This window comes from Lysinibacillus sp. S1, from assembly GCF_044986265.1.
Classification (GTDB): domain Bacteria; phylum Bacillota; class Bacilli; order Bacillales_A; family Planococcaceae; genus Lysinibacillus; species Lysinibacillus capsici.
This window is the reverse complement of sequence record NZ_CP173154.1, coordinates 2,817,389-3,048,074: the sequence shown is the minus strand read 5'-3', so window position 1 is coordinate 3,048,074 and position 230,686 is coordinate 2,817,389. Positions and strand designations below refer to the sequence as shown.

The 230,686-nt window shown below is 37.2% G+C and carries 222 protein-coding genes, 6 tRNA genes, 3 rRNA genes, 5 pseudogenes and 2 other annotated features (2 of these 238 cut by a window edge); of the genes and pseudogenes, 47 read left to right on the top strand and 189 right to left on the bottom strand.

The genetic code is table 11. The annotated features are described in order from the left end of the window. The 3 genes from ACHZEU_RS15125 to ACHZEU_RS15115 all read right to left on the bottom strand — a co-directional run. Positions 1 to 1,079: the 5' portion of a DUF4272 domain-containing protein gene (locus ACHZEU_RS15125; RefSeq protein ID WP_259419980.1), read on the bottom strand. The gene continues 97 nt to the left of window position 1, outside the view; the window shows 1,079 of its 1,176 coding nt (coding positions 1-1,079); its start codon is at positions 1,077 to 1,079; the stop codon falls past the left edge of the window. A gap of 1 nt (position 1,080) precedes the next feature. Continuing rightward, the gene (locus tag ACHZEU_RS15120; protein WP_279493371.1) at positions 1,081 to 2,382 is read right to left on the bottom strand and encodes an SMI1/KNR4 family protein; all 1,302 of its coding nucleotides are present in this window, start codon (positions 2,380 to 2,382) and stop codon (positions 1,081 to 1,083) included. 184 nt (positions 2,383 to 2,566) lie between these two features. Next, positions 2,567 to 3,397 carry a MerR family transcriptional regulator gene (locus ACHZEU_RS15115; protein ID WP_009370580.1) on the bottom strand — a complete coding sequence of 277 codons (831 nt, stop codon included), beginning with the start codon at positions 3,395 to 3,397 and terminating at the stop codon, positions 2,567 to 2,569. A gap of 86 nt (positions 3,398 to 3,483) precedes the next feature. Between ACHZEU_RS15115 and ACHZEU_RS15110 the strand changes: the two genes are divergently transcribed. Then, the gene (locus ACHZEU_RS15110) at positions 3,484 to 3,951 is read left to right on the top strand and encodes a GNAT family N-acetyltransferase (protein WP_112116834.1); all 468 of its coding nucleotides are present in this window, start codon (positions 3,484 to 3,486) and stop codon (positions 3,949 to 3,951) included. Continuing rightward, on the top strand, positions 3,938 to 5,281 hold the full coding sequence (locus ACHZEU_RS15105; protein WP_404803523.1) for an MATE family efflux transporter: 1,344 nt from the start codon (positions 3,938 to 3,940) through the stop codon (positions 5,279 to 5,281). The genes ACHZEU_RS15110 and ACHZEU_RS15105 overlap by 14 nt, the downstream gene beginning before the upstream one ends. A 42-nt stretch (positions 5,282 to 5,323) precedes the next feature. On the opposite strand, the gene ACHZEU_RS15100 is transcribed toward ACHZEU_RS15105, so the two are convergent. The 3 genes and pseudogenes from ACHZEU_RS15100 to ACHZEU_RS15090 all read right to left on the bottom strand — a co-directional run bounded on the left by ACHZEU_RS15100 (position 5,324) and on the right by ACHZEU_RS15090 (position 8,232). Further along, complete coding sequence (locus tag ACHZEU_RS15100) at positions 5,324 to 6,355, bottom strand: S66 peptidase family protein (RefSeq protein WP_066037941.1); 1,032 nt, start codon at positions 6,353 to 6,355, stop codon at positions 5,324 to 5,326. A 225-nt stretch (positions 6,356 to 6,580) separates the two neighbouring features. Continuing rightward, positions 6,581 to 7,114: a GNAT family N-acetyltransferase gene (locus ACHZEU_RS15095; protein ID WP_404803522.1), complete on the bottom strand. Its 534-nt coding sequence runs from the start codon at positions 7,112 to 7,114 to the stop codon at positions 6,581 to 6,583. Between the two features lie 65 nt (positions 7,115 to 7,179). Further along, positions 7,180 to 8,232 (bottom strand): annotated as a pseudogene (locus tag ACHZEU_RS15090) (AI-2E family transporter). Positions 8,233 to 8,654: 422 nt separating this feature from the next. Here ACHZEU_RS15090 and ACHZEU_RS15085 point away from each other — a divergent pair. Further along, on the top strand, positions 8,655 to 9,044 hold the full coding sequence (locus tag ACHZEU_RS15085) for a RidA family protein (RefSeq protein WP_054549691.1): 390 nt from the start codon (positions 8,655 to 8,657) through the stop codon (positions 9,042 to 9,044). Between the two features lie 89 nt (positions 9,045 to 9,133). Here ACHZEU_RS15085 and ACHZEU_RS15080 read toward each other — a convergent pair whose 3' ends face one another. Next, positions 9,134 to 9,715, bottom strand: a complete 582-nt coding sequence (locus ACHZEU_RS15080) for a TetR/AcrR family transcriptional regulator (protein WP_048394004.1) — start codon at positions 9,713 to 9,715, stop codon at positions 9,134 to 9,136. 248 nt (positions 9,716 to 9,963) lie between these two features. On the opposite strand from ACHZEU_RS15080, the gene ACHZEU_RS15075 reads away from it, so the two are divergent. From ACHZEU_RS15075 to ACHZEU_RS15065, 3 genes are read left to right on the top strand one after another with little or no spacing between them, the layout of a single operon-like run. Further along, positions 9,964 to 11,169 (top strand): MFS transporter, encoded by a 1,206-nt coding sequence (locus ACHZEU_RS15075; protein WP_404803521.1) that lies wholly within the window; start codon positions 9,964 to 9,966, stop codon positions 11,167 to 11,169. Positions 11,170 to 11,192: 23 nt separating this feature from the next. Continuing rightward, positions 11,193 to 12,266: an LLM class flavin-dependent oxidoreductase gene (locus ACHZEU_RS15070; protein ID WP_404803520.1), complete on the top strand. Its 1,074-nt coding sequence runs from the start codon at positions 11,193 to 11,195 to the stop codon at positions 12,264 to 12,266. 28 nt (positions 12,267 to 12,294) lie between these two features. After that, positions 12,295 to 13,236 (top strand): alpha/beta hydrolase, encoded by a 942-nt coding sequence (locus ACHZEU_RS15065; RefSeq protein ID WP_333880620.1) that lies wholly within the window; start codon positions 12,295 to 12,297, stop codon positions 13,234 to 13,236. Between the two features lie 103 nt (positions 13,237 to 13,339). On the opposite strand, the gene ACHZEU_RS15060 is transcribed toward ACHZEU_RS15065, so the two are convergent. The 4 genes from ACHZEU_RS15060 to ACHZEU_RS15045 all read right to left on the bottom strand — a co-directional run bounded on the left by ACHZEU_RS15060 (position 13,340) and on the right by ACHZEU_RS15045 (position 16,064). Then, the gene (locus tag ACHZEU_RS15060; protein WP_404803519.1) at positions 13,340 to 14,278 is read right to left on the bottom strand and encodes a ring-cleaving dioxygenase; all 939 of its coding nucleotides are present in this window, start codon (positions 14,276 to 14,278) and stop codon (positions 13,340 to 13,342) included. Positions 14,279 to 14,353: 75 nt separating this feature from the next. After that, entirely contained in the window at positions 14,354 to 14,947 is a 594-nt protein-coding gene (locus ACHZEU_RS15055; protein WP_112116841.1) for an NADPH-dependent FMN reductase, read from the bottom strand. A gap of 137 nt (positions 14,948 to 15,084) precedes the next feature. Next, a complete protein-coding gene (locus ACHZEU_RS15050) occupies positions 15,085 to 15,429 on the bottom strand; it encodes a hypothetical protein (RefSeq protein ID WP_048393998.1) in 345 nt (114 codons plus the stop codon). Positions 15,430 to 15,644: 215 nt separating this feature from the next. Continuing rightward, positions 15,645 to 16,064, bottom strand: a complete 420-nt coding sequence (locus tag ACHZEU_RS15045) for an Lrp/AsnC family transcriptional regulator (protein WP_054549696.1) — start codon at positions 16,062 to 16,064, stop codon at positions 15,645 to 15,647. A gap of 110 nt (positions 16,065 to 16,174) precedes the next feature. Here ACHZEU_RS15045 and ACHZEU_RS15040 point away from each other — a divergent pair, with 110 nt between their 5' ends. Continuing rightward, positions 16,175 to 16,579: a carboxymuconolactone decarboxylase family protein gene (locus ACHZEU_RS15040; RefSeq protein WP_048393996.1), complete on the top strand. Its 405-nt coding sequence runs from the start codon at positions 16,175 to 16,177 to the stop codon at positions 16,577 to 16,579. A 41-nt stretch (positions 16,580 to 16,620) separates the two neighbouring features. On the opposite strand, the gene ACHZEU_RS15035 is transcribed toward ACHZEU_RS15040, so the two are convergent. After that, positions 16,621 to 17,040 carry an Rrf2 family transcriptional regulator gene (locus ACHZEU_RS15035; protein ID WP_103118966.1) on the bottom strand — a complete coding sequence of 140 codons (420 nt, stop codon included), beginning with the start codon at positions 17,038 to 17,040 and terminating at the stop codon, positions 16,621 to 16,623. 103 nt (positions 17,041 to 17,143) lie between these two features. Continuing rightward, on the bottom strand, positions 17,144 to 17,671 hold the full coding sequence (locus ACHZEU_RS15030) for a cupin domain-containing protein (RefSeq protein ID WP_112116843.1): 528 nt from the start codon (positions 17,669 to 17,671) through the stop codon (positions 17,144 to 17,146). Positions 17,672 to 17,869: 198 nt separating this feature from the next. Here ACHZEU_RS15030 and ACHZEU_RS15025 point away from each other — a divergent pair, with 198 nt between their 5' ends. Then, the gene (locus ACHZEU_RS15025) at positions 17,870 to 18,250 is read left to right on the top strand and encodes an SMI1/KNR4 family protein (protein ID WP_404804595.1); all 381 of its coding nucleotides are present in this window, start codon (positions 17,870 to 17,872) and stop codon (positions 18,248 to 18,250) included. 26 nt (positions 18,251 to 18,276) lie between these two features. Here ACHZEU_RS15025 and ACHZEU_RS15020 read toward each other — a convergent pair whose 3' ends face one another. The 5 genes from ACHZEU_RS15020 to ACHZEU_RS15000 all read right to left on the bottom strand — a co-directional run bounded on the left by ACHZEU_RS15020 (position 18,277) and on the right by ACHZEU_RS15000 (position 21,962). After that, positions 18,277 to 19,398: a serine hydrolase gene (locus ACHZEU_RS15020; RefSeq protein ID WP_404803518.1), complete on the bottom strand. Its 1,122-nt coding sequence runs from the start codon at positions 19,396 to 19,398 to the stop codon at positions 18,277 to 18,279. Positions 19,399 to 19,411: 13 nt separating this feature from the next. Further along, on the bottom strand, positions 19,412 to 19,546 hold the full coding sequence (locus ACHZEU_RS15015; RefSeq protein ID WP_217492442.1) for a DUF4303 domain-containing protein: 135 nt from the start codon (positions 19,544 to 19,546) through the stop codon (positions 19,412 to 19,414). Between the two features lie 78 nt (positions 19,547 to 19,624). Beyond that, entirely contained in the window at positions 19,625 to 20,068 is a 444-nt protein-coding gene (locus tag ACHZEU_RS15010; protein WP_048393990.1) for an SRPBCC family protein, read from the bottom strand. A gap of 123 nt (positions 20,069 to 20,191) precedes the next feature. After that, positions 20,192 to 21,640: an Msr family ABC-F type ribosomal protection protein gene (locus ACHZEU_RS15005; protein WP_054549701.1), complete on the bottom strand. Its 1,449-nt coding sequence runs from the start codon at positions 21,638 to 21,640 to the stop codon at positions 20,192 to 20,194. A gap of 277 nt (positions 21,641 to 21,917) precedes the next feature. Then, complete coding sequence (locus tag ACHZEU_RS15000; RefSeq protein WP_369525618.1) at positions 21,918 to 21,962, bottom strand: erythromycin resistance leader peptide; 45 nt, start codon at positions 21,960 to 21,962, stop codon at positions 21,918 to 21,920. 202 nt (positions 21,963 to 22,164) lie between these two features. Between ACHZEU_RS15000 and ACHZEU_RS14995 the strand changes: the two genes are divergently transcribed. Further along, the gene (locus ACHZEU_RS14995) at positions 22,165 to 23,004 is read left to right on the top strand and encodes a YitT family protein (protein WP_036079667.1); all 840 of its coding nucleotides are present in this window, start codon (positions 22,165 to 22,167) and stop codon (positions 23,002 to 23,004) included. A gap of 263 nt (positions 23,005 to 23,267) precedes the next feature. On the opposite strand, the gene ACHZEU_RS14990 is transcribed toward ACHZEU_RS14995, so the two are convergent. From ACHZEU_RS14990 to ACHZEU_RS14975, 4 genes are all read right to left on the bottom strand, one after another. Next, positions 23,268 to 24,176 carry a D-alanine--D-alanine ligase gene (locus ACHZEU_RS14990; protein WP_404803517.1) on the bottom strand — a complete coding sequence of 303 codons (909 nt, stop codon included), beginning with the start codon at positions 24,174 to 24,176 and terminating at the stop codon, positions 23,268 to 23,270. 12 nt (positions 24,177 to 24,188) lie between these two features. Next, a complete protein-coding gene (locus ACHZEU_RS14985; RefSeq protein WP_279493379.1) occupies positions 24,189 to 25,628 on the bottom strand; it encodes a PLP-dependent aminotransferase family protein in 1,440 nt (479 codons plus the stop codon). 224 nt (positions 25,629 to 25,852) lie between these two features. Then, complete coding sequence (locus ACHZEU_RS14980; protein ID WP_404803516.1) at positions 25,853 to 27,259, bottom strand: sodium/proline symporter; 1,407 nt, start codon at positions 27,257 to 27,259, stop codon at positions 25,853 to 25,855. 86 nt (positions 27,260 to 27,345) lie between these two features. Continuing rightward, positions 27,346 to 28,227, bottom strand: a complete 882-nt coding sequence (locus ACHZEU_RS14975) for a LysR family transcriptional regulator (RefSeq protein ID WP_048393981.1) — start codon at positions 28,225 to 28,227, stop codon at positions 27,346 to 27,348. Positions 28,228 to 28,364: 137 nt separating this feature from the next. On the opposite strand from ACHZEU_RS14975, the gene ACHZEU_RS14970 reads away from it, so the two are divergent. After that, positions 28,365 to 29,060 (top strand): L-2-amino-thiazoline-4-carboxylic acid hydrolase, encoded by a 696-nt coding sequence (locus tag ACHZEU_RS14970; RefSeq protein ID WP_048393979.1) that lies wholly within the window; start codon positions 28,365 to 28,367, stop codon positions 29,058 to 29,060. Between the two features lie 4 nt (positions 29,061 to 29,064). Continuing rightward, positions 29,065 to 30,276 carry a Zn-dependent hydrolase gene (locus ACHZEU_RS14965; RefSeq protein WP_404803515.1) on the top strand — a complete coding sequence of 404 codons (1,212 nt, stop codon included), beginning with the start codon at positions 29,065 to 29,067 and terminating at the stop codon, positions 30,274 to 30,276. Between the two features lie 49 nt (positions 30,277 to 30,325). Here ACHZEU_RS14965 and ACHZEU_RS14960 read toward each other — a convergent pair whose 3' ends face one another. Next, the gene (locus tag ACHZEU_RS14960; RefSeq protein WP_156181906.1) at positions 30,326 to 30,475 is read right to left on the bottom strand and encodes a hypothetical protein; all 150 of its coding nucleotides are present in this window, start codon (positions 30,473 to 30,475) and stop codon (positions 30,326 to 30,328) included. A 220-nt stretch (positions 30,476 to 30,695) separates the two neighbouring features. Here ACHZEU_RS14960 and ACHZEU_RS14955 point away from each other — a divergent pair, with 220 nt between their 5' ends. After that, positions 30,696 to 31,478: an ABC transporter ATP-binding protein gene (locus tag ACHZEU_RS14955; protein WP_054549707.1), complete on the top strand. Its 783-nt coding sequence runs from the start codon at positions 30,696 to 30,698 to the stop codon at positions 31,476 to 31,478. Further along, complete coding sequence (locus ACHZEU_RS14950; protein ID WP_279493383.1) at positions 31,475 to 33,097, top strand: hypothetical protein; 1,623 nt, start codon at positions 31,475 to 31,477, stop codon at positions 33,095 to 33,097. Before ACHZEU_RS14955 ends, ACHZEU_RS14950 begins: the two co-directional genes overlap by 4 nt. A gap of 62 nt (positions 33,098 to 33,159) precedes the next feature. Here the strand turns inward: ACHZEU_RS14950 and ACHZEU_RS14945 are convergent, their stop codons facing one another. The 27 genes from ACHZEU_RS14945 to ACHZEU_RS14815 all read right to left on the bottom strand — a co-directional run bounded on the left by ACHZEU_RS14945 (position 33,160) and on the right by ACHZEU_RS14815 (position 62,891). Then, a complete protein-coding gene (locus ACHZEU_RS14945; RefSeq protein WP_279493384.1) occupies positions 33,160 to 34,443 on the bottom strand; it encodes a histidine--tRNA ligase in 1,284 nt (427 codons plus the stop codon). 251 nt (positions 34,444 to 34,694) lie between these two features. Continuing rightward, the gene (locus ACHZEU_RS14940) at positions 34,695 to 35,126 is read right to left on the bottom strand and encodes a MarR family winged helix-turn-helix transcriptional regulator (protein WP_048393972.1); all 432 of its coding nucleotides are present in this window, start codon (positions 35,124 to 35,126) and stop codon (positions 34,695 to 34,697) included. After that, a complete protein-coding gene (locus ACHZEU_RS14935) occupies positions 35,116 to 35,397 on the bottom strand; it encodes a transporter suffix domain-containing protein (RefSeq protein WP_103118974.1) in 282 nt (93 codons plus the stop codon). Before ACHZEU_RS14935 ends, ACHZEU_RS14940 begins: the two co-directional genes overlap by 11 nt. 146 nt (positions 35,398 to 35,543) lie before the next feature. After that, positions 35,544 to 37,187 (bottom strand): DUF4179 domain-containing protein, encoded by a 1,644-nt coding sequence (locus tag ACHZEU_RS14930; RefSeq protein WP_279493386.1) that lies wholly within the window; start codon positions 37,185 to 37,187, stop codon positions 35,544 to 35,546. Next, positions 37,174 to 37,707, bottom strand: coding sequence for an RNA polymerase sigma factor (locus ACHZEU_RS14925; RefSeq protein WP_066037930.1), 534 nt, complete (start codon positions 37,705 to 37,707; stop codon positions 37,174 to 37,176). The genes ACHZEU_RS14930 and ACHZEU_RS14925 overlap by 14 nt, the downstream gene beginning before the upstream one ends. Before the next feature lie 251 nt (positions 37,708 to 37,958). Continuing rightward, the gene (locus ACHZEU_RS14920) at positions 37,959 to 38,195 is read right to left on the bottom strand and encodes a small acid-soluble spore protein Tlp (protein WP_066037929.1); all 237 of its coding nucleotides are present in this window, start codon (positions 38,193 to 38,195) and stop codon (positions 37,959 to 37,961) included. A gap of 153 nt (positions 38,196 to 38,348) precedes the next feature. Then, complete coding sequence (locus tag ACHZEU_RS14915) at positions 38,349 to 39,560, bottom strand: MFS transporter (RefSeq protein WP_279493387.1); 1,212 nt, start codon at positions 39,558 to 39,560, stop codon at positions 38,349 to 38,351. 141 nt (positions 39,561 to 39,701) lie between these two features. After that, positions 39,702 to 40,700 carry a LacI family DNA-binding transcriptional regulator gene (locus ACHZEU_RS14910; protein ID WP_048393963.1) on the bottom strand — a complete coding sequence of 333 codons (999 nt, stop codon included), beginning with the start codon at positions 40,698 to 40,700 and terminating at the stop codon, positions 39,702 to 39,704. Positions 40,701 to 40,774: 74 nt separating this feature from the next. After that, positions 40,775 to 41,773 carry an ureidoglycolate dehydrogenase gene (allD, locus tag ACHZEU_RS14905; protein WP_404803514.1) on the bottom strand — a complete coding sequence of 333 codons (999 nt, stop codon included), beginning with the start codon at positions 41,771 to 41,773 and terminating at the stop codon, positions 40,775 to 40,777. 15 nt (positions 41,774 to 41,788) lie between these two features. Further along, the gene (locus ACHZEU_RS14900) at positions 41,789 to 42,796 is read right to left on the bottom strand and encodes a zinc-binding alcohol dehydrogenase family protein (RefSeq protein ID WP_048393961.1); all 1,008 of its coding nucleotides are present in this window, start codon (positions 42,794 to 42,796) and stop codon (positions 41,789 to 41,791) included. After that, on the bottom strand, positions 42,784 to 44,049 hold the full coding sequence (locus ACHZEU_RS14895; RefSeq protein ID WP_048393960.1) for a hypothetical protein: 1,266 nt from the start codon (positions 44,047 to 44,049) through the stop codon (positions 42,784 to 42,786). Before ACHZEU_RS14895 ends, ACHZEU_RS14900 begins: the two co-directional genes overlap by 13 nt. A gap of 12 nt (positions 44,050 to 44,061) precedes the next feature. Further along, entirely contained in the window at positions 44,062 to 45,561 is a 1,500-nt protein-coding gene (locus ACHZEU_RS14890) for a UxaA family hydrolase (RefSeq protein WP_404803513.1), read from the bottom strand. A 21-nt stretch (positions 45,562 to 45,582) separates the two neighbouring features. Further along, positions 45,583 to 46,848 (bottom strand): MFS transporter, encoded by a 1,266-nt coding sequence (locus ACHZEU_RS14885; RefSeq protein WP_404803512.1) that lies wholly within the window; start codon positions 46,846 to 46,848, stop codon positions 45,583 to 45,585. A gap of 36 nt (positions 46,849 to 46,884) precedes the next feature. Next, on the bottom strand, positions 46,885 to 47,718 hold the full coding sequence (locus ACHZEU_RS14880; RefSeq protein ID WP_048393957.1) for an SDR family oxidoreductase: 834 nt from the start codon (positions 47,716 to 47,718) through the stop codon (positions 46,885 to 46,887). After that, the gene (locus tag ACHZEU_RS14875; protein WP_048393955.1) at positions 47,711 to 48,733 is read right to left on the bottom strand and encodes a zinc-binding alcohol dehydrogenase family protein; all 1,023 of its coding nucleotides are present in this window, start codon (positions 48,731 to 48,733) and stop codon (positions 47,711 to 47,713) included. Before ACHZEU_RS14875 ends, ACHZEU_RS14880 begins: the two co-directional genes overlap by 8 nt. Positions 48,734 to 48,742: 9 nt before the next feature. Beyond that, positions 48,743 to 49,807, bottom strand: coding sequence for a mannonate dehydratase (gene uxuA, locus ACHZEU_RS14870; RefSeq protein ID WP_279493397.1), 1,065 nt, complete (start codon positions 49,805 to 49,807; stop codon positions 48,743 to 48,745). Positions 49,808 to 49,820: 13 nt separating this feature from the next. Continuing rightward, positions 49,821 to 50,441 (bottom strand): bifunctional 2-keto-4-hydroxyglutarate aldolase/2-keto-3-deoxy-6-phosphogluconate aldolase, encoded by a 621-nt coding sequence (locus ACHZEU_RS14865; RefSeq protein ID WP_279493400.1) that lies wholly within the window; start codon positions 50,439 to 50,441, stop codon positions 49,821 to 49,823. Between the two features lie 12 nt (positions 50,442 to 50,453). Beyond that, positions 50,454 to 51,407: a sugar kinase gene (locus ACHZEU_RS14860; protein ID WP_054549722.1), complete on the bottom strand. Its 954-nt coding sequence runs from the start codon at positions 51,405 to 51,407 to the stop codon at positions 50,454 to 50,456. Between the two features lie 183 nt (positions 51,408 to 51,590). Next, on the bottom strand, positions 51,591 to 52,940 hold the full coding sequence (locus ACHZEU_RS14855) for a TraB/GumN family protein (RefSeq protein ID WP_254660048.1): 1,350 nt from the start codon (positions 52,938 to 52,940) through the stop codon (positions 51,591 to 51,593). A 222-nt stretch (positions 52,941 to 53,162) separates the two neighbouring features. Continuing rightward, a complete protein-coding gene (locus tag ACHZEU_RS14850; RefSeq protein WP_048393950.1) occupies positions 53,163 to 53,855 on the bottom strand; it encodes a stalk domain-containing protein in 693 nt (230 codons plus the stop codon). A gap of 165 nt (positions 53,856 to 54,020) precedes the next feature. Beyond that, complete coding sequence (locus ACHZEU_RS14845; RefSeq protein WP_279493403.1) at positions 54,021 to 55,691, bottom strand: helix-turn-helix domain-containing protein; 1,671 nt, start codon at positions 55,689 to 55,691, stop codon at positions 54,021 to 54,023. 131 nt (positions 55,692 to 55,822) lie between these two features. After that, positions 55,823 to 56,815: an ABC transporter substrate-binding protein gene (locus tag ACHZEU_RS14840; RefSeq protein ID WP_279493404.1), complete on the bottom strand. Its 993-nt coding sequence runs from the start codon at positions 56,813 to 56,815 to the stop codon at positions 55,823 to 55,825. Between the two features lie 316 nt (positions 56,816 to 57,131). Then, entirely contained in the window at positions 57,132 to 57,620 is a 489-nt protein-coding gene (locus tag ACHZEU_RS14835) for a VOC family protein (RefSeq protein ID WP_048393946.1), read from the bottom strand. A gap of 272 nt (positions 57,621 to 57,892) precedes the next feature. After that, the gene (locus ACHZEU_RS14830; RefSeq protein ID WP_054549726.1) at positions 57,893 to 59,185 is read right to left on the bottom strand and encodes a CitMHS family transporter; all 1,293 of its coding nucleotides are present in this window, start codon (positions 59,183 to 59,185) and stop codon (positions 57,893 to 57,895) included. Positions 59,186 to 59,513: 328 nt separating this feature from the next. Next, the gene (locus tag ACHZEU_RS14825; protein ID WP_048393944.1) at positions 59,514 to 60,473 is read right to left on the bottom strand and encodes a tripartite tricarboxylate transporter substrate binding protein; all 960 of its coding nucleotides are present in this window, start codon (positions 60,471 to 60,473) and stop codon (positions 59,514 to 59,516) included. A gap of 39 nt (positions 60,474 to 60,512) precedes the next feature. Continuing rightward, complete coding sequence (locus ACHZEU_RS14820) at positions 60,513 to 61,190, bottom strand: response regulator (protein WP_112116865.1); 678 nt, start codon at positions 61,188 to 61,190, stop codon at positions 60,513 to 60,515. Positions 61,191 to 61,301: 111 nt separating this feature from the next. After that, entirely contained in the window at positions 61,302 to 62,891 is a 1,590-nt protein-coding gene (locus ACHZEU_RS14815; RefSeq protein WP_279496402.1) for a sensor histidine kinase, read from the bottom strand. A 607-nt stretch (positions 62,892 to 63,498) separates the two neighbouring features. Here ACHZEU_RS14815 and ACHZEU_RS14810 point away from each other — a divergent pair. After that, positions 63,499 to 63,753, top strand: coding sequence for a GlsB/YeaQ/YmgE family stress response membrane protein (locus ACHZEU_RS14810; RefSeq protein WP_279493405.1), 255 nt, complete (start codon positions 63,499 to 63,501; stop codon positions 63,751 to 63,753). A 248-nt stretch (positions 63,754 to 64,001) separates the two neighbouring features. Here the strand turns inward: ACHZEU_RS14810 and ACHZEU_RS14805 are convergent, their stop codons facing one another. The 7 genes from ACHZEU_RS14805 to ACHZEU_RS14775 form a co-directional block, all read right to left on the bottom strand. Next, positions 64,002 to 64,766 (bottom strand): SDR family oxidoreductase, encoded by a 765-nt coding sequence (locus tag ACHZEU_RS14805; protein ID WP_279493406.1) that lies wholly within the window; start codon positions 64,764 to 64,766, stop codon positions 64,002 to 64,004. A 438-nt stretch (positions 64,767 to 65,204) separates the two neighbouring features. Beyond that, positions 65,205 to 67,241 (bottom strand): TniQ family protein, encoded by a 2,037-nt coding sequence (locus tag ACHZEU_RS14800; RefSeq protein ID WP_345803550.1) that lies wholly within the window; start codon positions 67,239 to 67,241, stop codon positions 65,205 to 65,207. Positions 67,242 to 67,260: 19 nt separating this feature from the next. Further along, a complete protein-coding gene (locus ACHZEU_RS14795) occupies positions 67,261 to 69,060 on the bottom strand; it encodes a TniQ family protein (protein ID WP_305193647.1) in 1,800 nt (599 codons plus the stop codon). Positions 69,061 to 69,122: 62 nt separating this feature from the next. Beyond that, positions 69,123 to 70,025, bottom strand: a complete 903-nt coding sequence (locus ACHZEU_RS14790) for a TniB family NTP-binding protein (RefSeq protein WP_279493410.1) — start codon at positions 70,023 to 70,025, stop codon at positions 69,123 to 69,125. A gap of 12 nt (positions 70,026 to 70,037) precedes the next feature. Continuing rightward, positions 70,038 to 72,116, bottom strand: a complete 2,079-nt coding sequence (locus ACHZEU_RS14785; protein WP_279493411.1) for a Mu transposase C-terminal domain-containing protein — start codon at positions 72,114 to 72,116, stop codon at positions 70,038 to 70,040. Next, a complete protein-coding gene (locus ACHZEU_RS14780) occupies positions 72,106 to 72,867 on the bottom strand; it encodes a hypothetical protein (protein WP_279493412.1) in 762 nt (253 codons plus the stop codon). The genes ACHZEU_RS14785 and ACHZEU_RS14780 overlap by 11 nt, the downstream gene beginning before the upstream one ends. 403 nt (positions 72,868 to 73,270) lie before the next feature. Beyond that, positions 73,271 to 73,606, bottom strand: coding sequence for an XRE family transcriptional regulator (locus ACHZEU_RS14775; RefSeq protein WP_279493413.1), 336 nt, complete (start codon positions 73,604 to 73,606; stop codon positions 73,271 to 73,273). 487 nt (positions 73,607 to 74,093) lie between these two features. On the opposite strand from ACHZEU_RS14775, the gene ACHZEU_RS14770 reads away from it, so the two are divergent. Beyond that, positions 74,094 to 74,576: a DUF2798 domain-containing protein gene (locus ACHZEU_RS14770; RefSeq protein ID WP_279493414.1), complete on the top strand. Its 483-nt coding sequence runs from the start codon at positions 74,094 to 74,096 to the stop codon at positions 74,574 to 74,576. Between the two features lie 554 nt (positions 74,577 to 75,130). Next, positions 75,131 to 76,294 (top strand): Ger(x)C family spore germination protein, encoded by a 1,164-nt coding sequence (locus ACHZEU_RS14765; RefSeq protein WP_279493415.1) that lies wholly within the window; start codon positions 75,131 to 75,133, stop codon positions 76,292 to 76,294. A 231-nt stretch (positions 76,295 to 76,525) separates the two neighbouring features. Here ACHZEU_RS14765 and ACHZEU_RS14760 read toward each other — a convergent pair whose 3' ends face one another. The 3 genes from ACHZEU_RS14760 to ACHZEU_RS14750 all read right to left on the bottom strand — a co-directional run bounded on the left by ACHZEU_RS14760 (position 76,526) and on the right by ACHZEU_RS14750 (position 80,686). After that, complete coding sequence (locus ACHZEU_RS14760) at positions 76,526 to 78,706, bottom strand: MMPL family transporter (protein ID WP_279496404.1); 2,181 nt, start codon at positions 78,704 to 78,706, stop codon at positions 76,526 to 76,528. Between the two features lie 127 nt (positions 78,707 to 78,833). Continuing rightward, complete coding sequence (locus tag ACHZEU_RS14755) at positions 78,834 to 79,478, bottom strand: response regulator transcription factor (protein WP_279493416.1); 645 nt, start codon at positions 79,476 to 79,478, stop codon at positions 78,834 to 78,836. 20 nt (positions 79,479 to 79,498) lie between these two features. Then, positions 79,499 to 80,686 (bottom strand): sensor histidine kinase, encoded by a 1,188-nt coding sequence (locus ACHZEU_RS14750; protein ID WP_279493418.1) that lies wholly within the window; start codon positions 80,684 to 80,686, stop codon positions 79,499 to 79,501. A gap of 197 nt (positions 80,687 to 80,883) precedes the next feature. Here ACHZEU_RS14750 and ACHZEU_RS14745 point away from each other — a divergent pair. Then, positions 80,884 to 81,668 (top strand): annotated as a pseudogene (locus tag ACHZEU_RS14745) (IS3 family transposase); the annotation flags it as partial. Positions 81,669 to 82,199: 531 nt separating this feature from the next. Beyond that, positions 82,200 to 82,544: a transposase gene (locus ACHZEU_RS14740; protein ID WP_404803510.1), complete on the top strand. Its 345-nt coding sequence runs from the start codon at positions 82,200 to 82,202 to the stop codon at positions 82,542 to 82,544. Positions 82,545 to 83,597: 1,053 nt separating this feature from the next. Here the strand turns inward: ACHZEU_RS14740 and glmS are convergent. The 14 genes from glmS to ACHZEU_RS14670 all read right to left on the bottom strand — a co-directional run bounded on the left by glmS (position 83,598) and on the right by ACHZEU_RS14670 (position 93,361). Next, positions 83,598 to 85,400 carry a glutamine--fructose-6-phosphate transaminase (isomerizing) gene (gene glmS, locus ACHZEU_RS14735; protein ID WP_054549731.1) on the bottom strand — a complete coding sequence of 601 codons (1,803 nt, stop codon included), beginning with the start codon at positions 85,398 to 85,400 and terminating at the stop codon, positions 83,598 to 83,600. Positions 85,401 to 85,995: 595 nt separating this feature from the next. Continuing rightward, entirely contained in the window at positions 85,996 to 86,511 is a 516-nt protein-coding gene (locus ACHZEU_RS14730; RefSeq protein ID WP_054549732.1) for a type 1 glutamine amidotransferase domain-containing protein, read from the bottom strand. A gap of 127 nt (positions 86,512 to 86,638) precedes the next feature. Next, on the bottom strand, positions 86,639 to 87,991 hold the full coding sequence (glmM, locus tag ACHZEU_RS14725) for a phosphoglucosamine mutase (RefSeq protein WP_279493419.1): 1,353 nt from the start codon (positions 87,989 to 87,991) through the stop codon (positions 86,639 to 86,641). Positions 87,992 to 88,204: 213 nt separating this feature from the next. Then, positions 88,205 to 89,281: a YbbR-like domain-containing protein gene (locus ACHZEU_RS14720; protein ID WP_404803509.1), complete on the bottom strand. Its 1,077-nt coding sequence runs from the start codon at positions 89,279 to 89,281 to the stop codon at positions 88,205 to 88,207. Further along, on the bottom strand, positions 89,274 to 90,110 hold the full coding sequence (gene cdaA, locus ACHZEU_RS14715) for a diadenylate cyclase CdaA (protein WP_009370548.1): 837 nt from the start codon (positions 90,108 to 90,110) through the stop codon (positions 89,274 to 89,276). The genes ACHZEU_RS14720 and cdaA overlap by 8 nt, the downstream gene beginning before the upstream one ends. A 149-nt stretch (positions 90,111 to 90,259) precedes the next feature. Then, complete coding sequence (locus ACHZEU_RS14710; RefSeq protein ID WP_009370547.1) at positions 90,260 to 90,886, bottom strand: anti-sigma factor; 627 nt, start codon at positions 90,884 to 90,886, stop codon at positions 90,260 to 90,262. 13 nt (positions 90,887 to 90,899) lie between these two features. Next, complete coding sequence (sigW, locus tag ACHZEU_RS14705; RefSeq protein ID WP_004225410.1) at positions 90,900 to 91,463, bottom strand: RNA polymerase sigma factor SigW; 564 nt, start codon at positions 91,461 to 91,463, stop codon at positions 90,900 to 90,902. A gap of 133 nt (positions 91,464 to 91,596) precedes the next feature. Further along, positions 91,597 to 92,502 (bottom strand): arginase, encoded by a 906-nt coding sequence (gene rocF / locus ACHZEU_RS14700; RefSeq protein ID WP_004225412.1) that lies wholly within the window; start codon positions 92,500 to 92,502, stop codon positions 91,597 to 91,599. A gap of 185 nt (positions 92,503 to 92,687) precedes the next feature. Continuing rightward, a tRNA-Lys gene (locus ACHZEU_RS14695) sits at positions 92,688 to 92,760 on the bottom strand. Between the two features lie 13 nt (positions 92,761 to 92,773). Next, a tRNA-Gln gene (locus ACHZEU_RS14690) sits at positions 92,774 to 92,848 on the bottom strand. 14 nt (positions 92,849 to 92,862) lie between these two features. Next, positions 92,863 to 92,946: transfer RNA gene (locus ACHZEU_RS14685), tRNA-Tyr, on the bottom strand. Positions 92,947 to 92,964: 18 nt separating this feature from the next. Continuing rightward, positions 92,965 to 93,040: transfer RNA gene (locus ACHZEU_RS14680), tRNA-Val, on the bottom strand. 55 nt (positions 93,041 to 93,095) lie between these two features. Then, positions 93,096 to 93,170, bottom strand: a tRNA-Glu gene (locus ACHZEU_RS14675). Between the two features lie 114 nt (positions 93,171 to 93,284). Further along, positions 93,285 to 93,361 (bottom strand) — tRNA-Asn (locus ACHZEU_RS14670). A 269-nt stretch (positions 93,362 to 93,630) separates the two neighbouring features. Between ACHZEU_RS14670 and mbcS the strand changes: the two genes are divergently transcribed. After that, positions 93,631 to 95,217: an acyl-CoA synthetase MbcS gene (gene mbcS / locus ACHZEU_RS14665; RefSeq protein ID WP_048393927.1), complete on the top strand. Its 1,587-nt coding sequence runs from the start codon at positions 93,631 to 93,633 to the stop codon at positions 95,215 to 95,217. 114 nt (positions 95,218 to 95,331) lie between these two features. Here mbcS and rrf read toward each other — a convergent pair. The 3 genes from rrf to ACHZEU_RS14650 form a co-directional block, all read right to left on the bottom strand. Continuing rightward, positions 95,332 to 95,447, bottom strand: a 5S ribosomal RNA gene (gene rrf, locus ACHZEU_RS14660). A 111-nt stretch (positions 95,448 to 95,558) separates the two neighbouring features. After that, positions 95,559 to 98,486 (bottom strand): 23S ribosomal RNA (locus ACHZEU_RS14655). 182 nt (positions 98,487 to 98,668) lie between these two features. Next, positions 98,669 to 100,220 (bottom strand): 16S ribosomal RNA (locus ACHZEU_RS14650). The 16S, 23S and 5S rRNA genes sit together here, the layout of an rRNA operon. Positions 100,221 to 100,489: 269 nt before the next feature. On the opposite strand from ACHZEU_RS14650, the gene ACHZEU_RS14645 reads away from it, so the two are divergent. Continuing rightward, entirely contained in the window at positions 100,490 to 101,146 is a 657-nt protein-coding gene (locus ACHZEU_RS14645; protein WP_048395584.1) for a hypothetical protein, read from the top strand. Between the two features lie 36 nt (positions 101,147 to 101,182). On the opposite strand, the gene ACHZEU_RS14640 is transcribed toward ACHZEU_RS14645, so the two are convergent. Beyond that, positions 101,183 to 101,857: a KinB-signaling pathway activation protein gene (locus ACHZEU_RS14640; protein WP_112116879.1), complete on the bottom strand. Its 675-nt coding sequence runs from the start codon at positions 101,855 to 101,857 to the stop codon at positions 101,183 to 101,185. Between the two features lie 151 nt (positions 101,858 to 102,008). Between ACHZEU_RS14640 and gerD the strand changes: the two genes are divergently transcribed. Continuing rightward, entirely contained in the window at positions 102,009 to 102,617 is a 609-nt protein-coding gene (gene gerD / locus ACHZEU_RS14635; RefSeq protein ID WP_004233763.1) for a spore germination lipoprotein GerD, read from the top strand. 55 nt (positions 102,618 to 102,672) lie between these two features. Here the strand turns inward: gerD and ACHZEU_RS14630 are convergent, their stop codons facing one another. The 3 genes and pseudogenes from ACHZEU_RS14630 to ACHZEU_RS14620 form a co-directional block, all read right to left on the bottom strand. After that, a complete protein-coding gene (locus tag ACHZEU_RS14630) occupies positions 102,673 to 103,728 on the bottom strand; it encodes a P-loop NTPase (RefSeq protein WP_004233758.1) in 1,056 nt (351 codons plus the stop codon). Positions 103,729 to 103,800: 72 nt separating this feature from the next. After that, entirely contained in the window at positions 103,801 to 104,514 is a 714-nt protein-coding gene (locus tag ACHZEU_RS14625; RefSeq protein WP_004233756.1) for an N-acetylmuramoyl-L-alanine amidase, read from the bottom strand. 127 nt (positions 104,515 to 104,641) lie between these two features. Continuing rightward, positions 104,642 to 105,469: pseudogene (locus ACHZEU_RS14620) on the bottom strand (DUF4822 domain-containing protein); the annotation flags it as partial. Between the two features lie 585 nt (positions 105,470 to 106,054). Between ACHZEU_RS14620 and ACHZEU_RS14615 the strand changes: the two are divergent. Further along, positions 106,055 to 106,660, top strand: coding sequence for an ankyrin repeat domain-containing protein (locus ACHZEU_RS14615; RefSeq protein WP_048395581.1), 606 nt, complete (start codon positions 106,055 to 106,057; stop codon positions 106,658 to 106,660). A gap of 257 nt (positions 106,661 to 106,917) precedes the next feature. Here the strand turns inward: ACHZEU_RS14615 and ACHZEU_RS14610 are convergent, their stop codons facing one another. The 73 genes and pseudogenes from ACHZEU_RS14610 to ACHZEU_RS14250 all read right to left on the bottom strand — a co-directional run bounded on the left by ACHZEU_RS14610 (position 106,918) and on the right by ACHZEU_RS14250 (position 169,227). Next, entirely contained in the window at positions 106,918 to 109,974 is a 3,057-nt protein-coding gene (locus ACHZEU_RS14610; protein ID WP_404803508.1) for an ATP-binding protein, read from the bottom strand. Positions 109,975 to 110,211: 237 nt separating this feature from the next. Next, entirely contained in the window at positions 110,212 to 110,604 is a 393-nt protein-coding gene (gene rpsI / locus ACHZEU_RS14605; protein ID WP_004233744.1) for a 30S ribosomal protein S9, read from the bottom strand. Positions 110,605 to 110,629: 25 nt separating this feature from the next. Further along, on the bottom strand, positions 110,630 to 111,067 hold the full coding sequence (rplM, locus tag ACHZEU_RS14600) for a 50S ribosomal protein L13 (protein WP_004233742.1): 438 nt from the start codon (positions 111,065 to 111,067) through the stop codon (positions 110,630 to 110,632). Between the two features lie 178 nt (positions 111,068 to 111,245). Then, the gene (gene truA, locus ACHZEU_RS14595) at positions 111,246 to 111,986 is read right to left on the bottom strand and encodes a tRNA pseudouridine(38-40) synthase TruA (protein ID WP_048395576.1); all 741 of its coding nucleotides are present in this window, start codon (positions 111,984 to 111,986) and stop codon (positions 111,246 to 111,248) included. Positions 111,987 to 111,999: 13 nt separating this feature from the next. Beyond that, positions 112,000 to 112,797, bottom strand: a complete 798-nt coding sequence (locus tag ACHZEU_RS14590) for an energy-coupling factor transporter transmembrane protein EcfT (protein ID WP_048395574.1) — start codon at positions 112,795 to 112,797, stop codon at positions 112,000 to 112,002. Next, complete coding sequence (locus ACHZEU_RS14585; RefSeq protein ID WP_048395573.1) at positions 112,794 to 113,666, bottom strand: energy-coupling factor ABC transporter ATP-binding protein; 873 nt, start codon at positions 113,664 to 113,666, stop codon at positions 112,794 to 112,796. Before ACHZEU_RS14585 ends, ACHZEU_RS14590 begins: the two co-directional genes overlap by 4 nt. Next, positions 113,642 to 114,487: an energy-coupling factor ABC transporter ATP-binding protein gene (locus tag ACHZEU_RS14580; protein ID WP_048395572.1), complete on the bottom strand. Its 846-nt coding sequence runs from the start codon at positions 114,485 to 114,487 to the stop codon at positions 113,642 to 113,644. Before ACHZEU_RS14580 ends, ACHZEU_RS14585 begins: the two co-directional genes overlap by 25 nt. A 426-nt stretch (positions 114,488 to 114,913) precedes the next feature. Continuing rightward, positions 114,914 to 115,294 carry a 50S ribosomal protein L17 gene (gene rplQ / locus ACHZEU_RS14575; protein WP_008181938.1) on the bottom strand — a complete coding sequence of 127 codons (381 nt, stop codon included), beginning with the start codon at positions 115,292 to 115,294 and terminating at the stop codon, positions 114,914 to 114,916. A 57-nt stretch (positions 115,295 to 115,351) separates the two neighbouring features. Beyond that, entirely contained in the window at positions 115,352 to 116,296 is a 945-nt protein-coding gene (locus tag ACHZEU_RS14570; RefSeq protein ID WP_004233733.1) for a DNA-directed RNA polymerase subunit alpha, read from the bottom strand. 139 nt (positions 116,297 to 116,435) lie between these two features. Continuing rightward, positions 116,436 to 116,825: a 30S ribosomal protein S11 gene (gene rpsK, locus ACHZEU_RS14565; RefSeq protein WP_004233731.1), complete on the bottom strand. Its 390-nt coding sequence runs from the start codon at positions 116,823 to 116,825 to the stop codon at positions 116,436 to 116,438. 25 nt (positions 116,826 to 116,850) lie between these two features. Next, positions 116,851 to 117,216 (bottom strand): 30S ribosomal protein S13, encoded by a 366-nt coding sequence (gene rpsM / locus ACHZEU_RS14560; protein WP_004233729.1) that lies wholly within the window; start codon positions 117,214 to 117,216, stop codon positions 116,851 to 116,853. Positions 117,217 to 117,240: 24 nt separating this feature from the next. After that, positions 117,241 to 117,354 (bottom strand): 50S ribosomal protein L36, encoded by a 114-nt coding sequence (gene rpmJ / locus ACHZEU_RS14555; protein WP_000868344.1) that lies wholly within the window; start codon positions 117,352 to 117,354, stop codon positions 117,241 to 117,243. Positions 117,355 to 117,391: 37 nt separating this feature from the next. Continuing rightward, a complete protein-coding gene (gene infA / locus ACHZEU_RS14550; RefSeq protein WP_004233690.1) occupies positions 117,392 to 117,610 on the bottom strand; it encodes a translation initiation factor IF-1 in 219 nt (72 codons plus the stop codon). A gap of 86 nt (positions 117,611 to 117,696) precedes the next feature. Then, positions 117,697 to 117,774: pseudogene (locus tag ACHZEU_RS14545) on the bottom strand (type I methionyl aminopeptidase); the annotation flags it as partial. A 249-nt stretch (positions 117,775 to 118,023) separates the two neighbouring features. After that, positions 118,024 to 118,677: an adenylate kinase gene (locus ACHZEU_RS14540; protein WP_004233689.1), complete on the bottom strand. Its 654-nt coding sequence runs from the start codon at positions 118,675 to 118,677 to the stop codon at positions 118,024 to 118,026. A 70-nt stretch (positions 118,678 to 118,747) separates the two neighbouring features. Next, entirely contained in the window at positions 118,748 to 120,043 is a 1,296-nt protein-coding gene (secY, locus tag ACHZEU_RS14535) for a preprotein translocase subunit SecY (RefSeq protein WP_004233672.1), read from the bottom strand. Next, entirely contained in the window at positions 120,043 to 120,483 is a 441-nt protein-coding gene (gene rplO, locus ACHZEU_RS14530; protein ID WP_004233670.1) for a 50S ribosomal protein L15, read from the bottom strand. Before rplO ends, secY begins: the two co-directional genes overlap by 1 nt. A gap of 34 nt (positions 120,484 to 120,517) precedes the next feature. Further along, positions 120,518 to 120,700, bottom strand: coding sequence for a 50S ribosomal protein L30 (rpmD, locus tag ACHZEU_RS14525; protein ID WP_004233668.1), 183 nt, complete (start codon positions 120,698 to 120,700; stop codon positions 120,518 to 120,520). Between the two features lie 13 nt (positions 120,701 to 120,713). Further along, a complete protein-coding gene (rpsE, locus tag ACHZEU_RS14520) occupies positions 120,714 to 121,217 on the bottom strand; it encodes a 30S ribosomal protein S5 (protein ID WP_004233664.1) in 504 nt (167 codons plus the stop codon). Between the two features lie 21 nt (positions 121,218 to 121,238). Continuing rightward, on the bottom strand, positions 121,239 to 121,598 hold the full coding sequence (rplR, locus tag ACHZEU_RS14515; protein WP_404803507.1) for a 50S ribosomal protein L18: 360 nt from the start codon (positions 121,596 to 121,598) through the stop codon (positions 121,239 to 121,241). Between the two features lie 32 nt (positions 121,599 to 121,630). Further along, on the bottom strand, positions 121,631 to 122,170 hold the full coding sequence (gene rplF, locus ACHZEU_RS14510; RefSeq protein WP_048395570.1) for a 50S ribosomal protein L6: 540 nt from the start codon (positions 122,168 to 122,170) through the stop codon (positions 121,631 to 121,633). Positions 122,171 to 122,200: 30 nt separating this feature from the next. After that, entirely contained in the window at positions 122,201 to 122,599 is a 399-nt protein-coding gene (rpsH, locus tag ACHZEU_RS14505; RefSeq protein WP_008181717.1) for a 30S ribosomal protein S8, read from the bottom strand. A 29-nt stretch (positions 122,600 to 122,628) separates the two neighbouring features. Next, complete coding sequence (locus ACHZEU_RS14500) at positions 122,629 to 122,814, bottom strand: type Z 30S ribosomal protein S14 (protein WP_004233656.1); 186 nt, start codon at positions 122,812 to 122,814, stop codon at positions 122,629 to 122,631. Positions 122,815 to 122,835: 21 nt separating this feature from the next. Further along, positions 122,836 to 123,375, bottom strand: a complete 540-nt coding sequence (gene rplE / locus ACHZEU_RS14495) for a 50S ribosomal protein L5 (RefSeq protein ID WP_004233654.1) — start codon at positions 123,373 to 123,375, stop codon at positions 122,836 to 122,838. A gap of 28 nt (positions 123,376 to 123,403) precedes the next feature. Next, positions 123,404 to 123,712: a 50S ribosomal protein L24 gene (gene rplX, locus ACHZEU_RS14490; RefSeq protein ID WP_004233652.1), complete on the bottom strand. Its 309-nt coding sequence runs from the start codon at positions 123,710 to 123,712 to the stop codon at positions 123,404 to 123,406. 35 nt (positions 123,713 to 123,747) lie between these two features. Next, positions 123,748 to 124,116, bottom strand: coding sequence for a 50S ribosomal protein L14 (gene rplN, locus ACHZEU_RS14485; protein ID WP_004233650.1), 369 nt, complete (start codon positions 124,114 to 124,116; stop codon positions 123,748 to 123,750). 43 nt (positions 124,117 to 124,159) lie between these two features. Then, positions 124,160 to 124,423, bottom strand: coding sequence for a 30S ribosomal protein S17 (gene rpsQ, locus ACHZEU_RS14480; RefSeq protein WP_004233648.1), 264 nt, complete (start codon positions 124,421 to 124,423; stop codon positions 124,160 to 124,162). An 18-nt stretch (positions 124,424 to 124,441) separates the two neighbouring features. Then, the gene (rpmC, locus tag ACHZEU_RS14475; protein ID WP_004233646.1) at positions 124,442 to 124,642 is read right to left on the bottom strand and encodes a 50S ribosomal protein L29; all 201 of its coding nucleotides are present in this window, start codon (positions 124,640 to 124,642) and stop codon (positions 124,442 to 124,444) included. Next, positions 124,632 to 125,066, bottom strand: a complete 435-nt coding sequence (gene rplP, locus ACHZEU_RS14470) for a 50S ribosomal protein L16 (protein ID WP_004233644.1) — start codon at positions 125,064 to 125,066, stop codon at positions 124,632 to 124,634. Before rplP ends, rpmC begins: the two co-directional genes overlap by 11 nt. Position 125,067: 1 nt before the next feature. Then, entirely contained in the window at positions 125,068 to 125,721 is a 654-nt protein-coding gene (gene rpsC / locus ACHZEU_RS14465; RefSeq protein ID WP_004233642.1) for a 30S ribosomal protein S3, read from the bottom strand. Positions 125,722 to 125,724: 3 nt separating this feature from the next. Continuing rightward, a complete protein-coding gene (gene rplV / locus ACHZEU_RS14460) occupies positions 125,725 to 126,069 on the bottom strand; it encodes a 50S ribosomal protein L22 (RefSeq protein WP_404803506.1) in 345 nt (114 codons plus the stop codon). Positions 126,070 to 126,091: 22 nt separating this feature from the next. Beyond that, positions 126,092 to 126,370, bottom strand: a complete 279-nt coding sequence (rpsS, locus tag ACHZEU_RS14455; RefSeq protein WP_004233637.1) for a 30S ribosomal protein S19 — start codon at positions 126,368 to 126,370, stop codon at positions 126,092 to 126,094. A 60-nt stretch (positions 126,371 to 126,430) separates the two neighbouring features. After that, positions 126,431 to 127,261: a 50S ribosomal protein L2 gene (gene rplB, locus ACHZEU_RS14450; protein ID WP_009373990.1), complete on the bottom strand. Its 831-nt coding sequence runs from the start codon at positions 127,259 to 127,261 to the stop codon at positions 126,431 to 126,433. 47 nt (positions 127,262 to 127,308) lie between these two features. Further along, positions 127,309 to 127,593, bottom strand: coding sequence for a 50S ribosomal protein L23 (gene rplW / locus ACHZEU_RS14445; protein WP_004233628.1), 285 nt, complete (start codon positions 127,591 to 127,593; stop codon positions 127,309 to 127,311). Continuing rightward, positions 127,593 to 128,216 carry a 50S ribosomal protein L4 gene (rplD, locus tag ACHZEU_RS14440; protein ID WP_004233626.1) on the bottom strand — a complete coding sequence of 208 codons (624 nt, stop codon included), beginning with the start codon at positions 128,214 to 128,216 and terminating at the stop codon, positions 127,593 to 127,595. The genes rplW and rplD overlap by 1 nt, the downstream gene beginning before the upstream one ends. 26 nt (positions 128,217 to 128,242) lie before the next feature. Next, the gene (rplC, locus tag ACHZEU_RS14435; RefSeq protein WP_279493444.1) at positions 128,243 to 128,872 is read right to left on the bottom strand and encodes a 50S ribosomal protein L3; all 630 of its coding nucleotides are present in this window, start codon (positions 128,870 to 128,872) and stop codon (positions 128,243 to 128,245) included. 45 nt (positions 128,873 to 128,917) lie between these two features. Then, a complete protein-coding gene (rpsJ, locus tag ACHZEU_RS14430) occupies positions 128,918 to 129,226 on the bottom strand; it encodes a 30S ribosomal protein S10 (RefSeq protein WP_004233624.1) in 309 nt (102 codons plus the stop codon). Positions 129,227 to 129,583: 357 nt separating this feature from the next. Then, positions 129,584 to 130,894 (bottom strand): Na+/H+ antiporter family protein, encoded by a 1,311-nt coding sequence (locus tag ACHZEU_RS14425; RefSeq protein ID WP_115673255.1) that lies wholly within the window; start codon positions 130,892 to 130,894, stop codon positions 129,584 to 129,586. 159 nt (positions 130,895 to 131,053) lie between these two features. After that, positions 131,054 to 133,033 (bottom strand): FtsX-like permease family protein, encoded by a 1,980-nt coding sequence (locus ACHZEU_RS14420; RefSeq protein ID WP_066038309.1) that lies wholly within the window; start codon positions 133,031 to 133,033, stop codon positions 131,054 to 131,056. Continuing rightward, positions 133,023 to 133,784 (bottom strand): ABC transporter ATP-binding protein, encoded by a 762-nt coding sequence (locus ACHZEU_RS14415; RefSeq protein ID WP_048395566.1) that lies wholly within the window; start codon positions 133,782 to 133,784, stop codon positions 133,023 to 133,025. Before ACHZEU_RS14415 ends, ACHZEU_RS14420 begins: the two co-directional genes overlap by 11 nt. Before the next feature lie 96 nt (positions 133,785 to 133,880). Next, positions 133,881 to 134,897, bottom strand: coding sequence for a sensor histidine kinase (locus ACHZEU_RS14410; protein ID WP_103118999.1), 1,017 nt, complete (start codon positions 134,895 to 134,897; stop codon positions 133,881 to 133,883). 15 nt (positions 134,898 to 134,912) lie between these two features. Continuing rightward, positions 134,913 to 135,587 (bottom strand): response regulator transcription factor, encoded by a 675-nt coding sequence (locus ACHZEU_RS14405; protein WP_048395586.1) that lies wholly within the window; start codon positions 135,585 to 135,587, stop codon positions 134,913 to 134,915. 164 nt (positions 135,588 to 135,751) lie between these two features. Then, positions 135,752 to 136,939 carry an elongation factor Tu gene (tuf, locus tag ACHZEU_RS14400; RefSeq protein ID WP_004233614.1) on the bottom strand — a complete coding sequence of 396 codons (1,188 nt, stop codon included), beginning with the start codon at positions 136,937 to 136,939 and terminating at the stop codon, positions 135,752 to 135,754. A 136-nt stretch (positions 136,940 to 137,075) separates the two neighbouring features. Further along, the gene (gene fusA / locus ACHZEU_RS14395; RefSeq protein WP_066038311.1) at positions 137,076 to 139,154 is read right to left on the bottom strand and encodes an elongation factor G; all 2,079 of its coding nucleotides are present in this window, start codon (positions 139,152 to 139,154) and stop codon (positions 137,076 to 137,078) included. Positions 139,155 to 139,196: 42 nt separating this feature from the next. Then, a complete protein-coding gene (gene rpsG / locus ACHZEU_RS14390; RefSeq protein WP_004233610.1) occupies positions 139,197 to 139,667 on the bottom strand; it encodes a 30S ribosomal protein S7 in 471 nt (156 codons plus the stop codon). Between the two features lie 44 nt (positions 139,668 to 139,711). Further along, positions 139,712 to 140,131 (bottom strand): 30S ribosomal protein S12, encoded by a 420-nt coding sequence (gene rpsL, locus ACHZEU_RS14385; RefSeq protein ID WP_004233609.1) that lies wholly within the window; start codon positions 140,129 to 140,131, stop codon positions 139,712 to 139,714. Between the two features lie 99 nt (positions 140,132 to 140,230). Then, positions 140,231 to 140,479: a ribosomal L7Ae/L30e/S12e/Gadd45 family protein gene (locus ACHZEU_RS14380; RefSeq protein ID WP_279493447.1), complete on the bottom strand. Its 249-nt coding sequence runs from the start codon at positions 140,477 to 140,479 to the stop codon at positions 140,231 to 140,233. Positions 140,480 to 140,617: 138 nt separating this feature from the next. After that, positions 140,618 to 144,301, bottom strand: a complete 3,684-nt coding sequence (gene rpoC / locus ACHZEU_RS14375) for a DNA-directed RNA polymerase subunit beta' (RefSeq protein ID WP_048395560.1) — start codon at positions 144,299 to 144,301, stop codon at positions 140,618 to 140,620. Positions 144,302 to 144,503: 202 nt separating this feature from the next. After that, positions 144,504 to 148,079 (bottom strand): DNA-directed RNA polymerase subunit beta, encoded by a 3,576-nt coding sequence (gene rpoB, locus ACHZEU_RS14370; RefSeq protein WP_175400790.1) that lies wholly within the window; start codon positions 148,077 to 148,079, stop codon positions 144,504 to 144,506. A gap of 242 nt (positions 148,080 to 148,321) precedes the next feature. Next, positions 148,322 to 148,924 carry a class I SAM-dependent methyltransferase gene (locus ACHZEU_RS14365; protein WP_036077767.1) on the bottom strand — a complete coding sequence of 201 codons (603 nt, stop codon included), beginning with the start codon at positions 148,922 to 148,924 and terminating at the stop codon, positions 148,322 to 148,324. 76 nt (positions 148,925 to 149,000) lie between these two features. Next, positions 149,001 to 149,360 carry a 50S ribosomal protein L7/L12 gene (gene rplL / locus ACHZEU_RS14360; protein WP_004233598.1) on the bottom strand — a complete coding sequence of 120 codons (360 nt, stop codon included), beginning with the start codon at positions 149,358 to 149,360 and terminating at the stop codon, positions 149,001 to 149,003. 73 nt (positions 149,361 to 149,433) lie between these two features. Next, positions 149,434 to 149,934: a 50S ribosomal protein L10 gene (rplJ, locus tag ACHZEU_RS14355; RefSeq protein ID WP_004233596.1), complete on the bottom strand. Its 501-nt coding sequence runs from the start codon at positions 149,932 to 149,934 to the stop codon at positions 149,434 to 149,436. A 32-nt stretch (positions 149,935 to 149,966) separates the two neighbouring features. Beyond that, positions 149,967 to 150,112: a sequence feature (ribosomal protein L10 leader region), on the bottom strand. Positions 150,113 to 150,165: 53 nt separating this feature from the next. Then, positions 150,166 to 150,864, bottom strand: a complete 699-nt coding sequence (gene rplA, locus ACHZEU_RS14350) for a 50S ribosomal protein L1 (RefSeq protein ID WP_004233594.1) — start codon at positions 150,862 to 150,864, stop codon at positions 150,166 to 150,168. Positions 150,865 to 150,980: 116 nt separating this feature from the next. Further along, positions 150,981 to 151,406, bottom strand: a complete 426-nt coding sequence (gene rplK, locus ACHZEU_RS14345; protein WP_004233593.1) for a 50S ribosomal protein L11 — start codon at positions 151,404 to 151,406, stop codon at positions 150,981 to 150,983. A 229-nt stretch (positions 151,407 to 151,635) separates the two neighbouring features. After that, the gene (gene nusG, locus ACHZEU_RS14340; protein ID WP_004233590.1) at positions 151,636 to 152,169 is read right to left on the bottom strand and encodes a transcription termination/antitermination protein NusG; all 534 of its coding nucleotides are present in this window, start codon (positions 152,167 to 152,169) and stop codon (positions 151,636 to 151,638) included. A gap of 354 nt (positions 152,170 to 152,523) precedes the next feature. After that, the gene (secE, locus tag ACHZEU_RS14335; protein WP_004233589.1) at positions 152,524 to 152,709 is read right to left on the bottom strand and encodes a preprotein translocase subunit SecE; all 186 of its coding nucleotides are present in this window, start codon (positions 152,707 to 152,709) and stop codon (positions 152,524 to 152,526) included. Positions 152,710 to 152,757: 48 nt separating this feature from the next. Then, positions 152,758 to 152,904 (bottom strand): 50S ribosomal protein L33, encoded by a 147-nt coding sequence (gene rpmG, locus ACHZEU_RS14330; RefSeq protein WP_279493453.1) that lies wholly within the window; start codon positions 152,902 to 152,904, stop codon positions 152,758 to 152,760. Between the two features lie 77 nt (positions 152,905 to 152,981). Continuing rightward, the gene (gene sigH, locus ACHZEU_RS14325; protein ID WP_004233587.1) at positions 152,982 to 153,629 is read right to left on the bottom strand and encodes an RNA polymerase sporulation sigma factor SigH; all 648 of its coding nucleotides are present in this window, start codon (positions 153,627 to 153,629) and stop codon (positions 152,982 to 152,984) included. 68 nt (positions 153,630 to 153,697) lie between these two features. Next, the gene (locus tag ACHZEU_RS14320; protein ID WP_054548958.1) at positions 153,698 to 154,210 is read right to left on the bottom strand and encodes an NYN domain-containing protein; all 513 of its coding nucleotides are present in this window, start codon (positions 154,208 to 154,210) and stop codon (positions 153,698 to 153,700) included. A 2-nt stretch (positions 154,211 to 154,212) separates the two neighbouring features. Further along, positions 154,213 to 154,965 (bottom strand): 23S rRNA (guanosine(2251)-2'-O)-methyltransferase RlmB, encoded by a 753-nt coding sequence (rlmB, locus tag ACHZEU_RS14315; protein ID WP_054548957.1) that lies wholly within the window; start codon positions 154,963 to 154,965, stop codon positions 154,213 to 154,215. After that, entirely contained in the window at positions 154,965 to 155,405 is a 441-nt protein-coding gene (locus ACHZEU_RS14310) for a Mini-ribonuclease 3 (protein WP_175400791.1), read from the bottom strand. The genes rlmB and ACHZEU_RS14310 overlap by 1 nt, the downstream gene beginning before the upstream one ends. Next, on the bottom strand, positions 155,390 to 156,790 hold the full coding sequence (gene cysS, locus ACHZEU_RS14305; RefSeq protein WP_279493455.1) for a cysteine--tRNA ligase: 1,401 nt from the start codon (positions 156,788 to 156,790) through the stop codon (positions 155,390 to 155,392). The genes ACHZEU_RS14310 and cysS overlap by 16 nt, the downstream gene beginning before the upstream one ends. A gap of 61 nt (positions 156,791 to 156,851) precedes the next feature. Then, positions 156,852 to 157,070 (bottom strand) — a binding site (T-box leader). 50 nt (positions 157,071 to 157,120) lie between these two features. Then, positions 157,121 to 158,581 carry a glutamate--tRNA ligase gene (gene gltX / locus ACHZEU_RS14300; RefSeq protein WP_279493456.1) on the bottom strand — a complete coding sequence of 487 codons (1,461 nt, stop codon included), beginning with the start codon at positions 158,579 to 158,581 and terminating at the stop codon, positions 157,121 to 157,123. Between the two features lie 89 nt (positions 158,582 to 158,670). After that, positions 158,671 to 159,147, bottom strand: a complete 477-nt coding sequence (gene ispF / locus ACHZEU_RS14295; RefSeq protein WP_004233581.1) for a 2-C-methyl-D-erythritol 2,4-cyclodiphosphate synthase — start codon at positions 159,145 to 159,147, stop codon at positions 158,671 to 158,673. A 141-nt stretch (positions 159,148 to 159,288) separates the two neighbouring features. Further along, complete coding sequence (gene epsC / locus ACHZEU_RS14290; RefSeq protein ID WP_004233580.1) at positions 159,289 to 160,230, bottom strand: serine O-acetyltransferase EpsC; 942 nt, start codon at positions 160,228 to 160,230, stop codon at positions 159,289 to 159,291. A 314-nt stretch (positions 160,231 to 160,544) separates the two neighbouring features. Further along, positions 160,545 to 161,240: a 2-C-methyl-D-erythritol 4-phosphate cytidylyltransferase gene (ispD, locus tag ACHZEU_RS14285; protein WP_048395541.1), complete on the bottom strand. Its 696-nt coding sequence runs from the start codon at positions 161,238 to 161,240 to the stop codon at positions 160,545 to 160,547. Between the two features lie 11 nt (positions 161,241 to 161,251). Next, positions 161,252 to 162,337 carry a PIN/TRAM domain-containing protein gene (locus tag ACHZEU_RS14280; protein WP_004233578.1) on the bottom strand — a complete coding sequence of 362 codons (1,086 nt, stop codon included), beginning with the start codon at positions 162,335 to 162,337 and terminating at the stop codon, positions 161,252 to 161,254. 282 nt (positions 162,338 to 162,619) lie between these two features. Continuing rightward, positions 162,620 to 163,996 carry a DNA repair protein RadA gene (radA, locus tag ACHZEU_RS14275; RefSeq protein ID WP_004233577.1) on the bottom strand — a complete coding sequence of 459 codons (1,377 nt, stop codon included), beginning with the start codon at positions 163,994 to 163,996 and terminating at the stop codon, positions 162,620 to 162,622. Positions 163,997 to 164,087: 91 nt separating this feature from the next. Then, positions 164,088 to 166,532, bottom strand: a complete 2,445-nt coding sequence (locus tag ACHZEU_RS14270) for an ATP-dependent Clp protease ATP-binding subunit (RefSeq protein WP_048395540.1) — start codon at positions 166,530 to 166,532, stop codon at positions 164,088 to 164,090. Then, the gene (locus ACHZEU_RS14265) at positions 166,522 to 167,631 is read right to left on the bottom strand and encodes a protein arginine kinase (protein ID WP_048395539.1); all 1,110 of its coding nucleotides are present in this window, start codon (positions 167,629 to 167,631) and stop codon (positions 166,522 to 166,524) included. The genes ACHZEU_RS14270 and ACHZEU_RS14265 overlap by 11 nt, the downstream gene beginning before the upstream one ends. Next, the gene (locus ACHZEU_RS14260) at positions 167,628 to 168,170 is read right to left on the bottom strand and encodes a UvrB/UvrC motif-containing protein (RefSeq protein ID WP_004233574.1); all 543 of its coding nucleotides are present in this window, start codon (positions 168,168 to 168,170) and stop codon (positions 167,628 to 167,630) included. The genes ACHZEU_RS14265 and ACHZEU_RS14260 overlap by 4 nt, the downstream gene beginning before the upstream one ends. 13 nt (positions 168,171 to 168,183) lie before the next feature. Next, positions 168,184 to 168,654 (bottom strand): CtsR family transcriptional regulator, encoded by a 471-nt coding sequence (locus tag ACHZEU_RS14255; RefSeq protein WP_004233573.1) that lies wholly within the window; start codon positions 168,652 to 168,654, stop codon positions 168,184 to 168,186. 267 nt (positions 168,655 to 168,921) lie between these two features. After that, entirely contained in the window at positions 168,922 to 169,227 is a 306-nt protein-coding gene (locus ACHZEU_RS14250) for a DUF4870 domain-containing protein (protein WP_048395538.1), read from the bottom strand. A gap of 125 nt (positions 169,228 to 169,352) precedes the next feature. Between ACHZEU_RS14250 and ACHZEU_RS14245 the strand changes: the two genes are divergently transcribed. Further along, on the top strand, positions 169,353 to 170,036 hold the full coding sequence (locus ACHZEU_RS14245; RefSeq protein ID WP_054548954.1) for a class I SAM-dependent methyltransferase: 684 nt from the start codon (positions 169,353 to 169,355) through the stop codon (positions 170,034 to 170,036). Positions 170,037 to 170,069: 33 nt separating this feature from the next. Beyond that, positions 170,070 to 171,032, top strand: coding sequence for a magnesium/cobalt transporter CorA (gene corA, locus ACHZEU_RS14240; RefSeq protein ID WP_048395530.1), 963 nt, complete (start codon positions 170,070 to 170,072; stop codon positions 171,030 to 171,032). Positions 171,033 to 171,076: 44 nt separating this feature from the next. Here corA and ACHZEU_RS14235 read toward each other — a convergent pair whose 3' ends face one another. Next, on the bottom strand, positions 171,077 to 171,286 hold the full coding sequence (locus ACHZEU_RS14235; RefSeq protein ID WP_048395528.1) for a hypothetical protein: 210 nt from the start codon (positions 171,284 to 171,286) through the stop codon (positions 171,077 to 171,079). A 270-nt stretch (positions 171,287 to 171,556) separates the two neighbouring features. Between ACHZEU_RS14235 and ACHZEU_RS14230 the strand changes: the two are divergent. Continuing rightward, positions 171,557 to 172,069 (top strand): annotated as a pseudogene (locus ACHZEU_RS14230) (protoglobin family protein); the annotation flags it as partial. 30 nt (positions 172,070 to 172,099) lie between these two features. Continuing rightward, on the top strand, positions 172,100 to 172,882 hold the full coding sequence (locus ACHZEU_RS14225) for a methyl-accepting chemotaxis protein (protein ID WP_231595752.1): 783 nt from the start codon (positions 172,100 to 172,102) through the stop codon (positions 172,880 to 172,882). 37 nt (positions 172,883 to 172,919) lie between these two features. Here ACHZEU_RS14225 and ACHZEU_RS14220 read toward each other — a convergent pair whose 3' ends face one another. The 5 genes from ACHZEU_RS14220 to adh all read right to left on the bottom strand — a co-directional run bounded on the left by ACHZEU_RS14220 (position 172,920) and on the right by adh (position 178,247). Continuing rightward, positions 172,920 to 173,399, bottom strand: coding sequence for an acyl-CoA thioesterase (locus tag ACHZEU_RS14220; RefSeq protein WP_004233566.1), 480 nt, complete (start codon positions 173,397 to 173,399; stop codon positions 172,920 to 172,922). A gap of 69 nt (positions 173,400 to 173,468) precedes the next feature. Continuing rightward, positions 173,469 to 174,896 (bottom strand): aldehyde dehydrogenase family protein, encoded by a 1,428-nt coding sequence (locus tag ACHZEU_RS14215; protein ID WP_066038318.1) that lies wholly within the window; start codon positions 174,894 to 174,896, stop codon positions 173,469 to 173,471. 43 nt (positions 174,897 to 174,939) lie between these two features. Further along, complete coding sequence (locus ACHZEU_RS14210; RefSeq protein WP_279493464.1) at positions 174,940 to 175,908, bottom strand: DUF4003 family protein; 969 nt, start codon at positions 175,906 to 175,908, stop codon at positions 174,940 to 174,942. Positions 175,909 to 176,345: 437 nt separating this feature from the next. Beyond that, entirely contained in the window at positions 176,346 to 176,705 is a 360-nt protein-coding gene (locus tag ACHZEU_RS14205) for a DUF779 domain-containing protein (protein WP_048395522.1), read from the bottom strand. A 21-nt stretch (positions 176,706 to 176,726) separates the two neighbouring features. Further along, positions 176,727 to 178,247, bottom strand: a complete 1,521-nt coding sequence (gene adh / locus ACHZEU_RS14200; RefSeq protein ID WP_004233561.1) for an aldehyde dehydrogenase — start codon at positions 178,245 to 178,247, stop codon at positions 176,727 to 176,729. A 241-nt stretch (positions 178,248 to 178,488) separates the two neighbouring features. Here adh and rluF point away from each other — a divergent pair, with 241 nt between their 5' ends. Then, entirely contained in the window at positions 178,489 to 179,190 is a 702-nt protein-coding gene (gene rluF, locus ACHZEU_RS14195; protein WP_048395521.1) for a 23S rRNA pseudouridine(2604) synthase RluF, read from the top strand. A gap of 27 nt (positions 179,191 to 179,217) precedes the next feature. Further along, positions 179,218 to 179,937 (top strand): DUF6904 family protein, encoded by a 720-nt coding sequence (locus ACHZEU_RS14190; protein WP_054548949.1) that lies wholly within the window; start codon positions 179,218 to 179,220, stop codon positions 179,935 to 179,937. A gap of 41 nt (positions 179,938 to 179,978) precedes the next feature. Here the strand turns inward: ACHZEU_RS14190 and ACHZEU_RS14185 are convergent, their stop codons facing one another. The 12 genes from ACHZEU_RS14185 to ACHZEU_RS14130 all read right to left on the bottom strand — a co-directional run bounded on the left by ACHZEU_RS14185 (position 179,979) and on the right by ACHZEU_RS14130 (position 191,888). Then, positions 179,979 to 180,476, bottom strand: coding sequence for a cupin domain-containing protein (locus ACHZEU_RS14185; RefSeq protein ID WP_054548948.1), 498 nt, complete (start codon positions 180,474 to 180,476; stop codon positions 179,979 to 179,981). A gap of 115 nt (positions 180,477 to 180,591) precedes the next feature. Beyond that, the gene (locus ACHZEU_RS14180; protein ID WP_048395515.1) at positions 180,592 to 181,299 is read right to left on the bottom strand and encodes an ABC transporter ATP-binding protein; all 708 of its coding nucleotides are present in this window, start codon (positions 181,297 to 181,299) and stop codon (positions 180,592 to 180,594) included. Then, the gene (locus tag ACHZEU_RS14175; protein ID WP_048395513.1) at positions 181,299 to 182,078 is read right to left on the bottom strand and encodes an ABC transporter ATP-binding protein; all 780 of its coding nucleotides are present in this window, start codon (positions 182,076 to 182,078) and stop codon (positions 181,299 to 181,301) included. Before ACHZEU_RS14175 ends, ACHZEU_RS14180 begins: the two co-directional genes overlap by 1 nt. Next, positions 182,078 to 183,013, bottom strand: coding sequence for a branched-chain amino acid ABC transporter permease (locus ACHZEU_RS14170; RefSeq protein ID WP_048395511.1), 936 nt, complete (start codon positions 183,011 to 183,013; stop codon positions 182,078 to 182,080). Before ACHZEU_RS14170 ends, ACHZEU_RS14175 begins: the two co-directional genes overlap by 1 nt. Positions 183,014 to 183,025: 12 nt before the next feature. Further along, on the bottom strand, positions 183,026 to 183,901 hold the full coding sequence (locus ACHZEU_RS14165; RefSeq protein ID WP_016992164.1) for a branched-chain amino acid ABC transporter permease: 876 nt from the start codon (positions 183,899 to 183,901) through the stop codon (positions 183,026 to 183,028). A gap of 146 nt (positions 183,902 to 184,047) precedes the next feature. Further along, on the bottom strand, positions 184,048 to 185,268 hold the full coding sequence (locus ACHZEU_RS14160) for an ABC transporter substrate-binding protein (protein WP_016992165.1): 1,221 nt from the start codon (positions 185,266 to 185,268) through the stop codon (positions 184,048 to 184,050). A gap of 403 nt (positions 185,269 to 185,671) precedes the next feature. Then, positions 185,672 to 186,274: a hypothetical protein gene (locus ACHZEU_RS14155; RefSeq protein ID WP_054548946.1), complete on the bottom strand. Its 603-nt coding sequence runs from the start codon at positions 186,272 to 186,274 to the stop codon at positions 185,672 to 185,674. 87 nt (positions 186,275 to 186,361) lie between these two features. Next, on the bottom strand, positions 186,362 to 188,146 hold the full coding sequence (locus ACHZEU_RS14150; protein WP_103119007.1) for a CotH kinase family protein: 1,785 nt from the start codon (positions 188,144 to 188,146) through the stop codon (positions 186,362 to 186,364). 42 nt (positions 188,147 to 188,188) lie between these two features. Continuing rightward, positions 188,189 to 188,872: a DUF4956 domain-containing protein gene (locus ACHZEU_RS14145; protein WP_103119008.1), complete on the bottom strand. Its 684-nt coding sequence runs from the start codon at positions 188,870 to 188,872 to the stop codon at positions 188,189 to 188,191. 19 nt (positions 188,873 to 188,891) lie between these two features. Continuing rightward, positions 188,892 to 189,593, bottom strand: coding sequence for a polyphosphate polymerase domain-containing protein (locus ACHZEU_RS14140; protein WP_279493472.1), 702 nt, complete (start codon positions 189,591 to 189,593; stop codon positions 188,892 to 188,894). Between the two features lie 209 nt (positions 189,594 to 189,802). Further along, on the bottom strand, positions 189,803 to 191,218 hold the full coding sequence (locus ACHZEU_RS14135; RefSeq protein ID WP_279493474.1) for a HAMP domain-containing sensor histidine kinase: 1,416 nt from the start codon (positions 191,216 to 191,218) through the stop codon (positions 189,803 to 189,805). Then, positions 191,202 to 191,888 carry a response regulator transcription factor gene (locus ACHZEU_RS14130; RefSeq protein WP_279493475.1) on the bottom strand — a complete coding sequence of 229 codons (687 nt, stop codon included), beginning with the start codon at positions 191,886 to 191,888 and terminating at the stop codon, positions 191,202 to 191,204. The genes ACHZEU_RS14135 and ACHZEU_RS14130 overlap by 17 nt, the downstream gene beginning before the upstream one ends. 219 nt (positions 191,889 to 192,107) lie before the next feature. Between ACHZEU_RS14130 and ACHZEU_RS14125 the strand changes: the two genes are divergently transcribed. Beyond that, complete coding sequence (locus ACHZEU_RS14125) at positions 192,108 to 192,440, top strand: heme oxygenase (RefSeq protein WP_048395499.1); 333 nt, start codon at positions 192,108 to 192,110, stop codon at positions 192,438 to 192,440. Between the two features lie 111 nt (positions 192,441 to 192,551). Here ACHZEU_RS14125 and ACHZEU_RS14120 read toward each other — a convergent pair whose 3' ends face one another. Continuing rightward, positions 192,552 to 193,571 carry a YeiH family protein gene (locus ACHZEU_RS14120; RefSeq protein WP_279493477.1) on the bottom strand — a complete coding sequence of 340 codons (1,020 nt, stop codon included), beginning with the start codon at positions 193,569 to 193,571 and terminating at the stop codon, positions 192,552 to 192,554. 113 nt (positions 193,572 to 193,684) lie between these two features. Here ACHZEU_RS14120 and ACHZEU_RS14115 point away from each other — a divergent pair, with 113 nt between their 5' ends. Beyond that, complete coding sequence (locus ACHZEU_RS14115; protein WP_054548523.1) at positions 193,685 to 194,566, top strand: LysR family transcriptional regulator; 882 nt, start codon at positions 193,685 to 193,687, stop codon at positions 194,564 to 194,566. 17 nt (positions 194,567 to 194,583) lie between these two features. Here ACHZEU_RS14115 and ACHZEU_RS14110 read toward each other — a convergent pair whose 3' ends face one another. Beyond that, positions 194,584 to 195,501: a LysR family transcriptional regulator gene (locus tag ACHZEU_RS14110; RefSeq protein WP_066038322.1), complete on the bottom strand. Its 918-nt coding sequence runs from the start codon at positions 195,499 to 195,501 to the stop codon at positions 194,584 to 194,586. Between the two features lie 121 nt (positions 195,502 to 195,622). Between ACHZEU_RS14110 and ACHZEU_RS14105 the strand changes: the two genes are divergently transcribed. Beyond that, positions 195,623 to 196,813, top strand: coding sequence for a coenzyme F420-0:L-glutamate ligase (locus ACHZEU_RS14105; protein ID WP_054548521.1), 1,191 nt, complete (start codon positions 195,623 to 195,625; stop codon positions 196,811 to 196,813). A 185-nt stretch (positions 196,814 to 196,998) separates the two neighbouring features. On the opposite strand, the gene ACHZEU_RS14100 is transcribed toward ACHZEU_RS14105, so the two are convergent. Both ACHZEU_RS14100 and ACHZEU_RS14095 read right to left on the bottom strand, forming a co-directional pair. After that, positions 196,999 to 197,637 carry an RNA ligase family protein gene (locus ACHZEU_RS14100; protein WP_048395489.1) on the bottom strand — a complete coding sequence of 213 codons (639 nt, stop codon included), beginning with the start codon at positions 197,635 to 197,637 and terminating at the stop codon, positions 196,999 to 197,001. 24 nt (positions 197,638 to 197,661) lie between these two features. Further along, positions 197,662 to 198,618 carry an AAA family ATPase gene (locus ACHZEU_RS14095; RefSeq protein ID WP_054548519.1) on the bottom strand — a complete coding sequence of 319 codons (957 nt, stop codon included), beginning with the start codon at positions 198,616 to 198,618 and terminating at the stop codon, positions 197,662 to 197,664. A 437-nt stretch (positions 198,619 to 199,055) separates the two neighbouring features. Between ACHZEU_RS14095 and helD the strand changes: the two genes are divergently transcribed. Further along, on the top strand, positions 199,056 to 201,359 hold the full coding sequence (gene helD / locus ACHZEU_RS14090; protein WP_279493479.1) for an RNA polymerase recycling motor HelD: 2,304 nt from the start codon (positions 199,056 to 199,058) through the stop codon (positions 201,357 to 201,359). Positions 201,360 to 201,410: 51 nt separating this feature from the next. Here the strand turns inward: helD and ACHZEU_RS14085 are convergent, their stop codons facing one another. The 5 genes from ACHZEU_RS14085 to ACHZEU_RS14065 form a co-directional block, all read right to left on the bottom strand. Then, positions 201,411 to 202,166: an amino acid ABC transporter ATP-binding protein gene (locus ACHZEU_RS14085; RefSeq protein ID WP_279493480.1), complete on the bottom strand. Its 756-nt coding sequence runs from the start codon at positions 202,164 to 202,166 to the stop codon at positions 201,411 to 201,413. Positions 202,167 to 202,179: 13 nt separating this feature from the next. Next, positions 202,180 to 202,881, bottom strand: a complete 702-nt coding sequence (locus ACHZEU_RS14080; protein WP_004233514.1) for an amino acid ABC transporter permease — start codon at positions 202,879 to 202,881, stop codon at positions 202,180 to 202,182. Between the two features lie 12 nt (positions 202,882 to 202,893). Further along, the gene (locus ACHZEU_RS14075) at positions 202,894 to 203,601 is read right to left on the bottom strand and encodes an amino acid ABC transporter permease (protein ID WP_048395479.1); all 708 of its coding nucleotides are present in this window, start codon (positions 203,599 to 203,601) and stop codon (positions 202,894 to 202,896) included. An 82-nt stretch (positions 203,602 to 203,683) separates the two neighbouring features. Further along, positions 203,684 to 204,547 carry a transporter substrate-binding domain-containing protein gene (locus tag ACHZEU_RS14070; protein WP_115673247.1) on the bottom strand — a complete coding sequence of 288 codons (864 nt, stop codon included), beginning with the start codon at positions 204,545 to 204,547 and terminating at the stop codon, positions 203,684 to 203,686. Positions 204,548 to 204,550: 3 nt separating this feature from the next. Then, entirely contained in the window at positions 204,551 to 205,750 is a 1,200-nt protein-coding gene (locus tag ACHZEU_RS14065) for an acyl-CoA/acyl-ACP dehydrogenase (RefSeq protein ID WP_279493481.1), read from the bottom strand. Between the two features lie 283 nt (positions 205,751 to 206,033). Between ACHZEU_RS14065 and ACHZEU_RS14060 the strand changes: the two genes are divergently transcribed. Beyond that, positions 206,034 to 206,780 (top strand): hypothetical protein, encoded by a 747-nt coding sequence (locus tag ACHZEU_RS14060; protein ID WP_054548515.1) that lies wholly within the window; start codon positions 206,034 to 206,036, stop codon positions 206,778 to 206,780. Positions 206,781 to 206,866: 86 nt separating this feature from the next. Here ACHZEU_RS14060 and ACHZEU_RS14055 read toward each other — a convergent pair whose 3' ends face one another. Beyond that, entirely contained in the window at positions 206,867 to 207,247 is a 381-nt protein-coding gene (locus ACHZEU_RS14055) for a VOC family protein (RefSeq protein WP_048395473.1), read from the bottom strand. A 225-nt stretch (positions 207,248 to 207,472) separates the two neighbouring features. Here ACHZEU_RS14055 and ACHZEU_RS14050 point away from each other — a divergent pair, with 225 nt between their 5' ends. Both ACHZEU_RS14050 and ACHZEU_RS14045 read left to right on the top strand, forming a co-directional pair. Continuing rightward, positions 207,473 to 209,422 (top strand): methyl-accepting chemotaxis protein, encoded by a 1,950-nt coding sequence (locus ACHZEU_RS14050; RefSeq protein ID WP_054548513.1) that lies wholly within the window; start codon positions 207,473 to 207,475, stop codon positions 209,420 to 209,422. A 278-nt stretch (positions 209,423 to 209,700) separates the two neighbouring features. Beyond that, positions 209,701 to 211,650: a methyl-accepting chemotaxis protein gene (locus ACHZEU_RS14045; protein ID WP_066038325.1), complete on the top strand. Its 1,950-nt coding sequence runs from the start codon at positions 209,701 to 209,703 to the stop codon at positions 211,648 to 211,650. Between the two features lie 61 nt (positions 211,651 to 211,711). On the opposite strand, the gene ACHZEU_RS14040 is transcribed toward ACHZEU_RS14045, so the two are convergent. After that, positions 211,712 to 212,131: a VOC family protein gene (locus ACHZEU_RS14040; protein ID WP_279493483.1), complete on the bottom strand. Its 420-nt coding sequence runs from the start codon at positions 212,129 to 212,131 to the stop codon at positions 211,712 to 211,714. A gap of 235 nt (positions 212,132 to 212,366) precedes the next feature. Between ACHZEU_RS14040 and guaC the strand changes: the two genes are divergently transcribed. Further along, positions 212,367 to 213,350 (top strand): GMP reductase, encoded by a 984-nt coding sequence (gene guaC, locus ACHZEU_RS14035; RefSeq protein WP_004233490.1) that lies wholly within the window; start codon positions 212,367 to 212,369, stop codon positions 213,348 to 213,350. Positions 213,351 to 213,545: 195 nt separating this feature from the next. Then, positions 213,546 to 215,276 carry a methyl-accepting chemotaxis protein gene (locus ACHZEU_RS14030; protein ID WP_279493486.1) on the top strand — a complete coding sequence of 577 codons (1,731 nt, stop codon included), beginning with the start codon at positions 213,546 to 213,548 and terminating at the stop codon, positions 215,274 to 215,276. Positions 215,277 to 215,331: 55 nt separating this feature from the next. Here the strand turns inward: ACHZEU_RS14030 and ACHZEU_RS14025 are convergent, their stop codons facing one another. Further along, entirely contained in the window at positions 215,332 to 215,556 is a 225-nt protein-coding gene (locus ACHZEU_RS14025; protein WP_016992248.1) for a hypothetical protein, read from the bottom strand. A gap of 206 nt (positions 215,557 to 215,762) precedes the next feature. Here ACHZEU_RS14025 and psiE point away from each other — a divergent pair, with 206 nt between their 5' ends. Continuing rightward, positions 215,763 to 216,215, top strand: a complete 453-nt coding sequence (psiE, locus tag ACHZEU_RS14020; protein ID WP_054548510.1) for a phosphate-starvation-inducible protein PsiE — start codon at positions 215,763 to 215,765, stop codon at positions 216,213 to 216,215. A gap of 17 nt (positions 216,216 to 216,232) precedes the next feature. On the opposite strand, the gene eis is transcribed toward psiE, so the two are convergent. Continuing rightward, positions 216,233 to 217,489 carry an enhanced intracellular survival protein Eis gene (eis, locus tag ACHZEU_RS14015; protein ID WP_279493490.1) on the bottom strand — a complete coding sequence of 419 codons (1,257 nt, stop codon included), beginning with the start codon at positions 217,487 to 217,489 and terminating at the stop codon, positions 216,233 to 216,235. A gap of 130 nt (positions 217,490 to 217,619) precedes the next feature. Here eis and ACHZEU_RS14010 point away from each other — a divergent pair, with 130 nt between their 5' ends. Beyond that, complete coding sequence (locus ACHZEU_RS14010; protein WP_279493491.1) at positions 217,620 to 218,627, top strand: HAAS signaling domain-containing protein; 1,008 nt, start codon at positions 217,620 to 217,622, stop codon at positions 218,625 to 218,627. Positions 218,628 to 218,777: 150 nt separating this feature from the next. After that, on the top strand, positions 218,778 to 219,926 hold the full coding sequence (locus tag ACHZEU_RS14005; RefSeq protein ID WP_279493493.1) for a fused response regulator/phosphatase: 1,149 nt from the start codon (positions 218,778 to 218,780) through the stop codon (positions 219,924 to 219,926). A gap of 39 nt (positions 219,927 to 219,965) precedes the next feature. On the opposite strand, the gene ACHZEU_RS14000 is transcribed toward ACHZEU_RS14005, so the two are convergent. Then, positions 219,966 to 220,823 carry a protein-glutamate O-methyltransferase CheR gene (locus ACHZEU_RS14000; RefSeq protein WP_279493495.1) on the bottom strand — a complete coding sequence of 286 codons (858 nt, stop codon included), beginning with the start codon at positions 220,821 to 220,823 and terminating at the stop codon, positions 219,966 to 219,968. Between the two features lie 5 nt (positions 220,824 to 220,828). After that, on the bottom strand, positions 220,829 to 223,570 hold the full coding sequence (locus ACHZEU_RS13995; protein ID WP_279493497.1) for an ATP-binding protein: 2,742 nt from the start codon (positions 223,568 to 223,570) through the stop codon (positions 220,829 to 220,831). 184 nt (positions 223,571 to 223,754) lie between these two features. Between ACHZEU_RS13995 and ACHZEU_RS13990 the strand changes: the two genes are divergently transcribed. The 7 genes from ACHZEU_RS13990 to ACHZEU_RS13960 all read left to right on the top strand — a co-directional run bounded on the left by ACHZEU_RS13990 (position 223,755) and on the right by ACHZEU_RS13960 (position 228,861). Continuing rightward, a complete protein-coding gene (locus ACHZEU_RS13990) occupies positions 223,755 to 224,945 on the top strand; it encodes a M14 family metallopeptidase (RefSeq protein ID WP_103119020.1) in 1,191 nt (396 codons plus the stop codon). A 180-nt stretch (positions 224,946 to 225,125) separates the two neighbouring features. Then, a complete protein-coding gene (locus ACHZEU_RS13985) occupies positions 225,126 to 225,455 on the top strand; it encodes a PadR family transcriptional regulator (RefSeq protein WP_004233468.1) in 330 nt (109 codons plus the stop codon). Continuing rightward, positions 225,452 to 225,859, top strand: coding sequence for a permease prefix domain 1-containing protein (locus ACHZEU_RS13980; protein ID WP_048395459.1), 408 nt, complete (start codon positions 225,452 to 225,454; stop codon positions 225,857 to 225,859). Before ACHZEU_RS13985 ends, ACHZEU_RS13980 begins: the two co-directional genes overlap by 4 nt. Before the next feature lie 41 nt (positions 225,860 to 225,900). Next, positions 225,901 to 226,518 (top strand): hypothetical protein, encoded by a 618-nt coding sequence (locus ACHZEU_RS13975; protein WP_305210629.1) that lies wholly within the window; start codon positions 225,901 to 225,903, stop codon positions 226,516 to 226,518. A gap of 12 nt (positions 226,519 to 226,530) precedes the next feature. Next, on the top strand, positions 226,531 to 227,562 hold the full coding sequence (locus ACHZEU_RS13970) for an alpha/beta fold hydrolase (RefSeq protein ID WP_103119022.1): 1,032 nt from the start codon (positions 226,531 to 226,533) through the stop codon (positions 227,560 to 227,562). An 87-nt stretch (positions 227,563 to 227,649) separates the two neighbouring features. Next, positions 227,650 to 228,057 (top strand): MarR family transcriptional regulator, encoded by a 408-nt coding sequence (locus ACHZEU_RS13965; protein WP_054548503.1) that lies wholly within the window; start codon positions 227,650 to 227,652, stop codon positions 228,055 to 228,057. Positions 228,058 to 228,201: 144 nt separating this feature from the next. Continuing rightward, positions 228,202 to 228,861, top strand: a complete 660-nt coding sequence (locus ACHZEU_RS13960; protein ID WP_048395305.1) for a hypothetical protein — start codon at positions 228,202 to 228,204, stop codon at positions 228,859 to 228,861. Between the two features lie 402 nt (positions 228,862 to 229,263). Here ACHZEU_RS13960 and ACHZEU_RS13955 read toward each other — a convergent pair whose 3' ends face one another. Continuing rightward, positions 229,264 to 230,343, bottom strand: coding sequence for an ankyrin repeat domain-containing protein (locus ACHZEU_RS13955; RefSeq protein ID WP_279493500.1), 1,080 nt, complete (start codon positions 230,341 to 230,343; stop codon positions 229,264 to 229,266). Between the two features lie 247 nt (positions 230,344 to 230,590). Beyond that, positions 230,591 to 230,686 carry the end of a malate:quinone oxidoreductase gene (locus ACHZEU_RS13950; protein ID WP_004233452.1) on the bottom strand. It continues 1,386 nt past the right edge of the window, so 96 of the gene's 1,482 nt are visible here — the last part of the coding sequence; the start codon falls outside the window, past its right edge — the gene reads right to left on this strand; it ends in the stop codon at positions 230,591 to 230,593.

The following is a 230,686-nucleotide window of genomic DNA, read 5'->3' as shown; positions in this document are numbered from 1 at the left end:
GCTAAAGGAGCTTCTTGTCCATTGATGCGGCTATCTACACAAGCCCAATGTAATCTGTAAATTTTATCCGCCTCATCCACTATATCTTCCTTACTGCGCAGTACCGTTTGACCATAAAATTGCTCAAATGTCTCGCAACGAGAAACTACTTGAATTGCATATTCACAATCACATACATCGTCAGGGAAATTTAGCTCTTCCACAAGTCCCAATGCCCAAATAAGTGTCCAATAGGCTTCATATTGCCATGATATATTGACAGCTTCTTGAGCACCAGGATGCTGAGCCTCAAGAAAGAATTTTTCATGCTCCGTTAAAAATTCATGCACCTCATATGTGTGTAGCATATTGGTAAAGAACTCTCTAGACTCCTCAATATCACCCTTCTGTGCTACATCACAAGCGAATTGAATAACAATCAACAGGGCAACTGCTCTTCTTGCAATATCCTCTTGGCTTTTAAATTGAAGATTTTCTACTGGTGGTAGCTGAGGAAGCGATGCCGCATAAGGTATGTTCTTCTCTTTTAAAAAGGCTATCGTTCTAATTTTTCGTGCCTCTCCCTGCGCTGATGTGACCTCTTGTGCATGTATCTTTCTTGTACAAGCATGTGGTTGAAAATCAGATGGACCTGATTCTCCATTAGGATAAACAATAACCATACCGTTCTGATCCAGCAAAGTACCATCTGATAGGAAACCAATCCCCCCTATGCTTGCTAGTAATTTTATAAATTGCTGCATATGGTCTTCTGTCATCTCTTTGTTCATTTCGATTGCAACGACAGTATTGAGCACTGATATTTGAATCATTATACGTTCTTTTAGCTGTTCATCTTTAAATGGAATTTTATCGTAAAAGCCCATCATCCCAGGTATATTTTTTGCAAAATAATCAGGGTGCGTATCTTCAGTTAAAATGTTTATAGAACATCTATATTTATTAAATAAACCTCTTGATTTTAATAAATATTCGTTTTCATCTTTTTCAATAATGAAGCTTTTTGCCAATACATCGGATAGTTTATCCTGAATATCATCTGTATCATTTTTGGAAGCGAATATCGTAAAATGGTTCAATCTACTCTCTCCTTAGTCGCATATAGCATTTTAATAACCAATTTTCCAAACAACTAAGCGCTTGGCTAAACAGCTGTTTATTTTTCCGTAGCACCTCATGTTCAACCCAATATGCCAGCAAAGGACGCCATTTTTCTTCGTCTATCATAGTTGTAGGTGTGATTCCCCGCTGCATCATCTGACAAACAGCTCGGATGGATGTTAGCCTCTCTACTTCGTTGCCATTTAACCACTCGTATAATGTCTCTGCACTTGGTTGTGACTCAGCTAAAAGTGTATCCCACCCATCAATAGGAAACGTGACATAGGATCTCATCCAGTCTATAATATTTGGATGGTGAAATTGGCGTAGACGATATAGGGCAGTATAGGCATCAATTCTATCTTTTTCGATATCCATTAAGATAAAAGATTGTCCTTCATTAACTGGCAAACAATGTACTGTTACATAATCACGCAGCCAGTCAGGTACGTCATTCTGTCCTTGCCAAAGTTCTCTCGCCCAATTTCCCGCCTCACTCGGACATATCTTGACTAAAATTTCACTCCACGCCTTTTGTTCTGATTGAGATTGAGCTCGCTCTAACTTATGTCGAAGAGCCTGATACACCTGTACTCCATCAAAATGCAAAAATGCCTCCTGCACGCTTGTTTTTTTCACCCCATGCATGGAAACATAATGAAGTAAAGATGCTAAGCTGGATTGAGCCTGCTGTAAATTAGAGCTTAAATATTGTTCTAGCCAAGTTAGCCATAATTGTGAGCGATACAATTCAATATCCAATCCATTTTCACTACAAAATTGACGATGCTGTCCGCAATCTACGCCAATACAGCCTAAAGCCGTCATATTATCAACGTACGAATGAAAGTTGGCAGCAAGCAAATCAAGCTCATCTTCTTCATGGCTCCAATACCAAACCGTTTCGTCGTCAAGCTTAAGGAGAAGGGCATCTCCATTACCGGCCGTAAAAAATTGTAAATATTGCTTTTCATACGATTCATCATTCTCTCCAAAGTAAGGAAAGTCTAGAGCTTTTAGGCTCCAGCCAAATTCACCAGAAGGCGTATCTAACAATTCAGTGGGAAGTATCGCCTCATCTGGTAATGACCAATAAATACTTACTTGCTTTGAGCAATTTTGCAACAGTTGACGAAACCCATTAGGGATTTGTACACCAAGTCTTTCCTCAACCTGCTGTAACTCTTGCTCGGTAGCGACTGGCCGCATTTCAATCGGATGTACACAAGCTCCCTGCTGCTTCAATCGCTCTACTAAATGATTCCAACGCTCAATCCACATTGTCTCTAACCTCCATATAAGGCTCATGTGATGTCATACTTCTTATTTATCGTCAGGAAATCATTTACTGATTAGGCTAACTTTAAACAGAATGACAAAATGCTATTATTTTACTGCCATCTAAACCTTCGTATATGATAAATGTCTCAGCTATATTCATTCTTTTCTATTACGTCTTAATGAATTATTTTACTTTCTTTACTTCCATCATAATTTTGGTTACATACTCTTCTTCTCGATTTTTCATTACGGCATCATAAATGTATTCCTCGTATACATACTGACCTAGCTCATAACCCTTTTCATGCATGACATTAAATAGCCGTGTGTATGTCTCACCAAGTTTTGAGGAGGGGCCTACATGATAACCAATCACAAATTCACCCTCTATCGCCTTAAAATAAGGATGCCCTTCTCTTGGATGAGGCTGCTCAATATACAAATAACTATAGTTATCGTAATTCCCAGCTAACACTTGCTCTCTTCTTGTTATCCCTCCAATGGGATACCCCGTATCTAATTGAGAGCGATCCAATTCCTCAATAAAGTCAGATACAGCCTTCACAAACTGCTCTTCTGTAGAATTCTCAATATTTTTACTCAAATATAATGTATCTTCAGGAAAATACTCAATCGTGATGTCCTTAAAATTTAGATGCAGTGCTTCCTCTGTCATTTTGATTTTGACATCAATAATATTCTCAATCATTTCTAGTTCTCTACGCTTCTTCGCAACATGCTCTTTTTGTTGGTGCATCAATTCTAAAAAATTTTCAGGTGATTTCTCTGCCATATAATGCTGAATATCCTTTAAGGACATCCCCACTGCCTTTAATAATTCAATAACACCGAAAAAATCATATTGAGCAAGTGAATAATACCTATAGTCCTTACTATCTTTCATGATGGGAGATAATAAACCAATTTGATCATAATAAATAAGTGTCTGTTTATTCACCTTACATAATTTAGCAAATTCACCAGTTGTAAAATACTTTACATTTTTATTAAGCATTTTTTGAGTTTCCTCCCTTGACTATAWAGTTACTATATACTTTAGATTGTACCTATTCAAAATAAAAATAGAAAGGTTTTGACATTATGTTCACGGAGATTCGTGACATTACAGCTTTTAACAAGAAAGAAATTTTAGCATTACGCATCGCTGACAATCAGCAACATTTTATAGAATCTACAGAACAATGCTTAACAGAGGCGGAAATGGATCGACGCTTTACGCCTTTAGGTCTGTATAAAGATAACACCGCTATAGGCTTCGCTATGTACGGCTTATTCCCTCATGATGATTACAGTCAACGAGTATGGCTTGATCGCTATCTAATTGCAGAACAATACCAAGGACAAGGTTTGGGAAAACATTTTTTACAGCAACTTATTCAATATTTAACAGTAAAGTTCAACTGTCTTCAGATATATTTAAGTGTTTATGACAATAACGCTGTAGCTATCCAGCTGTATAAACAATTTGGTTTTATATTTAATGGTGAGCTAGATGATAAAGGGGAAAAAGTGATGGTTTTGGAGGTGCATGGTTATGACAACCATTAATCCAATTGAAACAAAGCCACTGAAACCATTATTTTTATCATACTTATTCCCTGCAATGATCGGGATGCTTTTAATGTCCGTCAATATATTGGTAGATGGCATTTTCGTTAGTCATGGCGTGGGACCTACAGCTTTAGCTGGAGTTAATATAGCTGTTCCTATTTTCTCTATTTTGCTTTCTATTTCTCTATGGATTGGCATGGGAGGAGCTACTCTTTTCTCGATTTCTCTAGGAGAGGGCAATAAGCAACGTGCCCATCAACTATTTACATTGGCGTTTTCTACAATGCTAGTGGTTGTGATAACGATTATTGGATTTCTCGCGTTAAATCTAAAGGACATTTCTTATATATTCGGAGCGAGCGATGATACGTATCCTTATGTGCAGGAGTATTTACATGTAATTTTGCTCTTTGGGATATTTTACACACTTGAAAATTTATTAAGTATTTTTATTCGGAATGATGGCAACCCAAAATTGGCTATGCTGGGCTTAATTACAACATCGGCTTTGAATATACTCTTAAATTACGTTTTCATCTTCGTACTAGATTATGGTGTGACTGGCTGTGCCTTAGCGACAGCAATAGCTACAATTATAGGTACGTCTGTGCTATGTCTTCATTTTTTCCGTCCTCAATCTGAGTTAAAATTTGTCACTTCATTTTTAAATCTATCAGATTTGAAAAAAATTTTTGCTATAGGTTTACCTAGCTTTATTGTTGAAGCTTCCGTTGCAGTTATCGTTATTTTGTATAACGTTACATTTTTACATTATTTAGGTGCGAATGGCGTTACTGCCTATGCAATGGTCAATTATATCCATACTGTCTTGTTGACTATTTTCCTTGGAGTCGGTATGGCTCTACAACCGTTAGTTAGCTATCACCACGGGGCAAGATTACTTGAAAGATTAACTGCTTTATTGAAAATCGGTTTAGCTACCGCATTTATTTTAGGATTAACAACAGCTCTTATAGCTCTTCTTTTCCCTTCTCAATTAATGGCGTTATTTGGAGATAGCTCATTTGAAATTCGGAGTATGGCAGCACAGGGCTTTGTACATTTTGCCATTGGCTATGTATTTTTAGGGATCAACATGGTGTTCGCAGAATTCTTTCAATCCATTGAAAAAATTCGTATTGCTACAACAATTATGTTACTACGTAGTATTATCTTATTTATCCCTACTCTCATCATACTACCCAAGATACTTGGCTCGCAGGCTATTTGGTGGACCTTCCCAGTAGCAGAAGGAATTACAGCATTGCTTATTTACTTGTTCATTAGGAAAAATCCAAGAACCCTTTCATCTCCTGACCATGCTTAAATGAAAGGGGACTTCATCAAGGTCCCCTTTTAATATGTTTGCCTAACAAAATTGCATTTTTAGCGTACCTCTTCCTTCTTCTACTATTACTTCCCCAACTGCTCCATTCACTAGAATTAATTGAGGGGGGACATGTCCAATATCTACTTCATAGAAAACTGGTATTCCCATCTCGTCAAAAATATCCCCTAATGCATCCACCAATGTAAAGTCCCCTAGATTTTCATATAGTCCTGCTCGTCCGATTAGAACACCATTACATTTATTGAACCAACCATTATACTTTAATTGCCATAAAGCTCGGTAGATTTTTGCTGCATCCATACCAACACTTTCTAAATACCATATTGTTCCTTCCTCAGAGCAATATTCGTTAATAAATGATTGAACGTAATCGAAGGGCGTACCTATAAGAATTTGCAATGTATTTAAACAGCCACCTATCAACCTACCTGTCATACGATTACTACGCTCTTGGTTTAGAACTTTCCATTCGGTTTCACTGTCAAAATAAAATCCTGTAGCAGGATTTTTATAAACTTGCTCCCAGCTCGATTGAAAATAGTGAGAAGAGCTTTGAGTTATTGAATGACCAGTCTTACATGTAATTACGTCTATCCATTTAGAAGAAAGTTCATCCCATTGAGGTGCAGATAATTCAGTAAAATTCACCCCATGTGCGGATGCGTACCCCGTCATGGTTGTGTATACAAAAGATAAAGTACTAATATCTGAATACCCTAATATCCATTTGGGTCCCGCTTTTTTTAATTCGTCCCAATCGATTAAAGGTAATAACTCCATTAGAAAACTGCCTCCCCACGGTGGCATGACGACATCTATTCGCTCATCTAATAAATAGTCCATAAGTTCAGAGACTCGCTTTTCTTTTGTTGTACTTCTACCTTTAAGTTGCGTCCAGGTAGTATTTCCAATAATAACTTTCATTCCTCTTTGTATTAATTGTTTTTCAGCTTCTGTTATTAATAGATGAAGATGCTGTTCGACTCCACTAGAGGGTGCTGTCACGCCAATCGTAAGAGGCGTTTTTAAAGTAGGATATTGTATTTTCATTTACCATCTCTCCTTTATGCCTGCAAAAAATAATTGTTTTACAACAACAAGACGATTTTGGGTCTCTTAATTAGTTTTGCTATATCAGATTTAGAATGCATTTTAACTAAAAATACAGCTATGAAAGTTTCAACACTATTTCTGTCCTTCACACACAGAAATTTTCACCAATTATACTTGTGTTCAGAAAAAAAACCAACACAAAAATCTGTGCTGGTTAAATTTCTACTTTTGAATTTTCATATACTCATCACGCAACAGACTCATAATGATTTCATCAGAAAATGTATTATTCATAAACAAGGCCTGCCTCAAAACACCTTCTTTTTGAAAGCCGACCTTTTCATAGGATTTAATTGCTCTACTATTGTGTGAATATACCTGTAATTCTAAGCGATTCAGATTTAGCTCCTCAAATGTAAATCTTTGAGCAAGCCTAACTGCTTCTGAACCCATACCTCTGCCACAATTCTCTATATTATGTAAAGCTATACGGAACACTGCCTTTTTATTATCTAAATCAACCTCCATAATCGCCAAATCACCAATTACCTGATCATTATCAACTAAACAAATAGCAAAATCATAGCGAGAAGAATCTGCTTTAAAGCGTTTGATCGCCTCTTTGATTTGTTCCTTTGTTAAAATATTCCGTGTTCCTGTCATATACATGATTTCTTCATTTTGAAAGCATCTTATAATACTATCACTATCATCTTCACGTATTTCTCTTAAATAGACCTGTTGACCTTTTATCAATATAAACACCTCTTGTGCATTAAATAAGGAATCATCATATATGTAGATGATTCCTTTGTTTGGAACTATTCCATTTGTTTTTCAGTGTGTACCTTTACCGATTTCTTCGCAGGGTCTTCCGAGGAGGTTACACCTAGAATATCAAGCAGGAACATAAATAGTGGAATACCTATGATTAGTCCCCATACACCAAGGAAATGCTCAGAAAAGAGAATGACCATAAACGTATAGAAAATCGGTAAATCTGTTTTGGCAGACATAAGCTTTGGATTTAAGAAGTAAGCTTCAATGGCATGTAAAACCATGACAATAACTAAAATATAGACGATGTACATCAAGCCACCAATGCTATATGCGATAATACTTAATGGTATTAATGAGATGATAACTCCCGCGACTGGAACTAAGCCTAAAATAAAGAGCATAATCCCAAGTGCAATCAAATGTGGGAAGCCCATAATAGAAAGGGCAATGACGGATAACACACAGTTAACAGCAGCAATAATAAATTGTGCTTCAATTACTTTACCAAATGAGCRGATGAATATTMTTGAGAAAGAATGAAGCTCATCGTAAAGCGGCCCAATTTWACTATMCTTAAACTTAGCTATAAACTCAATAATACGATTCTATTCTAACAAGATGAATAAACTCAAAATTAGAGAAATCAATATTTGCATAATGATTTTACCAATATTCGTAATATTTTTAAGAGTTAAATCCACACCTTGCTCTAAATATTTCCCGAGCTCTATTTTCTCAAAAGTCGGTGCTAAGTATCTCGCAATCTCATTGTCATCTGGATCGAGATTAAAACTTGCAATGAGGTCGAAAAGCTGTGTGATCTGCTGGGTCACAATTGGTAAATATTTGTAAATAACAGCTACAATACCCGCAACAAGTAAAAGGTATAATGTTACCGTCACAGCTTTTTCATTCATCGGCGTATATTTTCTTATGCTTTTCGTTGTCTTCGTAGTAAGCTGGTTCATCAAATAAGTAATAATAAACGTAAGTAAAATTAGATTGATCATACTACGCATTAAATATAATGCAAGAGCAATCCCGACTAGAATAATAAAACGCTTAAATCCATTACTCCGAAAGAAATTATTCATTTATTCACTCCTTCTACAAAACGGCCTCGCTGCCTCTGCTACCTAGGGCTACACTATAAAATTGATTTATAACAATACGCATCATTCTTATGTAAAAATTTCCCTCTCATTTAATGAGTATAGCCATCTACCTTCAAAATAAGACGAAATGTATGTTTCTTTTAGAAGTGTCTGTATAAAACCTAAGGCGGGGTTGAAGTGAATTGTATGTCTTGTCAAATTAAAAAGTCGATACTCTTATCCTTTGTGAAAGCTTTACCAGCGTATCAGCCAAAATTCTATAAATCTATTATAACCCTTTAAACCAGCATATCCAATTTGTATGTTCTTTTATAATGGTATTTGTATAGAACTTTTATCAACTATTACTTTATGCTATTTTGATTAGAGATATAAATTAAACAAAGACAAGGACTGATTCTATGAAAATTGCGAGAAACCCTCAGAACATTCATCCACCCGTTGCTCCTTATGTTCATCAAATTGAGGTGACGGGACCTCAGAGATGGTTAACATTATCAGGACAAATTGGCATGATAGCTGATGGATCTATACCTGAAGATGCAATAGCTCAATTGAAGATAGCACTTGAAAATATTAAAAGAAATCTAGATAGTGCCGATATGGAGGTTCAAGATATTACAAAGCTCGTCTTTTATTTAGTGGGGGATATGGATGCTATTCAACGTAAGGAAATTATCAGTGACTTCTTGGGGGAACATCTTCCATGCACAACATTAATGTATGTCGTTGCACTCGCTACGCCAGCTTTAAAGGTTGAGATTGACGCATGGGCTTGTAAGGAATTATAAATTCATCCTATGTTTTATAAACTAAATTTGTGCATTTTTTTCTTATTTTTTCAATACCCCTTTAGCAACGMTAAAGGGGTATTGCCTTATTATTTAAGTAATGTCAGCGTCGTTGCAATGGCGTTATCAACAAACGAGCGTTGTGGCTGCGATTTCAGCATAACTGTTAACCCTATTAACGCAACAATTAATGCTTGCGCTAAAGACTTTGAATCAGTGTTCGCCTCTAGTTCTCCTGATTGAATTCCCCGTTCAATTGTCTCCTGAAAAATTACTGATAGATAGAGTTGATGCTCTCTTGTCAAAATCTCGAACTTCTCATCATGTGGAGCTAATTCAACCATTGTATTGATACAAAAACAGCCATTACTAAGATCTTTTGTATATTCAGCAGTAATCACATCTTCAAAAAATATAGAAAACGCCTGTTTTACAGAGGCATAACTTTGAAGTTTAGTCCGTATTTCGGATGCGCGAGTTGTCGTATATCTACGAAGTGCCGCTTCAAATAGTTCCTTTTTATCCCCAAACGTTGAATAAATACTAGGACGCTGAATCCCCATTCTAGTAGTAAGATCACTTAAAGAAGTCGCTTCATATCCCTTCTCCCAAAATAATTGCATTGCTGCCTCTAACACTTTTGCCTCATCAAATTCCCGAGTTCTTGCCATTATAGATACACCCCCATTAGGATAAAATAGTAAGTTAATCATTGAATTTTACGATACTAAACAGTATGTAATTATTTTATATCTGGCTTTTTTTATTGTCAATTTCATTTCATCAATCGAAATAAAAAGAAAATATATACCAAATAAATATTGACAAATCCAATGTAGTTAAGATATATTTACCAATAATTATTTTGTACCGAACGGTATGTTATAATTACAATTCAATTAGAAAGGGAGGTTACAATGTGAACAATGCAAATGATGATGCAATTCATATAAATCAATCATCTTCTATATCCCGAGCTGTAACATTATTATTCGCTACAGCCTGCGGAATGTCTGTCGCCAATATTTATTTTGCTCAGCCGCTGCTAGATGAATTATCGAATGATTTTGCTATTGATCAATCAATTATTGGTTTGATTATTACTGTCACACAAATTTTCTATGGGCTAGGCTTACTTCTTCTAGTTCCACTTGGAGATTTACTAAACCAACGACGCTTGATTATTGGACAAATGCTATTGTCCTCTGTTGCTTTGCTTCTAGTCGGTACTGCCTCCTATGTTGTAGTGCTATTTGCAGGTATGGCCTTAGTTGGTCTACTTGCAGTCGTGACTCAAACCCTTGTTGCGTTCGCTGCAACTATGGCTTCCTCTACAGAACGTGGTCGTGTCGTAGGCATTGTTACAAGTGGCATTGTCATTGGCATACTACTTGCTCGTACCTTTGCTGGGTTAGTAACAGATCTTGCAGGGTGGCGTTCTGTCTATCTAGCCTCCGCCGCGTTCATGCTTCTAGTGAGTGGTATGTTTTTAAAAGTTTTACCAAGGGGCGAACGTGAAGTAAAATCAATCACCTATTCTCAGCTAATTCAATCCGTGTTTACGCTGTTTATTCAAGAGCGAACATTACGTATCCGCTCTATTCTAGCCATGCTAATTTTCGCTGATTTTAGTATTTTGTGGACGCCCCTTGTTCTGCCACTTAGTTCACCACCATTTTCTCTATCACACACTGTAATTGGCGCTTTTGGTCTTGTAGGTGTGGCAGGGGCATTAGCTGCTGCACAAGCGGGTAAACTTGCTGACCAAGGCTATGGACAAAGAACGACAGGTATTGCTTTAACGCTTTTACTTATCTCCTGGATATTTATTAATTATTTAGATAAGTCATACTTGGCATTAATTATTGGCATTGTGTTACTTGACTTGGCAGTACAGGCAGTACATGTCACAAACCAGACGATGATTCTCCCATTACGTATAGAAGCACGAAGTCGACTGACCGCAGGCTATATGGTGTTCTATTCTATTGTTAGTGCTAGCGGTTCAATCGCATCGACTCAGTTGTATGCACTTTTTGGTTGGGGAGGGGTTTGCTTACTCGGAGCCTCTATTAGTACAATTGCTCTTCTTTTTTGGGCAATAACTAAACGATTTACTAAATAAAATTAGACTTGGAGAGATAACAAATGGAAATAGGAATTACTTCTTTCGTAGAAACAAAACCAGATGTTCACAGTGGTGAAATAATTAGTCATGCACAGCGTTTACGTGAAGTAGTAGAAGAAATCATTCTTGCAGATCAAGTAGGATTGGATGTCTTTGGCATTGGTGAGCATCATCGTGAAGACTATGCCGCCTCTTCTCCAGCAATGGTGCTATCTGCTGCTGCTTCTCAAACGAAAAACATTCGACTCACAAGTGCTGTAACTGTCCTTTCTTCGGCAGATCCTGTGCGTGTTTTTCAGGATTTTGCCACATTGGATGGACTATCAAATGGACGTGCAGAGATCATGGCAGGTCGTGGTTCTTTTATCGAATCCTTCCCCTTATTTGGCTACGATTTACATGATTATGATGAATTATTTGAGGAACATTTAGACTTACTACTTAGCATTCGTCAGTCTGAGAAAGTAGTTTGGGAAGGTAGACATCGTCCAGCAATCAATCATTTAGGTGTGTATCCTAGACCTGTTCAAAAATCTCTCCCAATCTGGGTGGCTAGTGGAGGAAATCAACAATCTGCTATGCGTGCTGGCCTTTTAGGATTACCCCTTATGCTAGCAATAATTGGTGGCAGCCCAATGCAATTTGCACCGATTGTACAGCTATATAAAAAGGCAGCACTTCATGCAGGTCATGATTTATCAAAACTTCAGGTAGGTTCTCATTCAATAGGTTTCGTTGGACCGAATACGGAATGGGCAGCAGACACATTTTTCCCATCAACAATGGCTGGTATGAATAAATTAKGCAAGGAAAGAGGCTGGCCTTATTATGACCGTRCTAGTTATGATGCTGCAAGAAGCTTTGAAGGAGCATTATATGTTGGTGATCCAGATACAGTTGCTGAAAAAATTATTCATCTTCGTAAACATGTAGGAATTACACGGTTTATGCTATACGTTCCTTTAAGTACCATGCCGCATGATCAAGTCATGCAAGCTATAGAACTACTTGGAACAGAAGTTGCTCCCCGTGTACGTGATGAAGTCGCTAAATGGGAAGCTGAAATGGCTCTAGAAGGAAAGCCATTTCTTTAAGATTCATTATTCAACAGGAGGAGTATATATGACTATCATTAACCGAATTTTACCAGAATTAAGGCAGGCTTACTCAGAATTTCCTGGCTTTCGATTGGAGGAGGATTTAACTTGGAGTCGAGGTCTCTTGTCCAATCCACCTTCAAAAAAATCAGAAGATGTACTTACGACCAACTGTATGATTCCTAGAGGTGACGGGGACGAAATGCTGGTTAAAATCTATGAACCAGCTAAACGGGAGCAGGATAAACTTCCAGCTATGCTTTGGATTCACGGAGGTGGCTTTGTCATGGGGCACCCTGATATGGATGATGTTTTATGTGAACGCTTTGTTGAGACAGCTAATTGCGTTGTCGTATCCATTGATTACCGACTAGCGCCTGAACATTCCTACCCAGCGGCTATTGAAGATTGTTATGCTGGATTAGTTTGGATGACTAATGAGCACCAATCACTTGGTATCGATGTCAAACGGGTGGCAATTGCTGGAGCAAGCGGTGGAGGAGGATTAACAGCAGCACTTGCATTAATGGCTCGCGATAAAGGAGGACCATCAATTATATTCCAGATGCCACTGTATCCGATGCTTGATAACCGAAATGTAACACCTTCCAGCTATGAGATTATTGATGATCATGCAACATGGAGTAGAACAAATAATTTGACTGCTTGGCATTTGTACTTAGGAGAGGAGAAGGACATCAATGCCCGTTCTCCGTATGCGGTCCCTGCAAGAGCTGAAAACTTAACAGGATTACCGCCAGCCTATATATGTATTGGCCAACTTGATTTATTTCGTGATGAAACCATTGATTATGTAACACGTCTTGCACAGGCAGGAGTGGACGTTGAATTCCACCTCTACCCTGGCAGTTACCATTGCTTTGAGGTCTTTGTGCCTGAAGCAAAAGTAAGTCAACAGGCTATTCAGAACTATTTAGATGCCATGGCAGGTGCACTCAATTTTTGATTAGCACTTCGCCTTCTAATAATAAAAAATGCGAAAATCTATTGTGGACGTTCTATCTCATAAATCCCGCAAACTTTAGCTTAGCTTGATCCTGCAAACCCGCTTAATCAAGCTCACGCACTTTAATCGGGATTAATGTTCTTTCTAGTTGTTCACGATGTTGCTCGTATTGAGGTGGCAACATTAATTGGCTACCCAWTGTCTCTGGTGTCTNGTCATGAGCAAATCCAGGAGGATCTGTAGCGATTTCAAATAAGATTTCGCCAGGTTCACGGAAATAAATCGCATTAAAATAATTACGATCTTTTACTTCTGTTACATGTTGTCCATGATTCATCACATACTCTTGCCATTCTAAATGATCTGTATTATCTTGGGCTCTCCACGCAATATGATGCACAGTTCCTACACCCATTTGGCCACGTTGACCTGCAACTGTTTTTAAATCCACTGTATTGCCGATCTCTGCACTAGAAGTAAAACGCGTATAGTCACCTTCCGTCGCTACCTTTTCAAGACCCATTACTTCTGTTAAAACTTTGGCAGTTTCTTCAGGGTGACTTGAGAATAGTGTAGCTCCACCAAATCCTTTGATAGCAACCTCAGGTGTTACTTCACCAAATGACCATTCGTTGTGCCCGCCTTTCGCACGTGCCACGAGTTCAATATGCAAACCATGTGGATCATCGAATTGAATGACTTGCTCACCAAAACGTTCAGCTTTTTGGAAAGGAATCGAGTATTTCGCTAAGCGATTAACCCAAAATGGCAGTGCTCCTTCTGGTACAACATACGTTGTAACGCCAACCTGACCATCACCAATACGTCCTTGATAAGCATTAGCCCAAGGGAAGAAGGTAATGATTGTTCCTGGTTTCCCACCTTTGTCACCGAAATATAAATGATATGTGCCCGGATCATCAAAGTTTACTGTTTGTTTTACTAAACGTAAGCCTAATACTCCCGCATAAAAATCAATATTCTCTTGCGGATGTCCTACGATCGCTGTGATATGGTGTATACCTGCTGTATGTTTTTTCATGTTAACAAGCCCTTTCATGACTATATCTCTCACCTATACTATGCCCTATTTATACCTACCTCAATCTGTAAAAGCTTAGCGAATTGTATACAACGCTTTAGACCATGGGATCAATTGATCTAACATTTGGTTTACTGAATCTATTTGTACTTCTTTTGGTTTAAATTCTGTGCCATTTTCAAAATCTGTGAATAATGATAGTGCTGGATGAACACGCACATCTGCGATTAAAAGCTCACCCATAATCCCACGTAAATGTTCTGCTGCACGAGCACCGCCAACAGAACCATAAGATACGATTCCAGCCGCTTTGTTATTCCATTCAACACGTAAGTAGTCTAGTGCATTTTTTAATGCCCCTGTAATAGAGTGATTGTATTCTTGTACGATGAATACAAAACCATCTTGTTTAGCAATAATTTCTGACCAACCTTGTGCTCCTGAAGCATCCTGTCCTGGCTCACCTAATAATGGTAATTTATAATCAGCAATATCAATCACTGTATAATTGGCATCTCCACGTTGATCTGCAATTTCCTTTACCCACTGTGCTACTTGAGGGCTTACACGCCCCTCACGAGTTGATCCAATAATAATACCGATATTTAATTCTGCCATTGTTTGTTCCTCCTCTTTTTTTGAGCTAAAAAATTTATTAAAAAACCCCATAATTGTACCTCCTAACGAAGCTAAAGGTTCGAATTCATTTATCTTGAATTTATTTATCTTGAATTCGAGATAATAATAACACGATATTTTTATAAACGTCAACAACTTTGTTTTGAAAATTAAAAAGGCAGAGATAATTAATTCTCTGCCTTCCCTAAAAGCTTATAAACTTGTGTTTTTAGATAACGATATTGACTATCATTAGTATCTTGAAAAGCCTCTACCCTATTTGAATCAATATCTTGGTAGTCGATTAGATATGGAAATTGTTCCTCGGAGAAATCCTTTCTTTCTCCATTAATAATATTATAAAAGTGCCAGCCTTCCTCAAGAAATGTCTTCCTAATTTCTCCGCCAAGAATATCCTGCACAACTAATGAAGTGACGCCACATTGTCCTTTTGCAGGGTTGTCCACACTCCATTTAGAACTTGATTGAATGGACCATGATTTTCTTAAGGCATTTAATACGTCTTTTTCCATGCAAAAACTCCTTTCAAACACTTTAAAATGGAACTTCATCCATTCTTATTGGTGTTGACTTCCCTACTACCCAGTCATCTTTAATAGCACCATAGACAATACTATCTGTCACAGTACCATCTTATTTTCCCAAGCATTTATTTTGCACTAATAAATGTACTAAATCATCAATTTCTTCTTCAAATAATTTGATTTCCATACATATCTCCCTTCATCTAAACGTCCTCACATATATCTGAAAAAATAAAGTTAGTTTTCGTATGTGCATATGGCTGTAATGCATCAATAAACTGCTCTACATCAGGAAAAGATTGAAAATGCCCCTTTAATAAAAAACATGACTCACCTGAAATGCGATAGCAGAAGTCTATATTTGTATAAACCTTCAGATGTTCTTTAAAGTCTGCATAGCGGTTATTTTTGATTGTCGCTTCAACAATAGCGTCAATTGGATAACCCAATGCTTTTTTATTAATATCCAATGTATACCTCTTAATAACGTTCTGTTCCTCTAATTGCCGTATTCTTTCGCGAACTGCTGGTGCAGATAAGTGAACCCTTCTCCCTAGTTCGCTCATAGAAATTCGACTATCTTCTTTTAATTCTTTAAGTATCATTTCGTTAATGAAATCCATTTTGTAAATACCCCTTCTTTTTGAAGGAAAACAATCATATTTCCCTTCGAATTGATATGTTAACTTCGTTATGAACATTTTACACTAATTAATAGAAGGAGGAATGATTGATGACACTTATTCAATTATATGACAAGGGCTTAACACCCTTTCAACAATTATTAGGCTACAACAAGGGAATTCAGCTGCACTGGCAGCAGTTGGGGGAGGTACTCGAAAAAGACGGGCATCTATCCGCTTCATTAAAAGAAGAGGTTCGAAAAACTTTAGCTCAAAAAAATGGCTGTCAGTATTGTCAGGCAAAAGGCAAGCCTGATCCCCAGAACTATGATGAGAAAACGGCAGTATGCACAGGTTTTGCGGAAGCATTCTTAGCTGCTAAGGGGCACACCGCCCCCAACGTCACGGCTGTATTAAAGGACTATTTAACAGAAGCCGAGATTAGCGAGCTACTAGCATTTATTTGCTTCACGACAGCACAGCAATATTTTGGCGCACTCATGCAATTAAAATAATAAGGAGCTAGGGGGCGAAACCCTAGTTCCTTTTCCAGCTGCTATCCTTTTAATTCCATTTTATTAGCTATATCTATAATAAATTTCCTACTAAGCTCTTCTTTCATATTATTTTCAGCATCCACCATCACTTGTTCAATGAGACAGCCTTGATGATGGAAGGAATGATCGTGTTCAGAGGAACAACTAAATAATGAGGTTTGTCCTTCAATTGCATATATCACATCTAAAAACGATATTTCATGGGGGCGCTTAGAAATTCGATAACCACCGTTGACACCTGGGTTCGACTCAATTAAACCTGCCTTCACAAGCTTAGTTAATATTTTGGAAAGATAGGTTGGAGATAATTTTTGCATTTCTGCTAAAGACTCTACACTCATTGATTTCCCTTTAGGATTGAGTGTTAAAAACACCATTGTATGTAAAGCATAATTTGTTGCTTTTGAATACTTCATCATTCATCACCCTTCATTCAGGACCTTTATTATCTGCAATTAAAACACATTCTATCATAATTCAAGAAAAAAGCATGTTTTGTATGAAAACACGCTTTTATGATCCCTAGTCATGCTGTCCATAACCCGCTTCTCCAGCAAGAGCATCAGCCTTTGTTACTTGTACAGTCCCAAATGGATGATTTGGTGGCGCATAAATCGTGTAAAGCTTTAGTGGTTTATCCCCTGTATTCGTAACATTATGCCATGTTCCTGCTGGTACCATAATAGCCGTATCTTCTGCGACATGTCTCTGATAGTTTAAATAATCTCTAGTTGGCCCCATTTGAGTTAATCCATGCCCCTCCTCAATACAAATGAATTGGTCCACATGTGGGTGTACTTCTAAACCAATATCTTCTCCGACATTAAGACTCATCACCGTTACTTGTAAGTTTGACCCTGTCCACAATGCTGTACGATAATTATTATTGCGCTTTGTAGCCTCTTCAATGTCGATAACAAATGGTGTTGGTCCAAAATCATTCTGGACATTACTTCTTGGCGCTCGTTCTGCCTGATTTGGATAGGCCCAATAAACAGGTTGATAACCGTAATGATACGATTGATAATTACCGTAATAAGGGTGGTACATTTATCTCAATCCTCTCATGCATGATAACGCTATAGTATGCAGTTGAATGAAAGAAGGTACTCACATGTAGTTTGACTTAATTGAGTAATCTTTATATATAGAATGGAGATAGGTATCCTGTTTGCTACATTAGCAGAAAAGCTTGCAGGCACTACTGCAATTAAATAGTTTTCTGGACACGGTGTTGAAGATGATTGGATTGTAGAAGTTGAAGCAGAGTTAGGATTCGAATTACCACCATCCTATTGCTGGTGGTTAAAAAATTATGGCAATGGGCAGCTGAATGGTGGATCTATTCTCTCAATCGGTCCACCAGCATACAGAGACATCAATGATCATGATATTCTCTATATACATCGTCTTAACTTGGCTGACGAGGAGTGGTGTAAACAATTTCCGAATAGATTGGATTTATTTATTCCAGACTCTGACGAATTGTACTTCTTTGATCGTTCGTCTAAAGATGAACACGACGAATTTCCAGTTATGTGCTATGACTTAATGAATGACATGATCTATGAATATGCCTCTTCTTTTTCAGAATTTCTTGAAAAACTGATTGATGAGCGTAGTCAATAGTATGAGTTGCCTTATCTATGGGMAACTCACAACTCGGAAAATTCCTCTTTCAAGCGCTTACGAAATTTATCATCTGTAAGAAATTTCAATTGAAAACTATTCATACTATTTGAGAGCTTAATCTGCTCCATTGTATTTAAGTTGTTAGCAAAAAAGGCTATCTCTGTTTGATTTCCATCTTTATCTTCCGCATAGGCTGCTAGTGTTAACACAAATGCCGTCGATCCTCCCTTTTGACCAGCATGTTTTAACCATGCTTGATTTCTAGGATTCTGCATCAATTGCTCCAACACGGAATCTAAATATTTATGTACTTCTGCGCTAAAGAAATTTTTACCATTCAATTTTTCTAAAATAGAGATGTAATCACTTGTTGTGGCCCTTATTAAACGATCAGACCATATCTTTTGAAAATCCATATTGAGCATTTTTTGAACTTTTGTTTTCTCCTCAATTGTTAAAGGATGTTCTATCCAATTCGAATGAATAGCCAATGCACGCTCACGATATTCAACCATATCCATTTTTCGCAAAGCAGTTAATGTTGCTTTTTTCGTTAAATTTTTTTCCTCCATCAAGTGAATGGGAATATAAAGTGCACTTACAATTGGATACAAAGGTTCATGATCCTCTACATTTAACTGTGTAAGCACATCATTAATTATTTGAAAGTCTAATACATGCATTAAATATTCCGTATTTGCATTGGAGCTATAGGCAATCATGCCATTTGCTACTTCACTTAAAGGTACACTATCTGCACCCTGAAGGTTTAACTGCGCCAGCCATGCTTTATGTGCGCCGCCATCTGTTTTAGGAATGTAAAATGCCTCTAACTCCTTTAGATTTACTTGCTCTTTAGGATTAATACGGCCATCCGCTGCTTGTTGCGCATAGGCGATGGCTACGATTATTTTAACTGTACTTGCTAACGGTAGCTGTTCCTTGGTGTTTAGCTCCACCCAATGTTGTTGATTATATTGAATGGCTACAGAAATATTTTTATCCTCTTTATGTTCCTTGATAAATTGCACGATATATTCAGGATCGTTCTTCTTGATTTCTTTTTGAAACTTCCAAAAAATAATGCTACATACAAAACCTATACAAACCAAAACACCGCCAATCATCCAATACAACTTTTTCATATTCATCCCTCCATCACTCAGCTGCTTCTAACAACCATTGCTGTAATACTGTAGACGACTGGTTATTTAATCGTAATGCTATTTCTGTTTTTATTTCTGGAGGCATCACTTCAACAAGTATGCATACAGAATCCCTTGCTTGATTCACCTCGAATAACCCTTCTTAGCACAAACTAATTCAGCTCCAATTGCTCGATGATATCGATCGTTGACATACCTCTCCTCCTTAATGAATTAGAGAAGCTCGTAAATTGCTAACCCCATTTTCTAAATATCCTTTGAGGCATGTTAATGTATAGACCCAACCCTCTTTTTGGCCCATCATTTTTGTCACAATTTCTGGGTCATGTGCATTTAACCCAGATTCTACAACAGTAATAATTGTTTCACTTTGTGATTCTTCAAAAGAGATGGCAACCATTGTCACTTCGCCATGCTCTTCTCCCCAAACAAACACAATTTTTTTATTCATCTCCATTTCAAGCACAGTGATCACACCCTCTGCACCATACTCCTCATATTTAAGCGTGATTCTTTTACCTTCTGCCCATCTTTCGGAACTGCTAGAAAACCAATAATGACCGATTTCAGTAGGGGAAATAATGGCTTCAAATACTTTATGGGCTGGTTGATTGATTTTTAGTTTCGTCGTCACATCCGTATTTATCATCATTCATCATCCTTTTTCATATTGTCTATCTACACCTTCGCCGAAATTTTCCATTAACCTTCCTTACTAATAAAAATTCACTAAAAAAGGTGCGATTCTCCTAATGGAATCGCACCTTTTCACTTAAAGTATTTTTTTATTATGAACAGTAAACTGAATATCTGCTACATTGTCGATAAAATTTTTATCATGTGTGACAAAGATTATTGTTCCCTCATAAGCAGCTATAAATTGTTCAAGGGCTTCGAGTGCTTGAATATCTAAGAAATTAGTTGGTTCATCCAACAGCAAAATATTATAATTTCCTAAAAATAGCTGACAAAGCTGAAGGCGTATGGCCTCACCACCACTAAGTGTGGTAATTTTCTTTTGTAAATCAGTGCCAGCAAACTGCATGGAATGAAGTACGCTTCGTAATAAACTTTCATCATATTCAGAGCGATTCTTTAAAAATTGTAGCACTGTTTCCTCACCAGCAAATTGGTAGCTCATCTGATGAAAATAACCTATTTTAGCCTTTGGAGAAATAGTTATACCCTCACCATTATTGGCTATATGTTTTAGTAATGTACTTTTACCACTACCATTGTTACCCTTAAGCGCAATTTTTTTACCTAACGGGATTTGGAAGCTCACCTCGTGTAATAGTACCTTATCTTGGGCATGTAAAGTGAATCGATCTGCCATAATGGGATACTTATTATGCAATTCCAAAGCTTTTGATTGTCGAAAAACAATTTTTCTTTCTTCCTGCACCGCTTCTGCTTTATGAAGCTTCCCTATCCGATGTTCGATAGCTTTTGCTGCACGCTGTACGGCTTTTTGACTTGTGCCTTTGGACTTTGTCATAAACATACGATTAGGTTTAGCGTTAGCCTCTCTTTTAGACATATTGCCTGCCTGAGCAATTTTTTCAGCTTTTTTCATTTTTTCATCTACAGCTTTTTCAAGTCTGCTCTTTTCTTTCAAGTATTGTTCATGAGCCTGATTTTGTTGATCTTGCTCTAATTGCTTTTGCATGGCATACTCGTTGTAATTCCCTGAGTAGATCGTTACCTTACCACCATCTACCTCCCATATCGTTGTAACCAGCTCATCTAGTACAGCACGATCATGGCTGATGAGTATGAGGGCCCCATAATAATAACGTAATTCATCTAATAAAAATGAGATGCCGAGTTGATCCAAATGTGTTGTCGGCTCATCAATAAGCAAAGCTTCCTCATAAGAAGTAAATAATTGTGCTAGCTTTAATCTTGTTTGCTCTCCACCACTTAATCCTTCAGAATACGTAGGTACTGCTAATTTCCCTAATAACTGTGGATCTGCCTCTATTAACGTTGGTGCCTCCATCTGTTCAAAGTATCCGAAATGAACATGCCTTTTCAATTTCCCACTTACTGGTTGTATCTTGCCAGCAAGTAACTTCATCAACGTACTTTTACCTGCACCATTTTTACCAACGATTCCTATTCGGTCAAATTGATGCACAGCTAATTTTTCAATATTTAATAGTTCTTTATCTAAATAAGTAACGACTACATTCTCTAACTCAAAGCAAACCTTTTCCATTTTGCTACCTCCCGAAATTGATCATTCCGTACCGATAGCGATGGTATCGATACGAGCTTTTAATCAAAGCTCGTATTAAAAGAATAATAGACTATACATTTCACTTTCCTCCCTACATTCAATAAAAAAACACAGACAAATTTGCCTGTGATGTAAAGTAAAAGAGATTTATTATAAGACAAGCGTCTCTTTTTTCTCATGATTATGAAGATGATTAAAAAAGGACAGACTATCCCATTTACTCTGGTGTCACAAAACAGCGTTTGGCCCTATTCAGTTACTGGTTCAACATTGGGAAACGTAGTCTCATAGCATGTATCATTTTTTAATAACCCTCCTAGCATTGTTACGACTATTATAAATTCTGGCTATAATATGTCAAGTTTCCAAAGTTCTCTCTAAAGACACACTAATTACTGTCGATATATCACAAATGAACATTCCAAAAAGTATATCATTTGGTGAAAACCTGATATAGTATGGAATTTAAGAAAAATAAAATTTGATTTGGTGGTGTTATGTGAATGAAGAAATATGTTATCGATATTTTAATGATTATGCTTGGATCACTGCTTTTTGCCCTAGCAGTTAACTTATTTGTTATTCCTAATGATTTAGGTGAAGGTGGCGTAACAGGCTTAACGATTATTGCTTATTATCTGTTCGGATGGTCGCCAAGTATTGTCAGTTTTGTTATGAACGCAGCTTTACTTATCGTTGGTTATAAATTTTTAAATAGACAAACAACAATTTATACAATCATTGCGGTCTCATTCCATTCTTTATTTTTACATTTAACAGAAACGTGGTCTATCTCTTCAGATGAGATTATCGTCAATACAATTTTTGGTGGCGTATTTGCAGGAGTCGGTATTGGCTTGATTATCAGAGTTGGTGGTACAACAGCAGGTTCTACAATTTTAGCGAGAATCACTAACAAATATCTTGGATGGAGTATTAGCTATGGACTTTTATTCTTCGATTTAATTGTTGCTTTTTCATCCTATTTTATCATTGGTGCAGAGGCATTAATGCTAACAATTGTTATGCTATATGTTGGTACTAAGGTAATGGAGTTTGTTATTGAAGGAGTTAACCCTAAAAAGGCAGTTACCATTATCTCTAAAAAACCTGAAGACATTGCTGGACAGGTAACTGCTTATATGAATCGTGGGGTAACTGTGCTATCAGGTCATGGTTATTACACAAAGGAACAAAAGGAAATCCTGTATATTGTTATTAGTAAGCAAGAAGTTGTAAAGCTTAAAAAAATTGTCAAAGAAGTCGACAAGGATGCCTTTATTGCCATTCATGATGTAAGGGACGTTTTCGGAGAAGGCTTTATTGAATTAGCAAAATCATAAAACAGTCAAAACACCTTTTGTAGGTAACAACAAAAGGTGTTTTATGTTGTTAAAAAAGATTTCACTAGCAGAAAAAGAACTTTTGGCAAAGCGAAGTGTTGATTTACGTTCCGCCAGCGTCACTCAAATCACCATGTGCAAAAGAGTCTTTTCCTTATCTTTCATCCTAACAGTAACGATCGAATAACCAATTAGAAGTAGCTTGGAACGGATGTTCATTTTATCCTTTCACAAAAATTCTATTGGTGGTTTTGTTTTTCGATTTACCTATTTCTATCAATCTGTAAAGAGCTTTGGATAATGCTGTCTAATAGTGCTGAATAGCTGATTCCCGCAGCAAGGGCACTTTTTGGTAGTAGGCTATTTTGCGTCATGCCAGGCAACGTATTAACCTCCAACACATAAGGAACGCCATCCTTAATTAACATATCTACTCTTGCGTAGACACTGCATCTTAAAGCCTTGTAACTGATCATCGCAGCCTTTGCCACTCGGTCATGAATTGCAAGTGGTAGTTCCACAGGCTCCTCCACGGTAGAAGCATCGTCATATTTTGCCTGGTAGTCAAAAAATACTGCTGTATGTTTGATTGACAGGACTGGCAATAGCTGTTCATTGAGTATTGGGCATGTAATTTCGTCACCAATCAAATACTGCTCAATAATGATTTCGTTATCCCACTTAAATACTTCTGCAACCGCAGCCAATAAGGCACTCCGATCATGGACAATTTGAACACCCACACTAGAGCCGCCAGCATTTGGTTTAACTACAAGTGGATAACCCATAAGCTCTATATCCTGCAAGGGCAACTCCTCTTCCTTTATGAGATGCACCCAATCTGGAGTTGCGACACCTTCATATCGAAGGATTTTTTTTGCCATATTTTTATCCATGCACRAACTACTTACTAGAAGACCGYTTCCTGTATAAGGMAYWYCMAWMGCTKCTAGTACCCCCTGAATCGTACCATCTTCCCCGAACTTACCGTGAAGTGCTAACAAAGCCACATCAATATCACCTACCTTGTCAATTACCTCTTTGTTGTTATCTAATGTGATTGCCACAACTTCGTATTTTTGCTTATCTAATTGAGTGACCATTTCCTTACCTGTCATGATGGAAACCTGCTTTTCAGAGGAAGTACCACCCATAATTACGCCAACCTTCATTTTTTCAACTCCTCATAACGTTTTCAATGTATCACCAATAATTTGAATACCTCGAACAATATCGTCATCTGCTAAACGGGAAAAACCTAAACGAAATGTATTACTACCTCTTCCATTTGTATAAAATACATCACCTGGATAAAATACAACGCCCTTGTCATAGCATTTCTCAAGCAACAATCGTGCATCTACGTCCTCTTTTAGTTCTATAAAAAGGTGAAGCCCCCCATCCCCTGTTATCCTGCTATAGGGAATGTATTGGATACAAGCTTGACGGGCAAGCTCATATTTTTTCTTGTAAACAAATCTTGCTTTCTTTAAATATTTTTCAAAGTAACCATCCTGTAAATATTGATATAACACTGCCTGATCCAGTGTTGATGTATGAATTGTTCGAGCTCTTTTCATACTTTCCAAGCTATCAATTAACTCCCTATCTGCTAAAATCCAGCCAACACGTAAGCCAGGGAAAAGAATTTTAGAAAAGCTACCAATATAGACAATGTTATTACCTATACCGCTAAAAGCGATTAGTGGTGCCAAATGCGAGCTTGAATACCTTAATTCCTCATTAAAACCATCTTCTATAATGGGTATTTGATATTTGGAAAAAAGCTGAAAAATAGCACTCCTTTTCTCGGAGGAAGTGACAATTCCTGTTGGATTATGATAGGACGGGATAAGATAGGCAAAATCAAAGTCCTTATCTGCTAATGTTTTTTCCACCTGTTCCATGTCAATCCCGTCATCTTGCATATCGATGCCATGTACGTCTAACCCATGCAAACTGAAAAGCTTCAATGCTGCATGATGTGTAGGATTTTCACATAGTACACGCCCTGATTTTTTAGCTAAAGAGGACAATAAAATATCTAGACCTTCTGTAAAACCATTTGTAATTAAAATATCTTTATTAGAAATGTCCACACCTTTCATCTCCATATAGCTAAGAAGGTGGTCAATTAAGGGCTTATAGCCCTTGGCATAGCCATAGTTTAAGACAATATCTCCTTCAATGGACATCCTTGTGAGAAATGCCCTTTTGAAATTTTCAACATCAAAAAGCTTTTCTTCTGGAGCTATACTAGTAAATGAAATCATGCCTTTTTTCCAGTGTATATCTTGTCGTATTAAATCAATTTCATCAGCTAATAAAGTTGTTTCATTCAGCCTTTGTTTCCAATCTATTTCAATAGAAGAAGTTTCCAATGTAGTAACCTTTCCGATAAAATGCCCTTTTCCTTTCACTGCATAGATGATGCCATCTAGCTCTAATTCGGCATATGCGTTCAGCACCGTGTTTCTACTGACCGCTAATAACTTACTAAGTTCACGGGTAGATGGAAGCTTTTGATGTTCCAACAGATGCCCCTTGACAATCATGTCTTGAACATAATCCTTCAATTGTACATAAACTGGTCGTTCATCCATAAGCTTAAAATCACTAAACACTTCCTAACCCCCTTGCTTCATTTTTGCATAAACCATGATAACCAAAAAGGTCCACACATTATGTAATTTCCTGTTAGAGTGGTTGCTCTTCTTTCTATCATATTTCAATAGGGTCATAAGCATAAAAAGAAAACTCCTCTTTTGAGAAATATATCAGCAAAAAAGGAGTTTTATTATTATTTTAAAATATAATCCAGACCGTTTTCCTTTTTATCAGGACATACTCAGGATACCACAACTCCAACAATTAAGCAAATAAAGAATGTCGCTGCCTTGGCTGACACTACAGCCTCCATAGGTGACAGGGACCATACAATCGCACTAATAAAACCGACAATAATTGTAGCAATAACCCCAATGCCTGACACACGTTTCCAGAAAAAGATTAAAAGGATCACAACCGAAAATGTATTGCCAATCCCTGCCCATGCAAAGGATACTAAGCTATAAATTACAGAACCTGATTTGAGTGAAATGATAATACCCACAATCCCACTAATAACAGCCACTAGACGCGAAAGGTGAACTAATTTTTTGCTAGAAATATTCCAACGTAATGTTTTATGAATTATATCCTCACTTATCGATGTTGTGATGACTAACAATTGAGACGAAGCCGTTGACATAATAGCTGCTAAAATACCAGCCACAATAATTCCCGCAACCCAAGGTGGTAAAATTTCAAATACCATATGTGGCAATATCATTTCAGGATCTTCAATAGAACCTTGCTTATACAAAGTGGAGGCGAAAATCGCAGATAAAAAGGCACCCACATAGACAATTAATGTCCAAATAATCGCCATATTACGGCCAGTAATTCGCTCTTTTTCAGTCGTAATAGCCATAAAGCGAGAGCTCAATTGAGGTTGCCCCCCAAGCCAGCCAAAGAACCAGGATAGATTTGTAAATAACATCGCCCCTAAGGCAAGTCCATTTAAGCCTCCAACCCAACTATCCGCACCATTGCCCATTTGAGCTAGCTCTGTTGAAATGCTTAAACCTTGATGTTGAATTTCCATATAAGCTGCAATTGGAACAATAACAAACGAGATCAGCATTAAAAAACTTTGGATTGTATCTGTCCAAACAACGGACATAAATCCTCCCATACATGAATAGGCAATTATTATTGCTCCAATAATAATTGTTCCCCAAGTGATGTTGAGTCCTGAGAATGAATAAATCGTTTTACCCATCCCGGAAAATTGAGCTGCTAAATAGCAAACAAAGAATAACACCATTACTGCAGAAGCTAACCAACGAATTATATCTGCGTGCTTTGGAAATTTAACAGCAATATAATCTGTTAGGCTATTCACCTTATATTTTTGTTGCTCTGTCATAAAGCGCTTTGATAAAAATAGCCATGATGCAACAACGCCTAAAAGCATGCCAGATAAAATCCAAATGCCTGACAGCCCAGCCACATAAATAAAGCCAATTGCCCCTAAAAACATATAGGCTGATTCACCCGTTGCACGTTCAGAAAAGGCTAACGCCCAGCCCGGTAGTTTATTTCCCCCTAGAAAGTAATCATTATGTGATAAATCTTTTTTACTGAAGTATATCCCTACTCCTAGCATAGCGAGTAAATATATAAATATTTCAACATAAACAATTGTATGCATATACCCAAAGTCCTCCATCTGATTAATCTAAACAATCCCAATTGGTTTTATCAGATAATAGTTCGGGTTTTTTTAATTGTCAATAACTAATTTTGTAAAAAGGAGGCAAAGTATTTCGATATTTCTACAAACTTTAAAGCTCCTGGAGAAAGATGAATACTGTGTTTGTGTGCAATTCCAACCTGTCTAATATATGCTTGATAAAATTTTTTTCTAATCAGGTTACTTGGTGCATGTAGTAAAAGCGAGTTCGGCACAACAGAAATGCCTAAATTTTCATTGACCATTGTCAAAATGACTTGGTCAACTGATAATTCATAGACTACATTGGGATGGATTTTATGTTTAGCTAAGATCCTTGATACATCTCGATCAATCGTACGTTTAGGCATAATCCAGCGTTCATCCTGCAATTGCTCTAGAGAGAGCCTCTCTTCCTTCGCCAATGGATGCTCCTGTGCCATAATGCAAACAAGCTCATCATTAAAAATCGCATCGAATACAAGATGTTTAGAATTTGGTTGCACTAAAAAACCGATATCGACAACGCCATTATGAAGCCATTCTTCGATTTGATCATAATCTCCCTCCATCAAACGTATTTGTAGGTCTGGATGATGCTGTTCGAAATACGCTAAAACCTTTGGTAATAAGACCAGAGAAACACTTGGTAGAATACCAACCGATAACGTCCCCCCAATGAGATTTTTTAAATTTGCTACAGAGGTTTCAAGCTGCTGTTGTTGCTGCAATATTTTTGAGATGTGTTCGTAAACAATTTTCCCCTCACTCGTTAAAACAATATTATTGCGGTTTCGAATAATTAGAGAAAGCCCTAATTCTGCCTCTAAATTACTAATCGTATGACTGATTGAAGACTGTGTGAGATTGAGCTTTAAGCCTGTTTCTGTAAAATTTCCTGTATCGATAAGTGTATGGAAAGCAATATATTGTGCTAATGTAGCCATGCTATTCTGCTCCTTTTATGATTTTTTTTCATAGTTGATTGTGTAAATATTCATTTGATTTAAATTATTTGCCACCTCTATAATAAAAATAAAATCCAAGTAAATCAATATGATTTGTTGATGAGGGGGCTCATAAAATGGCAGAGGAAAGATTAATGATGAAGGCTTTATCTATGGACATAATTACCGCAAAAATGTTTACAGAATTACATCTCTCCATTACAGAGCAGTACGGAGAGCATGGTCGGAGATTAGTACAAAAAGGCTTAGAGGCGTTTGGTTTAAAGGATGCTGAAGCCATGGCGAAAAAAGCAACAGCAGAAGGGGAAAATCATACTTTCTTTGAATACTTACCCCAAATCGTTGTAGGTGAAGAGAAGTTTGCTGATTTAACACCGTTTGCTCGATTTTCTAAAATGTTTGCACAGATTGCCAAGCCAGTTGTAGATGAATATGGAGAAGCTGGTGAACAAGTGATTATGCGGGCAGTAGAACGTTTTGGTCATAAGCGAGGCCAAGGTATTGCTCAACGTGCTCGCACAAACGGTCTAGAAAATTCCGTGGAGCATTATTTAACTAACTATGATATGGGTCGCAGTGATTTGTTTGAAATCGATACAGTTTATAAGGAAAATGAGGTTGAACAAACGTTTACTCACTGCCCATTAGGTCAACAATGGGCAGATGATGATATGGGTAAATATGGAATTTTGTATTGTAAAGTCATCGACCCCTCTATTGCTAAAGGGTACAATAAAAGCCTAGAGGTGGTACATGATCAATTTGTTTTACGTGAAGGACAGTGCCACTTCCAATTCCAAATGAAAGAGTGATGTCATGATTAACGGAGTTAGGCTCGTACAGCATCTTCAAGACTTAAGTCAAATTGGTCGTAATGAAAAGACAGGTGGCATTAACCGCTTCTCGTTCACACCAGAAGAAAAGCAGGCAATTGAGTTAGTCACAACTTATATGGAACAAGCAGGTATGAATGTCACAATCGATGCAGTTGGAAACCTTATTGGTACATATGGTGAAGGAAATGAAACCATTATGCTAGGTTCTCACATCGATACAGTACCAGAGGGTGGCAAATATGATGGAGCATTAGGGGTGCTAGCAGCTATTGAAGTGGTACATACTATGCATGAGCAACAGTTGATACCCTCTAAAAAAATTCAAGTTGTCGCTTTTAAGGATGAGGAAGGAACAAGATTTGGCTTTGGGCTCCTTGGCAGTAGTGCAATGGCTGGTCTTTTAACAGAGGAGCAATTACAGCATACAGATGAAGCTGGCATTTCCATCGAAGAAGCCATGAAAGATTTCCATTTATCACCTTATCCTTTAACACAAGTGCATCGTAATGACATAAAAGCTTATTTAGAAATGCATATCGAGCAAGGAAAAGTGTTAGAAAATGAAGACCTACCAGTCGGTGTTGTCACAGGTATTGCAGCCCCATTATGGTTAGAGGTAACCGTAACGGGTGTCAGTGAACATGCTGGTGCAACACCTATGCCGATTCGTCAGGATGCTCTAACTGCAGCAAGTGAAATGATTTTAGCTATTGAGCAACTATTAACCAATACAACAGATTCCGTTGCAACGGTTGGTAAGCTAACGGTCTCCCCAAATGGGACAAACGTTATACCAGGTAAAGTTACGTTCTCGATTGATCTTCGTGATATTGACGAAAATAAAGTAAGTGCATTAGAGCAAGAAATTATGCAACAGCTTCAACAAATTGCTGAACGAAGACATGTCTCATTGGCTTCCAACGTATTACAGCGCATTAAGCCTGAAAAAACCGATGCCTTACTACAACAGCAACTTACTACAAGTATTGAAAAGCAAGGTATACGTCCTTATTCTCTCATAAGTGGTGCTGGGCATGATGCAATGAATATAGCTGCAATTGCACCGATTGGGATGCTATTCGTCCGTTCAAAGGATGGTATTAGTCACAATCCTTTAGAAGACAGTTCAGATGAGGATATTATTGTAGCAACTAATATTTTTTATGATACAGTTGTTGAACTTGCTAAATAGACTACTATATAGAAGAAAGCCATTCTCTAATTTTTTTAGAATGGCTTTTTTAATTTTTTCCATAACCTTCATTTTTAGCTTGAGTAATCACCTTTTGAATAAAAGGCTCTTTTTTCAGGGTATATGTTGGGCGAATCATATTGAAAAAGATAGCCCAATTTGGTTTATAGTCAGACAATACCACTTCAATTTTTTTCATGTGTCATTCACCTCACTTTTTTGAAATAAGCCAACTATAAATAAAGCGTATTTACCTTAAAATAATAAATCTATTTCGTTTTTAAATTTCCCTTTATATAAGAAGATCTCTCTATTTTTGATTGAACTGGTTTCATTTTAGCATAAGGAATATTATCTCTTTTAATATGATATAGTGTAATTATGGTTAATTTTCCAAAATAATTGAAAGGGGCTATAAAATGGAAGAGATTTTAACAATTACGAATTTAACGAAGAGTTATGGAAACAAGGAAATTTTGAAAGGGATTGACCTTCACGCAGCTAGAGGTGAAATCATCGGTTATATCGGCCCCAATGGCGCGGGTAAAAGTACAACTGTAAAACTTATTCTAGGGCTAGAAGGTGATTTTGGTGGCGAAATTAAGCTCTTTGGGAAAAGCATAGGACAAGACCAAATTGATTATAAACGGCGAATTGGTTACGTCCCTGAAATCGCTGATGTTTATGATAACTTAACAGGCTATGAGTATTTAACCTTCATCGGCCAGCTATATGGATTAGAGCTAGAGGAGGCGGCTGACAAATCCAAATCACTAATGGAACTGTTTGGAGTTGGTGAAGCATACCATTCTAGAATTTCTTCCTATTCTAAAGGCATGCGTCAAAAACTACTAATTATTGCAAGCCTTATACATAATCCAGACCTGCTATTTTTAGATGAACCAATCAATGGCCTAGACGCAAACAGTGTCATGATTTTTAAAGAAATCTTAACGCAACTAGCTGCCAATGGAAAGACTATATTTTACTCATCACACATTATGGATGTCGTTGAAAAAATCAGTAGCCGCATCATTTTGCTGTATGATGGAAAAATTGCAGCGGACGGAACATTTGCCCAATTACAAGCAGATAATACTGAAGGAACATTAGAAAGAATTTTTAACCAGTTAACAGGATTTCATGAACATCAGGAAATCGGAGAAAAATTTGTGTCCGTCGTTCGTGGGGGACAATTATGACAGATTTCAAAACGCTACGATTGCTTGATAAGTTCCGATGGCTTTTTATAAAAATGGGCATTGATTATGACATGATGAGAAAAATCCTCCATATAAAATTAACAATGGATGAACGGAAAGTACCTACCCTATTCAATCAAAACAAAAAGAAAGACAATCAAAAGTATGGCTACATTAAGTCTCTATGGATTTATATGTTATTCGGGCTTATACTCATCCCGCTTATGGGATTTGGTCAAAATTTTCTATTTCAGATGAGTATCGCCTTTGCAATGATCATCTTTTTGATTATGACTTCATTGATTTCTGACTTTTCTTCTGTGCTTTTAGATGTACGAGATAAAAGCATACTTTCAACTAAGCCTATTTCAGCTAAAACAATTAATGCAGCAAAATTTATGCATATTTTTATTTATTTATCCTATTTAACATTGGCCCTAACAGCCATCCCTCTAATAGTCAGCCTTTTTACTCAAGGTATTGTGTTTTTTATTTTAACAGGTCTTGAGATTCTATTAATGAATTTATTTATAGTTGCCATCACAGCCATTTTATATATTGCCATTTTACGCTTCTTCGATGGTGAAAAGCTGAAGGATATGATTAATTATGTACAAATCGCTTTATCTCTAATGCTGATGATTGGCTACCAAGTTCTTATTCGATCCTTTGAATTCGTCAATTTAGATATGGTAGTATCGTTTCATTGGTGGAACCTCTTCTTAATACCGATGTGGTTCGCTGCCCCTTATGAACTCATACTGCATGGTGACACATCCTTATTGACAGTCATTTATACCATCTTAGCAGTGATTGTACCTATTATTTCGATTTGGATCTATATTAAACTCATACCAACCTTTGAACGCAATCTCCAAAAACTGCTAAGTACAAGTAAGTCTAAAAAGGAAAAGAACAATCGACTAAAGTCGTTTTTATTAACCATTGTGTGTAGAACACACGAGGAACGAGCTTTCTATCGCTTCGCAGCTCTGATGATGAAGCAAGAGCGAGAGTTTAAGCTAAAGGTCTACCCATCTTTAGGCTTTTCATTTATTATTCCCTTTATTTTCATGTTTACTTTTAGCAGAGGGGAAGAAGTCGATTATGCTAGTAGTATGAGCTATTTAAATATCTATTTTAGTATGATGATTATACCATCCGCTGTCCTTATGCTTGGTCACTCTGCTAAATATAAGGCTGCATGGATTTATAAAACGCTACCGCTTAAAGATTATACAGATTTACAAAAAGGTAGCTTAAAGGCATTTTTAATTAAATTGTATACTCCGTTATTTTTAGTACTAAGTATAGTCTTTAGCTATATTTATGGTATTCGAATTATCCCTGATTTACTAGCTGTTTTGGTAACAAGTTGGTTATATACCATCCTTTGTTTCGTCATGATGACAAACAAATTACCCTTTACCAAACCCTATGATGAAGTTAATGATGCGCAAGGCTGGAAGATTCTTTTGTTATTGCTCCCTTTAGGTTTACTTGTAGGGCTGCACTATGTAATAGCTAGTCAGATAACATACGGCTCTACTATATATTTCATTGTGCTTTTCTTCATCAACATCTTGATATGGAAACTGGTTTTTAAATCGAAAAAATAACCAAAAAACGGCTCAAATCCTATAATAGAGTGGGATCAGCCGTTTTTTCCATGCTATGGTGTTTAAAAGATAAATGCAACGATTTCTTCCTCACCGCTTTTCATATCTTTTATTTTATACATATTTTGATTGACCTCGTTATCTCCTAATACAATAACCTTTGGTGTGTTTTCACGATTGGCTTTTTCCATCGCCTTTTTCACTTTTTTCCCACTTAGCTCAACTTCTATCTTATATTTTTCTCGCCGTAATGCAGTTGCTAGCTTTAGTGCCTCTTTTTCTGTTCCCAGAGGAATAATATAAATATCCACGCTAGGAGCGTTTTGCTCTGTTTTTCCCGAAAGCTCCAATGCTGTATAGATGACATCTAAACCAAATGAAATACCAACAGTAGCATAGGTTTGATTTGTCTCTAAAAGGCCACCAATAGCATTGTCATAGCGTCCCCCACTACCAATACTTGAGCGGATTGTTCCATCTGCTAAAAAAATTTCATAAATTGTTCCTGTGTAAATTTCAAGTCCCCTCGCTAAAAATGGATTGAAAATACATTGGTCACTTATTTCAAGTGCCTCTAAATAAGAAGTTAGTTCCATTAATTCCTGTAAACCTTGTTGTAAAAAGACATTCTCGGTCGCGAATCCTTCAAAATACGCCATACTTATTTGAGGACGTTCATCTAAAAAGTGCTTTATTTTATGAATACTATTATCTGATAACCCCAATGCCTTCAATTCTGCGAGTATTGTTTTCTCGTCTATTTTTTCAATCTTATCTAATGTTAAAATAACTCGATTCATTTGTTCCTGTTCAACCTCAAATAATTGCAGTAAACCAACTAAAAGCTTGCGATTATTATATTGGAGATTAATTTTAAGTTTAAGCTGATTAAAGGCATCTATCGCCATCATCATTAGCTCCGCCTCAGCAGCCTGTGATTCTACCCCAACAATATCTACATCACATTGTGTAAATTCGCGAAAACGACCAGCCTTGATGGGGCCATCTCGAAACACTTTGCCAATCTCATATCGTTTAAATGGCATAGCAATCGCTGGATTCATCGCTACAACTTTTGCAAATGGAATTGTTAAATCATAGCGTAACGCTAAATCTCGCTCACCTCGATCTGTTAATGTATACATCTCCTCTAAAATCTCAGCACCACCAGCATATTTAGAAGCCATCAACTCTGTATAGTTAAGAATAGGTGTTTCTAACGGCTTGCAGCCATAGGCTATAAATGTATCTTCTAACGTACGTCGTATCACACGACGAGTAGCCTCTTGCTCTGGTAAATAATCTTGTGTTCCTCGAACATTCTGATAGTCCATTATTTTTTTCATCATAATCTCCTCCTCATTTTTTGAGCAATAAAAAAACCGTATAGCGATAAAGCTTCAAATCAGCTTTATTTATACGATTACATGAGAAATAGTCTTCCTATTCAATATTAATAAGTTAATAAAGATAGCAAGACTAGTGATGATGATGATGTTTTGTTGTGAATGATTGGACAAGAGTAATGACCATGTTTATTCCCCCTTTTATATTAAGGGTTACTATAAGACACACCCAATAGAATGTCAAATTTTTTCTAAAATTCACACAGTATTTTTTTCATTTTTTCTAGAGTAGCTAACATTTCAGCTAACTCTTCAGTTGTTAAGTGAGCATGGTACTTTTCTGTAATCTGTTGATTAAAGGCTTCGACTTCCTGTTTATATAATAGACCCTTCTCACCTAATTCAACAGAAAAGGCACGCTTATCCTCCTCATGCTGCCTTTTCATTATATAGCCATCCTGTTCAAGCTTGGTTAATTGCTGACTCACTGCACTTTTTGTAATAGCCATTTTATCTGCTAGTTCTGAAGGCGAGCAGGATGGATGACGCATCACTAATGTTAAAAGAACATATTGCTGATTATTTAAGGAGAAATTAGTATAAGCCCTTTCCATTTTCTCAAGCATGATCCAAATATCTTCAATGGTTTGATTTATTTGCTCCGCTACCTGGTTATTCTTCATTTTTTTGAGTGTCACCTTTTTCTCGCCATTTTTTAGGATTTAGATAGCTTTTAAATTTGTTGGCTACTTCTTTTCCAACAAGTAAAGCACCAAGCCAAAATAAGATTTCAGCCAAAATAATACTTCCTGGTATTATCCCTGCCTTTACTTTTGTAGGTATCGGTGTGAAAGGTGTAATAATTGGGATTAACCATAAAGAAAGTGAAAAGATAATAATGCCTAATCCAAGCTTATAAGCAAAAGATTTTTGTGTTTTTTCGTTAGAGGTCATGTATCTTCTCCTGTACAATAATTAATTTATTTAAGTTAACTAAACTATATGATACATTTCTTTTTATGTAAATCTTTTTAATCTTTATAACAAAAATCCCATCTATTTGAATAGTGAGAGTCAAATAGATGGGATTACTAATTTAGTTATTTTCCAAATGTAAGGGGTATACGTAGCTCTGCATCTGGATAATTCGTAGTATATTTCCAAATATAAATATCAAGATCTTTATCTTTAAAATTCTTATACTCATCCATCTGCTTATTATTTTCATCACCAAGTATGCGAGTCATCATAGGCATTCCATAATTTCGCTCTTTATGATCTAGATAATAAGTCTGAGAGACACCACCAAATGTAGGTTCAGTGCTAAAGGATTCCACATAGAGATTGCTATCTTTCTTATAGTAAGTCCATGTAATTGAATACTCTCCAATCGTAGATGTCTTACTTTGAGGTGTATCTGATATATCAGTCAAATGAATCGGTTGCTCGTCACCGTCTTTTATATCAACACGATGTTTAGCTACCAATGCCACAGTTTGATTCGCTAACGAGGTCACATCCACTCCAGTCAATTCAAAACGAAGTTCGGTTTTATAAGGCTCGTTTTCTATATCCCATCTACCTCCATCCAAAAGTACGCCACCAATATCCAGCTGATAGTCCATGTAAGGAATATGTGCATATTTTTCCTTATGGGTCAGTATTAAACGTACCTGTGTTGGAGTAACTTTCATTTCATGAATTACTATTCCATTAGATGCATTTTCTAAAGGAATATTGACGACTTTTTTAAATGATCCCTTGTTTAATTGTTCTTTGGATAAATTCATCTCTATATTCCAATTATCCTTTGCAATATCTAATGTATGTTCATAAGTTAGTTGGAACTTTGTATCCTTCGCTCGTAAGCTGTCTGAAGTGAAAATTTGCTGACTAAAGTATTCACCAGTAGCACCAGGAGTTCCAAAAACAGGTGTTTCCGCTTCTTTAATAGTCTGATTTTTATCATCTAGCGCCTTAATTCGTACCCATTTGTTCTTCATTTCAGAATCTGTAAATTGAACCGCTGATTGAAGCATTACTTTCCCGTCTGATTGTTCAAAGGTTTGTAGAATTACATTGTCAATTCCATCCTTTTGAATGGTGAAATTCTGCGTATGAGAGTCATTAGGGTTGTAATTAATAGGCAGTTCTTTACCACCAATAGAATGAATATTCTTCATTAAAAATTTAATGTCTGACTTCTGATTATCTGCCACCCAGTCTGTCTCAAAATACCCTTGGAAAAGACCAAGATCTTCATTCCAGCGATGTGAGTAATTCCCTTGAATAAAATCACCATTAGAATCTTGAAGTCCGATTTGATCAAAACTCACATTCATTCCATCCCAAGAGGCATCAGGTTTCAAACTATACAAAAGAAAGGTTCTGTTATCATCGATAAACGCCGTATGTACGGTCAACGTAAACCCATCCTTCGTAACGGATTTCTCAATCGTCTGCCCTAAGCCCTGGTCTAATGCCGACTGAATACCAGCTCTATAAGATAGAATAGTTGACCAATCATAGTTCAGTGCTGCATAGACAGGTGTAGCCATTAGAGCAACAGCTAATCCTGCGACCAAAACAAATCTCTTCCTTTTTCGAGGTAGAAGTTCGATCGGTTCATTTACCATTTTTAGTTCATCCTGCTGGATACCATTCCACATTTGTTCAAAGTCAGGATACTTCATGTTATGGTCTGCGTTCATCTCTTTTTTCAATTTCTTTTCAATGCGTTCCAAATTGATTCTCTCCCTTCAACCATAAATTTTGATTTTTTTCTAGTTTTTTGCGCATGATTTTCAATGCCTTATGGAGTCTCGATTTCACTGTTCCCACTGGAATCTTTAGCGTTTCCGCAATTTCCACTAATGATAGCTCACCAATGTAGCGGAGGGTGACAACAGCCATTAACTTTTCTGGTAACTGTCTGAGTAGTGCCTCCCACTCCTCCTCAGCTGCCTTCTCCAGTACAATGGTGTCTACAGATTTAACTGATGCCGTAGTTTGCTCCTGTAGCAACTGTACCTGACTCACTTTTTTTAACTGAGCCTGCTTTCTTTTAAGCAAATTTAAACATTGATTCATCGCAATCCGTAAAATCCAAGCACGTGTATGCTCTACACTTCTCCAATCCTGACGAAAGACGGTGACAAATACATCATGGCAGAGATCTTCCGCATCTTGGGCATTCCGTAGCATATAATAACAGGTACGGTAAACATCTTTGTTGTATGAATCGAATAATTCACGTTCTGTCAATCCAAGGCACTCCTTTCTGATGGTTCTACGTTATAAACAAATGACTACTTGAAAAGGTTCATTTTTTTAAGAAATTCATATACGTACTTTTTTAATTTAGTGTTTATGTAAAAAGATCCAGTTAATGTACAAAAAAACAGATGGCAATAGAGGTCCGTTATGGAACATCTAATCCATCTGTTTTTGGCTATTGGGAAATGGTGAGCGAAGGCAATATCATGAATCACATTTGATTCTTCTAGAAACTAATTTTAAACTTCACCTTTTTTTCGTGCTGTCATTTCATCTTTCATTTCATCTTTTAAAGCTTCAATTGACTGTTTACGTCGCTTATTTTTTTCCTTTAGCCTGTTACTTTCTAGAGGATCTGCAAATTCCATACTAATTTCTGCTTCCTGCACTTTCTCCTCAGTATTTTTAACAATATCACGAATGCGTTCAACATTATTGGAGCGATCATCTGGTTTTCGATGTCTTGAATTAGCCATGTTAACCTCCTCAAATTATGACATAAGGTTATTTTGGAATGATTTTATCATTATATGAGTGCTAACTTTTACTAAAATAACATCCTTTAAACGCTATCTATCCAATAATTCTACCTTCATTAAAAGCAATTAAGTTTCCACCTGACAGGATTTTTAGACAATCTCTTCCTTCAAACCTTCATAGGCAGATTTTGAATGCATAAATACATATAAAACTAGGGAGAGGAAAATAGCTACAATTCCAAAGACAATGCAGACCATTTGTAGGGAGAGCCATTCCGATAGCAACCCTAAGGCTAACGTAAAGACAATCTGTAGCACATTAATGACCATCGTTGAAACACTACCAAAACGGCCCATAATTGATGTCGGTACACTTATTTGATAAAAGGTGCTGTAGCCCGCATTACAAAATGACATACATACTCCTAATGCTATAAAGCTAATAATCGCCATTGCCACATTCGGTGAAGAGTAAAACAATGTATAGCAAAGTGTGGTCAAAAGCAGACCATAGACAATATATTGTCTTGTTGAAAATCTTTTAGCATAGCGAGCAGCCATTGCTCCACCAATAATAGCTCCAATTCCAGCGATACTAACGATGACACCATATAGACTATCTGAAGCTTGAAGGTTTTGTTTAATAAATGTAGCTTCCTGTGAATCTAATGCAAAGGCAATCATCAATACACCTTGAAAATAAAGAAATACTTTGGCAAAGACTTGCTCTTTTTTTATATAGGCGTAGACAATACCATAATCCTCTTTTAGCATCCTCCAAGTAATGGGTTTTCGGTGCATGTCCTGATGATCTTCTACTGCGGGAAGCTTAAAAATGGAGAGTGCACAGATAAAGAACGTCAAAGCATTAAACCAAAACGCTATAGAAATATTGGAAATGGCAATGATAAACCCAGCCAATGCTGGCCCAATTAAAAATGAGCCTGAGCTAAACATTCCTAATATTGCATTAAAGGATTGTTTATCTTCATCTGGTATATATTTCGAAATATAATAGGTACTACTTGGCCCAAAAAAGCTACTTGCTATATTAGATAAAAATAAAACACAATAGATGAGCCAAATAGAGGACGTAAAAGGTAACAATAAAATCAATATGCCACGAATAATATCACTATAGATCATTAATTTTTGTTTATTCGATCGATCAATGATGGAGCCTGCAAAAAAGCTTGTTAAAATTCGAGCAATCGGTCCTACAATAAATATACTCGCCATAGCAGTAGGCGATTCTGTTAAATGCCAAACTAATAAATTGAGCGCAACTAGATTCACCCAATTTCCTAAATACGAGAAACCAAAGCCAAATAGAATGAGCCAATACTTCCTAGCAATGCTCATAAGTCCCCTTTCTATCACCAAAATGAATGATTGGTCTTTTTTGACATAAAAGTATTCCTTTAGATAATCATATCTATCGATGAATAGCTGTGCAACTAAAAATAGCAACCCTTAGCTAATTCATAGCTTTGGGTTGCCTTTTTAGTTAGTTGAATCTCGATCGATTAATATCGGTTTGAAGCGATATAGTTTTTGGTCATCAGCTAGATGTTCTTTTTTAATTTTTGCTAAGAGCAATGATGCCGCTTTCTGTGCCATTGGTAAAATGGGCTGTTGCAATGTTGTAATGGAAGGTGTTAAAAAATTGGCATATGGTACATCATCCACAGCAATTACTTGTACATCATTAGGCACATGTAAGTTTCTTTTTTTAATATAAAGCATTAATTCTTGGAAAATACGATCATTTGCCGCAATGATTCCTCTTGGTGGTTGCTCCAACGTAAATAATTGATTAAAAATCTCTGTCATTTGAGCTGGCTCACCATTTTTTATATAGCGCTCATCGATCAACAGATTCCTATTTCTGAGCGCTTGACGAAATCCTTCTAAACGTTCGACACGAGGAGTAATCGGTAAGGCTAAAGAAGTAGTGATAATGGCTATTGGTTGCTTTCGAAATGTCTCCACTGCCGTATCCATGGCAGAAAAATTATCAAGCAATACAGCAGGAATATCTACTCCCTCAATAAAACGGTCAATAAAAACGATTGGCATTGCTTGTTGATGAAGCCTTATGTAGAGATTTTTGTTTTCTCCTGTTGGAAAAACGATTAAGCCATCCACCTGTTTTTCTAGTAAAGTTTCGATATGTTTTTTCTCTTTTTTAGGGTTATCCGCTGAGTTACACACAATCATATGAAAGCCTTCTTTATCGAACTCTGCTTCCAATGCATTTATTATTTTTGTTGAAAAGTCATGGATAATATTCGCCACAATAATACCAATTGTAAAGGTAGATTTCTGTTTTAAGCTACGAGCCATTAAATTTGGACGATATTGCAATGCTTCAATAGCCTCTTCAATTTTCTTACGAGTCTCTGTACTCATATATTCATATCGCTTATTCAAATATTGCGATACTGTACTATTCGAAACATTTGCATATTGTGCAACATCGGCAATTGTTGTTTTTTTCACTAAAATCAATCTCCTACCTATAGTATGAAAACTCTCCTTGGTATTATGTAGCATAGCATACTTTACTGGTTAAATTAACTAGTCAAATAGTTATATACTTGTTCAGGTAAGTCAATGCCCTTATCCATTGTTTCCAAACTACGTATCTGTTCAATTTCACCAGGCACTAGTACCTGATCAAAATTTGGTGCTGTTGGCGCATCATGTAATTCATTTATCATTTTCGAGATATTTGCTTTGAATTGATTTACATCTCCAAAAATATTTGGATCTAATACATATAAATATTGTCCTAGATTACGTTTCTGTTCGTAATCACCATACATTTTTGAAATGTGAGGACCAAAAGCTGCACTTGCTAAAATTCCAGAAAGAACATCTATTACAAGTGCCATACCATATCCTTTTGKCCCTKCWAACGGTGTTAAAGATTTTACTTGGTGTGCGTCTGTAGTTGGTGCTCCTTGTGCATCAACTCCCCATGTATTTGGAATTGTCTCCCCTTTTTCACGTGCATATAGAATTTTCCCTAGCGCTACATTGCTTGTTGCCATGTCCAAAATAATCGGTTTATCGTTGGTTGGAAAACCGTAAGCAATTGGATTCGTACCAAAGTAAGGCTCTTTTCCGCCAAAAGGAACAACTGCGGAGTCCGTTTGAGAGCACATAATAGCAATTAAATTTTCACTCGTGGCTTGTTCAAGAAAATAGCCGAGTGCCCCACAATGGCTACTCTCTTGAATAATCGTTGTACATGAGCCATGTTCCTTAGCCACTTTAATGGTTTCATCCATAGCTTCCTTACAAATGACATGCCCAAAGCCATTATCCCCCTTAAAAAGAAGGTGATTTGTGCCTCTTTTTTCTACTGAAAAATGAGGGTTTTTCGTTATTCCACCTGCCTGTAAACGTGTTATATAATGCTCCACGCGCATAACACCGTGAGAACTGACACCACGTAAATCGGCATAAATCAAAACATCTGCTACTTGCGCTGCTGTTTCAGCTTCAACACCTTCAGTTGTGAATTTTTGAACTACTATTTTTTTTAATGCTGGTACAGAAATATTCATTGAAAATCCTCCCCATTATTTAAAATAGATTTGTGCTTTATTTGTGTTGTATTGTTTTGCCTCAAAGTAAGAAATAGCTTCATCGAATGCAATATGCTTCGTAACATAGCCTTTCTTTATAGCTCCTGACTGCATGTAGTTCATAACCGTCTCAAAATCTTCTAACGTAGCATTACGGCTGCTCTTCAATGTTAATTCCTTTGAATGAAATTCAGGATCATTAAATGTAATGGTTTTCTTCATTAAACCAATAAACACTAATGTGCCACTATTTTCTACGTATTGAAATGAGGATTCCATTGATTGTTGATTGCCTGTTGCATCAAAGACAACTGTAGGAAGTTCACCATTAAATTTTTCATGTAACTGCGCCATTATGTCATGGCTACCAACAATCACACCATCCGCTTCCGACCATGCCTGTCCTTCTTTTAAACGTTCTTCGTTCAAATCCATTAATACTGTTTTTGCACCGCGTAACTTAGCAAAACGTGCTGCTCCTAATCCAATTGGCCCTGCACCGATAACAAGTACCGTATCATTTTCTGTTAGTTCCGAACGACGTACTGCATGGGCACCAATAGCTAATGGCTCCACAATGGCTAATTGGTCACCTGACACAGCATTATCAGTAATTACAATACTTTCATCAACTACGATATATTCACCCATACCACCATCCATATGTACACCTAATACTTTCAAAGATTTACAGCAGTTTGTTTGACCTCGACGACATGCAACACACTCTCCACAATGGATGTATGGAATAACTGTTGCACGATCTCCTACTTGGATGTCCTTAACTGCTTCACCGACTTCTTCCACGATAGCAGCTAGTTCGTGGCCTAACACTCGTGGATAACTAAAGAATGGTTGTTCACCTGCAAAAGCATGTGTGTCTGTTCCACATACACCAATATGCGTGATTTTTAATAAAACATCATGACTTCCTTCAATACTAGGCTTGTCTACTTCACGTTCCACCATTTGAAACGGTTCATTAATGATTAATTGTCGCATGCTATTGCCTCCAATAAACTAGTAATTGTAGATAATTGCTGAATAACCTTTGCTGCATCACACTGGAAATATTGTTCGATAAATTGTTGCATTGGCTCTGACTGACCTTGTTCAAAATAGTTATGGATTTCAGTCAGTTTTTCAATAATTTGATCAGATTCACGCACGGAAAAGCGTGTTGGATTCATTGCATATATCCCTATTGCTAAAGCTTGATAGTATATTTCTGTTTCAGCGTAAGGGGCAATACGTGTTTGCCACTTGGATAACTCATTTAATTGAATATCATATAGCTGATGCTCAATAAATGGGTTTAAAAAACGTTCAAAGACATCTTGCTGATAGTGCTCATCCACTTGGAAGCGTTGGGTAAAATCGTTTGTTACTTTTTCAATAAAGGCTCGAACACCTGCATGTGAAAATGCCTCTCTTACAGTTGTATAGTTAAAAATCTTGCCGAATGCTGAAAGCAAAATATGACTACCATTTAAAATGGCAACTTTGCGTTTTCGATACATGTCTAAATCATCAAAGACAAAAGGGAAATCATGACTTGTTGGCCAATGTTTAAATGGCTCTTTTTGGTCAATTATAAATAAGAAATACGGTTCACAAACTGTGTAAAGGGCATCCTCCCCCTGATAATCCTGTGGATAACCTGTTACAATACGGTCTACAAGTGTATTACAAAAAGTTAACGTAGCAAGCCAATCATTAAATGCTGTAGGCAACTTCCAGTCTTTAGCATGCTGTAGACAAATTGTTTTTAATGTAGAACCATTCTGTTCTATTAATTCCAAAGGCACAATTGCCACTTGTTTTTCACCTTGAAAATGTTTGTAATATTGTTCTAGAAAGACGGTTAACTTTGCTGCATAGCTTGTGGGACAAGCCGTAGGATAAGGAATATTTTCATAATAAATCCCTGCCTCTGTTGTATTAGACACAATCATTTCTAATGTCTCAGACTGTGCATATTGTAAAAATGTAGGCCAGTTTTCATATGGATGAATAGTATCTTGAATAATCTTAATAGTGGTTTCTTCTTCTACGACCTCACCGTTTTTTAGCCCACGTTCCATCACAGTGAATTGCAGCTGTTGTTCTTCTAGCAGTTTAACTGTTTTTCCTCTTGCTGTTGCTGCGACAGAAACAATACTGCAAGGGACTTGTAGTTTTTCAACTGCTAGGTCAAAAAAGCCTCTGATAAAATTCCCATCACCTATTTGCATAATTTTAATAGGATGTTTCATGTCATTTCTCTCCTACATCGTCACGCCATCTTTAAAAATGGCGATTTCTTTGAATCCATATTTCTCATTATTCGTTTGCACTTCACCTGAAGCTAGCGCTACTATATAATCCATAAATTCATCGACTAATACATCCATCGGCTTCCCATCCACTAACTGCCCTGCGTTAAAGTCAATCCAATTTTTTTTTCGTTCATAAAGTGGTGTGTTTGTTGAAATTTTGACTGTTGGTGTAGGTCCTCCAAAGGGTGTTCCCCTACCAGTTGAGAAAAGGACGATTTGGCAGCCTGTTGAGGCCAGTGCTGTTGTTGAAACAAGATCATTTCCTGGACCGTTTAGTAAATGTAGCCCCTTTGTTGTCATACGTTCGCCATAATCAAGCACTTCTTTTACCTCTTGAAAGCCCCCTTTTTGTATACAGCCAAGTGATTTTTCTTCCAATGTTGTTATTCCACCCGCTTTATTTCCTGGAGAGGGATTTTCATAGACAGGTTGATTATATTTCATAAAATACTGTTTAAAGTCATTTACTAAATGCACAATATCCTCAAAAACAGAGGCATCTTTTGCACGTTCCATTAAAATCTGTTCAGCACCAAACATCTCTGGAACTTCCGTTAACACCGTTGCACCTCCAGCTGAGATCAACTGGTCAGAAAATACACCAATCATCGGATTAGCGGTAATGCCAGAGAAACCATCACTACCACCACATTTCAAACCAATTTTCAGTTCTGAAATAGGTAATGTTTGTCTGTCAAATGTCGTCACATAGTCAAAGGCTTTTTCAAGCAGTTGTTGACCCTCTTCCATTTCATCTGCTGATTCTTGAACATTTAAAAAGGAAACGCGTTGTTCATCATAATGACCAATTGTTTTCTTAAAGAGCTCAATATAATTGTTCTCACATCCTAGCCCTAATACAATGACTGCCCCTGCATTAGGGTGATGAATTAAATTAGCTAAGATTTTTTGTGTATACGTTAAATCATCACCAAGTTGTGAGCAACCATATGGATGAGCGAAATGCTGTACACCATCAAAATTGTCAGCCTTCAATAATTGGTTGCCTAACTTCGCCAAGTTTTCAGCTACTTTGTTAATACATCCAACCGTATTAATAATCCAAATTTCATTTCGTACACCAGCCTGACCATCTTTTCTACGATACCCCTTGAACGTGCGCTGTGCATGACGAGACTCGGCTACGGGATGTGTTTTTGGATTAAATTCATAGCTTAATTCACCCGATAAATTGGTTTTCATGTTATGGGAATGAACCCAGCTACCTGCTAGGATTTCTTCTGTCGCATGACCAATTGAAAAACCATATTTCGTGATGTGTGCATCTTTAGAAAGAGTCTTGATGGCGATCTTATGCCCACGTAGTACTTGTTGCTGTAACGTTATTTCCTTTTCATCCAATGGAAGTAAATATCCTTGAGGAAGATCACTCAAGGCTATGGCAACATTGTCCATCGGATGAATTTTAATAATTGATTGATTGTTCATTTGAATCMATCCTTTCTATTTTTAAGCTAATTCTTTATGAACAATTGGTGTAACAAATTTAATAACTGCTAATGAAGCGATGACCGCTAAGCCACCTGCAAGTAGGAAAKCTGCGGAGAATGTTCCTGTTCTGTCTACTAGGAAACCTGTTAAAGTTGGCCCAATAATACCAGCTGTGTTTGCAAGGAAGTGCATAAAGCCGCCAACAGATCCAACATACTTAGATTCCACCACATCATTAATGATTGCCCAGTAAATAGCCCCTGTTAAATATAAGAAGAAAACAGAGGTAGCAACAAGCGCAACAGCACTAACTGTTGTTGTTACAATACCTGCACAGCCAATCGATACAGCTGCTAAGAATAAACATGTCACTAGAACCACTTTACGAGAGAATAAAACTCCCTTACGCATAAAGCGTTTGTAAATGAAATCTGAGACAATTCCACTCAATGCTAAACCTAGGAATCCTAAAATCCACGGAATAACCGTTACAATACTCATATCTTTTACAGCCATTCCACGAGCTTCTACTAGATAACTTGGGAACCAAGTTAAGAAAAAGAATAGGATATAGTTATAGGCAAAGAACGAAAAAGCAGTAAATAATACTGTTGGTTGTTTTAAATAATAAGATAGACCACGACTATGATTGATATCTTCTGCTGCAATCTCTAAGTTTGCCATTGATTCTACACTGTCTTCTTTGTTTGGCTTTTCTTTCACCACTTTAAACCATACGATTGCCCAAATAAATCCAAGGATCATGATCGCAATAAATGAATATTTCCATCCATATGCTAATGCAATATAACCAACGATTGGACCTGCGATTGCACCACCAAGTGGCGTACCACTATTGGCTAGCCCTACTACAGAGGCACGTTTATCCGCAGGAAACCAGTTATTCACCATTTTATTTATGGTTGATGACAATGGCCCTTCCGCCATACCAAATACAATACGAACAATAATCAACGATGCGAACCCAACGACTAAAACCATTGCTCCACTAAATAAAGACCATACAATCATCGCTACAAATAGCGTTAACTTGGCACCAAATTTATCGGAAGCCATTCCACCTAAGAAGTTAAAAATGGCATACCCAACAGAGAAGCTACTAAAGATAATCCCTAATTGGGTTGACGTTAGATGAATATCTTCTTGAATAAATGGTGCTGCAATTGATAGTGCTGAACGATCTAAATAGTTAATGACACCCGCTAAAAATAGCATGACAATTACAACCGTTTTGCCGTCTCCAAAAATACCTTGTTGTTTCATATCATTCACCCCTAAATTTGAAATAAATCCCCTTTGTTAAACGCCTGAATAAGCCATAAATCCACCATCAACAGGAATTGTTACGCCAGTGACAAATGCTGAGTATGTATCATCAGCTAAAAATAATAAAGTTCCTAATAAATCTTGTGGTTTTCCAAAACGCTTTTGTGGTGTAGCTGTAATGATTTTTTCTGAACGTGCAGTTAATGAACCATCTTCTGTTAGCAATAAATTACGGTTTTGTTCGGTAATAAAAAATCCAGGTGCAATGGCATTAACACGTAAACCTGCTTCTGCAAAATGCACCGCCATCCATTGCGTAAAGTTATTAATCGCTGCCTTTGCCGCGCTATATGCAGGCACTTTTGTCATAGGGGCATAGGAGCTCATGGATGAAATATTAATAATTGTGCCCTTCGTTCTCAGCAATGCTTCACCAAAAACTTGGGCAGCCAAAAATGTTCCTGTAAAATTATTCGAGAATACGCTTTCAAAACCACTTGGTGTTAATTCAAAGAAATTTGGTGTAGTCGATTGTTCTTTATATACTTCATCAGCCGTAATGGCATCTGGATGATTGCCGCCCGCTCCATTAATCAGTACATCAATTTGACCATATTGCTGTAAAATTGCTTGTCTCGCTGCTATTAACGACTCTTTGTTTAAAACATCCACAGAAAAATTAATTGCTTCTCCGCCATTTTCTGTAATCGATCGGACGACTGCTTCTCCTTTTTGCGCTGTACGATTTAAAATAGCAACTCGCATACCTTGCCTAGCCAATTCCATTGCCATCTCTGAGCAAAGAACACCACTACCACCCGTTACAACAGCCACTTTATTTTGCAATGCTTCATGCACCTTACTCACCTACTTTTAAAATAACTTTACGTACTTCATTTTGGTTTTTTTCTATATATTCAAATGCTTCTTTTGCTTCATGTAATGAGAAAGTATGTGTAATTAAACCTTGATGCTGTAGCTTTCCAGCATCAACAAGCTTCACTACATTTTCAAATTGGAATGTTTGTAAACGTGAGCCTTTTATCGATAATTCCTTTTTCGTAATTGGTAGTGGGGCAAGCTCAATGGCTTCCTCTCCAAAGCTAAGGACTACTACTCTCCCAGCAACTGAAACAGCATCGATAGATTGTTTAAATGTTAGTGGAATACAAACTGCATCAATAGATACATTGACACCTACTCCATCTGTCCATTGGTTAACAGCCTCTAATAAATCTTGCTCGTTTACATTAACAACTACATCTGCACCAAGTTCTTTTGCAAATGAGAGCTTTGCTGGATCCAGATCAGAAATCATCACGCGTGCATCTATTAATTTAGCCATCTTTAAAATACAAATGCCAATCGGTCCGGCCCCTTGAATCAATAGTGTTTCACCAGCCTGTAATTCACCACGATATACTGCCTGCGCGCCAATTGTATAAGGTTCAATTAAGACTGCCTCTTCTAAAGAGGTGTGGTCTGCTACTTTATGCAATTGCTTTTCAGCTACAACAAAACGCTCACGCATGCCTCCATCTTCATGAACACCAAAAACAGAAAGTTGTTCGCAGACATTTGGTTGTCCTTTACGGCAAGCATAGCACTCACCACAATAACGAATTGGTTCGACAACAACCTTGTCACCAGCTTTTAAACCTTGTACGTCTTGACCAACCTCTAACACTCGGCCAGCAACTTCATGCCCAGGTACACGAGGCAATGTCGCTAATGGATTCGAACCATGATAAATATGCATGTCTGAGCCACAAATACCAACATATTCTGTTTGAACAAGGACATCTGTTGACTTTGTTATTACTGGTTCTGCTACGTCAATTAAAGCCATTTCAAAAGGTTTGATTACTTGTAGTGCTTTCATACATGTCACCTATTTCTTCAGATTTTCATAAGCATCCCAAAGTCCATTTAAATACATAATGCCAAGTGCTCGATCATATAAGCCGTAGCCTGGACGACATTGTTCTCCCCAAATATGACGACCATGATCTGGACGTACATAACCTTCATAGTTTTGGTCATTTAATGTACGTACAATATTTTTAATATCGATTGAACCATCCGATGTAAAATGTGATGTTTCAAAGAAACTACCATTTTCCATAATCTTGACATTGCGGATATGAGCAAACGGAGCACGATATGCATATTTTTCAGCGATGGCTACCATATCATTTTGTGGGTCTGCTCCCATTGAACCTGAGCAGAACGTAAAGCCATTTGCCATGGAATCAGAGATTTTAATTAATTTTTCATAGCTTTCTGCTCCTGTAATAATGCGAGGTAAGCCAAAGATTGAATACGGTGGATCATCTGGATGAATCGCCATTTGAATACCTACCTCTTCCGCAACTGGTAAAATAGCTTGTAAGAAGTAAGTTAAGTTATCCCAAAGTTTAACTTCATCTACTTCTTTGTACTGCTCAAATAAATCTGAGAGTCGAGCTAATCGTTCTGGTTCCCATCCTGGAAGGGTTAAATCCGAAGATGCGCTTACTTCATTCACCAGTTCTTGTGGATCTAAGTTCATGACCTTTTCCTTATCAAAATAGAGAGCCGTTGAGCCATCTTCTAATGGATGGAATAAATCTGTACGTGTCCAATCAAATACGGGCATGAAGTTATAGCAAATAACTTTGACACCCACTTCACCAAGGTTGCGAATAGATTGTTTATAGTTTTCTATATATTGATCACGTGTTGACAATCCTAATTTAATATCTTCATGGACATTGACACTTTCCACGACATCTGTATGGAATCCGAACGATTGAATATAGTCAACTTCATCTTGAATAGCCTCTTTAGTCCATACCTCTCCTGCTGGTAGGTGATGGAGTGCCCAAACAATACCTTTTACATTTGGTATTTGCTTCACATCTTCTAATTTCACTGTATCATTGCCACGACCATACCATCTAAATGTCATATTCATACGTCATTACCTCCTAGTTTGATAGATTTTCGATATATGCTTTGGCACGTTCCACTACACCTGCATAGCCATCTTTTACAAATGCTTTATTTAAATCACTTCCAATCCCAACTGCAACTGCGCCTGCTTCTAACCATTCATTCATATTAGCCAAACCAACACCACCTGTAGGCATAATTGTGATATGTGGTAGAGGCCCTTTAACGGCTTTAATAAAGTTTGGTTCAAATTGATTTCCCGGGAATAGTTTAATAATGTCACTTCCACCTTCAAGTGCTGTCACCATTTCTGTAATGGTCATACAGCCTGGTAAATATGGAATGCTATAGCGATTGCAAAGCCTTGCAATTGCAGCGTTATAGCTTGGACTAACAACAAATTTGGCACCGTTTAAAATCGCATGGCGTGCAGTTTCAACATCCAAAACTGTGCCAGCTCCAATTATTGCATCGCTATTGTGTAATGCTTTAAAAGTTTCTTCAACAAAAGGCGTTGTATACGTTATTTCGATTGCTCGAATGCCACCTGAGATAGCACCTTTTGAAATTTCCGTTGCTTCTTCAGGTGAATCCCCACGAATAACAGCTACAATTTTTGCATCTGACAACGCTTTCAAAATTTCGATTTTTTGCATTCCTGACAACTCCTAACGCTCAATTAGTTTTTCATCACCAATAAATTGCCTTAATTCTTGCAGGGATGGAAGCCCTTCATTATCTCCTTTAATTGTTGCTACCAATGCACCTGCACCATTAGCTAAACGGAGGCGTTCTACGATATCATCACCATTTAAATAGCTATAGACATAGGCAGCATCAAATGCATCCCCTGCTCCAACTGTATCAATGGCACGAATGGAAAATGCTTCTCGATCATACTGTTCAGTGGCTGTATAAACCGTGGCGCCTTGTTCACCTTTTTTCACAATAATTTCATCTATTTTATAACTCTCTTGAACGTCTTTAATTGTACGCCCTTCAAATAAAAGCTCAAATTCATCCTGTCCTGTTAACAGAAGATTGATAGATGGATACACTTTTTCGTATACCGCTCGGGCATCTTCTATAGTCCATAGTTTTAAACGTAAATTTGGATCAAAAGATATTGGAATATTTTTCGCCTGTGCTAAAGTAATTAATTTCAATGCAACTTCAATGTTATGTTCACATACCGCTAAATACACGCCGCTAATATGTAATAAGTCCACATCATCCAGTACTGACTCATCAATACGATCTTCTGTCAGCTCAAGTAAAGGTGATGGGTTGCGGTAGTAAAACGATTTACCTGCACCGTCTTCCCGAATCTCCTTAAAATAGATAGATGTTGGAATATGTGGTGTTCGTAAGACATGTGATACATCAATCCCTTCACCACGCGCAAAGTTATAAATTAATTTGCCAAATTCATCGTCTCCAATACAACTAATCCATTTTGCTTCCATATCTAAACGCGTAACACCTATCGCAAAATTTAATTCTGCACCACCCACAGCTCGCTCAAAGGAAGGAACGAAACGTAGAGGACCTGTCTTAGATGGATTAAAAACGACCATTGCATCCCCAATCGTTGCAATTCGTTTATTTCTCAATATGTTCATCCCCTTCACAAGTAAAACGTTTTAGTAAAACGTTTTACTAATACTAACACGATTTTTTTTACGTTGCAACAATAATCCGATTATTTAGATTGTTAGGGTCATATGACCATTATTGTCTTACATGCATAAAAAAACCTCGTAAAAGACAGAAAATAATCTATCCTTTTACGAGGGGAATCTATTTTATTGATAAAATGGCTTTACCTTGTAGCCGTTTTTCTCTAAATGATAGCGAATATTTTTATCGATTAGGAAGTGACCTGAACCAACAACAACAAAGTACTTACCTTCTTTTTCTTCCAGTACATTCATGATTTTCTTGGCCATTTGTTCATCACGTAGACCAAATAGCATTTCATTAAATTCAGATGATGTACCTTCCATTGCTTGGAAGCTTTTTGCAAACTCTTCAACATTTCCTTGCTTCCAGCTTGTAAACCACTCTTGAAGTACTTCAGATTGATTTTCTTCCGCTGGATGAATGATACTATCCAGTACAGCGACTAGTGACTGCTCCTGTGCCTCTGGTGATAATCCTTCAAACATATCAACCTGTGCTCTTGTACCTTCTAATTCAATCACTGGCTTTTGCTGCAACTGTGCATTTAATAAAAAGTAGACATCGATACCGTGCATAGCCATCTCTTGAGGTGTCATACCAAAGGAATCGTCCATAGCTAGCATCGATAATGCACTCGAAAGCATCCACGGCTTTTGAACTGTTAGCTGGTCCATTGGCAGATCATAAAGCTTTGCCACTTGTTCAAGCTTCGCATATGTTTCTGGTGCAACAGCATCTTTCAATGTTGAGCCATCTGTATACATTGCTTTCTCTGAATAGTATTCAAGTGCTTCCGTATCCAAGATATTCGCCTCTACTAGCAGTGCATCAGATTCATCAAATGCCGTTACTAATTTTTTATCGAATGGATATAAGTCTGGTGTTCCTAAATGAATAGAGCCTAATAAGTAGATAAGCGTATCCTCGTCCTCTACTACCCAGGCCACCCCTTTAGAGCCTTGCTCTGCAAGTGCATATGTACTCTGAATGAAACGAACAGCTAGCAAAACAGCCTGTTGAGTGGTTGCCTTTTTCTCTAACTGAAGTCCATTGGGAGAGCCTTGTAATATATTTTGCTCTTTCATAAATTGAACAGCATCTGTACCAACAGGTAAATCATACCGTGCTACAATATTATACAAGCGATTGACAATATCACCACGTGTATTATTGTTTTTCACACTTACTGGTTTGTATTGTTTATTTTCAGCTAAGCCTAGAGAGGCAACCTTCTTTTCTGTTAAAGCTAGTAGTTCATTTACTTTGTCCACTGGAATTTCCTGAAGAAAACCATCGAAGTACCATTCAGTTGAGTAAATCCCGTATTTTTCGCCCTCATTTAATGTTTCTATTGCCCATTCGCTTATCGACGGTACTAGGGGTTTTGTTTGCTCTTCAGCATGAATCACAGGGACAACTGTCGTCAGCATTAATGAGGCACCAAGCAACGCTGCACTCGTTCGTTTCATCATCTTTTTCATCAAATTCTTTTCTCTCCCTTTTCCTATTTTATGTATAAGTATCGTATGAAATTATACCATATACTATCCAACTATTTTATAAGTAAAAGTGTAAATATTGACAAATATGTATTGACATTTCTCTATTTTGAAATAGTTATGAAGAGGTCAAATTTAATAAGACGATGACAAATTATTATGTCATCGTCTTTTTCGTTTATTAGTAGAGAAGGTTTATTGAATAAATTTAGGATCTAATATACCTAAACCACTGCCTTCAAGTTCAAATTTCACTTTTGAAACTCCATCTAAATTAACATGAACCTTTACCTTATCTTTGATTGCTCCACTATCATAAACTAATTTCCCATCTGCGTAAATTTTCAAGAAACCTATACCGAAGGAATTAGCTGCTAATTTTTTAATTGGTGCCAAATAGGTTTCGAATCCCTTGTAATTTCCATTGGCTAAGTATTCCACTGTATGGTCTTGAACTGCGCCTCCCCCATGATAACCACCAAGCTGATAGGATCGCTCAAATTTTTCACCTGTACTAATAATGACAGAGCTTGGATTGTGGAAGAAGTGGTCTTCATCACTTCCAATAGGTTTTACATCTTTTAAAGCGATGAATTTTGGAACATCACCAATATAAACGGATTTTGTTTTCCCATCCCATGTTACTTTTTCACCTAAAGATTCAGCAATAAATCGCATTGGGACATATATCGTGCCTTGATAATTAAATCCAGATTGACCTTCTGGCGGTACTTTCTCAACCTTATCTACATAATAATTAATTGGATCCTGAAACACGCTAATCTTTTTCATGTCACTTGCTGCTTCCGTTGTTGAAAAGTAGGTAAAAGTCAAACCTCCTACTATAAAAAACCCTAAGTAACTAGTTATTATAAATAGCTTTTTCATAAAATCACTCCTTAAAATAAACATAGATATATGTAATTATACCAGAAATTTCATACAGCCTTTAAAGATTTTTATATCAGGATATTTTTTAAATTTATTTGTGAGCAATTATACGATTAATGGCAAAAACTCAATCCAATTAATGGATCGAGTTTTACTTTTTAATTATCGAATAACTTTCTTCTTAAAAATAGACGGTAGAACCTCTAACAACCGTTCACGTGTAATGGGATCACAATGATTCCATATAAAATCTATGAAATGAGTCTTACCAGGAGCAAGCTCGATTAACGTGGCGATTTGTGGGCAGTAAGTAATCATTAGTAATTCTTTGGGGGAAGCCAAGATAAAATTACGCTCTCCAGCATAGTGATTTATTTGATGCTGCTGAATTTCTATCCATGCTTGCCCTTGCTCGATTAGCTGCATTACCTGAGGAGTAGGACGAAAGCCCAGAGATTCATACAAGCTTGCAGCCAATCCAGTCTGACACATAACATAATATTTAGTATCTAACTTGAGATAAACAGTAGCCGTCTCCCCAGCAACATAAACATCTGCTAATTGCCTACGTACCAATCTTACTTTGTTCTCATATGTAGAAATCCACTTCTCTGCCGCTTTACTCCGTTCAAATAGTTTAGCGATATATCGTAACCGCTCAAATAGACTAAACTTGCTATTCAGTATAATAGTAGGAGCAATCGCATCTAGTTTCTGCAAATCATGTTCAGGATGAAAATAGCTAAGCAATAATAACTCTGGCTGCAGCTGTGCGATTTTATCCGGATCTACCCAATGCCCAATACTATGAATGTTCCTTAATTTATTGTGATAAACCACGTTATCTTTCATGATTGAGATGGCCGCCCCTATAGGAGGTATGCCTAGAACAAGTAATTCCCCAAGTGTAAATTTGCCATCAGTCACAATACGTGTTGCATCTTTAGGAACATGAATCTTTCTACCAAATGAATCGATAACTGTTCTTTCTGGAGTATGAAGTTGAATGTTTGCATATTCACGTGGGGTGTTTCCGGTTAATTTATGAAAGCATCGACTAAAATAATATTCATCCTTAAACCCAATTTGTCGAGCTATTTTTCTCAATGGCTCAGTTGAATTACTTAGAATTTTTTTTGCCTGGTTTATACGTACATGAGTCAAATAATCCGTCGGCTTTTTACCGGTCAATATTTTAAACTTTTGACTATATTGCCATCTTACCATTCCAGCCATGTTAGCTAATTGTTCAACTGTCAAGTCCTCATCATAGTGCTGTTCTATGTACTGTACAGTTTGTTGAACCAATTTTGTCTTTTCTTCGTGCTGTAACTGGTTAGCTTGTTCATCTAACTGAACCATCATAGCTAGTATTTGCTGAAGTCTACCTTGTAACATGGCCATTTCTAATGTGGATAGAGAGGAACAAAATTGATTATTGTTCGATGCTTCATTTCCTAATACCTGCTTGACTTGAGAAAACAACAGATGATAGGGATAACCATGAAGCAGGGGTGGATGAGCAATTCGGTTCAAAGTCATTCCTTCTACTTCAAAGGTTTCAAAGGTAAAGCGAGCAAGCTGTGCCTCTTTGTTACTTGACTCTACCGTGTAGCTTTGTATAGGTAAAATGAGCATGCAGCTTCCTTGTCGTAGATCGATTGCCATTTTGTCTACATACAGTCGTATGGCAGGACTGAGTGCTATCAATAATGTGCATAAATTTGTTTCATGATTATTTATTCCCTCATTATGGCTAGTAGCTGACATTAATCGATCAACTTGAAATCGATCATAGTGTTGTAGTCTAATATATAAGGATGTCAGATTCATAAGCAACTCTCCAAACATTGAAAATGATTCTCATTATCGTCATTGTAACATATAATGACCCACTATCAACGATTGTTCGAGTATGTGCTAGAATACTAGCGGTTTAAAAATTGATTGGACGGATACAATTTTTACTGTTTGCGCATCCACTCTGGTAGCTTTTGGAACAATTGCTTCAAAGCTAATAAATTATCTGTATTCCATTCATTAGGAACAACATAAACTTTTCCCTTTTTGACAGCAGGCAAAGTTCCCCATATCGGGCTTTGTAGCAGCCGATCAGCTTCTGCTTCACTTTCACTATCCTCTTGTACAATTACAAACAAATGATCACCAGCAAACTCAGGAAGCACCTCTTCTGAAACCTCTAGGAAAGATACCCCTTCTACATCAATAATATTCTTTTGTACTGCTGGTGGGACAGCAAAGCCATTTTTCCCATAAATAATAGCACCTAGGCTACGATCACCCATAACATAAAGCGTCTTTCCTAGCTGATAGAAAACTGTTGCGGTTTCCCCTTCTGTTAATTGAAACTTTTCAAACATTTCTTTAGACTCTGTTTCAAACTTAGCAAGCAATTGAGCTACTTCTTCCTGCTTATCTAAGATATTCCCCATCTCTTTTACTCGTTCTGTATAAGGAAGAGCAGGATTAAAGGGAATCGTAGTAGCGATTTTTGACAATTCTTCATTAAGATTTGGATCCGCCTTGTAATAGCCATTAATAATCAAATCAGGTTTTAAAGTCAAAATCGTCTCTAAGTCAGCAGGATTACCAATATCAACGATCCCTTCAAGTTTGCCTTCATAGTAACTAGGAGAATCTTTAGGAAGATTATTACCAACAACCGGAATATCCATCGCCAAGAAATCACCAATTGTCTGACCAATATAAACGACTCGTTTTGGATTTGCAGGTATTTCAACCTGTTCACCTGTAATCGTTGTATATTGAATAGTTGACTCACTTTCCTCTGCTTTCACATCAGATTGAGTTGTTTTCTCGTTTTCCTTTTTCTGCGCATCAGATGTGTTGCCATTAGAACTACATGCCGCTAATATCAATAACAACAGGAGGAAACTCCCCCATAGTATAATTCTCTTTCCAATATATTGCTTCATATTTGTTGCCCCTTTCAGATTTATCTTTAATTGAAAATGATTATCATTTACAGAGTTATTATAGATTTTATGAAAGGGCGAAACAATGAAAAAAACGCAATAATTTATTTGGATAAATGTCAATAATCAGGATTATGAAAGCCTTTTGGTTTTTTTTAGTGAAGAATTATTCATTTTAGGATTTCGACTATATGATCAATTTAGAATCTCAAGAGAGAAAATGGTGAAATGTAAGCATAAGTATTAGCTCCCTATAGAAAAAAAAGAAACCATTTCAGTGGTTTCTTTTCATATTAACAAGCTGTTGATTACTATTCTATTTGATTTCTTCAGTGAGCTCTAAAATAATTCCTTCTGGCCCACGAACATAGCATAATTTATAGGCGTTTTCGTACCTATAAATGTCACTAATAAGTTCTGCGCCCTTCTTTGTCAATTTGTTAACGAGGGCTTCAATATCTTCAACATTGAAGGCAATATGCTGGATACCCAAAGTATTTGCTAAAGGATGCTGGATGCCTATTTCATTTGATGGCGCGTTAAATTTTACTAGTTCAATATTCGTCTCACCGTCTGGCGTTCGCAGCATTACTATTTCTATATTTGCGTCACTATCTGACGTTCGCAATTTTGCAACGTCCTCTTTTATATCTTGAAGCCCTATTACCCGCTCCATCCTCTTCACCCATTCACCCTCCACTTTTCCTTCCCCTAACACCTCAAGGCCAAAGTCAAGAAAAAATGCTTTCGCTGCAGGAAGATCATTGACGATTATCCCCACATGGTCAATCTTACGGATTTTCATATTTCAAACCACCTTTCTCCTATTTGAATAATTTCTTTTTAATTGCAGAATCCTAAGTCTTAATTATTTTTATCGTATATGATGATTGTCCTTTTTACGAATAAAAACGCTTTAAAACCCCTATCTGAAACATCCTTCTAAACAATTTTTAATTTATGGCGGGTACTCGAATAAGAATAGAAAAAAAGAAGCCCATTAAAATAGGCTTCTCTTACACTTATAAATAAAGGATTTTTACTAGGTAATCTTTTTCACCCCATGAACCGTAGCTTTTAAAGGGGGAAAATCCCCAACACTACACAGACAATAATCATGACAATTGTAGAACCGAATGCCCACTTTAAGAAGATACGTTGTAGTGTTCCGAAATCCTCTCCAACCATTCCTACTAATAAATACGTAGAGGGAACAAGCGGACTTAGAAGGTGTACTGGCATACCTAAAAGAGAAGCTCTACCGATTAGGGCTGGATCAATGCCATATACTGCTCCTGCCTTTGCAAGTAACGGCAGTACTCCATAGTAAAAGGCATCATTAGACATAAAAAATGTAAAAGGTGCGCTGAGAATGGCTGTAACAACAGCAAAATGAGAACCCATTGCATCTGGAATATAATGAATCACTGAGTTTGCCATTGCATCTACCATTGATGTACCTGAAAGAATGCCTGTAAATATCCCAGCTGCAAAAACCATAGAAACAACAGATAATGCATTGTCAGCATAATTCGCAACACGTTCCTTCTGATCTTTCAATTTTGGATAGTTTACAGTAATCGCAATCGCAAAACCAAGCATGAATAATGCAACAGGTGGTAATAACTCCATAATTAACGCTACTAAAAGAACAATTGTCAAAGTATAGTTAAAGATAATTAGTTTTGGACGTTTCAAATAGTCATCTTCGACTGTAGCAGCAGACTGAGCTGCCGCTTCATAATCATATTCTATAATACCAATCCGCTTTCTTTCCTGTCTTCCGAACGTAAATGCCATGAACAGAACAAAGATAGCCCCGCCAATCATCGCTGGAATCACTGGTGTAAAAACCTCAGACATTTCCAGATTCAAGGCTGTCATAACCCTTGCTGTTGGTCCTCCCCAAGGTAGAAGGTTCATCACACCCGAAGCTGAAACGGCAATACCAGCTAATACAATTGGTCGCATGCCAATTCTTTTATAAAGCGGTAGAAAGGCAGAAATAGTAATCATGTATGTTGTCGTACCATCACCATCTAAAGAAATAAAAAGGGCTAATACGGCTGTTCCGATAGCAATTTTTACAGGATCCCCTTTTACTAGCCTAAGAATCGTTTTAATGATTGGATCAAATACACCAGCATCGATCAAAATACCAAAGAAAAGAATTGCAAATAAAATCATAATCCCTGTTGGAGCGACACTTTTAATCCCATCCAACATCATAGGTCCCATTTCACTTCCGAATCCACCAATAACTGCGAACGTAATTGGCACTACAATTAATGCAATCATTGCTGTAAGACGGCCCGTCATAATCAAAATCATAAATACTATTATCATTAAAAAACCTAAAATTGCTAGCATAATACTCCCCCCAAATGCTTCGTGAAGTTATTTATTAATTCGTTAAATAACTAATTTTCCGAATATTACACCTTATAATAAATTAACATCGACCAAATGTAATCGTTTACAAATTAATGTTTATTAATTTCTTTATAGCTATTTTGTACATTTTGTTCACGAAAAGCATTGTATACCTGTCTATTTTTGATAAACAAAAAAAGAGGCTAACCTTGGACTATGTATTCTCTCCAACATCGTATAAGACGATAGAAAGGAAAACACATAGATCTCAATAGTCAACCTAATAAAGCAAATATATTACTATGCATAATAAGAATAAATTTACTCAGTAAATCTCCAATAATTTCTCATATTTCTTATTTTCATCATCAAGAAATCTAGATGTATCTCTACTGTTCATATAAAAATCTTCCCACATATACGTCTGCAAAGTTTGTTTCCATTCTTTAGTTTTGACCATTTTTGCAAATGTCGTCTCCCAAAATTCGATTTCCTTTTTTGACATATTAGGTGGTCCCATAATACCGCGCCAGTGTTTAAAAACTACATCTATTCCCTCTTCCTTCCATGTAGGAATTTCTGGGAGCTCCTTTAAACGTTTCTCCGAGGAAATGACAAGCAATTGTACCTGATTCAAATCATAATATTTTTTAGCCTCGGACAAAGTCATCGTTGCCACATCTATTTGCTTTTTTAATAATGCATCAACAACTTCATCACTATTCTCATAAACTAAAAAATCTAGTTTTTCAGGATGCACTCCTGCCTGTTTACTCGCTAATACAAAAGAAATTTGATCATCATTGCCTAATCTCGGAGAAACTCCTATTTTATACGCTTGAGGTGTTTCTTTGAGCTCTTCCATTAAACCTTTTGCACTTTTTATTTCTGAATCCTTGGAGACAATTACGACATTCCATTCTGTAGCCAAAGTGGCAATGGGTGTAAAATCTTTGTAGGTTAGCTTACTTTGCCCCAACAAATGATTGGTAATGAGTAAGCTTGAATTCATTGCTAGCACATGTTTTTTTTGTTGTTTAGTATATTTCCATCCTAGCTCTCCACCAGCACCTATTTTATTCAGTACATGAATATCCTCATCAATCAAATTGTTACTCAGTAAAATATCCTGTATGGCTCTTGCTGTTTTGTCCCAACCTCCACCAATAGAGCTTGGGGCAATGAATGTTACTGTATCTGTTATTGCTTCATGCCCCTCATCTTGTGAACAACCAAAGCAAAGCATGACAACAAGCACGAAAATAAACATTATTTTTTTTCTCATTGTTCATCCCTTGTCCTTATTTTTAAGTTAACCTTGTTGTTATTCTTTATAGTAATATTTCCTCTCAGGCCTTCCAACAACTCCATATTCATGTTTTGCCGTACAGACATCAATTGAAACAAGAAACTCTAAATACCTTCTAGCAGTTGTTCGAGATGCACCGATTTGTTCACCCATCTCCTCGATGGAAATACCACCTTTTAGTTCCTTCATTACCTCTTTCACTTTTTCTAAAGTATGACGATCAACACCTGAAGGCAAGTCTTTTTGAGATGAGGACAATTGATTGGCAACACCAAAGTATTGATCAATCAATGTTTGGTCGACCTCATCACGATGACTTAGAAGTTTTTTCTTTTTTTTATATTCTTCCACCGCTTCAACAAATTTCTCCATTGTCACAGGCTTCAACAAATAGTTACTCACACCATATCTAACTGCCGTCTCCAACATCGTTTTTTCTGTTGCAGCAGTCACTATAATAATATCGATTGATGGATAATGATCGCGAATTTTTGCTAACAAATTTGTTCCAAGATCATCGGGCATATAGATATCCAAAAAAAGCAAGTCAACTTCATATTTCTCTAGTATGTCCATCGTTTCCTTTGCATTCAATGCCTTCTGAACAACCTTTACATCTGGTACTTTATGCAAAAACTGTTCTTGCACTTGTGCAATACGAAAATCATCTTCCGCAATGACAACCTTAATCATTTTTCCCCTCTCCTTCTTTTATCTCCCTGTGCTGACATTTAGAAACCCAACTTAAAGGGAAGTACCTCCAACATCAGTAGTACTATAGATTATCTCATTGAGTAAGCTTCATTATTTCGGTAGGAATACCGTGAAAATGGCCCCACCGTGTTTGTCATTTTTTACTTCTACTGTTCCACCTAAAGATTCTACAATTTGTTTAACATTAAATAAACCGTACCCCCTATTTTTTCCTTTAGATGAACTACGTAAATCAAATATAAAATCTAACATATCTTCAGCAATTCCCTTTCCATTATCTGCTACTTCTATAATGATATCACTCCCAATTCCTGTAATTGAGAAAGACACCCTTCTCTCTTTTCGATCGGCTACGGCATCAAATGCATTATCAATAAGATTTCCAATGATTGTGATGATATCCGTGATTTCAATGTGACTTGGTAAGACATCTACATAACTATCAGGATCAATTTCAAAGGCAATCTTCTTTTCCGATGCATTGCCCAGTTTCCCTAATAATATAGCTTGAACATTTATATCTTGAATTTGATTAAATAGGATTCGGTTTTGGTGTTGGTGATTGGCTGACTCCTTTTGTATAAATTCAAACGCATCCTGATATCTCTCTAATTGGATTAATCCTGATAATAAGTAAAGTTTATTTGAGTACTCATGCGTTTGCGCACGAAGTCCCTCAGAATATGCGCGAACCTCTGTGATCGTATCAATAAGCTTTTTAAGCTCCGTTTTATCACGAAAACTAGAAACCACACCCATAATCTTTTCATTTTCGATAATGGGAATAAAATTAAAAATAAATACTTTATCATTAATTAATATCTCTACATTATGAATGGGCTTACCTTTCTGTAATACATGATCGATATTAATTGCTGGTAAGACAAATTGAATATGTTCACCAATAGAGGATTCATCCTTGAGGTTCAACATTGAACTAGCAGAATGATTGATTAAGGTTAAGAAACCCTTTTGATCGATTGCAATGATTCCTTCCTTTACTGATAACAGAATGGCACTTCTTTCTCTATATAGTGAGGAGATTTCATGCGGTTCCAATCCCATAGTATCTTTTCTAATACTTTTGGTTAAAAAAATACCACCAATGATTCCTAAAATTAAAACAATTAGAGAAGCAATGAGAATGGACTTAATTCGTTTATAAATATTTTGAAAGATTTCTTTTTCTGCGTATTCAACCGCTACGGTCCCAATTACACGAGTATATTCTCTATTGTCTGCTATGATAGGAACCTTTCCTATTAAAACAGAACCACTCTCTCGTTCCAATTCAAAATTATTAGAACCACCAAATATTAACCCATAATTATTTGTATGATCAAAACTCTTCTGACCAACCTGACTTGGGCTTCTGTGCGAATAAATAATCTTCTCCCGATCTTCAATAATAATATTTTCTGCATTTACCTGATCTATTACTTGCTCAGCAATTGGACGAAAACGTAGCTCTAAATCACTTTTCCCAATGGATTCTTTAAGTTCTGGCATAAGAGAGATTGTCATAGCCGTTTGCAATGCCAATTGTTTAACTTGAGTCCTTGCATCGACATATTGTAAATAAGCAAATATACTGGCGAGCAGAAAAACAATAAAAAGAATTAACGTGCTAATCAGTCCCAATATTTTTGTTTGTAATGGTATCTTTTTTTTGTTCAATATACTTAACCTTCACCCTTTTCAACTAGTATAATTCATATAACTTTCATCCTACTTTTATTTAAATCCCTTTGTTTCCATATTTAAGAGAATATAACTTAGCTCATGGTAATTTGACTGTTATGATTGTCTTAACTAGAAAAATCATAAGAACTTACTAAATATCAGAGGAAAACCTAGTTTGAATCCAGCTTAATTTCTAGATTATACTATATTTCAAAGGAATTTTAGAATGCATAAAATTCTTCCACCAAAATCGGTGGAAGGTTTATGTAAATCAATAATAAAATCTTATAGACACATCAGGAAAAGTCCTGTTGTTAATCCATGCTTATACGCTAAGTCTCCATTTTGTAATTCTTGGTCAAAATAAACTTGTGATTTGATATTGGATTTCGGCGTTCAGGATGAAAATAGAATAAACATGAATTTATTACTATCATTAAAATAAAGATGCTCCTCTTATTACAGAAATGCGCCAATGTCTGATATCTCCCTTGAAACTTCCCCTAATTTTTATTTTTTCCCTCCTTATAGTTTGAAAGAGTTCAAAAAAGGTTATAAAACACTATAACAAAATATTTAAAATACAAAATAGGAGATGGATAGTATGAGTTTCATTTGGTTTTTAATAATTGGCGGGCTTATCGGTTGGCTTGCAGGTATAATTTTGGGTAAAGATATCCCAGGTGGAATTATTGGTAATATTATTGCAGGTATTATCGGAGCATGGATTGGTGGTATGCTTCTTGGAAGTTGGGGTCCTAAAATTTCCGATTTCTATATCTTCCCTGCCCTCATTGGAGCAATTATACTAGTTTTCATTTTGAGTTTAATTATGAAATCATTGCGTAGTGCTTCGTAAGCTAAATAGATCTCTTAATCTATTACTATACGATTAAGTGAATCAGATGTAACCAATAATAAATGGTGACTGTGCTTATAACAAAAAAGCGGCCTTCCACATCATATCTGTGGAGGACCGCTTTTACTTTGTTTTTAATTAACTTAACAATCCTCCGCTCCGTGAATTCAAGAAGAACAGAACAGCCTATACAACAATAGCGCCTGATTGAGGAGGACTATGCCATACAAAGCTTGATAATTAATGTTCTATAGATGTGATCCTCCACTTGCATCGAGCAATTGACCAGTTACCCAACGGCTGTCTGATGAAGCAAGAAAGGCGGCAATATCTGCCACATCCCCGGGCTCTCCCCATCTGTTGAAAATTGAAAGACCAGCCGCATATTTTTGTCCATCAAGGTTTTTCAAAGTCTTAGCATTCATTTCTGTATTAATAATCCCAGGCTGGATGGCGTTTACCGTAATATTCCGGCTCCCTAGTTGTTTGGCTAGAAGACGCGTAAACGTGTCGATTGCACCTTTGGACATACTGTACGTGAAGACACTTGGTGAAGCTGCACGTGTCACAAAAGATGAAATATTAATAATACGCCCCCCATCTTTTAAACGTGGTAAAGCTTGCTGAGTAACAAAAAGTGGTGCTTTAACATTTATCTTCATTACCTCGTCAAATGATTCCTCTGTCGTCTCTTCTAAACTGATAATTTGACCAATTCCAGCATTGTTGACAAGAATATCGAATCCGCAACCGCCCATATATTCCCGAATAGTATCATCCAAAGTAGTAAATAAATCTTGAATACCATCTAGTGTACTAAGGTCAGCACCAATCGCCAAAGCATTTCCTCCGCTTTGTTCGATCTGGTGAACAACTGCTTCTGCCTCAGTACGTCTTTTCCCATAATGAACGACGACAAAGGCTCCCTCTTGTGCCAGACGCAATGCAATACTGCGGCCAATTCCTCGACTTGATCCTGTAACTAAAGCGATTTTGCCTGTTAACTTACCCATGCTTCCATCTCCTTGTTCAAACATAGTTAGATTACATAGAGAATTATATCAAGGGACATTATTTGAAATGTTGCTCTCCTATTCGGTTTCAAGGAGTGTTTCGTTATGGATAAAAACACCCCTTTAGAATAATAGTATCCAAAGGGGTAAAATGGTGTAATTTATTTACAAACGGTATGACTTTATTTAAAGTCACCAACACATTTGTGAATTATATTTAATGATGTCATATTTTTCACAGTAATCTTAAGAATTTTATAAGATGATAGTGACACTATTTATAATAACAATTGTCATATTCCTCTATTTCTATAATTTATGTTGTCATAAACTTTTCCAACTATTTTTTAATTATCTATTAAAGGGCGTTTTTTTGGTTTTTGTATCTCACTCATCAATGAGCATCCAAACTACTATCAAATTATTTGTTTAGAATCTTTAATCTCCTTCTAAGTCATCTAATGTGTGCCTTATCAATACATCAATTCCTTTATATACCCCTCGAGAGCTCTTTAAAGTCTTTTTGGTAACCCCTAAATATTCACTTAAAAGAGAGTAATCAACCCTACCATATTGATTATAAATATGAATTATTGCTTTTTCTAGGTTTGCCCTTCTTATTAACTTCTGTTCAGCTATATTCTCTTTCGCTGAATTTGAAATAAATTTTGCTATTTCTGGATAATTCCTTTTTAAAATTTTTTCAGATATTCCTAGAAATTTATATACTTCATGTACTAATATTGGTTCTTCATGAATTTTTTTATTCTTAATGTATCCATTTATTACTTCATATATATATTCTATTTCTTCTTTTTCTTTGTTTAATTTGTTACTCAATTTTGCCTCATTTATTTTTTTATTCAGGTTGTGGTACCGTAATGTACTTTCCGTTATATCTAAAATTGCTGCAACTTCTTTTACAGAGATCTGTATGTTACTTCGATCTAGGTGTTTAATAACTCGGTCCACTTCATTTCTCAATTTCTCCTCTTTTTCTTTGTTTGTTACTCGTGAATTTTCCTCCAAATATATATATTGCTGTACATCGGGATGCCAATAATAATAAAAAGTTGATAAAACGTCCCAGCCAAAAAGATTTGATGCTTGTTGTGTGAGTAATTCACTCTTTTTCCAAAAGGACTTCAATAAAGAAAAATTGTTTGTTAATTTGCTTTTACTTAAATCAACCACTCTATTTTCCAATTTTGAATTAGTATTACAAAACGGATTATATTGATAAATGTAACCTAAATAGAAATAAACTTTATTAGGATATATGTTAAGTTGCTGAATAATTTGTTTTTCAGAATAATCCTTTCTAAATAAACTATTAATTTTCTGTAATAAAGATTGAGAAATATTTGTTTCTTCCCATTTAGATAATTCTTTATTATAACCTACCTGTACCCAGCAATATGTGCATACACACATCGAGCTATATAAATATTCTTTTGGTACATACTTCCCTTTAGAGAATTTCATATCTACCATCCTATGAACGGTGCCATAAAATTCACACCATTCTGATTTGCATTCAATAACTTGAACTTTCTTATCTTGTGTCCTATTTAATAGTATCCTTATAAATGAGTTTGGTACTTTTAAACTCATTAAAGCACTTATTTCAATATTTAATTCTCTCAAAGTATTTAATATAAATCCTAATCTTAATGTACCATTAGATTTATTTCTCACAATTTCTAATAATCTTTTCACTTGTGAAGGAGAATAAAAGGGATGTTTCTTAGAATTTATCCGTACATTATTCGGAGTAGCTAAGAATAATAACAATACTGCAATTTTTCTATGTATTGGTTGAGATTCCTTTAATACATTTTTACTTATGAAACTTGTAATTTTAAATAAATTTTTCCAATCCCTATATATTCTAAATTGTTTGTTTTTTATATTAATATCCTGGATAGTCTCTTCTATTCCATCAAATAACAATTTATCACAAGAACTACACTTTAGATGTTCTAAATGGCCACTTCTTAGATATGGCTGTTCACTCCCACATCTGTAACATTTTGATTCTATTCTTGTAAAATGTTTATAACACATATGTATCTCTTTAACTTGCCATAAAAGTTGATATGCTTTATTTTCATTTAAACAACTTTTACAAAATCGACGGTTCTTGAGTTCTATTTCTTTCCCAAATATCATTTTTCCAGCTGCCCCAGGATAAAAAAAGCTAACTATTGGCTCAAAAGAATGTAATACCAATTCATTAGCTTTTATATTTAATAAAATTGACAAATCATTTAAATGAACAATATCACATGGAAATAAGTCAAACTTATAAAAGATATTCCTATCCACTTTATAAACTTCATGTTTCTTTACTAATTGCCATATTTCAGAGATACTGTTTATTGCATTTAAATTTGCTGTTCTAATGAGATAACTTGATAAAGATTCCCCTTCTATCAATTTAGGTCTGATTGTGAATGTTCTTCTAATCTCCATGAAATTCACCTCTTTAAAATCAGAATTTATAATTGTTAAATTTTTGTTCTTTATGATTGCCAAGTTTATCTGCTATAAACCTAGTTAATTCTTTATCCTTTCTCCATAAAACCGTTCTTTTTATTTGTAAGTATTCATATAATTCATACGAGGAGATATTTTCTGAGCAAGATTCATTAATATAAAGTTCTACTTTATTTTTTATTTCCTCTCTCAATTGTTGCAGCCTCAATTCCCTCTGTTTCTTTCTCACTTCTGCAATATACTTATTACCTCTCCAATTACGGATTGTTTCAGGAGAAACTTTTAATTTAATACTCACATTCTTTATTGTGATATCCTCATTTATCTCAAACATTTCTTCAACAGTATTTTTCACTCTTAAAAATTGTGAGTTATTGCTCAGATTATAATCTTTTTTATTAGAGCCATCTTCATCGTACAATTCATTTATTACGTCAATATGATATCTATAGACTAAAAAATCATTGTAGTTTTCCCATATTCTCCATTTTCTGATTTCTTTTAATCCTATTTCTCCTCTAATCCCATTAAGCATACTTTTTAATTTATTCATATCTATCCTAAACTCTTTAAAAAAGTAGCAATTATTAAATTGATTCCTGCTTATGAAATAACATATACATCTTTTTGTTTTATCAATAGACATTTTTAAAGTAGCACTAAGTTGTTTTAAATTACTTATAGATATATTTACAGTTATCAATTCATTGTAAGCATGAATAAAATATGTTCGTTCTACAAGTTGATCATCCACATTTAATGCATATTCACAGCCACACTTAGTACAAAGAAGGTAATACTTTAATTCTGTCCCATCTTGTTTCTTTTTTTTGCTGGTCCCAGTTTTAACTAAAGATCCTAATTTCCCAAAAGAAGAACACCAAGGAGCCATACATGAAACATAATCTATTTTCTTTTTAGTTTGGAGTCTCGTCATAAACTCATTCGGAACTTTTAGTTTAAGTAATTGCTTCAAACTATAGTTTTGTTCTTTTAAAATATTCAATACAATACCCAAGTGCAAATTTTTCCTACATCCATTTGTACCTCTTACATGCTGAAGCAAACTGGATAATGAAGCATGTTTGTTCAAATTTCTAGTAACTAACGTTCTATCTAAATCCAATTTAAATCCATTCAATAAATACAATAAATTAAGTGGCATATTATTAGTATGAATAGACTGAACCTTATCCCCCCATAAATACTCCCAAGACTTTATTAAATGAGTGTTTATTTCTACAAGTACTTTTTTATCAAGTATAGATTTGCAATTTTTTAAAGCAAAATTACAATGGGGGCAGAAACCCATTATACATACTTCCTTAAAGAGAATATCTTTATTGCAATTGTGACACCTATCTATAAGAAATTTATTATGTTTTAAACAGCCATTTACTCCTACTACTTTCCATAAAACCTTATAATAATTACTTTCCTTTAGACAATCTGGACAATAATATAGCTTTTTCCTAATTAAATCTGTAAAATTACGTACTCTAGAGAAATTTTCATCAGTAAATTTTCTTATCACTTTTAAAAATGTTTTATTTAGCAGTGGCTGTCTATCTAATTTACTTACCTCTGATATTTTTTTAATATTAAGAATTTTTAATGGGTAAAAATCAATTAAATCTATATCATCTTTTTGCAAATAGTGTGAATTACTGATATTAAAGCTGGAACAGAATTTTAAAATATCGATACCATTAGCATTAGCTAACCTAATTAGGAAACTAGATAATAATTCGTCCTCATAAGGACTAACTCTTATTGTTAAGAAAGTTGGCTTCAATAATAACCTCTCCAAAAGTTTTTTACACCATTCTTCCCTTTTGGTATAGGTATATACTTCTTTTAAAGTTTTTCATTTAGAATATCATCAATAAAATCTCCTTGTATTATTTTATAAGCTTCATCAAGTACGTATGGTGTTAAGGTTGCCTGATCGAAATTCATAAATGACTCTTGAAAAACTCCTAGCAAATCATATGCTTCCTGTATTATAGGTACCAAATAACCTACTTTTCCTTTACTTTGATAATGTAGTAATTGAGGTAGTCCTGATTTTACATCTCCCAGGCCAATTTTCTTTGGAAATCTCAACTGTTCTTCTATTCTATTTAAAAATGAACAAAATTCTTCATTACATTCTGTAAAACGATGTATAGAATGTGGACGATATCTTGATTTATACTGTTCATCTAGAGTTCTTAATTCTGCTGCTTCAGGGGTACCCATTAAGACTAATGTAACATTCGTTTTATTAGCCATATGTTTTACGGCGTCCATAGCCGTATTTTTGTTAATACCCGAGGTCTGTATATTATTTACTTCATCTATAATGACCATCTTCACTCTTTGCCTAGCTATTAAGTGATAAGCACGAACCTTCAAATCGTTTATCTTAGGTACTCCACCTAAACGTGGAGAGCCTAACGCATAAATTAGTTCATGATAAAACTCTAATAAGGTAAACGGATGAGGGGCTTCCATATAAATCACCGGCTTAATATCAATTTCTGTTCCGTCTTCTTCGGTTAAAGTATATCCTGGGTATCTTTGAATATAGTTCTCCGCCATTTTAGTTTTACCTACATTTGATGGTCCTGTAATAAAAAGATGTCTAGTTTTCCCTATCCTTTTAATATGTGAATCCATAACTTTATAAATTGACTCAGCATTAGGAAGATCTACATTTATATTTAAAACTCTATCAGCAAACTCTGAAAAAGAATTAGATGTTGAGTTAGATGCCATTTTTCCACCCCCTTAATTTTCTTCCGAGCTTTCATTGAAAATTTTTACTGCATTAGCCATAAGTTGTTCATAGGTTAGTTTATTATCCTTACTAATTTTTTCTTTTTTACTTATATTAGTTACCTCAACGTTCCATTCCATTCTTTCCAACTGTTGTCTCGTTCTTCTATTTGTTTTATACATTTTCTCAATATCTTTTTGAAGAGCTGCTTTTGCCTGAATAATTTGGTCATCTGTAGTAATTTTGTTCCTTTTTAATTCTCCTCTGTCTCTTAAAAACTTCAACAACAATGTATAAGTATAAGCATTCATCCCTTGGACAGTTTCATAAGGAGGATTAACAATATTGACCCTTACAAAGTTATCTTCATTTGGAGGTTTAATATATATGTAAGATATATCATCAATATCATACTTGACTCTATACTTTACCTCTCTTTTATCTATAAGATGTGATAATGAATTATCTTTATAGATACGGTTATCAATCCGAACACCGTCCCTCGTATACGGTTTATATAATGTTGGTAATAAGGAAATCTTAAATAATTCTTCATCTTCTGTTTCTATAAAATCAGGTAGCCCGCTTTTCTTTAACCCTTCATGAAAACGCGCCATTGGTGAATTACAATCTAATGGCAACCCTGTATGCTTTTGAAAATGATAAATATCTGTTATATACTTCGTTAGAATTTCTCTTATATTACCAATAGTCAATAAAGCATTTTCTGATGAATCATACTCTCCCTTGTGGAAAATATTACTTTTAGTTGTACCCTGTAAATTGTGTAGAACTTGAGTATTAAATGTACCAATCAATCTTTCAATAGTTCCCCCATATCTAGGCGTTGCAATTGGACGAAACCTAATATTCGATTTTAAAGTTTCATTCACTAACCGCTTAATAGCAAGATTATGAAATTCTGGACCGTTATCAAATTGTATATTGTGTGGAATACCAAAAATCTCCCAATCATTAAAAGTTCCATATTGCTCCTTCGTATTTTTAAATAGAGCTCCTTGCTGAATTGCTTTTCTAACTCTATTAGCAGAAGGGGGCTCAAATGAGATATACATACACCAAACCATCCTTGAATATACATCTATACCTAATGTTATCCACGGTCTCCCTGTTATTGCACCATTTTTTTCGTCAATAACCTCTATATCCATACGGGTATGATCAATTTCTACTAGATGAAGTGGATAAAGTGCTTCATTATTGGCAAAACCTCTATTTACTTCTTCATACTTATTTATTGACTTTGTTCCGAACCTCATTCTTTCAACTACTTTAGGTGAGATTCTTTCAAATATTTTATACATAGTCTCTGATTTTATAGGTGGAACTCCATTCATCGAACATTTTATATTAATTAAATCAATAATTTTCGCTTTACTTTTACGGTGAAGTGTCAAGTAATCACTTTCAATTACTTCTTTAATTATTGGTATATATTCATCACTCAAACGAATTTGAATTTGATCTAGTATCATCTCTGGGTGTTTTGGGTGATTGATTATTAAGGTTTTATTATCATTTCGAAATTTATAACCTGTTCCTGCATTTGATATTAATCCTTCGTCACCCAATGACGGATTCTCATGCGCAACTTTACGGTAATTTGATAAATATCTTTTTATTGTTCTGTCTGACACAGAGTATTTTATTGCTATTCTCTTTATTATTATTTCCTGTTTTATTTTCCCTGGATTCTCATTTTCATTTAATAAGTCATTATAGTTCTCAAGAAACTCTACATAAGATGGATAGTGATTTTGTTTTAATTTTTCTAGTACCAACAAAGGTCTAATAATTTTTAAGCGTTTTGATACTTCTTCTCTTTTCTTTTCATCTAAAGAATCTAAAATCGATAAATAAATATTATTGTCTTTTTCAATAGACTTTTTGATTGACTTTTCTGCATGAAAAGACGGATTTGTTATTAACTCAAAATAATTAATGGATATTGCATCTCCACTATTATTTTTCCTTTTTAAAGTAATGATAGGTGGATCAATTGCCAAAATTATATATGTCATACCATAATAATTTACTTCTCCATTTAATTTCAGCTCACTAATATTCAAATAACTCACCATCCAAATTAAGATATGGTAGTAGCTGTTCATTTAGCTTTTTTAACTTAACTTCACTATACTGATCAATCTCATTTGTAATCTTGATTTGTAAAACTCCTGTGGCTATAAGATGGTGGATTACTGGAATTACTAGTAGTGGGTTAACTTTAGGTGCAAAACTAGAGGCAAGTTCATCTATTGTTACAACCTCCATATATTCTACTCGATAAATTATTTCAGGTATCCATTCATCGAATCGCTTTCGCTTACGAATGGCTCCTTGTAAAAATTTAATATTATACAATATCTCTTGTGGTAGTTTCTTCGGATAAATAACTCTATATTTCCATTGCTTTTTAGCTGCGTATTCTTGACATATTTTATTTATAAAATCATGTTTTTTACTTTCCTGTGGATTCTCTTTGATTTGAAATAATGTTGGTTTAGATCCAATACCAAATACCAACACATCGGGAATATGAGTCCAGCTTTTTCTATCCCCTTCTTTTGAAAGATGAGGAATATTAATTTCTACTGGTTGTACATAATATCGCTCCACTTCTCTAGCTAGTTCTAAGAAAAAGTAAAATAAACATTCTCCAATTGATTCATACTCAATTGTCCTCCCCATCTTATTACTGTAAAAAGAACCAGTAATATGATGTATTTTCCAACTTAATTTATTGCTAACTTTTCTCTTTGGAAAATACTCAATTTCATTCTCTTTCCAAATCCCATTTAGTACATCTTTATCAAACATAGGACCTCCAGTATATTTATTTCACCATGTATTACCATTAATTGTATAACTTCTACTAAATTTGAATAAAAGGAGTAATAAGTTTATAATAATCCATTTTTATAATATTTAAAATATTCAAAATTAAAAATCCATTTTTGATTTATCGTTTGATGTAACTAAACTAATATATACGAGTGTGTGATGCTAAAACTAAGTAAAATCGAATAAAAACCATGTATTCCTCTTGTTTCTATAATTTTAGACTTACTGTAGGTACCTTCATAATTAATTTATCTCTTCAATAGTATTTGTATAAACCATTTTCAATCTTGACAATCCATATGCGATTCATTTTGTCCAGTTTTAACTTTCTTAAAATATATGAGTTTTTTCAAAACTACCTTATTAACTACATACACAATCATTTCGTCTGCTCTTTTAGTCCAAGATAATCATTAATAGCAAACAATAAAGAATCCAACTCTCTCTTCGAGCGTCGATTAGAAATACTACCAAGCAATTTAACAGTTAACTGATTTTCCATAATTACTTCTGACTTAACCAATTCTTTTGTTTTGATTCCCATTATCTTCGCAATCTGTTCGATACGTTCCGATTTTAGAATACGTTCTCCTTTTAACATATACTCTACATGGAATAAACTTACACCTAATTGTTCAGCTAACCATACAAATGATTTCTCTTCACTCTCTAACCATTTAATTACTTTGCCTATTACTAAATCGTTAGTTTTCATACATACTCCCGCCTTCCCATAAACTTGTTATATTTATCTTTATCCATAAAAAATGTGTGCATCTTAACTAAATCCCAATGGATTAAGTTAGTCGCCTTTTAATATTTCTACTAATTCATTCAAGTACTTTCAAAGTAATTTTGAAATTTCCTCATTTTATCAAGGAACATTATCAAGGAACAACCGGGTTATCAAAGAAGTGATTTCTTTAGACAAACTGAGGTACTGACATATTGTTTGAAAATATAAGTTATAACCTCTTCTTACTATCATTTTTTTCAGTATATATTCTTTTGATTAATCAGAAAATCTTTCTCAGTGAAATTGTTGCATTGCAGAAACTAACTAAACTTCAGCTCTTTTCATTTTTTCATTTTGTGTAGTAAAGATATATTTAAATTCCACAAAAGAACTTCACAAAATTGTCACTTACGAAATATTTCTAATATCTATATACTAACTCAAGTAACGGAAGGAGTGTTGACATATGCCAACTACTAGAAAAGAAAGTCTCTATTTTGGATTAATAATGTGTTTTGGAATGGTACTTTTTATGACTTTTTATAATTTTTATCTTAATGATACATTTGGGCATATATCATTGTTAGGCGGAATTACTGATTTTTTAATAGGCTTTATTGTTGCTATAATTCTTGACTTGTATCTAGTAGGACCTATAGCTAAAAAAATAGCTTTCAAATTAACAGCAAATACATCAAATGTTCTATTTAAGGTTCTAACAATATCTACATGCATGGTTATTGGAATGGCTTTTTTTATGTCCATCTATGGTTTGTTAACAAGTTATCTTCACAATGGTTTGTATTCCAATTCGGTTCTCAATCAATTCCTTTCTGTATTTGGTAGGAATTTTATTGTAGCCTTGCCTTTGCAAATTATTATTATTGGTCCAATTGTACGCTTCCTATTTACTAAGTTTATAAAAACTTCTCAAAATAACTTAGTATAAAAAAATTAAGTTGAGCCAGCTATAATAGTTAAATTCAACAATTGAGATTTATTCTTTTGGGTTACTTTTTACTGAATAAGTTTTCGAGAGTATAAAGATCAATGCAACCACATAAATTCTTCAAACAAAATCTCAAGGTAAGAAAACTACCCAACCTTACTTAAATTAGTATTCTTTTTATTTTCAAATTTGATTCTACTTGAAAGCCATTATTGTAAAAGGGTTATAGTTGAAATAATTTTATAGCCAATCGTAAAAACTGTAGTTTGATACAAAACAAGATTTAATTTTCTCCTCATGCCTAAGCTAAACACCTAGAGACAATCAGTTTAAAATCATAACTTAATATACGGTTCATAGGAATTTATTTCTTAATTAAAATAGGTGAACATATATAAAATTATTAAAAATAGCACATAAGATATAATGTTCCAGTTCATAATGAGTTTCTTTTATCTTCCTACGATCACTTCTATATAAGGAGTGATCGTTTTGTTTAAATCGCTTTTTTTTGCACATAATTGAATCAATAGTATCAAAAAGTAGGCGAAAAAATGATAAAAAAATGTATAGTGTTTCCTCTTTTCGTTTTCCTCATATTCCTTTTATCAGGATGTTGGGATGCAACAGAACCTCAACGTATGTATTATGTTAACGCTGTGGGTGTCGACTACGAAGATAATAAATACAAAGTTTACTTACAAATCATTAACTTTGCTGATGTAGCTAAAACAGAGGTACCCACTGGTAATGTTGCTCCAGCTGAAGTTGGTTATGCAGATGGAAAAACGGTTGAAGAAGCTATTTATAAATTATATCGATCTGCCGATCAAGAAATATTTTGGGGGCATATAAGGTATCTCCTTTTTTCAGAACGCGCTCTAAAGAATGAGAGAAGTATTCCTGTTATTGATACATTCATTCGTTTTCGGGAAACTAGATATAACATATGGGTTTTTAGTACAAAAGATTCTATTAAAGATGTGTTGTTAATCACACCTATCTTAAGAAATTCTTTAACTTCTTCGAAATTAAGCAATCCAATCAATACTACAGAACAAGAATCTTTTATTGATCCGGTAAACCTTCGGGATTTAATGATTGGACTGAATGAACCAAGTCACGAAATAAGTATACCTTATGTATCAGTAATGAATAATTGGGAAGATACTGATGGACCTACTGAAGAAACCACTTTTGCAGGTATCGGAATCCTTTCAAAAGATGGTATCAAGGGATTTATAAAAGATTCTAATGCAAGAGGTAACCAATGGATGCATGATGAGACAAATAGAGGTGAAGTTACAATTAAATTAGACGGTGAAGAAAGAGATTATCTTACAGTAGACTTAGACAAGTTAACTGTTGAAGTTAAGCCTCTTGTAAAGAATAGTGATTCAATAAAATTTAATATAGACATACATGTACATGCTACTCTTAATGGATTTAAAGGAACCATTACCACGCAAGAAATAAGGAAAAAAATAGTGGAGCAGGTAAAAAAAGAAGTGCTTGAAACTTATGAAGAAGGCTTGAAAATGGATGCTGATGTATACCGATTGTCAGAGTACCTTTATCGAAGTAACGTTAAAATGTGGAAGAAAATCGAAATGGATGGAAAGATACCTTTAACAACAGAGTCAATCAATGAAATAAATATTCACGTTGGTAAGATTAATCCTGGAAGAAAAACTTATGTGGAAACGATTACTGAATAATCGAGATTGGGACCTTAAAGCCGAGTAATCTCTAAATTAACATAACATCATCACTAGAGAAACCAAACTATTCGGAAACACTTTGTGAGCGTTTTAATGAATAGTTCGGTTTCTAATAACTACCAGTCTCATAGTCATCAGACACAAAGATACATTTTTTATTTTATATTGATTGTATTTTTTAGGCCCTTAAATACCTTTGATGACTCCAACAGATAAAATGATATAATTTTATATAGTTTTATCTCTATTTTTATTTATTTCTTCTATTAGCGTTGTACCTTCAATATCAATATTCGGAATTATTTTATCTAATGACTTTGGTAAATACCAAGCTGATTTACCCATCAATATCATCACAGCAGGTACAATTGTTAATCTGACAACAAATGCATCAAATATAATACCGAATGTAAGGGCAAAGCCCATTGATTTTATGATAGGATCTGGTGCGAGCATAAACCCTGTAAAAACAGAAATCATTATTAAACCCGCAGCGGTCACTACACTAGAACTATCCTTAATTCCTACTAAAACAGCTTTTTGTGCATCACCAGAATGTACATACTCTTCGCGCATTCGACTAACTAAAAATACTTCATAGTCCATAGCTAAACCAAACAATATACCAATGACGATTACGGGTAAAAAGGCAAGTACCGGACTTGCAGTAGGGAATCCAAATAGGTCTATTAGATTTCCGTCTTGAACAACAAACACAACAAACCCTAATGTTGCACCTAAGGAGAGTAAAAAACCTAATACAGCTTTTAAAGGGACTAAAATTGATCTAAACACAATTACCAAAAGAATAAATGCGAACAAAACAATAATTGTTGCAAAAATAGGTAAAGAGTCATTCAATTTTTCTGAGATATCAATATTTACAGCTGTCTGTCCAGTTACCTTCAGACTGACATCATCAGATATTTCTGTATTATTAGGTATATTTCTAATCTCGCGTACCAAGTCTTTAGTGCTACTATCATTTGGTCCCGTTTTAGGAGTTACGGATAGCATATAGTATTTCTTATTTGGACTAGGAATAGGTGGAGAAATATATTTAACATTGTCTATTTTTTCAATTTCCTTTGAAACTACTAATAATTCTTCTTCATTTTTTAAATCTTCTGCTTTTAATAAAACAATTAATGATGCATGATATCCTGGACCATATCCCTCTGAAAGTAAGTCATAGGCTCTTCTCTCAATGGTATCTTCGGATTTAGTCCCGTTATCAGGTAATCCCAATTCCATATGAAAAAATGGTGTACTTAAAACCAGAAGTAATACAATTCCAATGATTGTCACTATTAATGGTCGCTTAGTAACGATATCCCACCAAGTATTTGACTTGTTCTTTCTACTAGTGAGTTTCTTTAAAAATGTATTTTTACGATTAGGACCAATTTTATGTCCCATAATTCCCAATATTGCTGGGACTAAAATGATTGCCACAAGTATGGCTAATAATACACATACAGCTGCTGTTAATCCCATCATAGTTAGGAAAGGTATTTGAGCTACAGCTAAACCTAAAAGGGCTATTATTACAGTGACTCCCGCAAATAATACAGCACTTCCAGCAGTGCCATTTGCGATTGCTGCTGCATCTTCTACATTATGCCCTGCAGCTAGCTCTTGTCTAAATCTAGAGATAATAAATAAAGAATAGTCAATACCAACTGCTAAACCAAGCATCGCTGCTAATGACATCGAAAAAGATGGTATATCGAAATAATTAGTCCCGATAATAACTAACAGTAGTCCTATACCTAGACCTATCGCAGAAGTTAAAATAGGCATACCAGCTGCTAAAAATGAGGTAAATGTAATAGCTAAAACTAAAAATGCAATTACTACTCCTATAACCTCTGTTACTCCTCCAATTTCTAATTCCGAAAAGGTAACATTTCCAGCTAATTCAGTTTGTATACCTGCATTATTTGTAATCGCTATTTTTTGAATAATCTTTGCTTTAGATTTCTCCGATACTTCTTCAGGTGGCGAATTAAAAGAAACAACTGCATAACCAATTGTTTTATCTTCACTTAGATTGCCTAATTCTAAGGGCGAAGCAACAGATATAATTTTTTTATCTTTTTTAACCTCGTCAAGTAATTCAGTTATTTTTTCATTAACAGTATCTGATTCTAAAGTTTCTCCCTTTGGTGCCTTAAATACAAGATTTATAGCTCCTGGTGAAGCTTCATCTTTGTTTGAAAATTCCTTTTCAAGTATTTCACCAGCAGTTGCTGATTCTGTATTTGGAATAGATATTTCTTCATTAAAAGCAGGTCCAACAATTAATGCGAGCAATGCTACTATCAATAGGGTAACAATAGCTCCTCCCATAACTCTATTCTTGTGATTAACTGCCCATCTACCAAGTTTAAACAAATACTTTGACATTTTTTCTCCTTCCACTACCACTACATTTTTTCTAACAAAGCTACTATCCTAGTTTAAACTGGATTGTAAATTAAAAAATCGTACATATGGGCATCATCCACATGTACGAATGGGCAAAACAAATATTTTATAAATGAAAAATGCCTTTTTCTAAAGCAATGGCAACTGCCTCCGTTCTTGAATTTACACCAAGTTTATTATATACATTAGTTAAATGTGCTTTCACTGTTCGTTCTGCAATCCCCATATCATGGGCTATCTCCCTACTCTTGAATCCTCTTGCAATAGCCTGTAATATAAAAATTTCTTTTTCCGTTAAATTAGCTGCACCATTTTTATAATTGGATGTATGATTTCTCTTAAATTTCATTAATTTATTTATAATATCTGGTTGTAATAATGTCTCGCCTCTTATAGCAGATTCTAATGTTCTAAATAAATTATCTCTACTGGTATCTTTTAACAGATAACCTTTTGCACCTAATTCAATACCTTTTACCATTAGATCATCCTCATTATAGGTAGTTAAAATGATAACAGGTATCGAAATGTTTTTTTCATTCATTCTTTCCAACGTTGTTAAACCATCCATAAGGGGCATTTTTAAATCTAATAATATAACATCAACCATATTTTTTTCTAAAAATTCAAGTGCTATTTTACCGTTTTCTGCTTCTGCTACAACTTCGAAAATATCTTCTGTTTCTAGAATTAGTTTTAAACCTTCCCTAACAACGAAATGATCATCTACAACCAATACTTTGTATGCCAAATTCTACCCCTTCTTTCACATTATAATTGAATGGTGAAGAGTACTTTAGTTCCCCCATCGATTTTACTTTCAATTGTAAGTTCCCCACCAATTAATTTAGCTCGCTCATACAACCCTAAAAGCCCGTATTTCCCTCTTTGATTCTTCTCTTTTTCAATCGAAAATCCTATCCCATTATCCAACACTTCCATCAATAATCTATTGTCTACTACATATATTTTTATAGTTACTGTAGTGGCCTTAGAGTGTTTCATAATATTTGTTAAGCACTCACTTAGAATAAATATAATTTCTTCCACTACCAAAATAGGTAATGAAGGGATGATGTCAACTTTACATTCTACAGTAATTGGTGATAATTCTTTAAACTTAGTGACTTCATATAAAACGAAATCTTTTAAATTAGATTGGATACTCTCTTTAGAACGAAGGTTATCGATGGCTATTCTAGCATCATTTAAAGTCTGTCGAGCCTGAATTAAAGAGTTATCTACAATTTCTTTTGATCTATTTAAATTTCCTTTTTGTATATAGGCATCAATTGCCTCTAACTGCATAATTAAACCGACTAAACCTTGAGCCAAAGTATCATGTAAGTCTCTAGCCATACGTTGTCTTTCATTGGCTAAAGTTAATTCTTCCACTTTCATTAAGGCTACCTCAAGTTGATCTAGATAAAATTCTGTCCGGACTCTAGCATTTAACTGCTTATTATATATTACATAATAAAAAATCACGGTTATAAGTATAAAAAAGAATAAAGGAATATAAATTGTTAATTCTTCTATACCATAATTAATCCAAATAGCTAAGCAATATAATAAATAAGATGGGGTAAATACAATGAATACTTTTATTTTACTATTAAAAATAGTAATACTTTGTGCTATTAAAATGGGGAAAAAACCAATCAAGACAATAAATGAACCTTTGGGAATAAGAAGAGCAGCAGCAAATACAATTAACATTTGTATAAAAAAATAGAACCATTTACGTTTCTTACTGAGTTTTTCAGAAAAATTATATAATAATAGATGAATGCCAATAAGAGTACAAAATAAAAAACTAGGTATAAAAATCACTTGTTGAACATTTTGCACTATTAAAGCTCCAATACATACTGAACTCGCCCAAAAGATAAGAGCAATACCTGAGTCTGTAAGTTTAGACAAAAACAAATCTATAAGCTTAGTTATTTTTAAATACATCCATAATAACCACCTTTTAATTTATATTATATACTACTAGTATTATTGCTTACCTTCCCTTTCATGCATGTACTTTAGTGATGTATTTGTTTGGTTATCCGCATTTAACAAAATATATTATTGAATGTAGAATAGAGCCATGGACACACTCTGGTTAAGTTAGTATCATTATAACCAAGAGAGGACGTGTCTTTTTTATGAGTCAAAAACGATACAATCAAGAATTTAAACAAACTGTAGTAGAGCTTTATCACTCTGGTACATCGGTCAGTCAACTGTCTAGCGAATATGGTGTCTCTGAAGTAACTATTTATAAATGGATTAAGTTACACTCCCCAATTGAAGGTGTAGAAGAATTAACTGCAGCAGAAGTTTCTTCGATCCAAAAAGAAAATCTTCGATTAAAGCAGGAGATTGAAATCTTAAAAAAGGCTATGACCATATTCGCGAAAAAGTAACAGAACAAGAACTCATTGACCATATTGAAAACGAAAGCGAACATTATCCTATTCAACTAATGTGTCGCGTTTTAAAGATACCCAAAAGTACGTATTACCAGTCTTTCCACAAGAAACCTAGTGTCTATGAAGTTGAAAATCAAACAATTACGGTGCGTATTTGTGCCATTCATAAAGAAAGTGATGGACGATATGGTGCACCAAAAATCCATGCACAGTTACTCAAGGAAGGCGTGAAAGTTAGTATTAAACGTGTACAGCGACTTATGAAAAAAGCTGGTATTCGCTCGAACATCACAAAAAAGTACCGTCCGACGCCAACACAAAAGCCTGTGGAAGAACGTGAAAACGTACTTGAACAGGACTTCCAAACAACGACGATTAATGAAAAGTGGGTAGCCGATATTACGTATATCCATACGATCCGCGATGGATGGTGCTACTTGGCGTCGGTTCTTGATTTACATACGAAGAAAATTGTAGGGTATAAATTTGGACGAAAAATGACCGTAGATTTGGTCGTTGTGTTCACACATAAAAATCTTTGTCCATCATTTCCTCCTGCCTTTCCCCTTTCAAACCCTTGTCCTGCTTAAGCTCATGCCTTTCTCCATCTTCTGGAATAGAAAAAAGTTTGTCCTGCCTTTCCCCCACTTTTGCTCAAACTTGTACCGAATTTTCATAGTCGCAGACATAAAAAACTTTGTCCAAAAATCAAGTATTTCTCCTTCTTTTTCTCCCGCTTTTCTCCTGCCATTCTTCTATTTCTCCTGCATTTTCCCCTGCCTTTTTCCGCTCCTTTTCTCATGCTTTCTTTCTTGAAATCCCTTATTTTTCAAGCTATTTCATGCTTTTAATCAAACGTTTAATTACATCGGCTGACGTACCAACGGTACGTATCCTTGCTTTTTCTCCTGCTTTTTTCATGCAAAAAAGACCGAAGGGCGACCAGGCTTTCACCCTAATTTCCCTTCAGTCTTGACCAAACTTTTTTATTTAAGGACATACATTATTGTGTAAACCCAAAGTTTTTTAGGTGTGTACACGTTGATGCATTGGATCACACTGTACAAGCACAAAATCCAGCGCCAGGATTGATTATCCATACCGATTTAGGTACGCAATATACGAGTGAAACATTTCAAAAAAAACTAAAAAAACACGAAATGATTCCGTCGTTCAGCCGTAAAGGTTGCCCATACGATAACGCCTGTATCGAGTCTTTTCATGCGACATTGAAAAAAGAAGAAGTCTATCGAACGCGCTATGAAAATTATGAAACAGCTAGAGTCGCGCTATTTAAATATATTGAAGGTTGGTATAATCGCAAACGCATTCATGGTGCAATAGGCTTATTAACGCCCGAAGAATGCGAAAGAATATGCCGAACTACAGCATAAAACAGTGGGATTCAAGCAATCTACCCCTTCCTATTTGGGGCGCAACCTCCATGGATTTCTCGCTCTACATCCCGTGTAGTCTGTCAAAGGCTCTTTTCACTTTGACTGGCTACACGGGATGTGGAACACTCCATAAATGGTGGTTGCCACAAAACAAAACTTAACTTTTATGTGTCCGGTATCTTGACATAGATCCATATTTATAGCAACAGTTAAGGGTAATAAAAAATGAATATAGTTATGTAGTTGAAGAAGGAACTCTTCAGTCAACCTAATCGCACCGAAAAAAGAAGTATGTAAAGTTTAAACGTACATACACACTTAAGATGTCCTTCTCAATTTATATTCTCCTTTTTTATCCTCTAACTATGAAATAGTACTTGGTCATTTCTGTTACCTTTTGAATTAATTACATCAAATAATTTAATTTCTTGCTCTTCATCTAAATATTTAAAGGCAAAAAGAACATTTGATAATATTGAATTTCGTACATTTCTTTTGAAGTTTTGATCAAACTCTTTTATAAAACGATCGAATTTAATTCCAAATCATTCCATTATTTTATACATTAGTCAGATCAACTTTCAAAACTACATAGACAACCTAAAGTTTTAAAAAACAAATGAAGAGCTGTTTAATCATATGTTATTGATTAAACAGCTCTTCATTTGAGTATAGTTAATATAAAATGTATTGAAATATAGTCACTTTTTTGTTGTTTAACAACCAAAATTTATATGTCTAGTTCCGGTTGTGTGACCCTCACAAAATGTTTATCTTTTATTGTACTTTTCCAGCTATTATGATCCTAATCATTTATAGCTGATAAATGACAATATTAGTTATAATAATTACATGAGTTTTCATACTTATTTTTAATCAATCGTACTATAAAAAGACAAATTGAATGAAATTTAAACCTTGATACAGCAGCATCAAAACTGTACCAAGGTTTGTTATAGTGTCAATTTATCTTATATTTATATGACAAATATAATTATAAAATATGACAGCATTAGTTATAACTCACAACATTAAATCTAATTTTTGTTCTTACTCAACAGTTACCGATTTAGCTAGGTTACGTGGTTTATCTACATCACAGCGGCGGTGAAGTGCAGCATAGTAGCTAATTAATTGTAAAGGTACTACTGATACAAGCGGTGTTAGTAATTCATGAACATGCGGAATGACTAAACGGTCGCCATCTTCATCAATGCCTGCCATCGCGATAATACATGGATATGCACCACGAGCTGCTACTTCTTTGACATTACCACGGATGTTTAATCCTACTGAAGCTTGTGTGACAAGCGCAAACACAGGTGTACCTTCTTCGATTAAGGCAATTGTTCCATGCTTCAGTTCTCCACCAGCAAAGCCTTCTGCTTGGATGTACGAAATTTCTTTTAGTTTTAAGGCACCTTCAAGGCTGACATAGAAGTCCATATTACGGCCAATGAAGAATGCGTTGCGTGCGATTTTTAAGTAATCTTCTGCAATGTCTTCTAGCACATCTTTTGAATCAATAATTGTTTGGATGCCATTAGCGGCAATCGCAAGCTCTTGTTTTAAATCAAATTCTAAGCCTTTGCCATTTGCCTTTGCTGTCACATAGGCTGCTAATGCAAGTACTGCTACTTGTGCCACATAAGCTTTTGTAGAAGCTACAGCAATTTCTGGACCTGCATGTAATAACAATGTATGGTCAGCTTCACGTGATAACGTAGAGCCAGGTACATTTGTGATCGTTAATGTTGGATAGCCCAACTCTTTAATTTTTACAAGTACTTGACGACTATCTGCTGTTTCTCCTGATTGTGTAATGAAGATAAATAATGGTCTTTCTGAAAGTAATGGCATGTTATAGCCAAATTCACTAGAAATATGCACTTCTACAGGGATACCGGCCATTTTTTCGAAATATTGTTTACCGATAAGACCCGCATGATAGCTTGTGCCCGCTGCAATAATATATAAACGATCTGCTGCTCGTAAAGCTTCTAAAATCTCCGCATCAATCGTTAAATCACCGTTGTCACCTTCATATGCTTGAATGATTTTACGAATAACTGTAGGCTGCTCATCCATTTCTTTTAACATATAGTGTGGATATGTGCCTTTTTCAATATCACTCATATCAAGCTCAGCAGTATATGGTGCACGCTCTACTACAGTACCATCTAATTTTGTAATTTCCACACTTGCTTTGTGTACGATAACTACCTCTTTATCGTGAAGCTCTACGTATTGATCTGTTACCTGTAGCATCGCCATTGCATCTGACGCAACAACATTGAAACCTTCACCAATTCCAACTAGAAGTGGTGATTTATTTTTTGCTACAAAGATTGTATCTGCTGCCTCTGCATCTAATAGTGCCAGTGCATAGGAGCCATGTAATAGAGATAATGTTTTACGGAAGGCGTCTGCAGTGCTTAGACCATCTTTCACAAATAACTCTACTAATTGCACAATAACCTCTGTATCTGTATCAGATTTCATTGGAATGCCTTTTAAATATGTTTTTTGCAATAAGTGATAGTTTTCAATAACCCCATTATGCACAAGTGTAAAGCGTCCTGATGCACTTTGATGTGGGTGAGCATTTAAACGATTTGGCACACCATGTGTTGCCCAACGTGTATGACCAATACCAATTTTCGCAGCAACATCTTCATCTACCGCTTCTCGTAAATCTGCAATACGCCCTTTTTCTTTGAAAACCGTTACGCCTTCTTCGTTACGTACTGCAATACCCGCTGAATCATAACCACGGTACTCTAGCTTTTCTAAGCCTTTTAATAGAATTTCCTTTGCATCTGATTCACCAATATATCCTACAATTCCACACATAATTCTCGTCCTCCGATAATGTCAATTTAACGCAATGACAAACTAGGCCTCATCCTATCGAATTTTTTTGAATGTACAGCGAAGCTTTATTTTTATAAAAAATAAAGCACTCCAATACACACAAGCTATTCAGCCAACTGAATAGAGACCTTCGATATGTGAAGCTTCATCTATTTATCTATTGCTTTTACAATACCTTCTCCATTTTCTGTACATTCAATCACTCAAATGCTTTCAAAATGGAAAATGACAATCGGGTATGTCGATTGGGAGGCATCCGCCGAATTTTCGATAAACCTCCACCTCGTCTGCTGAAGATCTTTTCGTCCGACTTCTTCAGCTCAGGCGCTATAATTGTTTTCCGATTTTACGCTTTCTTCCCTCCTTAGGCGTTCGTTAAAGGATAAGGTCGGACCTCATCTTCAACTTCTCCATCATACTCAATCATATGCTATCCGTCAAATTTTCGTTATAAAAAACACCTAGTCCTAAAGCTTTTTCGTGACAAATATGTAGACAAAGCGATACATAAGCACTTTGATAAGCATTGTAATAGAAATTAGGCACAAGCATTTAAAATGCTTGTGCCTATCCTTTATTTACTGTCTAATAATTTAACAATTTCTCTATTAAATGCAGGAAGATCATCTGGCGTTCTACTTGTTACAAGCTGTTTTTGACAGACAAATACTTCTTCATCATGGAAGATTGCCCCTGCATTTTCTAAATCCACTTGGATGGATTTATAACCTGTGGCGTCACGCCCATTTAATGTCTTTGCAGTAATAAGAAGTTGTGGTCCATGACAAATGGCAAAGGTAGGCTTCATTTCATCCATAAAGGACTTTGCAAATGCTACTATACGATCATCCGCACGTAATATATCGGGAGAAAAACCACCAGGAATAAATAATGCATCGTAATCTGTAGCTTTTACTTCATCAATGCCTTTATCAATTTTCACGGACTCTCCATGCTTACCCTTAACTTCCTTGCCTGCTTCGATATCAATTGTTACTAGCTGATGCCCAGCTGCTTCCAACGCTTCTTTAGGGCTTGTAAACTCAATGTCCTCAAACATATCTGTTATAACTGTAGCAATTTTAGCCATATCAATTAAACACTCCTTGTTATTGTGACTCCTAATTACTGTTCCCCATCTCGCTTATTTAAAACATTCCTTTCAAATAAGTAAACCCGATTTCCTGTTTACGGAAATCGGGTTTACACTCTATTTCTTATTCTGTTAGGCCCATTTCTACACGTACAACATCTGCAATACGCTCGACAAAACGCTCACAATCCGTTTCTGTTGCTGCTTCCACCATGACACGTACTAATGGCTCTGTACCTGAAGGACGTACTAAAACACGACCATTTCCAGCCATTTCAGCTTCTACCTCTGCAATTACTGCAGCTACTTTCGCATTATCAGTCACAGCATGCTTATCTGTTACACGCACATTGACAAGACGCTGAGGGTAGATTTTCATTTCAGCTGCAAGTTCTGAAAGCTTTTTACCCGTCGCTTTCATAATGTTGACAAGCTGAATTCCTGTCAGTAAGCCATCACCTGTTGTATTAAAATCTAGAAAGACGATATGCCCTGATTGCTCGCCACCTAAATTGTATTCATTCGCACGCATTTCTTCCACAACATAACGATCACCTACAGCTGTTTGTACACTTTGCATACCATTGTCAGCCACAGCTTTATAGAAGCCCATATTGCTCATTACTGTTGAAACAATTGTTTGCTTCTTTAAACGCCCTACCGCATTTAAATGCTTACCAATGATAAACATAATTTGGTCACCGTCAACAATTTTTCCGTTTTCATCTACAGCAATTAAACGGTCTCCATCGCCATCAAAGGCTAAACCAACATCTGCACCTTTTTCAGTAATAAATTTAGCTAGTCCTTCTGGATGTGTTGAGCCTACACCATCATTGATATTTAAGCCAGTTGGAGAAGCACCCATTGTAGAAATGTCAGCTTCTAAATCAGCAAATAAATGTGTAGCTAAAGATGAAGTTGCACCATGTGCACAATCAAGCGCTACATGGATACCATCAAATTCTTCATCCACTGTTTGCTTTAAGTATTGAATATATTTTTGACCACCTTCGAAATAGTCACTTACAGATCCTAAATCTGCTCCTATAGGACGTGGTAATGTATCCTCTTGCGCATCAATTAACGCTTCAATTTCCGCTTCCTGTGCATCTGTTAGCTTAAAGCCATCAGGACCGAAAAATTTAATACCGTTATCTGCAACTGGGTTATGTGAAGCTGAAATCATGACGCCTGCATCTGCGCTCATAATTCGAGTAAGGTATGCCACACCTGGTGTTGAAATAATACCCAGACGCATTACCTCTACCCCAATTGATAAAAGACCAGCCACAAGTGCACCTTCAAGCATCTCGCCTGAAATACGTGTGTCACGACCAATTAAAACCTTTGGACGGTCAGTTGCATCTTTTGTTAAAACATAGCCGCCTATACGACCAAGTTTAAATGCAAATTCTGGTGTTAATTCACTATTCGCGACGCCACGGACGCCATCTGTTCCAAAATATTTACCCATTCTACTTATTCTCTCCTTCAATGCAAGACAGTGCCTAGTGAGTTTCTATCAAGCATTAGACACTTGTCCGCTTACTTTTGGAAAAGTCTGCTTTTGTTCATTCATTGGTAATTATTAATATTCCACTCTGCCAGTTTGTTTGATGAAACCTGAATTACAAACCTGATTGGATTTTTGATTTAGAATCAAAATAAAATTATAGTCACATATTGTTTAAGAATCAATATCTTCCGATTCCTCAGTTGACTTATTTTTATCAGTTGTAGTACTCTCATCTGTCACATCAGGTTCTTCAGTTGGAGGTGGCGTTTCCTCTGTAGAAGCTGGTGTTTTCTGCTGTTCTTCTTGTTCAACCTTTGTAATATCTGCCTTCACCTTTATTTTCTTGTCAGATATTTTTGTCACACCATCTGGTAATTTTACATCAAATTCATAAGTTTTGGACTCAGTAATTTTTGACAGGTCAACTGTTATTGGAATGGATGTTAAACTGTCAATAATTGATTTTCTACCATACACTTTGATCATTTTCGGTGTAAATGTTAATGAGTTAATGGTAATGTCTTCGGCAGCTTGCCCTGTTTCCTTAAGGACAACTGGGATCTCTCGACTATACTCCGCTATATCTACTTGAACTTTCACAATTTCAGGTTCAATAGTCACGTCTAACTTATTTAAATCTCTATCTAATACTTTTACAGCTGCTTCCTGCGTGAATGATTGCTTCAAGCCCTGCTCTCCTGTAACAGTTGCTTTTACATAACTAATGCTTTCAATAGCACTTTTTGCACCTGTTACATAAACAGTTGGCGGGTTGGCCGTCATTTCTTTTAAGATAAAACCTTCTTCGATTAAACGTTTGTTCATTTCAGGGTCCACTCGGAACTCCTGCGTGACCTTTTCCTCAATATTCACATGAACAGTTGCAGGGTCTAATGTCACCTTTAACTTTTCTGAAATATTTTCGTATTGCAGTTTTACATCATGCTCTCCCAGCAATAAATTGCTCAAATCCGCAAATATAGAAAAATCCTTAGCTCCCTTTGCTTTTAAAACCAATGCCATCGGACCTTCTATCGTTACATCCACAGTTTCAGGTAAACCTGTCACAATAAGATTCTCATTATCGTAATAAACATCCACTGGAACATCACGAATAACATCCGTTTGTTCATTTGAGGTAGCTTTATTTAAAGGTGACAACTCAGTACGCACTGAGAAAAAAAGCAAAAACGCTAAAAATAGCGCGATGATTCTAAGTACCCAAGGGCTATCCATCATTTTATCCATTCTTTTTCCCCCTCCAAGTCAACTTAGAGGATGCATTTGATTCTTGTACTGATCCGAACCACATTTTTCTTAATAATGTTTCAAACTCCTCTAGAGATAGATTTCGATGGAGATTACCATTTAATGTTATACTAATTGCGCCTGTTTCTTCTGACACAACAATTGTAATAGCATCTGTAACTTCACTTAAGCCAAGAGCAGCACGGTGGCGTGTCCCTAACTCTTTTGAAATAAATGGGCTTTCAGATAAAGGTAAATAACAAGCCGCTGCTGTAACTTTATCTTTTTGCATAATAACAGCCCCATCATGTAGCGGGGTATTTGGTATAAAGATATTAATCAGTAATTCTGATGAAATTTCAGCATTTAGCCCTATACCTGTTTCAATATATTCATTAAGACCTGTTTCTTTTTCAATAGAAATTAACGCACCTATTCGACGTTTAGCCATATAACTTACAGACTTCTTCATAGCCTCAATAAGTCTTGTTTGTTCTTCTTCTTCTTGACTTGATGAACGTTGGAATAGCTTTCCTCGTCCAATTTGTTCTAAACCACGTCTGATTTCAGGTTGGAAAATAATAATAATCGCTAGGAAACCAAACTCAATAACTTGTTGTAGCATCCAGCCAAGTGTTTGTAACCCTAAAAGGTCTGTTGCAATTCGTGCAATAATAATGACGAATATTCCCTTAAGTAATTGGACAGCCTTCGTACCTTTAATGAGGGTTAAGACTTTATAAACAACGTACCAAACGAGCAGTACATCAATGAAGTTAATAACAATATTCACAGGTGTTAAATCCGTGAAATGTTCGATAATTTGCACGTGGCATCCCCCACTTTTCATTACGAATCCATACACATTCAAGTATATCACATTCTTATCAAATGTAACTTTTTTCAAATAAAAAGTCTACTCAGAAGAGTAGACCTTTCAGCCTCTCACGTGCACTATTTTTTAGGACGTATAGAGTGTTATTTAGTTTCTTCTTTTTCCTCAAATGTCATGGCTGTCTTAACAGAATTTTTAATTGTATACCATAACCATTCAAATACTTCGTCAATTTCTTCGATTCTCCCTGAAACTACCGCTGAAGATGCCATATATTGCCCGTTGATTACTGTGACGTTGCCATCAACTTCACCTTCAACAATCAAATCGCCATTTTTCACAACAATATCGCCTTTTACCACTTCTCCTTCAGGGACAATCACTGTTTGACCATCCACAACTAAATTAGGTTGCTTGGTCACCGAGAAATGCTGGTCATCCATGAAGCTACCCAATAATGTAGCACTCATGAATAAGCAAAATACTGCTGCTGCCACAAAGAACGGATGCCGGCGAATCCATTTTTGTATACCTACTCGACTTTTTGGTTTTGGTAAACGAGCCATAACTGCTGCTTCAAAACTCGGAGGCGCTGTAATGTGGGAAGCACTCTTCACAAAGGCGATTGTTTCACTCAATTCTTGCATCAACTGTTTACAATCATTACATGTATGCAAGTGTTGTTTCAACTCTTGCTCATGCTCACGACTAATGTCACCGTCTAAATAATCATGCATATAGTCTATAATATGCTCTGGACAAGTATTCATGACGCTCCCCCTCCTACAGATTGTTTAATTGCTTACGTAATGCCTCACGTCCGCGGTGAATCCTCGTTTTCACCGTTCCAAGCGGCATATCTAAAATCTCGCTAATCTCTTGTAACGATAACTCTTCTATATATTTCAATACTATAACCGAACGGTATTTATCCGGCAATCGTCCAATTTCATATTGAATGCGATCTTGCAGCTCCATTTGTTCTAACTGCTCCTCTGGTAGCTGGTCATCTGCTGCGATTTGCGAATACATATCAAGCCCTTCTGTACCAGCTACTTCTGCATCTAAATAATAATCCGGTTTCTTTTTTCGAATACGGTCAATGCAGAGGTTTGTCGCTATGCGATAAAGCCACGTTGAAAACTTTCTTTTCTGATCAAATGTATGCAAGTTCATATAAGCTCGCACAAAAGCCTCTTGAGCAATGTCTTCAGACTCTTGTTTGTTGCCTAACATTCGATAGCATACTTGGTACAGTTTGTGCTGATAGAGACTCACAATATCGGCAAATGCGTTTTGATCGCCTTTAAGCACTTGTTTTATTCTCTTATTTACTAACGCATCCATTGTGTTGACTTCTCCACCTTTACAACTGTCTTATACTATACGAAGCACCAATAAGAAAAGTTTCGTTTTAATTCAATTATAGCAAAAGATTTTTATGCAATGTGGCAACAGGCAATTTTTTGTCAAATTTTCTTTAAACTAGTGTTTCGCCAAATAAAGATCCCATTAATGCAACAGCCACATTTGCTGTTGTATTCTTTTCATCTAATATAGGATTTACCTCTACAAACTCTGCTGAAGTTACCATGCCTGATTCTTGTAACATTTCCATTGCTAAATGGCTTTCTCGGTACGTAATTCCGCCTGGAACTGGTGTACCCACACCTGGCGTATAAAGTGGATCTAATCCGTCTAAATCAAGTGATAAATGTAAGCCATCAACATTTCGTTCCTTTAAATAAGCAAGTGCATCTTCCATCACACGTGTCATGCCAAGTCGGTCGATTTCATGCATTGTATATACTTTAATTCCTTGTTGACGTATCAATTCACGTTCTCCTGGGTCTACTGAACGAGCTCCAATTATAATCACGTTTTCTGGCTTAATTTTTGGAGCATAGTTGCGAATTTGCACTAAACGTTCATGTCCTAGCCCAATACTAACGGCTAACGGCATCCCATGTATATTGCCTGAAGGTGTTGTTTCAGGTGTATTTAAATCTGCATGAGCGTCATACCAGATAACACCGAGATTTTTGTAATGTTCACCTAATCCAGCTAATGTTCCAATAGCAATGCTATGGTCTCCACCAAATACGAGTGGGAATTTCTTTTGTTCCACTACTTCATGCACACTATTTGCTAATGCAGTACTAACATCTACAACTTCCTCTAAATTTAGTAATTTTTCATCCACAGCTCCGTCAGCAAGCTTTTGACTAACACGAATATCCCCTTGATCCTGTACATCGTGTCCGATAGCCTCTAAACGTTCAACAATACCTGCATATCGAATAGCACTTGGTCCCATATCTACCCCACGGCGTGTTTGTCCGTAATCTGTTGGTACTCCAATAATAGAAATATTAAGTTTATTCATGTTTTTATACCCCCTAAAAGTTATAAGATTATTGTAAAGCCTACATACCACTTGGCTCAACTCGACAAAAAGTTGTATATTTATTCATTTATAAATAACATAAAAAAATCTCCTACTGTTTTCAGCAAGAGATTAGTTATCTGTAGTTAATATAACACTTTTGAATAATTTTCATTCTAAAAAAGTGAGCCATGAAGGACTCGAACCTTCGACCCTCTGATTAAAAGTCAGATGCTCTACCAACTGAGCTAATGGCTCATAAAAGAAAAAATGGCTGGGGTACTAGGATTCGAACCTAGGCATGACGGAATCAAAATCCGTTGCCTTACCGCTTGGCTATACCCCAATCATTTATAAAACTGGTGGAGGGGGACGGATTCGAACCGCCGAACCCTAAGGAGCGGATTTACAGTCCGCCGCGTTTAGCCACTTCGCTACCCCTCCGAAATAACACAATAAGAATGGTGGAGGATGACGGGCTCGAACCGCCGACCCTCTGCTTGTAAGGCAGATGCTCTCCCAGCTGAGCTAATCCTCCATAGAAACAGGTGTTATATCACAGTTTATATTCTTTATAAAGCCTATGTTTTAAATGGTGACCCCTACGGGATTCGAACCCGTGTTACCGCCGTGAAAGGGCGGTGTCTTAACCACTTGACCAAGGGGCCAATATTACGTCTCAAACAAGACAAGAATTATAATAACATTTTTTATTAATAATTGCAATGCTTTTCCACAAATTTTTTTATGTATTATAGCATTTGAAAAAAGGACAAAAAAAATGGCTCCGAAGGCAGGACTCGAACCTGCGACAACCTGATTAACAGTCAGGTGCTACTACCAACTGAGCTACTTCGGAACAATGCTATTCACTTTGGTTTTAGACAACCTCTTAAGTACATTTATTATTATAGCAAGCATTATAAATAATGCAACACATTTTGTGAAAATTTTTATATTTTTTGTCGAAGTATCCTCCTATATTCGTTTGAAAGCATAATAGTTCTCTATTAATTCTAATATTTCTATTTAACGTACTAAATATTCTTGCTGTATATTATTGTAATTGTTAAAATAAAAATAGTTTTATGAATTTTCTATCAAATTTTCTGGGGGAGGATGTTCAAGATGGTATCAAATGATTTAATTGCACCTGAATTTTATAACATCACAGAGGAATTAGAAAAATTTTCGCAAGATAGTGATCGCCAAGCAATACGTTGGTTAAATACACAACAAGAGAGACGTACAGTTTCTTATTTGGAGCTTAACCAAAAAATGAATCAATACGCAAACGCTTTTACGGAGAAGGGGCTTCAAAAAGGTGATCGTGTATTAGTTATTATTCCTCGACTTCCAGAAGCCTATTTCGTTTTTCTAGGCTGCTTAAAGGCTGGTATCGTACCCATTTCATGTTCAGAGATGCTACGTGCAAGCGATTTAGAATATCGGATGGAACATTCTTCTGCTAGTGCAGTTATTGCTTATGAGGCTTTTACTAGTGAAGTTGATCAAATTGCTTCTTCTGTAGACGCATTGAAAAATAAACTAGTGATCGGTGCTGCGAAAGGAGATTGGACTTCTTTAGATGAATTAGCAAGCAGCCAGCCAGCTACATTTACAGCCGTAGCTACTACACGTGATGACATGGCATTCCTTTCTTATACATCTGGTACAACTGGTAAACCTAAAGGCGTTGTTCATTCACATGGCTGGGGATATGCACATATTAGAACTGCAGCTTCAAAATGGCTTTGTGTACGTGAAGGAGACCTCGTGTGGGCAACAGCTGCTCCTGGTTGGCAAAAGTGGATATGGAGTCCTTTTTTATCCACAATCATGCTCGGTGCTACTGCATTTGTCTATCATGGTGGATTCGATGCAAAAACCTATCTTCAATTAATGCAGGATGAAAAAGTTAATGTTCTATGTTGTACACCGACTGAATACCGAATTATGGCGAAAATCGATAATTTACAAGACTACAATCTATCATCTCTACGTAGTGCCGTTTCTGCTGGTGAGCCTTTAAATCGTCCAGTTATCGAAACATTTATGAATCATTTTGGACTAAAAGTACGTGACGGCTATGGACAAACAGAAAACACATTATTAATTGGTACACTCGAAAACACAGAATTACGTCCTGGATCTATGGGTGTTCCAACTCCAGGTAATATTGTACGTATTATCGACAATGAAGGGAATGAAGCGCCAGTTGGAGAAGTTGGTGATATTGCTGTTCACAAATCTTCACCAGCTTTATTTAAAGAATATTATAAAGAACCAGAGCGCACACAAGCTGCATTTCGTGGGGATTGGTATATTACAGGTGATCAAGCAAAATGTGATGAAGACGGTTACTTCTGGTTTGAAGGTCGTGGAGATGACATTATTATTTCATCTGGTTATACGATCGGACCATTTGAAGTTGAAGATGCATTAAACAAACATGAAGCTGTACAAGAATGTGCAGTTGTAGCTGCGCCAGATGAAATTAGGGGGCATATTGTAAAGGCATTTGTTATCTTACGAGAAGGCTTCAAAGAATGTAATGAAGAGGAGTTAACAAAGGAGCTACAGGAGCATGTAAAAGCGTTAACAGCCCCTTATAAATACCCTCGTAGTATCGTCTTTCTTGATGAGTTACCAAAAACGACATCAGGGAAAATTCGCCGTATCGAACTACGAGCTACTACAGTTCATACGCATTAAGTTAAGTATCAAAACAAGAAGGCACCCATTGAGGATGCCTTCTTTTATGTATTTATAAATAATAATCGGCTCAAAAAAAAGCCACTACTGAGTGTATCAGTAGCGACTTTTTGCGCCTAGCGACGTCCTACTCTCACAGGGGGAAGCCCCCAACTACCATCGGCGCTAAAGAGCTTAACTTCCGTGTTCGGTATGGGATAGGGTATGACCTGTTTGCCATTAGCAGAAAACTATGGGCGACCTGCAATAAATAGTTTTCTGCCGTGTCTAGAAGATGACTTTTTAGAAAGAGTTGTTCTTTCAAAACTGGATAAACGGCGCATTGAATGTTTCAAACTTTTTTGGTTAAGTCCTCGATCGATTAGTATTCGTCAGCTCCATGTGTCACCACACTTCCACCTCGAACCTATCTACCTCATCGTCTTTGAGGGATCTTACTTACTTGCGTAATGGGAAATCTCATCTTGAGGGGGGCTTCATGCTTAGATGCTTTCAGCACTTATCCCGTCCACACATAGCTACCCAGCGATGCCTTTGGCAAGACAACTGGTACACCAGCGGTGTGTCCATCCCGGTCCTCTCGTACTAAGGACAGCTCCTCTCAAATTTCCTACGCCCACGACGGATAGGGACCGAACTGTCTCACGACGTTCTGAACCCAGCTCGCGTACCGCTTTAATGGGCGAACAGCCCAACCCTTGGGACCGACTACAGCCCCAGGATGCGATGAGCCGACATCGAGGTGCCAAACCTCCCCGTCGATGTGGACTCTTGGGGGAGATAAGCCTGTTATCCCCGGGGTAGCTTTTATCCGTTGAGCGATGGCCCTTCCATGCGGAACCACCGGATCACTAAGCCCGTCTTTCGACCCTGCTCGACTTGTAGGTCTCGCAGTCAAGCTCCCTTGTGCCTTTACACTCTACGAATGATTTCCAACCATTCTGAGGGAACCTTTGGGCGCCTCCGTTACCTTTTAGGAGGCGACCGCCCCAGTCAAACTGTCCGCCTGACACTGTCTCCTGCCCCGCTAAGGGGCATGGGTTAGAATTTCAATACAACCAGGGTAGTATCCCACCGACGCCTCCTTCGAAGCTGGCGCTCCGAGATCTCTGGCTCCTACCTATCCTGTACAAGTTGTACCAAAATTCAATATCAGGCTACAGTAAAGCTCCACGGGGTCTTTCCGTCCTGTCGCGGGTAACCTGCATCTTCACAGGTACTATAATTTCACCGAGTCTCTCGTTGAGACAGTGCCCAGATCGTTACGCCTTTCGTGCGGGTCGGAACTTACCCGACAAGGAATTTCGCTACCTTAGGACCGTTATAGTTACGGCCGCCGTTTACTGGGGCTTCAATTCGCAGCTTCGCTTGCGCTAACCACTCCTCTTAACCTTCCAGCACCGGGCAGGCGTCAGCCCCTATACGTCACCTTACGGTTTTGCAGAGACCTGTGTTTTTGCTAAACAGTCGCCTGGGCCTATTCACTGCGGCTCTCATGCGCTTGCACGCTCAAGAGCACCCCTTCTCCCGAAGTTACGGGGTCATTTTGCCGAGTTCCTTAACGAGAGTTCTCTCGCACACCTTAGGATTCTCTCCTCGACTACCTGTGTCGGTTTGCGGTACGGGCACCTCTCACCTCGATAGAGGCTTTTCTTGGCAGTGTGAAATCAGGAACTTCGTCCATACGGACTCGCCATCACAGCTCAACGTTACAGTGTGCGGATTTGCCTACACACACGCCTTACTGCTTGGACGCGCACAACCAACGGCGCGCTTACCCTATCCTACTGCGTCCCCCCATTTCTCAAACGGTGAGGAGGTGGTACAGGAATATCAACCTGTTGTCCATCGCCTACGCCTATCGGCCTCGGCTTAGGTCCCGACTAACCCTGAGCGGACGAGCCTTCCTCAGGAAACCTTAGTCATACGGTGGACGGGATTCTCACCCGTCTTTCGCTACTCATACCGGCATTCTCACTTCTAAGCGCTCCACCAGTCCTTCCGATCTGACTTCAACGCACTTAGAACGCTCTCCTACCACTGACATCGTAGATGTCAATCCACAGCTTCGGTGAATCGTTTAGCCCCGATACATTTTCGGCGCAGCGTCACTCGACCAGTGAGCTATTACGCACTCTTTAAATGATGGCTGCTTCTAAGCCAACATCCTGGTTGTCTGTGCAACGCCACATCCTTTTCCACTTAACGATTACTTTGGGACCTTAGCTGGTGGTCTGGGCTGTTTCCCTTTTGACTACGGATCTTATCACTCGCAGTCTGACTCCCGTGTATAAATATCTGGCATTCGGAGTTTGTCTGAATTCGGTAAACCGGGATGGCCCCCTAGTCCAAACAGTGCTCTACCTCCAGTATTCTCATCACGAGGCTAGCCCTAAAGCTATTTCGGAGAGAACCAGCTATCTCCAAGTTCGATTGGAATTTCTCCGCTACCCACACCTCATCCCCGCACTTTTCAACGTGCGTGGGTTCGGGCCTCCAGTAAGTGTTACCTCACCTTCACCCTGGACATGGGTAGATCACCTGGTTTCGGGTCTACGACCACGTACTATTTCGCCCTATTCAGACTCGCTTTCGCTGCGGCTCCGCCTTCTAAAGCTTAACCTTGCACGTAATCGTAACTCGCCGGTTCATTCTACAAAAGGCACGCTATCACCCATTAACGGGCTCTAACTACTTGTAGGCACACGGTTTCAGGATCTCTTTCACTCCCCTTCCGGGGTGCTTTTCACCTTTCCCTCACGGTACTGGTTCACTATCGGTCACTAGGTAGTATTTAGCCTTGGGAGATGGTCCTCCCGGATTCCGACGGAATTTCACGTGTTCCGCCGTACTCAGGATCCACTCAGGAGAGAACGAACTTTCGACTACAGGGCTTTTACCTGCTCTGGCGGACCTTTCCAAGTCGCTTCATCTAACTCGCTCTTTTGTAACTCCGTATAGAGTGTCCTACAACCCCAAGAGGCAAGCCTCTTGGTTTGGGCTCTTCCCGTTTCGCTCGCCGCTACTCAGGGAATCGATTTTTCTTTCTCTTCCTCCAGGTACTTAGATGTTTCAGTTCCCTGGGTCTGCCTTCAAGACGCTATGTATTCACGTCAAGATACTACGCGATTAAACGTAGTGGGTTCCCCCATTCGGAAATCTCCGGATCAAAGCTCACTTACAGCTCCCCGAAGCATATCGGTGTTAGTGCCGTCCTTCTTCGGCTCCTAGTGCCAAGGCATTCGCCGTGCGCCCTTAATAACTTAACCAAGTTATTAAGCCTATAAAAAACTTAAAAAAATAAATGTGTTTGTTACAATTTCAATGTCGTTTTATCCAGTTTTCAAAGAACAAGTTTTGAAGTGTTTCATTCAGATAGAATGAACCTTCAAAACTGAACGCAAAACGTAATCTTACAAACCCAAGGTTTGTATTCCGAAATAATCCTTAGAAAGGAGGTGATCCAGCCGCACCTTCCGATACGGCTACCTTGTTACGACTTCACCCCAATCATCTATCCCACCTTCGGCGGCTGGCTCCAAAAGGTTACCTCACCGACTTCGGGTGTTACAAACTCTCGTGGTGTGACGGGCGGTGTGTACAAGGCCCGGGAACGTATTCACCGCGGCATGCTGATCCGCGATTACTAGCGATTCCGGCTTCATGTAGGCGAGTTGCAGCCTACAATCCGAACTGAGAACGACTTTATCGGATTAGCTCCCTCTCGCGAGTTGGCAACCGTTTGTATCGTCCATTGTAGCACGTGTGTAGCCCAGGTCATAAGGGGCATGATGATTTGACGTCATCCCCACCTTCCTCCGGTTTGTCACCGGCAGTCACCTTAGAGTGCCCAACTAAATGATGGCAACTAAGATCAAGGGTTGCGCTCGTTGCGGGACTTAACCCAACATCTCACGACACGAGCTGACGACAACCATGCACCACCTGTCACCGTTGCCCCCGAAGGGGAAACTATATCTCTACAGTGGTCAACGGGATGTCAAGACCTGGTAAGGTTCTTCGCGTTGCTTCGAATTAAACCACATGCTCCACCGCTTGTGCGGGCCCCCGTCAATTCCTTTGAGTTTCAGTCTTGCGACCGTACTCCCCAGGCGGAGTGCTTAATGCGTTAGCTGCAGCACTAAGGGGCGGAAACCCCCTAACACTTAGCACTCATCGTTTACGGCGTGGACTACCAGGGTATCTAATCCTGTTTGCTCCCCACGCTTTCGCGCCTCAGCGTCAGTTACAGACCAGAAAGTCGCCTTCGCCACTGGTGTTCCTCCAAATCTCTACGCATTTCACCGCTACACTTGGAATTCCACTTTCCTCTTCTGCACTCAAGTCCCCCAGTTTCCAATGACCCTCCACGGTTGAGCCGTGGGCTTTCACATCAGACTTAAAGGACCGCCTGCGCGCGCTTTACGCCCAATAATTCCGGACAACGCTTGCCACCTACGTATTACCGCGGCTGCTGGCACGTAGTTAGCCGTGGCTTTCTAATAAGGTACCGTCAAGGTACAGCCAGTTACTACTGTACTTGTTCTTCCCTTACAACAGAGTTTTACGATCCGAAAACCTTCTTCACTCACGCGGCGTTGCTCCATCAGGCTTTCGCCCATTGTGGAAGATTCCCTACTGCTGCCTCCCGTAGGAGTCTGGGCCGTGTCTCAGTCCCAGTGTGGCCGATCACCCTCTCAGGTCGGCTACGCATCGTCGCCTTGGTGAGCCGTTACCTCACCAACTAGCTAATGCGCCGCGGGCCCATCCTATAGCGACAGCCGAAACCGTCTTTCAGTCTTTCACCATGAAGCAAAAGAGATTATTCGGTATTAGCCCCGGTTTCCCGGAGTTATCCCAAACTATAGGGTAGGTTGCCCACGTGTTACTCACCCGTCCGCCGCTAACGTCAAAGGAGCAAGCTCCTTTTCTGTTCGCTCGACTTGCATGTATTAGGCACGCCGCCAGCGTTCGTCCTGAGCCAGGATCAAACTCTCCATAAAAGAAATTTGATTAGCTCAAATTGTTTTGCTGGCATCATGTTTGATGTCCAAAATTTTTGTTTTGTTCACTAACCGAAGCTAGCTACTTAAAACTTTATTGATTACGTTTTGCTTGTTCAGTTTTCAAGGTTCATGTTTCTTTATTTCGTTGTCACCTCTTGGCGACTTATACATAATAACATCGATTATTCATGAAAGTCAACACTAAATCATAAGTTTTTTTAAAGAGATTCATTTTTTATTTTAATTTTAGAAACGAGGTTATCATTATGGTCCGTAAAACGTTGATTTCACTGCTTTTAATTGTAATGCTTTTTGCCTTTTTAAAGCCTATAAATTCAACGATGATTTCTGTATTTAATATTGCGAATGCACCAGTAGTGGTCACAAAAGGACATTATGGCACATCTCTTATTGTAGAGATCTCTTTCTCTGATGACTCTCTATTAGAATGGCTCCAAACGGTGAAAGAGCCTTATCCACTTCTACTTTTAGATGCTGGTTGGATAAAACGGTCACCCGATCATTTAAAAATTATCCAACAACGAAAATTGCCTACAGGATTACTTGGGCCGGATGATTCAGTAGAAGAACCCGTTGACATTGCACTCATCCAAAAGGATATTGATACTTACGAAAAATATTTAAAAGAAAAACCTTTATGGTTTGCTACCCGAAATCATCAATATTCACAGGATTTACAGAAAGCCTTATTCCAACAACAAATGAATTTACTATCTCCTTCGCTTATTTGGCAAGGTGAGAAAACTCCGAAATTACAAAAAGGTGATTTTGTCTTTTTCCCGCTCCATCAAAATAATCAAATATCCCTTAAAGAGCTTAACACTCTCATACAACAGCATAAGTTTATGTCGATTGAAGAAAATATATTTGGTTATAAGGTTCAAACTAAAAAAGCGCCATAAAAAAATTGCCTCCAATACAGCGAGGCAATTTTTTCCTTATGCGTTTTTAGCCTGTTCACGACGAGCTTGGCGACGTGCTTCTAATTTTTGACGATCTTCATCAGATTTTGCATTATATTTAGGTAATACTAATAATTGATACGCATTAACCGCCAATAATGGGAATAATAAAAGCGCAACATACTCATTAATATTTTCATCGCGACCCATCAAGGCAATTGTCCATTCCAACGTTGTAATGACAATCATAAAGAATAGTGCCGAAATCATTACATGTTTTTTCCCTGTTAATTTTACTTTTTGAACAGCTGTTGCTATTGCCCCAAAAATGAGGACAATTAATAGTCCTACATAGAACAACCAGCTTTGCCCATCCTTCACACCAGGAATAAAGCGGAAGAAAATTATATCGAAAATCGTTATGGCAATTAATAATAGCTGTACCCAATTCCATAATGTCAGTGTTCTAAAAATATTAACACCTACCTGATGAAGTGTTAAATAAGCAAAAAAGCCAGCTTGCGCTATAACACTCATTGTAAACCCTAAGAAAACCATCCATAAAAGTCCAGCGAAAAACTCACCCCATTGACCGTTTGCTATGTATGGTTGGAAGAATTCCCAGCGAATAAATAAACTAAAAACTCCGTTGACTCCACCACCAACGAGCATTGCAAAGAAGAAAAACTTTGCCCAATTTCGTATCGTCACAACTAAAAGTCCCCCAATTTCTCAATATATCTGTCCTTATTTTATCAATGCCTTGTTAAAAAAGCTATTTCTCATCCTAACCAATACATAAAGTCCTGAGAAATGTGAACAATAATTGAAAGAGTCTATCTAGAGAAAGGACTGATTGTCGATGCGAAAATTCACCTTATTACTGATTCTAATGCTTTTTCTTTCTGCCTGTTCACAAGATAAAACCTCTACCATGTCCTATGATGAAATAAAAAAAATCATGATTGACTCTTTACAAACAGAGGATGGTAAAAAGGCATTGCGACAGCTTTTAGAAGAGCCGAGTTTCCGTGAGCTCTTGATTTTAGAGCATGATGAAGTGAAAAAAGCTACCGAGGAAACTTTACTTTCCAAGGAAGCAGAAGACTTTTGGAAAAAAACCTTTGAAGATCCAAAGTTTAAAGAAACTGTTGCGAAAAGTATGCAAAAACAGCAACAGGATATTATGAAGAACTTAATAAAAGATCCGACTTTCCAAAAGGATATGGAGGCATTTTTCGGGCAACCCGATATGCAAAAGCAGTTGGAGACTATCCTTAAATCATCCAATATGCGCAAGCAAATGGAGGAAGTTGTAAAGGAAACGATCGAAAGCCCTTTAATGCAATCTAAATGGCAGGAACTTATTAAGAAAAGTGGCGAAACAGGTTCATCAGGAAGTGGCGATAAGAAAGAAGCGAGTGGCGATAGTGGTGGCGGATCGGATAAGGGACAAAAAAGTACCGAGTAACCTTGGTAATGTAAAAACGGATTTCCCCATAAAACTGGTGGAAATCCGTTTTTTATTATTTATTTAATTTATCGATGATTTTCGTCGCGATGTCTAAATAAATTTGTCCTGTTGTATGTTTTTCAGCGTATACAGAAGGAGCAAAATCTTCATCTGTCCAATCTGGTTGCCCAAGCGGGATTTGTCCAAGCAACTCTGTACGTAGTTCGTCAGCTAGCTTTGGTCCTCCTCCTTGCCCAAAGACAAATTCTCGGTCACCTGATTTAGATTCAAACCAAGCCATGTTTTCGATAACTCCTAAAATTTCATGGTCTGTTTGAAGCGCCATTGCCCCTGCACGAGCTGCAACAAATGCTGCTGTTGGGTGTGGAGTTGTTACAACAATTTCTTTTGATGATGGCAACATTTGATGGATATCTAATGCAACGTCACCTGTGCCAGGAGGTAAATCTAATAATAGATAATCTAATTCACCCCACTCAACATCACGGAAGAATTGATCTAATACTTTACCAAGCATTGGTCCGCGCCATACGATCGGTGCGTTATTTTCTACAAAGAAGCCCATTGAAATCATTTTTACCCCAAAGCGATCTACTGGGAAAATACGATTATCGACTACCTTAGGCATATCCGTTACACCCATCATATCAGGTACACTAAATCCATAAATATCTGCGTCAATTAAGCCGACTTTCTTTCCTAGACGAGCTAAAGCAACAGCTAAGTTTACTGATACTGTCGATTTACCAACTCCACCTTTACCAGAAGCAATTGAAATTACTTGGACTGTGCTTAATGGAGATAAAATATCTTGTGCTTCCGACTCTGTTGCTGTGCCACGGAAGCTTTGCAATTTTTCTGTTGATAGTTCTTCAAAACGAATACCAACAGTGTTTACACCTGCTTCTTTCAACACCTCAACAACTTTCATTTGTAGTTGTAATTGTTCCGGTGTATTCAGTTTAGCAATGGCAATTTTTACACTGACATGATTTTTTTCTTCTTTTATTGCTACGTTCGTAATACCATCTGTTTCTGCAAGCGATTTATGTAAAAATGGATCTTGTAGTTGTCCCAGTATTTCTCGTACTTGTTGTTCAGTAATCACGACGAACACTCCCCTTATATTGTCTCAATATTAGTATATCATAATGATTTGATTTACGTTGTAGATGTTGCTCTACTCAATTTTGGCTAATAAATAGTCTTCTATACCTTCAACTATGGCATCTGCCATTTTTTCTTGATAGTTTTTGTCCACTAATAATGCTCGTTCCTCATCATTACTAATAAAACCAGTCTCCACTAAAGCTGCAGGTACTTCCGCTTTCTTCAATAAATAGATTTGCTTAATAGACAATGCTTCACGGTCTGTATTTTTTAAATTAGTGCGAATGGATTGTTGAATACTCTTGGCAAGAATCTCTCCATCAGCATGTCCTTCCTTATGGTAAAATACCTGTGCGCCACGCCATTTTGTTTCAGGAATGGCATTTGCATGAATAGTTATAAATACATCAGGCTTTTCCTTTTCCACGATATCCTTTCTTAGGAAGATATCTTGCTTTTTCCGTTCTCTCATTGTTCCATATTTTTCTGATGGCGCATGCTCATCGATTACATCACCATTTTTTGTTCGTGTCATTATAACCGTTGCGCCTTTTTTCTTTAATTGCTTCTCTACATGCTGAGCAATTGCAAGTGTAATATCCTTTTCAATCACTTCGCCCTTTGAAGCTCCTCCGTCCTCACCACCATGCCCTGCATCAATGACAATTTTTATGCCACCAAGTGGGTCCGGTAAGAAGAAGTTACGGTCCGAAGCATTTGTTTCATATGCCACGACCACTATACTCATAAGCATAATTACTCCTAGTGCAAGCCAGCGCTTCACCCATATACACCACCCTTTTACATTTAGTGTACGAAATTAGTGGATGAACTATGCCAGAAAGTAAAAAAAACTCCCAAGTCACAAACTTGAGAGTTTTAATTTCTTCTATATTAAGGGAGGAAGAATTTTATTGGTTTGTAAAAGTAGGTTTGAATTCACCTGTATATGGCTCATGCTCTACAAATACAGTTATATCATTGCCATCTTTGTCTTTACCTGTTCGTTTATACGTGAACTTCTTATCGTTGATTTCTGTAATTTCAAGAGCTACACCATACTTATTATCACCGACAGAAACATGCGCTCTTATTTTATTATCATGAATGACATTAAAGTAACCATAGTCTCCACGACTTTCACCTGTTTCAGGATTAAAGAACTCATATTTATTTGTATTTGCATCATACTTTGCAATGCTAATGAAATTTGAATTGAATTCTGTTACATCATTACCCGCTTCATCTAACACAACTGTTCCATGCCATAGTGTATCAGCGAGAATTTTATCTCCGTCAACGTCTGTAACAATTTCACCTGTTGAAGCATCTAACGTTTTATCGGAATCAGTAAATGCCAGTTCTTTTTCTTTATATGGAATATGTTCCACGAATATTTCTACATCATTGCCCGCAGCATCTTTACCCATTCTCTTATAAGTAAAGATACTATCGTTTAGCTCAGTGATCTCGACAACTGCTTGGTAGTTTTTTGATTCGGAAATTAATATTCTTTGTTTCCCATCATTTGTGATAAAGAATGTCCCTTTATCCTCACGGCTTTTACCTGTAGCCTTGTCAAAGAATTCATAATGACCTGTCTGGGCATCATATTTTGCTAAGCCAATGAAGTTTGCGTTCTCCGCCGTTAAATCATTGTGATCTTGATCATAAACCTTTGTACCTTGCCAATTTGTACTACTTAGAACATTAGCCATTTCTTGTCCCTTTGTTAATTGCTCTTTGGCAGTATTTTCTGTTACTGTACTTTCTGTTTTAACTTCCTCACTATTTGTCTTATTGCCTTTTGCAGGCTCCTTATCTTGACACGCTGCCAGTAATGCAATAGCTGCAACAGATACTATTAATAATTTTTTCATACCTACTTACCTCCATCGGTTAGTTTATATTTTGAATTACATCAAACCCATAATGACAATTTTTAAAAATGAAAGGTTTGTTGTACCTTCTAAAAACTATATTAAAGTGGAATGTTAAACTCCCCCTAAATAATTTCTTAAAAAAACATAAACTTATACGAAAATATTTTTAATATATATTAAATCTGTACACTAATAGTGAGGTTTATGTAAAAAGCTATTTATTTTTTTCTACATATACTTAATTTATGGGTGATCGACATTTCTCACAAACGAGTACTTCAACATTATTTATTATAGGAAAAAGCTAAGCCTAGCATATCTTTTTAATATTACTCGTATAATTCGCAACATGTTACCATATTTTTATAAACGGAAAAGTAGGCTACAGTGATATACCATTAGTCATTTGGCTGTTTTAACCAAAGAAAAGAGGGTGGAAAAATGAATGATCAATTAATACTTTCAGCAGCGAACGGTGATATTGATAAAGTATTAGCACTTCTGCAAAAAGGCATCAATATTAATACAACGGATCAGAATGGAAGAACCCCTGTCTTAGCTGCCACTTATAATAACCAGGTGGATACTGTGAAGGTGCTCATTCAACATGGTGCTGATATTAATATTAGAGATAATAACCTTGAGAACGTACTTTTACATGCAGGGGCATCAGGCTATTTAGAAATCGTTAAACTTGCCATATCTGCAGGGGCAGATACAAAGCTAACTAATCGCTTTGGTGGAATTGCCATCATCCCTGCATCCGAACGTGGACATGTTGAGGTGGTCCGAGAGCTACTTAATCACTCGGACATTCATGTCAATCACATTAATAATTTGCATTGGACAGCTCTATTGGAGGCAGTCATATTAGGCAATGGTGGGGAGAAACATCAAGAAATTGTGCAATTATTGGTGGATCATGGTGCTGATATAACTATTGGAGATCAAGATGGTGTCACACCATTGCAGCATGCAAAAAAACTAGGCTTTTATGAGATTGAGCAAATTTTAAAAGAAGCTGTACCCGAACGAAATAACAGTTAACACTATAGGAGATATGATCATATACTTTTCTAGATGGCCTCACTTCGGAATTAGCTTACCTGTTGCATCAATTTCACCTGCAATTTCAAAAGAATAACGTTAAGCAATCTTTGGGTTACTTCACAGATTGCTTTTTATGATGGAATGACAAAAAGACTCTTTCCTCGAAAGTAGAAAGAGTCTTAGGATAGATGTTTTGTCTGCCTCTGACTCCGTAAAGACCAAATCATCTTTAAACGGTACGCCATTTGTAAAGGTTACGAATTCTCTTCTGGTAATAGAATAATAACAGTAGTTCCTTTTCCTTCTTCACTATATATACGGAGACTGGCATTTCTCATAAGCTTAAATTTTTTCAAAGGATTCGTAAATCCAATACGTGAGTTTTCTTCATTTACTAATCGTTGCAACTTTTCTTCTGAGATACCGACCCCATTATCATAAATTTTAATACGTATAAATTGACCTTCTCGTTGCACACTCACCTCAATAGTACCACCTTCTTTTTTCTTCGAAATCCCGTGAAAAACTGCATTTTCAACTATAGGCTGAATTGATAATGCTGGAATCAAAGATTGAATGGACTCATCAATATCATACGCAACTGTAAGACGATCACCAAAGCGCATTTTTTCAATATAGAGATATGCTTTTACAAGATCTATTTCATCTTCTATTGAAACCATGCTGTTACGATAATGGACATTTAGCTTGGCACGGAAATAGGTGGCTAAACTGTATAACGCCTCTCGTGTATTCTCTATATTTGTATAGCTTAAGCCGATAATAGTGTTAAGTGTATTGTAGACAAAATGAGGAGTTACTTGCGCATATAAATAATTCATTTCATCTTCAATCGCATCAATGGAAGATTGTCGAACCGCTAGTAATGATTGAATACGCACTAGTAATTCATCCATCGCAATCGGTTTTTGCAGATAATCATTTGCCCCAACTTGTAAAGATAGCACTAAATCCGAATGCTGCATAATTGCTGTTAAAACTATAATCGGTAATTCCAACATATCGTATTGCTTTCGTACTTGTTTGCATAATTCATAGCCTGACATACCATTCATCATTAAATCGACTAACATACAATCTACTTTATGTTTCTTTATATAATCTATCGCTTCAAACCCATTATCTACTCCAATAACGGTATAGCCTTTTTGAATTAATACGTCCACTAGTACTTTTATATTCACATGATCATCATCAACAATGAGTATGGCTTTGTCATTACCTTTATGCAGTAATGGTAAATCTAGCTGTAGTATAGTATTATCTGCTCGATTTCCTATCTGGTGTTGTGTTTCAATATCTAGTTTTTCGAGTGTGGCAAGTGGCACCGTAAATGTAAAAATTGTTCCAACACCTAATGTACTTGTTACATGAATTTCCCCATTTAACTGTTCTACTATATTTTTTGAGATACTTAATCCTAACCCAAGACCCCCACTTTTTTTACCTTTCTTTACTTGATAAAAAGAATTAAAAATTCGATCTAAGTCTTGTGATGGTATACCAATTCCAGTATCGCTTACTTGTATTTCCATATAATCATTACGTACACTAGCTAAGACTGTAATTTGCCCATGTTTTGTATGTTGCAGAGCATTATAGAGTAAATTATAAAGCACTTGTTTCAATCGTAATTCATCTGTATACATATGGGGTAAATTAGAATCTACTGCACTCATTAACCTTATGGATGTATCACTCGACATTAAACTACGAATTTCCTCAATTACTTCATCAATTACGCTTATCGGAACAACACGAGGGATAACACGAACTTCTCCGGTCATATGATTCGAAGAAATCAATAAATCCTCTACTAAATAACCTAAACGTTGCGCGACATTATGTATTAAAATGACATTTTCTTGTTGCTCACGCTTTAAAGGTCCTTGTACACCTTCCATTAATGATTTGGATATATTTAAAATACCATTTAAAGGCGTACGTAATTCATGAGACGTTTTCAATAAAAACTCATCCTTCATTTGATTATGCATCAAAAGCTCTTCCGATAACGCTTGAACTTCCTTAAAAGAAGTATTTGCTCGGAAGCTAAGCAGAGATGCAAAACTATAGAGTGTAAAAATAAACAATAATTGTTCACTATAAACCATAGGTATATCAAAAATGTAATACATTACCATTAAAAAAGTATAACAAGTAAGAGATACTAAAAGAATTAGAATATAACGTGAGCCATCTACACCTTTCATAAGCACACGTAATAGCACAAACACATTATAAAGCCCAACTGGAATAAAAATTACTGCAAAGATTATTTGGGAAAGAACTAGATTTTCTATTGGTATAATCATACTATTTTTTGTCATCGGGTTGTAAATCCCATAGATAAAAAAAAGTAAACCTAACAAAATACTAATAATATAAATTGCTTTTTTCCTCATAAACTCCGGATACAAATAATAGAGAAATAATGCTAAACAAACATCAACAAGTGGTAAAATCCCTAATTGTAAACGTACTTGTTCATTTATAGTTAAATGTGTAAAAATAAGGAAAAATATTTTTTCATTTGTAAACGACATGTACAGTCCGAATAATATAGTGAATAACCCCAAAAACAATTCTTCTTTTCGCTTCCGATTTTGACTATACGATATAATATAAATTGCACCGAATACAATATAACCAATACATACAAACGATTCTGCTAAAATTTTCATGCTAAAATCTCTTTGAATAGCTTCCTTTGTTCCAAACTCAATAGGAAAAGTAATACCGGATTTTGGATAATTATAATTCCCCACATGAATTACTATATCAAGCATTAGATTCTCACTTGGTGCAAACACCGTATATTTATCATCATTTTCGAACTTAAAGTCCTTTAAGGTTTCACTCGGATTCCCCTTACTACCTACATCTTTTCCATTTATGAAAACACGGTTAGATTGACGAATTGAACGAATGTATAATCCATATTCCCCTTCAACTGGTACATTTATCTTAACATGATACGTTCCTACAGTAAGCCCTTCCTCATTTGGTTCTACAAAGCTATTCCAAGTAGCTGGTACCTCAATTGGTATTTTCTCGCTCTCGTACGCGTCGAATGAATCGCTTGATGCTATTAAGATATTTGGATAGAAAGACCATTCTCCATCTAGTTTTAAAATAGTCTTTTCTTGTAGTTCTTTTTCTTCAATCGTAACGATCCCATTCTGCGCAATCGGCTGACTACTACTAACAAAATACTCTCCATTGCCAATAAAGTATACGATAATAAATAGCATGATAATGGCCAAAGTAATGCTAATATTTTTTTTCACTATCACCCCTCCCCTACTTGAACACAATTATATATAACATCAAACTATCAGTTAGTTAGAATGAAATCCATTATGCAATATGACTTTCACCTGTATTTCATTAGTCCTCTTAGGCATCCTATCATAGGGCTGTTAAACAAATTCTGAACAAATCATATTGTTTTTGTTATCGACGTAAAAAAAGCTCCTCTCAGGTAAACCTGAGAAGAGCTTGAAATCGTTGATATAACAACGATATTAACGTTTTGAGAACTGAGGTGCACGACGAGCGCCGCGTAGACCTGGTTTTTTACGTTCTTTCATGCGTGAATCACGAGTAAGTAATCCAGCTGATTTTAATGCAGCACGGAAATCTGGGTCTACTTGAAGTAGAGCACGAGCGATACCGTGACGAACAGCACCAGCTTGACCAGTGTATCCACCACCGTTAACGTTTACGTGGATATCATAGCTTCCTGTAGTTTCAGTAGCTACTAATGGTTGTTTAATTACTTCGCGTAATGCAGCGAATGGTACGTATTCTTCGATTTCACGTTTGTTGATAACAATTTTACCTGTACCTGGTACTAAACGTACGCGAGCTACAGAGCTTTTACGGCGACCAGTGCCGATGTATTGAACTTGTGCCAAAGTAATATCCTCCTCTTAATTTATATTATCCGCGAAGCTCGTATGCTTCTGGTTTTTGTGCAGCATGTGGATGCTCTGTTCCAGTGTAAACATTAAGTTTAGTGAACATTTTGCGACCTAAAGAGTTTTTAGGAAGCATTCCTTTAACTGCTAATTCGATCATTCTTGTTGGGTACTTATCTAGCATTTCACCAGCAGTACGTGTTTTTAAACCACCCGCAAATTGAGTGTGGTGACGGTATAATTTACCCTCTAATTTGTTACCAGTTAAATGGATTTTGTCAGCGTTGATGATGATTACGTGATCACCTGTGTCAACGTTTGGTGTGAATGTTGGTTTATGTTTACCACGTAAGATTGCAGCTACTTCAGAAGCTAAACGTCCAAGAGTTTGGCCTTCTGCATCAACTACTAACCATTTACGGTCTACTTCGTGACCTTTAGCCATGAATGTTGTACGCATGTATATATCCTCCTAATCGATTCGATTACCGTTATTTTTCATTAGACTACACTATAAGTTTCGGGGCTTATTTGTGGTGGTAATGAAAATACCATCTGTTATCATATAATGAATGACTTTTAAAGTCAAGCAATTTCATTAAACACCTGGTGAAGTTGTTCAGAATTATAGAACGCCACTAATAGAATACTTTTTCTAAGTATAGCCCTTGTGGTGGAGCGGTTTTTCCTGCCTTATCACGATTACCTGAAGCAACTACATGGGACACATTGTCAATCTTACGCCGACCTATCCCAACCTCCCAAAGAGTACCTGCAATAATACGTACCATATTATATAAGAAGCCATTCCCTTCAATCACCATATGTAGCTCTTCACCATGCCATTCAAATTGTAACAATGTTACTGTGCGTACTTTATCTTTCACGCTTGTATTCGCCGCGCAAAAACAAGAAAAGTCATGTGTACCAATAATAGCCTTAGCTGCCTCTTGCATCGCCTCTACGTTAGGTTTGACCCCATTGGTCTCCACAGTATAATATCTGCGGAATGGACTTTGGATAGGCTCACAAGACCAAATATAGCGATATCTTTTTCCAGCCACATCGTAACGCGCATGAAAGTCATGTGCCACTTCCTCAACCGATAATACACGAATATCTCTTGGCAGTTGCACATTCAAAGCCTTACTATATTTTTCTGCTGGAATGACAAGTGGTGTGTCGAAATGCAATGTTTGCCCTGTCGCATGTACTTTAGCATCTGTACGACCACTTGCAGTTACCTTAACCTGTTCTCCCTTATGCATAATAGCTAGAACACGCTCAAGCTCAGCCTGCACTGTGCGTTCACCTGGCTGTACCTGATAGCCCGAAAAAAGTGTGCCATCATAGCTTATAATTACTTTTAATCGTCGCATATAGCCTACTCCTTTAACTTCTATAGAAGAATAGCAATACGCCTATTGCTACTAATAACACAATCGCAAATGTGTCCCCCATATCCCATTTTAACCTACGGTACCTAGTGCGTCCTTCACCACCGCGATAGCCTCTTACTTCCATCGCTGTTGCTAAATCCTCAGCCCGTTTAAATGCACTGACAAAGAGAGGCACAAGCAATGGTACTACTGCCTTTATACGGTCCTTAATTGGCCCAGATGATAAATCAGAGCCTCTTGCCATTTGTGCCTTCATAATTTTATCCGTCTCATCCATTAAGGTTGGAATAAAGCGTAATGAGATGGACATCATTAAAGCCAATTCATGTACGGGTACTTTTATTGCTTTTAAGGGATTCAGTAGAACCTCGATACCATCTGTAATGGAAATCGGCGATGTAGTTAACGTTAAGATTGACGTCATAAATACTAATACTAGAAAACGAATTGAGATAAATATTCCTCGCCTAATCCCTTCGTCATAAATCGTAATGAAGTTTGATTCAAACACAGGGACGCCTTCCTTCGTCATGAAAATATGGAGAAGGAATGTGAAGGCCATCAAAAAGAGTACTGGTTTGAGTCCATTTATTAAAAAGTATAGACGAATGCGCGATACTAATACAATCAGTAGCGTGAATGCGAGTAACATAGCATATGTCACGGTATTATTGGCTAAAAACACAATAATAATAAAGGCGAACACAAAGATCAGCTTTGACCGTGGATCAAGTTTGTGTACAGGTGAATCACCAGGTAAGAAGCGACCAAAGATCATTTTTTCCATCATGACTCTGCACGCTCCTCTCTAAGGGCTTGAGCAATTTCAGCAGCAAGCTCTTCCTCTGTTAAGCAAACCTTAGACAAGGAATGCCCCATCATGTGCTCAATCCTTTGCTGAAAGCGGACAATACGTGGTGGCTCTAAACGGAATTCCTTTAATGTTGCAACATCTTTAAAAATAACTCGTGGTGATCCACTTAAGACATTCTTTCCTTCATGCATAATCACAATATTATCTGCATATCGAGCTGCATCCTCCATACTATGGGTTACTAGAATGGTTGTGAGATGACGTTCTTGATGGAGCTGATAAAACATATCCATAATTTCCTTTTGACCACGTGGATCAAGACCTGCTGTTGGTTCATCTAAGACAATAACCTCAGGGTCCATCGCCAAAACGCCTGCAATCGCTACTCGACGCATTTGACCACCTGATAAATCAAACGGTGATTTATCCAAAACGTTATCTGGCAAACCGACTAAGCTGACAAGTTCTCTTGCACGAGCTTCAGCCTCCTCCTCTGATATACCAAAGTTCATTGGGCCAAACATAATGTCCTTCAACACGGTTTCTTCAAATAGTTGATGCTCTGGAAATTGAAAGACAATGCCGACCTTTTGTCTTACAGTTTTTAAATCCTTTGCTTTTTTCCCAGCTACAATAAGACGATCCCCTATATGTACTTCTCCTGAAGTAGGTCTTAGAAGCGCGTTAAAATGCTGCAAAATCGTTGATTTCCCAGAACCGGTATGGCCAATTATCGCTTGATAAGTATGAGATGGAATGTCAAAATCCACATCGAATAATGCCCGTTTTTCAAAGGGCGTTCCTTGTGCATAGGCATAGCTTACTTGTTGAAGTTTGATGTCCATAAATCATTCACCAACTCTTCTTCTGTCATATGTTGCCCCATTAATGGAACACCTTCCTTTTGCAATAGCTTTGATAACTTCAAGGCAAATGGCAAATCTAGTCCAAATTCAACTAGCTTGTCCCCAAGTGCAAAGATTTCAGCAGGTGTACCTTCTGCAAATTTCTTACCATCATTCATAAAAAGAACACGATCCGCTAACATTGCCTCTTCTAAATCATGGGTAATAGATAAAACTGTTAATCCTGTTTCTGCACGTAATGTTTGAACCGTTTGTAACACCTCTGCACGCCCCTGAGGATCTAACATGGATGTAGCCTCATCTAAAATTAAAAGCTTCGGCTTTAATGCAAGTGCCCCAGCAATGGCTACACGCTGTTTTTGTCCACCAGATAAATGATGTGGCTCATGGTCTAAAAACTGACTCATTTTTACCTGTTCGAGTGCCGCATGTACACGTTTTACCATTTCTTCAAAGGGGATACCGTTGTTTTCCAAGGCAAATGCTACATCATCCTGTACCGTTGCTCCAACGAATTGATTGTCAGGGTTTTGAAAGACCATTCCCATTAAGGAGCGAGATTCCCAAAGATTTTCTTCATTCAAGGGTTCTCGCAATATTCGTACATCTCCATGTTGAGGAAACAATAAACCATTCATCAGCTTGGCAATAGTGGACTTACCAGAACCATTATGTCCTACTATAGCAATCCACTCACCTTCTTCCACAGCAAAGCTAACATTTTCAACAGCATTACGAATATTTGGATTTTCTGGTGTATATGAAAAAGTTACATTATTTAAAGATAAAATTTCAGGCATATCTAGAACTCCTCTCCCTACGCTCAGCTCTACTAATTAACTTACACTTTTTTATGTATGAATTCTACTACAATCCGTATGTCGATAAAAGAAAAATACTACAATAACAACTCAAATTGATATTGGTTTAATAAATAACAAGATAACACCCATATATTAAAAAAAGCACCACAAATTGGCGCCATCTAATCTAATAAAAAAGCGCGCACCTCATTCGATAGAAATGCGCTAGTCGTTACATTTACAAGAAATATGGGTGCTCAAGCCCTTATTTCTCCTGAATGAGGTGCGGAGAGCTAAACGAGACGCCACACTAATAAGTGTCCGCTCATCATAACGCTCAGCTTAATTATTTGTCGTATAAATCATTTATAAAGAAAGAGGGTGGTGATTCCCACCCTCTTCACCACAAGTTTTCTCTTATGATTAAACTAGTTCAATCACAACAACAGGTGCACCGTCGCCACGACGAGGACCTACTTTAAGAATACGAGTGTAACCACCTTGACGCTCAGCATAACGTGGTGCAACATCATCAAATAACTTTTGAAGTGCAAATGATGTTGATTCGTTACCTTCTGCATCAGTCGTTGTTACTAGTTCACGACGGATAAATGCAGCAGCTTGACGGCGTGCATGTAAATCTCCGCGTTTACCTAAAGTAATCATTTTTTCAACAGCTTTACGTACTTCTTTAGCGCGAGCCTCAGTAGTTTCGATACGCTCGTTGATGATTAAATCAGTAGCTAAGTCACGTAACATCGCTTTACGTTGAGAACTTGTACGACCAAGTTTTCTGTAACCCATGGATGTTTCCCTCCTTTATAGAAAAAAATCTGATCTTGTTAGTTGTGTTTAAATCGCTTAGTCTTCTTTGCGTAATCCTAAACCAAGCTCTTCTAACTTCGCTTTTACTTCTTCTAATGACTTGCGTCCAAGGTTACGAACTTTCATCATGTCGTCTTCTGATTTATTCGCAAGTTCTAGTACTGTATTAATACCAGCGCGTTTTAAACAGTTATAAGAACGAACAGAAAGATCAAGCTCTTCGATAGTCATCTCTAAAACTTTTTCTTTTTGATCTTCTTCTTTTTCGACCATGATTTCAGCAGTTTGTGCCTCATCTGTCATGCCAACGAAGATGTTAAGATGCTCGGTTAAAATTTTTGCTCCGAGCGAAATCGCCTCTTTCGGACCGATGCTGCCATCTGTCCACACATCAAGAGAAAGTTTGTCGTAGTCAGAAGACTGACCAACACGAGTATTTTCCACTTGGAAATTGACGCGTGATACTGGAGTGTAAATAGAGTCGATCGGGATCACGCCGATAGGAAGATCCTCACGTTTGTTTTGATCAGCAGGAGTGTAACCACGGCCGCGTTGTGCATACATACGCATACGTAAATGACCGTTTTTAGCGATTGTTGCAATATATAGATCTGGGTTTAAAATTTCTACGTCACTGTCATGTGTAATGTCAGCAGCCGTAACTGTACCATCGCCTTTAACATCAATCTCAATAACTTTTTCTTCGTCAGAGTAGATTTTAAGAGCTAGTTTTTTCACGTTCAAAATGATTGAAGCTACATCTTCTACTACGCCTTCTACAGTTGAGAATTCGTGAAGAACACCATCAATTTGAATTGAAGTGACAGCAGCTCCTGGTAATGAAGACAGAAGGATACGACGTAAAGAATTACCCAAAGTGTTTCCATATCCGCGTTCAAGCGGTTCTACAACAAACTTTCCATATTTGGAATCTTCGCTGATCTCCACCGTTTCAATCTTTGGTTTTTCAATTTCGATCATTTTATTTACCCTCCTTCAAAACATCGAATGTATAGGTTCTTTCCATCATAGATTCGATCGTCAATGACGTATCGTTTATTATCTGCACAAGACAGTCTGTACAAAAAATGATGTTCTCATACAATATGAGACGCACCCATTACACGCGACGACGTTTTGGCGGACGGCAACCATTATGAGGAACTGGAGTAACGTCTTTAATAGCAGTTACTTCTAAACCAGCAGCTTGAAGTGCACGAATAGCAGCTTCACGACCAGCACCAGGACCTTTAACAGTTACTTCCAACGTTTTCAGACCATGTTCAAGGGATGTTTTAGCAGCAGTTTCTGCAGCCATTTGAGCAGCGAATGGTGTAGATTTACGTGAACCACGGAAACCAAGAGCACCAGCACTTGACCAAGATACAGCGTTACCTTGCATATCTGTAATCGTTACGATTGTATTGTTAAATGTAGAACGAATGTGTGCGATACCAGATTCGATATTCTTTTTCACACGACGTTTACGAGTTTGTTGTTTACGAGCCATGTTAAGAAGGAACCTCCTTTACCAATTATTTTTTCTTGTTCGCAACTGTTTTACGAGGACCTTTACGCGTACGCGCATTGTTCTTCGTATTTTGACCACGAACAGGTAAGCCACGACGGTGACGGATACCACGGAATGAACCGATTTCCATCAGACGTTTAATATTTAATGAAGTTTCGCGACGTAAGTCACCTTCAAGTTTGTATGAATCTAATTGTTCACGGATTTTGTTTAACTCATCTTCAGTTAAGTCGCGTACGCGTGTATCTTCTGAAATACCTGCATCAGCTAGTACTTTCTGAGCTGTAGTTTTACCAATACCGAAAATGTACGTTAATGAAATTACCACGCGTTTGTCGCGAGGAATATCAACACCAGCAATACGTGCCATGTACGTTGTGCACCTCCTTTAGAATTAACCTTGTTTTTGTTTATGTTTAGGATTTTCACAGATTACCATTACTTTACCGCGTCGGCGAATTACTTTACATTTTTCGCAGATCGGTTTCACAGATGGTCTCACTTTCATCTAACCTAACCTCCTTAGTAGTCCGGAGCGCAAAAGATTATTTAAAACGGTATGTGATACGACCGCGAGTTAAATCATAAGGAGATAACTCAATAGTAACCTTATCTCCAGGTAGAATACGGATAAAGTGCATACGAATCTTACCAGATACGTGTGCTAGAATCACATGTCCATTTTCTAATTCTACCTTAAACATCGCGTTTGGCAAAGTCTCAACAACTGTCCCTTCGACTTCAATTACATCATCTTTCGCCATCTACTCTGTCTCCTCTCTATATGCAAATTAAAGTTCTCATCGTTACATCAAACGGATATCTGCTGCAACTTTAGAAGCAACCTCGTTTCAACATATGTTTGGATTGTATGAGAGATGTTTGAAAGACGCTCGTCTGGTTTCGCTTCACACAATCCACGGAATATACAGAACCAGTAAGGGCACTGAATCTCCCATGTTTACACGAATACCGGAATGTCTTGGATGAGATATTCATACCCGTTACACAGATGCTTCCACGAAACCCATTATACTCCTCCAAAAGGTATGTTGCACTTTTAAGAAGAAATATATACCGGGCACAATATGCTTTTGCAACTCTCAAAAAAATTATGTTTCGTTGTTGCTCCCGCATGCCTCCCGCGGAAGCAGTACTCTGCGCCCGGAGCCGGGTATCAGCTGCGGCTGCTCTGTAATAGAGCATCAAGATCAGCAAACACTTTGTTAATATCTTGCTGTCCATCTATATTAGTTAACACGCCTTTAGCTTGATAGAAATCAAGTAGAGGTTGTGCTTGTTTCATATTTACTTCCAGACGGTTCGCAACCGTTTCAGGATTATCATCTGCACGTGTATAAAGCTCGCCACCATCTTTATCACATTTCCCTTCCTCAGCAGGAGGATTGAAAATTAAATGATAGGATGTACCACAAGTTTTACAAATACGTCTACCTGAAAGACGAGCAATTAACTCATCCTTTTCAACTTGAATGTTTAATGTATGCTCAATAGCTTTACCTAGGTCAGCAAGAATGCTATCTAAGGCTTCAGCTTGAGGAACAGTACGTGGGAAACCATCTAATAAGAATCCTTTTTCACAATCAGGTTTAGCCAGTCGCTCACGAACAATACCAATCGTTACTTCATCAGGTACAAGTGCACCTTGATCCATAAACGACTTAGCTTGTAAGCCTAGTTCAGTACCTTCTTTAATTGCAGCACGGAACATATCGCCTGTAGAAATATGAGGAATTGCGTACTTCTCAACAATTTTATCTGCCTGCGTACCTTTACCAGCACCTGGCAGACCCATTAAAACGATATTCATTAGGAAATATTCCTCCCACAAAAGGTTTGCTGATTAAAGGAAACGATGGAACGTTCCCTAAAAACCAACATTATTTCATAAAGCCTTTGTAGTGACGTTTAACAAGTTGAGATTCTAGCTGCTTCATCGTTTCGAGCGCTACGCCGACTACGATAATAATACTAGTACCACCGATCTGCACTGAGGCAGGTAGATTCATAAAGTTTATGAATATAACCGGCATTACTGAAATAACAGTTAAGAAAATCGCGCCGACAAATGTCAGACGATATAACACGCTTGTTAAATACGTTTGAGTGTTTTCACCAGGACGAATACCTGGAATATAAGCACCTTGCTTTTTCAAGTTATCTGCCACATTTTCTGGATTCACTTGTACGAATGCATAGAAATATGTGAATGCGATGATTAATGCCACATAAATAATCATTCCAACAGGTTTTGTATGATCAAACGTGTTATTAATGAAAGTTGTAACATTATTTTCACCGAAGAACGGAACTAACGTACGAGGTGTCATCAGAAACGCTGAAGCAAAGATTACAGGAATAACCCCTGCAGCATTTACTTTTAACGGTAAATGAGTTTGTTGACCACCAGTTTGTTGATTTCGCCCAGTAACTCGTTTTGCATATTGAATTGGAATTTTACGTAGTGCTTGTTGCACGTAGATAACTCCAATAACAACCGCAAGCAAGATTAAAACAAGTAGACCAAGGATAATTAGGTTGATAAATAGCTTATCACCCGCACCCTCGATTTGTTGTGCATAGATTTGGTTGATACCTGTAGGTAATGCCGCAACGATACCTGCGAAGATTACAACAGAAATACCATTACCAACGCCATGCGCAGTAATTTGATCAGCAAGCCATACTAGGAATGCTGTACCCGCTGTTAATACAATAGAGATTATAACATATGTTAAAACCCCTTCTTCCTTAATCAATGACCCGCCATACATTCTATTAAAACCAAATGACATCGCGAATGATTGAATAAAAGCAAGAATAATAGTAAAGTAGCGTGTAAATTGCGCAAGTTTACGTCTTCCGACTTCACCTTGCTTTGCCCACTCAGCAAACTTCGGTACTACGTCCATTTGCAATAACTGAACAATAATTGAGGCTGTGATGTAAGGCATAATCCCCATTGCAAAGATGGAGAAGTTCTTTAAAGCACCACCGCCAAAAGTATTCAGGAAACCAACGAGGTTAAACTCATCAGTTGCCTTTAATACATTAGCGTCAACGTTAGGTACTGGAATGAAAGTTCCAATACGAAAAACGATTAACATTAAAAGTGTGAAAATGATTTTATTTCTTATATCTCGAACACGCATAAAGTTAGAGATTGTCTGAAACATTAAATCACCTCAGTAGTTCCGCCGGCATTCTCGATTGCTTCTTTCGCTGAAGCTGAGAATTTATGAGCTTTGACAGTAAGCTTTTTATTAAGAGTTCCGTTGCCTAGAACTTTAATTCCAGCTTTTTCATTGCTCACTAGACCAGTTTCAAGTAATAATGCAGCAGTTACCTCTGCACCGTCTTCGAAACGGTTTAAAGCATCAAGGTTAACGATCGCGTATTCTTTACGGTTAATGTTCGTAAAGCCACGTTTTGGTAAACGACGGAATAATGGGTTCTGACCGCCTTCAAAGCCTGGGCGTACACCGCCACCAGAACGAGCGTTTTGACCTTTATGACCTTTACCTGCTGTTTTACCGTTACCAGAACCGATACCACGACCAACGCGGTTGCGTTGCTTACGAGAACCTTCTGCTGGTTTTAACTCATGCAGTTTCATAGTGGGTGGCACCTCCTTGTTCAATAATTGGAAATTAAATTTCTTTTACAGTAACTAAGTGAGCTACTTTATCAAGCATACCGCGAGTAGCTGCGTTATCAGCTTTCTCTACAGTTTGGTGTAATTTACGTAAACCTAAAGCTTCAACAGTTTTGCGTTGTGCAGGTTTAGTACCAATCACAGATTTAGTAAGGGTGATTTCTAATTTGTTAGCCATTATCTTTCCCCCCTTATCCTAATAGTTCTTCCACTGATTTACCACGTAATTTAGCTACGTCCTCTACGCGTTTTAATTCAGTTAAACCTTGAATTGTTGCACGCACCATGTTAATTGGTGTGTTAGATCCAAGTGATTTTGAAAGAATATCAGTAATACCAGCAAGTTCTAGTACAGCACGTACTGGACCACCAGCGATAACCCCTGTACCAGGAGCAGCAGGTTTGATTAGGATTTCTCCTGCACCAAAGCGACCTTGCACTAAGTGTGGAGTTGTTCCACCTACGCGTGGCACTTCGATTAAGTTTTTCTTCGCATCTTCAACAGCTTTGCGGATAGCATCTGGCACCTCTTGAGCTTTACCAGTACCGAAACCTACATGACCGTTTCTATCGCCAACTACAACTAATGCTGTGAAGCGGAAGCGACGTCCACCTTTAACAACTTTAGCAACGCGGTTAATAGTAACTACGCGTTCTTCAAGTTCTCCAAGTTTGTTTGCGTCAATACGACTCATGAAATGTGTCCCTCCTTCTTATTAAAATTCTAAACCGTTCTCACGTGCAGCTTCAGCTAAAGCTTTAACACGTCCATGATATAAGTAACCACCACGGTCAAATACTACAGCAGTAATATTTTTTTCCGCAGCGCGTTTTGCGATTGTTTCACCGACTTTAGTTGCTGCGTCAACATTGCTACCAGCACCTTCGAAACCATTTTCTTGAGAAGATGCGCTAACAATTGTTACGCCTGCTACGTCATCGATAAGTTGCGCGTAAATGTTCWTGTTAGAACGGAATACGTTTAAGCGTGGACGCTGAGCAGTACCCGAAATTTTAGAACGAACGCGAGCATGACGTTTTTTACGAACCTGATTTTTATCTTGTTTCGTAATCACAAGGGTCACTCCTTTCTAATGCTTAAGCTGCATTATTTACCTGTTTTACCTTCTTTACGACGAACATATTCGCCTTCATAACGAATACCTTTACCTTTATAAGGCTCTGGTGGACGAACGTCACGGATGTTAGATGCAAGAGCACCAACGCGTTCTTTGCTGATACCTTTAACGATGATCTTTGTGTTTGAAGGAACTTCAATTTGTAGACCATCTTCAGGTGTGAACTCTACTGGATGAGAGTAACCTACGTTAAGTACAAGTTTATTACCTTGTAATTGCGCACGGTAACCAACACCGATAAGTTCTAAAGCTTTTTCGAAACCTGCAGAAACACCAGTAACCATGTTCGCAAGAAGCGCACGAGTAGTACCGTGGTTTGTGCGGTGTTCTTTTGAATCAGAAGGACGTACTACAGTGATTACGTTACCCTCTTGCTCAATTTTCATATCTTGGTGGAAAGAACGAACAAGTTCGCCTTTAGGACCTTTAACAGTAACAGTGTTGTCAGCTGCAACAGTAACAGTTACGTTAGCTGGTACCTCGATAATTTTTTTACCTACACGAGACATTTAGTTGCACCTCCATTCATTTATTGCTAATTACCAAACGTATGCTAGAACTTCGCCGCCAACTTGTTTAGCGCGAGCTTCTTTATCTGTTAATAAACCTTGTGAAGTTGACACTAAAGCGATACCAAGACCGTTCAATACTTTAGGTACTTCATTTGTTTTAGCATATACACGTAAACCAGGTTTAGAAATACGTTTTAAGCCAGTGATAACGCGCTCGTTATCTTTTCCATATTTTAAGAAAATACGGATGATACCTTGTTTGTTGTCTTCCACGTATTCTACGTCACGTACGAAACCTTCACGCTTTAAAATTTCAGCGATTTCTTTTTTCACGTTGGAAGCTGGTACTTCTAACTTCTCGTGACGAACCATGTTCGCATTACGAATGCGAGTAAGCATATCTGCAATCGGATCAGTCATTGTCATTACATTTACCTCCTTCCCAAATTAGGGGATTACCAGCTGGCTTTTTTCACGCCAGGAATTTGTCCCTTATATGCAAGTTCTCGGAAACAAATACGGCAAAGTTTGAATTTGCGATATACTGAATGTGGACGACCACAGCGTTCACAACGTGTATACTCTTGCACTTTAAACTTTTGCTTACGTTGTTGTTTAACGATCATAGATTTTTTAGCCACGTTTTCGCCCTCCTTGTTTGATTACTTTTGGAACGGCATACCGAATTGTGTCAATAACTCGCGAGCTTCTTCGTCAGAGTTCGCTGTCGTTACGATCACGATGTCCATACCGCGTACTTTTGAAACTTTATCGTAATCGATTTCTGGGAAAATTAATTGTTCTTTAACACCTAGAGTGTAGTTACCGCGACCATCGAATGCTTTTTTAGAAACACCACGGAAGTCACGTACACGAGGTAGTGAGATAGAAATTAATTTGTCCAAGAATTCATACATACGCTCACCGCGTAATGTAACTTTAGCACCGATAGGCATACCTTCACGAAGACGGAAACCTGCGATCGATTTTTTAGCTTTAGTTACTACTGGTTTTTGACCAGTGATAATTGTTAATTCTTCAACAGCTGCATCTAACGCTTTAGAGTTTTGAACTGCATCACCAACACCCATGTTGATAACGATTTTCTCAACTTTCGGTAGTTGCATAACTGATTTATATCCAAATTTGCTCATAAGAGCTGGAGAAACTTCATTTAAATATTTTTCTTTTAGGCGGCTCATGTGTGTACCTCCCTTCTATTTATACTAATTAGTCGATTACTGCACCTGATTTTTTTGCTACACGAACTTTTTTACCGTTTTCGATTTTATAACCTACACGAGTCGGCTCGCCAGATTTAGGATCGATTAGCATTACGTTCGAAACGTGAATTGCAGCCTCTTGGCTAACAATACCACCTTGTGGATTCAATTGGTTAGGTTTAACGTGTTTTTTCACGATGTTCACACCTTCAACAAGAACGCGATCTTGTTTTGGGAAAGCAGCAAGGATTACGCCTTCTTTGCCTTTATCCTTACCAGTGATTACCTTAACCTTGTCACCTTTTTTTACATGCATGCTGTCGCACCTCCTTGATTGGCACTGTCATGAAATTAAAGAACTTCTGGAGCTAGAGAAACGATTTTCATGAAGTTGCTGTCACGTAGTTCACGTGCAACAGGTCCGAAAATACGAGTTCCGCGTGGTGATTTATCATCACGAATAATTACACAAGCATTTTCATCAAATTTGATGTACGTGCCGTCTTTACGACGAACGCCTGATTTAGTACGAACGATAACAGCTTTAACAACGTCACCCTTCTTGACAACGCCACCTGGTGTTGCTTTCTTAACTGTACAAACAACGATATCACCGATGTTAGCAGTTTTACGGCCAGAGCCACCAAGCACTTTAATTGTAAGAACTTCACGTGCACCTGAGTTGTCAGCAACTTTCATACGACTTTCTTGTTGGATCACTTAGGTTACCTCCCTTCGGAAATTGGTTGTTCCGAAATAGTTATTAAATAATAACCGCTTTTTCTACAACTTCTACTAGACGGAAACGTTTAGTAGCTGATAGCGGGCGAGTTTCCATGATACGTACGATATCACCGATTTTCGCTGTGTTTAACTCATCATGAGCTTTAAACTTTTTAGAGTATTTTACACGCTTACCATAAAGCTTGTGCTTTTTGTAAGTTTCAACTAAAACAGTAACAGTTTTGTCCATTTTATCTGAAACAACGCGGCCCGTGTAAACTTTGCGTTGATTGCGCTCAGTCATACTTGAAAACCTCCTTTATCAGTTATTTGCACTGATTTCTCTTTCACGAATAACAGTTTTCATACGCGCGATTGCTTTACGCACTTCACGAATACGAGCTGTGTTTTCTAATTGACCAGTCGCCAATTGGAAGCGAAGGTTGAAAAGCTCTTCTTTCAGTGATTTCACTTTTAATTCTATTTCAGAAGTAGCAAGGTCACGGATTTCATTAGCTTTCATTAGATTCACCACCAGTTTCTTGACGTTTTACGATCTTACATTTAACAGGAAGTTTGTGTGATGCTAAACGAAGTGCTTCACGTGCAACTTCTTCAGATACGCCAGCAATTTCGAACATTACTTTTCCTGGTTTAACTACTGCTACCCAACCTTCAGGAGAACCTTTACCAGAACCCATGCGGACTTCTAGAGGTTTTTTAGTGTAAGGTTTATGTGGGAAGATTTTAATCCAAACTTTACCGCCACGTTTCATGTAACGAGTCATCGCGATACGAGCAGATTCGATTTGACGGTTAGTAATCCAGCTAGCAGTTTGAGCTTGTAAGCCCCATTCGCCGAAAGTTACTTCTTTACCGCCTTTCGCTTCGCCACGCATGTTGCCGCGGTGTTCACGACGGTATTTAACGCGTTTAGGCAATAACATATTATTTGCCTCCTTCCACAGATTTCTTCGTAGGAAGAACTTCACCACGGTAGATCCATACTTTAACGCCTAATTTACCGTAAGTAGTATCAGCTTCTGCGTGTGCATAATCGATGTCAGCACGTAGAGTATGAAGTGGAACAGTTCCTTCACTATAGTGTTCAGCACGCGCGATATCAGCGCCACCTAAACGACCAGATACTTGTGTTTTAATTCCTTTTGCACCAGCGCGGATTGTGCGTTGGATCGCTTGCTTTTGCGCACGACGGAATGATACACGATTTTCTAATTGACGAGCGATGTTTTCAGCTACTAGACGAGCGTCAAGATCTGCACGTTTGATTTCAATGATATTGATGTGTACACGTTTACCAGTTAAATCGCTAAGGTATTTACGAAGATTTTCAACTTCAGTACCACCTTTACCGATTACCATACCTGGTTTCGCAGTGTGAATTGTAATGTTTACACGGTTTGCAGCACGTTCGATTTCTACTTTAGAAACTGAAGCGTCTTTAAGAGCCGTTTCAATATATTTACGCACTTTGATGTCTTCGTGAAGTAGAGTTGCATAGTCTTTTTCAGCGTACCATTTTGACTCCCAGTCACGAATAATACCAACGCGTAGTCCTATTGGATGTACTTTTTGACCCACGGATTAACCCTCCTTCTTCTCAGATACCACTAGAGTAATGTGGCTTGTGCGTTTGTTAATTGCGCTTGCMCGTCCTTGTGCACGTGGACGGAAACGTTTTAAAGTTGGACCTTCGTCAACGAATACTTCAGAAACTACTAAAGAGTTGATGTCAAGATCGTAGTTGTKCTCAGCGTTAGCAACTGCAGATTTTAATACTTTATAAACGACAGGAGACGCCGCTTTTGGAGTATGACGTAAAATTGCAACTGCTTCACCAACTTGCTTACCTCGGATTAAGTCTACAACTAGACGTACTTTGCGAGGAGCAATGCGTACTGTACGAGCGATAGCTTTAGCTTGTGTCATTAGGATTTACCTCCTCTCAAAATTAGCGTCTTGTTTTCTTGTCGTCTGCACCGTGACCTTTATAAGTACGTGTCGGTGCGAACTCACCAAGTTTATGGCCTACCATATCTTCTGTTACGTATACAGGAACATGTTTACGTCCATCATATACAGCAATCGTTAAACCGATGAAGTTCGGGAAGATTGTAGAACGGCGTGACCAAGTTTTGATAACTTGTTTTTTCTCAGAAGCCTCTTGCGCTTCCACTTTTTTCATTAAGTGGTCATCGACAAAAGGTCCTTTTTTCAAGCTGCGACCCATGTAGGAACCTCCCTCCGTGATTCCACCACGGCTCTCACATAGAACCGTAGTTTAACCACTTTATTTTTTACGACTACGGATGATAAATTTATCCGATTTGTTTTTCTTCTTGCGAGTTTTGTAACCAAGTGCTGGTTTACCCCAAGGAGTCATTGGTGATTTACGTCCGATTGGAGAACGTCCTTCACCACCACCGTGTGGGTGATCGTTAGGGTTCATTACAGAACCACGAACTTCTGGGCGTTTACCTAACCAACGGCTACGACCTGCTTTACCGATGTGTACAAGTTCGTGTTGTTCGTTACCAACTTGACCGATTGTTGCGCGGCAAGTAGCTAAAACTAAACGTACTTCACCAGATTGTAAACGAACGATAACGTACTTATCTTCACGACCAAGTACTTGCGCAGAAGTACCAGCTGAACGTACTAATTGTCCGCCTTTACCAGGTTTTAACTCGATGTTATGGATTGTAGTACCCATTGGAATGTTTGCTAATGGTAAAGTGTTACCTACTTTAATATCAGCATCTGGACCAGAAACGATTGTTTGACCAACCTCTAGACCTTTTGGTGCTAAGATGTAAGCTTTTGCTCCATCAGCGTAGTTGATTAATGCGATATTCGCAGAACGGTTTGGATCATATTCAATAGTAGCAACTTTTGCCGGAATGCCATCTTTAACACGTTTGAAATCGATAACACGGTATTGCTTCTTATGACCACCACCATGATGACGAACAGTGATTTTACCTTGGTTGTTACGACCAGCTTTGCGTTTAGTTGGTTCAAGCAATGATTTCTCAGGCTTGTTAGTTGTAATTTCCGCAAAGTCTAATGACGTCATGTTACGACGACCATTAGAGGTAGGTTTATACTTTTTAATCGCCATTGTGTTTTCCCTCCTTCTTGAGTGTTCAAATCATAAATCCGTTAGGATTACATTTCGAATAATTCAATTTCTTTGCTATCAGCAGTTAGTTTAACGATCGCTTTACGACGTTTGTTAGTGTAACCACCGTAACGGCCTACGCGTTTGAATTTACCTTTGTAGTTAAGAACGTTTACTTTCTCAACTTTTACGCCAAAGATTTCTTCTACAGCGTCTTTTACTTGAGTTTTGTTAGCGCGAGTGTCTACTTCGAAAGTATACTTTTTCTCTGCCATAAGTTCTGAAGAACGCTCAGTAATGACCGGACGTTTTAAAATATCACGTGCTTCCATTATCCAAGCACCTCCTCAACTTTTTCTACTGCAGACTTAGTGAATACAACTTTATCATGACCTAATAGATCAAGAACGTTGATTCCGTTTGCAGTTAAAACTGTTACACCTGGGATGTTACGAGCAGATAATGCTACGTTTTCATCTAGGTCAGCAGTTACAAATAAAGATTTTTTCTCTAAAGAAAGATCTTTAAGGATTTTTGTGAATTCTTTTGTTTTTGGTGCTGCTAGAGTTAGAGCATCAAGAACTAAGAAGTTTTGTTCTACTACTTTAGCTGATAAAGCAGATTTAAGAGCTAAACGACGAACTTTTTTAGGTAATTTATAAGAATAGCTACGTGGAGTAGGACCGAATACGATACCACCGCCGCGCCATTGTGGAGAACGGATAGAACCTTGACGAGCACGACCAGTTCCTTTTTGACGCCATGGTTTACGACCACCACCAGCAACTTCAGAACGGTTTTTAACCTTGTGATTACCTTGACGAAGAGAAGCGCGTTGAGCAACTACTGCGTCGAATAATACTGCTTCATTTGGCTCGATTCCGAAGATCGCATCGTTTAATTCGATTTCACCAACTGAAGCACCTGTTTGACTAAGTACAGATACTTTTGTCATTCCTGTTTCCTCCTTTCCTTAAGTGATTACTTAGCTTTAATTGCAGTTTTTACTGTAACTAGAGCTTTTTTAGAACCAGGAACATTACCTTTAACAAGTAGTAAGTTACGATCTGTGTCAACTTTCACGATTTCTAAGTTTTGGATTGTAACTACATTGCCACCCATTTGACCAGGTAATTTCTTTTGTTTGAATACGCGGTTCGGAGCAACTGGACCCATTGAACCAGGACGACGGTGGTAACGAGAACCGTGGGCCATAGGACCACGAGATTGTCCGTGGCGTTTGATAACACCTTGGAAACCTTTACCTTTAGTAACTCCTGTTACATCGATTACATCGCCTTCTGCGAAAATTTCTACTTTGACTTCTTGACCAACTTCGTATTCTTCCATGTTCACGTTGCGGAATTCACGAATGAAGCGCTTAGGAGCAGTGTTCGCTTTTGCTACGTGACCTTGTTCTGGTTTGTTAGAAAGCTTAACGCGCTTGTCTTCGAAACCAACTTGAATTGCTTCGTAGCCGTCTGTCTCAACAGTTTTCTTTTGAAGAACTACGTTTGGAGTAGCTTCGATAACTGTTACCGGGATTAAATCGCCGTTTTCAGCGAAAACTTGTGTCATACCAATTTTTCTACCTAAGATTCCTTTAGCCATTTGTCACACCTCCTGTAAGTTTTAAAAGTTATATTGTTTTTACCATTAAAGTTTGATTTCGATATCAACGCCAGATGGTAAATCAAGTTTCATTAACGCGTCAACAGTTTGTGGTGTTGGGTTAACGATATCGATCAGACGTTTATGCGTACGCATTTCGAATTGTTCACGAGAATCTTTGTACTTGTGAACCGCACGAAGAATTGTGTACACAGACTTCTCAGTTGGAAGTGGAATCGGACCTGATACACTTGCACCTGAACGTTTTGCAGTTTCCACAATTTTCTCAGCAGATTGATCTAAAATACGGTGATCATACGCTTTTAAACGAATACGAATCTTTTGTTTTGCCATTATTTTCCCTCCTTCTCGCCTATTTTCTAGACATTCTCCACGAAAATTTTCCCACACACCGCCATGGCAAAGCGGCCGGGTGTGTCGGCAACCTCTCGCTTCATCGCAGTCAAAGACCAACATTCAACATTATATACAATAAAAAAAGAATAAGCAAGTCTTTTCGCTAAATTCTTTTAAATGTTGCAGATATTCTTAGTACTACTATTTCTTCGCTTTATTAAGCCGTTTATTAGTATATAAAATTTCTATACATATTGCAACACTTAAGGTTGTCATATCAACATTTTCGCACATTTCAAATAACTCAAAAAAGAAAAAAGTAGTTTCTATATAATTATAGAAACTACCTCCTTATTATAGAAAGAACACACAGGCAATCCAACCAAATAGGATTAGTGGTATGTTAATGAAAATAAACGTAGGAACACAGGTATCCCAAATATGATGATGCTGGCCATCAACATTAAGGCCTGCTGTTGGCCCTAATGTAGAATCGGATGCTGGAGAACCTGCGTCTCCTAGAGCACCAGCTGTACCGATTAAGCATAATATCGCTAAAGGACTCATATCTAAACCTTGTGCTAGCGGAACAAATAGTGTCGCGATTATAGGAACTGTAGCGAAGGACGAACCAATCCCCATCGTCACAACTAATCCTATGATTAACATGATGAAGACAGCAAGACTTCTATTTCCTTCTAATACAGTAAGTGAATTTGTAATTAAGCTGTCCACATCACCTGTTGCATTGATTACCGCCGCAAAACCATTTGCCGCAATCATAACAAAGCCAATAAAGGCCATCATCTTCATTCCTTCAGAAAGAATCTCATCTGCTTCTCTCCATTTAAGAGCACCTGTAAAATACATAATCATAATACCTGCAAACGAGCCTACAATCATTGAGTCTGTTAACACTTGAGCGCATAGTGATATTACTAGTGCCAGAGCTGTAGAAAACATAATGAATTTGCTGACGTTTACATTTAAAGATTCCATCTCCACTTCACTATGCTTATAATGTCTTGGTTTGCGGTATACAGCGAAGGCAATTATCAATCCGATTAGCATTCCTAATACGGGAATACCCATTGCTGCAGGGACATCACGTGAAGAAACAGCCATTCCTGCCTCTGACACTTGTGTAGCAACGATATCTTGAAAGATTGCTCCAAAACCAGCAGGTACAAAACTATAAGTACCAATTAAGCCTACTGCAATCAACGTTGCAATTATACGTCGATCGACTTCTAGCATATTTAAAATCTTTAAAATAGGAGGTATTAATAATGGAATGAAGGCAATATGAATAGGAATAACATTTTGAGATAAAATAGACATCACAAAAATAAGGAAGAAAATTAATACCTTCACAAGTCCTTTTCTATTACTTTCACCCTTTAATATTTTTAACATCCCGGCTATCATTAATTCGGGTATTCCTGTTTTGGCAATGGCGATTGCAAAACCACCAAGTAAGCCATAACTTAATGCAATGGTTGCTCCTGCTCCTAATCCTTCTGTAAATGATTGGACTGTTGACTCAATGCCCATCCCACTAGTTAGACCACCTACAAATGCTCCTAGAACTAACGAGAGAACTACATTGATGCGAAGCAAGCTTAATATTAACATAACGGCAACAGCCGCAATTACTGCATTCATTGTTACACTCTACTTTCATACACTAAATTACTAACATGTTAAACTTTATTATTCTGATAATTGAAAGTCAAGGTTTTTTGTAACTTCTATATTTTTTGCACTAAAAAAACAGTGTAATGATAACCACCACACTGTTTCCGAGTTTCCTCTTATTTAATATTACAACGACTGACGTACAACCTTTTTATAGTAGCCTACCGATAGAATAGCAAAAATCGTATATAAAGCTATATAACAGCACATTGCAATCCACAAGGGAGCTGTTAACTCTGTCCCAAATAAAAACCATCCTGACTTAACAGCAAAGTAGCTATGCAATAACCCAATAACTAGTGGAACACCGAAATTAAAGGCCTGTTTCATATAAATACCCTTCATGATATCTTTTTCAGCAAAACCAATCTTTCGTAGGATTGTATAGGAATCACGTTCTTCCTCCGCCTCAGACATTTGTTTAAAGTATAGAATACTACCTGTGGTCATTAAAAACGCTAACCCTAAAAATGCTGTTGTAAAGATGGTAAGACCCAATGATTCAATATTGTCTTTACGTTTTCCTTCATAGGATGATTGTGTATATTGCTTTGTCTTCCCTTTATCATCTACAGCCGTAATAATACCTGCATTTGATTGAATATATAATTTTTCTGCTGTTGCAATATCTTCGTTAGATTTTAAAGTAATTGTTGTTTGATGATGCCAAGGATAAAGAGCTGCCTGTGTAGTTAAACTTTTAAACATATCATCTGTCACAACAAAGATAGGTCCACCACCCCCAGCCGTTACAATACCACTTATCACGCTTTTATCGTGGATATCAACGACATGAAAAGTTTCTTCAAGTTCTCCTGCAGATACTACTAAATCATGATCTTTCTCTAACGGGAACATTTCAGCCATATAACCACCATAGTTTGTCAAGATAACCTCATTCCCTGAAAGCTTAGCCTCAGGAACACTCTGCTGGTAATCTGAAAGCGGAATGGTATAAATTGTGCCTTCCATTGTATATAAAGGGTTATCCTGCTGTTTTTTAGACATCAATTGACCTACAGCAGCGGTTACTCCCTGAAGACGGTAGTCAATTTTATCATAAGCAATATTATTTTCCTCTAACTTCTCTAAAAATTCCTCCCCTTGCTCTTCAAGCAATATGAAATCACCAGGTACTTGGCTATATGCAGATGCTTCCGAGGAGTAGTAGGCGATATAGGAAAGAGTCGTCACGCCTAGAGAAACGCCTGTTAACACGGTGATTAGCGTTAATGACTTTGCATTGCTCTTCATGCGATGCATGATGGGCGTTAATGCTAATACATCCTTTATGGATAAATGCCCTTTTTTCTTTAGGCGAATAGTATTCATAATAAATGCTACAGAGAAACGAAAAACAAGGAATGTTCCACCAATTGTAGTAGCTAAAATAATTATCATATTGATAAATAAATTACCAGCAGATTCGATATCGAACAACTTTGTCGATGCATAGTAGCCATAAACAATCAGTATAAGACCCAAAAAGCCAATAACCATCTGGAACGCACTAAAGCGTCTCACACGCTCATCTGCTTGTTTTGCTGCACTAAATAATGATAACAATGACACATGATGAATCATCCAAGCCATCTGTATAAGAACGATGATCAATAAGATAGTAAATACAATCATCGACTGCAGTAAAGCTTGTGTACTAAAAGTCATGGTTACGAGAGCTTCTTTTTCAAGCACACGAAGCAAAATCATTGCAAACACACGAGAGCTAAAGAAGCCTGCCAACATACCTATAATAACGGCTCCAACAAATAAGAGAATGTTTTCAACCGCTAATAAACGCACGATTAGCCCCTTAGTCATGCCGATCAGTTGATACAAACCTATTTCCTTACTACGACGCTTCATAAATAAATGGTTTGCATACAGAACGAAGAATAAAACGATAAAATAAAGAATATAAGTTGCTGCCTTAAATCCGGCCGTAGCTGTTCCACTCATTTGAACAGCAGCCCACACCTCCGTATTATTTTGCAAGGTGACAAACGAAAAGTATAAGGTAACACTAAAAATAAGTGCAAAGAAATATAGATAGTAGTGCTTCATATTTTTCTTCATACTTCGAAGTACTAACTTACTAAGACTCATACCCGTCACCGCCTAGCACACTTTGTGTATGCATGATTTCTTTGAAAAAGGCCTGCCTTGTTTTATCGCCCTTATAAAGTTCACTATAGATAAGGCCATCCTTTAGAAATAACACACGTGTACAGAAACTTGCGGCTACAGCATCGTGTGTAACCATCATAATTGTCGCTTCTTTTGTTTCATTTATATTTTGTAGATTTTGAAGCAGGGCTGTAGCTGATTTAGAATCTAGTGCACCAGTGGGCTCGTCTGCAAATACCAATGACGGATTGGTAATAAGTGCACGTGCAGCAGAGGTACGCTGTTTTTGTCCACCTGATATTTCGTTGGGATATTTATTTAAAATTTCCGTGATTCCCAACAAAGAAGTGAGTTCCTTCACTCGACTTTCGGCAACAGCTTTTGGTAACTTACTGATGGCTAACGGTAGAAGAATATTTTCTTTTACTGTCAAGGTATCTAATAAATTATAGTCTTGAAATATAAATCCCAGCTGCTCTCTTCGGAAGTTTGCTAAAGCCTTTTCTTTCATACCACGTAAACTATGACCGTTTATCTCAATAACACCTTCTGTCGCAAAGTCAATTGAGCATAAGACATTTAAAAGCGTTGTTTTACCAGAGCCAGAAGGTCCCATAATACCTACAAATTCTCCTCTATTCACTTCTACATCAATACCCTTTAATACTTCCTGAGCCGTTGATTTTTTTCCATACACTTTCTTTATTTTACGTCCTATTAAAACTGTCACTTCATAACGCCCCTTTCTATAGTTCAAGTGTACCCTGTCAAACCTAATCATTCGTGCGTTTTACATGACAATATAAAAAGGTAGGTGACATTTTCGTCATCTACCTGTTAGTTTCGCATATTCATTTTGTAAGGGGAAACGTAGTGTAAATAGCGAGCCTTCACCAACTTTAGATTGAACATTAATACGAATACCAATTTTATGGGCTACATTAGATGCTAAATAGAGACCCATACCTGTAGATTGAGAGGATTCCCTTCCCGCTGTTCCTGTATAAGATTTTTGAAAAATCCTAGGTAAATCGTCTAAAGGTATACCCCTACCTATATCTTTAATATGTAGTAATGTTGCACCTGAAGAATCATGTTCTGTAAAGATTGTTATCTCAGAATTTACTGGGCTATACTTGATGGCATTCGAAAGAATTTGTCGAATAATAAAAGCTAGCCACTTGCCATCTGTCATAACCATCTCTGTCAGTTCACCAATTTCAAAGCCAATGCCTTTTTCAAGACACCAAGCTTGCATAGCTCGGATTTCTTTATAAATAATGGGCTTTAGTTCAATCTCATTTAAATAATTATCTTTTTCAATAGCGTATAATCTTGTTTGATGCAGTTGTTGATCAACCAAAAGATGTAGTCTTAGCCATTCATTCTCTAATTTTCGACGTAGCTGTAAATCCTCAATATGTTCAAACATTAAATTAATGGCAGTTAAAGGTGCTTTTACTTCATGGACCCAAGCTAATAGTTCATCAGAATGTTCCTGTATCTGCACTTTGGCTTGATTTAACTCTAAATTCTTTTCAAAAAAGGCATCCTCCATTTTTCGAAAGTATACTTCTTGAAAAGGAGATAAAGCTAAACTATTTCTATGTGCATCATCAAGGTGGCTATCCATATTTCCCAGGAAATCTTTTAATTTCCCAACTTCGATGACATAGCGACACCAAAAAAAGAGTATAAAACATACAAGTAAACTAACGTTTACATACCAAATAGAAACCCCATTTAAACCAACATCTAAAGAAAATAGCACATTTAGAATTATTAGAGTAAAAATGAAAAATCCAATCCAAGCAAAGCGTTCTCTAACAAATAATAATAACAACTTCCCTCACATCCCTCAGCTTACTGCCATATAACCAAGTCCCTTTTTTGTTAGTATTACCTCATGTAAACCAATATCCTCTAGCTTTGCACGTAACCGATTAACGTTTACAGACAAAGTATTATCGTTTACGAAACGTTCGTCGTCCCATAGTTTTCTCATTAGCTCGTCTCTTGAAACGATATGATTAGCCTGCTCCACTAATATTCTTAAAATAAAAAGTTCATTTTTTGTTAAAGAAGCAATGGCACCATTATACATAATTTCACTTCTCGCATAATCAATTATGGCATCGTTAAAACGTGTAACATCCATTTTTTCTTCAACGTAATCATAGGTTCTACGTAAAATAGCCTGTGCTTTTGCGAGTAAAACTTCCATATGAAAAGGCTTTTGAATAAAATCATCAGCCCCCATTTGCATAGCCATCACCATATCCATCGGGTGATCTCTGGAAGAAAGAAAAAGGATTGGCACTTTGGATAAATGACGAATTTCACGACACCAATGAAAGCCGTCATAGGCAGGCAATTGAATATCAATTAGCACGAGATGGGGCTTCTCCTCTATAAAGTCATCCATCACCTTCTGAAAATTTTTAGGTCCCACCACGTTTAGTGACCACTGCTCAAAACGTTCTTGAATCATGCTAAAAATAGAAGGATCATCTTCAATCAGCAAAATTTTCATGTCCATACTCAGTTCCCCTTTCCCTTTAATTATTTACGCTAGAGGACATGCTTGTGGTTATGTACACATACACTAATTAAAACTCTAATTTTTCTTTATTTTAACACAAAAAACCAATCTGTAGGCGTCCCTACAGATTGGTTTGGAATTAGCAAGAGCTAAAATTATTTTTGGATAGAAGCAACTACGCCAGCGCCTACAGTACGGCCACCCTCACGGATAGAGAATTTAGTACCTTCTTCAAGAGCGATTGGAGCGATAAGTTCAACTGTCATTTCGATGTTATCACCAGGCATTACCATTTCAACGCCTTCTGGTAAGTTACAGATACCTGTTACGTCAGTTGTACGGAAGTAGAACTGAGGACGGTAGTTAGAGAAGAATGGAGTATGACGGCCACCCTCTTCTTTTGATAAAACGTAAACTTCAGCTTTGAAGTTAGTGTGTGGAGTAATTGAACCTGGTTTAGCTAATACTTGACCACGTTGGATTTCTTCACGAGCAACACCACGTAGTAAAGCACCGATGTTGTCACCAGCTTCAGCATAGTCTAATAATTTACGGAACATTTCTACACCAGTTACAGTAGTAGATTTAGCTTCTTCAGCGATACCGATGATTTCAACTACGTCACCAACTTTAACTTGACCACGTTCAACACGGCCAGTTGCAACTGTACCACGACCAGTAATAGAGAATACGTCCTCTACTGGCATCATGAATGGTTTGTCAGTTTGACGTTCTGGAGTTGGGATGTAAGAATCTACAGCGTCCATTAATTCAACGATTTTTTCTTCCCATTCTGGTTCACCTTCAAGAGCTTTAAGAGCAGAACCTTTGATTACAGGAATATCGTCACCTGGGAAGTCATATTCAGATAGTAGGTCACGGATTTCCATTTCTACTAATTCTAATAATTCTTCGTCGTCAACCATATCACATTTGTTCATGAATACTACTAAGTATGGAACACCTACTTGACGAGATAAAAGGATGTGTTCACGAGTTTGTGGCATTGGGCCGTCAGCAGCAGATACTACTAAGATACCGCCGTCCATTTGAGCAGCACCAGTGATCATGTTTTTAACATAGTCAGCGTGTCCTGGGCAGTCAACGTGTGCATAGTGACGAGTTTCAGTTTCGTATTCTACGTGAGAAGTATTGATTGTGATACCACGTTCTTTTTCTTCTGGAGCGTTATCGATATCAGCGTAAGATTTAGCTGTACCACCCATTTTTTTAGAAAGAACTGTAGCGATTGCAGCAGTTAAAGTAGTTTTACCATGGTCAACGTGTCCGATTGTACCAATGTTAGCATGCGTTTTAGAACGGTCAAATTTTTCTTTAGCCATTAGAGATTGCCTCCTCAAAATTGTATGTTTTAGATTTAAAATTTATAGAATGAATGCTGATAGAGAACGGGCCCATCCCCTATCCTGCAATCATAGCTTACAAATTAGTTATACTTTATGCAAGATGAAATTTCAATTATTCACCTTTATTTTTTTTGATGATATCTTCAGAGATTGATTTTGGTACTTCTTCATAATGATCGAATACCATTGAGAATACACCACGACCTTGCGTTGCAGAACGTAAAGTTGTTGCATATCCAAACATTTCTGAAAGTGGAACCATCGCACGAACAACTTGAGCGTTACCGCGAGCTTCCATACCTTCTACGCGACCACGGCGAGAAGTGATGTTACCCATGATATCACCAAGATATTCTTCAGGAATTACAACTTCAACTTTCATCATAGGCTCTAAAAGAACTGGACTACATTTTGATGCAGCAGCTTTAAGTGCCATAGATGCAGCGATTTTAAATGCCATTTCGTTTGAGTCAACATCATGGTATGAACCATCGAATAATTTCGCTTTGATGTCGATTAATGGGTAACCAGCGATTACACCGCGGTCAAGCGAGTCACGAAGACCTGCTTCTACAGCTGGAATATATTCACGTGGTACTACACCACCAACGATAGCATTTTCGAATTCAAAGCCTTTACCCTCTTCATTTGGAGAGAACTCGATCCATACGTCACCGTATTGACCACGACCACCTGATTGACGAGTGAATTTACCTTGAACTTGAGCAGAGCCACGGAATGTTTCACGGTAAGATACCATTGGAGCACCTACGTTAGCTTCTACTTTAAATTCACGGCGCATACGATCAACTAAGATATCAAGGTGAAGCTCACCCATACCTGAGATAATTGTTTGACCAGTTTCTTGGTCTGTATGTGCACGGAATGTTGGATCTTCTTCTTGTAGTTTTTGTAAAGCTTGACCCATTTTATCTTGGTCAGCTTTTGATTTTGGTTCTACAGAAAGAGAGATAACTGGTTCTGGGAACTCCATAGACTCAAGGATAACAAGGTTTTTCTCTTCACAAAGAGTGTCACCAGTTGTTGTATCTTTAAGACCTACAGCAGCTGCGATATCACCAGCAAATACTTTTGAAATCTCTTCACGGCTGTTAGCGTGCATTTGTAGGATACGACCTACACGTTCACGTTTACCTTTTGAAGAGTTTTGTACGTATGAACCTGATTCAAGAACACCAGAGTACACACGGAAGAACGTTAATTTACCTACGAATGGGTCAGTCATAACTTTAAATGCTAAAGCTGAGAATGGCGCTTCGTCTGATGATGGACGTTCAGTTTCATCACCATCTGGAGTTGTACCTTTAATAGCTGGTACATCAACTGGTGATGGTAAGTAATCGATAACTGCGTCAAGCATTTTACGAACACCTTTGTGTTTGAATGCTGTACCACAGATTACTGGGTAGAATTCTACAGCGATTGTCGCTTTACGGATAGCCGCTTTAAGCTCTTCTTTTGTAATTTCTTCACCAGCAAAGTATTTTTCCATGATTTCTTCGTTAACTTCAGCGATTGCTTCGATTAACTTCTCACGGTATTCTTCAGCTTGCGCTTTGAATTCTTCAGGAATTGGTTGACCTTCACGTAATGCTGTACCTTCTTCGTTATCGTAGTAAGTTACATCCATTTCAACTAGGTCAATAATTGCTTTGAACTCATCTTCCGCACCAATTGGTAATTGGATTGGATGAGCATTTGCTTGTAAACGCTCGTGTAAAGTACCTACAGAATATAGGAAATCTGCACCCATTTTATCCATTTTGTTAATGAATACGATACGTGGTACACCGTAAGTTGTAGCTTGACGCCATACAGTTTCTGTTTGAGGTTCAACACCAGATTGAGCATCAAGTACAGTTACTGCGCCGTCAAGTACACGTAAAGAACGTTCTACTTCTACAGTGAAGTCTACGTGTCCAGGAGTATCGATGATGTTTACGCGGTTGCCTTTCCATTGAGCTGTTGTCGCAGCAGAAGTGATTGTGATACCACGTTCTTGCTCTTGCTCCATCCAGTCCATTTGAGAAGCGCCTTCATGAGTTTCACCGATTTTGTGAATCTTACCTGTGTAATAAAGGATACGCTCAGTTGTTGTTGTTTTACCAGCATCAATGTGAGCCATGATCCCAATATTACGAGTATTCTCTAGTGAGAATTCGCGTTTCATTAGGTATTTCTCCTTCCATATTGGGCTTATGCTATGTTTAGATTACCAACGGTAGTGAGCGAATGCTTTGTTCGCTTCTGCCATTTTGTGCATATCTTCACGTTTCTTAACTGATGCACCAGTGTTGTTAGAAGCATCAAGGATTTCGTTAGCTAAACGCTCTTCCATAGTTTTTTCACCACGAAGACGAGAATAGTTAACTAGGTAACGAAGACCTAAAGTTGTACGACGTTCTGGGCGTACTTCAACTGGTACTTGGTAGTTAGAACCACCAACACGGCGAGCACGTACTTCAAGAACTGGCATTACGTTATTTAGAGCAGCTTCGAATACTTCGATTGGATCTTGACCAGAACGTTCTTTAACTAGTTCGAACGCACCGTATAAAATCTTTTGAGAAGTACCTCTTTTACCATCAATCATCATTTTATTGATTAAACGAGTTACTAGTTTTGAATTATAAATTGGATCTGGTAACACGTCACGTTTGGAAACAGGACCTTTACGAGGCATGTGTTTTCCTCCTTTCATTGAGTAAATATATAGTGGGATTTAAATTATTTTTTTTCTTTAGGGCGTTTTGTACCGTATAAAGAACGTGATTGCATACGACCGTTTACACCAGCAGTATCAAGAGCACCACGAACGATATGGTAACGAACACCCGGTAAGTCTTTTACACGACCGCCACGGATAAGAACAACACTGTGCTCTTGTAAGTTGTGGCCTTCACCAGGAATGTACGCTGTAACCTCGATTTGGTTAGTTAAACGTACACGAGCGTATTTACGTAACGCTGAGTTTGGTTTTTTAGGCGTCATTGTACCTACACGAGTACAAACACCACGTTTTTGTGGAGATTTAACATCAGTTAAAGATTTTTTAAATGAGTTATATCCTTTGTTTAACGCTGGTGAATTTGATTTCGTGATTTTAGATTTACGAGGCTTACGTACCAATTGGTTAATTGTAGGCATCGATTTTTCCTCCCTTCATTCCTTCTTTTTTTAATACCACACATCCAGGTGGTTCATTTTTTGGGTAAAAACAAAGTCTTTGTGCATTTTACACAAAAACTACTCTACAGTAATCGCAACTACCGCAGCTCCAACATGGATTCCACAGGCTTTGCCCAGTTCCTTTTTGGACTCAACAAGAATAACTGGTATACCGATTTCTCTCGCGAAAGATATGGCCGAATCGGTTACCCAATTGTCTGCATCAAGTGCCACATAAAGTTCTTTCACTGAACCAGCTCGCATTGCTTTTACTGCTTGCTTTGTACCTATGATTGTTTGACTAGCCCTTACTTTATCATAAGACATTTACATATCCTCCGAAGTACAGACAGTTAACTATCAACCTTCAATATATTATCATTACTCATTTACACTGTCAACTAATATCTTGAAAAAGTCCGAAGAGATGATGAAAATATGCATCTCTTCGGCCTAATTTAATGTTTATTCAGCAGAAACGACTTCTGTGTCAAGCTCATCTTTTTCGATGCGGATTTGACGATAACGTTGCATACCAGTACCTGCAGGAACAAGTTTACCGATAATTACGTTCTCTTTTAATCCAAGAAGTTCGTCACGTTTACCCTTAATTGCTGCATCTGTTAACACACGTGTTGTTTCTTGGAACGATGCTGCAGATAAGAATGATTCTGTTTCAAGAGAAGCTTTTGTAATACCAAGGATAACAGGGCGACAAGTTGCAGGGTTTTTGCCATTCATAACAGCGTCTACGTTTGCCTCTGAGAATTGGTGGATATCTAGTAATGAGCCAGGTAGTAATTCTGTATCTCCAGCTTCAATTACACGCACTTTACGAAGCATTTGGCGAACCATTACCTCAATGTGTTTATCCCCAATTTCTACCCCTTGCATACGGTATACTTTTTGAACTTCTTTTAATAAATATTCTTGAACAGTTGAAACGTCTTTGACTTTTAGCAATTGTTTTGGATCGATAGAACCTTCTGTTAAAACTTGACCACGTTCTACATTATCACCTTCGATAACTTTCAAACGTGCGTTATAAGGTGCTTGATACTTACGAGTTTCTACGTCACCTTGAATTGTAATTTCTTTTAAGCCTTCACGAATTTCTGTGATATCTGAAACCGTACCAGCAATTTCTGAAATAACAGATTGACCTTTTGGATTACGTGCTTCAAAGATCTCTTGGATACGTGGAAGACCTTGTGTAATATCATCACCGGCAACCCCACCTGTATGGAATGTACGCATTGTTAACTGTGTACCTGGTTCACCGATTGATTGAGCCGCAATAATACCAACTGCTTCCCCAACTTCAACCTTCTCACCTGTCGCCAAGTTCATGCCGTAACATTTTTTACAAACGCCGTGTTTTGTATTACATGTAAATGCTGAACGGATTGTCACTTCTTCAATACCAGCCTCGATAATTGCACGAGCGATATCTTGGTCGATTAAACCGTCTTTTGCAAGAATTACTTCACCAGTTTCAGGGTGGAAGATTGTTTTCTTCGTATGACGACCAACAATACGTTCATCTAGAGCTTCAATTAACTCTGTGCCTTCCATTAATGCACCAATCGTTAAGCCACGGTCAGTACCACAGTCATCTTCACGAACGATAACATCTTGTGCAACGTCAACAAGACGACGCGTTAAGTAACCTGAATCGGCAGTTTTTAGGGCTGTATCGGCAAGACCTTTACGAGCACCGTGAGTTGAGATGAAGTACTCTAATACTGTTAAACCTTCACGGAATGAAGATTTGATTGGAAGTTCGATAATACGACCAGCCGGGTTGGCCATCAGACCACGCATACCAGCTAGCTGAGTAAAGTTAGATGCATTACCACGGGCACCTGAATCAGACATCATGAAAATTGGGTTTGTTTTCTCAAGTGACTTCATCAGCTTCGCTTGAATTTCATCTTTTGCAGCACTCCAGCTTGAAATAACGCGATCATAACGCTCATCCTCAGTAATGAAACCACGACGGAATTGCGCTTGAACTTTATCTACTTTCTCTTGAGCTTCTGCTAAAATTTCACCTTTATCAGGTAATACCACGATATCAGATACACCTACAGTAATACCTGCACGTGTTGAATATTTGAAACCTAGGTTTTTCATACGGTCAAGCATTTTAGATGTTTCCGTAATGTGGAAACGTTTAAATACTTCAGCAATGATATTTCCTAAGAATTTCTTACGGAATGGGTTTACAACAGGTACTGATGCAAAGTATTTACGCAATACAGCTGTACGTTGTGCATCAATTTTCCCTTTTTCATCTAAATTATTATAAGCACTATCTGATTCAAGCTCTTTAAGTGTTTCTTCATCAATTGTTAACTTAGCAAAGTATTTTTCTGGTGTTACTTGCTCTAAGTTGAAATCAGTTGGCTCATTAATATAAGGGAATGATTCCGGTAAGATTTCATTAAAGATTACTTTACCGACAGTTGTTAATAAGAACATATTATTTTGTTCTTCAGTGAATGTCGGATTATTTAATGAACTTGCTTTAATTGCGATACGTGTATGCAAGTGTACATGACCTGTATCATAGGCAATTAAAACTTCATTTGGACCATAGAAAACAGTACCTTCACCACGTGCGCCTTCACGTTCAAGTGTTAAGTAGTAGTTTCCTAATACCATATCTTGAGAAGGTGTTACAACAGGTTTACCGTCTTTTGGATTCAGGATGTTTTGTGCAGCAAGCATTAGAAGACGAGCTTCAGCTTGAGCTTCAGCTGATAATGGTACGTGAACCGCCATTTGGTCACCATCGAAGTCAGCATTATAGGCTGTACATACTAATGGGTGAAGACGAATAGCACGACCTTCAACTAGTGTTGGTTCAAATGCTTGAATTCCAAGACGGTGAAGCGTTGGTGCACGGTTTAGTAATACTGGATGCTCACGGATAACATCTTCTAAAACGTCCCATACGTCGTTATTTAAACGTTCGATTTTACGTTTAGCAGATTTAATGTTATGAGCAAGACCACGCTCTACTAATTCTTTCATAACGAATGGCTTGAATAATTCGATAGCCATTTCTTTTGGTAAGCCACATTGGTACATTTTTAAGTTTGGACCTACTACGATAACCGAACGACCAGAGTAGTCAACACGTTTACCAAGTAGATTTTGACGGAAACGACCTTGTTTACCTTTCAACATATGTGAAAGTGATTTTAACGGGCGGTTACCAGGACCTGTTACAGGACGTCCACGACGACCATTATCGATTAATGCATCAACAGCTTCTTGTAACATTCGTTTTTCATTTTGTACGATGATGCTCGGAGCACCTAAATCTAATAAACGTTTTAAACGGTTATTACGATTAATTACACGACGGTATAAATCGTTTAAATCTGAAGTCGCGAAACGACCACCATCTAATTGCACCATTGGACGAAGCTCTGGTGGAATAACAGGTAGTACATCTAGAATCATCCATTCAGGTGAGTTTCCTGAGTTACGGAAAGATTCAACAACTTCTAGACGTTTAATGGCACGAGTACGTCTTTGACCTTGAGCAGATTTTAACTCCTCTTTTAAAGATTGTGTTTCATCTTCTAGGTCGATTTTACCTAATAATTTTTTGATTGCTTCTGCACCCATTGATGCTTCGAATGTATTACCGAATTTTTCACGGTATGCACGATACTCTTTTTCAGATAGTAATTGTTTACTTTCTAAATTAGTAGCACCTGCATCGATCACAACGTATGAAGCGAAATAGATAACTTCTTCAAGAGCACGAGGTGACATATCTAAAATTAGACCCATACGGCTAGGAATACCTTTGAAGTACCAGATATGAGAAACTGGTGCTGCTAATTCGATATGTCCCATACGTTCACGACGAACTTTAGCACGTGTTACTTCAACGCCACAACGATCACAAACTACGCCTTTATAGCGTACACGTTTATATTTCCCACAGTGACACTCCCAGTCCTTAGTTGGACCAAAAATACGCTCACAGAATAAACCATCTTTTTCTGGTTTTAGTGTACGGTAGTTAATTGTTTCAGGTTTTTTAACCTCTCCATATGACCAAGAACGAATCTTGTCAGGTGATGCTAAACCAATTTTCATATATTCAAATTCATTAACGTCTATCAAGGAGCCTACCTCCCTCTAGTATAGGTCTTTATAAAGACTCTTTTACGCAGCTCGATAATCGTTTGCAAAGATTGCCTCTTTGGCAAAGGATTAGAAATAGAATGATTTATTAAAAGAAAAAGCCAGGCAGGGCGTTAAATCCTGCCCGGCTAATTTGAAAAATAAGTTTGACCATATTCACATTTGTGAATTTGGTTTTCCATTATTCAAAAGACTCTACTGGCTCTTCTTCTGTATCTGGCTGTGGTGCAATGTTAAGTGCATCAGCTGGCTGAAGATCGTCTTCTTCGTCTAAATCGCGAAGCTCTACTTCTTCATCATTAACTGTTAACATCTTAACATCCATACCAAGAGATTGAAGTTCTTTAATCAATACTTTGAATGACTCAGGAACACCTGGCTCTGGTACACTTTCACCTTTAACGATGGCTTCATATGTTTTCACACGACCAACAACGTCATCAGATTTAACCGTTAAGATTTCTTGAAGTGTATACGCAGCACCATAAGCTTCAAGTGCCCATACCTCCATTTCACCAAAACGTTGTCCACCAAATTGCGCTTTACCACCAAGTGGTTGTTGCGTAACAAGTGAGTAAGGACCAGTTGAACGTGCATGAAGTTTATCATCAACCATGTGAGCAAGTTTGATCATATACATGATACCTACTGATACACGGTTATCGAATGGTTCACCAGAACGTCCATCATACAGGATTGTTTTACCGTCACGGTTCATCCCAGCTTCTTCCATTGTTTCCCAAACGTCTTCTTCATTAGCACCATCAAATACTGGTGTTGCCATGTGAACGCCTAGATAACGAGAAGCCATACCTAAGTGTAACTCTAAAACTTGTCCGATATTCATACGGGAAGGTACACCAAGTGGATTTAACATGATATCAACAGGCGTGCCATCTGGCATGAATGGCATATCTTCTTCTGGTAAGATACGAGAGATAACCCCTTTGTTACCATGACGTCCGGCCATTTTGTCCCCAACACGAATTTTACGTTTTTGAACAATATAAGCACGAACTAATTGGTTAACACCTGGTGGTAATTCATCGCCATCTTCACGGTTAAATACTTTAACATCAAGAATGATACCGCCAGCACCGTGTGGTACACGTAATGAAGTATCACGAACCTCACGAGCCTTTTCACCGAAGATTGCATGTAATAAACGCTCTTCAGCAGTTAATTCTGTAACCCCTTTAGGCGTTACTTTCCCAACAAGAATATCACCGTCACGTACTTCCGCACCAATACGGATAATACCACGTTCGTCTAGGTTACGAAGTGCATCTTCTCCGACGTTTGGAATATCACGAGTGATTTCTTCTGGTCCAAGCTTTGTATCACGAGATTCTGATTCATATTCTTCGATATGAACAGATGTATAGACATCGTCTTTTACAAGGCGCTCACTCATAATAACAGCATCCTCATAGTTAAAGCCGTTCCAAGTCATGAATGCAACCAGTACGTTACGTCCAAGAGCTAGTTCGCCTTTTTCCATTGATGGACCATCTGCTAAAATGTCACGAGGTTTCACACGTTCGCCTACTTTTACAAGTGGACGTTGGTTATATGAAGTACCTTGGTTAGAACGAATGAACTTCTGTAATTTATATTTTGTTAAATCGCCTTTAACCTCTTTGCCGTCTACAACTTCAATGCGGCGTACATGGATAGAGCGAGCTTCAACGTGCTCAACAATACCATCATACTTCGCTACTACAGCTGCACCTGAATCACGCGCATCAACATGTTCCATACCAGTACCAACGAATGGTGCTTCTGGGTTAAGTAGTGGAACTGCTTGACGTTGCATGTTGGCACCCATAAGTGCACGGTTCGAGTCATCGTTTTCTAAGAACGGTATACATGCAGTCGCTGCAGAGACAACTTGTTTAGGAGATACATCCATGTAGTCCATTTGCGCTTTATTGAATACCGTGTTATCACCACGGAAACGACCTACTACTTCATCATTTACAAAAGTACCATCTGGATTTAACGGTGAATTTGCTTGTGCTACATAGTAGTTATCTTCTTCATCAGCTGTTAAATAATCAATTTGCTCTGTTACTCGACCTGTTTCGTGGTCAATACGACGATAAGGTGTTTCAATGAAGCCAAATTTATTAACTTTGGCAAATGAAGATAATGAGTTGATTAATCCAATGTTTGGACCCTCTGGTGTCTCGATCGGACACATACGACCATAGTGAGAGTAGTGAACGTCACGTACTTCGAAGCCAGCACGCTCACGCGTTAAACCACCAGGACCTAATGCAGATAGACGACGTTTATGCGTTAACTCTGCTAATGGGTTTGTTTGGTCCATGAATTGTGATAATTGAGAGCTTCCGAAGAACTCTTTAATCGACGCAATCACTGGACGGATATTGATTAATTGTTGTGGTACGATCGCAGCTGTGTCATTAATTGACATACGCTCACGTACTACACGTTCCATACGAGATAAACCGATACGGAATTGATTTTGTAGTAACTCACCAACAGAACGTAGGCGACGGTTACCTAAATGGTCAATATCATCTGTTGCACCTACTTGGTAAAGTAAGTTAAAGAAATAGCTTACTGAAGATAAAACATCAGCAGGTGTAATATTCTTCACTTCTTCATCAATGTACGCATTACCAATGATATTAATTTCTTTTTGAGCTTCATCCTTTGGAGCATAAATCTTAATAGATTGGATGGTTACATCATCTTCAAGCACTCCACCGACTTGTGATAAAGTGCGGTAACCAATACCTTTTGATGAATCTTCTAGGTAAGGTAGAATTTTATCTAAAGTACGACGATCTAGTACTGTACCTTTTTCTACTAAAATTTCGCCTGTTTCTGGATCTACAAGCGTTTCAGCAATCGTTTGGTTGAATAAACGATTTTTAATGTGAAGCTTTTTATTCATTTTGTAGCGACCAACATTCGCTAAATCATAACGTTTAGCATCGAAGAAACGAGAGTATAATAAACTCTTCGCACTTTCTACTGTTGGTGGCTCACCTGGACGTAAACGTTCGTAGATTTCTAAAAGCGCTTTTTCTGTACTTTCAGAGTTATCTTTTTCTAACGTATTACGTAGATACTCGTTATCACCGATAATATCGATAATTTCTTGATCTGAACCGAAACCTAATGCACGTAGTAACACTGTTACTGGTAGCTTACGAGTACGATCAATTCGCACATAAACTACGTCTTTCGCATCAGTTTCATACTCTAACCAAGCACCACGGTTTGGAATAACTGTAGCTCCAAAGCCTTTTTTACCGTTTTTATCAGTTTTATCATGGAAATACACACTTGGTGAACGAACTAATTGTGAAACGATAACACGTTCAGCACCGTTGATAATGAACGTACCTGTTTCTGTCATTAACGGGAAATCACCCATGAAGACATCTTGTTCTTTCACTTCGTCTGTTTCTTTGTTGTAAAGACGTACTTTCACACGTAATGGAGCTGCGTAAGTAACATCTCGCTCTTTACACTCATCAACATCATATTTAGGCTCACCTAATGAATAATCGATGAATTCTAATGAAAGATTACCTGTAAAGTCCTCGATCGGCGAAATGTCACGGAACATTTCACGTAAACCTTCTTCAAGGAACCACTCGTAAGACGCCGTTTGAATCTCAATCAGATTTGGAAGCTCAAGCACCTCTTTAATACGCGCAAAGCTTCTACGCTGGCGGTGTTGTCCGTACTGAACTAGTTGACCTGTCAACTCATTCACCCCTCAATAAAGCGATATTAGGTCTTTGCAAAATCATACAAATAGTGTATGATTTCGAAAGACAAAAAGAAAACGAGTCTTCAAAAAGATCTCATTTTCGGTTAACTAAACTTATCTTGGCAAGTATACCCATATTAAAACAATTCTATACAAAAAGGGCATACGACCTCAAAATAATATTTTTGCATTGTATCATATTATCATAGCCGATTTGTCAAGTCAATAAATTATACATATTTCATTTATTTTTTTGCGCGTACTATCCAGTACCCTTTTTTCTTTTCTACTACATCGACTTCTGAAAACTTTTCTTCTAAGTAACTTACTGTCGATGGCGCTCCTTGTTTCTTCTGAATGACTACCCAGAGTTCACCCGAAGACACTAGCCGATCGTAAGCTCCATCGTAAAAGCGGAAAATCGTTTCCTTCCCCGCACGAATTGGTGGATTCGTTAAGATAGCTGCTGCATCTACATCTTTATCAACCATCGATAGGCCGTCACTCACAAATATTCGCACATTTTGAACACCGTTCACTTGCGCATTTTTTTGCGAAAGCGCAACTGCACGTTCATTAATATCCATCATAAAAACGGTACGGTCTGGATTAGTTTTGGCAATCGATAACCCTATCGGCCCGTATCCACAACCTACATCAAAAATCGCACCATCAATATCAGGCATTTGAAAAGCGTCTATTAAAACACGGGATCCAAAATCTACTTCGCTTTTACTAAATACACCTGCATCCGTTTCGAATGAAAACGTATGCCCTAGTAACTTGAATGTCCAGTGACGTGGTTTACTTTCAGTTTGAGGCTTACTTGTATAATAGTGATCTGACATTTTCACGCCTCCTCAGAATGAAGAAAAAAGCTCGCCAAAATGACGAGCTTTCCTTTTGTTAAAAAGTAACGCGAGATTACTTAACTTCTACAGATGCGCCAACTTCTTCAAGTTTAGCTTTGATTTCTTCAGCTTCATCTTTAGAAACGCCTTCTTTAAGAGCTTTAGGAGCGTTATCTACTACTTCTTTAGCTTCTTTAAGACCTAAACCAGTGATTTCACGAACCACTTTGATTACTTTGATTTTTTCTGCACCAGCAGATGCTAATACTACGTCAAATTCTGTTTTTTCTTCAGCTGCAGCAGCACCACCAGCAACTACTGCTACTGGAGCAGCAGCTGTTACACCGAATTCTTCTTCGATAGCTTTTACTAAATCGTTTAATTCAAGAACTGTCATAGCTTTGATAGCTTCTAAGATTTGCTCTTTATTCATTATAATTTCCTCCTAATTGGATAATGTTTTATTTTTTTGCGATCAGGCCGCAGAAGTATTAGTGCGTACTAAATTACGCGCCTTGTTCTTCTTTTTGTTCTGCAACAGCTTTTGTTGCAAGTGCGAAGTTACGCACTGGAGCTTGAAGTACAGATAAAAGCATAGAAAGTAGACCTTCGCGTGATGGAAGTTCTGCAAGTGCTTTAACATCTTCAACAGAAGAAATAGTACCTTCAATAATACCAGCTTTAATTTCTAAAGCTTCGTTTTTCTTAGCGAACTCGTTGATGATTTTAGCAGGCGCTACAACATCTTCATTTGAGAACGCAATTGCGTTAGGACCAACTAATACGTCGTTGATTCCTTCAAGGCCAGCAGCTTCAGCAGCACGACGAGTTAAAGTGTTTTTGTAAACTTTGAACTCAACGCCAGCTTCACGAAGTTGTTTACGAAGCTCTGTTACTTGTGCAACATTAAGACCACGGTAATCCACAACTACTACAGAAGCAGCGCCTTGGAATTTTTCAGTAATCTCTTGAACTTGTACTTGTTTGTTTTCGATTGCTTTGCTCATGATGACACCTCCTATTAGAATGGGTCATTTATACCGACAAAAGAAAAGCCTCCGAGTCAAATAGACACAGAGGCTGAAAGTCATCATCTTTAAATAAGAATCTGAATTCCGATGTCCTCGGTAGGAACATTAAGTGACAAGTCACTCCTACTGTCTACGGTACAAATGGATAATTCACAACAGCAACTATAGTATCACGTATAGCCACTATCGTCAATACATATATATAAATTATTTTACTACTACGTTAGAAGCGTCAATTTTAACCGCTGGACCCATTGTAGTTGTAACATTTACAGATTTCATGTAAGTACCTTTAGCTGCAGCAGGTTTTGCTTTTTGAACTACATCAAAAACAGCTAAGAAGTTTTCTACTAATTTTTCTGCTGAGAAAGAAACTTTACCGATAGGAGCGTGGATAATACCAGCTTTATCAGCACGGTATTCTACTTTACCAGCTTTGATTTCTTCGATAGCTTTTGTTACATCAAAAGTAACTGTACCAGTTTTAGGGTTTGGCATTAAACCTTTAGGCCCTAATACACGACCAAGTTTACCAACTTCACCCATCATGTCAGGAGTTGCTACGATTACATCGAAGTCAAACCAACCTTGTTGGATTTTTTGGATGTATTCTGCATCGCCTACATAGTCAGCACCAGCTGCTTCAGCTTCTTTAAGCTTTTCACCTTTTGCAAATACTAATACGCGTTGAGTTTTACCAGTACCGTTTGGTAGTACTACTGCACCACGGATTTGTTGGTCGTTCTTACGAGTATCAATACCTAAGCGGAAAGCAACTTCTACAGTAGCGTCGAAGTTTACTGTGCTAGTTTTTTGAGCAAGTTCGATTGCTTCTTGTGCAGTGTAAAGTGCGTTACGATCAATTAATTTTGCTGCATCTTGCAGTTTTTTACCTTTTTTAGCCATTATATATTTCCTCCTTGATTGTGGTTATAGCGGATTTTACCTCCCACGAATAAAGGTTGCGTGTTCACAAAGAAACTTCGCAACCTTCCAAAAAACAAAACATCAAGTAAATGGGATTAGTCTTCGATAACAATACCCATGCTTCGTGCAGTACCTTCAACCATTAACATAGCAGCTTCTACTGAAGCAGCGTTAAGGTCTGGCATTTTAGTTTCAGCGATTTCGCGAACTTTATCACGTTTAACCGTTGCCACTTTTTTACGGTTTGGTTCACCAGATCCAGATTGGATACCAGCTGCTACTTTAAGTAGAACTGCTGCAGGTGGAGTTTTTGTAATGAAAGTGAAAGAACGATCCTCGAATACTGAAATTTCAACTGGGATAATAAGACCAGCTTGATCAGCAGTACGCGCATTAAATTCTTTACAGAATCCCATGATGTTCACACCCGCTTGACCTAATGCAGGACCAACCGGTGGAGCTGGGTTAGCTTTACCAGCAGGGATTTGAAGTTTAACAACTTTAATAACTTTTTTAGCCACGAGACACACCTCCTTAAGTCCGTGATGTGGTAATTGGGTTGCCCCTCCCACTCAATATCTGTCTGTCAGCTAAGTGCCGATAACATTAAAATTATCATTACAGACGTCAAACAAAAGTATGACAGTCTGACCTATGAAATGATACCACTTTTAATTTTTTTAAGCAAGTAGTAATTAACAAAATCTGCGAAACATCTACCAATTAGCATGTAATGTTCTATTGTTAGAACTATAATTTTTGAACTTGTTCGAAATCTAGCTCCATAATCGTTTCGCGACCAAACATATCAACCGTCACTTTAATTTTCCCTTTTTCTGTGTCAATTTCTTCAACACGTCCTTGGAAATGAGCAAACGGCCCTTCTAATACTTCTACTGCTTCACCAACAGTAATGTCCACTTCTACAACTTTATCAGTCATACCCATTTGTTGTAGTAAACGATCTGCTTCTTCAGGTAATAACGGTGTTGGTTTTGCTCCTCCACCAGATGAACCGATAAAGCCCGTAACACCAGGCGTATTTCGAACTACATACCAAGAATCATCTGTCATGATTAACTCTACTAACACATAACCAGGGAAAACTTTACGCATCATTGTACGTTTTTTTCCATCTTTCATTTCTGTTTCTTCATGCTCAGGAACAATCACACGGAAGATTTTATCTTGCATTCCCATTGTTTCTACACGTTTCTCTAGGTTTGCTTTTACACGGTTTTCATACCCTGAATACGTATGAACAACATACCAATTTTTCTCCATAACTACTAGGACTCCTCGTCCGTCCCTCCCTTACAAATAAAAGTGAAAATGAATCGCGATACGCTCAATGCATTTTTACTCTTTTCACAAACATCTCATTAGAAAAATATAGCTTTCGCTAATTACTTGCGAAAGCTCGATGATATATACCGAAACTAGCATAGTCATCAATCGCTACTATCATACTCTCCTAGTAGTATTTATCATAATGAGGAGATTTTACTGCTTTGCGCTTCACTTCACCCATCCCATCGATCCCATTAGATGGAGTTTTCTACTGAATGAAGATAAAACAAACGAAAAAACCCGTTATTGCAATGGACGGGCTATTTCAAAAATATGCTATTTACTAAATTATAAATCTAAGTACCAGCGGAATAATGATGAAATACCTAAGTCAACTAACACAAAAAATAAAGCCATAATGACAACAGTTGAAATTACAACGACTGTATATTTCGTCAGTTCTTTACTTTTCGGCCAGCTTGTTTTGCGCATTTCTGACATTACATCGCTGAAAAAGCTTTTGATCTTGCCCATTCTAGCTTAACCTCCGAATCAATCAAATCTGTCTATTTACATATCATTTTATAGCGTTTGTTTATGCATTGTATGTTCATTGCAATGCGAGCAAAATTTCTTTAATTCGAGACGTACAGTTGAACCTTCTTTAGCTGTGAACGTGTAATTTCTCGAACCACATTTCTCACAATTTAGCACGACTTTTTTTGCCATATAATCACCTTTTTCGGCACTTTGTCTTTTTAAGACTAACACCTATATTTGTCAATGTCAATAAAGGCCTAAATGGGCTAAGACATTTCCTCAAGGACTAAATGACGTTCTAATTTACGTTTTACCCGCTGCAATGCATTATCGATAGATTTCACATGACGATTTAATTTGGCAGAAATTTCATGATAAGACTGACCGTCTAGATATAAGGCTAAAACTTGTAGCTCTAATTCACTTAAAATCTCACTCATCTTTTCTTCTAAATATCCAAACTCTTCTCTATGAATCATCAATTCTTCTGGATCATCCATAATAGCACCCGTTAGTACATCCATAAGCGTTCGGTCTGACTCTTCGTCGAATATAGGCTTGTCCAAAGAGATATAGGAATTTAGAGGTATATGCTTTTGCCTAGTTGCTGTTTTAATAGCTGTGATAATCTGTCTTGTAATACATAACTCTGCAAAAGCTCTGAATGATGCAAGCTTATCTCCTTTAAAATCACGAATCGCTTTATATAAGCCTATCATGCCCTCTTGTACAATGTCTTCCTTATCTGCTCCGATTAAAAAATAGGATCTTGCCTTCGCTCTTACTAACAAACGGTATTTTGTAATTAAATAATCCAACGCATCTGTATTACCTTGATGCACCATTTCAATAAGCTCTTCATCATTGAATCGTTCAAAATCTTGTGTCACTTGTACAATGCTATTTTTAAACATGGTATCACCTCAGCCACAACAGATAATTAGAAACAGTATAACGGAATTGGAAAATATGCGTCAATCAATCATTTCAACCCTCGTCGCCATTTTTCAAAGGCGAGCGCAACATCTGGCTTTAATTCTATACGGGAAGGCGGCTTACTTTCTTGCTTCCGCTTCACATCATGAGTAATTTTATGTTGGATAATACTTGTATCAATTTCTAGCTCTCTAGCCGACTTCCTTAAGGCACCATTCCCAAATATAACACTTTGCTCTGCCATATCAGAAGTTGCTACATGAATTTGTACATTTCTAGCCTTTAATTCATGTGTCATTTTTTCAATACGTTCATCTGCTGTTTCATTTTTTCGTGTATAAATGACTTCTACATCATTTTCTATATAAGATTGCTCTACTCCTGGTACAAGATGGGCGTCAAAAACAATAATTACGCGCCAACCCATTGCCGCTTTATATTCAGCCATGAGTTCTATCAACCTTCTTCGCGCATCCTCAAAATTTGTATCACGCAATGGCCGCAGCTCTTTCCAAGATCCAATCATATTATAGCCATCAACAAGCAAAATGTTTTTCATTGTTATTCAATCGCTTCTTGACGTTTACGATACACTTCGTACATTAATAAAGCCGCTGCTACTGATGCGTTCAGTGATGTGACATGCCCAACCATCGGTAAGTGATATAAAAAATCGCATTTTTCTTTTAATAAACGCCCCATCCCTTTGCCCTCACTACCGATAATGATGGCTAATGGTAATGTTGCATCCATTTTTCGATAATCTGCAGATCCCTTTGCATCTGTCCCTGCAATCCATACACCGCGTTCTTTTAATTCATCTATAGTTTGAGCAAGATTGTTTACACGTACAACTGGAACGTGTTCAATCGCTCCTGTAGATGCCTTTGCCACTACTGCTGTTAGACTCACTGATCGGCGCTTAGGAATAATAATACCATGTGCTCCTATAGCATCAGCCGTTCTCATAATAGACCCTAGATTATGAGGATCCTCTAACTCATCTAAGATTAAGAAAAAAGGATCTTCCTGTTTATTAGCTGCGGCTGCAAATAAATCCTCTAGTTCAGCATACTTATAAGCGGCAACAGAAGCAACGATACCTTGATGATTAGCACTTGATAATTGATCAACTTTCTTTTTTGGGACAAATTGAACTATGACACCACGTTCACGGGCTAAATCTAGCAGTTCATTGACGCCAGATTTTTTTACTCCTTCTGCAATCCATACTTTATTCATATCGCGGCCTGAACGAAGTGCTTCTAACACTGGGTTTTTACCGGCAATAATTTCACCATTCTGTTCTGCCATTATTTAGACACTCCTTTTGATTCCTCGATTATTTGAATAGCATATGCAATGATTTCGTAGACGCGTTCTAGTTCATTCAATAAATATAAACTACCAAGCACCGCCTCAAAGCCTGAGCTATTACGATAGGTTTGGACATCCGTATTTTTTGGTACAGAGCCGGATTTGGCATTGCGTCCACGGCGGAACACAGCCAATTCCTCCTCTGTTAAATAATTTTCATCCATCATGCGATGAACGATCATCGATTGCGCTTTTGCTGAGACGTAGCGAGTTGCCTCTCGATGTAGTGTGTTTGGTTTAACACGACCAGAGCGTAGCAAATATTCTCGGACCTTTTGTTCCAATACGGCATCACCCATATAGGCTAACGCCAGCGCTTTTAATTGTTTAACATCTTCATTGCGAAGTTTATCCAACTTAATTACCCTCGTTTCCATCTAGTTCCTTGTCGTGTATCTTCTAAAATGATACCTTGGGCTTGCAAATGGTCACGGATCTCGTCAGAGCGAGCAAAATCACGATTTTTACGTGCCTCGACACGCTCTTGTAGTAATGCTTCAATTTCTTCGTCTAATAGTTCTTCTTCTTTTGCAAATTCAATACCTAAGACGTCACCTAGTACTTCAAAGGTTTCAATAAAGGTTTCTAATACCTTCTTGCAAGTATTGGCTTCATTTAAGTAAATATTAGCAATACGAGCTACTTCAAATAATACAGAAATAGCGTTGGCTGTATTAAAATCATCATCCATTGCCTCTTCAAAATGCGCTTTCTGTTCCGCAATTTTGTTCAGCCATTCTTCTGAATGATCACCTAAACTTACAGTAGTCGTAAGGCGATGCTTCACATTGTTGTATGCTGTACGAATGCGCTCTAAACCTGACGCAGCAGCTTCTACTAGGTCCTTCGCAAAGTTAATTGGATGACGATAATGGACAGATAGCATGAAGAAACGCAATATCTGCGGGTCAATTTGTTTACGGATATCATGCACAAGAATAAAATTCCCAAGAGATTTTGACATCTTTTCATTATCAATATTAATATACCCGTTATGCATCCAATAACGCGCAAATGTTTTATCATTGTGTGCCTCTGATTGAGCAATTTCATTTTCGTGGTGAGGGAAAGTTAAATCCTGCCCACCAGCATGAATATCAATAGTATCTCCTAAATGTTCACGAGCCATTACAGAACACTCAATATGCCACCCTGGACGGCCATCTCCCCATGGGCTTTCCCAGAATATCTCACCTGGCTTAGCAGCTTTCCATAAAGCAAAATCTAGCGCATCATCTTTTTTCTCGCCCGCTTCAATACGAGCACCGATTTTTAAATCGTCAACTGATTGGTGTGATAATTTACCGTAGCCATCAAATTTACGAGTACGGTAATACACATCTCCAGCAGACTCATAAGCGTAGCCCTTTTCAATTAGCACTTGAATAAATTGAATGATATCGTCCATATGCTCTGTCACACGTGGATGAACATCTGCCTTTTTGCATCCCAGTGCTGTAACATCTTCAAAATAGGCTGCAATAAAACGCTCTGTTAATTCATGTACTTCTTCACCAAGCTCATTTGCTGCTTTAATAATTTTATCGTCTACATCCGTAAAATTGGAAACAAACTTTACATCATAGCCTTTATATTGAAAATAACGACGTACTGTATCATAAACAATTACAGGACGTGAATTCCCAATATGGATATAGTTATAAACCGTAGGACCGCAGACATACATTTTTACCTTGCCCTCTTCTAGCGGTACAAAGGTTTCCTTTTGTCGTGTTAATGAGTTAAAAATTTGAATACCCATTGTATTTCACTCTCCTTTTCTGTTGAATAAAAAAAGCGCCTCTATCACTCCTAAAAGGAATGACAGAGACGCTCGATTTGCGTGGTTCCACTCTGATTGAAGACAAAAAGCCTTCCACTTTGGACATCCATTAACGGGGATGACTCGATAAAGCCTACTCTCGTTCAGCTTTATGCTCAAAGGTGCATTTCAGTTTTGCCTAGGCTCAGACCACTTTCAGCCGATGATGGTCCTCTCTTAAGAGCATGCGCCACTTACTTCTCCTTATCAACGCTTTTTCAATGTAAATACATTTTACAACGAAAGAATGAATTGTCAATAAATTTATCTTTATTGTGCAAATTTTTCTACACGGTCAATTGCTTTCTCTTTACCAATTAAACAAATGGCGTTCGGCAACTCTGGTCCATGTGTTTCACCTGTTGTCACAACACGGATTGGCATGAACAGATTTTTACCTTTATGACCAGTTGTCTTTTGTACAGCTTTAATCGCAGCTTTTACCGCATCTGGTGTAAACTCTTCTAGCTCTTCCAATTGTGCTTTAAATGCCGCCATTACTTCAGGTACTTGCTCTCCTGCTAAAACCTCTTTTGCTTCTTCATCATATTCAATATGGTCGTTAAAGAATAGGCTAGATAATTCGACAATTTCTGCACCAAAGCTCATTTGGTCATGATAAAGTGCGATTAAATCCGTCGCCCAAGCATGTTGCTCTGCAGTAAGTTCTTCAGGTAATAAGCCTGCTTTTTGTAGATGTGGTAAAGATAATGCTACCACTTCTTCCAAAGACAACTTTTTAATATATTGATTATTCATCCATGTTAGCTTTTGTTTATCGAACATAGATGGTGATTTTGAAAGACGTTTTTCATCAAACATTTTGATAAATTCTTCTTTTGAGAAAATCTCTTCTTCTCCCTCTGGAGACCAACCGAGTAGCGCAAAGAAGTTAAACATCGCTTCAGGAAGATAACCTAAATCTTTATATTGCGTAACAAATTGAATAATCGATTCATCACGCTTAGATAGTTTTTTACGGTTTTCGTTAATAATTAATGTCATATGTCCAAAGCGTGGATATTCCCAACCAAATGCATCAAAAATCATCATTTGCTTTGGTGTATTCGATAAATGCTCCTCACCGCGGAAAACGTGAGAGATTTCCATAAAGTGATCATCTAAAACAACCGCATAGTTATATGTTGGAATACCATTTGCTTTTACAAGCACCCAATCACCAATATCTTTAGACTCAAAGGTAACTTGTCCACGAACTAAATCTTCAAATTCGTATGTTACACTTTCAGGTACACGCATACGGATTGTGTATGGCTCACCTGCCGCTTCTTTAGCAGCGATTTCATCTGCTGATAAGTGGCGACATGTACCATCATAAGTAGGAGCAGCTACACCTCTTGCTTTTTGTTCTTCACGAGATGCTTCAAGCTTTTCAGAAGAACAGAAACACTTGTAGGCTACACCTTGCTCTAATAGTTTTTCAGCGTGCTCTTTATAAATATCAAGACGTTCCATTTGACGATAAGGCGCATAAGGTCCACCAATATCAATGGACTCATCATATTCAATACCTAACCATTTTAGGTTATCTAGCTGAGATGCTTCTCCGCCCTCTACATTACGTTCAATATCCGTATCTTCAATACGTACAATGAATTTACCGTTATGATGTTTTGCATATAAATAATTGAATAATGCTGTACGCGCTCCACCGATATGTAAATAACCTGTTGGAGATGGCGCGTAACGAACGCGAACTTCTTTCGTCATATTAAAAGCCTCCTAAATTTTCGATCAAAAATTGACTTTGTTCATTTTACCACTCTGTTACAGGAAATAAAAGCGGGGTTCATCCACATTTATTTCTTGATCAATAGAATTGTTGCCATTGCCGCAATACCTTCCTCGCGACCTGTAAAACCTAATCGTTCAGTTGTAGTTGCTTTAACATTTACCTGTGAAGGCTCTGCATGTAATAATTCGGCGATACGTTGTTGCATCTGTCCAATATAGGGTGCCATTTTAGGACGCTGTGCCATAATGGTACAATCGACATTACCTAGAGAATAACCCTTATCCTCAACAATCTTCCAAATGTACTCTAATAATTTTGCTGAGTCCGCGTCCTTAAATGCAGGGTCTGTATCTGGAAAATGACGGCCAATATCCCCTTCTCCAATTGCTCCTAGAGCCGCATCTGTGACAGTGTGTAAGAGAACATCCGCATCTGAATGTCCTACTAGTCCTTTTTCATGCGGAATGGTAATGCCACCAATAATTAATGGACGACCTTCTTCAAATGCATGTACGTCAAAACCTTGTCCAATTCGAAACATATTCATCTTCCTTTAATTAATATTTATCATTATCATATCAAAATTTGCCCTAGGTTGTTTGAAAAGCGCTTTAATAATTATCCTCCTATAGCAGTAATGGGCAGTTTAGAAAGCTACACTCTCTAGACTGCCCCACATTCTTTAAATATGATACTCTATATTTTTCATTTGACTGTTGCTAATATTCGGAGATGGCTGTGAATTATAAACACGTGAATAAGGGGGAACAGAGTGTGTTAGCCAAATATTACTTCCTAAAACGGAATCGTGCCCAATCGTCGTCTCGCCCCCTAAGATAGTAGCACCAGCATAAATGACAACATTGTCGGCAATATTCGGATGACGCTTAATGCCCTTAATTGGATTACCATTTTCATCTAATGGGAAGCTTAGTGCACCTAATGTTACACCTTGATAAATTTTTACATTCTTACCGATAGTACAAGTTTCACCGATAACTACACCTGTTCCGTGGTCAATAAAGAATGATTCTCCTATTGTAGCCCCTGGATGAATATCGATACCCGTTAATCGGTGCGCATATTCTGACATAATTCGAGGCACAATTTGTACACCCATTTCGTATAACTCATGTGCGATGCGGTGAATATAAACAGCCACAATAGATGGATAGCTTAGCAAAATTTCCTCTGTGGAAAGAGCTGCTGGGTCACCATTATATGCCGCTTGAATATCTGTTTGTAGCACTTGGCGAATGGCAGGAAATCGATTAATCAAATTCATAACAATTTTGTCTGCTTGTTCACGGCAATACTTCTCGCAATTGGCAGGATCACTATCCTCCATATTATAAAATAATACTTTTTCGATAATATCCCGCAAATCTAATGCTGTTTCACGCAGCTTATTACTGCAAACTACGTTCACCCTTGTTTCATCAATAGGTCTTGTCATATAAATGCCAGGAAACAGCACCTCATGGAAATTATCTATTATTTTTATAACCCGATCTCGTCCATCAAAGCCTATTGAGTTGTCAACGTCGATGTACTGTTTATTTATACTAGTTAATGAACCTGTAATTTCTGGAACCTTTTGATTTAACCAATCATTTAATGACACAATAAACACCCCTCACATCTTTTCATCTATTCTATTACCTTATTAATCATATATCCACTATTTCATTTTACACGTAAAACGATCACACATGGATAAAATCCACTTTATTGGAGCATTCCAACTTTTTATTCTCTTCTACGCCTTCGTTTCTAATTCGACTAGCAGTTATGTCATTATTATCATACATATATGGATGAACAGATTACGAAGCAATAAGGCATTCTGACCATATAATTTTTCCCAAACAAAACAAATAAAAAAGACTATCCATCCTTAACAAACTACGAATGAATAGCCTCTATAAATAATATTTCCTAATGATTGAATGATCCACGCTTACGCAAGATTGCCTCACCAAATACTAAGTCTTCTTGTGTTGTCATTTTTACATTTTCATAACTACTTTCTACGATGTGTACCTGATGTCCGAGACGCTCCATTAGCATTGCCTCATCTGTCCCAAGAAAACCTACTTTTTCAGCTACGTCCTCCGCTTCCATAATTAATTCAAAACGGAATGCTTGTGGAGTTTGCACCATCCAAAGGCTTTCTCGATCAACCGTTTCCTCTATAATGCCATTCATTGATACTTTTTTCATCGTATCTTTCGCACGAACCCCTGCAATTGCTGCACCATGATGATGCGCGTTCTGTACAAGCTTTGCAATGATATCATGCGTAATAAACGGGCGTGCTGCGTCATGGACAAGCACAATATCTACCTGTTGCATCTCTTTCATGCAAGAATGAACCGAATGCTGTCGCTCAGCACCCCCATCAGGTAAACCCTTCACTTTGGTAATCCTATAGTCCTCTAGCATTTTTTGAATAAATCCACGCTCTTCTGGTTTTACAGCGAGCCAAATACCTGTGCAAGCGGGATCTTGTTGAAACACTTCTAGCGTGTGTACCAGAATAGGTTTCTCTAAAAGCTTTAAAAATAATTTATTTTGCCCTGCACCCATACGCTTCCCACTTCCGGCAGCAGGTAGAACCACTTCATATTGCATTTCCCCACATCCTAATCGTCCTTCGGCTTAGCAAATATCATACGACCTGCTGATGTTTGCAGCACACTAGTAACTGTAACTGTAATTGCCTGTCCGATGTAACTACGACCACCTTCAACCACAATCATCGTACCATCATCTAAATAGGCAACTCCTTGGTTATGCTCTTTGCCATCCTTTATAACCACAACCTGCATATCTTCACCTGGTATAACTACAGGTTTCACTGCATTCGCTAAATCATTGATATTTAACACTTTTACATGATGGAGCTCACAGACTTTATTCAGGTTAAAATCATTGGTAACGATGCATGTATCATTGCCCATTTTTTTTGCAAGACGGACAAGCTTTAAATCTACCTCTTGTACATCTTCAAAATCCTCGTCCGTAATTTCAACTTTTGTCTTACGCTCATCTTGTAATTTTTTTAAAATATCTAAACCACGCCGACCTCTTGTGCGCTTTAAGGTATCAGATGAATCAGCTATATGCTGAAGCTCTGTGAGCACAAATTGAGGTACAACTAATATACCCTCAATGAAGCCTGTTTCAGAAATATCAGCAATACGACCATCAATAATTACACTTGTATCTAGCAGTTTGTAGCTTCCACGAACCTCTTGAGCTTCAGCACCTTCAGCAGCTTTTTTCTTCGTATTGGTACTACGTAATGTAAAAAGCTGTATGAGCTCATCTCTTTTTCTAAAACCTAGACGGAATCCTAAATACCCTAATACAAATGACAGGATAATTGGAAGTACTTCCGAAATAACAGGGAATGGTACACTATCAATGGCAAAGCCTAAAAAGTAAGCGACAATCAACCCAATTATTAAACCAAACGTACCAAATAATAAATCTCCGATAGGAACCTTAAACAGAACTTCTTCCATCCAGCTAATGAGCCTTACAAAGTAATCGGAAAATGCAAAAGATAGTGTAAACAGTAAAAGTGCGCCTAGAGCTACTGATACATAAGGATTATCTAGCCAAGGATTAGATGATAAATGAAGCAATTCGTATAATGGCGGTAAGAAAACAAGGCCCAATGCTCCTCCAATCAGTAAAAACGCAATTTGAACAAATTTTTTCACAAGCTGTCACCTCCTAATTGTTAGTTAAGATTATACATAGTTTACGGTAGAAAATCTTTCATGAGCTCAGTCAAAATCTCATTATTTTTGATGTGTGAAACAAGGATAAGATAGTTAGACAAAATTTTACAAACTTCTATTTTGTTCGTACTAGATGAAAATCCTTTATTCATTCATCAGCTATTATTTAGGACGATTATTCTTTTATTTGAGTTTCCGATATTAGCATCAAAAATGAAGGAAAATGCATGTCAGAATAATATCCAACATGCACAACCTCCTTTATAACTCTCTAAAGCATGCATTTAGTGCATCTTTTATCGTTTCTACACCAACAATTTCAATTCCCTGCGGAAATTCCCAACCACCAATATTCGAAGAAGGAATGAAAGCTCTTTTAAATCCAAGCTTCGCCGCTTCAATGACTCGCTGTTCTATACGTGATACCCGACGGACCTCACCTGTCAGTCCGACCTCACCAATAAAGCAATCCGTTGCACGCACTGCCTGATCCTTAAAACTAGATACAATGCTTGTCAACACCGCTAAATCTATTGCTGGCTCATCCAGCTTGACACCACCAGCAACTTTAATATATGCATCCTGAGCTTGTAGCATGAGACCCATACGCTTTTCTAGTACAGCCATTAGCAATTGTACTCGGTTTTGATCTACACCTGTGGCCATACGTTTAGGATAGTTAAAGCTCGTAGGCGTAACTAAGGATTGAATTTCAACAAGGATTGGCCTTGTCCCCTCCATTGAGGCTACAATAGTTGACCCCGCCGCACCTTGTGAACGCTCCTGTAAAAATAACTCAGAAGGGTTTAGAACTTCCTTTAACCCACCTTGAAGCATTTCAAATATAGCAATTTCATTTGTAGATCCGAAGCGGTTTTTTTGGCTTCGTAAAATACGATGATTATGATGTCTCTCCCCTTCAAAGTACAGTACAGTATCCACCATATGCTCTAAAATACGTGGCCCTGCAATTTGTCCCTCTTTTGTGACATGCCCTACTAGAAAAATAGCAATACCTTTTGTTTTAGCGATTCGCATCAGCTCAGCTGTACATTCACGAACCTGTGAGACACTACCTGGGGCGCTTGTTACTTCTGGATGAAAAACCGTTTGTATGGAATCGACGATGACAAATTTAGGTTGTACTTCATCAATGGTTTGGTTTAAAAACTCTAGGTTTGTTTCAGAGTATATGTAAAGCTCTTGAGAAATCACTCCTAAACGCTCTGCTCGTAATTTCGTTTGACGAATAGATTCCTCTCCAGAAATATAAAGTACGCGATGCCCTTTATTCGAGAGTAATGCGGAAACCTGTAATAGTAATGTTGATTTCCCTATTCCAGGATCACCCCCAATTAATACTAGAGAACCAGGTACAATGCCACCGCCTAATACACGATTGAGTTCGCCCATTTCTGTTGCTACGCGCGATTCTTCAGTAGCTTCCACTTGGATAATCGGGATTGCCTTTTGAGTAACTGTAGCAGAATGTTGAAATGCTCCACGTGGGCCTTTTGCAACCATTTCTACTTCTTCCACCATTTTATTCCATTCACCACACCCAGGGCATCTTCCCATCCATTTAGCAGATTCATAGCCACAGCCTGAACATACAAATTTCGTTTTTTTCTTTGCCAAATTGCTTTCACCTCGAATATTTGTTCTTATCCTTAATTGTACAGAAAAAAAGACAGCTTGGCACTTAAAGCCTTACTGTCTTTTCTTGAAATTATTTAGAGATGGAAACTCCCTCTTTTTTCTTTACAACAAACTCATCGTTTACGTAATCAATGACAACCTGATTACCTTTTTCTACATTACCCTTTAGTAATTCTTCTGATAATCGATCCTCTACTTGTTTTTGTAATGCACGACGTAGAGGACGAGCACCATATTGAGGGTCATAGCCTTCTTCAGCAATTTTTTCAAGTGCTGCATCAGTCAGCTCTAACGAAATGTCTTGCTCTTGCAAGCGTTTTGTTAAAGCATTGCCCATCATCGCAATGATTTCTTTTAAGTGCTCTTTTTCTAATGCGTGGAAGACAATCATTTCATCGATACGGTTTAAGAATTCTGGACGGAATGCTTTTTTCAATTCTTCTAACATCGTACCCTTCATGTCTTTATGCTTAGACTCTGCACCACCTACATTGAAACCAAGGTTCTTTTGGTATTTTAATGCATCCGCACCAACGTTTGAAGTCATAATGACCACTGTATTGCGGAAGTCTACTACACGTCCCTTAGAGTCTGTTAAACGACCATCTTCAAGCACTTGCAATAGAATATTGAATACATCAGGGTGTGCCTTTTCAATTTCATCTAATAAAACGACTGAATATGGCTTACGGCGAACTTTCTCTGTCAGTTGGCCACCATCATCGAAGCCTACATAGCCCGGAGGTGAACCTACTAAACGAGAAGTCGAATGTTTCTCCATGTACTCGGACATGTCAACACGAATCATCGCATCCTCATCGCCAAACATTACCTCAGCAAGTGCTCTTGCAAGCTCTGTTTTACCAACGCCTGTAGGTCCTAAGAAGATAAATGAGCCAATTGGTCGTTTTGGATCTTTTAAGCCTGCTCTTGCACGACGTATTGCACGAGAAATCGCTTCTACTGCTTCTCCTTGCCCTACTACACGTTTGTGTAACTCTTCTTCAAGCTGTAATAACTTCGAAGATTCTTCAGAAGCAATTTTAGCTACTGGGATTCCTGTCCACATTGATACAACTGCTGCTACATCATCCACAGTCACTTTAGATTCGGCTTTACCTTGCTCTTCTTTCCAATTTTTTCGAGTAGCTTCAATTTCATCCTTCAGCTTTTGCTCTGTATCTCTTAGCGCTGCTGCCTTTTCAAATTCTTGACCTGATACGGCTGCATTTTTTTCAGAACGAACATTTTCAAGCTTATCCTCAAGCGCCTTTAAGTTTGGTGGTACTGCGAATGAGCGTAAGCGTACTTTAGAACCTGCTTCATCGATTAAGTCAATCGCTTTATCTGGTAAGAATCGATCAGAAATATATCTATCACTCATTTTTGCCGCTGCTTCAATGGCTTCATCTGTAATTTTCACACGGTGATGTGCTTCATAACGATCACGTAAGCCTTGAATAATTAGAATAGCCTCTTCCACTGTCGGCTCATCCACTTGGATTGGTTGGAAACGACGCTCTAAGGCCGCATCCTTTTCAATGTACTTGCGGTACTCATCAAGTGTTGTGGCACCAATACATTGAAGCTCCCCACGTGCTAAAGATGGTTTTAAGATATTTGATGCATCAATCGCACCTTCAGCACCACCCGCACCAATTAATGTATGCAATTCGTCAATAAATAAAATGATGTTGCCTGCTTGGCGAATTTCATCCATCACTTTTTTCAAACGATCTTCAAATTCTCCACGATATTTTGTACCTGCAACAACTGTCCCCATATCTAGTGTCATTACACGTTTGTCACGAAGGATTTCTGGCACTTCGTTATTAATAATTTGCTGTGCCAATCCTTCAGCAATCGCTGTTTTACCAACACCTGGCTCACCAATCAATACAGGGTTATTTTTCGTACGACGCGATAAAACTTCAATAACTCGTGTAATTTCCTTGCTTCGGCCAATAACAGGGTCTAAAGTACCTTCACGTGCAATTTGTGTTAAATCACGTGCTAGACTATCTAATGTTGGTGTATTGGCAGCTTGGGCTGCTTGTTGACCAGATTGTGCATTATCATTATTACCTAATAGCAATAATACTTGCTGGCGAGCTTTATTTAAACCGACTCCCGCATTGTTTAAAACGCGAGCTGCCACGCCCTCACCTTCACGTATAAGCGCCAATAATAGATGCTCTGTACCGATATAGGAGTGACCTAGTTTACGTGACTCATCAACAGATAATTCAATTACTTTTTTAGCTCTTGGTGTATAATGAACAATTGGACCGACATCTTCTTTGCCCTTACCAACTAATTCTTCAATGCCAGCTTCAATCATTTGAGGACTAATATCAATGGCTTCTAACGCTTTCGCAGCAATACCGCCGCCTTCACGTATAAGCCCTAATAGAATATGCTCTGTACCGATAGATTCGTGCTTCCAACGAATAGCCTCTTCCTGAGCAAGCTGTAATACTTTTTGCGCGCGTTGTGTAAAACGATTAAACATCATATAAATCCTCTCCTTTTTCCCCATTTATAGGCTTATTCGCATGTTCTTGAGATAATGTCTCACGAAGCATCTCCGCTCGTACACGATCCCGCTCAGCAGGTGGTAATGCCTCACCTGCATAGTGCTGTAAAAAACCTGGTTGCATACTAACAACACATTCATTTAAGGTCGTTGTTTGTATACCATCAATCAATTGTAAATCTACTCCTAAACGAACATTAGATAGGCAAGTAGCAGCTTCCTCACTTGTTAAAATTCTTGCATGTGTAAGGGTACCTAAAGCTCGATATACGCGATCTTCTAGCGCAAGCTCTGCCTTTTCCATTAATTTACCTCTTGCATGCCGCTCTTTTTGAATAATCTTTTCAGCGACACTTTGTATATCTGCTAAAATATCTTCCTCTGTCTTCCCAAGTGTAATTTGGTTAGACACTTGATAAACATTCCCTAAATTTTCGCTTCCTTCACCATATATACCTCTTACAGTCATTCCTAAGCGTGTCATGGCATTTATAATTTGATTCATTTGCCCAGTTAATGTAAGAGCGGGTAAATGCATCATGACGGATGCTCGTAGACCCGTACCAATATTCGTTGGACAGCTTGTTAAATAACCAAAAGTATCTCGAAAAGCATACGGTAATACTTTCTCTAGGATACGATCAATCTTATTTGCTTGTTCATAAGCACTTTGAAGTTGAAAACTTGCTGTCATACATTGAATGCGTAAATGATCCTCTTCATTCACCATAATGCTAACGGATTCGTCTTCAGAGAGTAGTATAGAGCCCACTTGCTCTTTTTTAGCCAGTTGCGGGCTAATCAAATGCTTTTCTACAAGAATTTGACGCTGTAAAGGGGTTAAATCCTTTATAGCAAAATAAGCATAATCATTTTGAAGAGTTGGGCTATCGCTGACAGCATGTGTAACGGCCTGTTCCACTTGCAGTGCCTCATTTTCTGAAAACGCTAATGGAAAACGATAGCCATCTAAATTTCGTGCAAGGCGGATCCGTGTACTAATGACGATATCTGAGTAATCATCTTTGATATGCATCCAAGTTGGTGTCGCACGCTCTAAAAATGATTCAATCATCATGTCACATCACCACCTTCAAATTGTAGATGCTTCTCTAGCTCTTTAACTTCATCACGTAGCTTCGCCGCTTCTTCAAACTGTTCCTCATCTACGGCGGATTTCATACGCTTGCGGATATCTTCTATTTGCTTTTTAATAACATACACATTACTGCGAGCACCAGGCATTTTTCCAATGTGTTGTGGACCTGCCTGAATACGATTAAAAAGCTTTGGCAAATGATCTCCAAATGTGTCATAACAGCTTGGGCACCCGAATTTTCCTTCTTTTAAAAACTGCTTATACGAAAATCCACATTGTGGGCATGTTTGCTGTTGTGGTTGTACCTGTTGTTTTTCCCCCACCTTTTGCCATGTAGGAGAGCCAAACCAGTTAGACAATAACTGTTGAATAGATACTGGCTCTTGTTTAAACTCTGCATGAAATGGATGGAATTGTGAGGCGCAGACGTCACAATAATGATGCTCTACTTTTTGCCCACTTTGAACTTGTGTTACTGTAACTGTCGCATTACGTTGTTTACAATGTTCGCATATCATTTCCATCACCTCACTATTTTTGTTGTTCATATTTTATTGTTGTCAGCATTGCTCGCAATATTTTTGATCGAATGACATCTCTTAATGGGAGATGCAAGTCGATCGTGGAGCGATCAATTGCTGCTAACATTAATTTCGCTTCTCGCTTGGAAATTACCTGCTCATCAATGAGTCGATAAACCAAATCTTCTGCCATTGTTTGTGATGCCCCACCTTCAATTTGCCTGAGAACATCGTCGATTAAATCAATCTGTGAATTCGCGCGGACACGTAAAATTCGAATGTATCCACCACCACCACGTTTGCTCTCAACAAGGTAACCCCGCTCGGCAGTAAATCTTGTATTAATAACATAATTTATTTGTGATGGTACACATTGAAATTTATCAGCGATTTCACTACGTTTAATTTCAATATGCCCTTCTCCACCTAATTCAAGTACTTGCTTTAAGTAACCCTCTATGATGTCTGATATATTACGCATTTTAGGAATACACCTCGCTTGCTTCACTGACTTTGACTATCTTTGACTTTCTTTGAGTATATTATACAAAACGCTTGAAAAAAATTGCAATGATTTCGCCCATAGAAAAGTGGAAAGTCTTGAAAAAGGCTTTTTAAGAGCCGAAAAGAGCCCTTTTTCGATCATTTGTTTACGGTTTAATAATTTCCTTATACACCTAATGTACCCTTATTCGTCATAGAAAAAACGCAAGCATATGCAACTAGCATATACTTGCGTCTATGAAAATTATACCCAGCGACCAACAATTGGATAACGCCAAGGTTCATCAGACAATGCTTTTACGATACCGATGATCGGTACCACAAATACCATAATGCCGAAAATGATTAAAAATGGTAAGCCAATAAGGACAAAGCTTAAACCAACAGAGATAGCAATTAAAACACCCATGACAATTTGGAATAGCAGTGCTTGAATAGAAATTGCCTTTACTTCCTCATCCGAACTAATTAAAAAGAAAATAATGGGCACTAACCATGGCGCAAAAAATGCACTTGCGTGTATGATTACTTTAGACCATTTAGTCTCCATATATATCAACCCTTTCTTTGAACTTTATTCTATGTTTTATGTACTACTATTTACGGAACTATACCCGTAATAGTTTCACATTAAGAAAGATTTTTTAAAATTTTTTTGAAAGGCTGTGAGGAGCGTTGGAATTTAACAACACATTAGCAAATGAATATGAAAAGGGTATTCGCCGTACATTGCCTAGTTATGATGCCATGCTACGTTTAATACAAACTTTTTATCATTCTAGGCTATCAGAAAATGCTAACATGCTAGTCGTGGGAGCAGGAAGTGGCAATGAAATTATACAGCTTGCAGAAGGAAGACCTCACTGGTCATTCACTGGCATTGATCCATCAGAATCCATGCTTACTATAGCTAAAGAGCGTTTACTCACTCTTCCTAATGATATGTCATTCCATCAGGCTACAATACTTGATGCTTCGCTGCCCTCTACTCAGTATGATGCGGCAAGTTGTGTTCTCGTCTTGCATTTTATTCATGATTATAAAGAAAAGCTCGAAACAATAACAGAAATAGCAAGACATTTGAAACCTGGAGCACCATTTGTCCTTGTTTCAAAATATGGTCAGCTAGGCTCTTTAGAAACAGAACTACAATTTGATTTATGGCGTTCTTATTGGCTACAGCATACTAGACTTTCTTTATCCGATGTAGCAGAGATGGAAAAATCCATTCGTTCCCTTTCTTTTATGAGTGAAGAAGAAATTTTAATACTTTTACAAAGTGCGGGTTTTACTAAACCTTCTAGATTTTTTGCCACTACTTTGTTCGGTGGTTGGGTATGCTTTAAAGAGGAGCGCTAACTATTTTGTAGTAAATAATTTGAGGTGAAAACCGTGATAAGCACCATTGGCATTACAAAGCAACAACAATTGTTAAAGGATTTTCCATTAGAAGAGATACATCAGCAAGAATTTGAATGGTATTGGGTTGATTTTAATTGTCCTACAGCCGAGGAGGAATCATTGTTGGATACATTTTTCCACTTTCACCCTCTCGCTATTGAAGATTGCTTAATGAGGTTGCAGCGTCCTAAGCTCGATTTTTATGATGATTTTCATTTCTTTGTCATTCATCGGGTAAACGAAGAGACGTTAGCTGCGGAGGAGGTTAATATTTTTGCCTCCAATAAATTCATTATAACCTTCCATAAAAATCCTGTCCCTGAGATAGAGAAGGTGCAAAAGATGCTGGAAAACCAACCGAAGAATTGGGAGCGAGGTACTGTATACCTAACGTATCAAACTATCGATAAAATTGTTGACAGTTATTTTCCACTCGTTTACAAAATTGAAGATCATCTAAATGCTTTAGAAGGTGAACTTACATACCAAAGTAATGTAAATGCCATGAAAATTGTCTTCGAGTTCCGTAGTGACTTGCTTGACTTAAGACGTACTATTTTACCAATGCGTGATCTTTTATATCGCATTCTCAATTCTTACCGTTTCTCACTAAAAAAGTCGGAGAGAGCTTATTTTGGAGATATCTACGACCATCTACTTAAGCTAACAGAGATGGTTGAATCTAATCGAGAGCTTACAGCAGACATGCGGGATAGTTATATGGCTATGAGTTCTAGCCGAATGAATGGCATTATGATGACTTTAACAATTGTATCAACTATCTTTATACCACTTACCTTCATTGCTGGTGTGTATGGGATGAATTTCGATAACATGCCTGAGCTACATGGGCAATACAGCTATTTTATTGTACTTGGGATTATGATAATTATCGTTATCTTTATGTTGGCTGTCTTTAAACATAAAGGCTGGTTTAAACTGTTTAAACCATAAAAAGACTGCTCGTTTTAATGAAAACGAGCAGTTTTTTTAATCTATTAATACGGTCCTCTGTCATCAATCTTATTATCACCCTGCTGTGGAAATAAAAAGTAGGCTAATACCCCTGATCCCAAAGCTGCACATATGGTAATTAATAATTGCTCAACATCTGGTACCTCAGCATGGTAGTTTCGTAGCATATAAACAGAACCAATGGCAACAATCACCATGACAGGAATAACAAATTTAAAACGTTTTTTCTCCATACCACCCCTCCTTCCATTTTTTATTTTCGTACGATTTTTAGATTGCTAAACAGTTCGTATTTTACAGGTTTCCTATTTTAAATTCAAATTTACATCGCTTCACCATTTGGACTAACAATAAAGTAAAAAAATAAAGAAATATCCAATTTTTTAACCAAATATTCAGCAAATAATAGTAAAATAAATTTAATCCCATTTATTTATTAAATATACAAACCTAACAAATTTCAAAAGTGCTTATTTACTTACAATTTATTATGGATATTAAGAATGGAGCAAATAATAATGAGTTGGTTTTCAAAAAATAGTAGTTCTAGCTACGCAATTACATTAACACCTGAAAATTTTAAGAGCGGTGTACAGTTAGATGTATTGAACCACCCCAATCTTCAAAAACAATTACAACTTTTAAATTTAACACTTGAGGATTTAGCTATCATTAAGCAGCTACAGCCTTTAGCTAAAGACCTAATTCCTGAAATGGTGGAGAAATTTTATGCAGCCATTAGTTTGAGCCAAGATTTACTTGATATTATTAATAGAACATCTCATATTGATCGTTTGAAAATCACGTTACATAAACATTTAAGTGACATTTTTGAAAGTCATATTAATGATGCCTACATTGCTGAACGAAAAGCCATTGCTGAGGCTCACGTTCGAATTGGCTTGCAGTCAAAGTGGTATATTGCCTCATTCCAGTCACTCACTACTACTTTTGCAAACTTTGTGAACGAGGTGGATATTTCTAAAACAGATGCTATTCGTGCTATAAACGCTTTTTGTAAAATCATTAATTTTGAGCAACAACTCGTGATTGAGGCATATGAAAAAGAGGAAGAACGTATTCGCTCAGCAGCAGATGCAACAAAAAATTCCCTTGTAACGACGATCCAAAGTACTGCAGAAGAGCTTAATGCCATTAGTGAAGAAACAGCCGCATCATTATTAGTGATTTCCTCACAAACAGATGATATTGCTGTAGCAACCAAGCAAGGATTGAACTTCGTAGCAGATACACAAGAAAAATCAAGACGAGGCCAACAGCAATTGAAAGAACAAAATGATTTAATCCAAGTTATTTTGCAAAGTGTCAATGGTCTTGAGGTAACGATGAACCAACTACGTACCTCTTCTCAAAAAATTTCTGAAATCGTTGGGCTAGTTACAGGCATTGCTGATCAAACCAATTTATTAGCATTAAATGCTTCTATTGAGGCTGCACGAGCTGGAGAACATGGGAAAGGTTTTGCAGTAGTGGCTGAGGAAGTTCGTAAACTTGCGGAGGAAACAAAAAATGCCGTCCAAAATGTTTCTCACCTTATTAAGGAAACAGAAAGTAATATTACGACTATGGCTAATTCAGTTACTAATGTTGATCAAAAAATTCAACATAGTGTCAATACACAAGAAAGTTTATCCAAGTCATTTAATGATATTGCTGATGCAGTTTCTGGCATTCAGCAGCAATACGTAAATACATCTAGAGATATTTCAGCTATATCTAATTTAATCACTGAATTATCGCAAGGTGCTACACTAGTCTCTTCTTCTTCCGACTCGCTCATTAATGTTGTCAATGAACTAAATATGTAAAATAAAAAAGGGAACTCATTTGGAGTTCCCTTTTTCCTTAATGCGGCAATGCACGTTTTTGTTTACGGTGCTCTCGTCTTGCTGGCCCAGTTTCAAATAAACGCTTCTCTTCATCTGTTTCAGGATAGATTGAGGGAACTGGTACGGGTTTCCCTTCCTCATTTACTGCAACCATTGTGACAAATGATTCTGTCGTTAATTTTTCCTCGCCAGTCTCAATATTGCGAGAAACAACGCGAACATAAACCTCCATTGAAGAACGTCCTGTAGACGAAACAATACTCTCGATTTCAAGAATATCTCCTACATGTGCAGCGGATAAAAAATCAACCGAGTCAATAGAAGCTGTCACTACAAGGCCTTTCGCATGTTTCATTGCTGTAATAGCAGCAATTTCATCAATATAAGCTAACACTCTTCCACCGAAAATAGAATTGTGATTATTTGTGTCTGGGGGTAATACGAGACGCGATTGAACCGTACGTGATTGGCTCATGGGTACAGCGTTGTTTGGCATAATTCTTGCAACTTCCCTTCTCATGTTGTTCTTTCGTCATCGTATCGCAGAAAAAGAGCTGATGCAAATTTAGAACGATTTTTTCATCGAAATAAATTTCATATCAGTCATTTCTTCTATAGCCCACTTAATTCCTTCACGTCCATAACCACTCATCTTTACTCCACCATATGGCATGTTATCTACTCGGAATGTCGGAATATCATTAATAATGACAGCACCAGCCTGTAATTCATCTGCTGCATATAAAGCATCTGACAATATATTCGTGTAAATACCTGCATTTAGGCCAAGGTCCGACTCATTTACAAGTCGAATTGCGTCGTCTAATGTTTCATATGAAACAATTGAGACGATTGGTGCGAATGTTTCCTGACAAACAATTTTCATATCAGCTGACACATTCGTCATAACTGTTGGCGTTAAAGTACGTTCAGTAAATACGCCTCCAGTTGCAATCATAGCCCCCTGTTCTTGTGCCTCCTCAATCCATTCCCTAATACGTTCCACTTCATTTGGATTTATCATGGCACTAACATCTGTTGTCTTCTCTAATGGATCTCCTACTATAAGCTTTTCTGTTTCTGCAACAAATGCTTTAGTAAATTCATCAATAATAGAGGAATGCACATATATACGTTGTAACGAAATGCATACTTGTCCAGCAAAGTTAAAAGCACCGCTTACACAACGACTGATAATTTTATTTATTGGCGTAGATGGTTCGACAATTACTGCAGCATTAGAACCCAGCTCTAAAGTTACTTTACGTAAGCCTACTTTTTCTTTAATCTTCAAACCAACCTTACCACTACCTGTAAAGGTTACTTTTTTGACATATGGATGTGTGACAAGCGTATCACTAAGCTCACCCCCACTTCCTGTCACAATTTGTAATGCCCCATCGGGTAATCCTGCATCTCGGAAAATTTCTGCCATAACGATAGCACTTAGTGGCGTTTGTGTTGCTGGCTTTAATACAACTGTATTGCCCACTGCAAACGCTGGGCCTAACTTGTGTGCCACTAAATTGAACGGAAAATTAAATGGCGTAATGGCTGATATTACACCTAAAGGTTCTCTTTTTGTCCAGCCTATTCGATCTCCTGCTCCAGGGGCTGCATCCATTGGAACCGTCTCACCTTTTGCCTGTTTAGCTCCTTCAGCTGCAAATTGATAGGTTGCGATTGTACGGTCAATTTCAGCTAAACCTGCAACAATAGGTTTTCCAGCCTCTAAGGCTAAAATCTCTGCAAGTTCTTCTTTTCTTTGTCGCATTATATCAACGACTTTATATAATATTTCGGCACGTTCGTAGGCTGTTGTCTTTTTAAACGATTGGAATGCCTGCTGCGCACCTTCGATAGCTTTCTCTACATCTTGAATAGATGCTTTAGCTACATGAGCAATAACCTCACCGCTATATGGAGAAGCTAGCTCATAGCTTTCCTCTGCATCATGCCACTGACCATTAATCCAAAGTTTTGTATCCTTCATCCTTCAAATGCACCTCCAAATAATCATGTTCTTCTTTATTCTATCACGAAGAACTTGAACTAGACGCAATGGCAGCTGCACTAACCGCTGCAATCATTGCTGCTTGCTGTGCTTGGATTAATAGCTCAATAGAAGACATAATGGTCATGGACAAAGACTTTTGTACCTTTGCCATATCATAAATAGCAAATTGTACAGCCATAAAGAGCACAAATTCACGATGCCACTTTAATAACTTCATGTCTTTTAATTCATGGTATAAATCAATCAACCCTTGAAGTTGTGCTTTATCCAGATTAAGTATGGCTAAAAAGCCAAGTAAAGGATAATGCATAGCCTTGACTTTAACGTTTTGCTTTTTGAGCCCATCACGAAGGGTTACAACATCGGGTACTAGCTGACCATCAAATTTGGGTGATAAAAATGTTAATACCTGTGAAAGCCATTGGAGCTCATTGCCAGCATTAAAATTATATGTTCTTAGTTCTTTATAGTATCGATTCATGGTATCCGCGCGCAATTCAACATCATCAGATGGACTGCTTAATAATATGGCATAAGGAATGTCCTCATATGAGGTTAAAAATGGATGATGTTTACGTATAGCATCAAATAAGGCTCTTGCCACCTGTGCATGCGTCTTTTTATCCTGTTCATCCTCCGTCAAGAATTGTGCTCCAATATAGCTAAAATTGCCGCTTCTGAATTTCGCTTCCTTTAAGATGCTCACATTTGTAATTAAATTCTTCACTGCCTTTTCTGCATCATCTTGCTCCATGAGGTTGGCAGCAATACTATATCCAACGGTTGTCCGTAAAGGAGACAGCCATGAAGATTGCTTCTTCATCTCTTGTAAAACATTTTTATACTTCGTTGCATCAAAAGTTTTTCCTGAGGCTACAAATGTACTAGCAATAGCTAACACAATTTTACGGTCCACCGTCCAGCCTGCAGCCTTTGATACCTCCTCTACTGTATTGGCAAATTCATTTTCAATCATCACATAATCCATATTTATCACACTCCTTTACCCGTTTTACGTAACATAATGTGAGAAAGATTCACCCTCTTTGTAACAATTAACATAAAAAGTAAACATAATTTAATGTATGTTACTTACTTTATTTGATTTAATAGAAAATATTAACAACCTATAAAGGAGGTATGGCCGATGTTAGCAAAAACCACAAAGAAACTATTATTTACCATGACCTTAAAGGATCGATTAAATCTATTCCTTTTCCTAAAAAATTCATCCAATAATATCGCTTTACATACTCTTTTCCATAAAAATTAATATCAAAACACTTGAACGCCCAAAATCAATATTCATCATTTCTATAAGAAAAGAGTCATGTGTCCTAAAGCCTCCCTTTCCATACAATAACTTTTCTACTTCCAGATAAAAAAACAGCGGCAGAAAAACTTTGCCGCTGTACAGATAACTTGTTAAATTAACCCTAGCTCTTGCAGTTCTTCAGAGTTGAAGGCTCTTGACCTTGTTAGGAAACGTTTTCCTTCTACGCCCTCGAGTGAAAACATGCCGCCTCTGCCGTCCACCACATCCAATATGATTTGTGTATGCTTCCAGTAATCATATTGATTTTTGTGCATATAGAAAGGGGCACCACCTACTACACCAAGGCACACATCCTGATCTCCTATTAGCAAATCCCCTTCTGGATAACACATTGGTGAGGAGCCATCACAGCATCCGCCTGATTGATGAAACATAACGGGCCCATGTTTCTCTTTTAATAGATCGATTAGTGCTAGCGCTTCTTCCGTAGCTAGTACACGTTCAACCACGCTCATGCACCTCCCTACGAATTAGAAGAAACCAAGTTTGTTTTCGCTATAGCTAACTAATAAGTTTTTCGTTTGTTGGTAATGCGCTAACATCATTTTATGATTTTCACGACCAACACCCGACATTTTGTAGCCACCGAATGCAGCATGTGCAGGATATGCGTGGTAACAGTTTGTCCAAACACGACCAGCTTGAATTTCACGACCGAAGCGATATGCCGTATTTATATCTCTCGTCCAAACACCTGATCCTAAACCATATAATGTATCATTCGCAATTTCCAATGCTTCCTCTTTCGTTTTAAATGTCGTGACAGCAACTACTGGTCCAAAAATTTCTTCTTGGAATATACGCATTTTATTATGTCCTTTGAAAACAGTTGGTTTAATGTAGTAGCCATTTTCGAAGCCTTCACCTACATTATTTTTGTCTCCTCCAATTAGACATTCTGCACCTTCTTGCTTACCAATATCTAAATAAGAAAGAATTTTTTCCATTTGTTCACTAGATGCCTGTGCACCCATCATTGTGTTTGGATCAAGTGGGTTGCCAACTTTAATGGCTTCTACTCGCTGTAATACGCGCTCCATAAATTTATCGTAAATTGATTCCTGAATCAGTGCACGGGAAGGACAAGTACATACTTCCCCTTGATTTAGAGCGAATAGCACAAAGCCTTCAACAGCTTTATCTAAAAAGGCATCATCTTTATCCATAATATCTTCAAAGAAAATGTTTGGCGACTTACCACCCAGTTCTAATGTTACTGGAATAAGATTTTGAGAAGCATATTGCATAATTAAACGCCCTGTTGTTGTCTCACCTGTAAAGGCAATCTTACCAATGCGTGGATTTGATGCAAGCGGTTTCCCTGCTTCTAAGCCAAATCCATTTACAACATTAATGACACCTGGTGGTAGTAAATCTTCTATTAATTCTAAAAGCACCATAATAGATGCTGGTGTTTGTTCTGCAGGTTTTAATACGACACAGTTTCCAGCTGCAAGTGCTGGCGCAAGCTTCCATACAGCCATTAATAACGGGAAGTTCCAAGGTATAATTTGGCCAACTACGCCAATTGGCTCGTGGAAATGATAAGCAACTGTATCGTTATCTATTTGGCTTACTGAGCCCTCTTGAGCACGTAATACCCCAGCAAAATAACGAAAATGATCAATTGCAAGAGGGATGTCTGCATTTAATGTTTCGCGTACCGCTTTACCGTTATCCCATGTTTCAGCAACGGCTAGCTTTTCTAAATTTTGCTCGATACGGTCCGCAATTTTAAGTAAAATGTTTGCGCGTTCTGTTGGTGATGTTTTACCCCATGCATCCTTAGCAGCATGTGCCGCATCTAATGCATGTTCAATATCCTCAGCTGTGGAACGTGCTATTTGTGTAAAAACTTGTCCAGTAACAGGAGTAACGTTATCAAAGTATTGACCCTTCACTGGGGGTGTCCATTCGCCACCGATATAATTATCATATTTCTCTTTGAATTGAACTACCGATCCTTCAGTGTTTGGAAATGCATAAACCATTTTACTTCTCCCCTTTACACAATTTAATGAGAACTATCTACAAAAAACGTTATTTTATATCGGAATAACAATATTTTCATAGAAACCCTCTCACCTAATATATTGTCAGAAACATAAAATAATTTCAACTTTTTCAAAAACTTTTCCAACTAATTTATTTTTGCTAGAAAAGCTTCTAGCATTCACTGTATGTGCGACGTTAAGGTATACTTAAAAATAATATAAAATATAGGAGAACAATATGCGTATTAATAAATATTTAAGTGAAACAGGCATCATATCTCGTCGTGGTGCTGATAAATGGATAGCAGAAGGAAAGGTAACAATTAACGGAGAACTGGCAACGGTTGGTAGTCAAGTTGAAACAGGAGACATTGTTTGCGTGGATGGAAAAGAGGTAAAGAAAGAACAACAGCTTGTTTACATTGCTCTAAATAAACCTGTCGGCATTACAAGTACGACAGAGCGTCATATAAAAGGCAATGTTGTTGATTTTGTCAATCATCCTCTACGTATTTTTCATATCGGGCGTCTTGATAAGGAATCAGAGGGGCTATTATTATTAACGAATGATGGTGATATCGTCAATAAAATTCTACGTGCTGAAAATCATCATGAAAAAGAATACATTGTTCAAGTTGATAAGCCTATAACTGCGCAATTCATCCAAAAAATGGGTGCAGGTGTTGATATTTTAGATACAACAACCTTACCATGCCATGTGGAAAAGATTTCAGATAAAGTATTTAAAATCATTTTAGAGCAAGGCTTAAACCGCCAAATTCGTCGAATGTGCTCAGCACTAGGGTATTCCGTTAAGCGTCTACAACGCATTCGTATTATGAATATTAAGCTTGGTAATTTAAAGGTAGGGCAATGGCGTGATTTAACGGAGAAGGAACGAACAGAACTATTCAAACTACTCAATTACACACCAAAATAGATACATCCAAAGGGAGGGACGAGGACTATGATATCCATTCAAAGCACAGAACAACTAACAGGGGTACGAATTAGCGCGGATTATTGGGATTTAGATGAACTAATTAATGCTATTTATAAAGTAACTGGTGACGAAAATAAATACTATGATTATCAGGGTCCTCGACTACGTATTTTAAGCGTTTGCTATAAACTAAGACATGCTATGCTTGGTGAGCATCACCTAGAGTTTGTTAGTAATGGACTTAATAAGAGTGTTCTAACACAACATGAACTCATCTTTCCAAATAAGAATGTCTATTTTTCAACAGAAATTCTTTGGCCAGAAATTATCTTTAGTGCAATCGCATTAAATGATTTTATTGAACTGCACCAAAAATTAAACAATGCTTCTATATGGAATCATGAGATAGCTATTATACGTAAATTTCAAGCGGCTATTGCTGAATGTTTAGAGCAGGAGGTAAGTGACGAAGATTATGTTGTGTTTTTAAGAATGTTACATGCTAAAAACCCCTTAACTTTCCGTTTTGCAACACAATACGTTGATGTTTTAAATCTAGAGTATATTGAATTAAGTAAAGAGGAACGTCAGGCACATTTAGCTGCATTTGCTGTGCGATTAATGGTAGAGGACCATGAATATGTAGCATTAAAATCCCACCTGATGGAAGCAGCTATGGCAACGAAACAAGCATTACATGATATTCAAATTCAACTTAATTATCCTGAAGAAATACTGTGGTGAACGAATCATGCCGTCTCAAAATAATTGAGACGGCTGTTTTTCTATTCAATTGTTTTGTAGGCCATTTTATAAATAACTTCCTTGTGCTGAGGATAATCTACTAAAAGCTCTTCCTGTGTGAACAATTCAAAGTCCTCAAAGTCAAAGCCTGGCGCCACCATACATCCGACTAAACTAAACGTCTCAGATTCCTCCACCGACGAGCCGAAAATTGTATGCTTTGGTACTGCAAGCTGAGGGACTTCCCCCGCTTCTATATTCAAGCCAAGCTTCTTCGCTTCATATGTCCCATCTGGGAAAATCATATGAACTGTTAGTGGGCTTCCAGCGTGATAATACCATAGCTCGTCCGATTGTAGACGATGTAAATGTGAAATATCCTGTGAGCGCAGAAGGAAATATATACTAGTATAAATCGGTCTCTGTACATCTCTCACTGCTATATCGTCTGATGCACGAAACGATGAAATGTAATAGCCCCCTTCAGGATGTTCGGCTAACTTTAAATGTTCAATAAAATATTGTGCTGAATACTTCAAAAAGCATCACTCCTTTTTTCAACCTTACCAAAAAGTAAAGTGGAAATGCTACCTCTGATTTTCTTTCAACATACAAGCCAAAAAGGACATCTCAACATGAGATGTCCTACCATTTTTATAATCCGCCTAAATAAGCTGCCTTTACTTGCTCACTCTCTTGTAGCTCTTTTGCTGAACCAGATAAAACAATACGCCCTGTTTCAAGTACATATGCACGGTTAGCGACAGATAATGCCATATTAGCATTTTGCTCTACAAGTAATACGGTTGTTCCTTCTTTATTAACCTGCTCAATAATATTGAAGATATTTTTCACCATCAACGGTGCAAGACCCATCGAAGGTTCATCCATTAATAACAGTTTTGGTTTTGCCATTAAGGCGCGCCCCATCGCCAGCATCTGCTGTTCCCCACCAGACAATGTACCTGACTGCTGTTTTCGGCGCTCTAATAATCGTGGAAATAACTCGAAAACATGATCCATATCTTTCTTAATACCTGCTTTATCATTACGCAGATACGCACCAAGCTCTAAGTTTTCCTCAACTGACATATTGGCAAAAACACGGCGTCCTTCTGGAACGTGAGAAATCCCTGATTTAACAATAGTCTGTGCCGCTTTCCCAGCTATCGAAAAGCCTTCGTATTCGATAATGCCACCTTTTGGCTTTAATAAACCTGACAATGTCTTTAAGAGCGTACTTTTTCCAGCACCATTTGCACCGATTAACGTTACAATTTCACCCTCGTTTACTTCTAAAGAGAGGCCCTTTAATGCTTGGATATTGCCATAAAAAACATCGATATTTTGTACTTTTAGCATTAGCCGATAACCTCCTCTCCAAGATATGCTTCTATTACCTTTGGATTGTTGCGAATTTCTTCTGGTGTCCCGTCAGCGATTAATTGTCCGTGATCAAGTACGTAAATGCGCTCACAAATACCCATAACTAAGCTCATATCATGCTCAATCAGCAATATTGTTAAACCGAACTCTTTACGAATAAATGCAATTAGCTCCATTAAATCGTGAGTTTCTTGTGGGTTCATCCCTGCTGCTGGTTCATCCAATAGAAGCAGTTTGGGATTTGCTGCTAACGCACGAGCAATCTCTAAACGACGTTGCATCCCGTATGGCAAATTCTTAGCTAGCTCATCTTTATAGACATCTAAGCCAAAGATTTTTAAGAACTCAATGGACTGTTGCTCCATTTCGGCCTCACCTTTGAAATGCGTAGGTAAACGAAAAATAGAAGCCCACATAGAATGCTTTGCAAGTGAATGATTGGCTACCTTTACATTGTCAAGAACAGATAGCTCTTTAAATAATCGAATATTTTGGAACGTACGGCTGATCCCTTTCTGTGTAACCTGATAGGGTGCAAGTCCATTCAATTTCAGACCATTAAAAGTAATTGTACCTTCCGTAGGTGTATATACCCCTGTTAACATATTAAAGCTAGTTGTTTTTCCAGCTCCGTTTGGCCCAATAAGTCCTACCAACTCGCCTTGGTTAAGGTACATATTAACACCCTGTACTGCCTTTAAACCACCGAATTGAATACCCATATTTTCAACATTGATAAGAAGGTTTCCAGTCATTATTTCGTACCTCCCTTTTTACCAAACTTAAATAATTGTGTTATCTCTTTCGTTCCCATTAAGCCTGTTGGACGATAAAGCATCACGATAATTAATACTAAACTGTAAATAATCATACGCGTTTCTGGGAAGTTTGCTAGATAAGTAGACACGACTGTTAGGAAAATCGCAGCAATCACTGAACCAGAAAGACTTCCTAAACCACCAAGTACAACGTAAATTAAAATATCAAATGATTTTAAGAAACCGAATGTTGTCGGTTGAATAATGTAAAAGTTATGTGCAAAAATGGCTCCTGCTAGACCTGCGAAGAAAGACCCAATCGCAAATGCAACAACTTTATAGTAAGTTGTGTTAATACCCATCGCATCTGCTGCTATTTCATCTTCTCGAATGGAAATACACGCACGCCCATGACGAGAATTTGTAAAGTTTGAGATAACTAGAATCGTTAACACTACGCCAAAGAATGCGTATGTCCAGTTCGATAAATATTTAACCTGCATCCCTGCTGCGCCACCAACATAATCCGTATTTAAAAAGATAATACGAATGATCTCTGCAAATCCAAGTGTAGCAATCGCTAAGTAATCCCCTTTTAAACGAAGCGTTGGAATCCCTACGATTAAACCAGCAACTGCTGCTGCAGCAGCCCCTAATAAGATGGCCAATGGGAATGGTAACATTAACTTTGTTGTAATAATAGCGGATACATATGCTCCAACTGCAAGGAACCCAGCATGCCCAATTGAAAACTGTCCAGTAACACCAATAACAATATGCAAGCTGACAGCCAACATGATGTTAATACACATTGTGATCAACATATTTTTATAGTACAAATCAATTACTTCTGTTGTAATCAACAATTGTACAACTGCATAGATGACTAGCGCTATTACGGCATAGCCCCAGAAAACTTTAGACTTTTTCATAAAACCGCTCACCTACACTTTCTCACGGGCGTTTTTACCAAAGATACCCGATGGTCTGAAGATTAAGATTAAAATTAAAATAACGAATGCCGCTGCATCACGCCATAACGAGAAGCCAAGTGCACTTACTAAGGACTCTACAACACCTAGTAACATACCACCAACCATAGCGCCAGGGATGATACCAATACCACCAAGAACAGCTGCGATAAATGCTTTAACCCCAGGAATAACCCCCATTAACGGGTCAATTTTTGTATAATAAACCCCAAAGATAACACCTGCTGCACCAGCTAAAGCTGAACCAATCGCAAACGTTGCAGAGATTGTATTGTCAACGTTAATACCCATTAAGCGAGCTGCATCTGCATCGTGGGAAACGGCACGCATCGCTTTACCGATTTTTGTTTTATGTACGATGAATTGTAAAAGAATCATCAGTACAACTGCGACTGATAAAATTAAGATGGAAGTACTGCTGATTTGAACGCCAAAAATATCTAATGATTTATTTTTGAAAACTTCAGGATATGCTGCTGGTTGTGCACCTCTGAAGAAAATTGTTGTATATTCAATTAATAGCGATACACCTATCGCTGTAATTAAAGCTGCGATACGTGTCGCATTTCGTAAACGTTTATAGGCAATACGTTCAATTAATACACCAAAAATTGCACAAACTAACATCGCCAATAATAATGCTGGGAAGAAACCAAGCTCCCATTTAGCAATAGCGTAAAAGCCAATAAATGACCCAATCATGAAGACATCACCATGAGCAAAGTTAATCAGCTTGATAATACCGTATACCATCGTATACCCTAACGCTATTAACGCGTAGATACTTCCAAGTGAAATACCGTTCACAAGTTGCTGTATCCATTCCATGCGCATTCACTCCTTTAAATTTTCCGAAAATTGAAAAATAAGTACATAGGTCGATACTAAAAGTTATGTTTTGCTCTACGATTCTAGTTATCTAACACACAAAAAAGGAAGGCGTGTTTACCCGCCTCCCCCTTGCTTACAAAACATTAAGGATTAACTTTAGAGTTGAACACTTGTTTACCGTCTTTAAATTCAAGAACTGTTGCTGTTTTAATTGGGTTATGATTTTCGTCAACTGAGAAAGTACCTGTTACTAAAGAAAGATCTTTTGTTGCAGCTAATTCATTTTTAATTGCTTCCCCATCTGTAGAGCCTGCACGTTTAATTGCATCAGCAATGTAGTAAATTGTGTCATAACCAAGTGCGTTGAATGCGTCAGGCGCTTTGTCACCATTTGCCGCTTTAAATGCCTTTACAAAATCTTGAATTTTTTGATCTGGGTCTTCAGCAGAATAGTGGTTTGTGATGAATGTGTTATTCAATGCATCCGCGCCAGCTAATTCAATTAATGTTGGAGAATCCCAACCATCAGCACCCATCAGAGGTACATCAATGCCCATTTCACGTGCTTGTTTAACAATCAAACCAACTTCTTCATAATATCCAGGGATAAAAATAAAGTCTGGATTTGCGGCTTTAATATTTGTTAATTGTGTACGGAAATCTGTATCCTTCGCTACATAAGCTTCTTCTTTTACAACTTTTCCGCCACTCTTCGTAATCGTTTCTTTAAAGGATTTTGCTAAACCTTTTGCATAGTCTGATGCATTATCTGCAAAAATAGCTACATTTTTCGCATCTAGCTCACCTGAAGCAAAATTAGCTGCTACAATCCCCTGGAATGGGTCAATAAAGCATGTACGGAAAGCATATTCATTAACACTGCCATCCTCATTTACCGTGATATTCGGTGCTGTACCAGAACCCGTAACAATAGGAATTTTATTATCATTTGCAATTTGAACAGTAGCTACTGTATTACCTGAAGTTGCAGGTGCTAGCATTGCTACTACTTTATCCTGCGTTGCTAGTTTAATAGCAGCTGAAGTTGCTTCAGAGTTCTCTGATTTATTATCTACTTTAATCAGTTCAATTTTCTTACCATCAATACCGCCAGCATCATTAATTTCTTTTACAGCCAGTTCTGCACCTAGCCCAATAGAGGAACCATAAGATGCTACATTCCCTGAAAGCTCTAAGTTGGCACCGATTTTAATTGTATCGCCATCAGATGAACCTCCGCCTGATGATGAGCCTCCGCCAGAACTTGAATCGTCTCCGTTACCGCAACCAGCAAGAACACCAGCAAGTAATGAAGATGCTACTAAAAGTGAACCGAACTTCTTAAGCTTTTTGCTCTCTCTCATAATTAAATTCCCCCTGAAAATTTCTCAAATATTAGATATTTCTGATAATTATAAACAATTAAATTCATTTACTCAATAGCCAAAATAATTATTTATAACTATCTAAAAACAAAAGAAAATATTATTCATATAAGCCTTTTTCATTGTAAAACATTCTTTATATTTAGTCTAGAGCGATTTTTCAGTATAATTAGTTATTTATGAATTATCTTTTAATTCAAACTATAGACTAGTACAAAACTATCAGATGAAATTGTTTTTTCAACATAAAGTCTGCTTGATTTATAGAACATCTTCCTCTATTACAATTATTTCCCTGAAAATAATCAAAAGAATACGAATAACTAATTGCTAATATCTGTACTGCTAACAAGAAAAAGCTTAGAGTGGGTTTCCCCATACTCTAAGCTTTTTTTAATTCAAAGACACAAAGGCGCTCATTAATATTTGTTTCATTTTCTAAATGCACTTCATGAAGCAACTCAAATGGTGTTCCATGATGTAAAAATTGTAAATAATCGTAAGGCGGATAATATAAAATTATATGAATATCTCGCATTCGCTGCTCATAGGATTTCCAAATATTGTGAATGACTGTGCGAAAAATATGGATTGAAAAAGGATTAAAAAAGAAAAACACATTATCACGTGACTTTATTTCATATGATTCGGCTATTGTATGAATAAACTTAATAGGGGCATGTGCTCTCATTTTTTGAAGATAACTACGTTTATTTTCTTCAGCCTCCGTATAAAACCCTGCATCCATTTCTATCCCAATGGTTGGTATATGGAACTTATGGTGCACATAAATAGGAACTCGCCCTTTCCCGCACCCCATATCAATAAATACTGGATTGTCAGGCATCTGATACGCAGCGAATAATTGCTCCAATCCTCTGTAGGGTGTTGGCTCATAACGATGATAGTGTGCAAGCTTAGGAAAGCCATATTGCTCTCCCACCGTGTTTATATGCAAATGTTTATCAAATTGCTGTTCATTCATATGAAAGGACTCCTCAGAAAAGAATGCTTTATTTTAACACGATAAAAAGCAAAAACCATACCCAAAGATATTGGATATGGTTATTTTCTAACGACCTCTACGTTTAAATTTAACAACAAAGAGAAGTGCAAGAAGGAGTAGCACTAGGCATGTAATGGCTGTAAACATTGTATTTTTATCAATAACAGGCTCGTGATTCGCAGCTTCACTATTCGCACCAGGCATTCCCATTGGGGCTCCATTTCCATCAGGAGGTTGCATTTGTTCTCCATTTTGTCCATTTCTCGGACCCTCGCCCTCTCTATTAAAAGGTGGGCTCTTTGATGGATCAAAGTCCTCTGGTAGCTGACTTGGATCAAAATCATCTGGCATCCAATCCATTTCACCATTTTCACTTGGTATTGGCATACCCATATTGCCCTGAGAAGACGTAGATGCTTCCACAACAAGCTCCCCAGACAGTTGCTTTAATATAGATTCTGAGCGCTGTTTGGCAAATTCCGGCAAGCTATTTTCACCTTCAACTGCTTCTAAAAACTGCTCCGTAGTAGAGAATTTGGTTGGATCCGCCTCCACATAAGTAGTTAATAAGACAGCTAACTTTTTAGTAATGGATTGCACATACTCTTCTGTTAAATAAGTTGTCGCTAGTTCTTCTAAATAACCTTCATATTTGTCACGATATTCATCATTCGAAAGCAATGCCTTCAAGAGTGGCCGCTCCTCTAATGTTGTGCCAGAAACAGGTGTTGTCACACTAAAATTAATAGCACTATCATTTATTAGATTGCCCGACATGCCCATTCCCATGTCAACGCCGCCACCTCGTTGTTGCTGCATACCCCCATCGCCAGTTTGATCGGGTTGTCCATTGTTTTGTGCCACTGGTTTTTCCATATTAGTAGTAACGTCAGCTTGATTTTCACCGTTTCCTCCTGCTATTCTACCGCCTCCAGCCCCAAAGCCACCAAAGGACATGTTGTAATCCCAAGGAATAATAGAAAACACACCGTTCTGTTCATATAAATAATAGTTATGTTTCATATTCCCTTGATAACTATCTAAATTCACAAGTGCTGTGTTGACGGCAAAATAACGTAACATTTCATCCACATCGATATACTTTTCTATGTCTCCACCATTATTAATTGCGTCTAGCATTTCAACTAATTTGGATTGATTAATATTACCTTCATTTGTTTTTAATCCGATACCTGTATAGTCTTCGATATCGTCGCTTATATATTTTAAATCGCTGCCTGTCCCATCTGGCTTAAATAAAAAACCATCATTAGAGCCGTAATTATTAGCCAGGAATGTCTCATCAACAGCTTCTACCCCTAAGAACAAACCACGCTCCTCACCATTCACTGTGACATACATATAGGAGTGTGCTGGTGTTGGTAAACCCATTTGCTCCATCAGTTCATAGGAGATATACTCTCTCATTAATGTAGAGTCACTATAATTATTGTTTAAATTAAATTTTTTTAAGCCATACAAGCTTTGTGTATCATCATAATAATCAAAATCGATTTTTAAGCTATAGCGATCTGAGTCACTATTGACAACCGATCGTAATGATAGATTGCCCTTTGTACGAATAGCAACATTCTCAACTTTCTTGCCGTTTACTGTAATATCTGCTTGTTTTAATTCTTCAGCAGAAGCATTTTCGAGCATGTCAGCCCAATCTTCCTCAGCAATTTCAATATCAACTGTTGTTACTTTATTTTTATTAAATACTATATTCTCATAGGAGAACTCAGAATTTTTCGTTTCAATGCCTACATTCGGAAGTACAGCATATATCACGACAAAGAGAAGGAGTAAAATCACCATGCATAGATAGACAATTCGTGTTTTAATCATAGCCGTCACCTCTCATCGTAGTTCTATTTGTTAATGAGGTCATTACGCTGTGAAATTCCCATCATAGCTCAGCATAATGGCTGATTTTACACCAGCTACCTTTGTTAGTTCTTCCATCAATTTTGCATCATTTTGTTTTACACGAATTTCATAAGTTGTTTCGATTTCATTCTGTTGCATAATGGATTTCGATTTGAGAGCGAATTTTTTTGTTTGCGCAGCAATAATTCGCTCAATTTCAGCATTAGCCAATTCCTCTTCAAACTTTACAATTAGTAAATACGGATTTTCTACCGTTATTTTATTAACGAATATTAGCAATACAAGTCCGATTAAAATAGCACCAATAATCACTAATGGAATAAAGCCAGCACCACATAAAATACCTGAAACAATTGCCCAGAAAATATAGACTAAATCCATGGGATCCTTAATAGGTGTACGGAAACGTACAATAGATAAGGCACCAACCATACCAAGTGACAGCAGAACATTTGAACTGATTCCCATAATCACTAGTGCTGTTGCCATTGTCATTATAAGTAGTGAGATATTGAATGAATGTGAGTAAATGACTCCATTAAAGGTCTTCTTATAAACAGCATAAATGAAAAGCCCAATAAAAAACGCTACTACTAAACCAATAATTGAATCGATTAATGAAAACGAGGTTGTTTTTTCTAAAAAGTTGGATTTAAAAATATCACTAAATTTAATTGTATCCATTGTTCATTCTCCTTTATTATTAGCCGTACATACGACTAAGTTGATATTTTGAATAGGCCTCAGCACGAGTATCCACTGACTGTAGTAAATATTTGATGATGTCTGGTAGATATCCATCGTACTTTACCTCTAAAATTACAAGATTAGGCTCCAGCACATCGACCATAGGCAAGTTTTGATTAAACATATCCGTGTTGCGTAGACTCGATTGCACCTTACTATCAAATGTCACACGCACATTGCCAAACGGATAGATATAGGCTTCTCTCTCGTAATCCACTACCGTAGTAGGTCGCAACTGGTTGTAATTCATCTCATGATATAAATCTCGAATTAGCGCTCGGTCATCATTCTCCATCCAGGCTATCTCGCCAATACGTAGTTTTTCATACTCAGCTTGAGATATTGAACATTTTGTTTTAAAGGTCACATTGTTACGCTTACTCTTCCGCTCAAGATTAATAACATTATTAGACTTGCCGTATATGCGTACTCGATATTTATCTCGATTAATAAAGCCTTCTTTTTTCTCATTTAACACTTTATTGGCAAAATTATCGAAGTACGTACTACGAATTAAATATTTACCGTCTAAGCCAGCATGATGATCACGCTGCATAACATGCTGAAGCTTGGCTTTTAATAATGCATAATCTGGATAGGAGATCGCTTGTTTTATTTCTTGGCGACCATTTGGATTAAATGAAGTAACTATTGGCATTTCATCACTCTCCCTACTTGTATTAGTGTCAGACTGACTAACCTTTAATGCTGCTCGTCCCTTTGTTCATTTCCCGTCTACATCGTTTACTATAAAGGGCTTTTGTGTCAGGCAGATGTCAGCTTTACAAATTCTTCAACTCTCTTTTACAAAACAAAGCAGATTTCTGGGAGACGGATTAAACCAACACTAAGAAGGCTACTACGCTCTTATAGCGTAGTAGCCTTTTGCAATACTAATTCAAAATGTGTTCCAGAGGGATTGCTTTCAATTAATCGCAAATCGCCCCCAACAGATTGGGCCATCATTTTACTAAGTGGTAATCCTAAACCCAAGCCGCGAACAGTATATTTTTTATTTTCCCCTCTATAAAAGCGCTCAAAAATAAATGACTGATCCTCTAGAGGGATTCCATGTCCTGTGTCCTTCACCATCACTGACAGAGCCTCGCCATGATCTATCAACCTCAAGGTTATTGTTCCTTTGTCCATCGCCTGTTTAGCATTGGTTAATAGGTTTGTAATGATCTGTTGGATACGAACAATATCTATCTGTACAAGCACAGGTTTTTCCAACAAATGTAAATGAACTTTTACATGTTCATCTTCCTGCATGACTTCCCACTGTGCCACCGCCTCTCGCAGTAGCTGATTAACATCTACTGACTCTATCTGCACAGGAATAGCATCGACAGCAAAATGGTTAAAGGCAAGTAAGTCACCAACCATTGTTTTCATTTTTGTCGTTTCGACCATAGCCATTTCAATGAATTCCATAGCATCCTGTCCCGTTACAACACCATCTCTTACAGCCTGTAATAAACCACTTATAGAGGTGACAGGTGTTTTCAATTCATGGGTGACACCTGCTAGTAATTCCGTTCGAGTTTTCTCCAGCTGTTCTAATTTATTTGCCATATTTTTAAAGGAGGAAACAAGCTCATAGATTTCCTTTTCCTTACTATATTGAGGCAAATCAATTGCATAATTGCCTTCCTGTACATGCTTGGCAGCCTCAGCTACTTGTTTAATGGGATGGGCCAAACGCTTTGACAGAAAGTAAATAGCGATCCAGCCTAATAATGCTAATGCTCCAATTAATATGGCAAGCTGTCCATATGCTTGGTTAACTCTTGTTAAATTCCCCTTCTTCTCCATCACCAGGGCCCAGCCCAATAACTCATGATTATTTTCTATCTTTCTTTTCACTACATATTCAGGTTCAAGTCCATCCTTTATTTCCTTAGTACCTTCTTTTCCATCTAACAAGCCAGCTACATTTTTAGCACTACCAGGTGGTACAGGACGGTTGCTAGTCAGTATATTTCCCTCTGTATCTACAACATACAAAATCGGATCGATCTCTTTCATATTAAAACGCTGACGATCCCCTATGAAACCTGGAATACCATTTATAGGTCCATTATTAGGATTTGTTGTATCCGTTAAACGATAGACCGTTTCGTCTGCTAAAAACTCCATTAATTCTAATCGATTTTCAAATGTTGTATGTCGAATCCACGCTGCTGAGATTAAAGATATAATAGCTAAGCCTATAAAAAGTGTCAGTAAATATCGGCTCGTCCAATATTGAAGTAAGGATATTCGCTTATTTTTTTTGAACACTTAGCTGATACCCCAATCCACGTAGTGTCTTTATTTCTCCTTCCGCTTCATCCCATTCTTTTAAAGCCTTCCTTAGCCTCTTTATAGCTAAATCTACAGCACGATCACTACCCTCATACTCCCATCCCCAAACTTGATCTATAAGCTGATCCCGGGTAAATGTTTGATTAGGGTGGTCAGCTAAAAACATGAGCACTGATAAATCTCTTGGCGTTAATACAATCTCTTCTCCACCCAAAAGCACTTTATGCGCTTTACAATCAATCACTAGAGACCCATACTGCTTACCAGTAGCTGAATCAGAACTACCTACAGCACGTCTTAAAACAGCCCTCACTCTTGCAACAACTTCATCTGCGATAAAAGGCTTGGCAATATAATCATCTGCCCCATGATCAAACCCCTCTAGACGGTAATTAACCTCACCTAATGCTGTTAACATGATAACTGGGCAAGTACTTCGTTCTCTTATTTCTTTTAAAATGGACCAACCATTTTTTTCTGGTAACATAATATCTAGCAACACTAGATCTGGCTGTGTTTCACGAAACATGACCAAGGCTTGACCACCATTGAAACATTGTGTCACACTATAACCGACTTTTTGTAAATACACCTTTAAAACCTGGCTTATTGGATATTCGTCCTCTATTACTAGAATGTTTGCCAAAGTCAATCACCTCGCTACTAGTTCACTCTTATATTCATTATAGCACTGGATTATGTCAGTTAAATGTCAGCCTATCCATTACCCATAAACTAATAGCACAGATTATATAGAGGACATCTATTGACAATGTCTTCCTCAGCCACTTATCATTGAGTGCGAATGATAATCAATGATAATTCATTCAAAAACCTAGTAAATGAAATTAAGGGGGGTAAAAGCATGATTATTGTAACTAATCGTATTCAAGTAAAACCCGGTTTTGCTGCGAGAATGGCACCAAATTTTACAAAGCCAGGTCCTCTGCAACAGTTTGAAGGCTTTCATAAAGTAGAGGTATTAATTTCAACTGATGATCCTACTTATGATGAAATGAGTGTTAATATGTATTGGGAATCTAAGGAGCATTTCCAAGCATGGCGTAATAGCGATGCATTTGCTGCAGCCCATCAACGCCCAAATTCGGGCTCTGAGGGAGAAAAGGCTGACAGTCCAATTATCGGCAGCAAAATAGTGGTGGCGGAATTAGCTTCTTCTATTGAAGCCTTAAATTAATAAACGACGATTAAATTACTTATACATTATCTTCTGATTCTATCTAAAAAGCCCTGCATGTTGAACGATCATGTAGGGTCTTTTTTCTTGGTATAAGAAACATTGATTAAATCAATATAAAAGAATGACTAGTATATAGCCCAGCACGGATAGACAAACCGAGCCAATTAAACCTGCAATAAATGCCTTTACACCTAGCTCCTTAAATGTTTTCATCTCAACATTTAGCCCTAAACCAGCCATTGCCATCGCAATTAAGATATAAGCAATATCTACTAATGCTTGCGATACATTCGCCGGTATAATCCCTAAAGAGTTGATAGCACTCATCGCTAAAAATCCTAAAATAAACCACGGTATGATGGATAAAGAAAAGGCTTTTTTCTCTTCACTTTTGTCCATTCTTCGATAGAAAATACCAATAACAATTGCTACAGGTACGAGTAGGGCCACTCGTGTTAATTTCACGATGACGGCTATATCAATTGCTTCATTTCCACCAGCAGATGCAGCTGCAATTACATGCGCAATTTCATGTAATGTCCCCCCTGCGAAAATACCATACGCAGTAGGTGTTAAATCGATGATGGAATAAAGTAACGTATAAATAAGTGTAAAAATAGTCCCCAATAACGCAACAATCGCTGCCCCTACCGCCGTTTCCTTTTCATTTGCTTTAATTTGAGGTGCAATTGCCACTACTGCAGCAGCTCCGCAAATGGCAGTCCCGCAAGCCGTTAATATCCCTAGCTTTTGATCGACTTTAAATATTTTTGTTAGGCCGTACACAACAATTAAGGCAAATAGCAGATTAATGACTGCAATTAAAAAAACGTTAGCACCCGCATGATAAATATCTGCCAAATTTAAGCGCATACCCAATAAAATAATACCAAAGCGTAATAGCTTCTTGCTGGAAAATGAAATACCTACTTGCCAAGAATCTTGTACTTTAAATGTTGCTCGCCAGGTCATCCCTAATATAATGGCAATAACCAACTGTCCCAATATTGAAAGGAAAGGAAATGTGGCAATATATTTCGCTACTAAAGCAATAAGAAGCGTTAACAATATCCCCTTCAAGAAATTTGGATTAAGAGTAGATTTTAATTTAAGCTGTCTATTAACCATGATGTTCACTTCTTTCTCCCTTGTTGATTATTACTTTAATAAAGAGTGCACTATTAGTAAAATACATATATATAATTATTATTATTAATATTTCTAATAATAGGGGTGAAGATATGCAATTGGATGCTTTAAAAACATTTATCACACTGGTTGAGGTCAATAATTTTACAAAGACCTCTGAAATACTTCATATTTCACAACCAAGTGTTAGCTTACACATTAAGAATCTAGAGCAAGAATTACAAACAACCTTATTTATTCGTTCCCCAAAATCGGTGCAAATTACACCAACTGGTGAAATTCTTTATAAACGAGCAAAGCAAATCATGGCGATAGCTGAAGCTGCAAAAGAAGATATCGCTGCCTATCATCAAGAGGTACAAGGTACGCTAGTCATTGGGGCAAGCTTTACAATTGGCGAATATATATTACCTCCAATTATTGCAAGCTTACAGCAACAATTCCCACAACTTGAACTTCAAATTATTATTGGCAATACAAAAGAAATCATTCAATATACAAAATTACTGCAAGTCGATATAGGTCTAATTGAAGGACAGGCTCATGATAATGAACTAGTCATTAAGCCATTTATGCAAGATGAGTTATTTATTGTTAGCGACAGTAAACATCCTCTTACAAAGCAACAACCTCTGACTGCTGATAAACTCCAGCAGCAAAGCTGGGTTGCGCGTGAAGAAGGCTCTGGAACACGTTATTATCTGGATCATTTATTCAGAGCAAATGGTTTACAGATTCATTCGCTTTTGACTATTAGCAGTAATCAGGGCGTGAAGGAGAGTGTAATGCAGGGACTTGGTCTTTCTTTATTGTCTGCCTGTGTGATAGAACGTGAATTAAAAAATGGAGATATGACTATTCTGCGCCTTGAAGGACAGCACTTTATGCGAACATTTTCTTATCTTTGCTCACCTACCATGAAAAATAAGCGCAATGTCGACATACTGATTGATATCTTAATAAAAAAAGCATAGCGATTCTTTTCTCGTCGCTAAGCTCTTTTTATGGTTCTTCTCGTATTAAAATGTTTACTTTCAATGATTTCAACAAATTTCATTGCTGCTCTAGAAAGAGGTACTGACTTCAAATAACACATACCAATACTTCTCGTAGGAATACTTTCCCTTAAAGTTAATTCATAAAGAAGTCCACGTTGAAGATAGTCCTTTGAAAATTCCTTTGTTACACATGCAATGCCAAGGTTACTACGCGCAAATTCGAGTACTAAATCATGTGAGCCTAGCTCAAACTCTGGCTCTATGTGAACGCCTCTTGCAAAAAGATAATCTTCCACATACTTCCTTGAATTCGATTTTTTCTCTAGAAAGATAAGTGGAAATTTTAAAAGGTCCTCATAGTTTAAACTTTTAGATGAAAGTGTTTTATATTTTTCCCCACAGACAAAAATATCCTGAATATCTGTACATACCGTTAACTGTAATGTTGAATCTTCAATTGGAAAATTACAAAACCCTATATCTACTTCACCCGATTTAATAAAATTACAAATTTCAGAGGTTGTGCCATTTAGCATTTGCAATTTAATATTCGGATACATTGTATGGAATGCTTCTAAATAAGGCATTAAAAAGAAGCGTGAGATCGTATCACCTACACCTATTTTTAATTGCCCTGTTGTTAAATTTTTGAATTCAAGTAACTTTTCTTCACCAGCATCTAAAAGCCCTAAAGCAGAATTAGTATATTCAAAAAGTAGGCTACCCTCTGTTGTTAATGTCACACCTTTAGGAGTTCGATTAAAAAGACGTGTGCCAAGTTCATTTTCTAATTGCATCATTGCCTGACTTACAGCTGGCTGTGTCATATATAAATCTTTTGCCGCACTAGAAAAGCTATTATTTTTTGCTACAACACTAAAAACACGATATAAATCTAATTTCCCTATCATATAAGCACCTCTTATAGCTATTATATGAACTATTAATTTTACTTATATCATTAACGAGCCTTATAGTAAAATCAATGGTTTTTATATCACTTTACGCTAGATAGAATGAGGAGAGATTAAATTGGAACGTGTAATCGGTACAGTTGTAAGAGGTCTTCGTGGTCCTATTATTAATGAAGGCGATAATATTGAACAAATTGTTGTAGATACAGTGTTAAATGCTGCACATATTGAAGGATATACAATAGAGGATCGTGATATTGTGACAGTAACTGAATCTGTCGTGGCACGTGCACAAGGAAACTATGCTACAATTGATGATATTGCCATAGATGTAGCTGCTAAGTTTGGAGATGATACGGTAGGCGTTATTTTCCCCATCTTAAGTCGAAACCGCTTCGCCAATTGTTTACGAGGCATCGCTAAAGGTGTAAAAAAGGTAGTATTAATGCTAAGCTACCCATCTGATGAAGTGGGTAATCACCTTGTAGATATTGATGAGCTCGATGTAAAAGGCATTAACCCATGGACGGATACACTCAATGAGGTTGAATTCCGCGAGCATTTTGGCTATAAAAAACACACATTTACTGGTGTAGATTATATTGAATACTATAAAGAGTTAATCGAAGCAGAAGGGGCTACGTGTGAGGTCATCTTCTCAAATAATCCAAAAACAATTTTAAATTACACAAAGAGTATCTTAACATGTGATATTCATTCACGCTTCCGCACAAAACGTATTCTAACAGCGAACGGTGCAGAAAAAGTTTACAGCCTTGATAATATTTTAGCTGAATCAATTAATGGCTCTGGTTTCAATGCTGAGTATGGTCTACTTGGCTCGAACAAAGCAACAGAGGATAGTGTTAAATTATTCCCACATACTTGCCAACCGATTGTTGATGGAATCCAAGCAAAAATTAAAGAAGCTACAGGAAAAACAGTAGAAGTTATGATTTATGGTGACGGCGCATTCAAAGATCCTGTGGGTAAAATTTGGGAGCTTGCAGATCCTGTTGTATCCCCAGCATTCACCGCTGGATTACATGGAACACCGAACGAGGTTAAATTAAAATATTTAGCGGACAATGATTTTGCAGACCTTCGAGGCGAAGAACTAAAGGCTGCTATTTCTGAATACATCCAAAATAAAGATGAAGATTTAACAGGTCAAATGGCTGCACAAGGAACAACACCGCGTCGTTTAACAGACCTTATCGGTTCCCTATCTGACCTTACATCTGGTTCGGGTGACAAAGGAACACCAATGATTTACATTCAAGGCTACTTCGATAATTACACTAAATAAACAAACAAAAATGAACTCTCGTCCTAATGAAGAGAGTTCATTTTTTTATGGCGAGGATAACAGGAATCGAACCCGTACTCCCATTGGAAAGGGATATGCACTCCTTGCACCTACCTCGTAATAGATGATTATTGAATGCTTGCTATAGTATTACATTGTGCTCAGTCCCTTCTCTTCTTAATTGGTTAGGATTTTAATTTATTTGGAATAATTTCTTCTTGTAGCCAATGCTCACTTGTTTGAACATGTTGCGGTCTCACAAATTTCCCTAAATTATAGCGGAAATCTTCGTAATGGAATGAGCTAGTATTTCTAATGACATACCCCTCTTGTTCCCCTTCAAAGAATGATTTTCCAGTGAATGTACGTTTTATCTGTTCTTCGTCAAAAATCCCTCGGTATAAAACGGGCACTGTTTCTATACCTAACTCTGCTGCAAAGGCCACGGTTTCATCCCAGCTCAAACAAATATTTTCTTCATTCCAAATGCTAAACAAATAGAAATAGCTTGTTAATCCTTGATAATAAATAGAATGCTTGGCATAAACATTTTCACCACATAAGCGCCAGTCCTTTGGAATCCGATACGCAAAATTCGCGTGAAATGTTTTTACCCAATGTCTAGAAGGATGGTTGGCTGAATGAATGCTTCTAGCATGCATATAGTCTCTGTAAAGTGTTGTCCCTTCTCCATCTAACTTTTCAGTGACAACAACCTCCTTTCCAATAAAATGATTCACATTTCTAGCAACTTTATCATCATCGGTATAACCCCTGCTCCATGGTAAATGAAAACTTCTTGGGTATTTCATTAATTTCGTCATACTTTCACCTTCCTTTCCTAAAGTTTACTTGGCAAATTGATCTGCCTCACGGAAAAAATAAAGCCTTGTTAATAAATCACCATCTAATAAATGATAAATTTGGCTTCCACCTCTATCTCCCCCATACTGGATTAACATATGAAATTGCACTAAATGAACAACCTTTAATACAAATTCCTTTTCAAAGCCCAACTCTAATAGAAAATGGCAAACTAGTTGAGCCGAGACATTTTCATGCCCAAAATAACCATAACGCTGTTGCAAAGGTTTATATTTTTTACAAGCTGGTTTACCGACATCATGAAACAATGCAGCTATTTGTAGAGCTAGTTTATCGCTTTCTAAGTAGTACTCATTGATATACGCGTACACAAAATACGTATGCTGACATAGTAAAAATTGATGGAATGGGTTTTCTTGATCGAATTGATAAATTTCTTTGAAAAGTGGGACTGCTTGAAGTGTTTGAAAAAGCTCTTCATAGGTGGGGTGGCCTTGTATGAGTGAAACAAATTGTTGTCGAGAAAGATCATAGGGACTTGATTCATGAATAATATGCAATTCATTAAACCCTTCTCCTACTGTCGGGAACTCTAAATGCTTTCTCATTTTTTCCATCACGATTAATGGTACATGTCTTTTCCTTTGCTGGTTTCTAGCTACACAGATTGAATAAGGTGTATCAAAGTAATAACATACCTTCTGCACATTACTTGGTATTTTACGAAGTGCAAACATCCTGCGCTCTCGTTCAATATTGGTTGCATCCACAATGACAGAAAACCCTTTTGCCACTAAGTCATTAAGACGTTCATATAATGTACGAAAGACTATACGTGATTTTTGCCTTGTTGAATCCCCAAATAACTCCTGACGTATAGCATCGCTTGATAGGACAATTGCATTTTCATTTTTAGCTAACTGTTTCACAAATGTACTTTTCCCACTACCAGGCAACCCCACTGTAAAGATTACCTTCATTCTTTTCACCTCCCTTCAAGTTTCTTTATCGTATGGCATGCCACATTCTTTAGTGTCTCAATAGCATTTCATCCATTATTTTTAATAACAATTTATGATAATCAGTCATAATATGAAGCAATATTACATATAAAAAAGACGGCTCCACCTTTTTGTAGAGCTGTCTCTGTTTATCAATATCTTATTACCTTACACATTTATTGTATCATAAATTTACAATAATTTCTAGACTATACTTCTTTCCGAAGTAGATGTATGATAAATTTCCTGCTTCAATCCCCCCATATCATCTGCATTTGGATACTTTCACTATATTCAAATTTGTGGTTGGACAAACAGTTAAAAAAGCAGCACAATTACCCTCTTCTCACCATCTATTGAGGTGAGGGTTACTGTCAAAGGAAGCAAATAACTATGGAGAGGAATGTGAGTAAACGTTGGAAAATCAAAAAGAATGGCTAGAAGAAAAGCATCACCTTGAGGATTCTTTAAACATTATTGTTCATAAAATAAAAGAGTTAGAGCATAAAGAAAAAGGTTTTAAAGAAAATGCTGTTGCCTTAAAGAAATCCTTTTGGAACGATGTGAGAGTCAATCTAGATACCGCTGAGGATGTAGACGAAACCTTTTTTGCAATTAAGCAGCAGGCAGAGCTTTTATCTGACTCAGAGCTAGCACAGGAACGGGCAATTCGTAATGTAAAGGTATATGAACGTTTACAACAGTCACCCTATTTTGCTCGTATTGACTTTGTACAAGATGGTCAACAAGACCCTTTAAAAATTTATATTGGTGTAGCCACATTATTGGATGAACAGGATGAAAATATCATCATTTTTGATTGGCGAGCGCCTATATCGAGTATGTATTATGACTACACACCTGGTGATGCATCCTACGAAACATTAGGTGAAGAAATTCATGGAGAAATGCTGTTAAAACGGCAATTTATTATTAAAAATGGTCAACTACAATCCATGTTTAATACGGGCCTTACAATTGGTGATGACCTACTGCTCGATATCCTTGCGCAAAATGCAAATGAGCATATTCGTAGTATTGTTGCGACAATCCAAGCAGAGCAAAATAAAATTATTCGCCATGTAAATTCACGCTATCTTATTGTTGAAGGCGTGGCAGGTAGTGGCAAAACAGCTGTAGCCTTACAGCGGGTAGCTTATCTACTTTATCGTTATCGTGATGAAATGACTGCCGATCAAATTCTGCTAATTACACCTAACCAACTTTTTAATCAATATGTTCATTCTGTCTTACCTGATTTAGGGGAAGACAATATGCAGCAGTTAACGTTTATAGAATATGCTGAAAAACGATTAGGTAAACAGTTTCAATTAGAGTATCCTTATGAGCAGCTTGAAGAACTGTTAACAGAAAAGGATGATGCTCAGTATCAAACAAAATTAAGCATCATTTCTTTTAAAGCGAGTCTCGCTTATAAACATTTAATCGATCAATATGCGAGTTATTTATCCGATAAAGGCTTGTTATTTAAAAATATCGTTTTTCGTGGAGAACGGATTATTACTGCACAGGAAATTACCGAATACTTCTATTCTTTCCCTTCCACTATGTCGATACCAGATCGCCTACAATTAGTAAAAGAATGGTTATTGCAGCAACTAACGAAATTGGAAAAGGCTGAGCGTACAAAGGAATGGGTAGAAGAAGCTACTGAGCTATTAGATAAAGAAGATTACTCCAAATCTTATAGTGAACTTTTATATGAGGGTCGCTATACTGAAAACTCATTTGACGATTTTGATCAAGAACGCTATAAATTAGCGAGACAAATTGTCAAAAAACACTTTAAACCATTACGTAACTCTGTTAACAAGTTAAAGTTTGTCCATATGTTGGGTACATATCGACAGCTCTTTGATTTGAATAGTTCTATTAACAGGGATTTACAACACCTTATGCCAGACAATTGGGAGGACATTTGTCTACAAACACTCCCTAATTTAGCAAAGCGTTTGATTGCCTATGAGGATACTGCACCATTTTTATATTTACAGGACAAAATTGAAGGACAACAGACCAATAGGATGATCCGTCATGTGTTAATAGATGAAGCACAGGATTATTCGCCATTTCAACTTACTGTATTACAGCAGTTATTCCCAAAAGCACGTATGACCATTTTAGGTGATGGCCACCAAACGATTCATCCACATACCTTTAATAATCCTTCTCTACTCGACACTCAAATATATGGTGAGCAGGCAGAAAAAATGATATTAACCAAAAGCTATCGTTCGACAAAGCAAATCATACAACTCACTGCCAAAATATTGAATGATGGTAGTGAAGTAGAAGCATTTAACCGAAATGGCCCTGAACCATCGATTACTATTGTGCCAAATGAATTGGAATTAATGGATCATATTATTCAAAATATCGACCATTTATCTATTGAATTCGAAACAATTGCTGTCATCTGTAAAACCGCAGCCGAATGCTCTGCCGTTTATAAGCAATTAAACAATCGAGTAGATATTCAATTAATCAACCATAATTCAAAGCAGTTTATGAAGGGTATTTTATTACTTCCAGCTTACATGGCGAAAGGCATCGAATTTGATGCGGTAATCATCTATAATGCATCTGCTGCTAATTACTCAAGAGAAAGCGAACGGTACTATTTCTATACGGCGTGTACAAGAGCTATGCATGAGCTGCACATTTATTCTATTAACAAATTAACGTATTTCCTTCAATAATAGGTAACAGGAGAATCTGTAAATAAAAGATTCTCCTGTTACCTTGCTGTTTTATATATAGAACGTATAGTCTTCTGGAATAACACGTTTTAAAAATTTCTTCGTTCGCTCCTCTTTTGGGCTGACGAAAATATCATGAGGGCTACCTTCCTCTACAACCACTCCTCCATCCATGAAAATTACGCGATTGGCAACATCTTTGGCAAAGCCCATTTCGTGTGTTACTACAAGCATTGTTGTACCCTCCGCCGCAATATTTTTCATGACCTGTAGAACCTCACCTACCAATTCAGGGTCAAGTGCGGACGTTGGTTCATCAAATAAAATAATATCAGGATTCAAAGCTACTGCTCGTGCAATACCAACACGTTGCTGTTGACCTCCTGACAACTGACTTGGATATGCATCATATTTGTCTGATAAACCTACTTTATCAAGTGCCTTTTTACCAATTTCCACAGCCTGTGCTTTAGGAATTTTACGTCCAATGATTAATCCTTCCGTTACATTTTCTAATGCTGTTTTATTAGTAAATAGATTATAGTTTTGAAAGACAAATGCGACACGCTGGCGAATTGCATGCACGTCTTTTTTCTTTACATGTTGAAAATCAACCTGAATATCTCCAAATGTCGCATGGCCTTGATCAGCCTTCTCTAAAAAATTGATACAACGCAATAATGTTGTTTTTCCTGAACCACTGGGACCTAAAATAACAACAACGTCCCCTTTATCAATGGCTAAATCAACACCCTTTAAGATTTCATTGTCACCAAATGATTTATGAATATTTTTAATTTCTAACATGCTAATTCACCCCTTAGACATTTGCCATTTTGTATTTGCTTAAATATTTCTCATAACGCTTAAACAAGTATTCAACCGTACTACATAAAATTAAGTACACAATAAAGATATCCAAATAGGCCTCTACATAATTGTAGCCAACGTTTGCCGCTACTTTTGCCTTCAGTGTAATTTCAGGAAGCGACATTGCGTAGCCTAGCGATGTAGCTTTAATAAGATTAACTGTAGCTGTGCAAATATTCGGCAATGCCACTACTAATGCCTGTGGAATGATGATGCGAGTATATGCTTGGAATGTTGACAAACCTACTGAGTGTGCAGCCTCTAGTTGCCCCTTTTCAATGGTACTTAACGCCGATCGAAAGACCTCAATCAAAATGGCTGTTGAGCTGAATGCAAATACAATAAACGCATACCAAATTGGATTGATTTTATAAATATCATACGCAATATGATATTTTTCAAAAATAATTTTTAACATTAAAGGTATACTGCTATAGATAATAAAAATTTGTATAATAATCGGCGTTCCTCGAACAAAAGAAACATAAATCTTCGCGAGGTGATGAATAACTGGAATTTTATTGATCCTAGTTAGTGCTAACAAAAAACCTAGTGGCAAAGCTATCACCAAAGCAACAACTGTGACTAGGAGCGCTATAGGAACACCAGACAAAGCTACGAAAAATGTTTCAAGTAAAAATTGATAATTCACCCTCACGCCTCCTTAAGTTGTTTCTAGGGTCTTCTTACCCTTGCCAAATACCTTTTCTAATATAGTAAATATTTTCTCTATAATAATAGATAACACCCAATAGATAATAGCCAATGCAATATAAATTTCTAAGGCATGAGCATTGATGTTACTTGCAATAATTAGATTTGCCTTACCTACAATATCAATTAGACCAATTGTATAAGCGAGTGCACCTTCCTGTAATAGAGCAATCATGCCATTGCCAAAGTTCGGTAAAGCGACGACCAGCGCCTGCGGAAAAATAATTCGACGGTAGGCTTGGAATGGTGTTAACCCGACACTAACGGCTGCTTCAAACTGCCCTTTTGGAATGGCTAAGTAGGCAGACCGTATCACCTCAGACATTATTGCCGTGAATTGTAAGGTGAATGTTACGACAACAAATATGGCCGTTTCAATTGAATGGAGATTAAGACCAACATTTTCCGCTAATGCTGGGACACCATAGTAGACAAGAAATAACAAAACAATGGAGGGTGTACAACGCATAATCGTTGTATACAGATTGGCGAATTTAGTTAGCCACTTGACTGAAGATAGCTTAGCAGCCGCCAGCAATAAGCCGAATAGGGTACCTAAGATAATGGAGGACCCTGCAACTAAGAACGTGATTTTTAAAAATGGCAATAACACTGGGATTGCGTTCCAAATGTAGGTTGCGTCAAAATATTTATCCATTTCCTCACCAACTTTTGTTTTTATGAATAAAGACTGCTGAGCATTACTGACTCAACAGCCTTACTATTCGTTCCGTTTTAAACTAACGATTTACGTTTTCCAGTACTTCAAATAAATCACGGCCATAGAATTTTGTACTTAATTCATTTGTTTTCTTTTGTTCTTTAACCTGTGCTATTGCTTTATCATAAGCGTCAGCAAATTCCTGCTCTTTTTTATTGAACAGTGGCCATGTTTTTATAACAGCAAATTCGTTATAGACAACGTCATCTTTTAGGTTATAATATGGTCCATCTTCTGCAAGTACTTGTTGTTTAAATGGGCCTTCAATCATGACACCACCATCAACACGGCCCTCATTTACCCACTGCACTACATCGACAGTAAAGGCGTCACCGGCCTCAAGTTTTACTTTATTATCTGGATTTGCCGTATTATACTCATCGATAATTGTATATTGAGCATTATTTGCAGCAATTGGTGCTAAAGAATAGCCCTTTTTCGCAAAATCTGCTAATGTTTTCACGCCTTCATCCTCTTTACGCAAAACTAAACCTGCGCTACTTAAACCTAAGAATTCCTTCGGGAAAATAAATTTCTCTGTTCGTTCCTGAGTAAAGAATGCGTTTTTAACCCCTACTTGATATTTCCCTTGCTCCACACCAATTAATAAATCATCACTTGTTGTACCTACATACTCAAATTGATAGTCAGGTAGCAATTCATCTACTAATTTCATTACTTCTACATCATAACCAGTTGGATTTCCATTATCGTCAATGTAACTAATAGGCTTTGACGCTTGATCGTAGGCTACTTTTACTGTACGTACCTTTTCACCATCACCTGATTCTTTATCTGCTGATTCTCCTGAATTACAACCTGCTAATAATGCTATAGATGCCAAACCAATTGCAGCAAATTGAAATATCTTATTCTTCTTCATATGTCATTTCTCCTTATTTTTCACGTAATTTAATGATTGATTTTCATATAATTTCTGCTGTTCAATAGCGGCAGTCGCTAATTTAATAATCGTCATATCATCCATCGGTGGATTGTGAAGCCCTGCACGAACATTGCGGTAATAACGCTGTAATGGATTGGATAGTTGTAAGCTTTTTGCCCCCACTACACGCATCGCTTTATCGACTATATCTATTGCCATGTTTGTTACTGTGTGTTTAGCAACAGCCATTTCATTTGTTATTAGTCCACGTCTAGCAGGATCATCGTAAGCCTCAGCCACTCCGTATAAGACAAAACGTGCTTGATGGAGCTTTAATTCAATATCCCCTAAAAGCTGTTGTACGTTTGGCAACGTACTAATTGGCGCATTCAGGCTATTCGGTTGATGGTGATTAGCAAAATGAATAGCATAATCACGGGCTGCTTGTGCAATGCCTAAGTAAGTTGCTGGGATATGGAGTATCCAGCCATTTATTTTGCCACCACTCGGATGACTTGGTAACTCTACTAAATACTCTGTTGCAACAAGCACATCCTTTAACACAAGGTCGTGGCTGCTTGTGCCTCGCATTGCAGACATCTCCCAATTCTCCTCAATGGATAGACCTGCTGCATCCTTATGAATGAGGAAGAAGCCAACTTGCTGCTTTTCTTCAATCCAAGCGGAGGTAAGGAAATAATCGAGCACCGGAGATGCAGTCGTAAAAATCTTGCGCCCATTTATTAGCCAACCACCTTTAGTAGAAATGGCATTTGTCCCTGGCCGCCCTCCTCGCGTTGGGCTACCTGTTGCCGCCTCACTAACAGCTCTATTAATCATGGCACCTCTCTTTATTTCTTCAGAAAAAGCTATTAATAGATCATCAGTCCATAGTTTAGTTTCATAAATTTCCCCAACAACACCTAATGTCCATCCAAGGGAAAGAGAGGCATTTTCGTCATAGCTTGCTAGCGTCTCTTGTACAAGCACCATATCATAAACAGATAACCCTTCTCCGCCATATTGTTTCGGTAAAGTAAGTTGAGGATAGCCAATTTGTAAAAGTAATCGATGAGCTTCGAACGGAAAACGAGATTGTTCATCTACCTCAACAGCCTCTGCCTTGATTGGCTCAGCTATAGCAGCTAGTTGATCTAGCCAATATCGTTGTCGCTCTGTCTTTACAAATAAATTCTTCAAATGAATCTCCTTCTTCCCAATATATATAAATCGTATAAATTTACTAAGGATTGATAATGAAAAAAAATCTCTTGCTACATGAATGTAGTGAGATACTATTTGGTACTGAATTTTCTGATTCGTTGACACTTATAATACTTTTCGCATTAGAAAATGTCAATGGGTGAAATTCAAGTTTTTTTTGTAAGTTTAATATGTATTACAAAGTTTCAACTTTTACCTTTGATTTATGCACCAAGCTTTTCTTACAGCATATGCTAAGACTAATGAAAGAGGTGCATATATGACCAATAATTTAAATTCGCCACTAAACGGTGGAATCATAACCCATTCGGCTCCACAAGTTATTCAAACTAAGTTTGGAGATATTAACGGGGATGGTTTTTTTGAAACCATTTTTTTAATGGGCACTAAACAGCCTGATAGTCCTTTCTGGAGAAATCTAACACTGTCTATTTTTTATGGTCAAACAAGACAAATGGAGCAAATTCCATTGAAACAAAATATGGGCTATAATCCGACTATTTTCTTGGGTGATTTTACTGGTAATCATATTGAGGATATTCTGGTTGTGTCTGATACAGGAGGTAGTGGCGGAATTGTAAATGGTGAGATTTTTTCCTCCATCAACAATCAAGTTCGTTCCATCTTTGATGCAGAGTCTTTCAATAATAAACTTAAATATAAGGTCAATTATGTAGATCATTATAAGGCTGTTGTTCAGAGTTTTAATCCTGCTATTAAATACACAATTGATTTACAGTATAAAGGAACCGACTACTTAGCTGAAATTTATAATCCAGATGGCACCTTGAAGCAACCGATTGAAGGCTGGGTAGATCCTTTTGGAGGACTATATCCTGTTGATTACGACCGAGATGGAACGTATGAAATTTTAGGATATCAAGAAATTGCAGGTAGATATCATGCTGATGGATTAGGCTATGTAGAAAATATTTTAAAATGGAATGGCCATGAATTTGTAATAGATCGGCAAACGGTTGGTATTTTTGGTGAGGATTTATCATAGACGACAAATCTAGCTATTAAATAATCTAAAACAGGAATCTGCTCATTTTTACTTAACTCTAACAAAAAACAAGCAGATTCCGTTATTTATTTTTTCTTTTCAACCAAGGCAAAGTAGTTATTTTCAGGGTCAGCAAAGTTAAAAACCCTACCCATTGGCATCATGACTAGATCTCCTACTTTTACGCCCTTTGCCTGAAAATCTTGGTACATCTCTTCAATTTTATCAGCGTAAAACATAATAGAAGGTGTTCCTAAATTTAGATCAGGTTGCATTTTAGCAATAATTTCTTTGTTATGAAGCACAAAGGATGTTTGAGCTTCCTTAGTTGGTGCAATTTCAATCCAGCGCATGCCTGCTTCTTCCTGTTCAGAAATGACCACAAACCCCACTTTTTCTGTCCAAAACTTAACAATTGCATCTTGATCATTAACATATAACATTACTTGTCCTATTTGATGAATCATGACTTCATTCCCTCCTCTTTTGAGCATTAGTATACATCAAAAAGCAGCTTTATATAGCTTCTAACGCCATCAATTTAAGGAAATTTCAAACAATTGATAATGATATACATTACTAAGAAATAATTAATTCAAAGTACTTAACTTTTATTTTATTTCTGATAGAATGAGTATTATTTACCTTTAAGGGAAAAGTATAGAATAAAATATTATGTGAGGATAATACAATTGAAACAACTAAGTTTAAGAAAAAAGCTTATTTTTTCGTTTTTAGCCATGCTTCTCATCCCAACACTCTTGATTGGAATAGTATCTTACCAAAGTGCTGAACAGCAAATTTCAGAGGAGCAACGCGCAAGTGCGACTGAAAGTGTACGCATTCTAAATTCCAATATTACAAACATGATTGAACCTAAATTGAAAGATGTACAATATTTTTCACAGAAATTTAGTGAAACTTACTTTCAAGATGAGAGCATTTTAGAACTGAAGTCATTATTAAGTGAATATGTCAACATGCACCCTGAAGTAGATCTGATATATATTGGGACTGCTGAAGGCAAACTGTTTGATCAGCCTGTTCAAGAGTATCCTGATGGCTTCGACCCTCGGACAAGACCTTGGTATAAGCAGGCTTTAGCTAATAATGGGAAGACCTCAATTACTGCACCATATGTTACACAATCTACAGGTGACATTGTCATCACAATTACTCAGGCATTACCGGATGGTTCTGGCGTATTAGGATTAGATCTAAATATTTCTACATTAAGTGACATTACGAATAATATTCGTATTGGAGAAACGGGCTTCGCTTCTCTTTTAGATAACAATAAAATTTACATTGCTCAGCCAGATAAAGAAAGTGGTACAGAGGCAACGGAAAGCTACATAACAAAAATTTATGAGCAGGAAAGCGGTACTATCATTGAAAAAGACCGTCACTTACAATTTGTTACGAATGAGTTAACGGGTTGGAAGGTAATTGGTACAATGTTTACTGCGGAAGCTGCAAAAGCTGCAGCATCCACATTGAATATAAATTTAATTATCATTATTGTTTCCATTCTCGTTGGCGTTATTTTCATGCTCTTTATGATAAAGTCTATTGTTAACCCAATTAATCAATTGAAGCAAAGCGCATTAAAAATTAGTGACGGTAATTTAACGGAGTTTATTGAAATCCATTCTAAAGATGAAATAGGTCAGCTTGGAGAAGCCTTTATCTCTATGAAGGTGAGCTTAAAAAAATTAATTCGAAATGTTGATCAAAGCTCACAACATGTCCAAACAGCCGCTCAAAATTTATCTGCTAATGCAGAACAAAACATCGCTGCCTCAGAGCAAGTTGCCGATGCCATGCACCAAATGGCAATTAGTACAGAAAAACAAACAACAGGTATTGATCAGAATGCCATTTCAGTTGAAGAAATTGCTAAAGGCGTTGTTGAAGTGGCAGACAGTTCCATGCAGGTTTCTGACCTATCTAGTCATGCTATCCAATTGGCAGAAGAAGGTGGACAATCTGTCAAACAAACGGTACAGCAAATGAATTCTATCCATAATTCTGTAACGCAATCAGATACAATGATTAAAGCACTGTATGATCGCACGAAAGAAATTGGGTCCATTTTAGAAATGATTAGTGCTATATCAGATCAAACGAATTTACTAGCGCTTAATGCAGCTATAGAAGCTGCTAGAGCAGGAGAACATGGCAAAGGCTTCGCGGTAGTGGCAGATGAAGTACGCAAATTAGCAGAGCAATCTCATCAATCAGCAGAGCAAATTTCTGCGCTTATAACTACTATTCAGCAAGATACGGCAAAATCTGTAGAGACAATGGTCAAAGCGTCGACAGATGTTCAAGAGGGCTTACAATTGACAGAAGAAACAAGTAGAAAATTCGCGAGCATTATCGAAAGTCTTCGAAACATCGCGCCGAAAATGGAGGATATTTCAGCATCTGCTCAAGAAATGTCTGCCGTTGTAGAAGAAGTTTCAGCGACTGCTATTGAACTTTCCGATCACGCAAAATTAAATGCTGCTGCTACAGAAGAAGTTGCTGCTTCCACGGAACAAACTTTATCTTCTATGCAAGATATGGCTTCGTCTGCCAAAACCCTACTTGATATGGCGGATGAATTGCAGGGTTATGTTAATCGTTTTAAATATTAATTATTTAACTGCTAGATCTGAGTTCACGATAGTATTGAACTCAGATTTTTTCTATTCCAAAAAGATAGGAAATTACAAAATAAGATATTTTTCTACAAATAATAGCGTTGCATAACTTTATTTTCCAGATTTTTCAGAAAATTGTGTTGATTATTATTCATTTTCCTCTTAGAATCAGATTAAACATTTGAACGACTTAGGAGTCTACTAGTGTAATATAACCCATCTCGTAGTTAATTCTATTACACTTAATAATGTCGTTTAAGGAGGAATACTATATGAAACGAATTAGTTTAAGAAAGAAACTCATCTTTGCATTTTTAGTCATACTTCTCATTCCCGCACTTTTAATCGGGTATACCTCCTTTAAAAGTACCAAAAATCAAATACTCGAAGAGCAGCAAGCAAGCGCCAAGGAAAGTGTGCGTATGCTTAATAGTAATATTACCAATACAATTGCTCCTAGAGTTCATGATATCGAATATTTTGCCAAGAAAATAAATCAGTCTTATTTACAAGATGATAAAAAAGCTGAATTAAAAGGTCTTTTTCAGGAATATGTAAATACACACCCAGAAGTGGAGCTAGTATATATAGGGACTGCTGATGGGCGAATCATTGATGAACCTGTCCATGACTATGCAAGTGATTATGATCCTCGTAAACGTCCTTGGTATATAGAAGCCATTGATAATAAAGGGCATGTATCCATCACTTCTCCATATATCTCGAAATCAACAAATAACATCGTTGTGACAGTTATGCAAGCTCTTCCTGATGATTCTGGCGTAATTGCCTTAGATTTAAATATCTCTCTTCTAAGTGCACTGACAGATCAAACACGTATTGGAGAAACGGGCTTTGCCTCTCTGTTAGATAATAATAAGTTATATATTGCTCAAAAAGATAAGGAAAGCGGCACAGAGGCAACGGAAGATTATGTTTCAAAAATTTACGAAAAGCAGGAAGGTATTATTACTGAAGGTGACCGTCATTTACGCTTTGAAACAAATGAAATCACAGGCTGGAAGATAATTGGTACAATGTTCATTGCAGAGGCTACTAACGCTGCTACCTCAACCTTTACTATTACATTACTTATTATTGGTATTTCTATTATTGTTGGTATTATCTTTATGCTCTCAATGATTAAATCTATTGTTAACCCAATTAAACAACTACAGCAAAGTGCTCTTAAAATTAGTGAAGGTGATTTGACAGAGTTTATTGATATTCATACCAAAGATGAAATAGGACAGCTTGCTGAAGCATTTGTCTCAATGAAAGTTAGCTTAAAAAGACTGATCCGCAATGTTGATCAAAGCTCACAACATGTTCAAACCTCGGCACAAGGTCTTTCAGCGAATGCTGAGCAAAATATCGCTGCATCTGAGCAAGTGACAGAGGCTATGCAACAGGTAGCGATTAGTACGGAAAAACAAACAACAGGAATCGATCAAAATGCTGTTTCTATTGAGGAGATTGCAAAAGGTGTTGTAGAGGTAGCAGATAGTGCCCTACAAGTTTCAGACCTATCCAGCCAGGCCATCCAATTAGCGGAAGAAGGTAGTCAATCTGTTGAGCACACTGTTAATCAAATGGTATCCATTCATGATTCTGTGGCTCAATCCGATACGATGATTAAATCCCTATTTGATCGTACAAAAGAAATTGGCTCCATTATAGAAATTATTAGCGCTATTTCAGACCAAACAAACCTTCTTGCTCTTAATGCTGCTATTGAAGCAGCACGAGCAGGTGAACACGGTAAAGGCTTTGCAGTTGTAGCAGATGAAGTACGTAAATTAGCGGAGCAATCTCATCAATCAGCAGAGCAAATTTCTACTCTGATTACTGGCATACAACAAGATACTGCTAAATCTGTACAAACGATGACGAAAGCTTCTGCAGACGTTCAAGAAGGTTTACAGCTATCCGAGGATACGAAAAAGAAATTTACAAGTATCGTTGGAAGTCTTCGAGAAATTGCTCCTAAAATGGAGGATATATCAGCTTCAGCACAAGAAATGTCTGCCGTTGTAGAAGAGGTATCCGCTACTGCTATTGAACTGTCAGATCATGCAAAACTAAACGCAGCTGCATCTGAAGAGGTTGCCGCTTCAACGGAACAAACATTATCTTCCATGCAGGAAATCGCCTCTTCTGCTAAAACATTGCTTGATATGGCAGATGAATTACAAGGCTATGTAGATCGTTTTAATTACTAAATAAGAAAGCACGATGATACTTGGTTTAGCCCTATCATCGTGCTTTTATCTTGTTATTTAATTATTCATTTACCTCATGGCTAAATTGCCATTCAACGCCAAATTTGTCTGTAAGTGAGCCGTAACATTTGCTCCAAAATGTTTCTTGAAGCTCCATTCTCACGTTACCACCTTCTTTAAGCTTATCAAATGCTTGACGCATTTGCTCTTCATCATCGGATACAACAGCTAATGTGACATTATTCCCTGTGGAAAATGGCATGCCTGGAAATGTATCTGAGAACATAATTCTACTACCGAATACAGTAAGTCGTGTATGCATGACAAGATCTTTTGCTTCTTCTGGTAATGGATAGTCTGGATTTTGTGGTGTCTCTCCAAACGTCATAATTTCAGCCTTGTCCGTATTAAAAACGTCTTCGTAAAACGCAACTGCCTCTCGACAATTTCCATTAAAATTCAAATAAACCTCTACTGCCATTTTCAACACTCCTTTGTCATTTTTTGAAACAATTCTATTGTACATGGATTACAAAACATAACACAAATTATAACTAGAATATTTCATCTTCAAAGTAAGTTGTCTCCTTTCTTTTTAAATTTTTTATTTATTTTCACAAAAGCTTTGACATTTACTCAAAAATCATGTAAATTACCAAATGGCGAACAATTTAAATTAAATCTTAAAAAATATTCGTATTTTAGGAGTGTATATAATGGATAACGTATTTGACTATGAGGATATTCAACTAATTCCCGCAAAATGTATTGTAGAAAGTCGTTCAGAATGTGATACTTCTGTTACTTTAGGTGGTCACACTTTTAAACTTCCAGTAGTACCTGCAAATATGCAAACAATTATCGATGAAAATCTTGCAAAGAAACTTGCTGAAAACGGTTACTTTTACATCATGCACCGTTTCCAACCAGAAACTCGTCGAAACTTTATTCTAGAAATGCAAGGAAATGGCTTAATTGCTTCTATTAGCGTTGGTGTAAAAGAAGAGGAATATACATTTATTGAAGAATTAGCAGCTGCTAATTTGGTACCTGATTTTATTACAATTGATATTGCACATGGTCATTCAAATGCTGTTATTCGTATGATTCAGCATATTAAAAAGCATTTACCAAAAAGCTTTGTCATCGCAGGTAATGTAGGAACACCTGAAGCGGTGCGCGAGCTTGAAAATGCTGGTGCAGATGCAACAAAAGTTGGGATTGGACCAGGTAAAGTATGTATTACTAAAATCAAAACAGGTTTTGGTACTGGCGGCTGGCAACTAGCTGCACTACGTTGGTGTGCAAAGGCTGCTACAAAACCAATTATTGCTGATGGTGGCATTCGTACACATGGAGATATCGCTAAATCTGTACGTTTTGGTGCTTCAATGGTAATGATCGGTTCATTATTCGCTGGTCACGAAGAGTCACCTGGTGAAACAATCGAAATCGAGGGTAGAACAGTGAAGGAATACTTCGGCTCTGCTTCTGAATTCCAAAAAGGTGAACGTAAAAACGTCGAAGGTAAGAAAATGTACGTTGAACATAAAGGTAGCATCAAAGATACATTAATCGAGATGCAACAAGATTTACAGTCATCTATTTCATATGCTGGTGGCACAAAGCTAGAGGCTATTCGCAATGTTGATTATGTAATCGTAAAGAACTCTATTTTCAATGGAGATAAAGTGTATTAATCGATGTAAACCTGCTATATTAAGCTTCAACATCACCCCAATTAAGAGCTGTTTTTTACTCTTGATTGGGGTGATTTTTTTGGACCTATTTCACTTAAAATACCGTATTTATTTTCAGAATTTTCTATTTTATTAAAAAATTATATATTATAATAGAACTATATTGAAGGAATGAAGGAACGGGGGTTGTATCTTATGAAGTCAGTACGTAATAAACTTGTTAGTCTTGCTATTATAGTTATTCTACTATCAACAGGACTAGTTGGAACCGTCAATTATATGGTGGTGAAAGGAGAACTCGATCAGGTAGGTCGAGATAGTCTTAAAAATGGCACACTTGGCATACTTGAACTAATTGCACAGTTAGATACTCAAGTTCAAAATGGTAAATTAACGCTAGAAGAAGCTCAGGAAAGTGCTAGAACACAGATCGTTGGTAATAAAATTGAAGATAACAAAAGATCCATTGATAATCCTGTTAAATATGGAGATAATTTTTATTTCTATGCTTTCCAAGATAGTGGTATGGTTGAAACTCATCCATCCCTAGAAGGACAAAATATTTCAGATTTACAAACAGAGGATGGGCGCTATTTTGTACGAGAAATGATTGAAGCAGCAAATGCTGGAGGAGGATATGTACGTTATGATTGGGCCCTTCCCTCAAATCCTGAAATCGTTGCGCCTAAGATAACTTATGTAGAAAAGGACAAGCATTGGGGCTGGATTATAGCAGCTGGTACATACGAGATGGACTTTAATGCAGGTACGAATAATGTTTTATACTACACACTAGGCATGACCATCCTTGCAACGATTATTGGTGTATCACTCTTCTGGTTCTTCTCTGGACGAATGACAACCTATATACGAAAAATTATGGTCATTACATCTGATATTGCTAAAGGCAAGCTAACTGGTGATGACATACCTGTTACTACAGAAGATGAACTAGGTATACTAGCTAGTAACGTGAATAATATGAAACATAGCTTACACGAAATGGTCAACAATACAAAGGATAGTGCGTCCCAAATGCGCGTTTCTTCAGAAATGCTGAGTGCTATTACTGAGGAGACGACTGCTTCTGCTGATGAAATTCATCAAGCCATCAATGATATATCTAAGGGAGCTGTAGTACAAGCTGAGGAAGCAGAAATGGCCATTAGTAAAGTAGAAACACTGTCCTCACTTATCTCAAATGCTACAGATAAATATAGTGAGATTACAGAAAATATGAATATCATTAATCAATCACAAGAAAACGGTAGACAAAAAGTAGATGTATTACTTCAAAATTCAAGTGAGTTTACGCAAGTGATTGAGGAATTAAGAACAACTTTCTCAAGTTTGACAAGCCAAATGAAAGAAATTCATCAAGTCGTACAAACAATTACATCCATTTCTGAACAAACAAATCTATTAGCGCTAAATGCAAGTATTGAAGCAGCCCGTGCAGGTGAACATGGCAAAGGGTTTGCTGTCGTAGCTGAGGAAGTCCGTCATTTATCTGAGGATACGAATGAAGCTACTAATCGGGTTAGAAACCTATTACAGCGTATTGAGGTCGATACCGCTAATTCAGATTCAAAAATGATACACACGCTCCAACTGTCACAAAATCAGGCCATGTCGATTACGGAAGTAAAGGGAGCCTTTACTTTCCTAGCAGACTCCATTCATGGCATTACAAAGCACCTTGTTTCTTTAGACAAAGGAATGAATGACATGGTGGAAAATCGAATAGTCGTGATGAACGCCATCAATGAAATAGCAAGTGTCGCTACACAATCTGCCGCAGCTACCGAACAAATTAACGCTTCTATTGACGAACAAAAGTCAGCAGTGACATCTATCATGCACTCCTCTATGGAGCTTCATACAGAGGCAGAGCGCATGTACGACTTGGTAGAACGCTTTACATGATAAAATACTATATAAAAAAGAATGCTACGCATATCCGTAGCATTCCTCTTTTACATTATAGTTTGTTAATTACTGCGTGGATTGTTTCCTTAAGCTCTGCATCGTGATCTGCAAGATCTACAAGGTTCCCTAGACGTTCACGTAATACAGGACGCTCAATTACTAGCTTTTCATCAAGTACTTGTACCAGTAGCTCGATAATAAGTCGATCACGAACATTTAACGCTTCTTCTAAACGTTCTGGTGTAATTTTCGCATCAGTTTTTGCAGATTTTGCCATTTTAAAAACCCCTTTTATATTTTATATTCATGCACATCTATTTTAGCATACCACTAAATTATTTTGAAAACTTTCTTTCATTAAAATATACCAAAAATTTACAAAATACTAAGAAAAGATTTACGACAAATTGTTATATTTATATCATAAAACACTACTACTCGACCATATGATGATGTATTTACAAAACCGATTGGAGGAATTGGATGAAGCAAAAAAATACGACTTATTTACAGCTCATTAAAGCTGTGCCAAAATCTCTACAGCTCTTTCTCAATGTTTGCCTTGTACTATTAGCACTGATTCTCTGTTTTTTATTATTTAAGGAGCTAATTGAATTTCTTAAAATATTACTATTCGCTAAGGAAGATGGTGATTATAAACTATTCCTTGCCAATATTCTTATTTTCTTTTTATATTTCGAATTCATCACAATGATCATTAAATACTTTAAGGAGGATTACCATTTTCCACTTCGCTATTTTATCTATATAGGTATCACAGCAATGATTCGACTAATTATTGTGGAGCATGATCATCCTCTAAATACGTTAATTTATTCATTAATTATCCTCATACTAATCATAAGCTACTTTATTATTAATATAACGCCACTTGAAAGGCCAACACGTTCTTCCATTCTCATTAAAAAAGATTAAAAGACCTCACGCCCATTCTAAAATGCAGATATACATGTGGGCTTTTCAAACACATAGAAGAATTGCTGTAAAGCCTGTAAATACTGATTATCACTAATCTGTATTCGACTCAGCATAAATAGCTCTTGGACCGTTACTACGCCCATTACTAGTGATGAAAGCTCAGCTACATCTATCGTTACTTCAACATCATAGCCATCACTTTCTAGCATTTTAATTGTACCATTAACAGCCTCAACAATAAGTTGCTGATTATTTTTTGCCAGTAACGAATCCATAACATTCAATTTAAAGGTCAAAGTGACACCGTTAAAATTGCGTGTTAGTAGCTCATCAAAAAAGCCCTTCACATTAATTATACGGTACATTAGACCAATTCCTGACACGGCACTTGCGTGATAGACACTTGGAATTAAATGATTTGTGCCATTTCTTACATCCTCTAAAAAGAAATGGACATTTTCTTCTTGTGTATTCCATTCGATTCGGTTTACTTGATCTGCTTGACTGTTTAAAAATGTACTAAGCTCTAGCAAAGCCTCCGGAGTTTCATAGATCCACTCCTTAATGACCAAATTATTTAGCATAAAATTACTATCGCTTTGTTTATTAAAAGAAAAGGCAATATAGCCCTGAACTGTACCTTCCTGTTCCATTGCAATCACATAGTTATCTGGATTATTAAAAATAAAAGATAGTTCCGATTGTGTTTTAAGAAACATCCCATGTTTTTTTGCTACTACCCTGTTGTAGCAATCTACTAGCTGTTGTTGATCTTCAACTGTCAAATATTTAAGGTGCTTTTTGGTTGGTCCTTTCGGGAAGCTTGAAGGCTCTACCAAGTATTGATAGATTTTCGGTCCATAGCCAAAACCCATTTTTTTATAAAAATCTGGTCTAAACGGATACAAGGCCAAAAAATGAATATTTTTTTCTAAAAAGATGTTAAAGAAATGTTGGATTAATTCTTTTGCAGCCTTCTCTTTTTTATGTAATAAATCAACTGCAACAAGTCCTACCCCACCAATTGGTAGCATTTTAGAGAACAGATTCATTTGAAAGTCATGTAGTCGCATACCACCAATGAGTTTGTCATTTTCCCAAAGTCCATAATAATGAAGAGATTCATCATTGCTCTGATTTTGCATAAAGAGCTTTTTCAGCTGTTCTTTTGTTATTTGTGTTCCATTCAATCTTCCTGGATACGCTCCTACAACGATATTCACAAAGGCTACAAAATCTTGCTCTTTTAATAATTTCTCTACAACCCTCATCATGTCCCCTCCATTTTCAAATTGTTGCATGTTGTTCACGAATTTTTCATATTAATTTTTATACCCCATAATAACATATATTACCACGACTAATTAATGAGTACTGAAAATGATTAAAGGAGGAAAATGTATGACTTTAATTGATTCATATATTCACGAAGTGACTAAAAGGCTACATAAAAATAAACGTGAGATAATCAAGGTTGAACTAAAGGCTACTATTGAGGATATGTTGCCAGAGCAATATACAGAATCTGAGGTGAAGGAAGTAATTAAGAAGCTTGGAAGCCCTTCAGAAGTTGCTGCACGCTATCAGGATACTCCCCACTTTTTAATTGGTCCAAAGAATTTTGAACAATATACAAGAACCATCAAGCTAATTATTCCTTGGGCAATTCTTATTACGATCATTGTTCAAATAATAGAGAAGATGGTTCTCTATTCTGGAGAAGAAGCACTTCTCACAACCATTATTACAGCATTTGTAGGGATGATTGTTGCAATTATTGCTGTGTTATTTCACGTTTTGTTTTGGGTTACGGTTATTTTTATCATTAAGGACCGTTCTGGGGCTGAAAAGCTTTCGATCCCTTTTCTGAGAGATACCAAGCCATGGTCACCTGATGATTTAATACAAATTAAAAAGATTCCCAAAGATAAAATCATTCCTATAAGTGATACGATTTTTAGCCTTTTAGGAATACTTATTTTTTCTTTTGTTTACTGGAATGCCTATCGTCTTTTAGGTATTTATACAACGAATGACAACGGCAGCTTGAAATTTGTTATGCCTATCTTTAATCAAAATACTTTACAATCGTTTGTTCCCATGGTCTTACTATGTATTATCCTAAGCCTAACTTTAACCTTATTAAAATGGCGTGCAGGACAGTGGACAATGCCTATCGCCATCACTAATGCACTACTTCAAAGTGTAGGAACAATTGTGTTTATTTTAATAGCGATACACCAAGATTTTATTCACAGCGCCTCTATACCTTATATTGCGGCTATTACAGAAACAACCTCAGCTAAAGTTGCCTTCACTATTGATAAAATCCTACTTGTCAGTATGATTATTGCTGTTTTAGCAAATGTATTTGATATCTACCAAGGATTTAAAAAAGCGAAAATATAACGCCCTTCTTTTCATATACCTAGTAAACCATACAATCAAATCGCCAAAATACCTTTATTCTCTGATGTTTTGTATAATGATAAAGTTGAAAGTATTTTATATATGTGAAAAATAATCTGCACAATTCAATCAGAGTAAGGGGAAAGTACTATGACCATTCTTCTAGTAGATGACAATCAAGTCAATTTATTTGTCATTGAGAAAATACTAAAAAATGCAGGTTATGATAACTGTGTTTCTCTTTCATCTGCTTATGAGCTATTTGATTATTTACAATTAGATTCACCCAATCCGACAGGAAATTCAGTAGATTTAATTTTGTTAGATATTATGATGCCGGAAGTAGATGGTATTGAGGCCTGCAAACGCATTAAGCAAAATGAGAGATTAAAAGATATTCAAATCATTTTTGTTACAGCACTCGAGGATAAAAACAAACTGGCAGAAGCCCTAGACATTGGTGGTGTAGATTATATTACTAAACCAATTAATAAAACAGAGTTGCTTGCCAGAATGCGTGTTGCCTTACGTTTAAAGGCAGAATTAGACTGGCACACACAGCATGAAAAGAAAATACAATATGAACTAGATTTAGCAACCCATGTACAAAGGAGTCTTCTTAGCCCACCGTTAAATGAGAGGGACATCCGTATTGAAGTTTCTTATTTACCATCCTCTAATTTGGCAGGAGATATGTATTATTGGTACAAAATAGACGATCATCGTTATGCCATTATATTATTGGATATGATGGGTCACGGTATATCTGCAGCGTTGGTTTGTATGTTCATCTCCTCTGTTCTAAGAGAGGCGGTTAAGCAATTGGTGGAACCTGAACTTGTCATCCAAGAACTGAATCGTTATATGACGCTATTACAAGATGGGAAAGAGAATAATCTTTATTATTTTACAGCGATTTATTTAATCATTGATACAGAGCAAAAAACAGTCGAGTACATAAATGCTGGCCATCCTCCTGGATATGCACTAATCGATGAAAAAACATGTATTCCATTAGATCAGGGTAGCTGTGCAGTCGGTTTCTTCGATGAAATAAAAGTGAAAAAGCAATATATTAAATATGAGCATGACATTCAAATCGTGTTATTTACAGACGGTGTATTAGAGGCAATGGGACCCTGTGAATTAGAATCAGAAAAGCATTTGCAAACGCTAACATCCTCAAAGTGGGATTTTTCACAATGCCTAATCGATAACCTTTTGCCTAAGGATAAACAAGAGAATCAGCCTGATGACATGTGTGTTTTAATGATTCAAGCTAGCACTAATACTATATAAAAAAGCAGAGGCTATCCGTTAAAGATAGCCTCTTACTCATTAATACATTTTTTGATAAATTCTTTCGTTTCCAGAAATCTCCTTATACTTTGAAATAACCTCTTCAAATCGTAATGTTTCTTTATCCCCTAAGCATAAAAAACCTTTGTCACTTAGACTTTCATAAAATAATTGATGTACCTGGCTCTGAAGCTTAGGTGAAAAATAAATAAGAACATTTCTGCACAGAACAACATGAAATTCATTAAATGAATGATCTGTTACTAAATTATGTTGAGCAAAAATAATATTTTTCAATAATGTTGGATGAAAGTAAGCATATTGATAATCTGTTTGATAGTATTCTGAAAAAGCATGGGCACCTCCAGCAAGCATATAGTTTTTTGTATATGCCTGCATTTTATGAATTGGAAAGGCCCCCTTCTTAGCTTTTTCTAATACTTGCTCGTTCATATCTGTTGCATAAATTACAGATCTCTCTATTAGCCCCTCTTCTTGAAGCAAGATAGCCATAGAATATACTTCTTCACCTGTTGCACAGCCTGCATGCCAAATACGGATTTCTGGATATTCTCGTAAAACAGGGATGACCGTTTCACGAAAGGCCTTAAAAAAGCTTGGGTTGCGGAACATCTCTGTTACATTTATCGAAAAATCGTTTAATATCTGCTCTAAAAATTCTTTATCATGAATGACCTTTTCTTGTACACGTGAAATCGTTGAGATGTTATTTATTCCCATCCTATTGTAGATTCTGCGTGAAATGGATGAACGATTATATTGCCGAAAATCATAACCCGATAAACGATAAATAGCTTCTAGTAACAAATCAATTTCTAAATTTGTATGCTTATTTAATTGTATATTTTGCTCCAAAGGCTGAAATTGTTGTTCCATGTTCATTAACTCCCCTTAGAAACTAACCATACTCTTAAAACTGATATTAATTGATCTAAATTTAATGGCTTACTAATATAATCAGATGCACCTGCCTGCAATGATTTATCACGGTCATTTTTCATCGCTTTAGCAGTCAATGCAATGATTGGCAAATCGATACGTTTCATTTGCTGACGAATAATAGTCATTGCTTCATAGCCATCCATATTAGGCATCATTATATCCATCAGAACAAGATCGATATCTGGATTAGCCTGCAAGACCTCTAAACATTCTAGTCCATCTTTGGCAACTAGAATATGCATGCCTCTTTTTTCTAATGCCGTTTTCAACGCATAAATATTACGGTTATCATCATCAACTATTAAAATATTTTTCCCTTGAAACACCTCAACCTCATGTTGAAGGGCTTCTTCCATTGCTACTGGCTGCTCTTTGATTTGTTCCTCTTCCACCGTCGTCACTGCCACTTCGTTCATGGCAAGCTTTTGGCAATGCTCCTCTTCAATTCCATTTGGTAGACTCGGAATCGTTAACGTAAAGCTACTACCTTGTCCTTCAGTACTTTGTAATGTAATCCATCCACCAAGTAATTTTGCAAATTCCTTACAAATAGAAAGACCAAGACCCGTTCCACCATATTTTCGGACCGTAGCTCCATCTGCTTGTTGGAATGATTCAAAAATTAGCTGGTGTTTGTCTTTTGGAATACCTATTCCTGTATCTGAAACAGTAATTTCTAACCAATCCGTACTTATATCCTGCATATTGTTTGTTAGTTGTTGAGGTGTAAGCTGGTTAATGTCTAATGTGACAGATCCCTGCTCAGTAAATTTAAAGGCATTCGATAATAAATTCTTTAAGATTTGCTGAAATCTCTTCTCATCCGTATAGAATACATCCACTACATGATCTGCCTTTGAAATATGGAATGCTAAGTTTTTCTTCCTCGCAACTGGCGCAAAGGTATGTTCAATTTGTACAGGTACTTCGCTCATATTCACTTCATTAAAAATAATATCAAGCTTCCCGGCCTCCACTTTAGATAAATCTAATATGTCATTGATTAGAGCTAGCAAGTCCTCTCCTGAAGAATGAATAACTTTAGCAAACTCTGCTTCCTCGTCTGTTAGGTTGTGTTGGCTATTTTCTGCTAGCATTTCAGATAATATTAATATGCTGTTTAAAGGTGTTCTTAATTCATGTGACATATTCGCTAAAAATTCGGATTTGTAATTAGAGTTAAGGATAAGCTGCTCTGCACTTTCTTCTAATTCCTTCTTCGCTTTCTCTAGCTCTCTTGATTTGGACTCTGCCTCTTTCGTGCGTTCCTCAAGCTGCTCATTAATCATAGTCAGCTCTTCTGTCTGCATTTGTAATTCCTCTGATTGTGTTTGAAGCTCCTCTGATTGGACCTGTAATTCCTCTGTCATTGCTCTAGATTCATTCAATAGACGTACAATTTCCATACGCCCTAAAACACTATTAACTGTTAGTCCAAAGGTTTCAGTAACCTGTCTCACTAATTCTTGCTGTAACTTACTGAATTTAGCCATTGTTGCTATTTCAACAACCGCTATAACTTCATTTTCAAAAATGACAGGAATCAATAAAATATTTTGTGGTCTAATTTCACCTAATCCCGTTTTGATTAAACGATAGTCTCTCGGAATATTATCATAGAATAGCACTCTCTTTTCTAATGCACATTGACCGATTAACCCTTGTCCTATTTTGAAACTCTCCATGCCAACACAATCATCCGTGTCAGCAAAAGCAGCCTTTTTCACAAACTGTACTTGGTTCTCTGTTACTTCCCGAACATAAAATGCGCCAAGGGATGCTTGGGTTTTCTGTGCTACTTCTGATAGGAAGGTCTCCGCTAATTTTGTAATTGCTGAAATACCTTGATAATTTGTCACGATTTCAGCTACATTGCTTTGTAGCCATTCCCTCTTTTCGACGGACTCTAAAAGCGTATTCGTTGCATTAGCAAGTTCATTCACTTCATCGTTGGTATTCACATGGATTCTTCTTGTAAAATCACCTTTTGTAGCTGCTATTTCTTGAATTGTTTGTGTTACTTCCGTTATCGTTTTTACAATTGAACGGGAAATGCCACTAGCGATAGCAATAGCTATTGTAGAAACTAAAATTAAGATCCCAAATAAAGCACTAGTTAATTTACTATTTTGCTTGTCTAACTGATTTGCCTTTGCCTGTGTATAAGCATTTTCAGTGGCACGGAATGAATCGAATAGTTTGCGCATTTTTTCCATATCCTGACGACCATTATCCACTTTAAAAAAATCATTTAATGCTTCTACATTATTATCCTTTTTATATTGAATAGTTGGTTCGCCTGACGTTGCAACCCAATGTTCAATTGTTTCCTCTATCTCTTTAAGTTTGTCCTGCTGAGCTGGTTTATCTTTCATTTGTTGATAGAGTTCATTAAAATCTATTTTCCAATTTTCAGCTGCATTATCATAGGGTTCCAGATAACTCTGCTTACCCGTAATGATGAAAGCCCGCTGACTTGATTCCATATCCAAAATATATTTTTCAATTTCATTCGTTAAAGTTAGAACATTGGAATCGTACTTAATAATAAAATTTCTTTCCTTCTGCAAAGATGTAATTTGATTATTTAATATGACAACCGTCGCAAGTAGGCAAAGAATGATTACGATATAACCTAATGAAATCTTTGAGCGTATACCCAATTTTAATCTATTTAACATTTGGTTTTCCTACCTTTACCTTTCTTTTACTTTAGTATGATTACTAGTATACATGTAAAAATAACTCATTTTCTCCTATTTTAGATTCATCATAAAGAAATTTTGCTGATTTTGTATCAATAAGTCTCTGTATTTTTCATATACATTTTATATTGAACCATTTCTAATTAAGGAGAGAAAACATGTGGATATTATCGTAAGACCAGGAGATTCACTTTGGCATTTCAGTGAGGTATTTAAAATTCCTCTTCAACTCATTTTAGATTCTAATGAAAATATAAACCCCCAATTTTTAAGAGTTGGACAACGGGTTCGTATTCCTGGTTTTGTGACCAACAACTATCAAATTAAACAAGGAGACTCTTTTTGGCAGATTGCCCAGAGCCGAAACCTCCCCCTAGTCGCCCTATTGCTTGTTAATCCTGATCTCAATCCAAATCGATTACAAATCGGTCAAATAATTCGCATACCCCAACGTATCACATGGCGTTTAGTTGAAGGTAAGCAAACTTACACGTATACCCATATGATAAATGATCTCAGAAAGCTCCTTGATGCATATCCTTTTCTTCATAGCTCAAACATTGGCAGTTCCGTTTTAGGGAAGGAGCTACCTGAGCTGTCGATTGGCCATGGTGCAAAACGTGTACACTATAATGGCTCCTTCCATGCAAACGAATGGATTACTACACCTATTATTCTAACATTTTTAAATGACTATTTGCTCGCCCTCACCAATCAAAGTAGTATTCGTGGAATTTCTCCATTTTCTCTTTATCAGCAAACATTCCTTTCTATCGTTCCTATGGTAAATCCTGATGGCGTAGATTTAGTAATACAAGGCCCACCAAATGATGAAGCATTAAGAAATCAACTAATTGCATGGAATAATGATAACGCTGATTTTTCTGGCTGGAAAGCAAATATTCATGGAATTGATTTGAATGACCAATTCCCTGCCAAATGGGAGCTTGAAAGTGCCCGTAATCCAAAAACACCAGGGCCAAGAGATTATGGTGGTGAAAGACCACTATCTGAACCTGAAGCCATTGCAATGGCTGATTTGACCAAGCAACGTGATTTTTCAAGAGTATTAGCCTTTCATACACAGGGACGTGTCATATATTGGGGTTTTGAAAATCTAGAGCCCCCAGAATCAGAGGTGCTTGTAAATGAATTTAGTAGAGTAAGTGGCTATGAGCCCGTTCAATCTGCTGGAAGCTATGCTGGTTATAAAGATTGGTTTATTCAAGATTGGCGTAGACCAGGCTTCACTGTTGAATTAGGAAGTGGTACAAATCCTTTACCAATCAGCCAGTTTGATGACATTTACGAGGAGTCTTTAGGGATTTTCCTTGCTGCATTGTATATGTAAAAAGAGTACTCGAACTCCATTCGCTATGAAATAGTCCTTTTGGGCTTTTCAGCGAATGGGTTTTTTTATTGAAAATCTCATCATCATTGTAAAAAAAGGGGAATAAATTACTTTGACAGACAGAGTAATGTTTGCTACTATTACTCTGACAGATAGAGCAATAAAAAAAGTAGGTGACTTATGGTTCGCAGTGATATTATCCGAGGACATTTGGATTCGATTATTTTACGGTTAATTTCAGAAAAAGACCGTTATGGCTACGAAATTTCTCAGGAAATAAGTCTCCGTACAAACAATCGGTTTCAAATCAAGGAAGCAACTTTGTATGCAGTTTTTCAACGTCTCGAAAAAAAAGAAATTATTGAAGCCTATTATGGAGATGTCTCACATGGAGGCAAAAGAAAGTATTACCGTATTACATCATTAGGTAAGGCCTATTTAAATGAGCTAGTGAAAGAATGGTCGGAAGTAAAGGAAATAATCGATTTATTTATGGAGGGCTTAGAATGAAAAGAATAAAAAACCATATTGATGAGCTTTTTAAAGACATTCCTCGAACTAACGAAACGGAAATGGTTAAACAAGAAATCATTGAAAATCTTGAAGAAAAAGTATTTTATTTGATGGACCAAGGTAAAGAACAAGAGGATGCCATTAATAAAGCCATTGTAGAATTTGGAGATATCGAAGACTTAAAGCAAGAGTTAGGTGTTAAAGAACCAGCAAAGAAAAACATGGCTAAATTAAACTTAGAATTTTCAATTTGGGGTAGTGGCTTAATCATTGCATTTTTTATTTTTATTAATCTTTATTACACACCACATACTATTTGGGCAATCTATCCGATTTTCGCCATTCTTTGGTGGCCTTTATCGATGTACTTTGTGTGGTCTCGTAAGAAATGGGGTGAATAAACATGAGGAACTTTATTAACTTTTCTATAGCGGGGAGCTTGATGACAATGATTTTTTTAGGGGTTGTTAATTATACGACATCTCCTCAAACAATGTGGTTTGTATATCCATGCTTATTGCTACTGTTTTGGCCTATTACGTTATTCTATATGGCTAAAAAATTGTATAAACAATACTCAATTGTTTGTAGTGCCTTAATTATTACATTTCTAATAGTTGAAAATTATATTTACGCACCAGATCATTTATGGTTTATCTATGCGATTTATCCAATTATCTGGTGGCCAATCCTCATGTACTTAGATGAAAAGGCAAAAACGTTAAAAACAGCTCTAATTGGATGTGCTTCTACCATCATCTATTACTCTATATTGAATATGATTGTATCTCCTCAATACCCTTGGGCAATTTATCCTGCTTTTTTAGTGATATGGTGGCCTCTAGCTTTATATCACGCGCAACGAAAAACCTTTGTAGCATTCTCCGTTACAGCTACGATACTAATTAGTATCTTTTTCATTACAGTAAATGTTGTTTCTTCACCAAGCGTTATATGGGCGATTTACCCTATTTTTGTGACACTTTGGTGGCCTCTGAGTATGTATTTTTATGTGTATAAAAGAAAAATGTATCATGCTAGCTTTATGAAACGCATGTAAAGTAGGTATTGTATGAAAAGGATTAAAAAGTTCATTAAATATCTTGTCTTGATTATGACCTCCTTACTATTATTAGCACTTGTATTTCCAACATGGACATCATCTATAGAGGACATGAACAGCATCAGTACGCTAGAACAGGTAGAAATTAACGGCAGTGACCATGAAATCATGATACGGGGCCATAACAAAAATAATCCTGTCATCATCTTTGTCCATGGCGGACCAGGTCGCTCTGAAATACCCTACGCTAAAAAATATCAAGATTTATTGGAAACCGAATTTACAGTGGTAAATTATGATCAAAGGGCTAGTGGGAAGTCTTATCATTTTTTTGAGGACTACTCAAATCTTTCATCTGATTTGCTTGTGGAGGATTTACTAGCACTGACTGACTATATTGCTAATCATCTAGATAAAGAAAAAATTATCTTAATTGGTCATTCCTACGGTACCTATATTGCCACACAAGCAGCTGCTAAAGCTCCTGATAAATATGAGGCCTATGTAGGGATTGGTCAAATGAGTAATACCGTTGAAAGTGAGATGGACAGTTTACACTTTACGATCAAACAGGCTCAGCTTAAGAGTAACACAGAGGATGTTGCACATTTACAGAGGTTAATGGAGGAAATTAGTAGTGGTAAAACATTTACGCCTCGTCATTTAGTGAGCAAATACGGTGGAGCTACAAGACTTATTACTAACCCTGATGGAAATATGTTAGGGATGCTTTTTAGTACTGAATATAATTTGTTAGATATTATTCGATATAGCAAAGGGATATCCCTATCCCAAGAAGTCTTAGTAAACGAAGTCTTGCAGTCCCCACTTCCTGCGAAAGTCAATTCACTGACTCTTCCCTTCTATTTTGTAATGGGGGATTATGATTATCAAACATCATCGAATAGCGCTAAAAAGTACTTCGACCAAATTATCGCGAAGAAAAAAGAATTCATAGCATATGAACAATCTGCTCACTACCCCCAGTTCGAAGAAAAAGAGAGATTTTTCGAATGGATGCGTACGACTTTTAAAAAATAAATATTTCTTAAAGTAATTCTACACTTGGTAGCATTTATTTAATTGCTATATAATTTAATTATTAAATATTTTAGTGGACGTGATTATATGCCAGAAAATCTAAACAATGTAGAAATTATTATGAAAGAAATGCTGGAAATACAGCAGAAGTCGAAAATGTTTGTAGATCTTTTATCTGAAGGAGAAGCGTTATCACAAAACCAATTAATATTACTCCTACAGCTAAAAATAAATAATGGGATGAAGGCAACAGAAATTGCTGAATTCTTTAGTGTAACACCCGGAGCTGTAACTTCCATGTGCGATAAACTGGAAAAACTCGAACTCATACAAAGAATTAGAGAAAATAATGATCGACGTGTGGTCAAAATGGCTTTAACCAATATTGGTGACATGAAGGTTCAAGAAATCTTTTTAAAGTTTTCTCAGGATAAACTCATAGACATGGCCAACATCTTACGCGAAGTAAACCAATTAATGAATAAAATTTTTTAGGATTTCAACAAATTGAAATCCTTTTTTTATTGTTTAATTTAAGCTGTGCTTTTGTTCTTGACAAATGGAAGTAGCATATAATTTAATTAATATATATTTTAATAATTAAAATATATATTAATTAAATTATAATGAGGTGACTTTATGTTTCAAAAACTCCGTACCCTTACACAAACGAATGGCACCGTTAAACATTTGGATGCTGATTATGAACAATTAAACATTCGAGGCGCTGTATCGTTACAACAAGAAGTACACTTAATAAAAGTGTCCACTCATGGTCATAGCTCCTTCTATTATCCAGTTACAGCGCAGATATTTAATAGTACTGGCTCGTGTAAGTTAAAGGATTATTGCCAAATCGGAGAACTTACAAATGCTGGGAATATTAAAATACGTAATGGTTTTATCCAAAAAATCAATAGTTCTGGAAAGCTAATGGTTGAAGAGAAATTACAGAGCGAGCAATTTGATGCCATTGGAATAGTCAAGGCTGCGGAAATAATCGCTCATCACTTTCATTTGAAGTTATCGGGAGAAAGCGGAATTGACAGGTTAAGGGCTGAAAATGTGGTAATAGAAAAGGATAGGATAACCCTTCTTCCGTTATTTAAAAAAATATTACGCTGTCACACAATAAGTGGAAAACACCTACAATTATCTAATACGAATGCAGAGTTTGTGGAAGGGGAAGTCGTCCATGTTGGGGAAAATAGTGTGATTGGGACACTTTACTATACGGATGATTATTCGATAGCTTCGAGTTCAAAGGTGCACCACATTATACGGAGGGAAAAAGAATGATACTTCTAAAAATGCTAAAGACTTTTTTTTGCTCATTAGCTTTAGTGGTATTATCTGTACTTTATGTTGGATTACTTTTAAGCGCTGGCTTATCCATACTCGCTGGTTTTTTACGAACATTCGGAGTGGATCAAATTAAAATGGGCCTTTGGTATGGCGTAGAACTTCCTGTTATGTTCAGCATCCCCTTCGCCCTGTTAATAGCCCTACTGTTGTTCTTTTGTGCCATATATATTAAACGTTCTATTGTTTTTTGTTTGTCAACTCTTCGAATATAGAGCAATAAAAAGTAAGCATATTTCTTAGAAAGAATATGCTTACTCTCATCGACTTTTAAGTTGAATAGCAGGGAGGCTCATTTAATCAGTTGATTCACATTTTTATCAGTAGCTTAAAACATTGCTATAGTTCTCCTTCAAGAAAACGGATAAGGTATATTTCAGGTCTACCAATAAATTCTTTAAAACTACATAAATTAGCATACTCCTCATGCTCCACATCATAGCACCCTATATGGCCTTCTCCTTTTGGGTTCCAGACTATTTGCAAATCAGAGTAATTGTCGATATTTGCGGAAAGAAGGAGGAGCTCTCTATGACCTAGTTTCATCTCAATTGTATCAGTTAGTTTGAAAAAATCGATAAAGTGAATTTCATAATCATTTGGTGCAAGCTCAAAATGTAGTCGATCTCCTGTCAGAAAATTAATCAATTCATCTGGTAACTTGTATTTTTTCAATGTCTCTTTTTTGTTTTCAATAGTATGGAGTTCTATTGGTTCTAAAGCCTTTAAGTAATTTGCTAGTTCCATATTTTTCATACGTACAGCAATTGTATAAGCTCTCTCACCATCTTTCTCCGCTAAAGTGACGTTTGCACCTCGTTCAATCAAATAGTTCACCATAGCTATATTTCCCATTCTTGTTGCAACTGTTAATGGTGTTGCTTCATAGGGATAGACCATATCAGGCTTTTGATAATTAATATCTACTCCTTGATCAAGTAAATAAGTGACTGTTTTTTTATCAAAATTCGACACAGCCTGACGCAATACAGGACCTCCATGCTGCTTTATATCAAGCCCAAGTTCATGAATAAGAGGGATATTTCTTTTATTGCCATAGTAGGCCTGAGAATAGGCTCCAGATCCCACTTGGTTATAGCCATCTAATTTTGCTCCTTGTTCAACAAGGTAACGTACTATATTTTCTTTACAATATCGAACAGCTCTTAAAAAAGAAGGATTTTTTTCCACATTTAAATTAACCCCATATCCAACTAATAATTTTACTACATCCAATCTTTGTGCAATCAACGCTAAATCCAATGGGCTTAATGATGTATGCTGACTTAAACATATCTCTTCTTCAATATTCCAGCCTTTATCCCTCGCAACTCGCAAAGCTGTAATATTGCCAGTATAGATATACATTGCAAGCTCTGGTAGTTCTGAAAATGTTCCAATATCCTGTAGCTTAATCATCTATAGATTAGCTCCCTTCTTATTGTATATACAAAGTATAGGAAACTACCATCTATATCACAATGGGACATAGAGCTATAGTGTCATAAAATACAGGGCAAGATTTATAGCAAATTTGATGGTTCTTTTATTAAAAAGAAGGCAATTGGATTTAAAATTTCCCAGGAAAGAATTTATTCAAATTAAAAAGAGCTCTCAATCAGAATAGATTGAGAGCTCTTTCTTAAACGCTTACCATGACTTATTTTTATTTTAAGCCAAGTGCTTTATCTGTTGTTGCATTTATTTCTTTTAAAAGCTCAGGGTTTTCTGCTAATGATAGACCATAAGATGGAATCATTTC

What these genes read in the sequence shown, in the direction of transcription:
- ACHZEU_RS15085 (WP_054549691.1), top strand. Translation starts at nt 8,655, where the DNA reads ATGAAAATTGCGAGAAACCCTCAGAACATTCATCCACCCGTTGCTCCT.
- gltX (WP_279493456.1), bottom strand. Translation starts at nt 158,581, where the DNA reads ATGACGAAAGAAGTTCGCGTTCGTTACGCGCCATCTCCAACAGGTTAT.
- ACHZEU_RS13960 (WP_048395305.1), top strand. Translation starts at nt 228,202, where the DNA reads ATGTTTCAAAAACTCCGTACCCTTACACAAACGAATGGCACCGTTAAA.
- ACHZEU_RS14940 (WP_048393972.1), bottom strand. Translation starts at nt 35,126, where the DNA reads ATGAAGAATAACCAGGTAGCGGAGCAAATAAATCAAACCATTGAAGAT.
- ACHZEU_RS15115 (WP_009370580.1), bottom strand. Translation starts at nt 3,397, where the DNA reads ATGCTTAATAAAAATGTAAAGTATTTTACAACTGGTGAATTTGCTAAA.
- ACHZEU_RS14380 (WP_279493447.1), bottom strand. Translation starts at nt 140,479, where the DNA reads ATGTCTTATGATAAAGTAAGGGCTAGTCAAACAATCATAGGTACAAAG.
- rplB (WP_009373990.1), bottom strand. Translation starts at nt 127,261, where the DNA reads ATGGCGATTAAAAAGTATAAACCTACCTCTAATGGTCGTCGTAACATG.
- rplC (WP_279493444.1), bottom strand. Translation starts at nt 128,872, where the DNA reads ATGGCTAAAGGAATCTTAGGTAGAAAAATTGGTATGACACAAGTTTTC.
- sigH (WP_004233587.1), bottom strand. Translation starts at nt 153,629, where the DNA reads ATGTTTAAAAATAGCATTGTACAAGTGACACAAGATTTTGAACGATTC.
- ACHZEU_RS15045 (WP_054549696.1), bottom strand. Translation starts at nt 16,064, where the DNA reads ATGGATTTCATTAACGAAATGATACTTAAAGAATTAAAAGAAGATAGT.
- rocF (WP_004225412.1), bottom strand. Translation starts at nt 92,502, where the DNA reads ATGAATAAACTTAATATTTCTATTATTGGAGTACCAACAGATTACGGA.
- ACHZEU_RS14980 (WP_404803516.1), bottom strand. Translation starts at nt 27,259, where the DNA reads ATGCATACAATTGTTTATGTTGAAATATTTATATATTTACTCGCTATG.
- ACHZEU_RS14155 (WP_054548946.1), bottom strand. Translation starts at nt 186,274, where the DNA reads ATGAATGAACAGCAATTTGATAAACATTTGCATATAAACACGGTGGGA.
- ACHZEU_RS14765 (WP_279493415.1), top strand. Translation starts at nt 75,131, where the DNA reads ATGATAAAAAAATGTATAGTGTTTCCTCTTTTCGTTTTCCTCATATTC.
- ACHZEU_RS13985 (WP_004233468.1), top strand. Translation starts at nt 225,126, where the DNA reads ATGGTTCGCAGTGATATTATCCGAGGACATTTGGATTCGATTATTTTA.
- ACHZEU_RS14070 (WP_115673247.1), bottom strand. Translation starts at nt 204,547, where the DNA reads ATGAAGAAGAATAAGATATTTCAATTTGCTGCAATTGGTTTGGCATCT.
- rpsG (WP_004233610.1), bottom strand. Translation starts at nt 139,667, where the DNA reads ATGCCTCGTAAAGGTCCTGTTTCCAAACGTGACGTGTTACCAGATCCA.
- ACHZEU_RS14580 (WP_048395572.1), bottom strand. Translation starts at nt 114,487, where the DNA reads ATGCCTGAAATTTTATCTTTAAATAATGTAACTTTTTCATATACACCA.
- ACHZEU_RS14255 (WP_004233573.1), bottom strand. Translation starts at nt 168,654, where the DNA reads ATGCGTAATATATCAGACATCATAGAGGGTTACTTAAAGCAAGTACTT.
- rpsM (WP_004233729.1), bottom strand. Translation starts at nt 117,216, where the DNA reads ATGGCACGTATTGCTGGTGTTGATATTCCTCGCGACAAACGCGTGGTA.
- ACHZEU_RS14055 (WP_048395473.1), bottom strand. Translation starts at nt 207,247, where the DNA reads ATGATTCATCAAATAGGACAAGTAATGTTATATGTTAATGATCAAGAT.
- ACHZEU_RS14040 (WP_279493483.1), bottom strand. Translation starts at nt 212,131, where the DNA reads ATGGCAGTAGAGGTTTATTTGAATTTTAATGGAAATTGTCGAGAGGCA.
- secY (WP_004233672.1), bottom strand. Translation starts at nt 120,043, where the DNA reads ATGTTTCAGACAATCTCTAACTTTATGCGTGTTCGAGATATAAGAAAT.
- ACHZEU_RS14835 (WP_048393946.1), bottom strand. Translation starts at nt 57,620, where the DNA reads ATGAAAATCCGTAAGATTGACCATGTGGGGATAATCGTCAATGATCTT.
- ACHZEU_RS14235 (WP_048395528.1), bottom strand. Translation starts at nt 171,286, where the DNA reads ATGGAGAAAAAACGTTTTAAATTTGTTATTCCTGTCATGGTGATTGTT.
- rplO (WP_004233670.1), bottom strand. Translation starts at nt 120,483, where the DNA reads ATGAAACTGCATGAGTTAAAACCAGCAGAAGGTTCTCGTAAGCAACGC.
- truA (WP_048395576.1), bottom strand. Translation starts at nt 111,986, where the DNA reads ATGCGACGATTAAAAGTAATTATAAGCTATGATGGCACACTTTTTTCG.
- ACHZEU_RS14265 (WP_048395539.1), bottom strand. Translation starts at nt 167,631, where the DNA reads ATGATGATTGAATCATTTTTAGAGCGTGCGACACCAACTTGGATGCAT.
- ACHZEU_RS14405 (WP_048395586.1), bottom strand. Translation starts at nt 135,587, where the DNA reads ATGAAAATTTTGCTGATTGAAGATGATCCTTCTATTTTTAGCATGATT.
- ACHZEU_RS14975 (WP_048393981.1), bottom strand. Translation starts at nt 28,227, where the DNA reads ATGGCTACATTAGCACAATATATTGCTTTCCATACACTTATCGATACA.
- ACHZEU_RS14875 (WP_048393955.1), bottom strand. Translation starts at nt 48,733, where the DNA reads ATGAAAGCACTACAAGTAATCAAACCTTTTGAAATGGCTTTAATTGAC.
- ACHZEU_RS13955 (WP_279493500.1), bottom strand. Translation starts at nt 230,343, where the DNA reads ATGATTAAGCTACAGGATATTGGAACATTTTCAGAACTACCAGAGCTT.
- ACHZEU_RS15010 (WP_048393990.1), bottom strand. Translation starts at nt 20,068, where the DNA reads ATGATAAATACGGATGTGACGACGAAACTAAAAATCAATCAACCAGCC.
- ACHZEU_RS14845 (WP_279493403.1), bottom strand. Translation starts at nt 55,691, where the DNA reads ATGAATCTGACATCCTTATATATTAGACTACAACACTATGATCGATTT.
- rpmJ (WP_000868344.1), bottom strand. Translation starts at nt 117,354, where the DNA reads ATGAAAGTGAGACCATCTGTGAAACCGATCTGCGAAAAATGTAAAGTA.
- guaC (WP_004233490.1), top strand. Translation starts at nt 212,367, where the DNA reads ATGGATAACGTATTTGACTATGAGGATATTCAACTAATTCCCGCAAAA.
- ACHZEU_RS14260 (WP_004233574.1), bottom strand. Translation starts at nt 168,170, where the DNA reads ATGATATGCGAACATTGTAAACAACGTAATGCGACAGTTACAGTAACA.
- tuf (WP_004233614.1), bottom strand. Translation starts at nt 136,939, where the DNA reads ATGGCTAAAGAAAAATTTGACCGTTCTAAAACGCATGCTAACATTGGT.
- ACHZEU_RS15055 (WP_112116841.1), bottom strand. Translation starts at nt 14,947, where the DNA reads ATGGGGTTTTTTAATAAATTTTTTAGCTCAAAAAAAGAGGAGGAACAA.
- ACHZEU_RS14180 (WP_048395515.1), bottom strand. Translation starts at nt 181,299, where the DNA reads ATGCTAAAAGTACAAAATATCGATGTTTTTTATGGCAATATCCAAGCA.
- ACHZEU_RS15065 (WP_333880620.1), top strand. Translation starts at nt 12,295, where the DNA reads ATGACTATCATTAACCGAATTTTACCAGAATTAAGGCAGGCTTACTCA.
- ACHZEU_RS14140 (WP_279493472.1), bottom strand. Translation starts at nt 189,593, where the DNA reads ATGCCAATAGTTACTTCATTTAATCCAAATGGTCGCCAAGAAATAAAA.
- ACHZEU_RS14830 (WP_054549726.1), bottom strand. Translation starts at nt 59,185, where the DNA reads ATGCTAGCAATTTTAGGTTTTTTAATGATAATAGTATTTATGATTTTG.
- ACHZEU_RS14965 (WP_404803515.1), top strand. Translation starts at nt 29,065, where the DNA reads ATGATTAACGGAGTTAGGCTCGTACAGCATCTTCAAGACTTAAGTCAA.
- rpsS (WP_004233637.1), bottom strand. Translation starts at nt 126,370, where the DNA reads ATGGGTCGCAGCTTGAAAAAAGGACCTTTTGTCGATGACCACTTAATG.
- ACHZEU_RS14820 (WP_112116865.1), bottom strand. Translation starts at nt 61,190, where the DNA reads ATGATTAAGGTTGTCATTGCGGAAGATGATTTTCGTATTGCACAAGTG.
- cysS (WP_279493455.1), bottom strand. Translation starts at nt 156,790, where the DNA reads ATGGGTATTCAAATTTTTAACTCATTAACACGACAAAAGGAAACCTTT.
- infA (WP_004233690.1), bottom strand. Translation starts at nt 117,610, where the DNA reads ATGGCGAAAGATGATGTAATTGAAGTCGAAGGGACAGTTGTTGAGACT.
- uxuA (WP_279493397.1), bottom strand. Translation starts at nt 49,807, where the DNA reads ATGAATATGACATTTAGATGGTATGGTCGTGGCAATGATACAGTGAAA.
- rpsQ (WP_004233648.1), bottom strand. Translation starts at nt 124,423, where the DNA reads ATGACTGAGCGCAATCAACGCAAAGTTTACACGGGCCGCGTTGTTTCA.
- ACHZEU_RS14840 (WP_279493404.1), bottom strand. Translation starts at nt 56,815, where the DNA reads ATGAAGCAATATATTGGAAAGAGAATTATACTATGGGGGAGTTTCCTC.
- fusA (WP_066038311.1), bottom strand. Translation starts at nt 139,154, where the DNA reads ATGAAACGCGAATTCTCACTAGAGAATACTCGTAATATTGGGATCATG.
- ACHZEU_RS14850 (WP_048393950.1), bottom strand. Translation starts at nt 53,855, where the DNA reads ATGAAAAAGCTATTTATAATAACTAGTTACTTAGGGTTTTTTATAGTA.
- ACHZEU_RS14115 (WP_054548523.1), top strand. Translation starts at nt 193,685, where the DNA reads ATGCAATTGGATGCTTTAAAAACATTTATCACACTGGTTGAGGTCAAT.
- ACHZEU_RS14790 (WP_279493410.1), bottom strand. Translation starts at nt 70,025, where the DNA reads ATGGCATCTAACTCAACATCTAATTCTTTTTCAGAGTTTGCTGATAGA.
- ACHZEU_RS14085 (WP_279493480.1), bottom strand. Translation starts at nt 202,166, where the DNA reads ATGTTAGAAATTAAAAATATTCATAAATCATTTGGTGACAATGAAATC.
- ACHZEU_RS14805 (WP_279493406.1), bottom strand. Translation starts at nt 64,766, where the DNA reads ATGGGTAAGTTAACAGGCAAAATCGCTTTAGTTACAGGATCAAGTCGA.
- rplQ (WP_008181938.1), bottom strand. Translation starts at nt 115,294, where the DNA reads ATGGGTTACAGAAAACTTGGTCGTACAAGTTCTCAACGTAAAGCGATG.
- ACHZEU_RS14210 (WP_279493464.1), bottom strand. Translation starts at nt 175,908, where the DNA reads ATGGATTATGTGATGATTGAAAATGAATTTGCCAATACAGTAGAGGAG.
- ACHZEU_RS14075 (WP_048395479.1), bottom strand. Translation starts at nt 203,601, where the DNA reads ATGGATAAATATTTTGACGCAACCTACATTTGGAACGCAATCCCAGTG.
- ACHZEU_RS14190 (WP_054548949.1), top strand. Translation starts at nt 179,218, where the DNA reads ATGATATCCATTCAAAGCACAGAACAACTAACAGGGGTACGAATTAGC.
- ACHZEU_RS14855 (WP_254660048.1), bottom strand. Translation starts at nt 52,940, where the DNA reads ATGATGAAACGAACGAGTGCAGCGTTGCTTGGTGCCTCATTAATGCTG.
- ACHZEU_RS14810 (WP_279493405.1), top strand. Translation starts at nt 63,499, where the DNA reads ATGAGTTTCATTTGGTTTTTAATAATTGGCGGGCTTATCGGTTGGCTT.
- ACHZEU_RS14095 (WP_054548519.1), bottom strand. Translation starts at nt 198,618, where the DNA reads ATGAAGGTAATCTTTACAGTGGGGTTGCCTGGTAGTGGGAAAAGTACA.
- ACHZEU_RS14005 (WP_279493493.1), top strand. Translation starts at nt 218,778, where the DNA reads ATGACCATTCTTCTAGTAGATGACAATCAAGTCAATTTATTTGTCATT.
- ACHZEU_RS14145 (WP_103119008.1), bottom strand. Translation starts at nt 188,872, where the DNA reads ATGGATACAATTAAATTTAGTGATATTTTTAAATCCAACTTTTTAGAA.
- ACHZEU_RS13995 (WP_279493497.1), bottom strand. Translation starts at nt 223,570, where the DNA reads ATGTTAAATAGATTAAAATTGGGTATACGCTCAAAGATTTCATTAGGT.
- ACHZEU_RS14960 (WP_156181906.1), bottom strand. Translation starts at nt 30,475, where the DNA reads ATGAAAAAAATTGAAGTGGTATTGTCTGACTATAAACCAAATTGGGCT.
- rplJ (WP_004233596.1), bottom strand. Translation starts at nt 149,934, where the DNA reads ATGAGCAAAGCAATCGAAAACAAACAAGTACAAGTTCAAGAGATTACT.
- psiE (WP_054548510.1), top strand. Translation starts at nt 215,763, where the DNA reads ATGAAGCAAAAAAATACGACTTATTTACAGCTCATTAAAGCTGTGCCA.
- rpsH (WP_008181717.1), bottom strand. Translation starts at nt 122,599, where the DNA reads ATGACAATGACTGATCCGATTGCAGATATGCTTACTCGCATTCGTAAT.
- ACHZEU_RS14160 (WP_016992165.1), bottom strand. Translation starts at nt 185,268, where the DNA reads ATGAGAGAGAGCAAAAAGCTTAAGAAGTTCGGTTCACTTTTAGTAGCA.
- ACHZEU_RS14710 (WP_009370547.1), bottom strand. Translation starts at nt 90,886, where the DNA reads ATGAATACTTGTCCAGAGCATATTATAGACTATATGCATGATTATTTA.
- ACHZEU_RS14645 (WP_048395584.1), top strand. Translation starts at nt 100,490, where the DNA reads ATGGTCCGTAAAACGTTGATTTCACTGCTTTTAATTGTAATGCTTTTT.
- ACHZEU_RS14120 (WP_279493477.1), bottom strand. Translation starts at nt 193,571, where the DNA reads ATGGTTAATAGACAGCTTAAATTAAAATCTACTCTTAATCCAAATTTC.
- glmS (WP_054549731.1), bottom strand. Translation starts at nt 85,400, where the DNA reads ATGTGTGGAATTGTAGGATATATTGGTGAATCAGATGCAAAGGAAATT.
- ACHZEU_RS14100 (WP_048395489.1), bottom strand. Translation starts at nt 197,637, where the DNA reads ATGACGAAATTAATGAAATACCCAAGAAGTTTTCATTTACCATGGAGC.
- ACHZEU_RS14775 (WP_279493413.1), bottom strand. Translation starts at nt 73,606, where the DNA reads ATGAAAACTAACGATTTAGTAATAGGCAAAGTAATTAAATGGTTAGAG.
- ACHZEU_RS14175 (WP_048395513.1), bottom strand. Translation starts at nt 182,078, where the DNA reads ATGACTGGAAACCTTCTTATCAATGTTGAAAATATGGGTATTCAATTC.
- rplW (WP_004233628.1), bottom strand. Translation starts at nt 127,593, where the DNA reads ATGGAAGCACGTGATATTTTAAAACGTCCGGTCATTACTGAGCGTTCT.
- rplL (WP_004233598.1), bottom strand. Translation starts at nt 149,360, where the DNA reads ATGAATAAAGAGCAAATCTTAGAAGCTATCAAAGCTATGACAGTTCTT.
- ACHZEU_RS15110 (WP_112116834.1), top strand. Translation starts at nt 3,484, where the DNA reads ATGTTCACGGAGATTCGTGACATTACAGCTTTTAACAAGAAAGAAATT.
- ACHZEU_RS14915 (WP_279493387.1), bottom strand. Translation starts at nt 39,560, where the DNA reads ATGAGCATTGCTAGGAAGTATTGGCTCATTCTATTTGGCTTTGGTTTC.
- ispF (WP_004233581.1), bottom strand. Translation starts at nt 159,147, where the DNA reads ATGTTTCGAATTGGACAAGGTTTTGACGTACATGCATTTGAAGAAGGT.
- ACHZEU_RS14420 (WP_066038309.1), bottom strand. Translation starts at nt 133,033, where the DNA reads ATGAGTCTTAGTAAGTTAGTACTTCGAAGTATGAAGAAAAATATGAAG.
- ACHZEU_RS14770 (WP_279493414.1), top strand. Translation starts at nt 74,094, where the DNA reads ATGCCAACTACTAGAAAAGAAAGTCTCTATTTTGGATTAATAATGTGT.
- ACHZEU_RS15035 (WP_103118966.1), bottom strand. Translation starts at nt 17,040, where the DNA reads ATGATGAAGTATTCAAAAGCAACAAATTATGCTTTACATACAATGGTG.
- ACHZEU_RS14945 (WP_279493384.1), bottom strand. Translation starts at nt 34,443, where the DNA reads ATGAAAAAAATAATGGACTATCAGAATGTTCGAGGAACACAAGATTAT.
- ACHZEU_RS14170 (WP_048395511.1), bottom strand. Translation starts at nt 183,013, where the DNA reads ATGAAAAAGTCTAAAGTTTTCTGGGGCTATGCCGTAATAGCGCTAGTC.
- rpsK (WP_004233731.1), bottom strand. Translation starts at nt 116,825, where the DNA reads ATGGCTCGTAAACAACAAACTCGTAAACGTCGTGTGAAAAAGAATATC.
- ACHZEU_RS14825 (WP_048393944.1), bottom strand. Translation starts at nt 60,473, where the DNA reads ATGAGAAAAAAAATAATGTTTATTTTCGTGCTTGTTGTCATGCTTTGC.
- ACHZEU_RS15020 (WP_404803518.1), bottom strand. Translation starts at nt 19,398, where the DNA reads ATGAAAAAGTTGTATTGGATGATTGGCGGTGTTTTGGTTTGTATAGGT.
- sigW (WP_004225410.1), bottom strand. Translation starts at nt 91,463, where the DNA reads ATGGATGCGTTAGTAAATAAGAGAATAAAACAAGTGCTTAAAGGCGAT.
- mbcS (WP_048393927.1), top strand. Translation starts at nt 93,631, where the DNA reads ATGGTATCAAATGATTTAATTGCACCTGAATTTTATAACATCACAGAG.
- gerD (WP_004233763.1), top strand. Translation starts at nt 102,009, where the DNA reads ATGCGAAAATTCACCTTATTACTGATTCTAATGCTTTTTCTTTCTGCC.
- ACHZEU_RS14950 (WP_279493383.1), top strand. Translation starts at nt 31,475, where the DNA reads ATGACAGATTTCAAAACGCTACGATTGCTTGATAAGTTCCGATGGCTT.
- rpsJ (WP_004233624.1), bottom strand. Translation starts at nt 129,226, where the DNA reads ATGGCAAAACAAAAGATTCGTATTCGTTTAAAAGCGTATGATCACCGT.
- ACHZEU_RS14310 (WP_175400791.1), bottom strand. Translation starts at nt 155,405, where the DNA reads ATGGAAACGAGGGTAATTAAGTTGGATAAACTTCGCAATGAAGATGTT.
- ACHZEU_RS14730 (WP_054549732.1), bottom strand. Translation starts at nt 86,511, where the DNA reads ATGGCTAAAATTGCTACAGTTATAACAGATATGTTTGAGGACATTGAG.
- rplA (WP_004233594.1), bottom strand. Translation starts at nt 150,864, where the DNA reads ATGGCTAAAAAAGGTAAAAAACTGCAAGATGCAGCAAAATTAATTGAT.
- ACHZEU_RS14215 (WP_066038318.1), bottom strand. Translation starts at nt 174,896, where the DNA reads ATGAAGGATACAAAACTTTGGATTAATGGTCAGTGGCATGATGCAGAG.
- ACHZEU_RS15005 (WP_054549701.1), bottom strand. Translation starts at nt 21,640, where the DNA reads ATGGAAAAGGTTTGCTTTGAGTTAGAGAATGTAGTCGTTACTTATTTA.
- rpmG (WP_279493453.1), bottom strand. Translation starts at nt 152,904, where the DNA reads ATGGCAAAAAAAGTCGTGCTAAATTGTGAGAAATGTGGTTCGAGAAAT.
- ACHZEU_RS14865 (WP_279493400.1), bottom strand. Translation starts at nt 50,441, where the DNA reads ATGCAAAAAATCGAAATTTTGAAAGCGTTGTCAGATGCAAAAATTGTA.
- ACHZEU_RS15105 (WP_404803523.1), top strand. Translation starts at nt 3,938, where the DNA reads ATGACAACCATTAATCCAATTGAAACAAAGCCACTGAAACCATTATTT.
- rluF (WP_048395521.1), top strand. Translation starts at nt 178,489, where the DNA reads ATGCGTATTAATAAATATTTAAGTGAAACAGGCATCATATCTCGTCGT.
- secE (WP_004233589.1), bottom strand. Translation starts at nt 152,709, where the DNA reads ATGGGCAAGATCAAAAGCTTTTTCAGCGATGTAATGTCAGAAATGCGC.
- ACHZEU_RS15080 (WP_048394004.1), bottom strand. Translation starts at nt 9,715, where the DNA reads ATGGCAAGAACTCGGGAATTTGATGAGGCAAAAGTGTTAGAGGCAGCA.
- ACHZEU_RS13970 (WP_103119022.1), top strand. Translation starts at nt 226,531, where the DNA reads ATGAAAAGGATTAAAAAGTTCATTAAATATCTTGTCTTGATTATGACC.
- adh (WP_004233561.1), bottom strand. Translation starts at nt 178,247, where the DNA reads ATGGTTTATGCATTTCCAAACACTGAAGGATCGGTAGTTCAATTCAAA.
- ACHZEU_RS14955 (WP_054549707.1), top strand. Translation starts at nt 30,696, where the DNA reads ATGGAAGAGATTTTAACAATTACGAATTTAACGAAGAGTTATGGAAAC.
- rplE (WP_004233654.1), bottom strand. Translation starts at nt 123,375, where the DNA reads ATGAGCCGCCTAAAAGAAAAATATTTAAATGAAGTTTCTCCAGCTCTT.
- ACHZEU_RS14010 (WP_279493491.1), top strand. Translation starts at nt 217,620, where the DNA reads ATGACTTTAATTGATTCATATATTCACGAAGTGACTAAAAGGCTACAT.
- ispD (WP_048395541.1), bottom strand. Translation starts at nt 161,240, where the DNA reads ATGCAATATGAAGTGGTTCTACCTGCTGCCGGAAGTGGGAAGCGTATG.
- ACHZEU_RS14125 (WP_048395499.1), top strand. Translation starts at nt 192,108, where the DNA reads ATGATTATTGTAACTAATCGTATTCAAGTAAAACCCGGTTTTGCTGCG.
- ACHZEU_RS14540 (WP_004233689.1), bottom strand. Translation starts at nt 118,677, where the DNA reads ATGAATATCGTTTTAATGGGTCTGCCAGGTGCTGGTAAAGGTACGCAG.
- ACHZEU_RS14220 (WP_004233566.1), bottom strand. Translation starts at nt 173,399, where the DNA reads ATGCCAAACAACGCTGTACCCATGAGCCAATCACGTACGGTTCAATCG.
- glmM (WP_279493419.1), bottom strand. Translation starts at nt 87,991, where the DNA reads ATGGGTAAATATTTTGGAACAGATGGCGTCCGTGGCGTCGCGAATAGT.
- rpsL (WP_004233609.1), bottom strand. Translation starts at nt 140,131, where the DNA reads ATGCCTACAATTAACCAATTGGTACGTAAGCCTCGTAAATCTAAAATC.
- ACHZEU_RS14110 (WP_066038322.1), bottom strand. Translation starts at nt 195,501, where the DNA reads ATGATAGGGAAATTAGATTTATATCGTGTTTTTAGTGTTGTAGCAAAA.
- ACHZEU_RS14365 (WP_036077767.1), bottom strand. Translation starts at nt 148,924, where the DNA reads ATGTCAGATCACTATTATACAAGTAAGCCTCAAACTGAAAGTAAACCA.
- ACHZEU_RS14720 (WP_404803509.1), bottom strand. Translation starts at nt 89,281, where the DNA reads ATGGATAAAATGATGGATAGCCCTTGGGTACTTAGAATCATCGCGCTA.
- ACHZEU_RS14800 (WP_345803550.1), bottom strand. Translation starts at nt 67,241, where the DNA reads ATGGAGATTAGAAGAACATTCACAATCAGACCTAAATTGATAGAAGGG.
- ACHZEU_RS14570 (WP_004233733.1), bottom strand. Translation starts at nt 116,296, where the DNA reads ATGATCGAAATTGAAAAACCAAAGATTGAAACGGTGGAGATCAGCGAA.
- rplP (WP_004233644.1), bottom strand. Translation starts at nt 125,066, where the DNA reads ATGTTATTGCCTAAACGCGTTAAATACCGTCGTGAACACCGCGGCAAC.
- ACHZEU_RS14970 (WP_048393979.1), top strand. Translation starts at nt 28,365, where the DNA reads ATGGCAGAGGAAAGATTAATGATGAAGGCTTTATCTATGGACATAATT.
- ACHZEU_RS14750 (WP_279493418.1), bottom strand. Translation starts at nt 80,686, where the DNA reads ATGTATTTAAAAATAACTAAGCTTATAGATTTGTTTTTGTCTAAACTT.
- ACHZEU_RS14585 (WP_048395573.1), bottom strand. Translation starts at nt 113,666, where the DNA reads ATGGACATCAAACTTCAACAAGTAAGCTATGCCTATGCACAAGGAACG.
- rpsE (WP_004233664.1), bottom strand. Translation starts at nt 121,217, where the DNA reads ATGAGTCGTATTGACGCAAACAAACTTGGAGAACTTGAAGAACGCGTA.
- ACHZEU_RS14000 (WP_279493495.1), bottom strand. Translation starts at nt 220,823, where the DNA reads ATGGAACAACAATTTCAGCCTTTGGAGCAAAATATACAATTAAATAAG.
- ACHZEU_RS14900 (WP_048393961.1), bottom strand. Translation starts at nt 42,796, where the DNA reads ATGCGACAATTAATCATTAATGAACCGTTTCAAATGGTGGAACGTGAA.
- rplD (WP_004233626.1), bottom strand. Translation starts at nt 128,216, where the DNA reads ATGACAAAAGTATCTGTACTTAGTCAAACAGGTGCTTCAGTTGGTGAA.
- ACHZEU_RS14270 (WP_048395540.1), bottom strand. Translation starts at nt 166,532, where the DNA reads ATGATGTTTAATCGTTTTACACAACGCGCGCAAAAAGTATTACAGCTT.
- ACHZEU_RS15050 (WP_048393998.1), bottom strand. Translation starts at nt 15,429, where the DNA reads ATGGAAAAAGACGTATTAAATGCCTTAAGAAAATCATGGTCCATTCAA.
- ACHZEU_RS15030 (WP_112116843.1), bottom strand. Translation starts at nt 17,671, where the DNA reads ATGTACCACCCTTATTACGGTAATTATCAATCGTATCATTACGGTTAT.
- ACHZEU_RS15100 (WP_066037941.1), bottom strand. Translation starts at nt 6,355, where the DNA reads ATGAAAATACAATATCCTACTTTAAAAACGCCTCTTACGATTGGCGTG.
- ACHZEU_RS14150 (WP_103119007.1), bottom strand. Translation starts at nt 188,146, where the DNA reads ATGATTAAAACACGAATTGTCTATCTATGCATGGTGATTTTACTCCTT.
- rpmC (WP_004233646.1), bottom strand. Translation starts at nt 124,642, where the DNA reads ATGAAAGCTAATGAAATCCGTGACCTTGCTACTTCTGAAATAGAATTA.
- ACHZEU_RS14895 (WP_048393960.1), bottom strand. Translation starts at nt 44,049, where the DNA reads ATGAAACATCCTATTAAAATTATGCAAATAGGTGATGGGAATTTTATC.
- ACHZEU_RS14060 (WP_054548515.1), top strand. Translation starts at nt 206,034, where the DNA reads ATGACCAATAATTTAAATTCGCCACTAAACGGTGGAATCATAACCCAT.
- ACHZEU_RS14935 (WP_103118974.1), bottom strand. Translation starts at nt 35,397, where the DNA reads ATGACCTCTAACGAAAAAACACAAAAATCTTTTGCTTATAAGCTTGGA.
- ACHZEU_RS14920 (WP_066037929.1), bottom strand. Translation starts at nt 38,195, where the DNA reads ATGGCTAATTCAAGACATCGAAAACCAGATGATCGCTCCAATAATGTT.
- ACHZEU_RS14025 (WP_016992248.1), bottom strand. Translation starts at nt 215,556, where the DNA reads ATGGCAAAATCTGCAAAAACTGATGCGAAAATTACACCAGAACGTTTA.
- ACHZEU_RS15120 (WP_279493371.1), bottom strand. Translation starts at nt 2,382, where the DNA reads ATGTGGATTGAGCGTTGGAATCATTTAGTAGAGCGATTGAAGCAGCAG.
- ACHZEU_RS14165 (WP_016992164.1), bottom strand. Translation starts at nt 183,901, where the DNA reads ATGGAATGGATACAGCAACTTGTGAACGGTATTTCACTTGGAAGTATC.
- eis (WP_279493490.1), bottom strand. Translation starts at nt 217,489, where the DNA reads ATGAGGGTTGTAGAGAAATTATTAAAAGAGCAAGATTTTGTAGCCTTT.
- nusG (WP_004233590.1), bottom strand. Translation starts at nt 152,169, where the DNA reads ATGGAGAAAAATTGGTATGTTGTTCATACGTATTCAGGGTATGAAAAC.
- ACHZEU_RS14860 (WP_054549722.1), bottom strand. Translation starts at nt 51,407, where the DNA reads ATGAACATATTGAGAAATAAACGAATTGCAACGATTGGGGATGCAATG.
- rlmB (WP_054548957.1), bottom strand. Translation starts at nt 154,965, where the DNA reads ATGGCAGAACAGAATGGTGAAATTATTGCCGGTAAAAACCCAGTGTTA.
- ACHZEU_RS14250 (WP_048395538.1), bottom strand. Translation starts at nt 169,227, where the DNA reads ATGGAGACTAAATGGTCTAAAGTAATCATACACGCAAGTGCATTTTTT.
- ACHZEU_RS13980 (WP_048395459.1), top strand. Translation starts at nt 225,452, where the DNA reads ATGAAAAGAATAAAAAACCATATTGATGAGCTTTTTAAAGACATTCCT.
- ACHZEU_RS14590 (WP_048395574.1), bottom strand. Translation starts at nt 112,797, where the DNA reads ATGATGGAAAAAATGATCTTTGGTCGCTTCTTACCTGGTGATTCACCT.
- rplF (WP_048395570.1), bottom strand. Translation starts at nt 122,170, where the DNA reads ATGTCTCGTGTAGGTAAAAAAATTATCGAGGTACCAGCTAACGTAACT.
- ACHZEU_RS14030 (WP_279493486.1), top strand. Translation starts at nt 213,546, where the DNA reads ATGAAGTCAGTACGTAATAAACTTGTTAGTCTTGCTATTATAGTTATT.
- ACHZEU_RS14995 (WP_036079667.1), top strand. Translation starts at nt 22,165, where the DNA reads ATGAAGAAATATGTTATCGATATTTTAATGATTATGCTTGGATCACTG.
- ACHZEU_RS14890 (WP_404803513.1), bottom strand. Translation starts at nt 45,561, where the DNA reads ATGAACAATCAATCAATTATTAAAATTCATCCGATGGACAATGTTGCC.
- ACHZEU_RS14615 (WP_048395581.1), top strand. Translation starts at nt 106,055, where the DNA reads ATGAATGATCAATTAATACTTTCAGCAGCGAACGGTGATATTGATAAA.
- ACHZEU_RS13975 (WP_305210629.1), top strand. Translation starts at nt 225,901, where the DNA reads ATGACAATGATTTTTTTAGGGGTTGTTAATTATACGACATCTCCTCAA.
- ACHZEU_RS14425 (WP_115673255.1), bottom strand. Translation starts at nt 130,894, where the DNA reads ATGAATGCAGTAATTGCGGCTGTTGCCGTTATGTTAATATTAAGCTTG.
- ACHZEU_RS15040 (WP_048393996.1), top strand. Translation starts at nt 16,175, where the DNA reads ATGACACTTATTCAATTATATGACAAGGGCTTAACACCCTTTCAACAA.
- ACHZEU_RS14045 (WP_066038325.1), top strand. Translation starts at nt 209,701, where the DNA reads ATGAAACGAATTAGTTTAAGAAAGAAACTCATCTTTGCATTTTTAGTC.
- rpmD (WP_004233668.1), bottom strand. Translation starts at nt 120,700, where the DNA reads ATGGCTAACAAATTAGAAATCACCCTTACTAAATCTGTGATTGGTACT.
- ACHZEU_RS14760 (WP_279496404.1), bottom strand. Translation starts at nt 78,706, where the DNA reads ATGTCAAAGTATTTGTTTAAACTTGGTAGATGGGCAGTTAATCACAAG.
- rplM (WP_004233742.1), bottom strand. Translation starts at nt 111,067, where the DNA reads ATGCGTACAACATTCATGGCTAAAGGTCACGAAGTAGACCGTAAATGG.
- rplX (WP_004233652.1), bottom strand. Translation starts at nt 123,712, where the DNA reads ATGCATGTAAAAAAAGGTGACAAGGTTAAGGTAATCACTGGTAAGGAT.
- ACHZEU_RS13965 (WP_054548503.1), top strand. Translation starts at nt 227,650, where the DNA reads ATGCCAGAAAATCTAAACAATGTAGAAATTATTATGAAAGAAATGCTG.
- ACHZEU_RS14780 (WP_279493412.1), bottom strand. Translation starts at nt 72,867, where the DNA reads ATGTTTGATAAAGATGTACTAAATGGGATTTGGAAAGAGAATGAAATT.
- ACHZEU_RS14320 (WP_054548958.1), bottom strand. Translation starts at nt 154,210, where the DNA reads ATGAAAAACATTTTGCTTGTTGATGGCTATAATATGATTGGATCTTGG.